The organism is Novosphingobium taihuense (genome assembly GCF_007830315.1).
Taxonomy (GTDB): domain Bacteria; phylum Pseudomonadota; class Alphaproteobacteria; order Sphingomonadales; family Sphingomonadaceae; genus Novosphingobium; species Novosphingobium taihuense.
In genome coordinates this window covers 513,081-736,058 of the sequence record NZ_VLKJ01000001.1, presented here as the reverse complement: position 1 = coordinate 736,058, position 222,978 = coordinate 513,081, and the positions used below count along the sequence as shown (strand labels likewise).

Annotated in this window: 224 protein-coding genes, 4 tRNA genes and 1 pseudogene (2 of these 229 running past the window's edge); 127 read left to right on the top strand and 102 right to left on the bottom strand. The window is 63.6% G+C overall.

The genetic code is table 11. From position 1 onward, the window contains the following. Window positions 1-2,584: the 5' portion of a valine--tRNA ligase gene (locus IQ25_RS03475; protein WP_144902248.1), read on the bottom strand. It extends 119 nt beyond the left edge of the window; the window shows 2,584 of its 2,703 coding nt (coding positions 1-2,584); its start codon is at window positions 2,582-2,584; its stop codon lies off the left edge, out of view. 128 nt (window positions 2,585-2,712) lie between these two features. On the opposite strand from IQ25_RS03475, the gene IQ25_RS03470 reads away from it, so the two are divergent. Genes IQ25_RS03470 through IQ25_RS03455 form a run of 4 tightly spaced genes read left to right on the top strand, consistent with a single transcriptional unit; the run spans window position 2,713 to window position 6,276 of the window. Then, window positions 2,713-3,831, top strand: coding sequence for an ABC transporter permease (locus IQ25_RS03470; RefSeq protein WP_144903151.1), 1,119 nt, complete (start codon window positions 2,713-2,715; stop codon window positions 3,829-3,831). Further along, window positions 3,828-4,721, top strand: coding sequence for an ABC transporter ATP-binding protein (locus IQ25_RS03465; RefSeq protein ID WP_407070579.1), 894 nt, complete (start codon window positions 3,828-3,830; stop codon window positions 4,719-4,721). Before IQ25_RS03470 ends, IQ25_RS03465 begins: the two co-directional genes overlap by 4 nt. Window positions 4,722-4,730: 9 nt before the next feature. Next, the gene (locus IQ25_RS03460; RefSeq protein WP_144902243.1) at window positions 4,731-5,690 is read left to right on the top strand and encodes an MlaD family protein; all 960 of its coding nucleotides are present in this window, start codon (window positions 4,731-4,733) and stop codon (window positions 5,688-5,690) included. 13 nt (window positions 5,691-5,703) lie between these two features. Next, the gene (locus IQ25_RS03455; protein WP_144902240.1) at window positions 5,704-6,276 is read left to right on the top strand and encodes an ABC-type transport auxiliary lipoprotein family protein; all 573 of its coding nucleotides are present in this window, start codon (window positions 5,704-5,706) and stop codon (window positions 6,274-6,276) included. A gap of 110 nt (window positions 6,277-6,386) precedes the next feature. Here the strand turns inward: IQ25_RS03455 and IQ25_RS03450 are convergent, their stop codons facing one another. From IQ25_RS03450 to crcB, 6 genes are read right to left on the bottom strand one after another with little or no spacing between them, the layout of a single operon-like run. Then, the gene (locus IQ25_RS03450; protein ID WP_144902237.1) at window positions 6,387-7,082 is read right to left on the bottom strand and encodes an ATP12 family chaperone protein; all 696 of its coding nucleotides are present in this window, start codon (window positions 7,080-7,082) and stop codon (window positions 6,387-6,389) included. Between the two features lie 3 nt (window positions 7,083-7,085). Next, the gene (locus IQ25_RS03445; protein WP_144902235.1) at window positions 7,086-7,319 is read right to left on the bottom strand and encodes a hypothetical protein; all 234 of its coding nucleotides are present in this window, start codon (window positions 7,317-7,319) and stop codon (window positions 7,086-7,088) included. After that, complete coding sequence (locus IQ25_RS03440) at window positions 7,316-7,972, bottom strand: HAD-IA family hydrolase (protein ID WP_144902232.1); 657 nt, start codon at window positions 7,970-7,972, stop codon at window positions 7,316-7,318. Before IQ25_RS03440 ends, IQ25_RS03445 begins: the two co-directional genes overlap by 4 nt. After that, window positions 7,969-8,571 carry an FMN-binding negative transcriptional regulator gene (locus IQ25_RS03435; RefSeq protein WP_144902229.1) on the bottom strand — a complete coding sequence of 201 codons (603 nt, stop codon included), beginning with the start codon at window positions 8,569-8,571 and terminating at the stop codon, window positions 7,969-7,971. Before IQ25_RS03435 ends, IQ25_RS03440 begins: the two co-directional genes overlap by 4 nt. Beyond that, window positions 8,571-9,962, bottom strand: coding sequence for an RluA family pseudouridine synthase (locus IQ25_RS03430; protein ID WP_144902226.1), 1,392 nt, complete (start codon window positions 9,960-9,962; stop codon window positions 8,571-8,573). Before IQ25_RS03430 ends, IQ25_RS03435 begins: the two co-directional genes overlap by 1 nt. Continuing rightward, the gene (gene crcB / locus IQ25_RS03425; protein WP_181447161.1) at window positions 9,959-10,357 is read right to left on the bottom strand and encodes a fluoride efflux transporter CrcB; all 399 of its coding nucleotides are present in this window, start codon (window positions 10,355-10,357) and stop codon (window positions 9,959-9,961) included. The genes IQ25_RS03430 and crcB overlap by 4 nt, the downstream gene beginning before the upstream one ends. Window positions 10,358-10,542: 185 nt before the next feature. Here crcB and rpsU point away from each other — a divergent pair, with 185 nt between their 5' ends. The 6 genes from rpsU to gatB all read left to right on the top strand — a co-directional run bounded on the left by rpsU (window position 10,543) and on the right by gatB (window position 16,060). Further along, on the top strand, window positions 10,543-10,749 hold the full coding sequence (gene rpsU / locus IQ25_RS03420; RefSeq protein WP_144902223.1) for a 30S ribosomal protein S21: 207 nt from the start codon (window positions 10,543-10,545) through the stop codon (window positions 10,747-10,749). 157 nt (window positions 10,750-10,906) lie between these two features. Further along, the gene (locus IQ25_RS03415; RefSeq protein WP_144902220.1) at window positions 10,907-11,488 is read left to right on the top strand and encodes an FKBP-type peptidyl-prolyl cis-trans isomerase; all 582 of its coding nucleotides are present in this window, start codon (window positions 10,907-10,909) and stop codon (window positions 11,486-11,488) included. A 106-nt stretch (window positions 11,489-11,594) separates the two neighbouring features. After that, entirely contained in the window at window positions 11,595-11,897 is a 303-nt protein-coding gene (gatC, locus tag IQ25_RS03410; protein ID WP_144902218.1) for an Asp-tRNA(Asn)/Glu-tRNA(Gln) amidotransferase subunit GatC, read from the top strand. Continuing rightward, on the top strand, window positions 11,897-13,381 hold the full coding sequence (gene gatA / locus IQ25_RS03405; protein ID WP_144902215.1) for an Asp-tRNA(Asn)/Glu-tRNA(Gln) amidotransferase subunit GatA: 1,485 nt from the start codon (window positions 11,897-11,899) through the stop codon (window positions 13,379-13,381). The genes gatC and gatA overlap by 1 nt, the downstream gene beginning before the upstream one ends. Further along, window positions 13,375-14,526: an acyltransferase family protein gene (locus tag IQ25_RS03400; protein WP_158637658.1), complete on the top strand. Its 1,152-nt coding sequence runs from the start codon at window positions 13,375-13,377 to the stop codon at window positions 14,524-14,526. Before gatA ends, IQ25_RS03400 begins: the two co-directional genes overlap by 7 nt. A gap of 40 nt (window positions 14,527-14,566) precedes the next feature. Further along, window positions 14,567-16,060, top strand: coding sequence for an Asp-tRNA(Asn)/Glu-tRNA(Gln) amidotransferase subunit GatB (gene gatB, locus IQ25_RS03395; protein ID WP_144902209.1), 1,494 nt, complete (start codon window positions 14,567-14,569; stop codon window positions 16,058-16,060). A 98-nt stretch (window positions 16,061-16,158) separates the two neighbouring features. Here the strand turns inward: gatB and IQ25_RS03390 are convergent, their stop codons facing one another. From IQ25_RS03390 to IQ25_RS03370, 5 genes are all read right to left on the bottom strand, one after another. After that, window positions 16,159-17,031 carry a hypothetical protein gene (locus tag IQ25_RS03390; RefSeq protein ID WP_144902207.1) on the bottom strand — a complete coding sequence of 291 codons (873 nt, stop codon included), beginning with the start codon at window positions 17,029-17,031 and terminating at the stop codon, window positions 16,159-16,161. A gap of 81 nt (window positions 17,032-17,112) precedes the next feature. Then, window positions 17,113-17,811 carry a hypothetical protein gene (locus IQ25_RS03385; protein ID WP_144902204.1) on the bottom strand — a complete coding sequence of 233 codons (699 nt, stop codon included), beginning with the start codon at window positions 17,809-17,811 and terminating at the stop codon, window positions 17,113-17,115. A gap of 21 nt (window positions 17,812-17,832) precedes the next feature. After that, entirely contained in the window at window positions 17,833-18,486 is a 654-nt protein-coding gene (locus IQ25_RS03380) for a hypothetical protein (RefSeq protein ID WP_144902202.1), read from the bottom strand. Window positions 18,487-18,629: 143 nt separating this feature from the next. Next, window positions 18,630-18,926, bottom strand: coding sequence for a hypothetical protein (locus IQ25_RS03375; protein ID WP_144902199.1), 297 nt, complete (start codon window positions 18,924-18,926; stop codon window positions 18,630-18,632). 153 nt (window positions 18,927-19,079) lie between these two features. After that, a complete protein-coding gene (locus IQ25_RS03370) occupies window positions 19,080-21,938 on the bottom strand; it encodes a M16 family metallopeptidase (RefSeq protein WP_144902196.1) in 2,859 nt (952 codons plus the stop codon). 212 nt (window positions 21,939-22,150) lie between these two features. On the opposite strand from IQ25_RS03370, the gene IQ25_RS03365 reads away from it, so the two are divergent. From IQ25_RS03365 to IQ25_RS03355, 3 genes are all read left to right on the top strand, one after another. Continuing rightward, a complete protein-coding gene (locus IQ25_RS03365) occupies window positions 22,151-23,770 on the top strand; it encodes a M28 family metallopeptidase (RefSeq protein ID WP_144902194.1) in 1,620 nt (539 codons plus the stop codon). A gap of 237 nt (window positions 23,771-24,007) precedes the next feature. Next, a complete protein-coding gene (gene clpB / locus IQ25_RS03360) occupies window positions 24,008-26,587 on the top strand; it encodes an ATP-dependent chaperone ClpB (RefSeq protein ID WP_144902191.1) in 2,580 nt (859 codons plus the stop codon). Window positions 26,588-27,222: 635 nt separating this feature from the next. After that, a complete protein-coding gene (locus IQ25_RS03355; protein WP_144902189.1) occupies window positions 27,223-28,491 on the top strand; it encodes a Xaa-Pro dipeptidase in 1,269 nt (422 codons plus the stop codon). A 151-nt stretch (window positions 28,492-28,642) separates the two neighbouring features. Here IQ25_RS03355 and IQ25_RS03350 read toward each other — a convergent pair whose 3' ends face one another. The 6 genes from IQ25_RS03350 to ligK form a co-directional block, all read right to left on the bottom strand. Beyond that, window positions 28,643-28,993, bottom strand: a complete 351-nt coding sequence (locus IQ25_RS03350; protein ID WP_144902186.1) for an energy transducer TonB — start codon at window positions 28,991-28,993, stop codon at window positions 28,643-28,645. Between the two features lie 50 nt (window positions 28,994-29,043). Beyond that, window positions 29,044-30,954: a methyl-accepting chemotaxis protein gene (locus IQ25_RS03345; RefSeq protein ID WP_144902184.1), complete on the bottom strand. Its 1,911-nt coding sequence runs from the start codon at window positions 30,952-30,954 to the stop codon at window positions 29,044-29,046. A 198-nt stretch (window positions 30,955-31,152) separates the two neighbouring features. Continuing rightward, window positions 31,153-31,569, bottom strand: coding sequence for a secondary thiamine-phosphate synthase enzyme YjbQ (locus IQ25_RS03340; protein ID WP_144903145.1), 417 nt, complete (start codon window positions 31,567-31,569; stop codon window positions 31,153-31,155). 26 nt (window positions 31,570-31,595) lie between these two features. Next, complete coding sequence (locus IQ25_RS03335; protein ID WP_144902181.1) at window positions 31,596-32,486, bottom strand: amidohydrolase family protein; 891 nt, start codon at window positions 32,484-32,486, stop codon at window positions 31,596-31,598. Further along, entirely contained in the window at window positions 32,483-33,541 is a 1,059-nt protein-coding gene (locus IQ25_RS03330) for a 4-oxalomesaconate tautomerase (RefSeq protein ID WP_144902179.1), read from the bottom strand. Before IQ25_RS03330 ends, IQ25_RS03335 begins: the two co-directional genes overlap by 4 nt. Then, window positions 33,534-34,208, bottom strand: coding sequence for a 4-carboxy-4-hydroxy-2-oxoadipate aldolase/oxaloacetate decarboxylase (ligK, locus tag IQ25_RS03325; RefSeq protein ID WP_144902176.1), 675 nt, complete (start codon window positions 34,206-34,208; stop codon window positions 33,534-33,536). The genes IQ25_RS03330 and ligK overlap by 8 nt, the downstream gene beginning before the upstream one ends. Before the next feature lie 106 nt (window positions 34,209-34,314). Here ligK and IQ25_RS03320 point away from each other — a divergent pair, with 106 nt between their 5' ends. The 10 genes from IQ25_RS03320 (at window position 34,315) to IQ25_RS21305 (ending at window position 43,462) form a co-directional block, all read left to right on the top strand. Continuing rightward, window positions 34,315-35,466 carry a LysR family transcriptional regulator gene (locus tag IQ25_RS03320; protein ID WP_144902174.1) on the top strand — a complete coding sequence of 384 codons (1,152 nt, stop codon included), beginning with the start codon at window positions 34,315-34,317 and terminating at the stop codon, window positions 35,464-35,466. A gap of 62 nt (window positions 35,467-35,528) precedes the next feature. Beyond that, a complete protein-coding gene (locus tag IQ25_RS03315; RefSeq protein ID WP_144902171.1) occupies window positions 35,529-36,350 on the top strand; it encodes an NAD(P)-dependent oxidoreductase in 822 nt (273 codons plus the stop codon). Next, entirely contained in the window at window positions 36,347-37,372 is a 1,026-nt protein-coding gene (locus IQ25_RS03310; protein WP_144902169.1) for an amidohydrolase family protein, read from the top strand. The genes IQ25_RS03315 and IQ25_RS03310 overlap by 4 nt, the downstream gene beginning before the upstream one ends. Beyond that, window positions 37,369-37,788: a protocatechuate 4,5-dioxygenase subunit alpha gene (gene ligA / locus IQ25_RS03305; protein ID WP_144902166.1), complete on the top strand. Its 420-nt coding sequence runs from the start codon at window positions 37,369-37,371 to the stop codon at window positions 37,786-37,788. The genes IQ25_RS03310 and ligA overlap by 4 nt, the downstream gene beginning before the upstream one ends. Further along, window positions 37,788-38,630, top strand: coding sequence for a class III extradiol dioxygenase subunit beta (locus IQ25_RS03300; protein WP_144902164.1), 843 nt, complete (start codon window positions 37,788-37,790; stop codon window positions 38,628-38,630). The genes ligA and IQ25_RS03300 overlap by 1 nt, the downstream gene beginning before the upstream one ends. A 70-nt stretch (window positions 38,631-38,700) precedes the next feature. Beyond that, entirely contained in the window at window positions 38,701-39,645 is a 945-nt protein-coding gene (locus tag IQ25_RS03295) for a Gfo/Idh/MocA family oxidoreductase (protein ID WP_144902162.1), read from the top strand. Between the two features lie 91 nt (window positions 39,646-39,736). Further along, window positions 39,737-40,525, top strand: coding sequence for a CmcJ/NvfI family oxidoreductase (locus IQ25_RS03290; protein ID WP_144902160.1), 789 nt, complete (start codon window positions 39,737-39,739; stop codon window positions 40,523-40,525). Window positions 40,526-40,582: 57 nt separating this feature from the next. Next, on the top strand, window positions 40,583-42,064 hold the full coding sequence (locus IQ25_RS03285; RefSeq protein ID WP_144902158.1) for a carotenoid oxygenase family protein: 1,482 nt from the start codon (window positions 40,583-40,585) through the stop codon (window positions 42,062-42,064). A gap of 112 nt (window positions 42,065-42,176) precedes the next feature. Further along, window positions 42,177-43,094 (top strand): SDR family oxidoreductase, encoded by a 918-nt coding sequence (locus IQ25_RS03280; protein WP_144902156.1) that lies wholly within the window; start codon window positions 42,177-42,179, stop codon window positions 43,092-43,094. 5 nt (window positions 43,095-43,099) lie between these two features. After that, window positions 43,100-43,462, top strand: coding sequence for a GFA family protein (locus IQ25_RS21305; RefSeq protein ID WP_144902154.1), 363 nt, complete (start codon window positions 43,100-43,102; stop codon window positions 43,460-43,462). An 855-nt stretch (window positions 43,463-44,317) separates the two neighbouring features. Here the strand turns inward: IQ25_RS21305 and IQ25_RS03270 are convergent. Further along, a complete protein-coding gene (locus IQ25_RS03270; protein ID WP_144902152.1) occupies window positions 44,318-45,181 on the bottom strand; it encodes a dienelactone hydrolase family protein in 864 nt (287 codons plus the stop codon). Between the two features lie 148 nt (window positions 45,182-45,329). Between IQ25_RS03270 and IQ25_RS03265 the strand changes: the two genes are divergently transcribed. Further along, complete coding sequence (locus IQ25_RS03265; protein ID WP_144902150.1) at window positions 45,330-46,049, top strand: nuclear transport factor 2 family protein; 720 nt, start codon at window positions 45,330-45,332, stop codon at window positions 46,047-46,049. Window positions 46,050-46,065: 16 nt separating this feature from the next. Here the strand turns inward: IQ25_RS03265 and IQ25_RS03260 are convergent, their stop codons facing one another. Further along, window positions 46,066-46,548 (bottom strand): MarR family winged helix-turn-helix transcriptional regulator, encoded by a 483-nt coding sequence (locus IQ25_RS03260; protein WP_144902148.1) that lies wholly within the window; start codon window positions 46,546-46,548, stop codon window positions 46,066-46,068. 174 nt (window positions 46,549-46,722) lie between these two features. Between IQ25_RS03260 and IQ25_RS03255 the strand changes: the two genes are divergently transcribed. From IQ25_RS03255 to IQ25_RS03245, 3 genes are all read left to right on the top strand, one after another. After that, on the top strand, window positions 46,723-49,086 hold the full coding sequence (locus tag IQ25_RS03255) for a TonB-dependent receptor (RefSeq protein WP_144902146.1): 2,364 nt from the start codon (window positions 46,723-46,725) through the stop codon (window positions 49,084-49,086). A gap of 133 nt (window positions 49,087-49,219) precedes the next feature. Continuing rightward, window positions 49,220-49,621: a nuclear transport factor 2 family protein gene (locus IQ25_RS03250; protein ID WP_144902144.1), complete on the top strand. Its 402-nt coding sequence runs from the start codon at window positions 49,220-49,222 to the stop codon at window positions 49,619-49,621. A 13-nt stretch (window positions 49,622-49,634) separates the two neighbouring features. Next, on the top strand, window positions 49,635-51,104 hold the full coding sequence (locus IQ25_RS03245; protein ID WP_144902142.1) for an aldehyde dehydrogenase: 1,470 nt from the start codon (window positions 49,635-49,637) through the stop codon (window positions 51,102-51,104). Between the two features lie 55 nt (window positions 51,105-51,159). Here IQ25_RS03245 and IQ25_RS03240 read toward each other — a convergent pair whose 3' ends face one another. Next, complete coding sequence (locus tag IQ25_RS03240; RefSeq protein WP_144902140.1) at window positions 51,160-51,816, bottom strand: alpha/beta hydrolase; 657 nt, start codon at window positions 51,814-51,816, stop codon at window positions 51,160-51,162. 126 nt (window positions 51,817-51,942) lie between these two features. Between IQ25_RS03240 and IQ25_RS03235 the strand changes: the two genes are divergently transcribed. The 6 genes from IQ25_RS03235 to IQ25_RS03210 all read left to right on the top strand — a co-directional run bounded on the left by IQ25_RS03235 (window position 51,943) and on the right by IQ25_RS03210 (window position 59,153). Continuing rightward, on the top strand, window positions 51,943-52,983 hold the full coding sequence (locus tag IQ25_RS03235; protein ID WP_144902138.1) for a cysteine desulfurase family protein: 1,041 nt from the start codon (window positions 51,943-51,945) through the stop codon (window positions 52,981-52,983). Further along, a complete protein-coding gene (locus IQ25_RS03230) occupies window positions 52,980-54,062 on the top strand; it encodes a cysteine desulfurase family protein (protein ID WP_144902136.1) in 1,083 nt (360 codons plus the stop codon). Before IQ25_RS03235 ends, IQ25_RS03230 begins: the two co-directional genes overlap by 4 nt. A 2-nt stretch (window positions 54,063-54,064) precedes the next feature. Continuing rightward, complete coding sequence (locus IQ25_RS03225; RefSeq protein ID WP_144902134.1) at window positions 54,065-54,397, top strand: 2Fe-2S iron-sulfur cluster-binding protein; 333 nt, start codon at window positions 54,065-54,067, stop codon at window positions 54,395-54,397. Window positions 54,398-54,457: 60 nt separating this feature from the next. Next, window positions 54,458-55,633 carry a mechanosensitive ion channel family protein gene (locus IQ25_RS03220; RefSeq protein ID WP_144902132.1) on the top strand — a complete coding sequence of 392 codons (1,176 nt, stop codon included), beginning with the start codon at window positions 54,458-54,460 and terminating at the stop codon, window positions 55,631-55,633. Window positions 55,634-55,729: 96 nt separating this feature from the next. Continuing rightward, the gene (locus IQ25_RS03215; protein ID WP_144902130.1) at window positions 55,730-56,887 is read left to right on the top strand and encodes an iron-containing alcohol dehydrogenase; all 1,158 of its coding nucleotides are present in this window, start codon (window positions 55,730-55,732) and stop codon (window positions 56,885-56,887) included. Between the two features lie 136 nt (window positions 56,888-57,023). Further along, window positions 57,024-59,153 (top strand): malate synthase G, encoded by a 2,130-nt coding sequence (locus tag IQ25_RS03210; RefSeq protein WP_144903142.1) that lies wholly within the window; start codon window positions 57,024-57,026, stop codon window positions 59,151-59,153. A 30-nt stretch (window positions 59,154-59,183) separates the two neighbouring features. On the opposite strand, the gene rsmA is transcribed toward IQ25_RS03210, so the two are convergent. From rsmA to IQ25_RS03195, 3 genes are read right to left on the bottom strand one after another with little or no spacing between them, the layout of a single operon-like run. Next, window positions 59,184-60,005: a 16S rRNA (adenine(1518)-N(6)/adenine(1519)-N(6))-dimethyltransferase RsmA gene (rsmA, locus tag IQ25_RS03205; protein ID WP_144902128.1), complete on the bottom strand. Its 822-nt coding sequence runs from the start codon at window positions 60,003-60,005 to the stop codon at window positions 59,184-59,186. Next, the gene (gene pdxA / locus IQ25_RS03200; RefSeq protein WP_144902126.1) at window positions 60,002-61,003 is read right to left on the bottom strand and encodes a 4-hydroxythreonine-4-phosphate dehydrogenase PdxA; all 1,002 of its coding nucleotides are present in this window, start codon (window positions 61,001-61,003) and stop codon (window positions 60,002-60,004) included. Before pdxA ends, rsmA begins: the two co-directional genes overlap by 4 nt. Before the next feature lie 9 nt (window positions 61,004-61,012). Further along, the gene (locus IQ25_RS03195) at window positions 61,013-61,702 is read right to left on the bottom strand and encodes an HAD-IA family hydrolase (RefSeq protein WP_144902124.1); all 690 of its coding nucleotides are present in this window, start codon (window positions 61,700-61,702) and stop codon (window positions 61,013-61,015) included. A gap of 61 nt (window positions 61,703-61,763) precedes the next feature. Between IQ25_RS03195 and glmU the strand changes: the two genes are divergently transcribed. Then, window positions 61,764-63,137, top strand: coding sequence for a bifunctional UDP-N-acetylglucosamine diphosphorylase/glucosamine-1-phosphate N-acetyltransferase GlmU (gene glmU, locus IQ25_RS03190; protein WP_144903139.1), 1,374 nt, complete (start codon window positions 61,764-61,766; stop codon window positions 63,135-63,137). A gap of 1 nt (window position 63,138) precedes the next feature. Further along, window positions 63,139-63,447, top strand: a complete 309-nt coding sequence (locus tag IQ25_RS03185) for a DUF5076 domain-containing protein (RefSeq protein WP_144902122.1) — start codon at window positions 63,139-63,141, stop codon at window positions 63,445-63,447. A gap of 45 nt (window positions 63,448-63,492) precedes the next feature. On the opposite strand, the gene IQ25_RS03180 is transcribed toward IQ25_RS03185, so the two are convergent. Further along, the gene (locus IQ25_RS03180; RefSeq protein ID WP_144902120.1) at window positions 63,493-64,200 is read right to left on the bottom strand and encodes a tetratricopeptide repeat protein; all 708 of its coding nucleotides are present in this window, start codon (window positions 64,198-64,200) and stop codon (window positions 63,493-63,495) included. A 110-nt stretch (window positions 64,201-64,310) separates the two neighbouring features. Continuing rightward, window positions 64,311-64,727 (bottom strand): DUF3597 domain-containing protein, encoded by a 417-nt coding sequence (locus IQ25_RS03175; RefSeq protein WP_144902118.1) that lies wholly within the window; start codon window positions 64,725-64,727, stop codon window positions 64,311-64,313. A 245-nt stretch (window positions 64,728-64,972) separates the two neighbouring features. On the opposite strand from IQ25_RS03175, the gene glmS reads away from it, so the two are divergent. Beyond that, window positions 64,973-66,796 carry a glutamine--fructose-6-phosphate transaminase (isomerizing) gene (gene glmS / locus IQ25_RS03170; RefSeq protein WP_144902116.1) on the top strand — a complete coding sequence of 608 codons (1,824 nt, stop codon included), beginning with the start codon at window positions 64,973-64,975 and terminating at the stop codon, window positions 66,794-66,796. A gap of 14 nt (window positions 66,797-66,810) precedes the next feature. Here the strand turns inward: glmS and IQ25_RS03165 are convergent. Further along, a tRNA-Pro gene (locus IQ25_RS03165) sits at window positions 66,811-66,887 on the bottom strand. Window positions 66,888-67,002: 115 nt separating this feature from the next. Between IQ25_RS03165 and IQ25_RS03160 the strand changes: the two genes are divergently transcribed. After that, window positions 67,003-67,287, top strand: coding sequence for a hypothetical protein (locus IQ25_RS03160; protein ID WP_144902114.1), 285 nt, complete (start codon window positions 67,003-67,005; stop codon window positions 67,285-67,287). On the opposite strand, the gene IQ25_RS03155 is transcribed toward IQ25_RS03160, so the two are convergent. Then, window positions 67,284-68,057: a sulfite exporter TauE/SafE family protein gene (locus IQ25_RS03155; RefSeq protein WP_221236550.1), complete on the bottom strand. Its 774-nt coding sequence runs from the start codon at window positions 68,055-68,057 to the stop codon at window positions 67,284-67,286. The genes IQ25_RS03160 and IQ25_RS03155 overlap by 4 nt on opposite strands. An 8-nt stretch (window positions 68,058-68,065) precedes the next feature. Beyond that, the gene (locus IQ25_RS03150) at window positions 68,066-68,989 is read right to left on the bottom strand and encodes an MBL fold metallo-hydrolase (RefSeq protein WP_144902110.1); all 924 of its coding nucleotides are present in this window, start codon (window positions 68,987-68,989) and stop codon (window positions 68,066-68,068) included. 112 nt (window positions 68,990-69,101) lie between these two features. Here IQ25_RS03150 and IQ25_RS03145 point away from each other — a divergent pair, with 112 nt between their 5' ends. The 6 genes from IQ25_RS03145 to IQ25_RS03120 all read left to right on the top strand — a co-directional run bounded on the left by IQ25_RS03145 (window position 69,102) and on the right by IQ25_RS03120 (window position 75,775). Next, complete coding sequence (locus IQ25_RS03145; RefSeq protein ID WP_144902108.1) at window positions 69,102-69,416, top strand: ArsR/SmtB family transcription factor; 315 nt, start codon at window positions 69,102-69,104, stop codon at window positions 69,414-69,416. A 244-nt stretch (window positions 69,417-69,660) separates the two neighbouring features. Beyond that, window positions 69,661-70,287, top strand: coding sequence for a gluconate 2-dehydrogenase subunit 3 family protein (locus IQ25_RS03140; protein ID WP_144902106.1), 627 nt, complete (start codon window positions 69,661-69,663; stop codon window positions 70,285-70,287). Window positions 70,288-70,305: 18 nt separating this feature from the next. Further along, entirely contained in the window at window positions 70,306-71,985 is a 1,680-nt protein-coding gene (locus tag IQ25_RS03135; protein ID WP_144902104.1) for a GMC oxidoreductase, read from the top strand. Between the two features lies 1 nt (window position 71,986). Beyond that, window positions 71,987-73,441 (top strand): MFS transporter, encoded by a 1,455-nt coding sequence (locus IQ25_RS03130; protein ID WP_258536935.1) that lies wholly within the window; start codon window positions 71,987-71,989, stop codon window positions 73,439-73,441. A 62-nt stretch (window positions 73,442-73,503) separates the two neighbouring features. After that, the gene (locus tag IQ25_RS03125) at window positions 73,504-74,091 is read left to right on the top strand and encodes an HD domain-containing protein (RefSeq protein ID WP_144902102.1); all 588 of its coding nucleotides are present in this window, start codon (window positions 73,504-73,506) and stop codon (window positions 74,089-74,091) included. A 100-nt stretch (window positions 74,092-74,191) separates the two neighbouring features. Further along, complete coding sequence (locus IQ25_RS03120) at window positions 74,192-75,775, top strand: fatty acid--CoA ligase (RefSeq protein ID WP_144902100.1); 1,584 nt, start codon at window positions 74,192-74,194, stop codon at window positions 75,773-75,775. A gap of 124 nt (window positions 75,776-75,899) precedes the next feature. Here IQ25_RS03120 and IQ25_RS03115 read toward each other — a convergent pair whose 3' ends face one another. The 6 genes from IQ25_RS03115 to IQ25_RS03090 form a co-directional block, all read right to left on the bottom strand. Next, complete coding sequence (locus IQ25_RS03115; protein ID WP_144902098.1) at window positions 75,900-76,892, bottom strand: DUF4402 domain-containing protein; 993 nt, start codon at window positions 76,890-76,892, stop codon at window positions 75,900-75,902. Further along, entirely contained in the window at window positions 76,892-79,618 is a 2,727-nt protein-coding gene (locus IQ25_RS03110; RefSeq protein ID WP_144902096.1) for a hypothetical protein, read from the bottom strand. The genes IQ25_RS03115 and IQ25_RS03110 overlap by 1 nt, the downstream gene beginning before the upstream one ends. Window positions 79,619-79,631: 13 nt before the next feature. Then, window positions 79,632-80,561 carry a fimbrial biogenesis chaperone gene (locus IQ25_RS03105; protein ID WP_144902094.1) on the bottom strand — a complete coding sequence of 310 codons (930 nt, stop codon included), beginning with the start codon at window positions 80,559-80,561 and terminating at the stop codon, window positions 79,632-79,634. Window positions 80,562-80,578: 17 nt separating this feature from the next. Beyond that, entirely contained in the window at window positions 80,579-80,986 is a 408-nt protein-coding gene (locus tag IQ25_RS03100; protein ID WP_144902092.1) for a hypothetical protein, read from the bottom strand. Window positions 80,987-81,068: 82 nt separating this feature from the next. Continuing rightward, a complete protein-coding gene (locus IQ25_RS03095) occupies window positions 81,069-81,593 on the bottom strand; it encodes a DUF4402 domain-containing protein (protein ID WP_144902090.1) in 525 nt (174 codons plus the stop codon). Window positions 81,594-82,180: 587 nt separating this feature from the next. Beyond that, window positions 82,181-82,456, bottom strand: a complete 276-nt coding sequence (locus IQ25_RS03090) for an HU family DNA-binding protein (protein WP_144902088.1) — start codon at window positions 82,454-82,456, stop codon at window positions 82,181-82,183. 355 nt (window positions 82,457-82,811) lie between these two features. Here IQ25_RS03090 and IQ25_RS03085 point away from each other — a divergent pair, with 355 nt between their 5' ends. The 3 genes from IQ25_RS03085 to IQ25_RS03075 are packed head-to-tail and all read left to right on the top strand — an operon-like array spanning window position 82,812 to window position 88,561. Further along, on the top strand, window positions 82,812-84,011 hold the full coding sequence (locus tag IQ25_RS03085) for an efflux RND transporter periplasmic adaptor subunit (RefSeq protein WP_221236551.1): 1,200 nt from the start codon (window positions 82,812-82,814) through the stop codon (window positions 84,009-84,011). 6 nt (window positions 84,012-84,017) lie between these two features. Further along, complete coding sequence (locus IQ25_RS03080) at window positions 84,018-87,155, top strand: efflux RND transporter permease subunit (protein WP_144902086.1); 3,138 nt, start codon at window positions 84,018-84,020, stop codon at window positions 87,153-87,155. After that, the gene (locus IQ25_RS03075) at window positions 87,152-88,561 is read left to right on the top strand and encodes an efflux transporter outer membrane subunit (RefSeq protein ID WP_144902084.1); all 1,410 of its coding nucleotides are present in this window, start codon (window positions 87,152-87,154) and stop codon (window positions 88,559-88,561) included. The genes IQ25_RS03080 and IQ25_RS03075 overlap by 4 nt, the downstream gene beginning before the upstream one ends. A gap of 171 nt (window positions 88,562-88,732) precedes the next feature. Here IQ25_RS03075 and IQ25_RS03070 read toward each other — a convergent pair whose 3' ends face one another. Genes IQ25_RS03070 through IQ25_RS03050 form a run of 5 tightly spaced genes read right to left on the bottom strand, consistent with a single transcriptional unit; the run spans window position 88,733 to window position 94,453 of the window. Continuing rightward, window positions 88,733-89,902 (bottom strand): acyl-CoA dehydrogenase family protein, encoded by a 1,170-nt coding sequence (locus IQ25_RS03070; RefSeq protein WP_181447160.1) that lies wholly within the window; start codon window positions 89,900-89,902, stop codon window positions 88,733-88,735. After that, on the bottom strand, window positions 89,899-91,113 hold the full coding sequence (locus tag IQ25_RS03065; RefSeq protein ID WP_144902082.1) for an acetyl-CoA C-acetyltransferase: 1,215 nt from the start codon (window positions 91,111-91,113) through the stop codon (window positions 89,899-89,901). The genes IQ25_RS03070 and IQ25_RS03065 overlap by 4 nt, the downstream gene beginning before the upstream one ends. Then, window positions 91,110-92,342, bottom strand: a complete 1,233-nt coding sequence (locus tag IQ25_RS03060; protein WP_144902080.1) for a CoA transferase — start codon at window positions 92,340-92,342, stop codon at window positions 91,110-91,112. The genes IQ25_RS03065 and IQ25_RS03060 overlap by 4 nt, the downstream gene beginning before the upstream one ends. 3 nt (window positions 92,343-92,345) lie before the next feature. Beyond that, window positions 92,346-93,524, bottom strand: a complete 1,179-nt coding sequence (locus IQ25_RS03055; protein ID WP_144902078.1) for an acyl-CoA dehydrogenase family protein — start codon at window positions 93,522-93,524, stop codon at window positions 92,346-92,348. 11 nt (window positions 93,525-93,535) lie between these two features. Further along, complete coding sequence (locus IQ25_RS03050) at window positions 93,536-94,453, bottom strand: SDR family NAD(P)-dependent oxidoreductase (protein WP_144902076.1); 918 nt, start codon at window positions 94,451-94,453, stop codon at window positions 93,536-93,538. Between the two features lie 173 nt (window positions 94,454-94,626). Here IQ25_RS03050 and IQ25_RS03045 point away from each other — a divergent pair, with 173 nt between their 5' ends. Continuing rightward, entirely contained in the window at window positions 94,627-95,535 is a 909-nt protein-coding gene (locus tag IQ25_RS03045; RefSeq protein ID WP_144902074.1) for a LysR family transcriptional regulator, read from the top strand. A gap of 94 nt (window positions 95,536-95,629) precedes the next feature. Then, window positions 95,630-95,860 carry a hypothetical protein gene (locus tag IQ25_RS03040; protein ID WP_144902072.1) on the top strand — a complete coding sequence of 77 codons (231 nt, stop codon included), beginning with the start codon at window positions 95,630-95,632 and terminating at the stop codon, window positions 95,858-95,860. 47 nt (window positions 95,861-95,907) lie between these two features. On the opposite strand, the gene IQ25_RS03035 is transcribed toward IQ25_RS03040, so the two are convergent. The 3 genes from IQ25_RS03035 to folE form a co-directional block, all read right to left on the bottom strand. Then, entirely contained in the window at window positions 95,908-96,396 is a 489-nt protein-coding gene (locus IQ25_RS03035; protein ID WP_144902070.1) for a PaaI family thioesterase, read from the bottom strand. Window positions 96,397-96,467: 71 nt separating this feature from the next. Beyond that, the gene (locus IQ25_RS03030; protein ID WP_181447180.1) at window positions 96,468-97,436 is read right to left on the bottom strand and encodes an NAD(P)/FAD-dependent oxidoreductase; all 969 of its coding nucleotides are present in this window, start codon (window positions 97,434-97,436) and stop codon (window positions 96,468-96,470) included. Window positions 97,437-97,455: 19 nt separating this feature from the next. Further along, window positions 97,456-98,052, bottom strand: coding sequence for a GTP cyclohydrolase I FolE (gene folE, locus IQ25_RS03025; protein ID WP_144903127.1), 597 nt, complete (start codon window positions 98,050-98,052; stop codon window positions 97,456-97,458). 165 nt (window positions 98,053-98,217) lie between these two features. On the opposite strand from folE, the gene IQ25_RS03020 reads away from it, so the two are divergent. Next, a complete protein-coding gene (locus IQ25_RS03020) occupies window positions 98,218-98,808 on the top strand; it encodes a PAS domain-containing protein (protein ID WP_181447159.1) in 591 nt (196 codons plus the stop codon). Between the two features lie 12 nt (window positions 98,809-98,820). Here the strand turns inward: IQ25_RS03020 and IQ25_RS03015 are convergent, their stop codons facing one another. Next, entirely contained in the window at window positions 98,821-99,795 is a 975-nt protein-coding gene (locus IQ25_RS03015) for a sensor histidine kinase (RefSeq protein WP_158637656.1), read from the bottom strand. Between the two features lie 147 nt (window positions 99,796-99,942). Further along, window positions 99,943-100,335, bottom strand: a complete 393-nt coding sequence (locus tag IQ25_RS03010) for a hypothetical protein (RefSeq protein ID WP_144902064.1) — start codon at window positions 100,333-100,335, stop codon at window positions 99,943-99,945. Between the two features lie 153 nt (window positions 100,336-100,488). On the opposite strand from IQ25_RS03010, the gene IQ25_RS03005 reads away from it, so the two are divergent. Together IQ25_RS03005 and IQ25_RS03000 are read left to right on the top strand one after the other, a co-directional pair. Continuing rightward, the gene (locus IQ25_RS03005; RefSeq protein ID WP_144902062.1) at window positions 100,489-100,899 is read left to right on the top strand and encodes a protocatechuate 4,5-dioxygenase subunit alpha; all 411 of its coding nucleotides are present in this window, start codon (window positions 100,489-100,491) and stop codon (window positions 100,897-100,899) included. Further along, entirely contained in the window at window positions 100,899-101,741 is an 843-nt protein-coding gene (locus tag IQ25_RS03000; RefSeq protein WP_144903121.1) for a class III extradiol dioxygenase family protein, read from the top strand. Before IQ25_RS03005 ends, IQ25_RS03000 begins: the two co-directional genes overlap by 1 nt. Before the next feature lie 124 nt (window positions 101,742-101,865). Here IQ25_RS03000 and IQ25_RS02995 read toward each other — a convergent pair whose 3' ends face one another. Continuing rightward, the gene (locus tag IQ25_RS02995; protein ID WP_144902060.1) at window positions 101,866-102,285 is read right to left on the bottom strand and encodes a Rap1a/Tai family immunity protein; all 420 of its coding nucleotides are present in this window, start codon (window positions 102,283-102,285) and stop codon (window positions 101,866-101,868) included. A 194-nt stretch (window positions 102,286-102,479) separates the two neighbouring features. Here IQ25_RS02995 and IQ25_RS02990 point away from each other — a divergent pair, with 194 nt between their 5' ends. Then, window positions 102,480-102,845, top strand: a complete 366-nt coding sequence (locus IQ25_RS02990; RefSeq protein ID WP_144902059.1) for a DUF7668 domain-containing protein — start codon at window positions 102,480-102,482, stop codon at window positions 102,843-102,845. A 127-nt stretch (window positions 102,846-102,972) separates the two neighbouring features. On the opposite strand, the gene IQ25_RS02985 is transcribed toward IQ25_RS02990, so the two are convergent. Together IQ25_RS02985 and IQ25_RS02980 are read right to left on the bottom strand one after the other, a co-directional pair. Next, window positions 102,973-103,599: a response regulator gene (locus IQ25_RS02985; protein ID WP_144902057.1), complete on the bottom strand. Its 627-nt coding sequence runs from the start codon at window positions 103,597-103,599 to the stop codon at window positions 102,973-102,975. Continuing rightward, entirely contained in the window at window positions 103,596-105,230 is a 1,635-nt protein-coding gene (locus IQ25_RS02980; RefSeq protein ID WP_144902055.1) for a sensor histidine kinase, read from the bottom strand. Before IQ25_RS02980 ends, IQ25_RS02985 begins: the two co-directional genes overlap by 4 nt. A gap of 254 nt (window positions 105,231-105,484) precedes the next feature. On the opposite strand from IQ25_RS02980, the gene IQ25_RS02975 reads away from it, so the two are divergent. From IQ25_RS02975 to IQ25_RS02960, 4 genes are all read left to right on the top strand, one after another. Beyond that, a complete protein-coding gene (locus IQ25_RS02975; RefSeq protein ID WP_258536934.1) occupies window positions 105,485-106,054 on the top strand; it encodes a helix-turn-helix transcriptional regulator in 570 nt (189 codons plus the stop codon). Between the two features lie 114 nt (window positions 106,055-106,168). Beyond that, a complete protein-coding gene (locus IQ25_RS21300) occupies window positions 106,169-106,567 on the top strand; it encodes a hypothetical protein (protein WP_246415388.1) in 399 nt (132 codons plus the stop codon). A 42-nt stretch (window positions 106,568-106,609) separates the two neighbouring features. Continuing rightward, window positions 106,610-107,068, top strand: a complete 459-nt coding sequence (locus tag IQ25_RS02965; protein ID WP_144902051.1) for a hypothetical protein — start codon at window positions 106,610-106,612, stop codon at window positions 107,066-107,068. Window positions 107,069-107,134: 66 nt separating this feature from the next. Further along, a complete protein-coding gene (locus IQ25_RS02960) occupies window positions 107,135-107,689 on the top strand; it encodes a helix-turn-helix domain-containing protein (RefSeq protein ID WP_144902049.1) in 555 nt (184 codons plus the stop codon). Window positions 107,690-107,744: 55 nt separating this feature from the next. Here the strand turns inward: IQ25_RS02960 and IQ25_RS02955 are convergent, their stop codons facing one another. From IQ25_RS02955 to IQ25_RS02945, 3 genes are all read right to left on the bottom strand, one after another. After that, complete coding sequence (locus tag IQ25_RS02955) at window positions 107,745-108,383, bottom strand: hypothetical protein (RefSeq protein WP_144902047.1); 639 nt, start codon at window positions 108,381-108,383, stop codon at window positions 107,745-107,747. Window positions 108,384-108,715: 332 nt separating this feature from the next. Further along, complete coding sequence (locus IQ25_RS02950; protein ID WP_144902045.1) at window positions 108,716-110,458, bottom strand: ATP-binding protein; 1,743 nt, start codon at window positions 110,456-110,458, stop codon at window positions 108,716-108,718. Then, window positions 110,455-111,390 (bottom strand): SIR2 family protein, encoded by a 936-nt coding sequence (locus tag IQ25_RS02945; RefSeq protein ID WP_220094509.1) that lies wholly within the window; start codon window positions 111,388-111,390, stop codon window positions 110,455-110,457. Before IQ25_RS02945 ends, IQ25_RS02950 begins: the two co-directional genes overlap by 4 nt. Before the next feature lie 579 nt (window positions 111,391-111,969). Between IQ25_RS02945 and rpsL the strand changes: the two genes are divergently transcribed. The 29 genes from rpsL to gdhA all read left to right on the top strand — a co-directional run bounded on the left by rpsL (window position 111,970) and on the right by gdhA (window position 131,498). Next, entirely contained in the window at window positions 111,970-112,341 is a 372-nt protein-coding gene (gene rpsL, locus IQ25_RS02940; RefSeq protein ID WP_011444902.1) for a 30S ribosomal protein S12, read from the top strand. Window positions 112,342-112,491: 150 nt separating this feature from the next. Continuing rightward, the gene (gene rpsG, locus IQ25_RS02935; RefSeq protein WP_039334380.1) at window positions 112,492-112,962 is read left to right on the top strand and encodes a 30S ribosomal protein S7; all 471 of its coding nucleotides are present in this window, start codon (window positions 112,492-112,494) and stop codon (window positions 112,960-112,962) included. 96 nt (window positions 112,963-113,058) lie between these two features. After that, window positions 113,059-115,131 (top strand): elongation factor G, encoded by a 2,073-nt coding sequence (gene fusA / locus IQ25_RS02930; protein ID WP_144902041.1) that lies wholly within the window; start codon window positions 113,059-113,061, stop codon window positions 115,129-115,131. A 91-nt stretch (window positions 115,132-115,222) separates the two neighbouring features. Continuing rightward, window positions 115,223-116,413 (top strand): elongation factor Tu, encoded by a 1,191-nt coding sequence (tuf, locus tag IQ25_RS02925; RefSeq protein ID WP_144902039.1) that lies wholly within the window; start codon window positions 115,223-115,225, stop codon window positions 116,411-116,413. Window positions 116,414-116,584: 171 nt separating this feature from the next. Next, window positions 116,585-116,896: a 30S ribosomal protein S10 gene (gene rpsJ / locus IQ25_RS02920; protein ID WP_039334374.1), complete on the top strand. Its 312-nt coding sequence runs from the start codon at window positions 116,585-116,587 to the stop codon at window positions 116,894-116,896. Window positions 116,897-117,209: 313 nt separating this feature from the next. Beyond that, entirely contained in the window at window positions 117,210-117,968 is a 759-nt protein-coding gene (gene rplC, locus IQ25_RS02915) for a 50S ribosomal protein L3 (RefSeq protein WP_144902037.1), read from the top strand. A gap of 3 nt (window positions 117,969-117,971) precedes the next feature. Next, the gene (rplD, locus tag IQ25_RS02910) at window positions 117,972-118,595 is read left to right on the top strand and encodes a 50S ribosomal protein L4 (RefSeq protein ID WP_144902035.1); all 624 of its coding nucleotides are present in this window, start codon (window positions 117,972-117,974) and stop codon (window positions 118,593-118,595) included. Beyond that, on the top strand, window positions 118,588-118,890 hold the full coding sequence (locus IQ25_RS02905) for a 50S ribosomal protein L23 (RefSeq protein ID WP_118073264.1): 303 nt from the start codon (window positions 118,588-118,590) through the stop codon (window positions 118,888-118,890). The genes rplD and IQ25_RS02905 overlap by 8 nt, the downstream gene beginning before the upstream one ends. 9 nt (window positions 118,891-118,899) lie before the next feature. Next, window positions 118,900-119,736 (top strand): 50S ribosomal protein L2, encoded by an 837-nt coding sequence (gene rplB / locus IQ25_RS02900; RefSeq protein WP_144902033.1) that lies wholly within the window; start codon window positions 118,900-118,902, stop codon window positions 119,734-119,736. 6 nt (window positions 119,737-119,742) lie between these two features. After that, window positions 119,743-120,021 (top strand): 30S ribosomal protein S19, encoded by a 279-nt coding sequence (gene rpsS, locus IQ25_RS02895; protein WP_144902031.1) that lies wholly within the window; start codon window positions 119,743-119,745, stop codon window positions 120,019-120,021. Beyond that, complete coding sequence (gene rplV, locus IQ25_RS02890) at window positions 120,021-120,398, top strand: 50S ribosomal protein L22 (RefSeq protein ID WP_144902029.1); 378 nt, start codon at window positions 120,021-120,023, stop codon at window positions 120,396-120,398. Before rpsS ends, rplV begins: the two co-directional genes overlap by 1 nt. A 2-nt stretch (window positions 120,399-120,400) precedes the next feature. Then, a complete protein-coding gene (rpsC, locus tag IQ25_RS02885) occupies window positions 120,401-121,096 on the top strand; it encodes a 30S ribosomal protein S3 (protein WP_144902027.1) in 696 nt (231 codons plus the stop codon). Between the two features lie 22 nt (window positions 121,097-121,118). Next, a complete protein-coding gene (gene rplP / locus IQ25_RS02880; RefSeq protein ID WP_144902025.1) occupies window positions 121,119-121,553 on the top strand; it encodes a 50S ribosomal protein L16 in 435 nt (144 codons plus the stop codon). 11 nt (window positions 121,554-121,564) lie between these two features. Further along, a complete protein-coding gene (rpmC, locus tag IQ25_RS02875; RefSeq protein ID WP_039334358.1) occupies window positions 121,565-121,771 on the top strand; it encodes a 50S ribosomal protein L29 in 207 nt (68 codons plus the stop codon). 10 nt (window positions 121,772-121,781) lie between these two features. After that, window positions 121,782-122,051, top strand: coding sequence for a 30S ribosomal protein S17 (gene rpsQ, locus IQ25_RS02870; RefSeq protein WP_144902021.1), 270 nt, complete (start codon window positions 121,782-121,784; stop codon window positions 122,049-122,051). 114 nt (window positions 122,052-122,165) lie between these two features. After that, a complete protein-coding gene (rplN, locus tag IQ25_RS02865) occupies window positions 122,166-122,534 on the top strand; it encodes a 50S ribosomal protein L14 (RefSeq protein WP_084278971.1) in 369 nt (122 codons plus the stop codon). Then, the gene (gene rplX / locus IQ25_RS02860) at window positions 122,534-122,851 is read left to right on the top strand and encodes a 50S ribosomal protein L24 (protein WP_144902019.1); all 318 of its coding nucleotides are present in this window, start codon (window positions 122,534-122,536) and stop codon (window positions 122,849-122,851) included. Before rplN ends, rplX begins: the two co-directional genes overlap by 1 nt. Continuing rightward, window positions 122,844-123,425, top strand: a complete 582-nt coding sequence (gene rplE / locus IQ25_RS02855) for a 50S ribosomal protein L5 (protein ID WP_144902017.1) — start codon at window positions 122,844-122,846, stop codon at window positions 123,423-123,425. Before rplX ends, rplE begins: the two co-directional genes overlap by 8 nt. 29 nt (window positions 123,426-123,454) lie before the next feature. Next, the gene (gene rpsN / locus IQ25_RS02850; protein ID WP_144902015.1) at window positions 123,455-123,760 is read left to right on the top strand and encodes a 30S ribosomal protein S14; all 306 of its coding nucleotides are present in this window, start codon (window positions 123,455-123,457) and stop codon (window positions 123,758-123,760) included. A gap of 10 nt (window positions 123,761-123,770) precedes the next feature. Continuing rightward, complete coding sequence (rpsH, locus tag IQ25_RS02845; protein WP_039334346.1) at window positions 123,771-124,166, top strand: 30S ribosomal protein S8; 396 nt, start codon at window positions 123,771-123,773, stop codon at window positions 124,164-124,166. Further along, a complete protein-coding gene (gene rplF / locus IQ25_RS02840; protein ID WP_144902013.1) occupies window positions 124,166-124,699 on the top strand; it encodes a 50S ribosomal protein L6 in 534 nt (177 codons plus the stop codon). The genes rpsH and rplF overlap by 1 nt, the downstream gene beginning before the upstream one ends. Further along, a complete protein-coding gene (gene rplR, locus IQ25_RS02835) occupies window positions 124,699-125,049 on the top strand; it encodes a 50S ribosomal protein L18 (protein ID WP_144902011.1) in 351 nt (116 codons plus the stop codon). The genes rplF and rplR overlap by 1 nt, the downstream gene beginning before the upstream one ends. Before the next feature lie 2 nt (window positions 125,050-125,051). Further along, window positions 125,052-125,780, top strand: a complete 729-nt coding sequence (gene rpsE, locus IQ25_RS02830; protein ID WP_144902009.1) for a 30S ribosomal protein S5 — start codon at window positions 125,052-125,054, stop codon at window positions 125,778-125,780. Between the two features lie 6 nt (window positions 125,781-125,786). Then, the gene (gene rpmD / locus IQ25_RS02825; protein ID WP_144902007.1) at window positions 125,787-125,963 is read left to right on the top strand and encodes a 50S ribosomal protein L30; all 177 of its coding nucleotides are present in this window, start codon (window positions 125,787-125,789) and stop codon (window positions 125,961-125,963) included. 168 nt (window positions 125,964-126,131) lie between these two features. Then, the gene (gene rplO / locus IQ25_RS02820) at window positions 126,132-126,647 is read left to right on the top strand and encodes a 50S ribosomal protein L15 (RefSeq protein WP_144902005.1); all 516 of its coding nucleotides are present in this window, start codon (window positions 126,132-126,134) and stop codon (window positions 126,645-126,647) included. Between the two features lie 150 nt (window positions 126,648-126,797). Continuing rightward, window positions 126,798-128,165 carry a preprotein translocase subunit SecY gene (secY, locus tag IQ25_RS02815; RefSeq protein ID WP_144902003.1) on the top strand — a complete coding sequence of 456 codons (1,368 nt, stop codon included), beginning with the start codon at window positions 126,798-126,800 and terminating at the stop codon, window positions 128,163-128,165. Window positions 128,166-128,195: 30 nt separating this feature from the next. Further along, the gene (locus IQ25_RS02810; RefSeq protein ID WP_144902001.1) at window positions 128,196-128,846 is read left to right on the top strand and encodes an adenylate kinase; all 651 of its coding nucleotides are present in this window, start codon (window positions 128,196-128,198) and stop codon (window positions 128,844-128,846) included. A gap of 45 nt (window positions 128,847-128,891) precedes the next feature. Next, window positions 128,892-129,971, top strand: coding sequence for an SRPBCC family protein (locus IQ25_RS21295; protein ID WP_246415389.1), 1,080 nt, complete (start codon window positions 128,892-128,894; stop codon window positions 129,969-129,971). Window positions 129,972-130,142: 171 nt separating this feature from the next. Then, complete coding sequence (gene gdhA, locus IQ25_RS02800; protein ID WP_144901999.1) at window positions 130,143-131,498, top strand: NADP-specific glutamate dehydrogenase; 1,356 nt, start codon at window positions 130,143-130,145, stop codon at window positions 131,496-131,498. 72 nt (window positions 131,499-131,570) lie between these two features. Here gdhA and IQ25_RS02795 read toward each other — a convergent pair whose 3' ends face one another. Together IQ25_RS02795 and IQ25_RS02790 are read right to left on the bottom strand one after the other, a co-directional pair. Beyond that, window positions 131,571-131,897 (bottom strand): hypothetical protein, encoded by a 327-nt coding sequence (locus IQ25_RS02795; protein ID WP_144901997.1) that lies wholly within the window; start codon window positions 131,895-131,897, stop codon window positions 131,571-131,573. Window positions 131,898-131,964: 67 nt separating this feature from the next. After that, on the bottom strand, window positions 131,965-132,711 hold the full coding sequence (locus IQ25_RS02790; RefSeq protein WP_158637655.1) for a response regulator transcription factor: 747 nt from the start codon (window positions 132,709-132,711) through the stop codon (window positions 131,965-131,967). Between the two features lie 408 nt (window positions 132,712-133,119). Between IQ25_RS02790 and recA the strand changes: the two genes are divergently transcribed. From recA to IQ25_RS02765, 5 genes are all read left to right on the top strand, one after another. After that, a complete protein-coding gene (recA, locus tag IQ25_RS02785; protein ID WP_144901993.1) occupies window positions 133,120-134,190 on the top strand; it encodes a recombinase RecA in 1,071 nt (356 codons plus the stop codon). A gap of 150 nt (window positions 134,191-134,340) precedes the next feature. Further along, the gene (locus IQ25_RS02780; protein ID WP_144901991.1) at window positions 134,341-134,967 is read left to right on the top strand and encodes a glutathione S-transferase family protein; all 627 of its coding nucleotides are present in this window, start codon (window positions 134,341-134,343) and stop codon (window positions 134,965-134,967) included. A gap of 4 nt (window positions 134,968-134,971) precedes the next feature. Continuing rightward, on the top strand, window positions 134,972-135,796 hold the full coding sequence (locus IQ25_RS02775; protein WP_144901989.1) for a class I SAM-dependent methyltransferase: 825 nt from the start codon (window positions 134,972-134,974) through the stop codon (window positions 135,794-135,796). A 43-nt stretch (window positions 135,797-135,839) separates the two neighbouring features. Further along, entirely contained in the window at window positions 135,840-138,485 is a 2,646-nt protein-coding gene (alaS, locus tag IQ25_RS02770; RefSeq protein WP_144901987.1) for an alanine--tRNA ligase, read from the top strand. A gap of 25 nt (window positions 138,486-138,510) precedes the next feature. Then, a complete protein-coding gene (locus IQ25_RS02765; RefSeq protein WP_144901985.1) occupies window positions 138,511-139,464 on the top strand; it encodes a glutaminase in 954 nt (317 codons plus the stop codon). Window positions 139,465-139,474: 10 nt separating this feature from the next. Here IQ25_RS02765 and IQ25_RS02760 read toward each other — a convergent pair whose 3' ends face one another. Then, window positions 139,475-141,271 (bottom strand): cation:proton antiporter domain-containing protein, encoded by a 1,797-nt coding sequence (locus tag IQ25_RS02760; protein ID WP_144901983.1) that lies wholly within the window; start codon window positions 141,269-141,271, stop codon window positions 139,475-139,477. Between the two features lie 283 nt (window positions 141,272-141,554). On the opposite strand from IQ25_RS02760, the gene IQ25_RS02755 reads away from it, so the two are divergent. Then, window positions 141,555-142,394, top strand: a complete 840-nt coding sequence (locus tag IQ25_RS02755) for an META domain-containing protein (protein ID WP_158637654.1) — start codon at window positions 141,555-141,557, stop codon at window positions 142,392-142,394. Between the two features lie 76 nt (window positions 142,395-142,470). Here IQ25_RS02755 and IQ25_RS02750 read toward each other — a convergent pair whose 3' ends face one another. Continuing rightward, window positions 142,471-143,694: an NADP-dependent isocitrate dehydrogenase gene (locus tag IQ25_RS02750; RefSeq protein WP_144901979.1), complete on the bottom strand. Its 1,224-nt coding sequence runs from the start codon at window positions 143,692-143,694 to the stop codon at window positions 142,471-142,473. Between the two features lie 197 nt (window positions 143,695-143,891). On the opposite strand from IQ25_RS02750, the gene IQ25_RS02745 reads away from it, so the two are divergent. Then, a complete protein-coding gene (locus IQ25_RS02745; protein ID WP_144901977.1) occupies window positions 143,892-144,656 on the top strand; it encodes a crotonase/enoyl-CoA hydratase family protein in 765 nt (254 codons plus the stop codon). A gap of 101 nt (window positions 144,657-144,757) precedes the next feature. Here IQ25_RS02745 and IQ25_RS02740 read toward each other — a convergent pair. Both IQ25_RS02740 and cpdR read right to left on the bottom strand, forming a co-directional pair. After that, a tRNA-Val gene (locus tag IQ25_RS02740) sits at window positions 144,758-144,832 on the bottom strand. Between the two features lie 117 nt (window positions 144,833-144,949). Then, complete coding sequence (cpdR, locus tag IQ25_RS02735; RefSeq protein ID WP_144901974.1) at window positions 144,950-145,327, bottom strand: cell cycle two-component system response regulator CpdR; 378 nt, start codon at window positions 145,325-145,327, stop codon at window positions 144,950-144,952. Between the two features lie 200 nt (window positions 145,328-145,527). Here cpdR and IQ25_RS02730 point away from each other — a divergent pair, with 200 nt between their 5' ends. Further along, window positions 145,528-146,490, top strand: a complete 963-nt coding sequence (locus tag IQ25_RS02730) for an N-formylglutamate amidohydrolase (protein ID WP_144901972.1) — start codon at window positions 145,528-145,530, stop codon at window positions 146,488-146,490. Between the two features lie 278 nt (window positions 146,491-146,768). On the opposite strand, the gene IQ25_RS02725 is transcribed toward IQ25_RS02730, so the two are convergent. After that, complete coding sequence (locus tag IQ25_RS02725) at window positions 146,769-147,548, bottom strand: SapC family protein (RefSeq protein ID WP_144901970.1); 780 nt, start codon at window positions 147,546-147,548, stop codon at window positions 146,769-146,771. A 109-nt stretch (window positions 147,549-147,657) separates the two neighbouring features. Continuing rightward, entirely contained in the window at window positions 147,658-149,076 is a 1,419-nt protein-coding gene (locus IQ25_RS02720) for an FAD-binding oxidoreductase (RefSeq protein WP_144901968.1), read from the bottom strand. 245 nt (window positions 149,077-149,321) lie between these two features. Between IQ25_RS02720 and IQ25_RS02715 the strand changes: the two genes are divergently transcribed. The 3 genes from IQ25_RS02715 to IQ25_RS02705 all read left to right on the top strand — a co-directional run bounded on the left by IQ25_RS02715 (window position 149,322) and on the right by IQ25_RS02705 (window position 152,105). Beyond that, window positions 149,322-149,813: a hypothetical protein gene (locus IQ25_RS02715; RefSeq protein ID WP_144901966.1), complete on the top strand. Its 492-nt coding sequence runs from the start codon at window positions 149,322-149,324 to the stop codon at window positions 149,811-149,813. A 144-nt stretch (window positions 149,814-149,957) separates the two neighbouring features. Then, window positions 149,958-151,367: a DEAD/DEAH box helicase gene (locus IQ25_RS02710; RefSeq protein WP_144901964.1), complete on the top strand. Its 1,410-nt coding sequence runs from the start codon at window positions 149,958-149,960 to the stop codon at window positions 151,365-151,367. A gap of 9 nt (window positions 151,368-151,376) precedes the next feature. Beyond that, window positions 151,377-152,105, top strand: a complete 729-nt coding sequence (locus tag IQ25_RS02705) for a hypothetical protein (RefSeq protein ID WP_144901962.1) — start codon at window positions 151,377-151,379, stop codon at window positions 152,103-152,105. A gap of 7 nt (window positions 152,106-152,112) precedes the next feature. On the opposite strand, the gene IQ25_RS02700 is transcribed toward IQ25_RS02705, so the two are convergent. Together IQ25_RS02700 and IQ25_RS02695 are read right to left on the bottom strand one after the other, a co-directional pair. Next, a complete protein-coding gene (locus tag IQ25_RS02700) occupies window positions 152,113-154,416 on the bottom strand; it encodes an ATP-dependent helicase (protein WP_181447158.1) in 2,304 nt (767 codons plus the stop codon). A 31-nt stretch (window positions 154,417-154,447) separates the two neighbouring features. Next, complete coding sequence (locus IQ25_RS02695; RefSeq protein WP_144901958.1) at window positions 154,448-154,687, bottom strand: hypothetical protein; 240 nt, start codon at window positions 154,685-154,687, stop codon at window positions 154,448-154,450. A gap of 169 nt (window positions 154,688-154,856) precedes the next feature. On the opposite strand from IQ25_RS02695, the gene IQ25_RS02690 reads away from it, so the two are divergent. Together IQ25_RS02690 and IQ25_RS02685 are read left to right on the top strand one after the other, a co-directional pair. Next, window positions 154,857-155,504 carry a hypothetical protein gene (locus tag IQ25_RS02690; RefSeq protein WP_144901956.1) on the top strand — a complete coding sequence of 216 codons (648 nt, stop codon included), beginning with the start codon at window positions 154,857-154,859 and terminating at the stop codon, window positions 155,502-155,504. Window positions 155,505-155,633: 129 nt separating this feature from the next. Then, entirely contained in the window at window positions 155,634-156,893 is a 1,260-nt protein-coding gene (locus IQ25_RS02685; RefSeq protein ID WP_144901954.1) for an MFS transporter, read from the top strand. Between the two features lie 12 nt (window positions 156,894-156,905). Here IQ25_RS02685 and rsmD read toward each other — a convergent pair whose 3' ends face one another. Further along, the gene (gene rsmD / locus IQ25_RS02680) at window positions 156,906-157,451 is read right to left on the bottom strand and encodes a 16S rRNA (guanine(966)-N(2))-methyltransferase RsmD (protein WP_144901952.1); all 546 of its coding nucleotides are present in this window, start codon (window positions 157,449-157,451) and stop codon (window positions 156,906-156,908) included. Continuing rightward, window positions 157,448-158,260 carry a pseudouridine synthase gene (locus IQ25_RS02675; RefSeq protein ID WP_258536933.1) on the bottom strand — a complete coding sequence of 271 codons (813 nt, stop codon included), beginning with the start codon at window positions 158,258-158,260 and terminating at the stop codon, window positions 157,448-157,450. The genes rsmD and IQ25_RS02675 overlap by 4 nt, the downstream gene beginning before the upstream one ends. A 181-nt stretch (window positions 158,261-158,441) precedes the next feature. On the opposite strand from IQ25_RS02675, the gene IQ25_RS02670 reads away from it, so the two are divergent. Then, the gene (locus IQ25_RS02670; RefSeq protein WP_407070578.1) at window positions 158,442-159,767 is read left to right on the top strand and encodes an AmpG family muropeptide MFS transporter; all 1,326 of its coding nucleotides are present in this window, start codon (window positions 158,442-158,444) and stop codon (window positions 159,765-159,767) included. On the opposite strand, the gene IQ25_RS02665 is transcribed toward IQ25_RS02670, so the two are convergent. From IQ25_RS02665 to trpB, 4 genes are all read right to left on the bottom strand, one after another. Next, window positions 159,768-161,075: a bifunctional folylpolyglutamate synthase/dihydrofolate synthase gene (locus IQ25_RS02665; RefSeq protein ID WP_144901945.1), complete on the bottom strand. Its 1,308-nt coding sequence runs from the start codon at window positions 161,073-161,075 to the stop codon at window positions 159,768-159,770. A 13-nt stretch (window positions 161,076-161,088) separates the two neighbouring features. Beyond that, the gene (gene accD / locus IQ25_RS02660) at window positions 161,089-161,940 is read right to left on the bottom strand and encodes an acetyl-CoA carboxylase, carboxyltransferase subunit beta (RefSeq protein ID WP_144901943.1); all 852 of its coding nucleotides are present in this window, start codon (window positions 161,938-161,940) and stop codon (window positions 161,089-161,091) included. 13 nt (window positions 161,941-161,953) lie between these two features. Further along, a complete protein-coding gene (gene trpA / locus IQ25_RS02655) occupies window positions 161,954-162,754 on the bottom strand; it encodes a tryptophan synthase subunit alpha (protein ID WP_144901941.1) in 801 nt (266 codons plus the stop codon). A gap of 283 nt (window positions 162,755-163,037) precedes the next feature. After that, the gene (gene trpB / locus IQ25_RS02650; RefSeq protein ID WP_144901939.1) at window positions 163,038-164,252 is read right to left on the bottom strand and encodes a tryptophan synthase subunit beta; all 1,215 of its coding nucleotides are present in this window, start codon (window positions 164,250-164,252) and stop codon (window positions 163,038-163,040) included. 382 nt (window positions 164,253-164,634) lie between these two features. On the opposite strand from trpB, the gene IQ25_RS02645 reads away from it, so the two are divergent. Then, window positions 164,635-165,093 (top strand): outer membrane protein, encoded by a 459-nt coding sequence (locus IQ25_RS02645; protein WP_144901937.1) that lies wholly within the window; start codon window positions 164,635-164,637, stop codon window positions 165,091-165,093. A gap of 60 nt (window positions 165,094-165,153) precedes the next feature. Here the strand turns inward: IQ25_RS02645 and IQ25_RS02640 are convergent, their stop codons facing one another. The 7 genes from IQ25_RS02640 to IQ25_RS02610 form a co-directional block, all read right to left on the bottom strand. Beyond that, window positions 165,154-165,798: a phosphoribosylanthranilate isomerase gene (locus IQ25_RS02640; protein WP_144901935.1), complete on the bottom strand. Its 645-nt coding sequence runs from the start codon at window positions 165,796-165,798 to the stop codon at window positions 165,154-165,156. Between the two features lie 44 nt (window positions 165,799-165,842). Then, the gene (locus IQ25_RS02635) at window positions 165,843-166,598 is read right to left on the bottom strand and encodes an SIMPL domain-containing protein (RefSeq protein ID WP_144901933.1); all 756 of its coding nucleotides are present in this window, start codon (window positions 166,596-166,598) and stop codon (window positions 165,843-165,845) included. Between the two features lie 69 nt (window positions 166,599-166,667). Beyond that, entirely contained in the window at window positions 166,668-167,171 is a 504-nt protein-coding gene (locus tag IQ25_RS02630) for a GNAT family N-acetyltransferase (RefSeq protein ID WP_144901931.1), read from the bottom strand. Between the two features lie 4 nt (window positions 167,172-167,175). After that, window positions 167,176-167,850: an orotidine-5'-phosphate decarboxylase gene (gene pyrF, locus IQ25_RS02625; RefSeq protein WP_144901929.1), complete on the bottom strand. Its 675-nt coding sequence runs from the start codon at window positions 167,848-167,850 to the stop codon at window positions 167,176-167,178. After that, a complete protein-coding gene (locus tag IQ25_RS02620; RefSeq protein ID WP_144901927.1) occupies window positions 167,847-168,164 on the bottom strand; it encodes a lipopolysaccharide assembly protein LapA domain-containing protein in 318 nt (105 codons plus the stop codon). The genes pyrF and IQ25_RS02620 overlap by 4 nt, the downstream gene beginning before the upstream one ends. Window positions 168,165-168,258: 94 nt before the next feature. Continuing rightward, on the bottom strand, window positions 168,259-169,575 hold the full coding sequence (purB, locus tag IQ25_RS02615; RefSeq protein WP_144901925.1) for an adenylosuccinate lyase: 1,317 nt from the start codon (window positions 169,573-169,575) through the stop codon (window positions 168,259-168,261). 93 nt (window positions 169,576-169,668) lie between these two features. Next, window positions 169,669-171,546, bottom strand: a complete 1,878-nt coding sequence (locus IQ25_RS02610; protein ID WP_158637653.1) for an acyltransferase family protein — start codon at window positions 171,544-171,546, stop codon at window positions 169,669-169,671. Window positions 171,547-171,701: 155 nt separating this feature from the next. Here IQ25_RS02610 and IQ25_RS02605 point away from each other — a divergent pair, with 155 nt between their 5' ends. After that, complete coding sequence (locus IQ25_RS02605) at window positions 171,702-171,827, top strand: entericidin A/B family lipoprotein (RefSeq protein WP_144901921.1); 126 nt, start codon at window positions 171,702-171,704, stop codon at window positions 171,825-171,827. Between the two features lie 23 nt (window positions 171,828-171,850). Here IQ25_RS02605 and radC read toward each other — a convergent pair whose 3' ends face one another. Further along, window positions 171,851-172,591 (bottom strand): RadC family protein, encoded by a 741-nt coding sequence (radC, locus tag IQ25_RS02600; protein WP_144901919.1) that lies wholly within the window; start codon window positions 172,589-172,591, stop codon window positions 171,851-171,853. 175 nt (window positions 172,592-172,766) lie between these two features. On the opposite strand from radC, the gene IQ25_RS02595 reads away from it, so the two are divergent. The 8 genes from IQ25_RS02595 (at window position 172,767) to IQ25_RS02560 (ending at window position 179,354) form a co-directional block, all read left to right on the top strand. Then, entirely contained in the window at window positions 172,767-175,910 is a 3,144-nt protein-coding gene (locus IQ25_RS02595; RefSeq protein WP_144901917.1) for a YdbH domain-containing protein, read from the top strand. A gap of 11 nt (window positions 175,911-175,921) precedes the next feature. Then, on the top strand, window positions 175,922-176,164 hold the full coding sequence (locus IQ25_RS02590) for a YnbE family lipoprotein (protein ID WP_246415390.1): 243 nt from the start codon (window positions 175,922-175,924) through the stop codon (window positions 176,162-176,164). Window positions 176,165-176,198: 34 nt separating this feature from the next. Continuing rightward, window positions 176,199-176,591 carry a YdbL family protein gene (locus IQ25_RS02585; RefSeq protein WP_181447179.1) on the top strand — a complete coding sequence of 131 codons (393 nt, stop codon included), beginning with the start codon at window positions 176,199-176,201 and terminating at the stop codon, window positions 176,589-176,591. A 228-nt stretch (window positions 176,592-176,819) separates the two neighbouring features. Then, entirely contained in the window at window positions 176,820-177,140 is a 321-nt protein-coding gene (locus IQ25_RS02580) for an AtpZ/AtpI family protein (protein WP_144901913.1), read from the top strand. A gap of 39 nt (window positions 177,141-177,179) precedes the next feature. Then, window positions 177,180-177,962: a F0F1 ATP synthase subunit A gene (locus tag IQ25_RS02575; RefSeq protein ID WP_144901911.1), complete on the top strand. Its 783-nt coding sequence runs from the start codon at window positions 177,180-177,182 to the stop codon at window positions 177,960-177,962. A gap of 48 nt (window positions 177,963-178,010) precedes the next feature. Then, window positions 178,011-178,238: a F0F1 ATP synthase subunit C gene (locus IQ25_RS02570; RefSeq protein ID WP_011444975.1), complete on the top strand. Its 228-nt coding sequence runs from the start codon at window positions 178,011-178,013 to the stop codon at window positions 178,236-178,238. Window positions 178,239-178,312: 74 nt separating this feature from the next. Further along, the gene (locus IQ25_RS02565; protein WP_144901909.1) at window positions 178,313-178,807 is read left to right on the top strand and encodes a F0F1 ATP synthase subunit B family protein; all 495 of its coding nucleotides are present in this window, start codon (window positions 178,313-178,315) and stop codon (window positions 178,805-178,807) included. Next, window positions 178,800-179,354, top strand: coding sequence for a F0F1 ATP synthase subunit B family protein (locus IQ25_RS02560; protein ID WP_144901907.1), 555 nt, complete (start codon window positions 178,800-178,802; stop codon window positions 179,352-179,354). The genes IQ25_RS02565 and IQ25_RS02560 overlap by 8 nt, the downstream gene beginning before the upstream one ends. Before the next feature lie 202 nt (window positions 179,355-179,556). Here IQ25_RS02560 and IQ25_RS02555 read toward each other — a convergent pair whose 3' ends face one another. The 3 genes from IQ25_RS02555 to rpsA all read right to left on the bottom strand — a co-directional run bounded on the left by IQ25_RS02555 (window position 179,557) and on the right by rpsA (window position 183,205). Further along, window positions 179,557-180,585 carry a LacI family DNA-binding transcriptional regulator gene (locus IQ25_RS02555; protein WP_181447157.1) on the bottom strand — a complete coding sequence of 343 codons (1,029 nt, stop codon included), beginning with the start codon at window positions 180,583-180,585 and terminating at the stop codon, window positions 179,557-179,559. Window positions 180,586-180,625: 40 nt separating this feature from the next. After that, window positions 180,626-181,390, bottom strand: a complete 765-nt coding sequence (gene gloB, locus IQ25_RS02550) for a hydroxyacylglutathione hydrolase (RefSeq protein ID WP_144901905.1) — start codon at window positions 181,388-181,390, stop codon at window positions 180,626-180,628. Between the two features lie 108 nt (window positions 181,391-181,498). After that, window positions 181,499-183,205: a 30S ribosomal protein S1 gene (rpsA, locus tag IQ25_RS02545; RefSeq protein WP_144901903.1), complete on the bottom strand. Its 1,707-nt coding sequence runs from the start codon at window positions 183,203-183,205 to the stop codon at window positions 181,499-181,501. Between the two features lie 283 nt (window positions 183,206-183,488). Here rpsA and IQ25_RS02540 point away from each other — a divergent pair, with 283 nt between their 5' ends. Next, complete coding sequence (locus IQ25_RS02540) at window positions 183,489-184,775, top strand: adenylate/guanylate cyclase domain-containing protein (protein ID WP_144901901.1); 1,287 nt, start codon at window positions 183,489-183,491, stop codon at window positions 184,773-184,775. Here the strand turns inward: IQ25_RS02540 and IQ25_RS02535 are convergent. The 3 genes from IQ25_RS02535 to aroA are packed head-to-tail and all read right to left on the bottom strand — an operon-like array spanning window position 184,772 to window position 186,974. After that, the gene (locus tag IQ25_RS02535) at window positions 184,772-185,401 is read right to left on the bottom strand and encodes a (d)CMP kinase (protein ID WP_144901898.1); all 630 of its coding nucleotides are present in this window, start codon (window positions 185,399-185,401) and stop codon (window positions 184,772-184,774) included. The genes IQ25_RS02540 and IQ25_RS02535 overlap by 4 nt on opposite strands. Beyond that, the gene (locus IQ25_RS02530) at window positions 185,398-185,652 is read right to left on the bottom strand and encodes a CBU_0592 family membrane protein (protein WP_144903112.1); all 255 of its coding nucleotides are present in this window, start codon (window positions 185,650-185,652) and stop codon (window positions 185,398-185,400) included. The genes IQ25_RS02535 and IQ25_RS02530 overlap by 4 nt, the downstream gene beginning before the upstream one ends. Continuing rightward, window positions 185,652-186,974: a 3-phosphoshikimate 1-carboxyvinyltransferase gene (gene aroA / locus IQ25_RS02525; RefSeq protein ID WP_144903109.1), complete on the bottom strand. Its 1,323-nt coding sequence runs from the start codon at window positions 186,972-186,974 to the stop codon at window positions 185,652-185,654. Before aroA ends, IQ25_RS02530 begins: the two co-directional genes overlap by 1 nt. A gap of 196 nt (window positions 186,975-187,170) precedes the next feature. Here aroA and IQ25_RS02520 point away from each other — a divergent pair, with 196 nt between their 5' ends. From IQ25_RS02520 to IQ25_RS02505, 4 genes are all read left to right on the top strand, one after another. Next, on the top strand, window positions 187,171-187,488 hold the full coding sequence (locus tag IQ25_RS02520; RefSeq protein ID WP_144901896.1) for an FYDLN acid domain-containing protein: 318 nt from the start codon (window positions 187,171-187,173) through the stop codon (window positions 187,486-187,488). Between the two features lie 157 nt (window positions 187,489-187,645). Next, a tRNA-Ala gene (locus IQ25_RS02515) sits at window positions 187,646-187,721 on the top strand. Between the two features lie 156 nt (window positions 187,722-187,877). Beyond that, window positions 187,878-188,468: a hypothetical protein gene (locus tag IQ25_RS02510; protein ID WP_246415391.1), complete on the top strand. Its 591-nt coding sequence runs from the start codon at window positions 187,878-187,880 to the stop codon at window positions 188,466-188,468. 119 nt (window positions 188,469-188,587) lie between these two features. Then, the gene (locus IQ25_RS02505; RefSeq protein ID WP_246415392.1) at window positions 188,588-189,175 is read left to right on the top strand and encodes a COG3904 family protein; all 588 of its coding nucleotides are present in this window, start codon (window positions 188,588-188,590) and stop codon (window positions 189,173-189,175) included. A gap of 6 nt (window positions 189,176-189,181) precedes the next feature. On the opposite strand, the gene IQ25_RS02500 is transcribed toward IQ25_RS02505, so the two are convergent. Further along, window positions 189,182-190,120: an isopenicillin N synthase family dioxygenase gene (locus IQ25_RS02500; RefSeq protein ID WP_144901892.1), complete on the bottom strand. Its 939-nt coding sequence runs from the start codon at window positions 190,118-190,120 to the stop codon at window positions 189,182-189,184. A 64-nt stretch (window positions 190,121-190,184) separates the two neighbouring features. On the opposite strand from IQ25_RS02500, the gene IQ25_RS02495 reads away from it, so the two are divergent. The 3 genes from IQ25_RS02495 (at window position 190,185) to IQ25_RS02485 (ending at window position 191,309) form a co-directional block, all read left to right on the top strand. After that, a complete protein-coding gene (locus IQ25_RS02495) occupies window positions 190,185-190,628 on the top strand; it encodes an EVE domain-containing protein (RefSeq protein ID WP_144901890.1) in 444 nt (147 codons plus the stop codon). A gap of 81 nt (window positions 190,629-190,709) precedes the next feature. Next, window positions 190,710-190,892, top strand: a complete 183-nt coding sequence (locus IQ25_RS02490; protein WP_144901888.1) for a CsbD family protein — start codon at window positions 190,710-190,712, stop codon at window positions 190,890-190,892. Window positions 190,893-191,051: 159 nt separating this feature from the next. Continuing rightward, window positions 191,052-191,309: a hypothetical protein gene (locus tag IQ25_RS02485; RefSeq protein ID WP_144901886.1), complete on the top strand. Its 258-nt coding sequence runs from the start codon at window positions 191,052-191,054 to the stop codon at window positions 191,307-191,309. On the opposite strand, the gene IQ25_RS02480 is transcribed toward IQ25_RS02485, so the two are convergent. Then, complete coding sequence (locus IQ25_RS02480; protein WP_144901884.1) at window positions 191,306-192,622, bottom strand: MFS transporter; 1,317 nt, start codon at window positions 192,620-192,622, stop codon at window positions 191,306-191,308. The genes IQ25_RS02485 and IQ25_RS02480 overlap by 4 nt on opposite strands. Window positions 192,623-192,761: 139 nt before the next feature. Between IQ25_RS02480 and pgsA the strand changes: the two genes are divergently transcribed. Continuing rightward, window positions 192,762-193,355 carry a CDP-diacylglycerol--glycerol-3-phosphate 3-phosphatidyltransferase gene (pgsA, locus tag IQ25_RS02475; protein ID WP_144903103.1) on the top strand — a complete coding sequence of 198 codons (594 nt, stop codon included), beginning with the start codon at window positions 192,762-192,764 and terminating at the stop codon, window positions 193,353-193,355. A 16-nt stretch (window positions 193,356-193,371) separates the two neighbouring features. On the opposite strand, the gene IQ25_RS02470 is transcribed toward pgsA, so the two are convergent. Continuing rightward, window positions 193,372-194,268: a hydrogen peroxide-inducible genes activator gene (locus tag IQ25_RS02470; protein WP_144901882.1), complete on the bottom strand. Its 897-nt coding sequence runs from the start codon at window positions 194,266-194,268 to the stop codon at window positions 193,372-193,374. A gap of 6 nt (window positions 194,269-194,274) precedes the next feature. Beyond that, entirely contained in the window at window positions 194,275-195,492 is a 1,218-nt protein-coding gene (gene rnd / locus IQ25_RS02465) for a ribonuclease D (protein WP_144901880.1), read from the bottom strand. Window positions 195,493-195,631: 139 nt separating this feature from the next. On the opposite strand from rnd, the gene aspS reads away from it, so the two are divergent. From aspS to IQ25_RS02430, 7 genes are all read left to right on the top strand, one after another. Beyond that, a complete protein-coding gene (gene aspS, locus IQ25_RS02460) occupies window positions 195,632-197,413 on the top strand; it encodes an aspartate--tRNA ligase (RefSeq protein WP_144901878.1) in 1,782 nt (593 codons plus the stop codon). Between the two features lie 117 nt (window positions 197,414-197,530). Further along, a complete protein-coding gene (locus IQ25_RS02455; protein ID WP_011444997.1) occupies window positions 197,531-197,767 on the top strand; it encodes an acyl carrier protein in 237 nt (78 codons plus the stop codon). A 135-nt stretch (window positions 197,768-197,902) separates the two neighbouring features. Then, window positions 197,903-199,165 carry a beta-ketoacyl-ACP synthase II gene (fabF, locus tag IQ25_RS02450; RefSeq protein ID WP_144901876.1) on the top strand — a complete coding sequence of 421 codons (1,263 nt, stop codon included), beginning with the start codon at window positions 197,903-197,905 and terminating at the stop codon, window positions 199,163-199,165. A 12-nt stretch (window positions 199,166-199,177) separates the two neighbouring features. Beyond that, window positions 199,178-200,155 carry an endolytic transglycosylase MltG gene (mltG, locus tag IQ25_RS02445; protein WP_144901874.1) on the top strand — a complete coding sequence of 326 codons (978 nt, stop codon included), beginning with the start codon at window positions 199,178-199,180 and terminating at the stop codon, window positions 200,153-200,155. A 222-nt stretch (window positions 200,156-200,377) separates the two neighbouring features. Beyond that, window positions 200,378-200,920, top strand: coding sequence for a 2'-5' RNA ligase family protein (locus IQ25_RS02440; RefSeq protein WP_258536932.1), 543 nt, complete (start codon window positions 200,378-200,380; stop codon window positions 200,918-200,920). A gap of 22 nt (window positions 200,921-200,942) precedes the next feature. Beyond that, window positions 200,943-202,223: an adenosylmethionine--8-amino-7-oxononanoate transaminase gene (locus IQ25_RS02435; RefSeq protein ID WP_144901870.1), complete on the top strand. Its 1,281-nt coding sequence runs from the start codon at window positions 200,943-200,945 to the stop codon at window positions 202,221-202,223. A gap of 73 nt (window positions 202,224-202,296) precedes the next feature. Next, window positions 202,297-202,372: transfer RNA gene (locus tag IQ25_RS02430), tRNA-Thr, on the top strand. 800 nt (window positions 202,373-203,172) lie between these two features. On the opposite strand, the gene IQ25_RS02420 is transcribed toward IQ25_RS02430, so the two are convergent. The 5 genes from IQ25_RS02420 to IQ25_RS02400 all read right to left on the bottom strand — a co-directional run bounded on the left by IQ25_RS02420 (window position 203,173) and on the right by IQ25_RS02400 (window position 209,632). After that, a complete protein-coding gene (locus IQ25_RS02420) occupies window positions 203,173-204,372 on the bottom strand; it encodes an MFS transporter (RefSeq protein ID WP_144901868.1) in 1,200 nt (399 codons plus the stop codon). After that, window positions 204,369-205,163, bottom strand: a complete 795-nt coding sequence (locus tag IQ25_RS02415) for a cyclase family protein (RefSeq protein ID WP_144901866.1) — start codon at window positions 205,161-205,163, stop codon at window positions 204,369-204,371. Before IQ25_RS02415 ends, IQ25_RS02420 begins: the two co-directional genes overlap by 4 nt. Further along, window positions 205,160-206,119 carry a fumarylacetoacetate hydrolase family protein gene (locus tag IQ25_RS02410; RefSeq protein WP_144901864.1) on the bottom strand — a complete coding sequence of 320 codons (960 nt, stop codon included), beginning with the start codon at window positions 206,117-206,119 and terminating at the stop codon, window positions 205,160-205,162. Before IQ25_RS02410 ends, IQ25_RS02415 begins: the two co-directional genes overlap by 4 nt. Before the next feature lie 353 nt (window positions 206,120-206,472). Next, window positions 206,473-208,935 carry a TonB-dependent receptor gene (locus IQ25_RS02405; RefSeq protein ID WP_158637652.1) on the bottom strand — a complete coding sequence of 821 codons (2,463 nt, stop codon included), beginning with the start codon at window positions 208,933-208,935 and terminating at the stop codon, window positions 206,473-206,475. Between the two features lie 52 nt (window positions 208,936-208,987). After that, window positions 208,988-209,632 (bottom strand): GntR family transcriptional regulator, encoded by a 645-nt coding sequence (locus tag IQ25_RS02400; RefSeq protein WP_144901860.1) that lies wholly within the window; start codon window positions 209,630-209,632, stop codon window positions 208,988-208,990. A 649-nt stretch (window positions 209,633-210,281) separates the two neighbouring features. Here IQ25_RS02400 and IQ25_RS02395 point away from each other — a divergent pair. Further along, a pseudogene (locus tag IQ25_RS02395) lies at window positions 210,282-210,392 on the top strand (sugar phosphate nucleotidyltransferase); the annotation flags it as partial. On the opposite strand, the gene IQ25_RS21290 reads toward IQ25_RS02395, so the two are convergent. After that, complete coding sequence (locus tag IQ25_RS21290; RefSeq protein ID WP_276509781.1) at window positions 210,361-210,687, bottom strand: sugar transferase; 327 nt, start codon at window positions 210,685-210,687, stop codon at window positions 210,361-210,363. The pseudogene IQ25_RS02395 and the gene IQ25_RS21290 sit on opposite strands and share 32 nt — an antisense overlap. A gap of 1,689 nt (window positions 210,688-212,376) precedes the next feature. On the opposite strand from IQ25_RS21290, the gene IQ25_RS02385 reads away from it, so the two are divergent. Then, entirely contained in the window at window positions 212,377-212,895 is a 519-nt protein-coding gene (locus tag IQ25_RS02385) for a c-type cytochrome (protein ID WP_144901858.1), read from the top strand. 69 nt (window positions 212,896-212,964) lie between these two features. Here IQ25_RS02385 and hemA read toward each other — a convergent pair whose 3' ends face one another. The 11 genes in view from hemA to IQ25_RS02330 are tightly spaced (at most 47 nt apart) and all read right to left on the bottom strand, a layout consistent with a single transcriptional unit that may run on beyond the window. Continuing rightward, the gene (gene hemA / locus IQ25_RS02380) at window positions 212,965-214,185 is read right to left on the bottom strand and encodes a 5-aminolevulinate synthase (RefSeq protein ID WP_144901856.1); all 1,221 of its coding nucleotides are present in this window, start codon (window positions 214,183-214,185) and stop codon (window positions 212,965-212,967) included. 47 nt (window positions 214,186-214,232) lie between these two features. After that, entirely contained in the window at window positions 214,233-215,012 is a 780-nt protein-coding gene (gene puhE, locus IQ25_RS02375) for a putative photosynthetic complex assembly protein PuhE (RefSeq protein ID WP_144901854.1), read from the bottom strand. Further along, window positions 215,006-216,100, bottom strand: coding sequence for a magnesium-protoporphyrin IX monomethyl ester (oxidative) cyclase (gene acsF / locus IQ25_RS02370; RefSeq protein ID WP_144901852.1), 1,095 nt, complete (start codon window positions 216,098-216,100; stop codon window positions 215,006-215,008). Before acsF ends, puhE begins: the two co-directional genes overlap by 7 nt. Further along, window positions 216,097-216,387, bottom strand: a complete 291-nt coding sequence (locus IQ25_RS02365; RefSeq protein WP_144901850.1) for a hypothetical protein — start codon at window positions 216,385-216,387, stop codon at window positions 216,097-216,099. Before IQ25_RS02365 ends, acsF begins: the two co-directional genes overlap by 4 nt. Then, on the bottom strand, window positions 216,384-216,881 hold the full coding sequence (puhC, locus tag IQ25_RS02360; protein ID WP_144901848.1) for a photosynthetic complex assembly protein PuhC: 498 nt from the start codon (window positions 216,879-216,881) through the stop codon (window positions 216,384-216,386). The genes IQ25_RS02365 and puhC overlap by 4 nt, the downstream gene beginning before the upstream one ends. Further along, window positions 216,878-217,504, bottom strand: a complete 627-nt coding sequence (gene puhB, locus IQ25_RS02355; RefSeq protein ID WP_144901846.1) for a photosynthetic complex putative assembly protein PuhB — start codon at window positions 217,502-217,504, stop codon at window positions 216,878-216,880. The genes puhC and puhB overlap by 4 nt, the downstream gene beginning before the upstream one ends. Continuing rightward, window positions 217,501-218,265 (bottom strand): photosynthetic reaction center subunit H, encoded by a 765-nt coding sequence (gene puhA, locus IQ25_RS02350; protein ID WP_144901844.1) that lies wholly within the window; start codon window positions 218,263-218,265, stop codon window positions 217,501-217,503. Before puhA ends, puhB begins: the two co-directional genes overlap by 4 nt. 34 nt (window positions 218,266-218,299) lie before the next feature. Then, window positions 218,300-219,724 carry a BCD family MFS transporter gene (locus tag IQ25_RS02345; protein WP_144901842.1) on the bottom strand — a complete coding sequence of 475 codons (1,425 nt, stop codon included), beginning with the start codon at window positions 219,722-219,724 and terminating at the stop codon, window positions 218,300-218,302. Then, on the bottom strand, window positions 219,724-220,443 hold the full coding sequence (gene bchM, locus IQ25_RS02340) for a magnesium protoporphyrin IX methyltransferase (protein ID WP_144901840.1): 720 nt from the start codon (window positions 220,441-220,443) through the stop codon (window positions 219,724-219,726). Before bchM ends, IQ25_RS02345 begins: the two co-directional genes overlap by 1 nt. Beyond that, window positions 220,443-221,339, bottom strand: coding sequence for a ferredoxin:protochlorophyllide reductase (ATP-dependent) iron-sulfur ATP-binding protein (bchL, locus tag IQ25_RS02335; protein ID WP_144901838.1), 897 nt, complete (start codon window positions 221,337-221,339; stop codon window positions 220,443-220,445). The genes bchM and bchL overlap by 1 nt, the downstream gene beginning before the upstream one ends. 10 nt (window positions 221,340-221,349) lie before the next feature. Beyond that, window positions 221,350-222,978: the 3' end of a magnesium chelatase subunit H gene (locus IQ25_RS02330; RefSeq protein ID WP_144901836.1), read on the bottom strand. It continues 1,968 nt past the right edge of the window; only the last 1,629 of its 3,597 coding nucleotides appear in the window; its start codon lies off the right edge, out of view; it ends in the stop codon at window positions 221,350-221,352.

Genomic DNA, 222,978 nt, shown 5'->3' with positions numbered 1-222,978 from the left:
CCAGGCGCCCTTCGAGCGACTTGGCCTCCTTCTGCGAGGCGGCCAGCGCCTTCTCCAGACGCGCCTTTTCCGCCGCGATGTCGATCACGCCTTCCAGTGGCACGACGATGTTGGCATCGCCTGCGCCCACCTGCATGGCGGCGCCAGCCGGGGCGTTCTCGAAGCGGATGCCGTTGAGGCGCGCCAGACGCTCGATTGCCGCCGGGTTTGCCTCGATGATCCCGCGCGTCAGCGCCGAAGGCTCAGGCAGGTAGGCATCGAGCTTGGCTCCCGGCGAAATGCCGAGTTCGTTCTTTGCGGTGCGCAGGTTCGAAACCAGCGCGATCAGCCATTCGACTTCGCGCTTGGCTGCTGCGTCCACTGTGGCCTCGGGCTTGGGCCACGCGGCCACGATCAGCTCGGCGTCACGCTGCCCCAGCGCATGCCACAGTTCTTCGGTCACGAAGGGCATGAACGGGTGGAGCATCACCAGAATCTGGTCGAGCACCCAACCGGCGACCGCCTTGGTCTCGGCATCGAAGTTGCCCTTGATCAGTTCGATATACCAGTCGCAGAACTGGTCCCAGACGAAGTGATAGACGGTGTTCGCCGCCGCATCGAAGCGCAGGTCCGCCATCGCCTGATCCAGCGCGGCGACGGTTTCGACGACTTCGCCGATGATCCACTTGTTGACCGCGGAAGTCGCCGCAGGTGCTGCCACCGAAGTGCTGCCGGTGATCCCGTTGCTCTGGCAGAAGCGCGCGGCGTTCCACAGCTTCGTGGCGAAGTTGCGATAGCCTTCGACGCGCTTCTCATCCATCTTCACGTCGCGGCCTTGGCTCTCCATCGCGCACATGAAGAAGCGCAGCGCGTCAGCCCCGTACTTGTCGATCAGGCCCAGCGGATCGACCACGTTGCCCTTCGACTTGCTCATCTTCGCGCCATCGGCGGCGCGGACGAGGCCGTGCAGATAGAGCTTCTTCCATGGCACTTCCTTCATGAAGTGCAGGCCCTGCATCGCCATGCGCGCATCCCAGAAGAACAGGATGTCGAAGCCCGAGACGAGCAGATCGTTGGGATAGTGCTTCTTCAGCAGCGGCGCGTCTTCATCGGGCCAGCCGAGCGTGGCGAAGGGCCAGAGAGCGGAGGAGAACCACGTGTCGAGGACGTCGTTGTCCCGCACCAGAGTGACGCCTGCGCCAGCCTTGGCCTGCGCTTCCTCTTCGGTTTCGGCGACATAGCACTGGCCGTCAGAGCCATACCAAGCCGGAATCCGATGCCCCCACCACAGCTGGCGGGACACGCACCAGGGCTGGATGTTCTCCATCCAGTTGAAGAAGGTCTTTTCCCAGGTCTTCGGCACAATCTCGATCGCGCCAGAGCGCACCGCTTCCATCGGCGCCTTGGCCAGCGTTTCGGCATCGACGTACCACTGGTCGGTCAGCCACGGCTCGATCACCACGCCGCCACGGTCGCCGAACGGGGTCTGGATCGTGCGCGGTTCGAAGTCGGCGGCAATCTCGTTGCCTTCCTTGTCCTTGGTCAGGTGCGGGATCAGGAAGCCCTGTTCCTTCATCCGCTCGACCACGAGCTTGCGCGCGTCGAAGCGGTCCAGCCCCACGAATTCGGCAGGCACCAGCCCATCGGAAGTCTGCACCACCTTGGCCTCGGCATCGAACATATTGAGCATGTCGGCTGCCTTGATCCCGGCGCGCTTGCCCACTTCGAAGTCGTTGAAGTCATGCCCCGGCGTGATCTTCACCGCGCCCGAACCCAGTTCAGGATCGGCATGCTCATCGGCCACCACCTTGAACCGGCGTCCGGTCAGCGGCTGCAGGATCTCCTTGCCGATGACCGACTTGTAGCGCTCGTCCTCTGGATGGACGGCCACGGCCATGTCGGCCAGCATCGTCTCGGGGCGCGTGGTCGCAACCTCGATGTAGTCGAGGCCGTCGTCCCGCTTCACCCCGTCGGCGAGCGGATACTTGAAGTGCCAGAAACCGCCCTGCGTCTCGCGCGTCTCGACCTCAAGGTCGGAAATCGCGGTCTTGAGCTTCGGATCCCAGTTCACCAGCCGCTTGTCGCGGTAGATCAGCCCCTGATTATACAGGTCGACGAAGACCTTTACCACGGCGCGGGTGAAGTGCGGGTCCATCGTGAACTGCTCGCGCGACCAGTCCATCGAACAACCGAGCCGGCGCAGCTGACCGGTGATCGTCCCGCCGCTCTCGTGCTTCCACTCCCACACCTTCTCCACGAACTGTTCGCGGGTGTAGTTGGTGCGCTTGTCCTGCTTCGCCTCCATCTGGCGCTCGACCACCATCTGCGTGGCGATGCCGGCATGATCGGTGCCGACCACCCACAGCGCATCCTTGCCGCGCAGACGTTCGTAGCGGATCACCACGTCCTGCAGCGTATTGTCCAGTGCGTGGCCGATATGGAGCGAACCGGTTACGTTCGGCGGCGGATTGACGATGGTATAGGGCGCAGCGTCAGGCCGTTCTGGCCGGAACAGGTTGTTCTGTTCCCAGTGGGCATACCATTTGGCCTCGATCCCGGCGGGTTCGAAAGTCTTCGCAAGCTCGGCTGAATTCTGGTCGGTCATGGGCCAGCGCCTTGCCATCCCCGCGCCCTGCCTGCAAGCGCTGCGGGGAACCGCAAGTGCAGTTCCAACGTTACGGCTCATGTGTTGCACTTGTCGCCTTGGATGATTTACCCCATGAAGCGGGCAAGATGCGGGAACTGACCGATTTCCAGTTAGTGCAATCCGAAGGGGGGAGCACTTCAACGCTCGCGTTCAGCGGGCCGATGACCGTGTCGTCGCTCGGTCTGGCCGATGCGCGGCTGCGGGCCATTAGCGATTCCTTCTCGGAAATAGACCTGACCGGCGTCACGCGGATGGACACCGTCGGTGCGTGGACCGTCTGGCGCCTCTCGCGTGATCACGATGCGAGGATCATTGGTTGCAGTGACGAAGCGCAGAAGCTGGTCGATGCGATCAGCAAGGCCGATTCGAACGATCATTCCGTTCGCGCGATGCGCCTGCCGCTGTTCCAGCGCGTGCCGGAACACGTCGGCGATGTCATGCTCGGGCTGGGGCGCGGGATGCTGCAGGTGGTCGGGTTTCTCGGCCAGATCATCCTGTCGTCTGCAAGCCTGCTGCGCCACCCTTCGCGCTTCCGCGGCAAGGCGCTCGTCCATCAGATGGAACTGGTCGGCGTCAATTCGCTCGCCATCATCGGCCTGATGAGCTTCCTCGTCGGCATCGTCATTGCCCAGCAGGGCGCGGTGCAGCTGCGTCAGTTCGGTGCGGAGATCTACACCGTCAATCTCGTCGGCCGGCTTACCTTGCGCGAACTTGGCGTGCTGATGACCGCGATCATGGTTGCGGGCCGATCCGGTTCGGCCTTTGCCGCACAGCTCGGCACGATGAAGCTGACCGAAGAGGTCGATGCGATGCGCACGATCGGCGTCGCGCCGATGGAAGCGCTGGTCATTCCGCGCATTGCCGCAACCATGATCATGATGCCGCTGCTTGGCTTCTATTCCGCCTTCCTCGGCATCATCGGAGGCGCCTTCCTGTCGAGCCTGACGCTCGGCATCCCGTTCTTCACCTTCCTCACGCGTATTCAGGAAGTCGTGCCCCTGCATGACGTCTGGGTTGGGCTGACAAAGGCGCCGGTCTTCGGCCTGATCGTTGCGCTGGCCGGGTGCTATCAGGGCATGCAGGTGAAGAACAACGCCGAGGAAGTCGGTGCGCGCACAACGGCGGCGGTCGTCATGGCGATCTTTACCGTGATCGTGCTCGATGCCTTCTTCGCGGTGTTTTTCACCAACATCGGGTGGGGATGATGGACCAGACTGCCGCACCCCCCGAAATCGTCCCTGATCTGCCCGATCCCTTTGACGGCAAGTACCCGATCCGCGTGCGCGGGTTGCGCAACGTCTTCGGCGATCACGTAATCCATGATGGGCTCGATCTCGATGTCCGGCGGGGCGAGATCCTTGGCGTGGTCGGCGGTTCGGGCACCGGGAAGTCGGTGCTCATGCGCACGATCATCGGATTGCAGATTCCCGAGGCGGGCGAAGTCGAGGTTCTGGGTGATACCATCACCGATGCGCGCGACGATGCCGATATCGACATCCGCAGCCGCTGGGGCGTGCTGTTCCAGGGCGGTGCCCTGTTCTCGACCCTGACGGTGGCCGAGAACGTCGAAGTCCCCTTGCGCGAATTCTATCCCGAGATCAGCGACGATCTTCGCCACGAGATTGCCCGCTACAAGGTTCTCCTGTCAGGCCTTCCTGCCGAAGCGACAAGCAAGTTCCCCTCAGAACTTTCGGGCGGCATGAAGAAGCGCGCGGGCCTTGCCCGTGCGCTGGCGCTTGATCCCGAGCTCCTGTTTCTGGATGAACCGACCGCTGGCCTCGATCCGATCGGCGCGGCCGCGTTCGACCAGCTGATTCTCAAGCTGCAGCAGACGCTTGACCTTACCGTGTTCCTGATCACCCACGATCTCGATACCCTGTACGAGATCTGTGACAGGGTGGCCGTGATCGCCGACAAGAAGGTCATTGCGGTGGGCACGATCCCCGAGCTGCTCGCGCTCGATCACCCTTGGATTCAGGAATACTTCAACGGCCCGCGCGGGCGCGCGGCGCAGGATGCGCAAGCGCGACACGATGCCGTGCGGGCGACACTTTCGGACGACGGGCGTTCTTCGCCCGACCCTGATGGGGCATAAGGACTAGGCATGGAAACGCGCGCAAACCATATCTGGGTCGGGCTCGTCACGCTGGCGTTGCTGGCGGCCGTAGCCTTGCTGACCATCTGGATCGCCCGGATCAACCAGGGTGACAGCAACGAGTACGACATCTTCTTCAAGCAGTCGGTCGATGGCCTCGCCAAGGGTTCGGAAGTTTCGTTCTCGGGCGTGCCCTCTGGGCAGGTCAAGGACATCGAACTTTGGGAGCGCGATCCCGAATTCGTCCGCGTGCGCATCGCGGTAGACCGCAAGGTCCCGATCCTTCAGGGTACGACCGCCAGCCTGCTCGGCAGCTTCACCGGCGTGTCGACGATCCAGCTTTCCGGCGCGGTCAAGGGTGCGCCCGCCATCGAATGCCCCAAGGAAAACAAGCGCGCGACCTGCCCCGAAGGCGTGCCCGTGATCCCGACCAAGCGCTCCGGCCTTGGCGAGATCCTGTCGAACGCGCCGCTCCTGCTCGAACGCCTCGCCACGCTGACCGAGCGCCTGACGATGGTCCTGTCCGACAAGAACCAGAAGTCGATCGAGAACATCCTGTCCAACACGGACAAGATGACCGCAAACCTCGCCGAAGCTTCGCCCGATGTGAAGCGCACCATGGCTGAACTGCAGGCAACCCTGCGGCAGGCCAACTATACGCTGGCAAGCTTCGAAAAGCTGACCAACTCGGCAGACTCGATGCTGAATGATGAAGGCAACGGTCTTGCCCAGCAGATGCGCAAGACGCTGAAGTCCGCACAAGGCGCTGCCGATGCGTTGCAGAGCACGCTTGGTGAGGCCCGTCCGGCCGCCCGCCAGCTCAACGAACGCACGCTGCCCGCTGCCGAAGCCGCGATCCGCGATCTTCAGGCGACGACCAGGTCCCTGCGCGAAGTGACTGACCGCCTGAACGATCAGGGCGTCGGCGGCTTCGTCGGCGGCCCCAAGCTGCCCGACTACAAGAACTGAGGAGGCGATGAAGATGATCCGCAAAGCCCTTTTCGTCCCTGCGCTCCTCGCAACACTGGCAGGCTGCGTCAGCCTCGGCCCCAAGGTGCCTGATACGCTGCTCGCGCTGACTCCAACTGCCGCGCCAGCCGCGGGCAGCACCACCAGCGGCACATTCGCCAACGCGCTGGTGGTGATGGAGCCTTCGGCCGAAGCGCGTCTCGCCGTTACCCGCGTGCCGGTGCAGATTGATGACGCCAACGTCGCCTATCTCAAGAAGACGATGTGGGTCGAACGGCCCTCGCGTCTGTTCCAGCGCCTGCTCGCCGAAACCATCCGTGCCCGCGGCAGCCGCCTCGTGATCGAGAGTGACCCGGGCGCTGCTGGCCTGCACGTTTCCGGCCGCCTGCTCGACATGGGCTACGATGCCCGCACCCGCTCCGCCGTGGTCCGCTTCGACGCGGTCAAGGAAGCGGGTACGAAGGTCGAGACCAAGCGCTTCGAAAGCGTGGTCCCGGTGACCGAGGCCGAGGCGAAATACGTCGGCCCGGCGCTCAACGAAGCCGCGAATGACGTGGCCAAGCAGATCGCGGACTGGGTGGGGTGAGCTACCGATAGAGAACACTTGCTCCCCCGCGCAGGCGGGGGCCTCCGTCGGTTTACATGAACGGTCCGTGACAACACCGAGGTCCCCGCCTTCGCGGGGACGCAAGGGCCTCAAGCCCGCGCCAGTCCCGCAAACCGTGCTGCTGCTGCAAACGCGGCAGAGCGCCGCTCACGCCGTTCCATCGCTTCGGCGTCCTTGCCCCAGAGTTCTGCCTGCCAGTCTTCCTCGAGGTTGGCGGCGTCCCACAGCGCGTCGAGGTCCGCCTGCGGCTCCAGTGCGGCAAGGCCGAGGATCAGCGAGGCGGCGAGGCTGGCGGTATTGCGCAGGGCGGCGAGGGCGAAAGCGTCCAGCGTCTCCAACTCTTCGCGCAACCGTGCCAGCGTTTCGGGCGGCTGCGGCTTGTGGATCACGCCCGATACGCGCACGAACTTCGCGCCCAGCCGCGCTTCTGCCTTGGCCAGCAGCGGCTCCCACATCATCCGCTGGCGTGCGGCAAAGGCTTCGTCCGGCTCGGCACGATAACACAGCGTATCGGTTTCGGCGTAGGGCAGGATTTCTCCGATGACGGACGCCGGATCACCCGCCACCACGTCGATCGCGTAGTCGGCCATGTCGCGGTAGAGAAACAGTGCCGGGTCGATTTCCTCGCCCTGTGCTGCCCACTCCGCTGCCATCGCCTCGGCCAGCGCATGGCTCGGCACGACCTGCGGCCTGCCGCCGACCGTCCTGATTGCCCGCCCGTCGAGCCTCACCCCGAAGCCGCCCTCTGCCGCCTCGACTGTCACGTCCTTGTAAAAGCGCTTCATTTTCTAATCCGGAGTTCGCCACCGCCGCGCGACGATGCGCGGCAGGAAAAAGAAGTCCCACAGGCCCACCAGAGCCATGACGATTCCGGCCAGCGGCGGAAGCACCGCGAGCGGTCCCGGTCCCTTGCCCGCCTGCACCAGCACGCCGAGCAGCACCAGCACCGCGCCCGAAGCCCGCACCGCCTGCAATGCGAAATAGCGCCCCATGGCCGGATCTCTGGGCGCAGGGTCGCTCATGCAATCCTCCCGAGCAGGGAGCGCAAGTCATCGATGCTGGTCGCCACGGCCTCGGCCCCTGCTTCAAGCAGTTCGTCGGTTTCGTGGTAGCCCCAGTCTACCCCGAAGCACCGCACGCCCGCGTTCACGCCCATGTGAATGTCATAGACGGTATCGCCGATCATCGCCGTGCGCGCGCGGTCCGCGCCTGCATCGGCGATGCACTGCTCGATCATCGACGGGTCGGGCTTGGACGGGTGCCGGTCCGCCGTCTGCAAGGAAACGAAGTGGCCTGTGAGGCCATGGGTGGCGAGGCAGTGGGCAAGGCCCTTGTCCGACTTGCCGGTTGCCACGGCAAGCTGCCAGCCCTCGCGCGCCAGATCCTCGATCAGCGCGGCAATGCCCTCGTAGAGCGGCTCGGCCACCGCGCCAGCCGCGCGCCTTGCGCGAAAGGCGTCCTTATAGAGTTCGGTGAGACCGGCATGTTCGTGATGCTCGCCCTCAGGGTGCAGTTGGCGCATCGCCTCGTGCAGCGAAAGGCCGACGACGCGGCGCGTCAGCTGGCGTTCGGGCGGGATCAGCCCGGCGGCGCGGAACGCTGCGTCCATCGCCGCGCAGATATCGGCCTGGCTGTCGACCAGCGTGCCATCGCAATCGAAGATCGCCAATCTCAAGGGACAAGCCTCCGCATCAGTTCGGCAATCGCCGGGGAGCCCTCTGCCTCCAGCCCCGCCGCCACGCGCGCCCGGTCATCGGCGCTCTTGTTCTGCGATAGCTTGAAGGTGGGCCGCCACGCCAGCACTTCCATTTCGAAGCCGACGATACCGCCCATCATCCGGCGGAGCGTGTCGTCGGGCATCTTGTCCATCGTCCAGGGCGTGCCATCGGAAATGCGCCCTTCGTGATGAGTGGAGGACGCTTCGAGCAAGCCGAGCAGGCCTTCCTGATCCATGCGCCGCACCCGTCCTTCCAGTTCCAACGCCACGTAGTTCCACGTCGGCACTTGCGCCGCATCGGCATACCAGCGCGGGGACACATAGCCGTCCGGTCCGTTCAGCACGGCCAGCGCCATCATCCCGTCAAGGTGCTTCGTCAGTGCATTGCCCCGCGCCAGATGGAACTGCACCGCGCCGTCTCCGGTGGAAAGCAGCGGCACATGCGCCACGCGCGGGCCATCGGGGACGGTCGCGAAGACCATCCCGAAGCCGATCTCGCCGATCAGCGCTTCCAGCAGCGCGCGGTCATCATGACGGAACGCCGGGTTGGGATGCATCAGCGCGGCTTGCCCTTGGGAGCACCGGTGCCGGGCTTGCGGGCAGAGGCCCTGCCGCCGGTGGAGCGGGCTTCCGCATTGCGTGCCTCTGACCCGCGTGCGGCCCCGAAGCGAACCCCTGCGGGCTTGGCAGGTCGTGCCGCTGCCTTCGCGTCAGGCTTGCCTGCAGGCTTCGGCCCCGTCTTGGTACCCGCCTTGGCAGGAGCCTTGGCCGGACCGGCGCGCTTGCCTGTCGGCGTGCGACCAGCACTGCCTGCGCCCTTTTCGCCATCGGCGCGCTTGCGACGTTCGCCCCGGCGCTCCTTGCGGTACTCCTTGGCGTGCGCCTTGGCCGCGCGCTTCTGCATAGTCTTTTCGGGGATCGGCTTGATCGGATCGATCGCCAGATCGCCGTCTTCCTCGTGGAAGCCGAGGCTCGCCATGCTGGCCTCGAAGTGCGCTGGCAGGGGCGCGGTCACGTCGAGCAGGTCGCCCTCGGGATGCTCGATGCGCAGGCGGCGCGCGTGGAGGTGCATCTTGCGGCTGATCGTGCCGGTCAGGAATGCCGCCTGACCGCCATACTTGCCATCGCCCACGATCGGGTGGCCGATCGCCGCCATGTGCACGCGCAACTGGTGGGTGCGCCCGGTCAGCGGTTGCAGTTCTACCCACGCGGCGGCATTGCCCGCGCGGCTGATCACGCGATAGCGGCTGCGCGCGGTCTGGCCCTGTCCGCTTTCGTCGACCATCATCTTCTCGCCGCCGGTGCCCGGCTGCTTGGCGATCGGCAGTTCGATCAGCCCGTCCTTCACGTCGGGCACGCCGACGACCAGCGCCCAGTAGATCTTGCGCGCGGTGCGCCCGGAGAAGCGCTTGGAAAAGAACGCGGCGCTGCCCGGCGTGCGCGCGATCAGCAACACGCCCGAGGTGTCCTTATCGAGACGGTGGACCAGGCGCGGACGCGGGCCGCCGCCCTGAGCATAGGCATCGAGCAGCCCGTCTACGTGCTCGTAGGTGCCGCTGCCACCCTGGGTGGCAAGGCCCGGCGGCTTGTTGAGCACGATGGCGGCACGGTCCTGCGAGAGGATCATCGATTCGGCGAGTTCGATCTGCTCGTCGGTCAGCGGCTCGCGCGGACGCTCGCCCTTGCCGGGGGTTCCGACAGGCGTCGCATTGCCGGGTGGCACGCGCAGGGTCTGTCCGGCCTCGAGCCGGGTGTCGACATCGGCGCGCTTGCCGTCGAGCCGGATCTGCCCGGTCCGCGCCCAGCGCGACACTGTGGCAAAGCCGACCTGCGGCAGGTGGCGCTTGAACCAGCGGTCAAGCCGCGCGCCTTCATCATCCTTGCCGATGGTGAACTGGCGGACCTGATCGTCGGGGAGGGCGCCCTGGCCCTTGCGAGGTATCTTCATGCTGCACCTCGCATCATCGAAAGGCCAAGAAACAGCCCGGCCACGCCGCCAAGCAGCGAGCCCAGCGCGTAGAAGCCAGCCATGCCATAGAGCCCGCGCTGCATCAGCATCGCCGTTTCAAGACTGAAGGCCGAGAAGGTGGTGAAGCCGCCGAGCACGCCCACGCCGAGCAGCAGGCGCAGCGACTCGGCTCCGTCCTGCCGTGCCAGCCATCCGGCGAGCAGGCCCATCAGCAGGCTGCCGCTCACATTGATCAGGAAAGTGCCCCATGGGAACACGGTGTTGGGACCGGCAAAGGCGGTCACGGCACGCCCGGCATGGTAGCGCAGCATGGCGCCTACGCCGCCGCCGATCGCTACGATGGCGGTTGCCGTCAGGGTATTGGGAGAGTTCATCCGCCGCCCTTAACCCCATGGCCTGCAAAATGCACGACTTTGCTTGCCTTTGCTGCCCGATTTGGCTAGTGGCGCTCCCGTTCGGGCCGGTCCTGTACGGATTCGGCACGTTTGGTATTTCCAGAATCAGGGTAACTCCCGCGCGATTGGCGGGCTCTTGCCGACAGTTTGAGGTGTAGCGGTTTATGCAGATTCTCGTTCGCGATAACAACGTTGACCAGGCTCTTCGTGCACTCAAGAAGAAGCTGCAGCGTGAAGGCGTGTATCGCGAAATGAAGCTGCGTCGCCACTTCGAGAAGCCCTCGGAAAAGCGCGCTCGCGAGAAGGCTGCCGCTGTGCGCCGCGCCCGCAAGCTTGAGCGCAAGCGCCAGGAGCGTGACGGCGGAAAGTAAGACCGGACGGGGCGGAAACGCCCCATCTGGCTACTTGCCGTTTTAGCCCTGATGGGCCAAGAGGGCGCCGCACTCCGGCGCCCTTTTTCGTGGTTCCGGTTCAGGTCATTCGAATCATTCAGCGCGATTCGGGCGAATCGCGTTCGAGGGGGAAAACATGTCGGAAATCACCCGCGTTCCGCTCCAGCCCGTTGCCAAGGGCTCCGTCGGCAAGATCTGGCTCGGCGTCATCGCTGCGGTCGTGCTCGGCTCGGGCGTGGCCTATGCCACACGCTACCAGGGCATCGAGCTTGAGACGGTGAAGGCCGGCACCGGCGCATCGCCGACCAAGTCCGACGTCGCGCTGATCAACTACGTCGGTCGCCTCGCCAGCGGCAAGGAATTCGACCGTGGCCAGCAGGCCGTGCTCCCGCTCGAAACCGTGATCCCCGGCTTCTCCGAAGGCCTGTCGAAGATGCAGAAGGGCGGCAAGTACGTCCTCGAGATCCCGGCAGAGAAGGCCTATGGCGCGGACGAAAAGCGCAATCCGCAGACCGGCGAAGTGGTGATCCCCGCCAATTCGGACCTCGTCTTCGAAGTCGAACTGATCGACTTCAAGAGCGCGGCCGAACTGGAGCAGCAGCGCATGATGCTCGAGCAGATGCAGAAGATGCAGGGCGGCGCCGGTGGCGCTCCCGGTGGCGCTCCGGGCGGAATGCCCATGCCCATGCCGGGCGCGCCTGCCGTTCCGCAACCCTGACACCTGCCGGGCAGGGGCCGCTTGTGGTCCCGCCTCGGCTTGAAGCACGCCGCGCGCTCTGGTAGCGCGCGGCGTTCCTCATTTCTTTCCGACAAGAGTATCCGCCATGTCCGTAGATACCGCCACGGTGGCGAAGATCGCCTCGCTGGCCCGCATCAAGGTGACCGAGGCCGATCTGAACGCGATGGTCCCCGAACTGAACGGCATCCTCGCCTGGGTCGAACAGCTCGGCGAAGTCGATGTGACCGGGATCGAACCGATGACCGCCGTGATCCCCAACCATCAGCGCCTGCGCGATGACGTGGTCAACGCCGACCCGCTGACCGGCGGCGACATCCGCGACGCCGTGCTGGCAAACGCCCCCGCGCCCGAACACGGCTTCTTCGGCGTGCCCAAGGTGATCGAATAATGACGAATATTACTGATCTCGGCATTGCCGCCCTCCGCGATGGCGTGGCCAAGGGCGAGTTTACCGCCACCGAAGTCGCCACCGCATTCAACGCGGCGGTCGAGGCGGCGCAGCCTGCCCTCAACGCCTTCATCGTCACCACGCCCGAAAAGGCGCTCGAAGCCGCGGCGAGGGTCGATGCCGACCGTGCTGCAGGCAAGCCGCTCGGCACCATGGCCGGCGTGCCGATCGGCATGAAGGACCTGTTTGCCACCAAGGGCACGCAGACCACCGCTGCCTCGAAAATCCTCGAAGGCTTCACCCCGCAGTACGAATCGACCGTCAGCAGCAAGCTCTGGGATGCGGGCGCGGGCATGCTGGGCAAGCTCAACCTCGACCAGTTCGCGATGGGCTCCTCGAACGAGACCAGCGCTTTTGGCAACGTGATCTCGCCTTGGCGTCGTCCGAACGACACTGCGCCACTTGCACCCGGCGGCTCGTCGGGCGGTTCGTCCGCAGCCGTTGCCGCGCGCATCGCGCCTGCCGCCACCGGCACAGACACCGGCGGCTCGATCCGCCAGCCCGCCGCCTTAACCGGCATTTCGGGTATCAAGCCGACTTATGGCCGCTGCTCGCGCTGGGGCGTCGTCGCCTTCGCGTCCTCGCTCGATCAGGCAGGCGCAATGGCGCACGACGTGACCGACTGCGCGATCATGCTCGAAGCCATGGCCGGGTTCGACCCCAAGGATTCGACCAGCCTGAACCTTCCCGTCCCCGAATGGACCGCAGGCCTCAGCGCCGACATGCGGGGCAAGAAGGTCGGCATCCCGCGCGAATACCGCCTCGATGGCATGGACCCGGATGTGGCCAGGTCCTGGGACGATGGCATCGCTTGGCTGAAGGATGCAGGTGCCGAGATCGTCGAGATCTCGCTGCCGCACACCAAGTACGCGCTGCCGACGTACTACATCATCGCCCCTGCCGAAGCCTCCTCGAACCTCGCCCGCTACGATGGCGTGCGCTACGGCCTGCGCGATCTGCCGGACGGTGCAGGCCTTCAGGACATGTACGCCGCCACCCGCGCCGCAGGCTTCGGCCCGGAAGTGAAGCGCCGCATCATGATCGGCACCTACGTGCTCTCGGCGGGCTTTTATGACGCCTACTACACGCAGGCGCAGAAGGTCCGCACCCTGATCGCGCGCGACTTCACCAACGCGTTCATGGATGTCGACGTGATCCTCGTGCCCACCGCGCCGTCCTCGGCCTTTGCCCTTGGCGAAAAGAGCGCCGACCCGCTGGAAATGTACCTGAACGACGTGTTCTCGGTGCCCGCCAGCCTTGCAGGGCTCCCTGCCATGTCAGTGCCCGCCGGGCTCGACCGCAACGGTTTGCCGCTCGGTCTTCAGGTCATCGGCAAGGCCTTCGACGAGCAGGGCGTGCTCAACGCCAGCCTTGCCCTCGAAGAGCGCGCGCAGTTCTCGGCACGGCCGGAGAAGTGGTGGTAAGACCCATCAGCGGCGGGAGTGGCGCGGTGAAAGCCTTGCGCTATCCCGTCCTCGATTCCCTGCGCGGCCTTGCGGCGGTGGGCGTGGTGTTTCACCACATCCCCGCCGTGGCAGGCCTATCGGCGGCGGGGTTCGATGCGAACTTCGGCCGCATGGTCGATCTGTTCTTCGTGCTCTCGGGCTTCGTTATCGCCGCCTCCTATGGCGCGAAGCTGAGCGAGGGCTATCCGGTCTCGCGCTTTCTCTGGCTGCGCTGGTGGCGGGTCTGGCCGCTCCACGCCGCGATGCTGACGGTCTTCGTCCTGTCGATGCTGGCGCTCGGCCTGGTGCAGCCGGACCTTCGCACCCACGGCCTGATGGCGGGCCGTAGCGACCCGGCTGACCTGCCGATTGCCTATCTGCTGCTGCAGGGCGTGGTGCCCTCGCTCGGGCCCGTCTGGAACCACCCGAGCTGGTCGGTCTCGGTCGAGGTGCTGCTCTATATCGTTGCCGCGGTGGCGTGGCGGTTCGCCGGGCAGCGTGCATGGATGCCGTGGCTGGCGCTGGCCATCGCCCTGCTGGTCTTCATGGCCTTCGGTCCGGGTTTCGCTGGCCTCGCTTCGAACATCGGGCGTGGCCTTGCAGGCTTCGGCCTCGGCCTGTTCCTCCATCGCGCGCTGGAGCGCAGCAGTCCTCCCGCACTTGGCACAGGCGTTGCCACGGCGCTGGAGATTGCCGCCTTTGTCGCGCTCGGCGGCGTGCTGTGGAGCAGCGGGAGCATTGCAGCCTTCGATCTTGCCGCCGCCGCTGTCGTCGCACTGGCGGCACTGCAACAGGGCCTCGTCTCGCGCGTGTTGACCGCCGCGCCGTTCCAGTGGCTCGGCACGATGTCCTATGCGCTCTACATGGTCCACGTCTTCGTTATCGGCCGCGTGTTCGATCTGCTGGCCGTGCTCCAGCCGCGCTTCGGGCTGCTGATTGCCGATACCACCATCGGCGGCGAAGATGCGCTTGTCGGGCCGAGCTGGCAGGCCGATATGGTCAAGCTTGCCGTGATTGCGCTGTGCCTCGTTGTCGCCGTACCCTTTGCAAGGCTGATCGAGCAGCCCGCGCGCCGCTGGTCGCGCCGCGTGGCCGCGCAACAAGCACCGAATACAGCGAACTGACCCCTTTCCAACCCATCCCTCACACCTTATCGGGCGGATCATGAGCGAATATCGTATCCAGGGCGCAACCGGCGAATGGGAGGTCGTTATCGGCCTCGAAGTCCACGCGCAGGTCACTTCCAACGCCAAGCTGTTTTCGGGCGCGGCCACTGCGTTCGGCGCAGAGCCCAACACGCGGGTCAGCCTCGTTGATGCGGCGATGCCGGGCATGCTCCCGGTGCCGAACATGGAGTGCATCCGCCAGGCGGTGCGCACCGGCATGGCAATCAACGCGCAGATCAACAAGTGGTCGCGGTTTGACCGCAAGAACTACTTCTACGCCGATTTGCCGCAGGGCTACCAGATCAGCCAGCTCTACCACCCGATCGTGGGCGAGGGCAGCATCGAGGTCCAGCTCGACGAGAAGAACCCCGAAAGCCTCAAGACCATCGGGATCGAGCGTATCCACGTGGAGCAGGACGCGGGCAAGCTGATGCATGATCAGCACCCGACGATGTCCTACGTCGATCTCAACCGGTCGGGCGTGGCGCTGATGGAAATCGTCAGCCGCCCTGACTTGCGCTCACCCGCAGAAGCGGGGGCCTATCTGTCGAAGCTGCGGACGATCCTGCGCTATGTCGGCTCGTGCGATGGCAACATGGACCAGGGATCGATGCGCGCCGACGTCAACGTCTCGGTGCGCCGCCCCGGCGAGCCGTTCGGCACCCGCACCGAGACCAAGAACGTCAACTCGGTCCGCTTCGTGATGGCGGTGGTCGAACAGGAAGCCAAGCGCCAGGTCGCGCTGATCGAGGACGGCGGCACGGTGGTGCAGGAAACGCGCCTCTACGATCCCGATCGCAACGAGACCCGCTCGATGCGCTCGAAGGAAGACGCGCACGACTATCGCTACTTCCCCGATCCCGATCTGCTGCCGCTCGAACTCGACGATGCCTTCCTCGAGGCCTGCCGCGCCAGCCTGCCGGAACTGCCGGATGCCAAGCGCCACCGTTATGAAACCGCGCTGGGCCTTTCGGCCTACAACGCGGGCGTGCTGACGGCAGACGTCGAAACCGCGCGCTGGTTCGAAGTGCTGCTGGCAGAGACCGCGGCGAAGGCGAAGAAGAGTGAAGCCGATGTCGCCAAGCAGGCGGCCAACTGGCTGATCTCCGAACTGTTCGGCGCGCTGAACAAGCTCGGCAAGGGCCTCGACAATTCGCCCGTCAGCCCGGCGGCAGGCGCGGAACTCCTCGCCCTGATCGCCGACGGCACGATCTCCGGCTCCATCGCCAAGCAGGTGCTGGAAAAGATGCTCGAAACCGGCGACGGCGCGGCCGCGATCGTCGAGCGCGAAGGCCTCAAGCAGACTTCCGACACCGGCGCGATCGAAGCCGCCATCGACGCCATCCTCGCCGCCAACGCCGACAAGGTCGAACAGTACAAGGCGGGCAAGGAAGCCCTGTTCGGCTTCTTCGTCGGCCAGACGATGAAGGCCATGCAGGGCAAGGCCAACCCCGGCATGGTCAACGAACTGCTGAAGAAGAAGCTGGGGTGACTATCGCGTCAGGACCAGCTTCGGTGCCGGTGCTTTGAAATGAAACGGGTGGAGCATTCCTTGCTCTACCCGTTGCATTGCACAGACACCGCAATCCGTCAGTTAGAAGCGGGCATGACTCCGATCAAGCCCTTCGACCAGATTACCACGCTGCCGGGTCCTGCGGTTCCACGCTCGATCACCGGACCAAAACGCCCCGCGGCCTGAGCCATATCTGTCGCCGTGCTGAAGGCGGCGATTTGGCTTGCATCGAGATTGAATGACCGCGGTATCAAATCGCGCAACTGGCCGAGGGAGCGGTCGATCGCGCTACGTGCGAGCAATCCGTTCTGAGCGGACCACCGCGCGATGTTCTCACGGACAACAAACGAAGGTTTGTCTAGCAGGACGGCGCTGGTGATATGCTGGAGCACAAGAACAGTTATCGCACCGCCCTTCCCACTCTTGCGCACGATTTCAAGATCAGCACGAGCTTCGATGCGTGTAGCGTCTGGCGAAAGGTAGTAGCCGATCCTGACAAGGCCCACGGTCGGAGTCTTCGCAATAGCGATGAAGTCCAGCGGTTGCGTCGCACCAGGCTGTGTGGCGGTCTCAAGAGGCACGGGGTTCAGCCAGGACACCGACATGAGCCCCGCCTTTGCCGCATCGAGCGCCTTGCTGTTACCGTCGTAGCCTTCTAGCGCCGAACGCAAAGGAGCAATGGCGACATCGGCCTCGCGCTGCGCCATGCTGGTCAGCGCGGCGATCTTTGAACCTGCCGAGGTATCCGGTATCACGCGTCCGATTTCGACTTGCGTGCCGATCTGAGGGGTGTCTAGCACCACCTGGACGGCGCGACCTTCCGGCGCAGCGCGTTCCTGTTGGGGGAGTGTCGGAGGTCCCTTGGTCAGCTTGGAAGAGGCAGCAAACGCTGGCTGCAATGCAAGCAAGACAACTGCGGCGGCAAGGCCAGCATTGGCAAGAATCCTCACAGGGAACGCTCCTTTGGAAAAAGGGCAGCAAGCCAGAGGGGCGAAAAGCCTGTTCCCCCCTCTGACCCGCACTTCAGACTCTTACTTGGCAGCCGTCGTGGTGGTGCCAGCGAACTCTAGAAAATTCTTGGTGAACACTTCCTGCAGTTCCTTTTCGGCAGCTGCAGCTTCTTCGGTGGTCTTCGGTGGAAACAGGGTAAGGCCGTTTCCGCCCCGCCCCTTTTTCAGTTCAGTCTTTGTCTTTCCGGTTCGGAAATCCTTGACAATGAACCTGTTGTTGAGGGCGCGTCCATAGATAGGGCGTTTTGTATAAAGGTTCTGCGTGACGATAAGCTCGACATAGCATGGCGCGGTAGAGGTCGAGAGCCGGTTGCCTGCTTTGGTCGTCACGTTGCGATCGGCGATCGGCGTTTCGAATACGACCTGCGATGCCGGCAGCTTCAGCGCGGTCGCAAGGTCAAGTGCCTTGAGGGCCTCAACTTGCATCGCTGGTCCAAGCGCTTCCTTCAGGTATGCGGCGTCGCCCACATTGCGGTTCTTGTTGGCTGAAGCGTCGGCAATCGCGCCGATTGCACCGAACCCCGAGAGCCAGCCAGTTGTCTGTGCCTGACCCTCGATGGTCGGGAAGACGTGAAGTTCGCACGTGGGTGCTGCAGGCGCTGCAGCCTCCGTCGTCGTCGTGGCTGCCGGTGCGCTGGCTTCCTGTGCCAACGCGGCGCCGGACAATGCGCAGGATATTGCCACCGCCGCAGCAGTGATATGGGTATTCATCTTGGGCATGCAGCTTGTCCTCTCGTCTTGTCAGGATGCAGGTGTGGCGGTCGGGGCAGGCATGCTGCCAGCGGATGCAGGTTGCGTGGAAGAGGTCGTCTCGGGGGGCGAGAGCGCTTTCGCGGGCGCGGGAGTGAAGCGTATCGACTCGCCGGTTTTACCTTGGAGGACCAGATCCTTGGGAATGGTGCTCGAGTCGCCCTTGATGAATCCTGCGAGGATGCCAACGGTGAAATATGTGGCCGCGGTCGATCCGTTGCGGTTCTTGCCTTCCTGTCGGAATCGCCCGTCCAGCATAACAGTCCGGCTGCCGATCACGAGATCGCGAAGGGTAAAGTAGATGAAGCCTGCCTTGCCAAAACCGCCTTTGTCAGCCGTATAGAGAATCTCGCCGTGCCCCAAGGTTCCCTTGGGTATCACGACCGTTCCAGCCATCGAGACGTCTTCAACCACGATCACATCGAAGCGGTCTCCGGTCTTGCCGGTCTTGGAAGAGAGTTCGCTGGCAACAGCGACAGGAACGGCCGTACCCACGGGCAACTCGAGCATCGAGGCAGGTGTCGGTTGCGCAGCTTGATCAGTTGATTGAACTGATTGAGCCACGGGTGCAGGTTGTGTCGGAGTGCTTGCCGATGCAGCCTGACCATCTGGCCCTTGGGCGGCCAGCGCGGCAAGGCCTGTCACAAAGCTTACGAATGCCTGCACTGTCCGTGAATTCCCCCGCCCCTGACGGCTAAATTGCACAGGGCGGGGGTTTCGACAATTACGAATTCGTCCGTTACGACCATGAAATTTGAGACGAATTCACAGGTGATCAAAAGTGCCGATCACCCCCGCACACCCTCCATCGGGAACGTCCCGAACATGCCTGCCGTCACCTTGCCGGTCAGGGTGTCGCCATCGATCGTCGCGGTGCAATCCAGCGTCATCGGCATCGGCACGGTCATCTTCATTTGCCAGGTCAGCGTGTTGCCATCGACCTTGCCGTTCTCGACTTCCATCGAGCCCATCTGGCCGCTGTTGGTGCCGGTGAAGCTGTCGCCATCGACGTTGACGGTGAAAGTGCTGGTCTGGTCGCCCATCGGGGTGTGGGTCACGCAATTGTAGGTGCCGGCAACTGACATTGATGCTCTCCCATAATGGTCTGCTTGGGGAAGTTTATCTACAAACGTGTCAATAGCAAGGCAGGCCTCGTGACGAAGCGTTGCCCCGGTTGGTGGCACGAAAAAGGGGGCGCGCTGGCAGCACGCCCCCCAATCCGCTTCGAGTGACGAAGCTTACTTCGGTGCAGCCATTTCCTCCACCGGCAGGCCGAGCTTGCCGAGCTGCGGCTTCACCTTGGCGGCATCGCCCACGACGACCCAGACCATGCCGTCGGAATTGATCTTCGAACGGAACGCCTTGTCCACGTCTGCCGCGGTCAGCTTGCCGTAGCGGGTGGAGAGCGTTTCGTAGAAGTCGTCCGGGCGCTGGTAGTTGACGATCTTGGCAAGCCCGTCGAGCACGGCGGCGCTGGTCTCGAATGCGCCCGGAAGTTCGCGGGCGCTGCCCTTGGTCGACCAGTCGAGCTCTGCTGCGGTCACGCCCTTGGTCGTGACGTATTCGTCGATCTCGCGCTTGATCTCGACCAGTGAATCGCCGGTACGGTCGGTCTGGACCGGAGCGATCACCTGGAAGCGGACCTTGTCGAGCGGCTCGCTGATGCCGTTGAACGAACCATAGGTCCAGCCCTTGGCTTCGCGCAGGTTCATGTTGATGCGGCCGAGGAAGTTGCCGCCGAGGATGTCATTGGCAGTGTTAAGCGAAAGGTTGTCGTCGGTGCCCTTGGCGTCGATCACCTTGCCGGCCATGATGAACGACTGTGGCGAGCCGGGACGGTCGACGAGGATCACGCGGGCCTTCTGCGCCGGAACCGCGACGGAGAAATCCTTCACCGGGCGGGCCATGCGGTTCGAAGGCCAGTTGCCGAAGCTGTCGTCGAGCATCTTGACCACGGCGTCGAGCGTGGTGTCGCCCACCACGAAGATGCGCGCGGTATCCGGGCGGAACCAGCGGGTGTGGAAGGCCAGCAGGTCCTCGCGCGTCAGCTTCTTGACGACTTCGGCATCGCCGAGGCCACTCGACGGGAAGGCATAGGGGTGGCTGCCGTAAAGCGTGGGCACGAGCACGCGGGCGGCAAGCGCCTGCGGGTTCTTCATCTCGGCCGAAATCGCCGTCAGCTGCTGGGTGCGCACGCGCTCTATGTCGGCGGGATTGAGCGCCGGGCGGCGGACGACGTCTGCCAGCAGGCCAAGCGAAGCGCCAAGGTTGGGCGAGAGCGCATCGACTTGGAACGAGGTCAGGTCACTGGTCGCCGAGAGCGAGATGTTTGCGCCAAGGCGCTCACGCTCGCGCGCGAATTCCGAACCCGAAAGCTTCTGGGTGCCTTCGTCCATCAGGCTGAGCAGCAGCGATTCGGTGCCGAGCGCCGACTTGGGATCGGCGGCATAGCCTGCATCGAAGCTGACGCGGACCGAAACGGTCGGCACTGCGCTGCGCTTGGCGAAATAGACCGGAATACCGTTCTTGAGCGTGGCGCGCTGGATCGACGGGAAATCGAGCGGGGCGAGCTGGCCAACAGCAGGAAGCTTCGAGCGATTGGCGCCCGAAACCTGCGATGCCGGCGCACCCTTTGCGGGCATGTCGGGATCGCGGAAGTAGGCCGGACGCATGCCGGTGGCTTCGTTGGTGTAGAAGCCACCGCGCGCCTCGCCACCTTCGGTGCGTTCGCCGGGCTCCACCGTGAGCGCGAAGGCCGGGCGGGTAAGCCACTTCTGCGCCGCAGCCTTGACCTCTGCGGGCGTCATCTTCGCGGTGCGATCCAGCTCCTTGCGGTAATGCTCGGGCGTGCCGTTGTAGAGCAGGCCTTCGGCCAGCGTCGGCGCCTTGCCGGCAAAGCCGCCGGTGCGTTCCAGCCCGCGGATCTCGTTGGCAGTCGCCGAGGTGGCGGCACGTAGCAGTTCGTCCTGCGAGGGGCCTTCCTTGATGAACTTGGCGATTTCGGCATCGAGCGCGGCGGCGACCATTGCCGGGTCCTGTCCCGGCGTGACATCGGCCTTGATCACGAACTGCGCGGCCTGCGCAAAGATCTCGGCGTCCGCCGAAACCGAGACGGCGACCTTCTGTTCGCGCACCAGCGCATCGTCGAGACGCGAGGAGGAAAGGCCGCCCAGTACCGCGGCCGCAAGATCGAGCGGCAGGTAATCGGGGTTGTCGAGCCCCGGCACTGCCCACATGCGATAGATGCGCGTGGTGGCAACCTGGTCCTTGATCGTTTTGGCAACGGTGGCGGGCAGCGTCGGCACCGGCGCGCTAACCGGCTTGACCTGCGGGCCGGGCTTGATGTCGCCGAACCACTTGGCGACCTTTTCCTTCGCGGTCGCCGCGTCGATGTCACCCGACAGGACCAGCACGGCATTGTTGGGGCCGTAGTGATCGGTGAACCAGCCCTTCACGTCATCGAGGCTGGCCGAATCGAGATCGGCCATCGAGCCGATGGTCGAGTGATGGTAGGGGTGGCCCGAGGGGTAGAGGTTCTCGAGCTGCTCGTACTCGACGATGCCGTAGGGGTTGTTGTCGCCCTGGCGCTTTTCGTTCTGGACGACGGCGCGCTGGTTATCGAGCACCTTCTGCGTCACCGCGCCGAGCAGGTGCCCCATGCGGTCCGATTCCATCATCAGCACCATGTCGAGCGCGGCGGTGGGCACGGTCTCGAAATAGTTGGTGCGATCGAACCAGGTCGTGCCGTTCACGTCGGTCGCGCCGACCTGCTGCAACGGGGTGAAGAAATCGCCCGGCACGTTCTCCGAACCATTGAACATCAGGTGTTCGAACAAGTGGGCAAAGCCGGTCTTGCCCTTGGGTTCGTTCTTGGAACCCACGCCGTACCACACCGAAACCGCGACCACCGGGGCCTTGCGATCCGTGTTGACCAGCACGGTCAGGCCGTTGTCGAGCTTGAAGCTTTCGTAGGGAATCTGGACCTTGGAGACGAGGTCGGACAGCGGAGCCGGCTTTGCTTCCTGCGCGAAAGCGGGGGCGGCAAGGGCAGTGGCGGCGGCAAGAGCGAGCAGGCTGGCAGAAAACTTGTGCTGCATGGGTGTCCCGTAAAAGTGGCAGCGGCCTTGGGCGGGCTGCTCTGGTGATGCGACATCCAAGATCAGGTCGTGCCTGAATGAAGGCTTATCCGACCTGCCCAGATTTGGTTTGATCCGTAACTTTCTAGTGCCCATGATCGCGCGCGCAAGTGGGGCAGGCCCAATGGGCAGGTGCCGCTCGATCCCTTTCGACGAACGACAAAGAGAGACCGATGAACGTCAAACTGCTTGTTTCCGCCCTGCTGCTGTCCACCGTTGCGGTTCCGGCGCTGGCCGAAGAGCCGGTGTTCGATCCGCAGGCCGTGCGTGCCCACGTCACCTTTCTGGCCGACGACCTGCTTGAAGGCCGCGATACCGGCTCGAAAGGCTATGACATCGCGGCGAACTATGTCGCCTCGCAGTTCATCGCGATGGGGCTGAAGCCCGCTGCGGCCGATGGTTCGTTCTTCCAGAAGCTGACCGTGCGCGAGGCGCGGCTGGATGGCGCGCCGAAGCTGGCGCTGACCTATGGCGGCAAGGAGACGGTGCTTTCGGACACCGCGCAGGTGCTGGTGAGGCCGAGCCTGACAGACGCCAAGGTTGCCATCGATGCGCCGCTGGTCTTCGCAGGCTTCGGATTTGACCGGCCCGATCTTGGTTTCAACGACTACAAGGGCCTCGATGTGAAGGGGAAGATCGTCGTCGTGCTGACGGGCTTCCCCAAGGGCACGCCGAGCGAGCTGGGCGCACACCTCAATTCCGACAAGGCGATGATGGCGATGAAGCGCGGGGCGATCGGCGTGATCAGCGTGCCGACGATCGAGGATACCGCCCGCCGCCCGTGGGACAAGCGCGTGACGATGTTCGACGGTCCGGCCAAGGGCTGGGTCGGTGCCGATGGCAAGGCCTTCACCCGCACCACCGGGATCAAAGGGGGTGCGACGCTCAACCCCGATGCCGCCGCTCTCCTGTTTGCCGCATCAGGCAAGTCTCTCGACAAGATTCGCAGCGAGGCCAACAGGACCGGTGGCAAGCCCAAGGGCTTCGCGATGAAGGCGCGTGCCAGCCTGTCCTATGCGCAAACGTGGAAGGACGTGGTCAGCGAGAACGTCGTTGCCATGCTGCCGGGGAGCGATCCTGCCGTGGCGGGCGAATTCATCGGCATGACCGCGCATCTCGATCACATCGGCGTGCATGGCAAGGGCGAGGACATGCTGCACAACGGGGCGATGGACAACGCTTCGGGCGTGGCGACGATGCTGGAGGTGGCGCGTGCCGTGGCGAAGGAGAAGCCGCGCCGTTCGGTGATGTTCGCGGCGCTGACCGGTGAAGAGGGCGGTCTGATCGGATCGGACTATCTGGCACGAAACCCGGTGGTGAAGGGTGAGGTCGTCGGCCTCGTCAACTTCGACATGCCGGTGCTGACCTACATGTTCAGCGATGTCGTGGCCTTCGGGGCGGAGAACTCGACGATGGGCAAGGTCGTGGCCGAAGCTGCGAAGAAGGCGGGCATCAAGCTATCGCCCGATCCCATGCCGGAGGAGGGGCTGTTTACCCGCTCCGACCACTACCGCTTCGTCCAGCAGGGCGTGCCCGCCGTGTTCATGATGACCGGTTTCGAAGGGCCGGGTGAGAAGGCGTTCCGCAGTTTCCTCAAGGACCACTACCACCAGCCGAGCGACGACCTGAAGCTGCCGTTCAACTGGGATGCGGGCGCGCTGTTCGCCAAGGTCAACTACTACACCGTGATGGGCCTCGCCAACGGCGCCGAGCGGCCCCAGTGGTACGCGGGCAGCTTCTTCGGCAAGGAGTTCGCTCCGGGCGCGGCGAAGGCGGCTGATCCGGGGAAGTAGGTTTCCCACCACCCTCGTCATTGCGAGCGGAGCGAAGCAATCCAGAGCGTCATGCACTACGCACTGGATTGCTTCGTCAGCTGCGCCTCCTCGCAATGACGATGAGAGTATCGAAACCCTCCTTGCTCCCGATCAAGGAACCACTCCGGTCGAGCGGTATAGCTTTTTCGTCGGCGCGGCCCTTGTGTTGCGTAAAAGCCACACCATGTTCTGCGCAACAGGAGGATGTTCAACCCCATGAACCTCGAAAAATTCACCGACCGCGCCAAGGGCTTCCTGCAAGCCGCGCAGACCGTTGCGATCCGCATGAACCATCAGCGGATCACGCCGGACCACATCTTGAAGGCCCTGCTGGAAGATAGCGAGGGCATGGCCAGCGGGCTCATCCAGCGCGCGGGCGGCAATGCCGCGCTTGCCCAGACCGAGGTCGACAAGGCACTGGCGAAGATCGCCGCCGTCTCGGGTTCTGGCGCGCAACAGACGCCGGGGCTCGACAACGATGCCGTGCGCGTGCTCGATTCTGCCGAGCAGATCGCGGCCAAGTCCAACGACAGCTTCGTCACCGTCGAGCGCATGCTCGTCGCGCTGGCACTGGCGAGCACGACGTCTGCGGGCCAGGCGCTCAAGGCCGCGAACGTGACCGCGCAGGGGCTTGAAGCGGCGATCACCGCGCTGCGGGGCGGGCGCACGGCCGACAGCGCCAGCGCCGAGAACGCCTATGATGCGATGCGCAAATATGCCCGCGACCTGACCGAAGCGGCGCGCGAAGGAAAGCTCGACCCGGTGATCGGCCGCGACGAGGAAATCCGCCGCACCGTGCAGATCCTCGCCCGTCGCACCAAGAACAACCCGGCGCTGATCGGCGAGCCGGGCGTGGGCAAGACCGCGATTGCCGAGGGCCTCGCCCTGCGCATCGCCAATGGCGACGTGCCGGATTCCTTGAAGGACCGGCGCCTGATGGCGCTCGACATGGGCAGCCTGATCGCGGGCGCAAAGTATCGCGGCGAGTTCGAGGAGCGGCTGAAGGCGGTGCTTGACGAAGTCAAGGGCGCCGAGGGCGAGATCATCCTGTTCATCGACGAGATGCACACCCTGATCGGGGCGGGCAAGGGCGAGGGCGCGATGGATGCGTCCAACCTCCTGAAGCCTGCGCTGGCCCGCGGCGAACTGCATTGCATCGGTGCAACCACGCTCGACGAATACCAGAAGTACGTCGAGAAGGACCCCGCGCTGCAGCGGCGGTTCCAGCCGGTGTTCGTGGGTGAACCGACCGTGGAGGACACGATCTCGATCCTGCGCGGCATCAAGGACAAGTACGAACTGCACCACGGCGTGCGTATTGCCGACAATGCGATCGTGGCCGCGGCGACGCTGTCCAACCGCTACATCTCCGACCGCTTCCTGCCCGACAAGGCCATCGACCTGATGGACGAGGCCGCAAGCCGCATCCGCATGGAAGTGGAGAGCAAGCCCGAGGAAATCGAGAAGCTCGACCGGCGCATCATCCAGATGAAGATCGAGGAGATGGCGCTTTCGAAGGAGACCGACCAGGCCTCGAAGGATCGCCTCGCCACGTTGCGCGAGGAACTGGCGAACCACGAGCAGCAATCCGCCGAACTCACTACCCGCTGGCAGAACGAGCGCGACAAGATCGCGGCGGAGGGCAAGGTCAAGGAAGCTTTGGACGCCGCGCGCAGCGAGCTGGACGTGGCGCAGCGCAATGGCGACCTGGCGAAGGCCGGGGAGCTTGCCTATGGCCGCATTCCGGAGCTGGAGCGCCAGTTGGCCGAGGCGCAGGGCGTCAGTGCCAATGCCATGCTGCGTGAGGAAGTGACCGCCGAGGACATCGCCGCTGTCGTCAGCAAGTGGACCGGCGTCCCGGTCGACCGGATGATGGAAGGTGAGCGCGAGAAGCTCCTCAAGATGGAAGAAGTGCTGGGCAAGCGGGTGATCGGGCAGAAGGATGCGGTGCTTGCCGTGTCCAAGGCCGTGCGCCGTGCGCGCGCTGGCCTGCAGGACCCGAACCGTCCGCTCGGCAGCTTCCTGTTCCTCGGCCCCACGGGCGTCGGCAAGACCGAGCTGACCAAGGCGCTCGCCGGATTCCTGTTCGACGACGACAGCGCGATGGTGCGCATCGACATGAGCGAGTTCATGGAGAAGCACTCCGTCAGCCGTCTGATCGGCGCGCCTCCGGGCTATGTCGGCTATGACGAAGGCGGCGTGCTGACCGAAGCGGTGCGCAGGCGGCCCTATCAGGTCGTGCTGTTCGACGAGGTCGAGAAGGCGCATGGCGACGTGTTCAACGTGCTGCTGCAGGTGCTCGACGACGGCCGCCTGACCGACGGGCAGGGCCGCGTGGTGGACTTCACCAACACGCTGATCATCCTGACCAGCAACCTCGGCAGCCAGTACCTCGCCAATCTGGAGGAGGGACAGGACGTTGCCTCGGTCGAGCCGCAGGTGATGGACATCGTGCGCGGGCACTTCCGGCCCGAGTTCCTCAACCGGCTGGACGAGATCATCCTGTTCCACAGGCTGGGTCACGAGCACATGGCGCCGATCGTCGACATCCAGGTTGGCCGGGTGGCCAAGCTGCTCAAGGACCGCAAGATCGCGCTGGATCTGACCGACGCGGCCAAGCGCTGGCTCGGGCGCGTCGGCTACGATCCGGTCTATGGTGCAAGGCCCTTGAAGCGCGCGGTGCAGCGGTACCTGCAGGACCCGTTGGCGGAGAAGCTGCTTGGTGGCGAGGTGCCGGACGGCTCGACCGTGCGTATCGACGAAGGCGACGGGGCTTTGAGCTTCATCGTGGAGTGATCGGGGAGGGGGCTGCTGCGGCGACCCCTTCCTTTTTGGAGCAAACACAAACTCATCCGCTGGCGAATGCGGACGGTAACGCCGGGGGGAAAGTCACAGATCGCGCGACCGGTGCGGTGCCGTCGTGGCACGCGTGGGAAAGGGCGCGGGACCGGTTGCGAGTGGCCGGGGGGCGGTTCCGAACCCCTTGTCGGCTCAGCCTGAGGGCGGACATATGTGAAAGGACGAAGCCTTGGCAGCGGCTCGCGTACTGCCTTGGCTTCTGGCAAGCGGCTGCGTGAAAAGAACCTGTCGTTTGCGCAGACTTCGTCACGCAAGTCATGGCGGGTTCCGCATCCGCAGCGTCGCTCAGGGTTCGGCGCCGTGCTATCAGCCCTGGGGTGTCCTGTCTGTCCTTGGGTAACGACAGGGTTTGCCCGGTGGGTCTGGACTTTACGCCCCGCATTGAACCCACGCGCACCTGCCGCACCGATCGCGCCGGAGCCTCCGCACACAGCATCGGCTTCCGAAGGAAAGAAGCGGGATGGCCTTTTGCCCTCTCCTGACCTGTGGGTGGGGCGTATAACCTATATGGTTCGTTTTGTCAAGTGCGTGAGGGTTTGCGCTTTGGCTGCCGCGCGGTAGTCTCTCGCTCCATGTTGCGCCATCTCCTCCCGCTGCTCGCCCTGATCCCTTCCGCTGTGCATGCCGAGACGCTCTACGTTCGCGCGGGGCGGCTGGTCGATCCGGAGGCTGGGCGGGTGCTTGCCGCGCAGGTGCTCAAGGTGGAGGATGGGCGGGTTGTTTCGGTGCAGGCCGATGGGACTTTGCCTGCAGGGGCGAAGGTGGTGGACTGGTCCGGGTTCACCGTGCTGCCGGGGCTGATCGACTGCCATGTGCATCTGGCGGACGTTGAGCAATCGAACAACGTGGCCGAGCCTCTGCTGCATTCGGCGATGGAGATCGGATTCATCGGCGCGCGAAATGCGAAGAAGACGCTGCTGGCTGGATTTACCTCGGTCCATGATGTGGGAAGTTTCCGGGCCTATGCCGACGTGGAATTGCGCAACGCGATCAATCGCGGGGACGTGCCCGGCCCTCGGGTGAGTGCGGTGGGGGCCTATGTCACGATCCCCGGCGGCGGGGGCGAGGTCACCGGGTTCTCGCCCGATGTAACCGTGCCGGCGGACATGCGTGCGGGCGTGGTGACCGATGCGGCCGACACCACGCGCAAGGTCAACGCGCTGTTCCAGAACGGCGCGGATTCGATCAAGCTGATCGCGACCGGCGCAGTGCTGGCGCAGGGGACCGAGCCGGGGCAGATCGAGCTTTCAGGCGACATGATGAAGGCGGCAGTGGACGTTGCCCGCCAGCGTGGTTCGTGGGTGACGGCCCATGCGCATGGGGCTGCGGGGATCAAGCTCGCCATCCAGTCGGGCGTGAAGGCGATCGAGCATGCCAGCCTGATCGACGACGAGGGCATTGCTTTGGCCAAGGCGCGGGGCGTGTGGCTAGACATGGATGTCTACAATGGCGATTTCATCGCGGACGTGGGCAGGCGCGATGGCTGGCCTGCAGACATGCTGCGCAAGAATGACGAGACCACCGAAGCGCAGCGCACCGGCTTTCGCAAGGCGGTGAAGGCGGGGGTCAAGCTGAGCTACGGGACCGATGCCGGGGTGTTCCCCCACGGTCTGAACGCGCGGCAGTTCAAGTATATGGTACGCTACGGCATGACGCCGATGCAGGCGATCCAGTCTGCGACGACGGTCGCGGCGGACCTGCTCGGGTGGAGCAAGGACGTGGGCGCGCTGTCGCCTGGGCATTACGCCGACATGATCGCGGTGGCGGGCGATCCCTTGAGCGACGTCTCCGCGCTGGAGAGCGTGGCGCACGTGATGAAGGGCGGCGAGGTGGTGAAGTAGCCCTGCTTTGCGACGGACGCAAAAAAAGGGGCGGCCTGGCTGGGACCGCCCCGACGTTTGCCGGCAGGGATTGACCGGCGGGGTTGCCTGCCGCCCGAAGGGGAGCGAGGCGGCAGGCAATAGGGTTCAACGCGTTGAGCCGGCGCTTCGGTCAGAGCAACTTCCACGTAACGGGCACGATGATCGCAGCGGCCCCACCCGGCGGGGGCGGGACGCTGCCTGCGCGGGTCGGCATCGCCAGCGCTTCCTTGTCGAGCGTAGATGAGCCCGAGGGGGCAACGAGTTCGGTGCGCTCGATATTGCCGCCTGCGCCGACATAGACCTTGACCTTGGCGGTGCCTTCCTCGCCGCGCATCTGGGCAGTGCGGGGGTAGGTCTGCTTCGAGGCAATGATGCGAGCGACCTGCTTCTGCCATTCGGCAGACTGGGCCATCGCGGGAACGGAAGCGCCGAGAGTCGCAAATGCGGCGAGGCCGAGGGCAATCCTATCGATCAGTTTCATGGGGGCGTGTCCTTTGTCTGGTGATGCGGGGGTATTGAACAGGGGGTCGATCAGAACTCCGACCAGTCGTCGATGTCGGTCTTGAGTGCGGTGTTGCCGCGGGTCGGGGCAGGCGCAGCAGCAGGGCGCGAAGGCGGCGTGCGTTCTACCGGGCGGTCCGGGACGGGGGCGGGCACAGCGCGGGGTGCAAGAGCCGCAGGCAAGCCGGCAGGCGCAGCGCGCCGGGCGCCTGTCGAGCCGAGGTTGAAGCGGCCGAGCTGGTCGACGAGGCTGAGCGTTTCGGCGGCGAGATTGCGGGTTCCGGCCGAGCTTTCCTCGACCATGGCCGCGTTCCTCTGGGTGAAGCTGTCCATCGAACCGACCATGTTCGAGATGTCGGCGATGCCTGCCGCTTGCTGGCCGGCGGCCTCGGCGATCTCGTCGACAAGTTCAGACACGGCACTGACTTCGGTGACGATCTGGCGCAGCGCTTCGCCGCTGGATTCGACCAGGGCGACACCGCCGCTGACTTCCTCGGTGCTCTTGCCGATCAGATCGCGGATCGACTTGGCGGCATCGGCCGAGCGCTGGGCCAGCGCGCGCACTTCGGTTGCGACGACCGCGAAGCCCTTGCCGGCATCGCCAGCGCGGGCGGCTTCGACCCCGGCGTTGAGAGCGAGGAGGTTGGTCTGGAAGGCGATCCCGTCGATCACTCCGACGATCTCGGCCATTTCGCGCGAGCTGGACTCGATGCTGCGCATGGCGGCAACCGCGCGGTTGGCGGTATCGCCGACGCTGTCGGCCGTGTTGCGCGCGACCGAGAGGCGGGCGCTGGTCTGCTTGACGTTTTCGGCCGTGGTTCTGACCGAGGTGGTGAACTCGCTGAGCGTGCGCGAAGTCTCGGCAAGCGAGGTGGCCTGCTGTTCGGTGCGCAGGGCAAGGTCTGTGGCGGCGCTGGAGATCTCGTCGGTGCCGAGCTTGATCGTGTTGCAGCCGTCGACGATCTTGATGAGGACGCGTTCGAGCGAGGCGACGGCGGCGTTGTAATCGCTGTGCAGCTTCGCCAGTGCGCCCGAGCCGTTCTCCTTGACGCGGAAGGTGAGGTTGCCCTCGGCAAGCGCGGTCAGGCCATCGCCGATCGCATCGATGGTGACCTGGGTCTCGCGGGCGCGGGCCTGTTCCGCATCGGCACGGGCAAGGTCGGAGGCGAAGACGTCGCGGAACTTGTCGAGGGCGCGTGCGAGTTGGCCGAGTTCGTCGTTGCGGGAGGTGCCTGGTACATGGATGTTGTGGTCACCGTCGACGAGGCGGGTCACCGCATCGGCCATGGTGACGACCGGTTTGGCAATCGTGCGCATCAGCCAGAACAACAGGATGATGGCGGCGAGCAGGGCTAGGCCCATGGCGACGAAAGTGAAGTTTTGTGCGGAGGTCGAGATCTTCGCACCCTGCTCGGCTACGGCAGCGGCGGCCTTCTTGTTGGCATCAATCGCCGAAAGGGTAGCGTCCTCGAGCGCGTAGAACAGGTCGAGGCCTTCGGCATCGTGGATGGCTTGTGCGCCCGCTCCATCGCCCGCGAGGACCAGACCCTGCAGTTTCTCGTCTTGCGCCAGCAGTGCCGACCACGCCTGCTTTACCGCCGCCACCGCGCTCTTCTGTTCGGGGGTGCGGGTGAACTTCTCGTAATCAGCAATGCTGCTGTCGATCGCATTGCGGGCGTTGCGCAGTATTTTCTGTCCGCGGGCCATGGCATCGGGCGTCGGCGCGGATAGCAGCTCGCCCTGCTTGAGGCGGTATTGCGAAGTGAAGGCATGGATGTCGCCGAGCGCTTCGACGCCAGGAATCCAGATATCGCGCTGCTCTGCGGCAATCGCGTTTACCTCTTCAATCTTGCGGATCGCGAACAACCCCATGGCTCCCGTCGCTGCGAGGAGCAGCGCGAAAGCGACGACGAATTTTGTCGTAATGTTGAACTTGAGCATCACAGTCCCTCAAAAGCCTGTCGGCATGGGACTGGTTTAGGAGTTGATCCGGAACGTCAGGTAAGGCCGGTGCACCGTAATGCTGCGCAGACCGCGGTTAAGGACTTGGGCATGAGGTTTGCGGCCCGCGTCGGCCTGAGACGGCCAGACGGCCGGAATCCACGGGTTATCATGGTAAACGCGCCGGTGCGCTCAGTATCATTCGCCCAGCAGATGCAGCGCGACACGGCGGCGATGCGGCGCGAGGCGGTGTTCGCACAGGTAGATGCCCTGCCAAGTGCCGAGCGCAAGGAGACCGTCGATCAGGGGCACGGTGAGCGAGACGCCGGTGAGAATCGACTTGAGGTGCGCGGGCATGTCATCCGGGCCTTCGTCGTCATGGGCGTAACCGTCGTTCTCGGGGGCGAGGCGGGCAAGCCAGCGAACGATGTCGCCGCGCACTTCGGGGGCGGCGTTTTCCTGGATGGTGAGCGAGGCCGATGTGTGGCGGCAGAATACGGTGAGCAGGCCGGTGGTCATGGCCTGCTCTGCCGTCCAGCGGACGACTTCGCGGGTTATCTCGTGCAGGCCCTGGCCAGGTGTTGCGATGAGAAGCTCGGTAGCGGACTGGCGCATGGTCATGCGCCAGTCCTTACCACAGATCAGTCTGCCCAGTAGAGCTTCATCGGGTTGTCGACGAGGAGCTTGCGCTGCAATTCCTCGGTCGGCGCAATGCGCGGGATCATGTCGACGAGGTGGCCATCGTCGGGGATTTCGGTGTCCATGTTGGGGTGCGGCCAATCGGTGCCCCACAGGACGCGGTCCTGATAATCGGCCACCAAGGGCGCGACCGCATCGGCAAAGGCGTTCCAAGGATCGCCCGCGCCGCCTTCCTTGATCGCGTCGAGCCGATCAGGGCATGTGGCCTTGAACCAGATGTCCTCGCGGCTGTTCAGGAAGGCGCGGAAGGCCTTCATGTCGGCGCCGTCCGGTCCCTGGCGCACATCCGGGCGGCCCATGTGGTCGATGACGAGAGGCACGGGGATCGCGTCCATGAACGGGCGCAGTTCCTCGAGGATGTCGGCCTCGAAATAGATCACCACGTGCCAGCCCTTGGGCAGGCGCTGCGCGACTTCGAGGAACTTGTCCTTGGGCGCATCATCGACAAGGCGCTTGAGGAAGTTGAAGCGGATGCCGCGAATGCCGCCGTCATGCAGCGCTTGGAGGTCTGCTTCCGAGATCGCCGGGTCGACGACCGCGACACCGCGGGCTTTCCCCTTCGACTTTGCGATGGCATCGAGCGTGGCGGCGTTGTCGGTGCCGTGGCAGCTGGCCTGGACGATGACGTTGCGTTCGAAACCGAGATGGTCGCGCAGGGCGAAGAGCATGTCCGGGCCAGCGTCCTGAGGCAGGTACTTGGCCTTGGCGCTGAACGGAAACTGCGCCATCGGACCGAAGACGTGGCAGTGCGCGTCGACCGCGCCGGGGGGCGGGGTGTAGCGCGGCTTGCTCGGATTGGCGTGCCAGCTGATGATGCGGTTCTGGTCGGTCATGCGAATACTACTCCATCCATCAGCTTGCGCGCGGTGCGCAGGAGGGCGGCGGTGCGGACTTCACCTTCGTCGTCCACTTCCAGCACGCAGCTCATTTCACCGGTGGGATGTTCGACCGAGAGCAGCTTGCGGCTGCCTTCAGGGATCGAGGCAACCTCGGCAGCGGGCGAGCCGGGGATCAGGCAGGCGGTGGCGACGCTCACCGCGCCAAGTACGCCGATGGTGGCGTGGGCGCGGTGGGGGATGAAGCTGCGCACGGTCACCGCGCCGCCGTTTTTCGGGGGCGCGACGAGCATCATCTTCGGGACGGACTTTTCCTTCACGTCGCCGAGGTTCATGCGTTCGCCGACGGCGAGGCGGATGGCTTCGATCTTCGCCTTGAGTTCCGTCGCGTTGTCGAGCCAGTCGCGATCCTCGTAGCCCGTGATGCCGAGATCTTCGGCCTTCATCACCACGCAGGGCATGCCGTTGTCGATCAGGGTGACGGCAATGCCATTCACCACATCGACCGCGTTGCCGGTGGGCAGGAGCGCGCCGCACGACGATCCGGCAGTGTCGCGAAATTCCAAGGGGACCGGGGCGTGGCTGCCGGGGACGCCGTCGATCTTCGCATCGCCCTTGTAGGTGACCTGACCGCCCGGCGTGCTGACCGTGGCGACGGCGACTTGCCCGGTGTTCTCCATGAAGATGGCGACACGCGTTTCATCGCCAGTTGCCGCCACAATGCCGCGCTCGATGGCGAAGGGGCCGACTCCTGCAAGGATGTTGCCGCAGTTCTGCGCATCGGTGACGATGGCCTGATCGACGAAGACCTGCAGGAACAGGTAGTCGACATCGATGCCTTCGCGAGTTGACTTCGAAACTACCGCGACCTTGCTGGTCAGCGGATCTGCACCGCCCATCCCGTCGATCTGCACCGGATCGGGGCTTCCCATCATGGCCAGCAGGAAGGCGTCTCGGGCAGCGGTGTCTGCGGGGAGATCGTCCTTGAGGAAGTAACCGCCCTTGGACGTCCCGCCGCGCATCCACATGCAGCGGACGGAGCCCTCAGACATACTTCAGGCCTTCCTTCTCCAGCCGTTCGCGCATCTTGTACATGTCGAGGCCGAGGACGCCTGCGGCCAGCTTCTCGCGCTTCTCGCCTTCGTTGGCTTCGCGCGCCTGCGCGGCCTTGAGGACTTCGGCGGCCTTTTCGCGGGGCACGACGCAGACGCCGTCGTCGTCAGCGACGATCACGTCACCGGGGTTCACCAGCGCATTGGCGCAGACGACGGGGACGTTGACCGAACCCAGCGTGTTCTTGACCGTCCCTTGCGCGTAGATCGCCTTGGACCAGACGGGGAAGTTCATTTCGGTCAGGTCGCGCACGTCGCGCACGCCGGCGTCGATCACCAGGCCACGGCAGCCGCGGGCCTGCGCGCTGGTGGCGAGAAGATCGCCGAAGTAGCCGTCCTCGCAGGGGGATGTCGGGGCGAGGAGCAGGATGTCCCCGGCCTGAAGCTGTTCGATGGCAACGTGGACCATCCAGTTATCGCCGGGAGCGGAGCTGATGGTAACAGCGGAACCTGCAATGCGCGCGCCGCGATAGATCGGGCGCATGTAGGAGGCGAGGAGGCCGGTGCGCCCTTGCGCTTCGTGGACGGTGGCGACGCCGCAGGCGGCAAGGCCGTCGATCACGGCTGGATCGGCACGTTCGATGTTCTGGACGACGATACCCGACATTTCCGGCTCCCATGGAAAACTCTTCGCGGGTTCCATGGAACTGTGGGCCGCGTGGAACCAATGCAATGTTTGGCACAGGGCATAAGGAAATGCTAAGTGACCGGACATGCAACTCCATGCGATCAATGTCAGACACATTGCGGCCTTCGCCGCCACGGTGCGGCATGGCAGCGTGACACGCGCTGCGCGAACGGTGAACCTGACGCAGCCTGCGCTGACACAGGCGATCGCGCGGCTGGAGGCGGACCTTGGCTGTTCGCTGTTCGAACGTGGGCCTGCGGGCATGACGCCGACCGAACCGGCGCTGCTGCTGGCACCGCGGGCAGAGGCGGCGATTGCACACGTTGGGTCTCCGCGCGTGACGGGCACGCAGTTGCGCGCTTTCCTCGCGCTGGCGCGGGCCGGGTCCTATGCGGTGGCGGCGGAAGCAACGGGGCTTTCCTCGGCCTCGCTACACCGCGCGGTGGCGGACCTGTCGGTGGCGCTTGGGCAACGTCTGGTGGACCGGCGCGGGCGTTCGGTGATGCTGACGCCAGCGGGCGAGCGGCGCGCGCGCGGGTTCGGCCTTGCCATGGCGGAACTGCGCTCAGGCCTTGCCGAAGTGGCGGCTTGGCAGGGCAAGGCGGCAGGGCGCGTAGTCGTGGGTGCCATGCCGCTCAGCCGCGCGCGATGGTTGCCCGCAACGATCCTGCGCTTTGCCTCTGCCTTTCCGGGGGTGGACGTGGCGGTGGTGGAAGGGAGTCATGCCGAGCTTTCCGGCCCATTGCGCGATGGCGAAGTGGACATGATGCTGGGGGCGCTTCGCGATGCAACGTCGCTCGATGACTTGCGTCAGGAGGCTGTGTTCGAGGACCAGCCTGCACTCGTGATGCGCAGCGGGCATCCCTTGCTTTCGGGCACAGTGGATGGCGCGGCCCTGGCGTCCTTTCCGTGGATACTGCCCGCCAGCGACACGCCGCTGCGGCATTACTGGGAAGGGATGATGCGCGCGGCAGGGGCGGAGCCGCCGCGCGTGGGGATCGAATGCGGATCGGTGCTGACCGTGCGGCAGTTGCTGTTGGGATCGGACGCGCTGACGCTGCTCTCTCCGGCGCAACTGGCGGTGGAATTGAGCGCGGGCGTGCTTGCCACGCTGCCGCCTCCGGTGCCGGTGGCGCGGACCATCGGCATTACCACGCGCGAAGGGTGGCGGCCGACTGCGCCACAGGCCGCATTCGTGGCGCTGCTGCGCGAAGTTGCGGCAGAAGGCTTTGCATAAACTTATACCCATGGCGATGTTTGCATTTGTTTGCTTGGCCTGTGCGACGCAGGACCGACGCCATGGAGAGCGTTATTGCCCTGATCGGCTTCGGTGAGGCCGGGTCCACTTTTGCCAAGGCGGCAGGCTGGGAGTCTGCAGCGCTTGCCTTTGACATCAACCCGGCACGGCGTGCGGTGATGGAAGAGGCGGGCGTGGTGATCTGCGGCACGGCTGAAGATGCGCTTGGCGATGCCGACGTGGTGCTGTCACTTGTGACGGCGGATTCGGCACTGCCTGCGGCTGAGGACTACGCCGGTCTGCTGAAGCCGGGCGCGCTGTGGTGCGACATGAATTCGGTGGCGCCCGATACCAAGCGGGCTGCGGCCAAGGCCATCGAGGCTGCCGGCGGTCGCTATGTCGACGTGGCGGTTCTGGCGCCGGTGAACCCTGCACGGATGAACGTGCCGCTGCTGATTTCAGGTGCTCATGCGGCAGAGGCCGAGGCGCGGCTGCAGGCGGCGGGCTTTGCCAGGACGCGGGTCGTCGGTGACGAGATCGGCCGTGCCAGTGCGATCAAGATGATCCGTTCGATCATGGTCAAGGGCATAGAAGCGCTGACCGCCGAGATGATGCTGGCTGCGACCAAGGCAGGCGTGGTGGACGAGGTGCTGTCCTCGCTCGACGCCAGCGAGAAGACGCAGAGCTGGTTCGAACGCGCCGAATACAATGTCGAGCGCATGACCACCCACGGGCTGCGCCGTGCCGCTGAGATGGAAGAGAGCGCCAAGACGCTGGAATCGCTGGGCATCGAGCCGCTGATGACCAGCGGCACGGTGAAGCGCCAGCGCGCGCAGGCCGGAAAGACAATCGCATTCAAACCTGAGAGGACTGAAGTCGCATGACCATGATCATCGACTGCCACGGCCACTACACCGTGCTGCCCAAGGCGCACGACGAGTGGCGCGAGAAGCAGAAGGCCGCATTCAAGGCCGGGACCGAGTGCCCGCCGTATCCCGAAATCTCCGATGACGAGATTCGCGAGACGATTGAATCGAACCAGCTGCGCCTGCTCAAGGAGCGCGGCGCGGACATGACGATCTTCAGCCCCCGCGCCTCGGCCATGGCCCCGCACGTGGGCGACCAGTCGGTCGCGGTGAAGTGGGCGCAGGTCTGCAACGACCTGATCGCGCGCGTGGTGGGGCTCTACCCCGAGACGTTTGCGGGCGTGTGCATGCTGCCGCAGTCGCCGGAAGCGGACATGACCAGCTCGATCGCCGAGCTGGAGCGCTGCGTGAACGAGCTGGGCTTCATCGGCTGCAACCTCAATCCCGATCCGGGTGGCGGCCACTTCAAGCACCCGCCGCTGACGGACGAGTTCTGGTTCCCGTTCTACGAGAAGATGTGCGAGCTGGACGTTCCGGCGATGATCCACGTCTCAGGTTCCTGCAACCCGGCGATGCATGCGACGGGCGGGTACTATATCGCGGCTGACACCATCGCCTTCATGCAACTGCTCGAAGGCGATCTCTTCAGCAAGTTCCCGACCCTGCGCTTCATCATCCCGCACGGCGGCGGCGCGGTGCCGTATCACTGGGGGCGCTATCGCGGCCTTGCCGACATGCTCAAGAAGCCCGGTCTCGACACGCACCTGATGAACAACGTGTTCTTCGACACATGCGTCTATCACCAGCCGGGGATCAACCTGCTGGCCGACGTGATCGAGAACAAGAACATCCTGTTCGGCTCGGAAATGGTCGGCGCGGTGCGCGGGATCGATCCGACCACCGGGTTCTATTTCGACGATACCAAACGCTATGTCGACGCTCTCGACATCAGCGATGCCGAACGCCACGCGATCTTCGAGGGCAACGCACGCCGCGTGTTCCCGCGCCTCGACGCCAAGCTGAAGGAGAGGGGCCTGTGACGCAGGAAACGCCCAAGCAGAACATCCACGAGTACCTTGCCGAGCTTGACGACATTCCGGGCACGCGGATCTACACCGCCGCTCGCGCGCGCAAGGGCTACTGGATCAACCAGTTCGCCATGAGCCTGATGAAGGCCGAAAACCGCGAGCGGTTCAAGGCCGATGAGCGCGCCTACCTCGACGAGTGGAATATCTCGGAAGAGGCCAAGCAGGCACTGCTCAAGCGTGATTACAACACGCTGCTGGACCTTGGCGGCAACGTCTATTTCCTGTCGAAGCTGTTCTCCGCGGACGGACTGCCGTTCGCCGAGGCGGTCAGCACGATGACCGACATGACCTGGCCGGAATACCGCCAGATGATGCTCGATGGCGGTCGTTCGCCCATCGGCAATCGCTCAATCAAAGGGGGCTACTGATGGCCAAGATTACCGCTGGCGTCGGTTCCAGCCACGTTCCGCTGCTCGGTGTCGCTGTCGATCAGGGCAAGTGGCAGGACGATTACTTCGGCCCGATCTTCAAGGGCTATGAATGGACCCGCGAGTGGGAAGCCCGCGAAAAGCCCGATGTGGTGATCCTGGTCTATAACGACCACGCATCGGCGTTCGACGCGAACATCATCCCGACTTTCGCGATCGGCTGCGGCGAGCACTACAAGAGCGCCGACGAAGGCTGGGGCCCGCGCCCGGTGCCCGACGTGGAAGGCCATGCAGACCTCGCCTGGCACATCGCGCAGAGCCTCATCCTCGATGATTTCGACATGACCATCATCAACGAGATGGACGTCGATCACGGCCTTACCGTGCCGCTCTCGATGATGTTCGGCCAGCCCGAGAAGTGGCCGGTCAAGGTCGTGCCGCTGGCGGTGAACGTGGTCACCTACCCGGTGCCGTCGGGCAACCGCTGCTGGGCGCTGGGCGAGGCGATCGCCCGCGCGGTCGAAAGCTTCCCCGAAGACCTCAACGTGCAGATCTGGGGCACCGGCGGCATGAGCCACCAGCTTCAGGGGCCGCGCGCTGGACTGCTCAATCGCGAGTGGGACAACAAGTTCCTCGACATGCTGGCATCGGACAATGACGACGTCCGCCACATCCCGCATATCGAATACCTGCGCGAGACCGGCTCGGAAGGTATCGAGATGGTCATGTGGCTGATCATGCGCGGAGCGCTCGGCAAGAGCGTGAAGACGCTCAACCGTCATTACCACATTCCGTGCAGCAACACCGCGATCGGGCACATCGTGCTCGAACCGGCGGACTGATTTTCAACCCATCCACCCTTGCCGGGCGGCTCCACAGCCGCCCGGTGCTTTTTCAGGAAAGGGAACAGACATGCGCATAGCCCTGGCAGGCGCCGGCGCGTTCGGCGAAAAGCACCTCGACGGCCTCAAGAACATCGACGGCGTCGAAATCACCTCGATCATCAGCCGCCGCGCAGAGCAGGCTGCGGCCGTTGCTGAGAAGTATGGCGCCAAGCATTCCGGCACTGAACTGGAAGAAGCGCTTGAGCGTGACGACGTCGACGCCGTGATCCTGTGCACGCCGACGCAGATGCACGCCGCGCAGGCCATCGCCTGCATGAAGGCTGGCAAGCACGTGCAGGTCGAGATCCCGCTGGCCGACAGCTGGGCGGATTCACAGGAAGTCCTGCGGGTTCAGCAGGAAACCGGCAAGGTCTGCATGGTCGGCCACACCCGCCGCTTCAATCCTTCGCACCAGTACGTGCACAACAAGATCACTGCTGGCGAATTCAACATCCAGCAGATGGATGTGCAGACCTACTTCTTCCGCCGCAAGAACATGAACGCCAAGGGCGAGGCGCGTTCGTGGACCGACCACCTGCTGTGGCACCACGCCGCGCACACGGTTGACCTGTTCGCCTACCAGGCGGGCAAGATCGTCAAGGCCAATGCCGTCGAAGGCCCGATCCACCCGGAACTGGGCATCGCCATGGACATGTCAATCCAGCTCAAGAGCGAAAGTGGCGCAATCTGCACCCTGTCGCTGTCGTTCAACAATGACGGCCCGCTCGGCACCTTCTTCCGCTACATCGGCGATACCGCCACCTACATCGCACGCTACGACGATCTGGTGAACGGCAAGGAAGAGCCCATCGACGTCTCCAAGGTGGACGTCAGCATGAACGGCATCGAACTGCAGGACCGCGAATTCATCGCCGCGATCCGCGAGGGGCGCGAGCCGAACAGCTCGGTTGCCAAGGTGCTCGATTGCTACCGCGTGCTGGGCGAGCTGGAACAGCAGCTGGCCGCTGGCTGATCTGATGAAGGGCCCGCTGGAAACAGCGGGCCTTTTTCGTTGGGGAGTTACACGGACCCGCGCCAACAAGCGGGCCGGTGAGGAGACAAGGATGGATGCGCTGATTGCCTATTCGGGCCGCAAGTTCACGCGCCCGCGCTACTATGCCAATGCGCATGAGCGGGACGAGGTCGAAATTTCCCTCGTGGCAATGGCAATGACCGATGCGCGGGGTCTGGGCGCCAGCATCGATCGCGAAGGCTTCGAGATCATCGCGCACAAGAGCGCCGTTACCGACTTTGCAGACCGCGATCAGGTCGCGCGCATCCACATGCGCGAGATCGAGGAACTGGTGCAGGCGCAGACCAATGCCGACTTCGTCCATGTCGGCGCGCCGGGCCTGCTGCGCTTTTCCGAAAGGAGCGGGAAGGCAGGCAGCCTCAACAACTCGATGCCCGCACGCTTTGCCCATATCGACATCTCGGACCTTACGGCGCAGCAGTTTGGCGAGCGCGGGGCGAACGGGCGTCCCTTCGTGCGCTGCGCACACTACAACGTCTGGCGCGCGATCTCGCCGCCGCCGCAGGACGTGCCGCTGGCGTTCTGCGACGCGCGCAGTCTTGCGCCCCAGGACCTGATCCTCGCCGATGCCGTGTTTGACGAGCCGGGCAAGCCGGAGTGGTCGTTCGAAGGGCTGGTGGTGGCGCACAACGCTGCGCACCGCTGGCACTGGTTCTCGCAGATGACCATCGACGAGGCGGTGCTGTTCAAGACCAACGACAGTGATCCCGCCCGCGCGCATCACGTGCCCCACGTGGCGTTCGACCTGCCCGGCTGCCCTGCCAATGCCCCGCCCCGCGTCAGCATCGAAATGCGCGCGACCGCATACTGGTGGGCTTGATCTTGGGCGGGAACGCGCTACACCTATCGTAACAAATGATAGGGTGAGGGTAAGGTCATGGGCGCGTTTCCGCAGACGATCTATTTCACCGGCGCGAATGAGCCGGTGGGCCAGGAGGTCGACATTCGCGGCCTGAAGGTCGAAGGCGATCTGCCGCCTGAAGTGCGCGGCAGCTTCTATCGCGCCGTGCCCGATCCGGCATTCCCGCCGATGTTCGACAATGACCACACCCTGTCGGGCGACGGCATGGTCAGCCGCCTGTCGTTCAACGAAGATGGCACGGCTGATTTCGCACAAAAGTATGTCGAAACCGCGCGTTACAAGGCCGAGAAAGCCGCCCGGAAGGCGCTGTTCGGCAAGTACCGCAACCCCTTCACCGATGACGCCTCGGTGCAGGGCGTGGACCGAACCGTGGCCAATACTACGCCGGTCTGGCACGCTGGCCGCCTGCTCATGGCCAAGGAGGACGGGCGGCCCTATCGCGTTGATCCAAAGACGCTGGAAACGCTCGGCTCCTACGATTTCGGCGGTGCGCTGAAGTCTGAAACGATGACCGCGCACGTGCGGATCGATGGGCAGACGGGTGAGCTGTTCTTCTACGGCTACGAGGCCGATGGGCAGGCTTCGACCAAGGTCTCCTATTGCGTCGTCGCGCCAGATGGCACGCTGAAGTCAGAGCAATGGTTCGACGCACCCTACTGCGCGATGATGCACGATTTCACGATCAGCGAAAACTACGCGCTGTTCCCGATCTATCCGACGACGGCGGATCTTGACCGTCTAAAGGCTGGGGGCGAGCACTGGCATCATCAGCCCGAACTGGACTCATGGCTCGGCGTGATGCCGCGCTATGGCGATGTCAGCGAGATCAAGTGGTTCAAGGGTCCCAAGGGCTGCCATTCGTACCACATGATGAACGCGTGGGAGGATGCCGAGGGCATGCTCCACTTCGACGCCTGCCTCAACAATACCAACGCCTTCGCCTTCATCCGCGAACCGTCGGGCATCCACATGGGGCCGCAGGACGTGGTTGGCGCGCTCACCCGCTGGACGGTCGATCCGCGCAGCGAGGGCGGCGAGGTGACCGAAATGATCATCGGGCCTCCCGGCGATTTCCCGGTGATCCCGGCCAGGCTGCAGGGGCGGCCTTACAAGACCGGTTTCATGCTTTCGATGAACCCGCAGCTTCAGGGGCCGCCGCTGTTCGCAGGGCCGGTGGGCGTCAGCTTCAACATGCTGCTGCGGCTGGACGGAATGGACACAGCCACCCCGCAGGTGACCAATGCGCTCGCCTTGCCGCCGATGGCCGGGTTCAACGAGCCGGTGCATGTGCCTGCCACCGATCCGGCAAAGGACGGCTGGCTGGTGTTTATCATGGATCAGCAGATCGGCGACAACCAGTTCGTGCATGAGGCGTGGGTGGTCGATGCGGGGAACATCGGCGCGGGGCCCGTCGCCAAGGTCAACATCCCGACGCGGTTGCGCCCGCAGGTGCACGGCTGGTGGGTGCCGCAGGCGCAATTGGATTCGCTCGCCTAGACAGGTTTGTGCCCCCGCGAAGGCGGGGGCCTCGGTGTTGTTACGGAACCCTTCAGTAAACCGACTGAGGCCCCCGCCTGCGCGGGGGAGCACGTAAAGAGGATGGATTTAAATGGGCAGGATCGTCATCACCGGAGCCTCGGGCAACTATGGCCGTGGCGTCACCGACCGCCTGATCGCGCAGGGCCGCGCCGCAGATCTCATCCTGATCACCCGCAAGCCGGAAAAACTGGCTGAGCGCGCCGCGCAAGGCTGCACCGTGCGCTATGGCGATTTCGACAAGCCGGAAACGCTGGCCGAAGCGGTGCAGGGCGCTGACAGGATGCTGCTGATCTCCGGCACCCGCGTCGGCGCGCGCGTGGTGCAGCACAAGGCGGCTATCGATGCGGCCGCAGCAGCAGGTGTGAAGCACGTGATCTACACCAGTTTCATCGGCATCGACGATCCCGCCAACCCCGCCGAAGTCCGCCACGACCATATCGAGACCGAACGCCTGATCCGCGCCTCGGGCTGCGGCTGGACCATGCTGCGCGACGCGCACTATGCGGATGCGATGATCCTGATGGCAGGCCCCGGCGTGATCCAGAGCGGCAAGTGGTTCTCCAACGCCGGAGAAGGCCGCGAGGCGATGGTCTGGCGCGATGACTGCATCGAAAGCGCCGTCGCCGTGCTGACCGGCACGGGACATGAAGGCCAGATCTACAACATCACCGGCCCCGACCTGCAGGCCTTCGGCGAAGTCGCCGCGATCATGGCCGAAGTGACCGGACGCCCCGTCGAACACGTCTCGCTCGACGACGAAGGCCAATACGCGATGTTCGACGCGATGGGCGTGCCCCGCCGCCCGGTCGACGATCTCGAAGTCGCTGGCATCCCCTGGAACAGCGACGACATGGTCAGCTTCGGCCGCGCCATCCGCGAGGGGTTTCTGGAGCTGCGCACCGACGATGTGGAGCGCCTGACGGGGCGCAAGGCCCGCTCGGTCCGCCAGATGATCGAGGACAATGCGGAGATGCTGCGGGGGGCTTGAGGGGCATGACGGTGGCCAGCGTGCTGCAAGCGTTTAGCGGTGCTTGTCACTGCGGGGCAGTACGTTTCACGGCACAATGCGATCCGTCCTACTCTGTCCTTTGCGACTGCTCGATGTGCAGGCGGCGCAATTCGATCATGTTGCGGTGTGCAGAGTCCGATCTGGTCATTGTGACCGGGCGCGATGCGTTGAACGAATACCGCTTCAACACTGGTGTTGCGATCCACTACTTCTGTTCGATATGTGGCTGCTACACCTTCCACCGAATGCGCAAGCTGCCCGACAAGTTTGCAATTAACGCCGGGTGCCTCGACGGTCTCGATACTGCGACTTTGCGCCCGATCTTGATCGAGGGCTCAAAGAACTGACGCTCCTCCCTCCCCACCGGGGAGGGGCAGGGGTGGGGGAGCGAGGCCCAGCCTCGCGACTGCCTCTCAGCACAGCGCACCCCCACCCAGCCTCCCCCTCAAGGGGGAGGGGTACGCCCTTTTCAACCCCCGTTATCCCGGGCTCGACCCGGGATCCCGCTTTTCTCCTTCGGCCAAGCTGACGCCACCAACTCGCGCAAAGGCAGCGGGGCCCCGGGTCAAGCCCGGGGCGACGGCGGCTTTTGGGTAGAGTATTAAAGTGCCTCGTCGGCGGGAACGGGGTGGGAAGCAGTCGCTTAGCGTGGCCACTTTATCGGTGGCGCGAAACGTTGCCCGCTTCCGTTCTCATAGCCTGCCGGGCGAGTCTCACCCAAGTGGTTGTCGATAATTCTATCATACAACCTTGTATCGGCCCTTCGCCCACGGAGAGGGCGCATCATGATGAAGTGCGACCCATCCCCCTCCAACAAAGCTCGCACTTTATCACCATGCGGCAAGATAACGCCGCAATGGTTATTATCTATATAGTAGCGCTTAACAGTCTTTCCTCTCCAAACTTTAATTGGCTTGAGATATGTGCGATCGTTGTCACTTACGACGACACCGTCAATTATTACGTCAGCGTACTTTAGGCGTTCCTTAGTGGAACTTGTGATTTCTTGTGTCGATAATAACTGCGGGTCAAGCGGCGAGCAAGCCAAGGCCGGAAACGAAGCAAGGCTGAAGCTCGCTAGCCCCCCGTATATCAGTAGGCGTATCACGCTAAGACGATAAGCCACGCGCCGAATGGCTGCAACTGCGTCGTATCCGGATGGACGGCTTTCACTAAAAACCCTGCAAAACCGGCCCCACACCTCACAAATTCGCCTTGAACAAAGCCAGCATCCGCCCCCAAGCCTTCTCCGCCTGCGTCCTGTCGTAGATCGGCGCATCCAGCGTGCACCAGCCATGCTGCGCCGGGTATACCTCAATCTCGGCGGGGCGCTTTGCAGCATTGGCAGCGGCGCGAAGCTGGGTCTTTTCCTTTGGCGCGCGTTCGTCGTCGTTCTTGGCGATGGCGATGAGGTAGGCGGCGCGGGTCTTGGCGATCAGGTTGATCGGGCTGTCAGCTTCCGGCCCGACAAGGCCGCCGCCGTGGAACGAAGCCGCCGCGCCCACGCGCGCCGGGTTTGCAAACGCGGTGCGCACGGTGAAGGGGCCGCCCATGCAATAGCCGCACGAGCCGATGCGCTTCTTCGAGTTCACTTCCTTCTGCGCATCGAGCCACGAGACGAAGGCGGCGGCGTCGGTCGTGGTGCCCGAAGGCGTGATCGCGGCGATCATCGGCTTCAGCTTCTTCTGCCCAGCGTCAGACCGCCACTCCATCAGCGAATTCAGGATCGGGGCCGGGCTGGAGCGGTAATACTGGTTGACGACGAGCACCGCATAACCGGCAGCGGCAAGGCGGGTGCCCATGGTCTTGTAGGCATCGCGCAGGCCCGCAATGTCGGGCCACATAATCACGGCGGCGTGCTTGCCCTTCTTCGGGTAGACGAAGAACGCGTCGGCCTTGCCATCGGGCGTGTCGATCACAACGTCGCGGCTCGCGGTGGGGGCCTCGGCTGCCGTGGCGCATCCCGGCAGCGTTACGAGTGCGGCGGCGCCTGCACCAAGCCCTGCGAATTCGCGGCGATTGAGGAAGAACGCGGTGTTTTCGGCTTCGGTGATCTCATCGCACATCGCAGATTCTCCATTGTCCGTCCGGGACAGAACGTAACGCCGGGCAGTTCGTGCGCAAGGTGCGATCGGTTTCATTTTTCCTTCTCGCAATCGGCAAAATATTTGTTAGTGTTACTTACAAATAGCACCAACTTGGGAGAGTTGAGCCATGACCGATGTATCTGCCCGCCTTGCCGCGCTCGAAGCGCGCGTGACCGAGCTTGAGGATCTCAACGCGATCCGCCGCCTGCAATGGGCCTATGGCTATTACATCGACTACAACCGGCCCGAGGAAGTGGCCGGGCTATTCGCGCGCGACGGCGCGGTCGTGTTCCTCTCGGGCGAATACGTCGGTTATGAAGGGGTGATGCGGCTCTACGGCACGTGGTTCCAGAACCTGTTCACCGGCGGGCGGCGCGGCCCCGTGCACGGGCTGCTGCTCGACCATTTCCAGCTGCAGGACGTGATCACCATTTCCGAAGACGGCCTGACTGCCAAGGGCCGCTTTCGCGGCATCCTTGCCGGTGGCTGGCATGACGACATCCTGGGGGACAAGCCCGAGGGCATGCCGCAGCAATTCTGGGAAAGCGGGATCTACGAGAACGACTACGTCAAAGAGGACGGCGTCTGGAAGATCAAGCGGCTGGACTACATGATGCAGTGGCAGGCCGATTACGAAACCGGCTGGTCAAAGACCGTGGCGCACCTGCAACCTGCCGCCGTATGCTTCCCCGAAAACCCGATCGGGCCGGACCGGCTCCTGCCCGAAACCGACGTCCGCCAGACCTGGCCGCACCGTCAGGAAGTGGCGATGAGCTTTGCCCACCCGGTGCTGGCCAAGGCCTTTGCCGTGGGCGATTTCACCAGGCTGCAGAAGAAGTGGCCCTGACGATTGCCGGGGCGGTTTACCCGCCCCAGCGGCCGATGCGCGTCAGGACGGATGCAGCGACGCGGCGGAAAGCCTCACGGTCGCGCGCAGGCACGCCCTTGAACAGGTCGGCACCAACATGGGCCATGGCCGGGATTGTACGGGCGAACAGACGCTGACCGGCCTCCGTCAGGCGGACAGGCTTGCGGCGGCGATTGACACGGTTGGCGCCGGGCTCGACGAGGCCGCGCTGCATGAGTGCAGCAATCGCGCGACTCACGTTCATCGGCGGCACGCCCATGATTTCCGACAGGTCGTGCCCCGCAAGTTCCCCTTCGCCGCCCAGTGCGAGAACGATGCGCAAGTCGGTGGTGGTAAGCCCCAGCGGATCGGCCACACCTTCGCGCATTGGCGCACCGATGAAAGTGCCGAGCTTGAGCAGGTCGACCAGCAGCGCAACCTCACCCTCGATCTGGGCGGCTGTGTCGGCGGGTGGCTCTGCGGGCGGCGTATTGTCCATCGCCCGCTTCTATCGCCGTGTTCCCGGTGTTCGGCAAGGGGCGAAGTGTGCCCGATCTGCATCACTCCAGCCCCTGTTGAACCCGCGCAAATGTTAGGCTTGCAAAGCGGTAATTAGTATGTCTTACTAACAAACAGCAACCGGTTCCGAAGAGGACCATACAGGAGAGGGGATATGGCTCAAGCCCATCGTACCACGTCACACGTGCGCCTGCTCGCTGCAGGCAGCCTTGCCGCGCTTTCGCTCGGCATGGCTATGCCCGCTCTTGCGCAGGAAGCGCAGGCGCAGACCCAGGCTGACGAGAACATTTCGGAATCGGCCCGCGAGATCGTGGTGACCGCGCAGTTCCGCGAACAGCGCCTGCAGGATACCCCGCTTTCGATCACCGCGGTGGATGCGCAGTTGCTCGCCTCGCGCAACCAGACGGACCTGTCGCAGATCGCTCAGCAGGCGCCGAATGTGACGCTGAACGCGATGGGCGGTGCTTATGGCTCCTCGCTCGGTGCTGCAATCCGTGGCGTCGGCCAGTTTGACTTCAACCCAGCATACGAGCCGGGCGTCGGCATCTATGTTGACGATGTCTATTATGCGACGCTGACAGGCTCGATTTTCGACCTGCTCGACCTTGAACGCGTGGAAGTGCTGCGCGGGCCGCAAGGCACATTGACTGGACGCAACGCGATTGGCGGGGCGATCAAGTTGTTCTCGAAGAAGCCTTCGGACGAAAACTCCGGCATGGTCGAGGCGGTCTACGGCAGCCGCAACCGCGTCGACATCCGCGGCAGCGCCAACTTCATCCTGGCGCAGGATCTCTACGCGCGCATCTCTGGCGTCTACAAGCGCCAAAACGGCTATGTCGATCAGGTCGACTATGGCTGCGCCAACCCTGGCAACGCGCAGGGCATCACCGCCCGTCCAGGCTCCGGTTCTGACTGCGTGATCGATAAGCTGGGTGAAAAGGGCTATGCGGGCCTTCGCGGTTCGCTGCGTTACAATCCGGGCGACAATTTCGACATCGTGATCACCGGCGATTACACGCACGAAGAACGCACCAACGCCGCCGAAGTCATCACCCGTGCCGACCGCGTCGGCTTCCCGTTCGGCGGTTTCGCCGGTCGTGACATGTCGAGCTACAATTGCGGCCGCTTCTGCACCTACGCCAACTTCTATGCACCGCCGGGCGGGCAGGTCACCCAGGGCTACGAGATGCCCAACCGGCTGAAGTTCGATGGTTATGGCTTCTCGGCCAACATGACCATCGGGCTGAATGACTCGCTCAACGTGCAGTCGATCACCGCCTACCGCAACTACCGCCAGATATGGGGCACGGATGACGATTTCACCCCGGACCTGGGCGTTGTCGGGCAGGGGTACAATGACCTCAAGTTCTGGTTCTTCAGCCAGGAACTGCGGCTCAACGGCAAGATCGGTGACAAGATCGACTTCACCCTCGGCGGGTTCTACTCCGATCAGCGCTCGGTCTACTTCACGCGACAGGACATCCGTTATGCCGGCCTGATCCAGTTCGTCGGCAATGACCCGGTCAATGCTGACAGCAAGGCCGTCTTCGGCACCGTGATCGCCCGTCCGATTGACGGCCTGACGCTGACCGGTGGCCTGCGCTACACCGAGGAAGCCAAGGATTACACTTTCGTCCGCAAGAACTATGACGGCACTGTCTCGACCGCTCTTGGCGCGCTGGACGGAGTCAAGGCGACGTTCAAGGGCGACCGTGTGGACTGGCGCGTTTCGGCCGACTACCGCTTCAGCCCGGAAGTGCTGGCCTATGTCACCGTGGGCACTGGCTTCAAGGGCGGCGGCGTGACCGCGCGTCCGTTTGACGCCGCGCAGGCGCTGAACGGCAGCTTCGATCCCGAAACCGTCACGGCCTATGAAGCAGGCCTCAAGACCGATCTGTTTGACCGGCGTCTGCGCCTGAACCTCGCTGGCTTCATCAACGACTACAACGACATCCAGCTTCCGCTCATTACTTGCGCATCGCTGGGTTCAAACGCGCCCTGCGGCGCACGCCAGAACGCGGGCAACGGCCGGATCAAGGGCTTCGAGCTCGAAATGCAGGCCTCGCCGATCGAAGGCCTCGATATCGATGCCTCGCTCAGCCACCTGACTGGCAACTACAAGAACATCGATCCGCGCGTGGGCAACGCGATCCTGCTGACCGACCCGATCGTGACGCCAAAGTGGAAGTACAGCTTCGGTATCCAGTACCGCGCCGATCTCGGCAGTGCTGGCTCGCTGACACCGCGCTTCGACTTTGCCCACACCGGCAAGACCAGCGCGGGGCGCATCGCTGCAGGAGCGCCGATCGAGTACTTCAACGCCTATGACATCGGCAACGCCCGCCTGACCTGGCGGAACGAGGCCGAAGACCTGTCGATCTCGATGGAAGTGCAGAACGTATTCAACGAATACTACACGCCCTTCCGCTTCGCTGCGGTCTATCTGTTCACTGGCACAGCCTACAGCCAGGTCGGTCGCCCACGCGAATGGGCGGTCACCGTGCAGAAGCGCTTCTGATCGGTTCAGGGTTCATGAGGGAACGGGGGCGGTCAGCGATGGCTGCCCCTTTTCTTTTCAGCTTGGCGACAACCATATCAAATGTTATCTTTGACGTTGCGAGCCGAATCCGGCCGCCACCGGGAGAGATGCCGTGCTGACGCGCGAAGCCTATGACCGCTATGTCGCCGCGTTCAACGCGAAGGACTATGACGCGGTGGCCGACTTCTACGTGGATCCGCCGGAGATGACGTTCTTCGGTGTCGAAATCCGCTCGCGGCAGGCGCTCAAGGACTTCTACGGCTTCCTGCACGATCACGTGAAGGAAAGCGTGACGGTGCTGAACTTTGCCGCTTCCGATACGCTGACCGCCATCGATGCGGTGATCCGGGTGGAGGGAGTGAAGGCCCTCACCCGCGAGGCGCTCGATGAGCGTGGTCTGCACGGTTTCTTCCCGATTGCTGCAGGCGAAGTGCAGGAGATGCGGCAGTTCATCTTCTACACGATCAAGGACAGCCTGATCGTCCGCGTGGAATGCGCGTTGGCACAGGCGTGAGAGGACACCAGAAATGACACCCGAAGGCGTGAACGTCGCTCATCCCGACAAGCTTTTCATCGGCGGACGGTGGGTGCCTGCGCACTCCGGACGGATGATTGACCTCATCTCGCCCAATACAGAACAAGTGGTCGGACGCGTAGCTGAGGCTGACGAGACCGATATGGACGCTGCCGTCGCCGCAGCGCGCGCGGCGTTCGATCATGGGCCCTGGCCGACCACGCCACCTGCCGAGCGCATTGCAGCGTTCCGGCGCATGGTTGCGCATCTGGAGACGCGCGTGCCGGAACTGGCGAAAGCCTGGACCGCGCAGATGGGCGGTCTCGCCTCGTTTGCGGGGCCGATGCATGGTGGCAGTGTCATGGCGCTCGGACAGATCGCGGGCTTTGCCGAACATTTCGAATTCGTCGAGCGTCGGCCGAGCATGGCGGCTGACACAGCGCTGATCGCCTATGAGCCGGTCGGCGTGGTCGCGGCGATCGCGCCATGGAACGGGCCATTCGGGATCATGGCCAACAAGGTCGCCTATGCTTTGCTGACGGGCTGCACGGTGATCATGAAGCCATCGCCGGAAACGCCACTGGAAGCCTTTATTATCGCTGAAGCGGCGGAGGCGGCAGGGATCCCTGCAGGCGTGGTGAACCTTGTCACCGGCCATCGCGACGCAAGCGACCATCTCGTCTGCAACGAAGGCGTCGACAAGGTCAGCTTCACCGGCTCCACCGTTGCAGGCAAGCGCATCGCCTCGGTCTGCGGGTCGCGGATGGCGCGGTGCACGCTCGAATTGGGTGGCAAGTCTGCCGCGATCGTGCGCGACGATTTCCCGATCGAGGCCGCTGCCAAGATGCTTACCGGCACGATCACGATGATGAGCGGGCAGGTTTGCGCGATGCTCAGCCGCGTGATCGTGCCACGCCACCGCCACGACGAACTGGCCGAAGCCATCGCGGCCGAGATGAAGCAGGTCCGCATCGGCCATTCGGACGACCCTGAAGCCCAGCTCGGACCCGTGGCGATGAAGCGCCAGCTTGAACGGATCGAGATGTATATCGAGGAGGGCAGGCAGACTGCCGATCTGGTGACCGGTGGCGGACGCCCCGCTCACCTCAACCGCGGCTACTTCATCGAACCGACGCTGTTCGCCAATGTGAAGAATGAAAGCCGCATCGCACAGGAGGAAATCTTCGGCCCTGTGCTCAGTCTGATCCCGGTCGAGGACGAGGAGGACGCGATCCGTACCGCCAATGCCAGCGCCTATGGCCTCAATGGTTCGGTGCTTACGACTGATGCCGATGCCGCCTACCGCATCGCCCGCCGCGTGCGCACCGGCGGCTTTGGCCAGAACGGGCTGCGCATGGACTTCGGCCTGCCTTTCGGCGGTTTCAAGCAATCGGGTATCGGCCGCGAAGGCGGGCCGGAGGGGCTGTTCCCCTATCTCGAGATGAAGACGATCCTGATCGACGGCATGCCATCGACGCTGTGAAACGCAAAACCCCCGCCGGTGAGGGCGGGGGTCTTGTTCCAACGGATCTGCGCGATCAGCGGATCGGGCAGTCCGGCGACAGGCGCATGTCGAGGTAGTTGTCGACCGCGCGCATCATGTCGTCCATTTCGTTCTCGAAGAAATGGTTGGCGCGCGGGATTTCATCGTGGTGGATGGTGATGTGCTTCTGCGTGCGCAGCTTGTCGACCAGCTTCTGCACCGCGTTGGGCGTGACGACCGTATCGGCCGTGCCCTGCACGATGATGCCTGAGGCGGGGCAAGGGGCGAGGAAGCTGAAATCGTACATGTTGGCGGGCGGCGCGACCGAGATGAAGCCGCGAATCTCGGGGCGGCGCATCAGCAACTGCATGCCGATCAGCGCGCCGAACGAATAGCCCGCGATCCAGGTGGTGCTGGCTTCGGGGTGGATCGACTGCACCCAATCAAGCGCGGCGGCAGCATCGCTGAGTTCGCCAATGCCGTTGTCGAACGAGCCCTGGCTCCGCCCGACTCCGCGGAAGTTGAAGCGCAGCGTGGCAAAGCCGCGCGCGACGAAGGTCTTGTACATCGCCTGGGTGATGCGATCGTTCATCGTGCCACCCGCTTGCGGGTGCGGATGCAGGATCATGGCGACCGGCGCGCGGGGACGCGTGGCGGGCTGGAAACGACCTTCGAGACGGCCTTCGGGGCCGGGGAAAATGACTGCGGGCATTGCCTGTCCGGTAATCCTGTGGTCTGGCCCCATGCGGCACGGAATGCCGGGGCTGGGAATTAAGCTGATGGCTATATAGAAACCGAGCCTTCGAAAGCAATCTTTCCACGCATTCCGGGGCGAATCTTGCCGCTAAATCCGATCTATCTCGATCATGCTGCCACGACGCCACTGCTGCCCGAGGCAATGGCGGCGATGCAGGAGGGTTTTCGCATCTGGGCGAACCCTTCGAGCCCGCACGCGGCGGGGCGCGCGGCGCGGGCAGCGCTGGAAGACGCACGTGCCCGTGTGAAGGCCGCGCTCGGCTGGCAGGGCGAGGTGATCTTCACCAGCGGGGCGAGCGAGGCGCTGGCCATCGGGATCGGGCGGGCCAAGGCGGAGCGGGTGCTGGTTTCGGCGGTGGAGCACGATGCCGCCTTGCGCGCGGCGGGCGACGCGATGCGCCTGCCGGTCAATGCAGGAGGGCTGCTTGATCAAGAGGCGTTGGCGGCGGCGCTGGGCGGGCGAGCACTGATCGTGGTGCAGCAGGTCAACAGCGAGACCGGGGTGGTGCAGGATGTTGCGGGCATCGCCGCAACGGTTCGCGGGAGCGGCGGGTTGGTGCTTTGCGACGCGGCGCAAGGGGCGGGCAAGCTCGACCTTCCAGATGCGGACATCATCGTGCTTTCGGCTCACAAGTTCGGCGGCCCGGTGGGCGTGGGCGCGTTGCTTGTGCGCGACTGGGCCTTGTTGAACCCGAGCGGCGGGCAGGAGCGCGGCTATCGTGGCGGGACCGAGGCGCTGCCTCTCGTGCTGGGCATGGTGGCAGCGATGGAGGCGGGGAATCAATGGCTCAAGCCAGCTTCGGATTTGCGAAGATCGCTTACGAATCACATGCTTGAAGAAGGTGCGGAAATTGTTGCTGCCACTTCTCCGCGAAGCCCGACGATTGCGGCGTATCGGATGCCGGGCAAGTCGAGCGCAGCGCAACTGATCCGCTTCGACGGGGCAGGCATCGCGGTTTCGGCGGGGAGCGCCTGTTCCTCGGGCTCATTGAAGGCCAGCCACGTGTTGACGGCGATGGGCTATGCCCATGCCGCTGAAGTAATCCGCGTTTCAATCGGGCGCGAGACGACCGAGGAAGAGATCGCGCGGTTCGTGGCGGTGTGGAAGGAGATCCGGGGATGATCTACCTCGACTATCAGGCCACCACGCCGTTGGCTCCCGAAGCGCGTGAAGCGATGATGCCTTGGCTGGCAGGGCCCGAGGCCATGGGGTTTGCCAATCCGCACAGCCCGCACCGGGCAGGTCGTGCGGCGGCCGCAGCGGTGGAAGTGGCGCGCGAGCAGGTGGCCGCGCTTCTCCCGCCGGGCGGGCGCGTGGTGTTCACCTCCGGGGCGACCGAGGCGATCAACCTGGCGCTGGCGGGGTCGGGCCGCAAACGGCTGGCAGTGAGTGCCATCGAGCATGCCGCAGTACTCGATACGGCGCGGGTGCTTGATCCGAGCGTGACGGTGCTGCCCGTGGATGGGGCCGGGCTGGTGGATCCTGAGGTGGCAATCCCGGAAGGAACCGGCCTTGTCGCGGTGATGCAGGTCAACAACGAGATCGGCACGGTGCAGCCCGTTGAAGCGCTGGCAAGACGGGCGCATCAGATCGGGGCGCTGTTCCTGTGCGATGCGGTGCAGGGAGCGGGGAAGATTGCCGCGCCTGAAGGGGCAGACCTGATCGCACTATCGTCGCACAAGTTGTACGGCCCCAAGGGCATTGGCGCACTGTGGGTGCGCGATGGTGTGGAGCTTTCGCCGCTGATCCACGGTGGCGGTCAGGAGGGCGGATTGCGGTCCGGCACCCTCAGCCCCGCGCTTTGCGCCGGCTTCGGCGCGGCGGCGGCGCTGTGCACAAGTCTGTCGGAAAGTGACCGGCTTCATGTGGAAAAGCTGTGGGTGAAGGCTTTGGCGTTGTTCGAAGGCTGGACGCTCAACGGTTCTGCCGCCGAACGCTGGCACGGCAATCTCAACTTGCGCTTGCCGGGGCTGGACGTGGCAAGACTGTTGTCGGAATGCCGCACTGTGGCATTTTCTGCAGGCTCGGCCTGCGCCAGCGGGTCGGGCAGGCCGAGCCATGTCTTGCGTGCGCTCGGACTTTCGGACAGGGATAGCAGAACCGCGATCCGCATCGGTTTCGGACGCTATACGGGGGATGATGAACTGGAACAGGCAGCCGGGGCGATCAACGCCGCGGCGCGCGCGCAGGGAGTCTTGTAACCATGGTCAGCGTCACCTTCGTCACCGCAAAGGGCGAAAAGATCGCCGCACAGGGCGAAGCAGGCACGCGGCTGCTGGAGCTGGGGCAGGCCAAGGGCATGCCGCTGGAGGGAACCTGCGAAGGCCAGATGGCCTGTTCCACCTGCCATGTGGTCATCGATGCCGATTGGTTCGCGAAGCTTCCGCCGGCGGTGGATGACGAGGAGGACATGCTTGACCTTGCCGCAGGCGTGACCCGGACAAGCCGCCTGTCTTGCCAGATCGAACTGACAGATGCGCTTGACGGTCTGGTCGTGCACATTCCGGCCGAGGCCAGGGACATGCAGGGCCGCTGATAGGCTGGTGCGCTGAAAGATTGACGGGAACGGATCGGGTGGCCAGCCTTTGATTAAGGCATGACGTCCATTTCGCATGCACCTCCGCTTACCCTGCCTGCCAGCCCCCAAGTCCTGATTGCCGAAACCAGCGGCTGGATCACTGACAACTGGCTGCGCATTTCCATCGCCATCGGCATTGCCGTGGTGGTGGTGTTCGTGCTGCTGACCATCCGCAATCTGGGCCGCAAGTTTTGCCCCGAGGGCGAGGCGCTAGTGGGCTGGAAGACCATCGTGGGCCGCATGGCGGGCCGCACGCGGTTCTGGTTCATCGTGCTGGTGGCGGCCGAAGCGGTGGCGAGTTATGCGCAGACGCCGCTGTGGCTTGACCGGACGATCCAGTTCCTGTTCACGATCGGCCTGACCTTCCAGGCGGCACTGTGGGTGCGCGAACTGACCATCGGTCTGATCGAGCACCGCGCAGGTGAAGCGCAGCACGCCAATGGCGCGCTGATCTCGGCGATGAACATCGTGCGTGCGCTGGTGACGTTCCTCGTTTTTGCCATCGCCTTCGTGCTGATCCTCGGCAACCTGGGAGTAAACGTCGCCGGACTGGTTGCCGGTCTCGGCATTGGCGGCATTGCCATCGGTCTTGCCGCGCAGGGCATTTTCTCCGACCTTTTCGCAGGAATTTCGATCCTGTTCGACCGGCCTTTCAAGGTTGGCGACACGATCAGCTGGGCCGGGACGATCGGCACGGTGGAGACCATCGGCATGAGGACCACGCGCGTAAGGCTGGTCAGTGGCGAATTGCTGATCGTTTCGAACAAGAACCTGCTGGACAAGGAAATCAGCAACCTGACTGTGCGCCACCATATCCGGATGACTTTCACAATCGGCGTTGCCTACGAAACGCCGCCAGACACGCTCGGCCACCTCCCGGCGATGCTCAGGGAGTTGGGCGAAGCGCAGGGGGCAAAGGTGGCGCGCGCCGGTTTCGATGCGTTTGGCGCGAGTTCGCTGGATTTCGTGCTGATCATTGACGTGGCAGGAGCGGACTGGAACGTGGCCCACCCCTTGCGCGATCGTTTGCTGGTATCGCTCATGGAGCGGTTCGCCGCAGAAGGCATCAGCATTCCTTACCCGACGCAGACGACTTTCACCGCTGCGCCGGACGGCACGCTGATCATGCCCTATCCGGATGGTGCGGTGGTGCCGGTCAAGGCGGAGCTGGTCGAAGGGCAGTCGCTTAGCTGATTCTGGGCTGATTTTGGCAGCGAGAGCGCTTTTGCCAGCTTGCCCGCACGTGCTTTATGCGGTGGGGTGAGCAGAAGGCATCGAGAGAGGGCGCGCATGGCGGCGATAAATCTTCCCCGGATCATCAGGGTTGGCGGGGGCGCTCTGGCGGAACTACCGGGGGCAATGGCGCAATGCGGCGTTGCCCGCCCGTTCATCGTGACTGACGGCTTCATGGTGAGCAGCGGCATGGTTGCATCGCTGCTGGCCGTGCTTGACGATGCGGGGATCAAGGCCGTCGTCTTTGCCGAAACCGTTCCCGATCCGACGGTTGCCGTCGTGGAAGCGGCTCTGGAAGCCTTGCGCGCGGCCGACAGCGATTGCGTGATCGGTTTTGGTGGCGGCAGCCCGATCGACACGGCCAAGGCCATTGCCGCGCTGGCGGTGGAGCCGAGACCCGTCCAGGCAATGAAGGCTCCGGCGACAACCGACGTTCCGGGCCTGCCGATCATCGCGGTGCCGACGACCGCCGGGACCGGTTCGGAAGCGACCAGGTTCACCATCGTGACGGACGAGGCGAGCAGCGAGAAGATGCTCTGCGCAGGGCTTGCCTTCCTGCCGACTGTGGCCATCGTCGATTACGAACTGACGATGGGCAAGCCGGCGCGGTTGACCGCCGATACCGGGATTGATTCTCTGACCCATGCGATCGAGGCCTATGTCTCGAAGAAGGCCAATGCCTTCAGCGATGCGATGGCGATTTCTGCGATGAAGCTGATCGCGCCCAATATCCGCACCGCCTGCACCGAACCCGGCAACCGTGCGGCGCGCGAGGCGATGATGGTCGGCGCGCATCATGCCGGGATCGCATTCTCCAACGCCAGCGTCGCGCTGGTCCATGGCATGAGCCGACCGGTGGGCGCGTTCTTCCACGTGCCACACGGGCTTTCCAACGCGATGCTTCTGCCTGCAGTCACCGCGTTCTCGGCGCCGGCTGCATTGTCGCGCTATGCTGATTGCGCCCGCGCGATGGGCGTTGCAGGCGCTGAGGAAGGCGACCAGTCCGCCGTTGCGCGGCTGCTGGAGGAATTGGCCGCGCTGAATGCCGATCTATCTGTGCCGACCCCGCGCTCGCACGGGATCAGCGAGGCGCGGTGGTTTGAGGTCGTGCCGGAAATGGCTCGACAGGCGCTGGCTTCGGGCTCTCCGGGCAACAACCCGCGCGTGCCGGAAGCGGCGGAGATCGAGCGGCTCTATGCCGAAGTGTTCGGATGAGCCGGGACTTTCGCATGATTGCAATGCCCTGCCGGATCATGCATAGGCTGTAGCCGTTCCTCCCCAGGTTCATCGGATTCGGCACTGCGCGCGGTTTGTGCAGGGTCGCTAATGTGAGCGTATGGACATGGGTGAAATGAACGGACGTATCGATCGCAACGGCCTCAGGGTCGACGCAAACCTCGCCAGCTTCATCGACAATGACGTGCTCGGGCCACTCGGGCTTGACGTGGCTGGGTTCTGGCAGGGTTTTGCCACGCTGGTCGGACATTTTGCCCCGGCAAACCGCATGCTGCTGAGCAAGCGCGACGCGTTGCAGGCATTGATCGATTCCTGGCATCGCGAACGCAAGGGCAAACCGATCGACGCCGCCGAGTACCGCGCGTTTCTGACCGAGGTCGGTTACCTTGTGCCCGAGCCTGAAGACTTCACCATTGGCACGCAGAACGTCGACCGCGAGATTGCCTGCATGGCGGGGCCTCAGCTGGTCGTGCCGGTGCTCAACGACCGGTTCGTGCTCAATGCGGCCAACGCGCGCTGGGGCAGTCTTTATGACGCGTGGTACGGCACCGATGCGCTCGATGCGCCGCCTGCGCGGCCGGGCGGGTACGACAAGGATCGCGGTGCAGCCGTGGTCCGCGCTGGGCGCGCATTCCTTGACCTGACCTTCCCACTCGACGGGATGAGCTGGGCTGACTGGGACGGGGCGAGCGACCTGCCGCTGTGCGACGCCACTCAGTATGCCGGAAACAAGCCCGGCGGCATCCTCCTGTGCAACAACGGGTTGCATGTCGAGATCGTGCTCGACCGGTCAACGCCCGTGGGCGCGGACGACAAGGCGGGCATTTCCGACATCGTGATGGAAGCGGCCCTCACAGCCATCGTCGACCTTGAAGACTCGGTCGCGGCGGTCGATGCCGAGGACAAGCTGCTGGCCTATCGCAACTGGCTCGGCCTGATGCGCGGCGATCTGGAAGCGAGCTTCCAGAAGGGCGGCAAGACCATGACCCGCGCGCTGGAGCCGGATCGGACATGGACTTCTGCCAGTGGCGAGACGATCACGCTGCCGGGGCGCAGCCTGCTGTTCGTGCGCAATGTCGGCCACCTGATGACCAACCCGGCGATCCTGCTGGACGATGGCAGCGAGATTCCCGAAGGCGTGATGGACGCTGTGATCACCAGCGCCATTGCCTGCCATGACATCAAGGGGCTGGGCCGCCACCGCAACAGCCGCACCGGCAGCATCTATATCGTGAAGCCCAAGATGCACGGGCCGGAAGAGGTCGCCTTCACCAATGACCTGTTCAATGCAGTGGAAGACCTGCTCGGCCTCGACCGCCACACCGTGAAGGTTGGCGTGATGGACGAGGAGCGGCGCACGTCCGCCAACCTTGCCGCCTGCATCGAGCAGGTGCGCGACCGTATCGTCTTCATCAACACCGGCTTCCTCGACCGCACTGGCGACGAGATCCACACCTCGATGCAGGCGGGCGCGATGATCCGCAAAGGCGCGATCAAGGGCTCGGGATGGATCGCGGCTTATGAGAAGCGCAACGTCTGCATCGGCCTCGCCCATGGGCTTTCGGGCAAGGCGCAGATCGGCAAGGGCATGTGGGCCGCGCCCGACATGATGCACGACATGATGCAGCAGAAGATCGCGCACCCGAAGACTGGCGCCAACACCGCATGGGTGCCTTCGCCAACGGCGGCGACTCTGCACGCGATGCACTACCACCAGGTCAACGTGTTCGAGGTTCAGGAAAGCGTTGCACAGGAAGGCACGCCGGGGCTCGACGCGCTGCTGGCGATCCCGCTGGCCGAGGGCACCAATTGGTCAGCCGAGGAAGTGCGCGAGGAACTGGACAATAACGCGCAAGGGCTTCTGGGATACGTCGTCCGCTGGATCGATCAGGGCGTCGGGTGCTCGAAGGTGCCCGACATTAGCGACATCGGCCTCATGGAAGACCGCGCGACCTTGCGCATCTCCAGCCAGCACATGGCGAACTGGCTGTTGCACGGCGTGGCCACCAACGAGCAGGTCATGGACAGCCTCAAGCGCATGGCGGCCAAGGTCGATGCGCAGAACGCGGGCGATCCGCTCTACGAACCGATGGCCGGTAACTGGGAAGAAAGCTTCGCCTTCCGCGCGGCCTGCGACCTCGTGTTCAACGGGGTGGAGCAGCCCAACGGCTATACCGAACCGCTGCTTCACGCATGGCGGTTGAAGAAGAAGGCGGCGATGGCAAAGGTGGCCGAGCCGGCCTGAGATTGAGGGGGCGGGCCTGCGGGTCCGCCCTTATTTCGTCAGCACGCGAGCAATCGAAACGAACTCGTCCACGCTCAAGGTCTCGGCCCGGCGCTGGGCATCAATGCCGAGCGTTTCGAGCGCATCCAGCGCGCCCGGCAATCCCTTCAAGGATTGGCGCAGCATCTTGCGGCGCTGGCCGAAGGCAGCTTCGGTCACGCGCTCCAGCATGCGGGCCGAGACGCCTTCGGGCATCGTGCCGGGCTCGACATGGACGATCGCCGACATGACCTTGGGCGGCGGGGTGAAAGCGCTGCGGTGGACCTTCATCGCGATGCGCGGGGCAGCGCGCCACTGCGCCAGCACAGCAAGGCGGCCATAGGCATCGGTGCCGGGCGCGGCGACGATACGCTCGGCCACCTCAAGCTGGAACATCAGCGTGAGCGACTTCCATTGCGGCGGCCAGTCCTGTCCCGAAAGCCAGCCGGTGAACAGCTGCGTGCCAACGTTGTAGGGCAGATTAGCCGCCACATGCCACGGCCCGTCGAACAGCGTGGCCGGATCGATCTTCGTTGCATCACCGCCGATCACGGTCAGCTGGCCGGGGAAGGCTTCGGACAATTCCGCAAGCGCCGGCAGGCAGCGCTTGTCCATCTCGATCGCGGTGACGTTAGCGCCCGCGCGCAGCAGGGCGCGGGTCAGTCCGCCGGGGCCGGGGCCGACTTCGAGGACGTTCTCGCCCTTGAGCTTCCCCGGAACGCGAGCGATCCGATCGAGCAACTGCTCGTCAAACAGGAAGTTCTGCCCCAGCGCCTTGGTGGCGAAAAGGCCGTGGCGGTTGATGACATCGCGAAGCGGGGGGAGGTCGGTCATGCCAAGGCCCTTCGCGCAGCACATTCGCCAGCCATGCGTAGGGCTGCGATGGTCGGGCCGACGCGCGCCTTGCCAGTTCCGGCAAGGCTGAAGGCAGTGCCGTGATCGGGTGAGGTGCGGATGATCGGCAGGCCGAGCGTGACATTCACCCCTTCATCGAAATCGAGCGCCTTCATCGGGATCAATGCCTGATCGTGGTACATGCAGATGGCCGCGTCATAGCCCGCGCGCGCTTCGTCGTGAAACATGGTGTCGGGCGGGAGAGGGCCGAACGCGTCGATCCCGGCGGCGCGGAGCATGGCCACGGCGGGGGCGACGATATCTGCATCTTCGCTACCCATGCGCCCGTCTTCGCCCGCATGGGGGTTCAGCCCGGCCACTGCGAGGCGTGGCCTTGCGATGCCGTAGTCGCGGGCGAGGGCTGCAGCGGTGATCGCGGTGCGGTTGCGGATCAGTTCTGTGGTGAGCATGTCCGGCACCAGACGCAGTGCCACGTGGACGGTAATCGGCACGACCTTCAGGCTCGGCCCGGCGAGCATCATCACCGCGTTCTCGGCCGTCACGCCGCAGGCCTCGGCCACGAACTCGGTCTGACCGGGGTGGTCGAAGCCGACGCGGGCGAGGCGGCTCTTGGCGATGGGGCCGGTGACCAGCGCCGATGCCGCGCCCGACCGGACGAGGCCGGTGGCGGCGGCAAGGGCATTGAGGGCAAGGCTGGCCCCTGCGTCGTCAGGCTCGCCGGGAGTGTAGGGCAGGTCGGCAAGGTCCAGCACAGGCAGCGCCCCGGCAAAGCAATCCGCCACTTCGTCGGGCGCCTTTATCGTGCAGACCGGCACGGTGATACCGCGCCTGCGGGCCGCTTCCTCGACCACGCGGGCCGAACCGACGACGAAGAACGGCGGCAGGCCTTCTGCATCGCTCAGGGCCCAGGCGGCGGCGGCGAGTTCGGGGCCGACGCCTGCGGGATCGCCGATGCTGATTGCAAGAGGGGCGGTCATGGTTTCAGCCTAGACGCTCTGCGCGGTGCTGGCGAGACGTTCGAGCGTTGGCACCAGTTCGTCGTAGTGGTCGATCACGGCATCTGCGCCGAGGTCATCGGCGGGAAGATCGTTGAAGCCGAAGCGCACGGCGACGACGGGCATGGCTGCGGCCTTTGCGGCGCCGATGTCGAAAGTGGTGTCACCGACGAAGGCTGCACGTCCGCCACCGCAGCGGGCGACCATTTCGTGGAGCATGTCGGGCCTGGGCTTGGCGCGATGGCGGCCCAGCGTATCGCCGCCGATCACGCAGGCGAAGCGGTGGAGGAGGCCAAGTTCCTCGAACAGCTTTACCGCTAGCCCCTCGGCCTTGTTGGTGGCGATGGCAATCTTCACGCCGCGTTCGTCCAGTGCGTCCATCATCGCCGCGCCGCCGGGGAACAGCGTGGTGTGGTGCGCGATATTCTCGCCGTAGAACTCGATCAGTTTGGCCTGAAGGCCGGGGAAGGCGTCCTCGTCCACCCCGCCCGATTCCGTCAGCGCCGAACGCAGCATCTGCGCCGCGCCGCCGCCGATGTGGCGCCTGGTCTCCTCCAGCGGCACCGGAGGCCGACCCGCCAGCGCCAGCGCGTGGTTGAGCGCGACGCCCAAGTCGCGGCTGGTGTCGAGCAGGGTGCCGTCGAGATCGAATCCGACGATTGCATAAGGAAAATCCGCCATGGTGGGGCCAAGTGGCGTCCTGTTCTGGAAAGCGCAAGGTTTGTCTGGCAAGGGTGCGCGCATGACTGACCAGACGCCACAAACCTCGCCCTTGGCCACCATCGTCCTCGCCGCCGGAAAAGGCACCCGCATGAAGAGCGACCTGCACAAGGTGCTCCACCCGATCGCGGGCAGGCCGATGGTAAAGCACCTGATGGCGAGCGCGGCTGAACTCTCGCCTGAGCGGCAGGTGGTCGTGGCAGGCCACGGGCGCGAGCAGCTGGAAAAGGCGCTCGGTGGCTCGGCGATGATTGCCGTGCAGGACCCGCAGCTCGGCACGGCCCATGCCGTGCAGCAGGCCGAAGGCGCACTTGCCGGTTTTGAAGGTGACGTGCTGATCCTTTATGGCGACGTGCCCTTCGTGCGCGCGCAGACCATGCAGGCGATGATCGCGCGGCTTCATGAGGATGACGCTCCGGCCGCGGTGGTGCTGGGCTTCGAACCGGCTGATGCGCTGCAGTACGGGCGCGTGATCGCCGAGGCCGGTCGCATCGTGAAGATGGTCGAGCACAAGGACGCGAGCGAGGCCGAGCGCGCCTGCCGCGTGTGCAATTCCGGGCTGATGGCAGTGCGCAGCGCAGACCTGTTCGGACTGCTCGCCCGCGTCGGCAACGACAACGCGCAAGGCGAATACTACCTGCCCGACGTGGTCAACATCGCGATTGCCGATGGCCGGACCTGCGCCGTTGTCGTCACCGACGATGCCGATGAAGTGGCCGGGATCAACAGCCGTGCCGAACTGGCCGAAGCCGAAGGCCGCTGGCAGCGCCGCCGCCGCGCTCAGGCCATGGGCGATGGCGCGACGCTGATCGCACCGGAGACGGTCTGGTTTTCGTGGGACACGGTGCTGGGCCGCGATGTGACGGTGGAGCCCAACGTCTTCTTCGGCCCCGGCGTGACCGTGGCCGATGGCGTGACGATCCACGCCTTCTGCCATCTGGAGGGCGCAACGCTTTCGCCCGGCGTCCATATCGGCCCCTACGCCCGCCTGCGCCCCGGCGCGAAGCTGGAGGAAGACGTCAAGGTCGGCAACTTCGTCGAGGTCAAGAACACGGTCATGCACCGCGGCGCAAAGGCCAGCCACCTGACCTACCTCGGCGATGCCGAAGTGGGCGCAGAGGCCAACATCGGCGCAGGCACGATCACCTGCAATTATGACGGCTACTTCAAGTACAAGACCACCATCGGCGAACGCGCCTTCATCGGCTCCAACTCGGCCCTGATCGCGCCTGTGAAAATCGGTGCGGACGCAATTGTCGCGGCGGGCAGCGCAGTGTCACGCGACGTGGCCGATGGCGAACTGCGGATGGTGCGGGCCGAGCAGCTGGTAAAGCCCGGCTGGGCGGACCGCTTCCACGATGCGATGAAGAAAAAGAAGGCGGAGAAGCGGGGGTAAGGTGCCGAACTATCTGATCGAACCGGATGCGGTTCAAGAAGATCCCGATGCACTAGAAGTGGCGAGCATCTGGATTGCCAAGCAGGGCCTCCATTGCGCTCTTAATGTCGGAATCTACGCGGACCACACCCAAGTTGACGAACGCGTGGCGTGGGGGGTGATGATCGCCGATATGATCGGGCACCTCTCGCATGCATTGAGAGATGTGTACGGATACGAGGCGTCCCAATCGAAGGTCGCCATTCTCAACTCGCTACTGAAAGAAATCGACGTCCCAACTTCGGAATTGCATGGATTTTTTGCAGACTAGGTCATCCAAGGCAATTGGATGACAAATCGCCCCTGAAACGAACCCTCAGCTCTTCCCCTTCTTCCGCAAGTTCGCGATGTATTGCAGTTCGATCTTCGCGCCCTCATGGTTGGGGATGATCTTCAGGGATTTCTTGAAGCTTTTCTCGGCCTTGTCGAGGTCGCCCATCTCGATCTCGGTGAAGCCCATGCCGCGCAGGGCGCGGGCCTGATTGGCCTTCTTGTTGGCTTCGTCGCTTTCAAATTCGCCAAGGCCATAGGCTTCTTCGAAGACATCGTGGGCCTTCTGCCACTGCTTCATCGCCTTGAACCACTCGGCGTATTCATTGCGGAACTGGGCGTTGAGCGGTGCGGATTCGCTGGCGAGGCGCAGCATCGGTTCGGCATCGTCCCAGCGGTGAAGGTCGATCAGCGCGAAGCCCTTGAGGAACGGGGCGAGGCAGTAGGCATTGTCGATCAACGCAGCGGACTTCGCCTCATCCTGCTTCTTCAAGGCAGCGGCTTGCATAGCTGAAAGCAGGATTGCCTGTGTCATGTCGTCAGCACACTGGCTGATTTGCTTGCTCTGCTGATCCTGCAAAGCCACCACAACCGGATCGACCAACGGCAGCACGCCAGCCGGATTCTGCTTGCGAATTTCGTCCATTGCCTTGCTTACGGCCTCGCGCGCGGCTTCAGGAGTCATCGGCTCGGCGTGGGCTGTTGCCGCAGTTGTGAGAAGAACAATAGCCGCAAGGTAACCCGTCTTACGCATCCGGCAACACTCCCCGTCCAAGTCCTGACAATTGGGAATATTGCTCGATTACTTGCAGGCGGTTGTCAAACCGGAAAAGGGTGGGGCGGGTTGTCCGCCCCATTATGGCATCAATCGAGCATTGCTGCAGGCACCTTGCCGCCATTCTGCGCGATCTTGCGCATCGTTGCCCGGTGGAGCCAGATGTTCATCTCCGCCGACCCGTCAAGCGCGCCGGTGTAGCCGAGCTCCTGCGCCAGTTCCTTGCGATTGGCGAGGCTCGAGTCGATGCCGAGCAGCTTCATCAGGTCGACGATCGAGGTGCGCCAGTTGAGGTCCTTGCCCTGCGCCATTTCAGCCAGGTTGGCTTCGACGTCGAACTGCGAAACGGGTGCGGGGGTTGCAGGTGCCGGCGCAGCGGGAGCAGCAGCCGTGGGGGCCGCTGGTGCTGCGGTCGGCTTCGGCGCATCCTTCGGCACGTAGCCGGTCTGCGTGGGGCGGGTACCCTTCCATGAGATGGCGTCCATGATCTTGCTGAAAATGCTCATCGATTGCTCCTGCAAAGGGTTTGCACAGGCAACCGGCGAGAGAGACTTTACGTTCCCCCGACACTTCGACCTGATGTCAGGGATTTAATATTCTCGATAGGAGCGGTAGAGGTCGCCATGCCCATACCGGCTCAGGTGATGGCAACGCGGAAAAGCGCTGCCGCTACACCAAATGCCAAGGATTTTCCGGCAAGAGTGCCGGGTGTCCGTGTGACTTGAACTCTTATGCGAAAGCCTATCGCTGCATGTGCGGAATTATCGGAATCGTCGGCAAGGAACAGGTGGCGGACCGGCTGGTCGATGGGCTGCGGCGGATGGAGTATCGCGGCTATGATTCGGCGGGCATCTGCACGGTAGAGGACGGTCAGCTGGTGCGGCGTCGCGCCGAAGGCAAGCTGAACAACCTCGTGCTGGAACTGGCCCGCAATCCGGCTTCTGGCCTGATCGGCATTGCCCATACGCGCTGGGCCACCCACGGTGCGCCAACCACCAGCAACGCCCACCCCCACGCCACGGGCGAAGTGGCGCTGGTCCACAACGGCATCATCGAGAACTTCAAGAGCTTGCGCGATGCGCTGATCGCGCGCGGGCGCAAGTTCGAGAGCGAGACTGACACCGAAGTCGTCGCGCATCTCGTGTCCGAACAGGTCGAGGCTGGGCTGTCCCCTCAGGACGCGGTCAAGGCCGTGCTGCCGACCTTGCGCGGGGCGTTCGCACTGGCCATTGCCTTCCGCGCCCATGACGACATGCTGATCGGCGCACGGCTCGGCTCGCCGCTGGTGGTGGGTTATGGCGAGGGCGAGACCTATCTCGGATCAGACGCGCTGGCGCTCGCCCCACTCACCCAGCGGATCACCTATCTCGAAGAGGGCGACTGGGTGGTGATTACCCGCGATGGCGCGCAGATCTTCGATGCAGACAACAATCCGGTCGAACGCCCCATCGTCGCCTCGGGCGCTACCGCTGCGGCTATCGAGAAAGGCAACTACCGCCACTTCATGCAGAAGGAGATCTTCGAGCAGCCGGTGGTGGTGGCCCAGACCCTGCGCAGCTACCTGCGCCGGGTAGAGCAGACCGTGGCCCTGCCGCAGATCGATTTCGACCTCGCCAGCATCAACCGCGTGACCATCGTCGCCTGCGGGACCAGCTTCTACGCCGGGATGGTCGCCAAGTACTGGTTCGAGCAGTTCGCGCGCCTGCCGGTGGACATCGATGTGGCATCCGAGTTCCGGTACCGCGATCCCGTGCTGGAGCCGGGCGGCCTTGCCCTGTTCATATCGCAAAGTGGCGAGACGGCAGACACTCTGGCCGCGCTCAGGCACTGCAAGGCGGCAGGGCAGACCATCGCCGTCGTCGTCAACGTGCCGACCAGCTCCATGGCGCGCGAGGCCGACCTGCTGCTGCCCACCCACGCCGGACCGGAAATCGGTGTCGCCTCGACCAAGGCCTTCACCTGCCAGCTTGCCGTGCTGGCGGCGCTCGCAGCGCACCTCGCGGTCAAGCGCGGTCGCCTGACGCGGGCTGAAGAGGCCGAAATCGTCGAGCAACTCGTCGAAACCCCAGCCTGCCTCAACGCGGCGCTGGCGCATGACGAGGAAATCGCCGGCATGGCGCACCTCATCGCCCCGGCGCGCGACGTGCTCTACCTTGGCCGTGGCCCCGACTACCCGCTGGCGCTGGAAGGCGCGCTCAAGCTCAAGGAAATCAGCTACATCCACGCCGAAGGCTATGCCTCTGGCGAGATGAAGCACGGGCCCATCGCTCTGATCGACGAAGCGGTGCCGGTGATCGTGCTCGCCCCTTCAGGGCCGCTGTTTGAAAAGACCGTCAGCAACATGCAGGAAGTGCGTGCGCGCGGCGGCAAGGTGGTGCTGATTTCCGACGCCGAGGGCATTGCCGAAGCGGGCGAGGGCTGCCTTGCCACGATCGAGATGCCCAAGGTCCACCCGCTGATCGCTCCGCTGGTCTATGCCGTGCCGGTGCAGTTGCTCGCCTATCACGTCGCCGTGGCCAAGGGCACGGACGTCGATCAGCCGCGCAACCTCGCCAAGTCGGTGACCGTGGAATAGCGATTTAAGGAAAATGGTCGGGGAGATAGGATTCGAACCTACGACCCTCTGGTCCCAAACCAGATGCGCTACCAGGCTGCGCTACTCCCCGACTGGCCATGGCCCCTAGTTTCTATGTTCTGTGCGTGCAAGCGGAAACGTCTGATCTTGTCGCAAGTTGCTTTCGTCGATTGCTCCGGCGCACGCATTTCGCCACGAAGGCGGCGATGAGCAAGCGCCGCCGCCGATACCTGACCGCGACGATGCCCGATGGCTATGTGAAGACCATCGGGCCGACGTCCGACAGCTTCACCCACTACTGGCGCATCGTTGCAGAACTCGCCAACGGCAAGACCGAAGTGTTCTGGGGGCACACCCGGTCGCTGGCCGAAGCCCGCAAGAAGCAGGCCCCGGCCGCCGAAGCGGCTCGGATGCGCGGCTGGAAGAGCTTCGCCTTCGAGATCGCCGAACTCGTGGAAACGCCTGCGCCCGGCACGCCGCAGACGGACTAGCCGATCAGCGCAGGCACGCTCCGCGCCAGCATGTAGAGCGCAACCACCACGATCAGCCCCGCGAACAGGGTGTTGAGCGTGCCCTTGCTCGCGGCGAGGCGGGCCGACGCCTTTGTACCGAGCACCGTTCCGACCATGCCGCCCGCGATGAACGCGATGGCAATCGGCCAGTCGAGCATGCCGGAGGCGGCATAGTTCAGCGAGGTGGCAAGGCCAAAGGCGCTCACTGCGACGAGCGAAGTGCCGATGGCGCGGCCGATCGGCATTGAAGTGCTGGCGATCAGTGCGGGGACGATCAGGAAGCCGCCGCCAATGCCGAAGAAGCCCGAGAGCAGCCCCGTGCCCGCGCCGAAGGTCACCACGCGGGGAAGGTTGTCACGGTTGCAGACCACGCCTTCGATCCCCTCGGCACCGCGCCCGCGCCACATGAAGAAGGCAACCACGAGCATCAGCAGGGCGAAGAGTGCGAGCAGGCTCTGCCCATCCACGGCCTTGCCGATGGTCGAACCGCCCAGCGCGCCGAGCACGCCAGCGGCAGCAAACATGCCGCCACAGAGCCAGTTGACGTTGCGCGCACGGGCGTGGCTTGCAAGCCCCGACAGGGCGTTGGCCGCCACGGCCAGCGCGCTCGTGCCGATGGCCAGATGCGGGCTGGCGACACCGACGACATAGACCATCAGCGGCACGGCAAGGATCGACCCGCCGCCGCCGACAAGGCCGAGCACAAAGCCGACGATCACGCCCGAAAGGCCCGCCAGCAGGTGCTGCATGTCCCAGATCACAGGAGGTCGACCGGCAGCTTGAGGTAGCGCACGCCGTTGCTGTCAGGCTCGGGCATGTGGCCTGCGCGCATGTTGACCTGGATCGACGGCAGAATCAGCTTCGGCATGCCCAGCGTCGCATCGCGCGCTTCGCGCATGGCAACGAAGTTCTCTTCGCTCACGCCATCATGAACATGGACGTTGGCCGTGCGCTGCGCGCCGATCGTGGTCTCCCAGACGAACTGCGTGCGATTCGGTGCCTTGTAGTCATGGCACAGGAAGACGCGGGTCTCGTCCGGCAGAGCCATGAGGCGGCGGATCGATCGGTAGAGCATGCGGGCATCGCCGCCGGGGAAGTCGGCGCGGGCGGTGCCATAGTCGGGCATGAACAGGGTATCGCCGACGAAGACTGCATCGCCGATCACGAAAGCGAGGCAGGCTGGGGTATGACCGGGCACGTGCAGCGCGATGGCCTCGATTCCACCGACTTGGAAGGCATGGCCGTCATCCATGAGCAGGTCGAACTGGCTGCCGTCGCGCGCAAAGGCGGTGCCTTCGTTGAAGACCTTGCCGAACACCTCCTGTACGGTGGTGATTGCGCTGCCGATCACGATCTTGCCGCCCAGTTTCTCCTGCAGCCAGGGCGCGGCAGAAAGGTGGTCGGCATGGGCATGGGTTTCGAGCAGCCAGTCGACCGTCAGCCCTTCAGCGGCGACATGGGCGACGACCCGCTCTGCCGAAACGTGGCTGGTGCGGCCCGAGGCCTGATCGAAATCGAGCACCGGATCGATGATCGCAGCGCGGCGACTTGCAGGATCGTGGACGACGTGCGTGGCGGTGAAGGTCGCCTCGTCAAAGAAGGTGGTGACCACCGGCTGCACGCCGGATGCGTGGATGGCGCGGATCTGCGCGATGGCAGCATCGAGGGATGGATCGGACATGGTGGGCAACTCCTTCGCGCTTAAATATAATATGACACTAATATAAGGCAAGTCGAATTTAATCTCTGTCCCGCTCTTGTGCGCAGCGCAATCGGCGCTATCTGATCTGACGATGAAGCCCGCCAGCCTTGCCGATCTGAAGACCAACGCCGCCGCCATGGCCGGACGTATGCGCACCATGAGCCATCCCGAACGGCTGCTCATGCTCTGCCGCATGGACGAGGGTGAGGTTTCGGTGACCGAGCTGGTGGAACTGACCGGCCTGTCGCAATCGGCAGTCTCGCAGCACCTTGCCCGCCTGCGCGATGAAGGCGTGGTGGACAGTCGCGTCGCGGCGCAAGTGCGCTTCTACAGCCTGAAGGACGAGATCGTCCGCGCCATCATCCACGCGCTCTGCGAAATCTGCGAAGCCCGCGTAAACGGCTGATTTCGCTCAACAACTGCCTGCCAGACTACCTTGTCATTGCGAGCGTAGCGAAGCAATCCAGAGCGGTTTGCAGGGATGCTCTGGATCGCTTCTGTCGCTTCGCCGGCTCGCAATGGCGAAAGGAAAGGGGAGCGTGGCACCCCTCGCGCAACCCTCTTGCGGTCCGATGCAAAATTAGAGTATTCATTCTTATATTGGCATGGCGCTGTCACCGGCGTCTTGCGCAAGGGAGAATGATCGCCTCATGCCGCAAAGTGCAAAGCGTGGCTGGAACCGCCGCGAGTTCGTCAGCGCTTCGGCGCTTGTCGCGGTGGCGCTTGGACTGCCTGCTGCTGCTGTCAGCCTCACCCGCCTCGAATCGGCCGATGCCCCGAGCGACCGCCAGCGCCTGCTGATGGAGGACGTCAGCCAACTGGTCATCCCGCGTTCGGCAACGGCCGGCGCTGGCGAGGTGGGGGCGGGCGACTTTGCGATTCTCGCGCTCGCGCACGGCCTCGACGGCTCGCGCACGCCCTTGAAGGACCAGACAGCCTATGCCCGCTTTACCCGCAACGACGGATCGATCCGCCACGTCGCCTGGCTGGAGAAGGAACTCGATACCCGCGCAGGCGGAGACTTTTTGAAGGCTCCCGCAGAAGCCCGCTTCGCCCTGCTCAAGGCGCTCGACGCCGAGGCCTTTGCCAGCCGTGAGAGCGAGAGCCCGTGGAAGGCAATCAAGGGCCTGATCCTCACCGGCTACTACACCAGCGAAGTCGGCGGGTCGCAGGAACTGCGATACGAACCGGTGCCCGGTCGCTTCGATCCCGACCTGCCGCTGACGCCCGATTTCCGGGCGATTTCCAACGACTGGACTGCCGTCGATTTCGGCTGAGATACAGGACTGACTGACATGCAATTCGACGCGATCGTGGTCGGCTCCGGGATCACCGGCGGGTGGGCCGCCAAGGAACTGACGCAGGCGGGCCTCAAGGTCTTGATGATCGAGCGCGGGCGCGAAATCGTCCACGGCGAATACGAAACCGAGATGAAGACGCCGTGGGAAATGCCCTTCCGGGGCCGCGGCGACGCGGCGCAATACGTCCGCGAATATCAGGTCCAGATGAAGAACCGGCACTTCAACGAGTTCACGCAAGGCCACTTCGTCAACGACAAGGATAACCCTTACGCGACCGCGCCGGAAACCGATTTCACCTGGTTCCGCTCCTACCAGCTAGGCGGCCGTTCGCTGACCTGGGGCCGCCAGTCCTATCGCTGGTCGGACTACGATTTCGGCGCGAACAAGCGTGACGGCCACGGCACCGACTGGCCGATCCGCTATGCCGACCTCGCGCCATGGTACGACAAGGTCGAGGAGTTCATCGGCGTCTCGGGCGCGGCGGAGGGCTTGCCCCAGTTGCCCGACGGCAAGTTCCAGCCGCCAATGGCGCTCAATGTCGTCGAACAGCACGTGCGCAAGGTCGTGGCGGACAAGTACGGCCGCTGCGTCACCGTGGGCCGCGTGGCCAACATGACCGAAGCCAAGCCCGACGAGGGCCGCTCGGCCTGCCAGAACCGCTCGATCTGCGCGCGCGGCTGCTCTTTCGGTGCTTACTTCTCGACGCAGTCGAGCACGCTTCCCGCCGCCAAGGCTACCGGAAATCTCACCGTGGTGACCGACGCCATCGTCGAGGCGGTGGACTACGACCCCAGGACGAAGCGCGTGACGGGGGTGCGCTACGTGAACACCAGGGACGGCACGCGCGGGTCCGCCACCGCCCGCCTCGTGTTCCTCAATGCAGGCGCATTCAACTCGGTCCACCTCCTGCTAAATTCGCGCAGCGAGGCCATGCCGACCGGCCTTGCCAATTCCAGCGGCGTGCTCGGCACGCAGATCATGGACCACGCCAACACGCTGTCCACCATCGCGCTGTTCCCGCAATTCGGTGACCGCACAACTTTCGGCAACCGCCCGACCGGTGCGATCATCGCGCGCTATCGCAACATGGACACGATGGACGGCGTCGGCCACACCCGCGGCTTTTCGTTCCAGGGTGGCGCGCTGCAGAGCAACTGGGGTGCGGGCAAGCGCGAGGCGGGGATCGGCGCGGAGCTCAAGGACAAGCTGCACCAACCCGGCATGTGGCGCTTCGTCCTGGTCGCCTTCGCCGATTGCGTACCGCGCGACAGCAACCGCCTGACGCTCGACAAGGTCAGGACCGACCGTTTCGGGATCCCGCAACTCCACGTCGAATTCGCGTTCGGCAAGGAAGAGCAGGCGGCGCTCGCACAGGCCAAGGCCGATGCGGCGGAAATGATGACCGCAGCGGGCGGCAATGTAATCATGGGTCTCGACCAGCCCGGACCCGGCGGCACCGCGATCCACGAGATGGGCGGCGCGCGCATGGGGCTCGATCCGAAGACCTCGGTCCTCAACAAATGGAGCCAGGCGCACGACATCCCGAACCTGTTCGTCACCGATGGTGCGCAGATGGCCTCCTCGGCCTGCCAGAACCCGTCGCTCACCTACATGGCGCTGACGGCGCGGGCCTGCGACGCGGCAGTGAAGATGCTGCGCGAAGGCTCCATCTGACGTGACCTCTACAGCCATCGCAGGCATGACCGAGCGGCAGAAAAGCCTCGCCTTCTTCACCCTGATCACCGCGCTGGTGCTCGAGATCGTCGACGTGACGATCATCAACACCGCGCTCCCTGCCATGCAGGCAGACTTTGCCGCGCGCGGGCAGGATCTGGGCGGCAGCGCAGCGCAATGGATCGCGGCAGGATATTCGCTCGCCTTCGGGCTGCTGCTGATTCTCGGTGGACGGCTGGGCGACCTGTTCGGTGGCCGGGCGATGTTCCTCACCGGCGTTGCAGGCTTTACCTTCGCCTCGGCGCTCTGCGGCATGGCGGCTGACCCGCAGCTGCTGATTGCCGCGCGCGTGCTGCAGGGCGCGGCGGGTGCGGTCATGGCGCCGCAGGTCATGGCGGTGATCCAGATCCTCTACGATCCGGTCGAACGCATCGGACGTCTGGCATGGTTCGGCGTGATCGGTGGCCTTGCCGGCATTGCCGGGCCGATTATCGGCGGACTGCTGATCTCGGCAGACATTGCCGGGCTCGGCTGGCGCACCGTGTTCCTGATCAACCTGCCGATCGGGATCGCCGCTTTCGTTGCCGGGTGGCGCTATCTGCCGCGCGAAGTGGCGCACAAGGGCGGGCGGATCGACGTGATTGGCACACTTGCCTTCGGCGCAGCGCTCGCCGCCATGCTCTTTCCGCTGGTGCGTGGCGAACACGCCGGGCTCGATACGGGGAGCCTCCTGCTGCTGGCCGCCTCGCCGCTGTTGATGTGGGCGGCATGGCGCGGCCTTGTCGTTCGGGCCCGCGCAGGCCGCCCGGTGATCTTTCCGCCCGAACTGATCCACAACCGCCTGTTTCGCACCGGCGCGCTGATCGGCCTCGTGTTCTCGGCGGCAAACACCGGCTTCCTCTTCGTCTTTGCCCACGCACTGCAATCGCGACTGGGCTTCTCGCCGTTGCAGACCGGCCTCGTCCACATCCCTTTCAGCGCGGGCGTGATGATCGGCATGGGTTTCCTTGGCCGCCGCTACCTCGCCAGGGCGGGCAAGTGGGTGATGGTATGCGCCTCGCTCGCCCTGTTCGTGGCCGATACTGCGGCGCTCGGCTGGATCGCATTGGGCGGCCCCGGCCTGCCGCTTCTCCTGCCCGCGCTGCTGCTGGCGGGCGTCGGCATGGGCACGCTCTCCGGCCCGGTCTCGCCCGTCGCTCTTGCGCGCGTGGACCGTTCCCACGCAGGCGCGGCCAGCGGCATTCTCAAGACCGTGCTGCAGATGGGTAGCGCCTTTGGCATCGCGCTCGTCGGCAGTGCATACTTCGCACTGGGCGGACCGGACATGGCGCAAGGGCCGGGCGGCGTCTATGCCGCGCTCGGCGTCATCCTCGTCCTGCTTGCCGGATGCCTCGCCCTCGCGCTTTCGCTGCCCGACCAGATATTTGCGGTCGAGGCCTCTTCCCAAGCGGCATAATCGCGATACTCTCGTCGGCAACCAGATGCGCCGAGAATGCGCACGGGGAGAGGATTCGCGCGATGGAAGAGCTGCCGACCGCAAAGTTCCACACCATGACCGAGGGCACCCAGGAAGACTGGGACGCCATCATGATTCACCTGAAGCCCCATTCCCGCAACGGCGGCGCGCGGGTGCTCGATCACTTGCGCCTGCTAGAAGGCGATTGCGGCGGCTTCGCGGTCGACCGGCTGACCCACTGCCTCCAGACCGCCACCCGCGCCCACCGCGACGGGCGTGCCGAGGACTACGTGGTCATGGCCCTGCTGCACGACATCGGCGATACGCTCGGCGCCTACAACCACCCGGATATTGCCGCCGCGATCCTCAAGCCCTTCGTGTCCGAGGAATTGCTGTGGATCGTCCAGCACCACGGCATCTTCCAGGGCTACAACTTCTTCCACTTCATCGGCCTTGACCGCAATCTGCGCGACAAGTTTGCCGACCACCCCCATGCCGCCGCCACCGCCGAGTTCATCGAGAAGTACGATTGCCCCGCCTTCGACCCTGACTACGACACCCTGCCGCTCGAATTCTTTGAGCCGATGGTCATGCGCCTGTTCGAAAAGCCACTGAACAGCATCTACAAGAAGGCCATGGCCGAGGCTTGAGGCAGTCTGCCCCACCCGACGCACACTGTCACGATTGGCAGGCTTGCGCCCAGCCTTAATTGCGTGATTAACTGCGCAAAATCGCTTGGGAGAGCAAGACATGGCCGACGCAGCCGTGAAGCCTACAACGGCAGAACGCACCGCAGACCTGTTCACGTTCGAAGAGTTTCTGCGCTTCTGGGCCGATGACCGCCCGCAAGGCACCGCTCTCGACGGCCCGGACCGCACTCTCACCTACGGCGAACTCGAAGCCACTACGGCTCAAGCCGTCGCCGGTCTGCATGACCTTGGCCTCGTCAAAGGGGACCGCATTGCGTGGTTCGGCAAGAACAGCACGCTCTACTTCACCCTGTTTTTCGCCGCTGCGCGCCTTGGCGTGGTCATGGTGCCGATCGGCTGGCGGCTTGCGCCTGCCGAGGCGACGTGGATCGCAGACGATGCCAACGCCAAGGTTGTGTTCCTCGGGCAGGGCTTCGAAGGCCTCGCCGATGCCTTCTCCGCACTGCCCGACGTCCGCATCGCGATGACGCAGGACGATGCCTGGCGCTGGATCGATGCACAGCAACCCGCCCCCTTCGAAACGGCCGGCCCCGACGATGCCGTGCTGCAGCTCTACACCTCTGGCACCACCGGAAACCCCAAGGGCGCGGTGCTGTCCAACCGCAACCTGTTCGGCCTGCGCAAGCAGTCGCTCGGCAGCGACCAGCCCTACACCACGATGACCGACGACGAGGCGATCCTCGTTGCCATGCCCTGCGCCCACATCGGCGGCACTGGTCTTGGCGTCATGGCCATCGGCGCGGGACTCCCCGGCATCATTCTTGCCGAATTCGAACCGCGCGCGGTGTTCGACGCGGTCGAGCAAAAGGGCGTAACGCGCTTCTTCATCGTACCCGCCGCGCTGCAGATGCTGCTCAACCACGCCGACTGCGCGAGCGTCGATTTCTCCCGTGTGAAATACATCATCTACGGAGCCTCACCGATCCCGCTCGTGCTGCTGCGCGAATGCATTGCCATGTTCAAGGCCGAGTTCATCCAGGCCTATGGCATGACCGAGACCACCGGCACGATCTGCATGCTCCCGCCCGAAGATCACTGTGTCGAAGGCAACCAGCGCATGCGCTCGGCCGGCAAGCCGCTGCCCGGCGTTGAGGTTCGCGTGGTGGGTGAGAATGGCGAAGCGTTGGGTCCGAACGAGATCGGCGAGATCCAGACCCGCTCGTCCAACAACATGCTCGGCTATTGGAACCTGCCTGAAGCCACCGCCAAGACCATGACCCCCGACGGCTGGATCGCCACTGGAGACGCGGGCTATCTCGACGACGACGGCTACGTTTACATGCACGACCGCATCAAGGACATGATCATCTCGGGGGGAGAGAACGTCTATCCAGCCCAGGTCGAAAGCGCGATCTACGGCCACCCCGACGTGCTCGAAGTCGCTGTCATCGGCGTGCCGGACGCGATATGGGGTGAGGCGGTCAAGGCTGTCTGCGTGCCCAAGCCCGGCCACGCGATCGATCCGCAATCGATCATCGACTGGACGCGCGAGCGGCTGGCAGGCTTCAAGGTGCCCAAGTCGGTCGATGTGATCGATGCACTCCCCCGCAACCCTTCCGGCAAGATCCTGCGCCGCACCTTGCGCGAACCCTATTGGGCGGGACTCGAGCGTCAGGTGAACTGAATCCCAATCGCCCTGAACACCCAACCCCCGTCGCCCCGGCGCAGGCCGGGGCCCATGACTGCGCGATCTCGCACACCCTTCAAGACCCGAGCAAAGCTTGAAGGCCAAGCCCAAAGCGCCTCCCTCAATTGTACTGTACCGTCACCGTCACCGTGCCCGTAAACGTTCCCAGCGCGCTCGAGCCCGACAGCGGCACCGTACCGCCCACATTGACCTGCGCACTGCCCGCCGATCCGGTCGAACCGCTCAGCACTTGTGCGCCGCCCCCGGTGTTTGTCAGCGTCGCCGTCACCGATCCGCTGCTGCCCGAAAGCGTCACCGAACTCGGCACCGATACCGTCACCGCCTGACCGCCTTCGCCGCTCACCGTGAACTGCGCCGCCGTTGCGGCGGGCGTGGGGAAGCGGCGAACGTTGGTACCGGTCACCGAGGCTACGCCGCCCGGCGTCAAAGTCAGCGTGCCCGAACCACTGCTCGGCCGCGTCACGCTTCCGAACTGCAGGTCCTGCGTCTTGGCGATGCTGATCGGCCGGATCACCTTGGCAAGGATATTGCCGACCAGCGAATCCGCACCGCCCCCCGATGCACGCTGCGCGGTGATGAGGTACGACGACACCGCATTGCCGGTCGGGTCGGCGGAATCGTTTCCATCCACCGGCAGGTCGAAGCCGATCAGGAAGGTGCGTGCCGAACTGCGCGGGATCGGTGCGAGGTTGATCACGATATAGCTCCCGGCGCTGAACGCGGAAGTGATCGAGGCGGTACCGTTCGCAAGGCTGATCGCGGTGATGTAGGCCAGGCGTCCCGAAGGTGTCCCCGCAAGTGAGAGTTGCACCTGCACGTTGGTCGAATTGCAGGCGTTGGTGTTGCTGCAAGAGATCGTCACGACCGCGTTTGCAGCCGTACCCGAAAGCCGCACGCCGCTGCCCGAAACCAGCGTTACTCCACCCGATGTCGCACTCGACCGGAACACTGACTGCCCGGACGCCGCAGAAACGATGTCGCCGAAATTGGCATCGGTGATCGTGTCCACCGAATAGCTCTGCGCCTGCGCTGCACTTCCGGCATAAAGCGATGCGGACAGCAGCATCAGGGCCGCAAGGATCAGGCGGAGCATTAGCGGGAAACCATCTGTGTCGGCTGGTTGAAGGCTACTTCGCCCGAAGCGTCAATGCTGCGCCCGTCAGCCCCCACGGTCACGAATACGGGTTCCTTCAAATGCATCCCCAGCCGTATCGCCTGTTCCGGATCGATCTCCAGCGCATAGCGCCCCGGCTTCACTTCGTCGAACACCGCAGTGCCGTCGAACTCGGTCATGCCTTGCACGACCACGCCCTTGGTCGAAACCAGCCGCAGCTTGACCGCGGACAGCCCGCTCAGGGCGCCCTCGCGCCCGCGGAAACGGATGCGCGCGACAAGCTCCGAAGTCGGCACCATCGGGTAGGCGATCTGCGCGACGTTTCCGGCGCGCGCGGCAAATGTGATGTTCTGTGGCGGCGGCGCGACGAACATGGTGTCAGCGCCCGAAACATCGGCGCGCAGCGTGGTCATCGTGCCATCGCCCAGCCCGGTCACGAACGCGCGCCCTTTCGCGTCGGTCACCGTCTTCAGCCCTCCACCCTGAATGACCACGCCCGGTACCGCTTCCTCGCCCGCGTCGCGCGTGCCGTTGGCGTTTGCGTCGATGAACGCCAGCAGCGCCGCGCTGGCGCCATTGGCAGGTCCCGGAGGGGTCATGCGGTAGCGCCCTTTGAGCGGATCGCGGGCGATGCCGAAGTTGAGCTGCACGCCGACCCGCCAGCGGTTCTGACTGGTCGACCAGTCACCGCCGAACGTGGCTGTCGCCATCGGCAGGCGCGCGGTAAAGCCAGCCTGCAACGCGGTGTCATGCCCTGAAAAGTTGCGTGTCGCGCCAAGCCGCAGGCTGTAGCGCTCGCCGATCGCGCGGTCGGCGGCAAAGCCCAGCGTCTCCAGCCGCGTGCCCGGCTTGAGACGGAAATCCGCAGTCGCCCGAAGCTGCCACTTGTAGTCGATCAGCCGCATCGCGCCGAGGTTCGCATTGATCCGCGTGTCGGAAAAGCTCCCCTGCGTGCGGCGGCTGTAGTCTGCGCCTATGGCCAGCAGGGTCTGCCCGACATTGGCCGTGGTGCGCGCGCGGGCCGAAAGCGTCTGCCCGCCATCGCTGAACTCGGCGCGGTCGAAGCGGCCCGAAACAGGCAGGCCGAGCGATCCCGGCAGCGGCACGGCCAGGTCGAAAACCACTTCGCTGTAGCGGCGCATTGCCCGGCCCGGATCGAACAGCGTGTTGGCCTCGTCGGCAAAGCCGCCGCCATATTCCACGTGCCGCCCAAGGAAGCTGATCCCCTTGATCCGTCCGGCCAGACCCAGAGAGACGGCGCGGCCCTTGCCGAAATCGCTCGCCAGATCGGCTTGCACCGCAAGCCCCATCAGCGAGGTGCGTGTGCCGAGCGAGCCCATCGTGTGCGCAGTGCCGCCAAAGTCCGTGAAGCGCGAAAGGCCGGCGGCTACCGTCATGTGCTCGCTGATCCCGTGGGCGATGTTGAACGTCGCGCGCAGGTCGCCCTTGCCCTTGGAAAAGCCGCTGAGGTTGGCATCCGACAGGTCGATCAGCGTGCGGTCCTGCGCCACCACGCCCAGGTCCACCGTGGTCTTCCCCGCCGCCAGCTGCCCGCCACCGACATTGATAACCCGCGTCCGCTCGAGCCGTTCGCCACGCGGGCCATAGAGCACCACGCGCAATGCATTGCGCCCGCGCACCAGCGGAATGTCGTTGAATTCATAACGTCCCTGCGCGGTTGACCCGCGCTGCGCTGACCGCAGGATGTCGTTGACGTAGAGTTCCGCGTCATAGCCGATCGGCAGTTCGCCGCGCAGGTTGATGCGCTGGAACACGCTCGCCTCGTCGAAGCGCGATGACGAGAACACGAAGCCCGCCCCGCCAAGGCTGCGTGCGCCGATCACTTGCGGCGGCGTGAACACATCGCCTGCCGAGGCCGAAGTGCCGCCCAGCGAGCCCAGCAGCCGCCCTTCCTCCGAACGCCGCGTAAAGGCCACGCGCGCCGAGGACGGCTTGCCCTGATCGTCCGTCGCCAGCCACGCCGAAAAGCCGGTCTGCAGCAGGTCAGCCGCAACGCGCCCCTCGAACCGCGTCACGGCGCGCCCCCCGCTCGTGCCACCTTCGCTGTTGTAGCCAAGTTCGGTGGTGAAATCGAATGAGGGCGCGCTCGCCCAGCGATAGGGCGTCGCCACGCGCAGCGCGTCGTCCTGCTGCTCGGGCGCTCCGGCAAGGCCTGCCATGCGGGCAAGGCGCTCGCGCTGTGCCTGCAGCGGCAGCTTCTCGGTCGCCTCAAGCGTCAGGATCATCTCGTCGGCCACCGATGTGATGCGCAACGGCAGGAGCTTGGCAATCAGCGAGGCGCGAAGGTAGATGTCGGTTTCGGTGATCAGGCTGTCGGGTGGAATCAGCGCGACGACCTTGCCGCCGATCAGCGCCTGGCCGGACTTGAGATCGATGGTGATAGGGCGCTGGCCTTCGCCGACGCGGCCCGAGGCGATGCCATTGGCCACGTCTATGTCGAGCGGGATCTCGAGCAGGCGCGACAGCTCGCCCAGCGGCAGCAATGGATCTGCCGGATCGCCATAGGCCGTCAGCGCCTCGCTGATCGTGGTGCCGTCCAGCTGGACCGAGAACAGCAGAAGGTCGCTGGCCGAATATGACGCAGTGCCCTGCGCCGGGGCCGAAGCCTCGACGTGTTGCGCAGGCGCAACCGGTCCCTCCGGCGGACCGCTGCTGCCAGCGGTTGCCAGGGCCAGGATACCCAATGTCGTAAGCATATCAGGGGGCGGTGTAGGTCCCGCTGGCGATGGCGACGGGCTTCTTGCCGTCGTCCGCGCTGTAGGTTGCGGTCACCACTTCGCCCTTCTTGAGCGGACGCAGCAGCGGCACCAGCGCCTCGCGCTCGTCGGCCTCGGGATAGACCGCGATGCCGCGTGCGACGCCGACGATCTCCTTGGCCGTGCGCAATTCGATGTTACCGTAGAGCGAGGTCGTGCCCTTGCGGCGCAGCGTGACCGAGAGGGCAGGCCCTTCACGCACGGTGGCAGCCGCCATCGGACCGATGCTCCCTGTCGCGTCAGGCTCGCCGCCCCTCACGATCAGCGGGATCGAGATGCCGAAGACCGACTGGATGCGCAGCACCAGCTCGCCCTTTTCCGCAGCCGCCGCCTGTTCGGCGGTCAGCCCGGTATCGGGTGCAGGCACGGTGGTGACAGTCAGGTGCGTGCGGTACTCGCTCGTGTCGGCGCCATCGGCCAGCGTGGCGCGCACGCGGATGGTCTTGCCCTGGCCCGGCGGCAGCGTCAGGCGGCTGGGCGCTGCCAGCACGAAGGGCTTGGCCGAACGGACTTTCGCGCCCGCCGCTTCGCCCGCAGCCCCGCGCTCGCCAAGGCGCGATAGCGGCACGATCTCGCCCGAAGGCAGCATCGCGTTGTCGATCAGCGCGACGTCGACCGCGACCGGCGTCGTCCCCTGGTTGAACACATAGACCGCTTCGGTGCGCTTGGTGCGATCAAAGATCACGCGGCGCGGAGTGATGTTGATGTTGGCCGCCGCCGCCTGCACCGGCACGCTCACTTGTGCAGCGTCGGCCTTGGGCGCGGTAATCGGCAGCGACGCCTGCTGCGCCCAGGCGCCGACCGGCGACAGCAGCGGCAGCAAGGCCAGCATCGTCCTGGAATAGCGCTTCATGGCAAGATCAGCTTTCATTGTGCCCACCCAACCGGTCAGTTGAACTGGGCGAGAAACAGGATCGAACTTCCGCCCGGCGATGCTGCACGTATCGTGCTGCGCAGGCGGGCAGGGGATGCGGCAGACTGGAGCAGGTCGATGCGGTAAACCCCGCTCGCCATCACCACCACGCCGCTTTCGCGTGACGCACTCTGGCCGCCGGGCTTGCGCCCCGACATCAGCAGAGAGACGGAATCGCCGGCATCTCCGTTGAGAAACACCGCCGAGACCGTATCGCTCAGGATATCGAACGAAAAGCCTGCCCCCACCGGCTCGACGATGACGACCGATGCGCTTGCTTCAGCGGTTGCGGCGTGGGCGACCGGAGACAGGTCCAAGGCCGCGCCCGCGATCAGAACGGCAGCGGCAAATTGCCGCGCGTGGTTCCTTGTCGTTGTGCGCATTGCCTGTCCCCCTCCTGCCTCCGGTACCCTGCCGCCCGGAGAGGTGCCGCATGATTACGGCACATCTCTCCGGAGAGTCACCTCACTGATACGTGACGGTAACCGTGAAGTTGCCGGTATAGGCGCCAGTCGCCTGGGTGTCAGGCAGGCTGAACGAGCCACCGACGTTGAGCGTCGACGAACCGGCAGCGGCCAGCGCGCCGGAAAGCGTCACGGTCGAACCGAAGTCGGGCAGCAGCGTGACTGCGATGGTGTTGGTGCCGCTCGTCAGGTTCACGCTCGACGGGATCGAGGCCGTGACCGACTGGCCGCCTTCGCCGTCAACCGTGAACTGCGCACGGCTGGTGGTGCTGGCAAGCGCAACCGCGCCGCTGGCTGCAACGACCGTGTTGCCGGTGTTCGCCAACGTGACGGTGCCCGTTCCGCCGGTGCGCGGACGCACGATACGGCCGAAGGCGAGGTCGCTGTTCTTGGTGATCGTCAGCGGGCGCACGATCGTGACCGAGCCCGATGCGGTCGCACTGCTGGTATTCGCGGCCTGGGCGAAGGCGGAGCCTCCGGCCAGCAGCCCGGCGGCAACAGCCGCACTGGCAAGCAACTTCTTCATCTCAATTCCCCTTTCCAAAGCCCCGGAGCCACCGGAGCCGTCCCGAAGAGGATTGCGCAAACCCTTGTGCAATCCATTGCCGACAAGTGGCCGGACTGAGGGAAGCCCTAGGTGTAGCTGCCTAAGCAAAGGTTAACGTGCTGCGGGTCGGGAACGGCAGATATTAACCACAGCAGGTTCGGTTGGGGGTTAAACTATGTTATAAATAACAATGAGATAATGGGTCTTGTCGGGCGAGTGGTTTGTGAAAGTTTAGCTTAACTTAATGTCAGCAAGGGGATGTCCCGGTCAGTTTCATTAACTAAAGTTGTAAGGGAAAACTGCTGCACGGTAAGGAACTAACAGCCGCCCATGAAGTACCGGACATCACTTGTGATCCGGCCAGATACTCCGATTCGGATGTAACCTGGGCGATCTTTCGTCGATTCGGTGCAACTGTCTGGATAATTGCGGTTAACTGTGTCCGCCGAGGCGAGCGCAACTGGGCTCAAGCCTGCCGATCGGGCGCAGCCATTTCTAGAGCTGCCGTCATCCAATCGCAAAGGTGGACCCGGCGCCCGCGTTGGCAGGCGCCGGTCCGGAACGGATCAGCCGTTCAGCTTGTCCTTGACCGCCTTTGCAGCCGAGAAGGTCAGCTTGTTCGAAGCTGCGATCTGGATGGTGGCGCCGGTCGAGGGGTTGCGGCCTTCACGGGCCGGGGTGTTCTTGACCTTGAACTTGCCGAAGCCGTTCAGCGAGACTTCCTCGCCCTTCGCGGCTGCGTCGGCGATCGCTGCAAAAACGCTGTCGACGACCTTGCGGGCGTCTGCCTTGGTGAGGCCGTGGCTTGCTGCGATGGAATCGGCGAGGTCGCTGTTGTTCATTGTCCTGATGTCCTCTGCTGGAAAGGGAGCGCACGGCTAACGCATGGCGAACCGCGAAAGCCATGGCCTTTGCGCGTCTTTCCACTGAATTTCACAGGCGCCGAACGATTTTAGTTCGATTTTGGGCTTGTGCTGCGTCGAATCGGCATTTCGCGGGAACTTGCAGGGCATTTGTAACTTTGTGTCGCAGCCCGCGACCTTCCCAATCAAGGGACGTGCTTGGCTGCAGCAATATGCTAGACACCGGCTTCAAGGCCCTTTCGCACTTGCGAAGTAAGAGTGGATTGCGTGCAGCGTGATTCGCTCTGAAGCAGTGCCGGAATGTGCAGATTGGCGTTTTCGAGTGAGACTGTCCTTGCGCTCCAGCATCCGTAATTCGTTCTTCGCAGGCACTGTGGTGCCAGCCATTTTTGCGCCAGCCACAGTCGTCATCGCGTCTCTGACGCTTGGTGCCTGCGGTTCGTCCGACGCTTCAAAACCCAAGCCGACCCCGGTCGTCGGCGTAATGATCGCAAAGACAGAGCCGGTCGAACTGACGGCAGAACTCTCCGGACGCACCGAAGCGTCCGAGATCGCCGAAGTGCGCCCTCAAGTCGCCGGCATCGTGATGCAGCGACTGTTCCAGGAAGGCTCGTTCGTGCGCGCTGGCCAACCGCTCTACCAGATCGATTCCCGCCTTTACGCGGCCAGTCAGGCGCAAGCCTCGGCATCGCTCGCTGCCGCGCAGGCCACCGTCGAGGCCAATCGTCTCAAGGCCGAGCGCTTCGAGGCGCTGGCGTTGCAGGGCGGCGTCAGCAAGCAGGACGCAGCCGATGCGCGCGCCGCCTACAACCAGTCGCGGGCCGCCGTCGGCCAGGCTCGGGCTGCACTGGCCTCGGCGCAGGTCAACCTCGGCTTCACCCGCGTGTCCTCGCCGATCAGCGGACGCATCGGCATCTCGATGGTCACCAAGGGCGCGCTCGTCACCAATGCCCAGACCACGCCCATGGCCAAAGTCCAGCGGCTCGATCCGATGTACGTCAACATCAAGCAGTCGGGCGCAGACTTCATCGCGCTGCGGCGTGCGATCGAAAGCGGCAAGCTGGTCTCGGGCGCGGCCCCGGTCACCGTCGTCCTGCCCGATGGCAGCACCTATCCCGTGGCAGGCAAGCTCAATCCCGCCGATATCGACGTCGACCCCGAAACCGGCACGATCACCGTGCGCGCCGTCGTGCCCAATCCTAGGGGTGAACTCCTACCCGGCCTGTTCGTCCGCGCCCGCGTTTCACAGGGCACCGTGCCTAACGGCATCCTGATTCCCCAGGCTGCGGTCAGCCGTGACCCGCGCGGACGCGCCAGTGTGCTGGTTGCAAATGCCAAGGACGAACTCGAGAAGCGCGAGATCGTTGCCGACAGCCCGGTCGGCCAGAACTGGCTGGTGACCTCCGGCCTCAAGCCCGGTGAAAGGGTCGTCGTCGAAGGACTCATCAACGCGCGCGAAGGGCAGAAGGCCAAGGTCGTACCTGCCGGCAGCAAGCCGAAGCCCGAAACGGCTTCCCAGAGCGGCGGGAACTGATCCCGGATGATTTCCCGCTTTTTCGCGCACCGACCGATCTTTGCCTGGGTGCTCGCCATCGTGATCATGGCTGCCGGTCTGATCGCGGTTCGCACCATGGGCGTCGAGCAATACCCCGATATCGCCCCGCCCACAGTCTCGATCAACGCGTCCTATGGCGGCGCCGATGCCGCCACGGTCGAAAACTCGGTCACGCAGGTCCTTGAGCAGCAGCTCAAGGGCCTCGACGGGATGCTCTACTTCACCTCCACTTCGTCCAACGGATCTGCAAACATCACCGTCACGTTTGACAAGGGCACCGACCCCGATACTGCGCAAGTGCAGGTCCAGAACGCGATCTCGCGTGCGGTCAGCCGGTTGCCCGCCGTGGTTCAGCAGCAGGGCGTCAACGTCAACAAGGCGCAGTCCGACCAGCTGATGGTCGTCTCGATCTATGACAAGACCGGCCGCGCCACCAATTCAGACATCTCCGACTACCTGACCACCCATTTCCAGGACCCGCTCTCGCGCGTGGAGGGCGTAGGCAGCACCAACGTCTTCGGCGGATCCTTCGCGATGCGTATCTGGCTCGATCCGCTGCGCCTCGCGGCGGTCCAGCTCATGCCGTCTGACGTCACAGCAGCGCTGCAGGCCCAGAACACCCAGGTCGCCGCGGGCGAGATCGGCGGCAATCCCGCACCCGAAGGCCAGCGTCTCAATGCCACGGTCACCGCTCGCTCGCGTCTCGAAACGCCCGAGCAGTTCGAAAACGTTGTGGTCAAGACCAACGTCGATGGCTCGGTGGTCAAGCTCAAGGACGTCGCCCGCGTCGAAATGGGCGAGGAAAGCTACGGCTCGCTCAGCAAGTTCAACGGCTTTCCCGCAACCGGCCTGTCGATCAGCCTCGCCTCGGGCGCCAACGCCACCCGGACGGCCGATCTCGTCAAGGCCGAGGTGGAGAACCTCGCCAAGGACCTGCCCGAGGGCTACGCCGTCGCCTACCCGCGTGACAGCAGCATCTTCGTCAAGCTCTCGATCGAGGAAGTTGTGTGGTCGCTGTTCGAGGCCATCGTCCTGGTCGTGGTGGTGATGTTCGTGTTCCTGCAGAGCTGGCGCGCCACGCTGATCCCGGCGATTGCCGTGCCGGTCGTGCTGCTCGGTACTTTCGGCGTGCTCTCGCTGGTCGGCTACACGATCAACACGCTGACCATGTTCGGCGTCGTCCTCGCCATCGGCCTGCTGGTCGATGACGCCATCGTCGTGGTCGAGAACGTCGAGCGCGTGATGCACGAGGAAGGGCTCGGCCCCCTCGAAGCCACCGTCAAGTCGATGGAGGAGATCACTTCGGCCCTGATCGGCATCACGCTGGTGCTCACCGCCGTGTTCGTGCCGATGGCCTTCTTCGGCGGCTCCACCGGCGCGATCTATCGCCAGTTCTCGGTGACCATCGTCTCGGCCATGTCCCTGTCCGTGCTCGTCGCACTGGTCTTCACGCCTGCGCTCTGCGCCACCCTGCTCAAGCCGCTCGAAGCGCACGAGAAGCCCAAGGGCCTGTTCTTCAGCGCCTTCAACAACGGTTATGCCAATCTCGAAGGTCGCTACCGCTCGCGCCTAGCCCGCGTGGTCGGTCGCCCGCGCCCGTGGCTGATCGTCTTCGCGGGCATCACCATTGCCATGGTGCTGCTCTACGTCCGCCTGCCGACGAGCTTCCTGCCCGACGAGGATCAGGGCAACCTGTCGCTCAGCTACCAGCTCCCGGTCGGCTCCACCGCCGAGCAGACCCGCGCCGTCGCCAACGAGATCTCCGACTACATCCGCAAGACCGAAGCCGACAACATCAAGGCCGTGTTCGTCGTGATGGGCCGTGGACAGTCGGGCTCTGCGCAGAATGCGGGACAGGGCTTCGTGCTGCTCAAGGACTGGTCCGAACGCAAGGGCGCCGACAGCTCCGCCGCTGCCATTGCCGAACGACTCAACGGCTACTTCCGCAAGTCGCGCGCTGCACAGATTTTCGTGCTCTCCCCGCCGCCGATCCGTGGCCTCGGCCAGTCGGCCGGCTTCGAGATGTGGATTCAGGACAGTGCTGGTGCCGGTCGTGAAGCGCTCACCGCCGCTCGCCGCCAGCTGACCAAGATGGCAGGCGACGACGATCGCCTTGCACAGGTCCGCCTGAGCGGCCTTGAAGACACCCCGCAGCTCAAGGTCGATATCGATGACGATGCCCTGACCGCCTTCCAGATCGCGCCCGCCAGCGCCAACTCCACGCTCTCCATCGCCTGGGGCGGGCTCTACGTGAACGACTTCGTCGATCGGGGCCGCGTCAAGCGCGTCTATGTCCAGGGCGATGCGCCCTACAGGTCCAAGCCTTCCGACCTCGGCCAGTGGTTCGTGCGCAGCGCCAATGGCGAGATGGCCCCGTTCTCTGCCTTCGCCTCATCGCGCTGGACGCAGGGCCCGGTCCGGCTCGATCGCTTCAACGGCATCGCCGCCCAGCAATTGAGCGGCAGTGGGGCACCCGGCGTGAGCTCGGGCGAGGCGATGCAGATCATGGAGGACAATGCAGGGCAGCTCGAGGGCAGCTTCACGCCTGCATGGAGTGGCCTGTCGTATCAGGAGCGCGCCGCCTCCAGCCAGTCCACGCTGCTCTATGCAGCTTCGGTCTTCTTCATCTTCCTGTGCCTTGCCGCGCTTTATGAAAGCTGGTCCGTGCCGGTTGCGGTACTGCTGGTGATCCCGCTGGGCATCATCGGCGCGGTCCTTGCCGTCACCTTGCGCGGCTATGACAACGACATCTACTTCCAGGTGGCCCTGCTCACCACCATCGGCCTCTCGGCCAAGAACGCGATCCTCATCGTCGAGTTCGCCGAATTCGCCATGGCCAAAGGCGCGACACCTGTCGCCGCGGCGCTGGAGGGCGCGCGCCTTCGTCTGCGTCCGATCATCATGACCAGCGTCGCCTTCATCGCGGGCGTTGTGCCGCTGGTCCTGGCCGACGGGGCAGGGGCCAACGGCCGCCGCGCGATCGGCACCGGCGTGATGGGCGGCATGCTCTCGGCCACGGTGCTGGCGATCTTCCTCGTGCCGGTGTTCTTCGTCGTGGTGAAGGGCCTGTTCAATCGCAAGAAGCCTGAGACCGGGCCGCAAGTGCAGGGAGAACCGGCATGAAGCTCCGCGCGATCATCGCCATGCTGCCCGCAGCCTCGCTCGCGGCCTGCAACCTTGCGCCCAAGTACGTTCAGCCCGCAGCCCCCGTGCCGCAGACGCTCCCGCAAGGCGGCGCCTATCCGGTGCTGGCGAGCGGCGAGACAACAGCCGACGCGCTCGGCTGGCGCGAATTCTTCACCGACGCCCGCCTGCAGCAAGTCATCGCAAAGGCGCTGGCCGAGAACCGCAACCTGCGCGCCACGCTCGCCAATGTGGAAAGGGCCCGCGCGCTCTACCGCGTAAACCGCGCCGCCCTGTTCCCCATCGTCAACGCCTCGGGCACGCTCTCTGCAGTGCAGGGCACGGCCGGCCGGGTGACCGACAACTTCCTCGTCCAGGCCGGTACCAGCGCCTACGAGATCGACCTCTGGGGCCGCTTGCGGAACCAGAGCCAGAGCGCTCTCGAAAGCTATTTGGCGACCGACGAAGGCCGCAAGGCCACCCAGATCGCACTCGTCGCAGAAACCGCAAGCGCATGGCTGTCCTACGCGGCCACCGCCGATGCACTGCGCATCGCCGAGGAAACCGTCGCCTCGCGCAGGCAGACGCTCGACGTCAACGTGCGGCGAGAGGCCAACGGCATCGGCACCAGGCTCGACGTCGCAACCGCCACCACCGCGCTCAACAGCGCCGAGGCGGCAGTCGCCGAATTCAGCACCAGTCTTGCACAAGCCCGCAACGCGCTCGAACTGATCGCGGGTGGCCCGCTTGCGGATGACCTTCTGCCGACCACGCTCGGCATAGCCGATCAGGTGCGCGATGCCCTGCCGGTCGGCGTGTCGTCCGAGGTGCTCTTGCGCCGTCCGGACGTCCTCGCCGCCGAGCATGACCTGAAGGCGACATATGCCGACATTGGCGCTGCCCGCGCAGCGTTCTTCCCCACGCTCTCGCTCACAGGCCTGTTCGGCTTTGCCAGCGCAGGGCTGACCAGCATCTTCAGCAGCGGCGATTTCCAGAAGACCGCCAACGCCGCCGTGCGCCAGCGCATCTTCGACGGCGGTGCGACGGCCAACAACCTTGCCGCTGCCAAAGCCTCGCGCGATGCGGCGCTCGCAACCTACGAGCGCACGATCCAGACCGCTTTCCGCGAAGTCGCCGATGCCCTCGCGCGGCGCGGCACCATTGATGAAAGCGTTCGCGCCCAGACCTCGCTCGAAGCCAACGCCGCCACCGCCTACCGGCTCAGCCAGTTGCGCTACGATTCCGGCGTCGCCAACTATCTCGAACCGCTCGACGCCCAGCGCACGCTCTACAACGCGCGCCAGTCGCTCGTCTCGGTGAGGCTGACCAAGGCCAGCAACATGGTTGAACTCTACCGCGCCCTGGGCGGTGGACTGGTCGAAACGACGGCTGCGCCAAAGCAATAGCGCCCTCTGCATTCCCGCCTGCGTAGGTAGCTCTGCCCACCAGCGTAATGGGTCCCGGCCTTGGCCGGGACGACGCGGGATAGGGCAACACCATCCGTCACCCCGGCGAAGGCCGGGGCCCATTGCGTCGCCACAGAGCGCAACCCCCGAACCTCGAAAACGCCGCGCAACTCAGTAACTCCGCGGCAACCCCAGCACATGCTCGGCCAGAAATGACAGGATCAGGTTCGTGCTGATCGGCGCCACCTGATAGAGCCGCGTCTCGCGCAGCTTGCGCTCCACGTCGTACTCCTCGGCAAAGCCGAAGCCGCCGTGGGTCTGGACGCAGGCATTGCCCGCTTCCCACGAGGCATCTGCGGCGAGCATCTTGGCCATGTTGGCCTCCGCGCCCATCGGCAGGCCTGCCTCGTACATCCGCGCCGCTTCACGCACCATCAGTTCGGCCGCGCGCATGTTCGCGTAAGCCTTGGCGATGGGGAAGGCGACGCCCTGATTGGCCCCGATCGCCCGCCCGAACACCTGCCGCTCCTTGGCATAGTCGACCGAGCGCCGCGTGAACCACTTGGCATCACCCACGCATTCAGCGGCGATCAGCACGCGCTCGGCGTTCATGCCTGAAAGAATATAGCGAAAGCCCTTGCCTTCCTCGCCCAGCAGGTTCGCCGCCGGGATGCGCATGTTGTCGAAGAACACTTCGGTCGTCGCATGGTTCATCATCGTGCGGATCGGGCGGATGGTGAGCGACTTGCCCACCACCTCGCGCATGTCGACAATGAACACCGAAAGCCCGTCAGTCTTCTTCGCCACCTCCTCGCGCGGGGTCGTCCGTGCCAGCAGCAGCATCAGGTCGGAATGCTCGGCCCGGCTGGTCCAGATCTTCTGACCGTTGACGATGTACTGGTCGCCCTCGCGCCGGGCAAAAGTGCGCAGGGACGTTGTATCGGTCCCGCTTGTCGGCTCGGTCACTCCGAAGGCCTGAAGCCGCAATTCGCCGCTTGCGATCTTCGGAAGATAGGCGCGCTTCTGTTCTTCCGAGCCATGGCGCAGGATCGTGCCCATGATGTACATCTGCGCATGGCACGCGCCGCCATTGCCGCCCTCGGACTGGATCGTCTCGAGGATCGCTGCTGCCGCGCCAAGACCCAGCCCCGACCCGCCATATTCCTCCGGGATCAGCACTGAAAGCCAGCCAGCCTCGGTCAGCGCATTCACGAAATCGGTCGGATACTCACGCTTCTCGTCCAGCTTGCGCCAGTATTCGCCCGGAAACTGCGCACAAAGCTTGCGCACGCCTTCCCGGATTTCGCCGTGGTCCTCGGCATCGTAGGGCGAAAGGATCATCGCGCGGCCTCGAACACGGCAGCAATGCCCTGACCGCCGCCGATGCACATGGTTTCAACGCCATAACGCCCGCCGCGCCGCTGCAATTCGCGCGTCAGATTGGCCAGAATACGCCCGCCCGTCGCGCCGATGGGATGGCCCAGCGAAATGCCCGATCCATTGACGTTGAGCATGTCATGGCGGCTGTCATCGTCCGACCATCCCCAGCCCTTGAGGCAGGCCAGAACCTGCGGGGCGAACGCCTCGTTCAGTTCGATCAGGTCGATGTCGCCCCATGAAAGCCCGTTGCGCGCAAACAGCCGTTCGGTCGCAGGCACGGGGCCATAGCCCATGCGCGAAGGATCGCAGCCTGCCGCCGCCCACGAATGGAACCACGCAATCGGCTCCAGCCCAAGCTCTGCCAGCTTGTCCTCGGCCACCACCAGACACGCCGCCGCCGCATCGTTCTGCTGGCTGGCATTGCCCGCCGTGACCACGCCCTTCTCCAGCGGCTTCAACTTGCCCAGCGTCTCCATCGTCGCATCGGCGCGATAGCCCTCGTCGTGCGCGAAGAGCACCGGATCGCCCTTCTTCTGCGGAATGCTCACCGGCACCAGTTCATCGTCGAACAGCCCTTTGGACCACGCCGCTGCAGCGCGCTGGTGGCTGCGCACCGCATAGGCATCGCATGCCTCGCGGCTGATGCCGAAGTCCTTCGCCAGATTCTCGGCGGTCTCGATCATGCCGGAGATCACGCCATAGCGCTCGATCGGCTGGCTCATCACCCGCCCGCGCGTCAGCCGGTCATGCAGCGTCAGCGAACCTGCCCGCACGCCCTTGCGCACGTCGGTGGTGTAGTGCTCGACGTTCGACATCGATTCCACGCCACCTGCCACCACAACGTCGGAAACGCCGGTCTGCACCATCATCGCCGCATTGACGATTGCCTGCAGGCCTGAACCGCAGCGCCGGTCCAGCTGATACCCCGGCACTTCCTCGGGAAATCCGGCAAGCAACCAGGACCAGTGCGAAATGCAGGGCGCCTCGCCATTGCCATAGCCTTGCGCGAAGATCACGTCGTCGACGCGGGCAGGATCGATCTTCGTCCGCTCCATCAGCGCGGTCAGGATCGTCGCGCCCAGCTGCCCGGCAGTCAGCGGCGCAAGGCTTCCGCCGAACTTGCCGACGGCAGTGCGAATGGGCGCAACAATGGCGGCTCTGCGAAGGGTCATGTTCTTTCCTTGTCTGAAGTAGAGACGATGCCCTTGTCGATCAGCGCAGCAATCTCGCCCGAGGCCATGCCCAGCCGCTGGCTAAGGACTTCCTCGCTATGCTGACCGAGATAGGGCGCTGGCAGCGGATCGCCCGCCTCGCGGTTTGGGATGTTGGCGAAGCTGCGTGTCGCAGGGTACTCAAATCCACTCGGATTGGCGGGCGAGGGGCCGAACAGCGGGTTGTTGCCCACAAGATCCGGGTCCTGCGCCATTTCATACATCGTACGATAGCGCTCGAACGTCGCTCCGGCCTTGGTCAGCCGTGCGGCCATTTCGGCATAGTCGAATCGTTCTGCCGCTTCCTGGAACATCGAGAACAGGCGGTGCCGATGGACGAAGCGGAAATGGTCGCTTGCCGCAAAGCTCACGCCAAGCTCTGCTTCCACCGCCGTCAAATCCCCCGTCAATCCGAAGGCCTCAACCGTTGCCGTCCACTGCTTTGGGGTCAGCGCCGCGATCATGAAGCGGTGGCCGTCGCGGCTTTGGAAATCGCGTCCGAACGCCCCCCAGATGGCATTGCCGATGCGCTCGCGGTCGCCCCCGCGATAGAGCATTTCCGGCGCTGCGCCTGCATTGAACGCCGTGCCGATGGCCACATCGCCCAGCGGCACGCGCAGTTCGCTGCCTTCGCCGGTCGCATCGCGGTGGCGCAAGCCTGCCATCAGCGCAAAGGCACAGTAGGCCCCGGCGATGAAATCCCACGCGGGCAGGATCTGGTTCACTGGAGGTGCGCTATCGGCGTCCCAGTCCTCCGGCCCGGTCATCAGCGGATAGCCTGATGCAGCGTTGACGGTGAAGTCCATGGCCTGCCGCCCGTCATGCCATCCCATGATCCGCACCGAGACCAGATCGGGTCGCCCCGCCGCGATCCGGTCATGCGCCATGAAGCTCTCGACCGGCAGGTTGGTCACCACCTGTCCCACCTTGCGCGCCAGCTCCACCGCCAGTTCGCGGCCTTCACCGGTCTGCAGGTCGAGCGCGACGCTCTTCTTGGCGCGGTTGAGGTTCTCCCAGGAGAGCGAGCGCCCCTCGCGCGTCATCAAGTAGCGTTTGTAGTCCAGCCCCCCGCGTCGATCATCGATCCGGATCACCTCCGCGCCCATCTGCGCGCAGTAAAGACCCACCGTGGGCGAGGCGACGAACGAGGAAACCTCGACAATCGATAGGCCGGAAAGGAGGTTGTACATGGCCTACCAGACCGACCCTTCAGCTGCGAATTCGCGCAGCAGGCTCTTGGCGATCTGCAGCTGCATGATCTGGCTGGTGCCTTCATAGATGCGCAGGATGCGCGCATCGCGGAAGAACCGCTCGGCCGGATATTCGGCCAGATAGCCCGCCCCGCCGAACACCTGCACGCAGCGATCGACCACACGCCCGCAGGCCTCGGACGAGAACAGTTTGGCCGCTGCTGCCTTGCGCTGGATGTTCTCGCCCCGGTCCGCCCGCGCGCAGGCATCGGCAATCATGCACTCGGCGGCGTATAGGTCCGCCTCGCTGTCGGCCAGCATCGCCTGGATCAGCTGGAAGTTGGCAATCGGCTCGCCAAACGCCTTGCGCTCGGTGGCATAGCGGATCGCGGTGTCGAGCGCACGCCGCCCCATGCCAACGCCCATGCCCGCCACCGAAAGCCGCCCGTTATCAAGGCTCTGCATCGCGATCTGGAAACCGCGCCCTTCCTCGCCGCCGACCAGTGCCGAGCCCGGAATGTGCACGTCCTCCATGATCACGTCGGCAATGTGCGCGCCCGCCTGGCCCATCTTCTTGTCAGGCTTGCCCACGGTGATCCCCGGCGTCGTCATGTCGACGATGAACGCCGAGACATGCGCGTTCTTGGGCAGCGCCTCCTTCGACGTGCGCGCCATGATCAGCCCGATCTTTGCCGAGGGGCTGTTGGTGATGTAGCGCTTGGTCCCGTTGAGCCGGTAGCCATTGCCATCACGCACCGCCGTCGTCTGCATCGCCGCGCTGTCAGAGCCTGACCCCGGCTCGGTCAGGCCGAAGCAGGCGATCTCGCCGCTGGCGATGCGCGGCAGCCATTCGGCCTTCTGCTCTGCCGTGCCGAAGTTCTTGATCGCGCTGCCGGTCATGCCGATGTTGATCGACATGGTCGAGCGATAGGCAGGCGCGGCGTAGCTCATCTGCTTCACCGTCTCGATGTACTGACTGATGTTCATGCCCGCCCCGCCGAATTCCTCGGGGATGGTGATGCCGAACAGCCCCATCTCGCGCATTTCGCCCAGGATATCGTCGGGAATGCGGTCATTGGCGATGACCTCGTCCTCCGCCGGGATCAGCCGCTCGCGCACATAGCGCCGCAGCTGCTCGATGAACTGGTCGAAGATTTCGGGGTCCATACCGGGATTGGCCATTTCAGAACTCCTCAGACCGGATCGTAGGGGAAGACGTGGGCCGTGACTTCATCGGCCCGCGCAAAGCTGGGTTTGAACGCCGGGACCAGTTCCTCGGCAATGCTCGCCGGCGTCCAGCCCTCGAGATTGATCATCGAGCGCGCCGGGCGTGGCTTGGAAAACAGCACGATCTCGTTCTTGCGCACCGAGAAGATCTGGTTGTTCACCTCCTTCGCCGCATCCGATGCAAGGAACGCCACCAGCGGCGCGATCTTGTCCGCGCTCATCGCCTTCAGCCGTTCCACCCGTTCCTTCTGCGCCGGCGTTTCAGCCGGGATCGAGGCGGTCATCCGGCTCCACGCAAACGGCGCGATGCAGTTCGACCGCACCCCCCACCGCGCCATGTCGAGCGCGATCGAGTGCGACAGTGCCACCAGCCCCAGTTTCGCCGCCGAATAGTTCGCCTGCCCCACGTTGCCGATCAGCCCCGAGGTCGAGGTGAAGTGGATGAAGCTGCCCGATTGCTGCTCGCGGAAATAGGGCGTTGCCGCCTTCGAGACGTTGAAGGCGCCCGTCAGGTTCACGTCGATCACGCTCGTCCAGTCTTCGTAGGACATCTTGTGCCAGATCGAGTCGCGCAGGATGCCAGCGTTGTTGACCACCGCATCGATCCGCCCGAAGCGCTGCACGGCATCTTCGATGATCGTCGCCGCGCCCGCCGGATCGGCCACGCTGGCGAGATTGGCCCAGGCCTTGCCGCCCGCCGCCACGATGTCGTCGACCGTGCCTTGCGCCGGCCCCGCATCGCCGCCATCACCGCCCTGCGCCACGCCCGGATCGTTGACCACGACCGCCGCCCCCTCGCGCGCGCAAAGCAGGGCTACCTCGCGCCCGATCCCGCGCCCTGCGCCGGTCACGGCAACGACCTTGCCCTCGAGCATCCCGCCCATCCGAATCTCCCACATGACGCTTGTTGACACATGTGTTAAGCGACCGATTAAATCATTTCAACCGCAACCACGCCCCTTCACGCACATCCCTTCGAACAGGCCTTCACAATCATCTGCATTTGTGGTGAGGACACGTAACCAATCACCGCGTGATTGATCGAAAGGTTCCGCCGATGCGTTTCAAGGGTCTCGATCTCAACCTGCTCGTCGTGTTCGACGCGCTGATGGAAACGCGCAGCGTCACCCGCGCGGCCGAACGCATCGGCCTGACCCAGCCCGCCACCAGCGCTGCCCTGCGCCGCCTGCGCGACTATTTCGGTGACGAGGTCGTCGTCGCCGTGGGCAAGCGCATGCACCCCACGCCCTTTGCCGAGGGCCTGCACCCGCAGATCCAGCTGGCCCTGCGCGGCGTCGAACGCGCGATTACCACGCCCACACGCTTCGATCCTGCAACCTCGAACCGGCGATTCCGCATCATCGGCTCTGATTACATCATGGTCGCCGTGCTTGTTCCCCTGATCGAGCGCTTTGCGCGCACCGCGCCGGGCGTGCGCGTCGAGATTGTCCAGCCAAACGAGCACAGCGCTGCCGAACTGGAACAGGGCAGGGCTGACCTCCTTGTCACGCCCGAACCGTTCCTCGCCTCATGGCATCCGCACGAGGTGCTGTTTGTCGAAGAGCAGGTCGTCGTCGGCTGGGCACAGAACCCGGTCTTTGCAAAGGGCATGACCGAGGAGGACTTCTACGCCGCAGGTCATGTCACAATTGCCTTCGGTGCGAACCGCACCCCGGCCTTTGCCGATTCCACGCTGTCCCGTCGCGGGCGCGAACGTCTCGTCGAGGTCACCGTATCGAGCTTCGCTTCGGCCCCGTGGTTCATCGAAGGCACGGCCCGCCTCGCCGTCCTGCACGAACGTCTTGTCCGTCAGATCGGCCGCCGCTTCAATCTTGCCTGGGCGCCGATGCCGTTCGATTTCCCCAAGATGCAGGAAATGATGCAGTTCCACGAATCCCGCGCCGACGACGCCGGCCTGACATGGCTGCGGCAGCAGATGCGTGAGGTCGCCGCCGAGGTACATTGAGTGCTCGAAAAAAGAATTTGCTTTCCCGGGAACCCTTTGACAAAAAATGATTTGTCCTAGTTAGCGGGCGACTTCGCCTCATGGGGGACATCACGTGGCAGATCGTAGCGAAGCACAAGTGATGCTGGAACGTTACATTGCGCTCAGGCGTGCCCTCAATGATGCCCAGCGCGAGGCAGATGCCCTCGGGATGCTGAATGTTTCGGAGCCGGTCGCTGCTGCACGTGAAGCACTCGCAGCCAACACCACACAACTCGGCCCGATCACATTTGCCAGCGGTGAAGCCACCGAAGCCGAAGCTCATCTGCTTGACGACGGGACCTAGGGCCCGACCCTAGGCAGGCATCACGTGATCATGGGCGTTGCGAACGCTCAGTGCGAAGTCCGCTTCGCCCGCTTGATCGTCCCCGAAAAGCTCAGCACGGCCTCTTCCTTGCCATCTGCCCCCACGCGCAGGATCGTGCCGCGCGCAAAGACCAGACTGCCGCCTGCACGCACGCATTCTCCCCGCGCGGTCAGCAGATCGCCGGCCTGCGCGCCGCTGACGAACTCGCAATTCATCGTCACGGTCACGCCGCTCACTTCGTCGCCATTGGATGCCGCGACCATGAACAGCGAGAAGTCGGCAAACGTCATCAGCGAGCCGCCGTGGACGATGCCGTGGCCGTTGAGGTTCTTTGTCTCTGGCCTGAATCCAGTGACGATTCCGCGCTCGTCCTTCTTCACGAAGAACGGGCCGGTGCCGTCCTCGAAGGGGTCCTTGCCCGACCATTTCCACCAGCCGGTCCAGGCTCCGTCGCCGACCTGCTCGAAATCGCCCCTGATTGGCGGGGTGCTGGATGATGGTTGTCGCGTGCTCATGGCCGCTCTCTTAAGCGGACGCTTGAACGCCTGTCGATAGCAATTACTCGCCGTAAACAAGCCCTGAGCGATCAGGCCACTTCCTCGCGCTCGCGCGCCATCATCCGCGTTGCCAGCGTGCGGCCCGAAATCCACGCGTTCTCCACGCGCGGGCCGAGCAGCCAGTCGCCACAGATGCCGATCTTCGACTGCCCGCTCCATAGCGCGCCGAGATTGCTCCCGGTCGACATGGCATAGCGCCAGCGATGGGCAGAGGCGGTCACCGGTTCGGGCAGGCTGATTTCAAGCGCATCCTGCAAAGCTGCCAACAGTGCGCTCGCCACGTTTTCGACCGAATCCTCGATGTGCCGGGTGGACCAGTGCGGGCTGGCCTGCACCACCCAGGTCTCCAGCCCCACGCGGCCCGGCTTGGCAGTGTTGCGCGCCGCCCAGCTGATCAGCCCGGCCTCTCGAACCGTGTCCACCTTCGAAGGAACACGCTTGCCAAAAGCGAACATGCCGGTCCAGCAGGGCTGCGAGCGGGCGGCAAGAGCCGTCGAGGCCAATGACAGATCATGCAGCGCCACGATCGCCGCAGCCTGCTCGGGCGGTAGCGAAACGACCACCGCGTCGAACGGGCCCGCCTGCGCCCGGTCGCCACCGGCGATCTCTCCGCTCAGGTGCCATTGGCCTTCGCGGCGGACGAGGCCGCGCACGTGCCATCCGAAGGTCACGTCGTGTTGGTCGGCCATTTCCTTGACCACCGCGTTCATCGTCGGCACGCCAACCCACGCGCCGGTTCCGGCTGCGGGCCATGGTGCGGCCACGCCGCTGGCCGACCAGCGGGCCACTTGCGCCATGAAGGCTGGATCACGCACGGTGAAGTACTGCGCGCCGTGATCGAACTGTGCTTCGCCCAGCGGCGTCTGCATCCGCCGGGTCGACATGCGGCCGCCCGGACCACGTCCCTTGTCGAACAGCGATACGTTATGTCCTGCGCGGACAAGCTGGGCAGCACACGAGAGTCCGGACATTCCGGCCCCGACAATGGCAACTTTCATTTTCATGGGTTTGAGAGGTTCAACCACGACCCATCAACGCCAGGACTTCCTTGCGGCTGCTGGCATCGTCAAGGAAGCAGCCGAGCATCCGGCTCGTCACCATGCCCACGCCGTGCGTGCGCACGCCTCGACCGGTCATGCAGCCGTGCTGCGCCTCGATCACCACGGCAACGCCGTGGGGCTGGAGATTGTCCCAGATGCACCTGGCAACTTCTGCGGTCAGGCGCTCTTGAACCTGCAGGCGGCTGGCATAGCCATGCAGCACGCGGGCAAGCTTGGAGATGCCGACCACCCGGTCCTTGGGCAGGTAGGCGATCGAAGCCGTGCCGATGATCGGCGCCATGTGATGTTCGCAGTGGCTCTGGAACGGGATGTCCTTGAGCAGGACGACTTCGTCATAGCCACCCACTTCCTCGAACGTGCGAGACAGGTGAAGTCCGGGGTCTTCGGCATAGCCACGGCAATATTCGCGCCAGGCTCGCGCCACCCGCTTTGGCGTGTCGAGCAGACCTTCGCGCTCGGGTTCGTCACCCGACCAGCGGATCAGCGTGCGGATCGCATCCTCGACGTCGGCCGGGACGATGATCTTGCCATCCTCGCCGATCACGTCGGCCATGCCGGACGAGGCTGCGAGGGAAGGGGATAGGACGTTCATCGGTTCGCACGCTCCGGATGTCGATATTGCGGGATGTTGTCCGGATGCGCCGCAGCCCCCTCAGGGACAACACGGACCAAAGGGCACGGACTGGAAAGCGGCGCGAAAGCGCGTATATGTGCACCCATGTCCATAGCCGAGATGATCAGTTCCAGCCCGACGGCCGCCGTCATCAGCAATCCGCGTTTGCCGGACAACCCGATCATTGCCTGCAATGACGCGTTCGTCGAACTCACCGGATACAGCCGCGAGGAGATCATCGGACGAAACTGCCGCTTCCTGCGCGGGGCGAGCACCGAGGATGACAAGGCCAAGGTCCTGCGCGATGGCATCCACCGCAAGCAGCCGGTCATGGTCGAAATCATCAATTACAAGAAGGACGGCACCCGTTTCCGCAACGCGGTCATGGTCGCGCCGATCTTCGATGCCGAAGGTGAGGTCGAATACTTCCTCGGCAGCCAGGTCGAACTGGCGGAAGAGCAGGGCGCAGCCAACGACGCCCGCCGCAATGGCGCTGCCGAGCGTGTGGAACGCCTCAGCCGCCGCCAGAAGGAGATCCTCGTGCTGATGGCGGCGGGCAAGCTCAACAAGCAGATCGCCTACGAATTGGGCCTGAGCGAGCGTACCGTGAAGATGCACCGCTCCGCCGTGCTCAAGGGTCTGGACGTCAAGACCAGTGCCGACGCCATCCGCGTGGCTATCGAGGCCGGTTTCTAAAGCGCTTCACCGCTACAGTCTCTTGGCACCCTCGATCCGGAATTCGCACCATACGCCCGCCGGATCGAAGGTCAGCTCCACCCCGTCGAGCCCCGGATGCGGCATGAGCAGCTTCATCCCGATGCCTTCGCGCTTCGGCGGGCTCACCTGCGGCCCTCCGCGCTCGGTCCACAGCACATAGAGCGTCGAGCCTTCCGGTCCGATGAACCAGCTCAGTTCCACGTGCCCCCGCTCGCCCGAGAGCGCACCGTGCTTCACCGCATTGGTGCACAGCTCGTGCAGCGCCATGATCAGCGGAATGCAGCTGTCGGCCGGCAGCAGGCAGGGCTCGCCGCTCAACTGGATGCGTCCGTCGCGGTCGAAAGGTGCGACTGTCTGGCGGACTAGCTGCGGCAGCTTGCCTTCCGCCTCCGCCCCGATCTGCAGCAGGTCGCTCGCCGCTGCGAGCCCCTCGATGCGCAGGCTGAACTCCTTGTAGAAGTCCATCGCCGAAGTCGCCTTCGGCCCGCGCGAAGCGAGCGCCTGGATGAGCGTGAGCATGTTGCGCACCCGGTGGCGCAATTCGCGGTTGTAGCTCTCGCGCTGGTCGTTGACCTCGCCAAGCCGCCGCATCGTCTGCCGCAGCATGCTGCCGATGAAGACCGTGAAAGCACCCGAGAGCACGAACAGGCCGAAGAACAGCACGCGCACCACGCTCACTTGCGAGAACCACAGCTCGCCCCCGAACAGCCACTGCGCCAGCAAGGACGCGATCACCGTGTAGGCGAGCGCATAACGCAGTTCCAACGCCAGCGAGGCGATCAGCAGGGCGGGCCAGTAGGTGACGAAAGGCCGTCCCAGTGATCCCGTGTCGAGCGCCGCACGCACCACCGTCGGCACGATCAGGAGCCCGGCCATCCACGCAAGCGACTGAGCAGGCGAACGCCTTGGGCCGACAAGCAGACGCACGAGCTTCGCCTGACGCGCTTCGTCCAGTCCCACGAGCATCACCCCCATACCCCTTGCGGCCACCCGTTCCACAGTTTGGTCCGCTTCGGACCATACTAAAATCGGATGGAGCGCAAGTGCAAGAAAATAAAGCGGTTTCGGGACCGTCCGCACGGCGTTAACCACGGCCGGATACGGTCTGGCCGCTCAGGCAGCTTCGGCCTCCTCGAACCGCGTCGGCGGGGCCAGCCGCAGGACGTCAGCGAGCGCGATCACCTCAGCCACCGCTCGCGCTTCATCGGGCGTCAGGCCCGAGAAGTCCGGCAGAAATGCCCGGCAGGCCTGCAGCAGGTTGCCCGGCGCGCGCTCAAGCTCGGAGCGATAGGCATCGAGCGTCCGGCACCCGTCGATCTCGCCCCAGGCAAGCCCTGTGGGCGAAGGCCGTTCGTGATAGGCCCAGAGCGCCTGCACCGCGCGTTCGACCGCAAGCTGCGCCTGCGCGACCACCGCCGCACCCGATGCCCGGGCCTTGAGGCGTTGGCGATAGCGCCGCTGGCGTTCTGCGTTGGAGAGAGGTTGGGTTGCGGTGGATAGGGACATTTCGAATTTCTACCGATTAACCAACACCTTGAACACTCCGTTACGTTACTTACCCCGCGTTCACCGACTTTGACCTCGATCAAGGTCAAGATCGTATGTGTTGCATATGAATTTTGCCGAGAGGGCAATCCAGCCCGCCGGGAGATTCGCACCATGGTGCCTCAACCAGCCACCGCGATCACGCAGGAGCAGTCGCTGCGCCGCGCGATACCGCTGTTCGACGGCGCATTGGCCACGCGCGGCTATGAGCTCAACGCAATGTGCTTCTCGTTCAACGAGAAAGCCAACCGCGACGCCTTCCTCGCCGACGAGGATGCCTACTGCGCCCGCTTCCACCTCACGCCCGAACAGCGCAAGGCCGTTGCGGAGCGCAACGTGCTGGCGATGCTCGATGCCGGCGGCAACGTCTATTACCTCGCCAAGCTCGCCGGCATCTTCGGCCTCGGCGTGCAGGACCTCGGCGCGCTGCAGACCGGCATGTCGGTCGATGCCTTCAAGGCCATGCTCGTCACTTGGGCCGAGAAGATCCCGCACGCCAGGATCCCCCAGAAGGAGAACGCATGATGGCCAAGATCATCGGTGGCTATTTCACCAGCCACGTCCCCGGAATCGGTGGCGCGATCATGCGCGGCGATCAGGAGACGCCCTACTGGAAACCGTTCTTCGCCGGCTTTCCCCCGATCCGCGAATGGCTTGCCGAGGCAAGGCCCGATGTCGCCGTCGTCTTCTCGAACGACCACGGCCTCAACTTCTTCCTCGACAAGATGCCGACGTTCGCCGTCGGCGCCGCCCCGTCGTATGACAACGCGGACGAGGGCTGGGGCCTGCCGGTCTACAAGAGCTTCGAGGGCCATCCCGCGCTGTCCTGGCACCTGATCGACAGCCTCGTGCGCGACGAGTTCGACATCACCACCTGCCAGAAGATGCTGGTCGATCACGCCGTGTCGATTCCGTTCGAACTGGCATATCCGGGTGTCGAAAGCTGGCCGCTCAAGCTCATCCCGCTTGCGATCAACACCGTGCAATATCCGCTGCCCAGCCCCAAGCGCTGCCTTGCATTGGGCCGCGCTGTGCATCGCGCGCTGCAGTCGTGGGGCGGTGACGAACGCATCCTGATCTGCGGCACCGGCGGCCTCTCGCACCAGCTCGATGGCCCGCGCGCCGGTTTCATGAACCCGGACTACGACATGTTCTGCCTCGACAACCTCGCCGCCAATCCCGACGCGCTGACCGGCCACACCGCTGAACAGGTAGCCGAACTCGCTGGCACCCAAGGCGTCGAAATCCTCAACTGGATCGCCGCGCGCGGTGCGATGGGCGATGTGCCGTTGGCGGAAGTCAGCCGCAACTACCACATCCCCATCAGCAACACCGCCGCCGCCAGCCTGCTTCTGGAACCGGCCTGACGTCCGCGTCCTCTCACTAATCCCCCCTCCCCGGTGGGGAGGGGTTGGGGGGTGGGGCGCGACGCCCGATACGGCAGAACCCCCATCCCGACCCTTCCCCACTGGGGAAGGGCTATCTCTGGCGCTATCCTCGCGTCCGCCGTTTGCGCACCTTGACCGGCACCTTGCGCTTCGGCGCAGCTTCCGCCTTGGGCTGGATATCCGGCCAGGCATCGGCCACCGCAGCCTTCACCACCATCCGCCCTTCAAGGCTGCGCGCCTCGGGATGATCGGCAAGGTAACTGGCCACCACGCTGCGCACTTCCCCCGCGCTCACGCTCTCGGGCACCTTGGGCGCCCGATCAAGGCTTCGAAACCCATCGAGCACGCCGATCACGTAGGAAAGGCACATCGCCCGATCCACCGGCGCGGTCGTCGAACAGGTATCCTGCAACTGCTCCCCGCTCATCCATTCGGCGCGGGCAGGAGTAGCGAGCAGGCCAAAGGCAAGAAGGGCGGGCAAACAGCGTAGCACGGTCAGGGCAACTCCACGGCGATCGCTCACCCAACCCGCACAGCCCGGTTTCGATCCGGTGAGCTGCCTTCAACCCCGATCCTGCTTCTCCATTGGTGCTTCGCAAAGAAGGAGGCGGTCAAAGGCGGTTATCGGCAGCTTCTTTTCGAAAGCCGACTGTCAGGATACGACGCCATTGAAGTCATTGGCCTTGTCATGCAAAACTCTTTTCTGGAGGTAAGCCAATGGCCTTGATGGATGATGCCGAGCATCCGGTCCCAGAGCTATGGCGCGCCAAGTTCGCAGAGATTGCTGCTGCCTTGGCCGCTGGCGATTTCCAACTCTGCAAGTCTCGCGTCGAAGGGGTTGAGCCGGTCGATCGGGAGACTGCCGAACATATTTCTGCGAACGTCGCTGCGTATGGAGATCGCCTCGCACCGCTCGACGAAGCGACGTGGCATCGTTCCATTTATCGCTGGGCGGGTGGTTATTGGGAGGTGCTGGTGGACCTCTCGACAGTAAGTGAGCCGGTCAGCGACCTCACTCTGCACGCCGATGTCTGCGAGGCAGATTGCTCGCGCCTGAAGATTAAATCCGTTCACGTTCCCTGAGGGTTGTGTAGCGGCAGCTATTTACCCGCATCTCTGCCGTTCAGGGCAATCAACCGCAACCCCAAACCCCGCCGTCGCCCCGGGCTCGACCCGGGGCCCCGCTTCTCTTCAGTCCTCAGGAATCCCCTCAGGCGTCCTGATCGTTCACCGCCAGCAGTGCGAGTTCCGTGCGGTTGTCGATGCCCAGTTTCTGGTACATCGTGTGGAGATAGACCTTCACCGTGCCTTCGCCGATCCCCAGTTCCGCCCCGATATCGCGATTGCGCAGGCCTCGTGCCACCAATCCGGCGATCTTGCGCTCGCGCGGGTTGAGCTTGGCGAGGGGGCCTTGCGTGTCCGGTCGCAGCGAAAGATCGATGGCGCGCTGCAGAAATATCGGCTCGATCGCCTTCTGTCCGGCATGAACCTTTTCCAGCACATCGACGAGACCGTCCTCGGCCCCATCCTTGGACACGATTCCCTCAACGCCGGCGCGCATGACAGAAAGCAGCTGTCGGTCGTTGATCTCTGCGGTCAGCAGGACAACCGGACGCTTGTCGCCGCGTTCGCGCAGGCTTTCGAGCGCCTGAACCCCGTTCATGCCGGGCATGTTGATGTCCAGCAGCACGATCGCCGGATCATGCGTCTTGATCGCATCAAGAGTTTCCTCGCCGCTGGCCGTTGCCGCAACGACAGAAAAACGCGTGCCCCGCAGCACGGCCTCGACACCGGCGCGGATGAAGCCGTGGTCGTCTGCAACCAGAATGGGGATCATGCGAATTCTCCGGATCGTAGCGCTATCTCAAGGCGAGCACCGTCGCCGCTGCTGTGAAGTTCGAAACTCCCGCCCAGGGCTTCGACGCGCTCGGTGATGGAGCGCGGCCTCGGGGCCTTTTCGATTGGGGGAAAACCCATGCCGTCGTCAACGATGCTCAGCCGGATCTGCCCGCTGACATTGTCTACTCGCACGGTGACCTTCCTGCACTTGCCGTGTCGTGCCGCGTTGGCGACAGCCTCGCGCACCAGCTGCCGGATTTCGTGGGAAAGTTGCACGGAAATGGGCAGGGGATAGTCGGGCAGGACAAGCGCGGTGTCGATATGCCAGTGGGCGCCTGCTTCGGTGAGCAGGTCGTTCAACTCCTCGGCGATATCGGTCCGGCGGTCGCTCTCCTGCCCGCGGCGCAGACGTTCGATCAGCAGGCGCAACTGGCCTTGTTCGCGCCGCAGGGCATTCTTGATCGAATCGATCTCGCCCTCGGGATCGTTGCCTTCGCGGATCCAGCGGCGCAGCGCCTCCAGCCTGAACAGGGTTCCGGCAAGGAACTGGGCAACACTGTCGTGCAGGTCGCGGGCAACCGCGTGGCGCACCCCGGTCTCGGCAGCATTGCGGGCAAGCCGGGCCATTTCCTCGCGGTCGAGCGCGCGGCCCAGTTCGTCGGCGACGGCGGCCATCAGGCCGATGTCGTCAAAGCTGAGCGCTTCGGTGTCCCAGGCAATGAGATGGCCGGATCCTGTCACGCTTTGCACGGACACGATGATGCCGGTGTCGGCGCCAAGTGCGCGCGCAAGCCGCGATTGCAGCGCTTCCTCTGCGCAGATGATGGATGGGTCGTTCTGCGCATGAGTCAGCATGCGTCCGCGATTGATATCAAACACCGCTGCCGGTCTTGGCGCCAGCAGTTCCTCGGCATAGTCCTCGGGCGCAAGCTGGCTACTTGTGATCGCTGAACCGTCAAGACGGCGCAGTTCGATCCACGGTTCCTCGCTGCTGGCAAAGGCAAAGGCGACATGGCCTGCTCCGAAGCAGCGCGAAACGAGCGCCAAGGCGGCATCGAAGACCATGTCACGGCGCTCACCCGGAATTCCTGAAGGATCGGGCAAGGTGACCGTGCGCCCGCTGCCGCGTGACATGCTTAGCCAGATCAGCATCGAGGACAGCAGGATCATGTAGATCGTGCGGCGGACAAAGCGGAAGAGGTCTATGTCGACTCCCAGCTTGTACAAGGAAATGCCGAAGATGAGATTCGTGCTCAGCAGCACGACTGCGGTCAGCACCGTGGCGCGCCAGTTCCAGCGCACCATCGATGCAACGAGCAGGAATGCGGCAAGGGCCAGAAACGGGCTCTGGAATTCGGTGAAGCGGCTTTCGGTGAAATAGACCGCCGCAAGGAACATCGCGATGTCGAGGCCCTGGGCAAGCGTGGCAAGGCGGAAATCGAACCACCAGCTCCGCCAGGCTACGACCATCAATGCTGCTGTCCACAGGGCATAGCTGCTCAGCAGCGCGTATCCGTAAATTGCACCGCGAGTGGGAACCGATGGATCGAGCCAGAGCGCGAGCAGGAACGCGAGCGCCAGGATGGCACGTCCCATTGCCACGACCCGACCCGTGTTGCGTCTCGCCATGCGATTTCCCGTCTTCCAACCGATTCGGTCTCCGCTGGTTTGTGCACCAGCTTGCGCCGTATGAACAGCAAGTCCGATCTGTGCGGTTGATCGTGTGTCGGATTAGACCGGCGTTAACCATTATCTGCAGAAATGATTACGATTTATGAAAGACGAGTTGGAAAGTTAACGGCTTTCAGGCAAGATTGTCGTGGGTGCCGTTTACCCTTTTTTCAGGGGATGCGGATGGATCGGGACACGTCAAACATATGATCGTGACAGGGGAACTATTCGATAATCCGCTGGGCGAACTTACCGCCAAGCAGCGCGAAGTTCTCGACCTGCTGATCGAGCACAAGACCTCGAAGGAGATTTCCCGCCTTCTGGGCATCTCTCCGCATACGGTCGATCAGCGCATCATGCTCGCCCGCGCCAAGCTTGGTGTCGCTACCAGGGGCGAAGTTGCCCAAGCATATCGGCGCCTGATGGCCATATACGAACAACCCGTATATGAAGATTCCCATATAGGGTTTCCGCCACTTCCCGTTGCATCACCGGATCGGGATGACGTGGATGTCGGAACGTCCGCGGCAGGGTTCGACCTTCCGGTGCACGATGCACCAGCGATCGAAAGTACGAACCAGGCCGCTCTTGCCGGGGACTTTTTCCTGTCGGGCAAGGAGGACGCAAACGCCTATCACCACGTTCTCCCGGAGATGTTCGACGGGCCGAACGGCACCCTTCTGCGGCTGGGTTACATTGGCGGCATAACGGTGTTCCTGATCCTGATCGTGCTGGGAGGGCTGAGCATGTTCGCGCAGCTTTCCACCATGCTCGATCACTGATCGCCGCCTGCCCGGCCAGACATCTCCGTCCATGAACCGGATGGACGGCGCGGGGGCGCCGCCATCCAAAACAAGGGGCCTGTCGTCCCTGAGACGGCGGGATGGGGTGTTACGATGAAAGCTACCGACAACACTGTCAGCGTGAACTTCGGGTCCGATGTCGCAGCGCGTTCACATGACAACGCCGTTGCCGTTCACGGCATGCGCATCACGCGGGATCTGCACCAGGCCGAAGCCGCGCTCGACGAGGCGCTGATCCGCCAGGCCAATCTCCTCGCCACCATGGTCCGCGCCCGGCGTGAGACTGCAGTCGGACCGTTCACCGGCCAGGAAGCGCTGCTCCGCCTCGCCGCCAGCCAGAAGGCGGTGCTCGATGCCAGCGGCGAACTCGCCCGCGTCCACGGCAAGCTGCTCGACGTCGGCCGCGAGATGGGCTCCGTCATCGATGAATGCCCGCCCGCTGGTTCACTTGGTGACGAAGGCCGCCCGGCTGCACTGGCCGATGCGGCGTAACAGGCCAGCCCAATACCGGTCGCGCGCAGGAGGCCGCTGGCGATGATGCTGCTGTGGCTCTACCGTCTCTGCATCGTCGCCATCCTCGCCTTTGCCCTGCGCAAGGGCGAGGAGCCCGAACGGTTCGTCTCGGCCATCATCATCGCCGCTGCCACGGCCGATGCGATCAACCACGCCGCGTTCGGAAGTCCGGCCTTCTACGCGCTCGATCCCGGCCATCTGGTGATCGATACGTGGGCGCTGGTCGGCATGTTGTGGGTCGCGCTGCGGGCCAACCGCGGCTGGCCGCTCTGGGCCTGCTCGGCGCAGATCATCGTCGTCCTCGCGCATATGTCCAAGCTGATCGACCTCTCGCTCGTCCGCTACGGCTACTTCACGATGACCCAGCTGCCCGCGGCCATCCAGATGGTGGCGCTGCTGGCCGGCACCCGGGCCCATCTCCTGCGCAAGCAGCACATCGGCCCCTACCACGCCTGGCGACCTGATCTGCAACCCGCCTGATCAGGCACAGTCCCGCCGTCATCCACGCCACCAAGCGAAATCACGCCTCCATTTCAGGAGCCCCATATGACTGTCCGTTCCACGCGCGCCACCACCACGACGCCAGCCTTGACCGGCCGCCGCAACGGCCTGCGCCTCGTCGTCCCCGCCACTGTCCACCCCGCGCTCGACGACGCGACGATCCAGCGCCACGCCGCCCTCGCGCGCGAGCTTTACGCCAGCCGCCGCCGCCGCCACCGCTACCTGCCCGCAGAGCTGTTCGGCGAGCCGACCTGGGACATCCTCCTCGATCTCTACGTCGCCTCGCGCGAAGGCCGCCGCGTGCCGACCACCAGCGCCTGCATCGGCGCCCACGTCCCGCCGACCACGGCGCTGCGCTGGCTCCGCCTCCTCGAAGCGCGCGGCATGGTAGAGCGTGAGGACGATGGCCGCGATGGCCGCCGCACTTTCGTCCACCTCAGCACCACCGGCCTTGCCGCGATGGACGCCACGCTCGCCACCTTGCGCAAGCGCATCCTCGCCATCGCCGAGGAAATCGCCGACCCGGCCCCGGAAGCCGACCCGGAAACAGGCCCGGAAACAGGCCCGGAAACAGGCGACGCCGCCGCCGACCCGGCCTGACACTGCCGATACCCCCGGCGCCGGCACCCAAAACCCCGGCGCCACCCGAACGGAGTCAGCAGAGCCCGCCCGCTTCCCCCGGCGATCCCTCTTCTGGCTCCGTTTCCGACTCTTCCGAATCTCGCTCACCCGCAGCCTGGCGCAGCGCCAGCATCCGCTCGCGCATCTCCAGCAGCCGCCCGTGCAGGGACCGCCGCACCGCCTCGGCCTCCACCGCCTCGGCCGCCGCCCGCTCGCGCTCCCACTGCACCTTCAGCGCGTCATAGACCGGATGCCCCGGCCGCAGGTCGCCCACGCGAACCGCGCCATACTTCTCCGGCCGCCGCGCGCGCAGCAGGAACATCAGCAGCCCGGTATTGTGATGCGTCCACGTGGCGACGACCTTCCCGCGCGAGACCACCGGCCGCTCCTCCCCCGCAATCGCCCGCTCCAGCGCGCAGTCCTCCAGCCGCGAATACCCCCGCTCCACCGCCGCATCCCAAGCCCGCGCAAAGTCCTCCGCGCCCACCCGATGCCGCAACTTGTACAGCGCCTCCACCGAAGCCCCGATGGAGAGCGCCGCCTGAGACACGATCCCCGTAGCCGCCAGCGTGGCAATGAACCGCCGCTGCTTGTCCGGCGTGATCGAATTGCGCCGAGGCGCCACATGCACAAACGGCACAAAGTCGAGCGCCGACTCCTCCACCACATCCACCCGCCGCACCCGAGAAGTCCGCTTTTCCTCCCCCGCCGGGGGAGGGGGACCACCGAAGGTGGTGGAGGGGCACCCGCGCAGAGACGCCACCCCCGGTTCCTCCCCGACACGGGGAGGGGGACCACCGGAGGTGGTGGAGGGGCACGCGCCATTCAGCACCTCCCCAAGCTCATCGCGCCCAATTTCATCCATCCCCCACAATTAACCCATACGGTTAAATGTAGGAAAGCGAAAACTTGGAAGGGTCAGAAGGAAAGGAAAAACACGAGGGCCATCGCCCTCGCGCTCCCGGGTGCTTGCATTTTTCACTCCGCCACTACTGACCATCGAGGTCAGCTACCTCTGGACTGGCTTCTTAAGCTCTCTACTGCGGCAGCGAGACGACTTGGTTCTGGCTGTCTCGTCCCCCATTCTGTCCAAAACTCTCTGGTTGCGCTATCCGGTTTAACCTTCGGCTTATCAAGCTTTATGCGAGTTGGGAGCAATACAGCGTCACCCAGCAAAAGTGCTTCTCCAACATCTAGTAAAGGTAACATCGCGGTAAGTCCGACCAAAGAGTCTGGCATGAGACGCTTTATCACGTTTTGGTCGCTGTCGTTCGTCAAGCGTAGCGCTAAAAAATTATTACATTGAGAAAGAATAGTACGGCTCACATCAGAAGGTCTCTGACTTACAACTAAAAGCGAGAATCCATACTTTCGTCCCTCCTTTGCAATCCTCTCGAATGATCCTAAGGCTTGACGTTGTACTGCATCAGCATCGTCTCTGACGGGTAGATAGAGATGTGCCTCATCACATAGAAGCGTAACCGGTGTACGCGTTTCCGCGCGCATCCAAAATTGCACATCGTATAGTAATCGTGCCAAAGTTCCCGTGACAATTGGCAATATATCTGCCGGAACTTCCGAAAAATCGATAATTTTTATGCCTTTTCCATCTCCAGAGTCGAGCAATTTTATGACCTGTTCTCCAAGCCATTCATAGTTTAGTGACTCAGCAGGTGGAGAAAACATGAAACCATATCGGCGATCTTCAAGTTTCGCCTCAAGACGAGAAATGAATCTCGTAAGCTTGTCTTCCCATTCGCCTTTGACTGGTCCCGTCTTGCCAACACCTTTTGTCGTGTTGTCAGTCCGTAACAAGCCGACTAAATCAGAAACTGCATAAGGAATGGGAGAGTCCACAGTGAACGTTTCTCTCACATCCATCTTATTGGCGTTTTCTAAGGATGCACTTTTGAGATCGCGAACGTGTAGCGTGAACCTGGATGCTTGATTTGGCGCATTTTGGTCACTGCGATCCAAAATCATTGATAGCATTTCGTCGCGATTGAGAAGCCAATATGGCAGGAAAAGGGTGTCCGCTGGCGGGGAAGAGAGATCGCCGGGGCCTGCGATTCTATACCTTTTTGCAAAGCCACCGCTCTGTTCGTCAGCGAGGGGAGCATACTCCCCGTGCATGTCGAAGACTACAATGTTTGGAAACTTGAGTTTGGCCGCACGCTCCAAAATAAGTGCTATAGCCCAACTCTTTCCCGAGCCTGTGCTGCCTAGAACCGCAGCATGTCGCTGGAAAAAACGGTCGCCGCTGGCGATCGCTTCAGCGCTTCGGTCAGCGACGAACGTGCCGAGCTTGAGGCGTTCTCCTTCGGCCAAATCTGCGCCGAGAATCCCCATGAAACGCTGAAGGTTACCGCCCTCGATGACAAAACAGTCCCTCTCGATCTGCGGAAAGCTATCCGCTCCTCTTTTGAAGGTGTCCTTCTTGTCTCCATCCACGGTTCGATATGTTCCGATTACGAAGGCCTGCATATGGTCGGAAAATTCGATGGTTAGGGTTCCGAACTCCCCGTTCTCCGGTTCTCCAATGTCTTCACGCAGAGACCGGGTTACTCGGTCCGTCATGGCGATCAAAAACTCAGCCTGAGTTGCGCCCCTTATCGCGATGAGTTGTCCGATGCCAACGCGAGTCAGCATCGTTGAGTTTGTGACATCTATCGACACCCGACTGGTGTCGACCCCTGCAACTCGGCCTATCTGGTCGTTACCAGAAAACAAAAGCGCTGCGCTGCTCATGCCGACAATACTCCCTTTACAAGCCCATCTAAATCCCAGAGGTCGATCTCGGGGATATCAGTCTCTGCGCCATCAGCGATTACTCTGGTGCCAGAACTTATAGTGCGACTCTGAAAGTCCAATGCTATTACATTTTTATAAGATAGGGCGATAGTCCTTGCTTTTTCCGACAAGGTATGTGTAATAATTAATGTGCCAACTCCGGATTTTATCCGTGGTGTTAGGTGTGTTTCAAGATGATCGTCATTAAATCCATATCCGATTATTAAAAATTTTTGTGCTTTATCAATTGATTCATTCCCTTTATCGCGATGTTTGTCAAATGGGCTTTCGTATCCACTACGAAATTTATTTAAACCGGGGGTAATAATGAGGCGGGGTAATGGCAGTGATCCGGCATAGCGAACCGGATCGCCATCGCGATGATACCAATCTAGACTGCCATGAGGTTTAAAAACTTTGGCGCGTTTAGCAAACCTCACTCGAGGAACTCGATTTACAACGCGGGCACTTCGACAAAAGCTCCAATGACTATGTTCTGGTTCCAAGCGTGCAGCAAAGTGGCCATTAAACATCGTGTCGACACCGAGGCCACCCTCTTCGCATGCAACTTCGACGAGACGATCATAGTTAGTGGTAATGATAGGAATGCCACTGTCTGGAACAATGAGATGTGGCAAAAGTTTTGTAAGGCGTAGAATTTTAGATCGAGAAAATACCTCTGCAATTATCTTTGCCTCTGCAGAGGCAATGAATTCACCACTGCTTTGAACAATCGAAGCTTCAAGGGAGGCGGTTGGCGCATATCTAAGTAGCGCTGCTTCGAGCCCTTCCTTCTGAATCTCCGGATAAATCATTTGCCAAAGATCAAAATCTTGTGGTGATAACGTTTTAGGTATTTGGGTTACTAGGTGTTCGCCAAGCGCATGCATGCCTGGCACACCTTCGGCACACGAGAGTCCAGAACCGACAACTAGGACTAACCCATCGCTGAAGTGCTCCTGTAATCTCTTTCTAAGCGTACTTAATTCCACGGTGCCCCTAACGATGACCAAGGTGCTCTGCGACTGCATGTTATGCGGAAGCAGCTTTATTAGATAAATTTCGTTTTGTGGGTAGGGCAAAATTCAGTGAATAACTTTAGCGGGGGGTGAGGGTGTCGATTCTGGTGGTCCGGGGTGCGCAAACTCAATGGTGAGTAAGTGTTTTGGCAGTTGGCTGAGATCACTTCAGCCCACCCCTTGACCCCACCCCCAAACCCGCCTAAGGGCGCGTCCTTCCACAGGTGCGGCCTCGCTGCGCAGGTGGCTTGAGCTGAACATTGCCGGTGCGTCTGGGTCTCTCAGGTAATCCGTCAAAGTAACCCGGTGACGAAAGTTGCGGGTGGAGCGTTTCGGTTCGTGATTGCGTTGGGGAAGGGGCCATCCGGCCACCTTTCCGGTTTGCGCATTTGCGGTGCCCGCATCCTTCACCTTCTGCCGAAGCGCCAGAACTACAGGTGAAGTTTTCACATGCCCACAATCAATCAGCTGGTCCGCAAGGGCCGCGAACCGCAGAAGGCCAAGTCCAAGGTCCCTGCGATGGAGCAGAACCCGCAGAAGCGCGGCGTCTGCACCCGCGTCTACACGACCACCCCGAAGAAGCCGAACTCGGCTCTCCGCAAGGTCGCCAAGATCCGCCTGACCAACAGCCGCGAAGTCATTTCGTACATCCCGGGTGAAGGCCACAACCTGCAGGAGCACTCGGTCGTGCTCATCCGCGGCGGCCGCGTTCGCGACCTTCCCGGCGTTCGCTACCACGTCCTGCGCGGCGTGCTCGATACGCAGGGCGTCAAGGACCGCAAGCAGTCCCGCTCGAAGTACGGCGCCAAGCGTCCGAAGTAATTAGGCCAAGGTCCGGCTTTCCTTCGCTTCACCCAGCCACCGACCAGGTGGCTTCTGGGTGGCCGGCCAAAAAAGGTCGGGAACGCGGAGCGGGCCGGTGCCGCAAGGCACACCCGGATGGGTGGGCCGCACTCCGAAGGAGTACACAATATGTCACGTCGTCGTCGTCCGGAAAAGCGGGTCATCCTGCCCGACCCGAAGTTCGGTGATCAGGTTCTGTCGAAGTTCATGAACAACCTCATGCTCGATGGTAAGAAGTCGGTTGCCGAAAGCATCGTCTACGGTGCGCTCGAAACCATGCAGACCCGTGCGAAGGCGGACCCGGTCCAGCTCTTCCACGATGCGCTGAACAACGTCCGTCCGCAGATCGAAGTGCGCTCGCGCCGCGTCGGTGGTGCGACTTACCAGGTCCCGGTCGAGGTTCGCCCCGAACGTGCCCAGGCGCTCGCCATTCGCTGGCTGATCACCGCTGCGCGCAACCGCTCGGAGACCACGATGGCCGCGCGTCTCTCGGCCGAGCTGCTCGATGCTGCCAACAACCGTGGCAACGCCGTCAAGAAGCGTGAAGACACCCACCGCATGGCCGACGCCAACCGCGCGTTCAGCCACTACCGCTGGTAATCACTCGCGGTATTTGCGGCCGTCTTTAAACGGTCACAATGGTAACCATATGGGCGGAGCCTCTCCGGCTCCCCCATACTCCCAAGGAATAGCACCATGGCACGCAGCCATCCGCTTGAGCGCTATCGCAACTTCGGCATCATGGCACACATCGACGCCGGCAAGACGACGACGACCGAGCGCATCCTCTACTACACCGGCAAGTCCTACAAGATCGGCGAAGTCCATGACGGCGCCGCTACGATGGACTGGATGGAGCAGGAGCAGGAGCGCGGCATCACGATCACGTCGGCCGCCACGACCTGCTTCTGGAACGACCACCGCCTGAACATCATCGACACCCCCGGCCACGTCGACTTCACCATCGAAGTCGAACGCTCGCTGCGCGTGCTCGACGGTGCCGTCGCCGCCTTCGACGGCGTCGCCGGCGTCGAGCCCCAGTCGGAAACCGTCTGGCGCCAGGCCGACAAGTACAACGTCCCCCGCATGTGCTTCATCAACAAGCTCGACCGCACCGGCGCGAACTTCAAGTACTGCGTGCAGACGATCATCGACCGCCTCGGCGCGAAGCCGGCGGTGCTGTATCTGCCGATCGGTGCCGAGAGCGATTTCAAGGGTCTTGTCGACCTCGTCGAACAGCGTGCGATCATCTGGAAGGATGAATCGCTCGGTGCGGAGTTCTTCTATGAAGAGATCCCGGCCGACATGGCCGACGAAGCTGCCGAGTACCGCAACAACCTCATCGAACTCGCCGTCGAGCAGGACGACGAGGCGATGGAAGCCTACCTTGAGGGCAACGAGCCCGACGTGGCGACGCTCAAGAAGCTGATCCGCAAGGGTACGCTCGGCCAGGCCTTCGTGCCGGTGCTGTGCGGTTCGGCGTTCAAGAACAAGGGCGTCCAGTGCCTGCTCGACGCGGTGGTGGACTACCTGCCTTCGCCGATCGACATCGAGGACGTGCAGGGCATCAACCCCGACACGGAAGAGCCGGACAGCCGTCCGACCGCAGACGATGCACCGTTCTCGGCGCTGGCGTTCAAGATCATGAACGACCCGTTCGTCGGCTCGCTGACCTTCACCCGCATCTATTCGGGCACGCTGACCAAGGGCACTTACCTGAACTCGGTGAAGGACAAGAAGGAGAAGGTCGGCCGCATGCTGCTGATGCACTCCAACAACCGTGAAGACATCGATGCGGCCTATGCCGGCGACATCGTTGCCATCGCCGGTCTCAAGGAGACGACCACGGGCGACACCCTGTGCTCGGAAAAGCAGCCGATCATCCTCGAGCGCATGGAATTCCCCGAGCCGGTCATCGAACTGTCGGTGGAACCGAAGACCAAGGCCGACCAGGAGAAGATGGGCATCGCGCTCAACCGTCTCTCGGCCGAGGACCCTTCGTTCCGCGTCTCGACCGACCACGAATCGGGCCAGACCATCATCAAGGGCATGGGCGAACTTCACCTCGAAATCCTTGTCGACCGCATGAAGCGCGAGTTCAAGGTCGAGGCGAACGTCGGTGCGCCGCAGGTGGCCTATCGCGAATACCTCGCCAAGCCGATCGATCTTGACCACACACACAAGAAGCAGTCGGGCGGCACCGGCCAGTTCGGCCGCGTCAAGGTCAAGGTCACACCGGGCGAGCGCGGTTCGGGCTTCGTCTTCAAGGACGAAATCAAGGGCGGTAACATTCCGAAGGAATATATCCCCGCGATCGAAAAGGGCTTCCGCGAAACCGCGATGACGGGCTCGCTGATCGGCTTCCCGATCATCGACTTCGAAGTCCTGCTTTATGACGGTGCGTACCACGACGTCGACTCGTCGGCCCTGGCCTTCGAAATCTGCGCCCGCGGTGCCATGCGCGAAGCCGCCCAGAAGGCCGGCATCAAGCTGCTCGAGCCGATCATGAAGGTCGAAGTGATCACGCCGGACGAATATCTCGGCGACGTGATCGGCGACATCAACTCCCGTCGTGGCCAGATCCAGGGCACCGACAGCCGCGGCAATGCCCAGGCCGTCGTGGCAATGGTGCCTCTGGCAAACATGTTCGGCTACGTGAACCAGCTCCGCTCGTTCACCCAGGGCCGTGCAAACTACTCGATGTTCTTCGACCACTACGACGAGGTCCCGGCGAACGTCGCGACCGAGCTCAAGGCGAAGCTTGCATAAGAGCACGGATAGCATTAGGGGCGGCGCTCGATTCAGCGGGTGCCGTCCATTTCCCGCAGTATCTGCACACATTGAAAAGAAGGTTTGAACAATGGCCAAGGCTAAGTTTGAGCGGACCAAGCCGCACTGCAACATCGGCACCATCGGTCACGTCGACCACGGCAAGACCACGCTGACCGCCGCAATCACCAAGGTTCTCGCCGAGACCGGTGGCGCGACGTTCACCGACTACGCGAACATCGACAAGGCTCCTGAAGAGCGCGAGCGCGGCATCACCATCTCGACCGCACACGTCGAGTACGAGACCGCCAACCGTCACTACGCGCACGTCGACTGCCCGGGTCACGCCGACTACGTGAAGAACATGATCACCGGTGCTGCCCAGATGGACGGCGCGATCCTGGTCGTGAACGCTGCTGACGGCCCGATGCCGCAGACCCGCGAACACATCCTGCTCGCTCGCCAGGTCGGCGTGCCTGCACTGGTCGTGTACATGAACAAGGTCGACCAGGTCGACGACGAGGAAATCCTCGAGCTCGTCGAACTCGAAGTTCGTGAACTGCTTTCGTCGTACGACTTCCCGGGCGACGATATTCCGATCGTCAAGGGTTCGGCTCTGGCCGCTCTCGAAGGCCGCGACGACAACATCGGTCGCGATTCGATCAATGCGCTGATGGAAGCTGTCGACAGCTACATCCCGCAGCCGCCGCGCCCGACCGACAAGCCGTTCCTGATGCCCGTCGAAGACGTGTTCTCGATCTCGGGTCGCGGCACCGTGGTGACCGGCCGTATCGAAACCGGCATCGTCAAGGTTGGTGAAGAAGTCGAAATCGTGGGTCTGAAGGACACCATGAAGACGACCGTGACCGGCGTTGAAATGTTCCGCAAGCTGCTCGACCAGGGCGAAGCCGGCGACAACGTCGGTGCGCTGATCCGTGGCATCAAGCGTGAAGAAGTCGAGCGTGGTCAGGTTCTCTGCAAGCCCGGTTCGGTCAAGCCGCACACCGAGTTCTCGGCTGAGGTCTACGTGCTGTCGAAGGACGAAGGTGGCCGTCACACGCCGTTCTTCGCCAACTACCGCCCGCAGTTCTACTTCCGCACCACCGACGTGACCGGCGAAGTGATCCTTCCCGAGGGCACCGAGATGGTCATGCCGGGCGACAACGTCACCCTGGCTGTCAAGCTGATCGCTCCGATCGCGATGGATCCGGGTCTGCGCTTCGCAATTCGCGAAGGCGGCCGTACCGTCGGTTCGGGGGTTGTCAGCACGATCACGAAGTAATATAGGCCGCGCACCGGCGGGGAGATTCGCTCTTCCCGCCGGTCGGTTTTTTACTGACTGATCGCTTTTAGGCAGTTGGCCCGCTCTCCCCGAGCTTCAGAAAATGGGGTGGGGTAGAGGGCAGGTCGACTGACCTTTTTTGTTTTTGCTCTTTCGCATCGGTAAACGGACATGGACGCCCAGAATATCCGCATTCGCCTCAAGGCCTTTGATCATCGTGTGCTCGACCAGGCCACTGGAGAAATTGCAGATACCGCCCGCCGCACCGGCGCGCTGATTCGGGGTCCCATTCCGCTCCCGACGCGCATCGAGAAGTTCACCGTGAACCGCGGTCCGCACATCGACAAGAAGTCGCGTGAGCAGTTCGAGGTCCGTACCTACAAGCGCCTGCTCGACATCGTGCAGCCCAATGCGGCCACTGTCGACGCGCTGATGAAGCTGGACCTTGCGGCCGGCGTGAACGTCGAGATCAAGCTGGCCTGAGGCCGCTGATCGAGCGGCCTGCGAAAGCAGTCGCCAGCTCCGGTCGGGTCGTCCGCAACGGCCCAGAGTTTCTGGTCGGACATGTCCGGCCAAGACCCTTGCTTCGGTGAGGGGCCAGAGTTTCCGGGGTAACAAAAGCCTCGTTGACAATGGGATACCTCCGGCGCCGCCTTATGGGCACAGCCGGGCAAGCGTCCCCCGATTGCTTCTGCCAAGGCAGGGGCACTCAGCCCGGTCGGGGGCGCGCTTCACATACGGGCTGAACACGCATGTCGGGATGGGCCCGGCATGCCTCTGTTATGGAGTATGGATCATGCGCACCGGCGTGATCGCGAAGAAGGTGGGGATGACCCGCCTTTTCCAGGAAGATGGTCGGCACGTGCCGGTTACCGTCCTGTCGCTAGAAAATTGCCAGGTGGTTTCGGTTCGCACTGAAGACCGTGACGGTTACGTCGCGGTTCAGCTCGGTGCTGGCCAAGCCAAGCAGAAAAACGTTGCCAAGCCGCAGCGCGAGCACTTTGCCAAGGCAGAAGTTCCGCTGAAGATGGAAGTCGCCGAGTTCCGCGTTGCAGACGACGCGCTGCTCGATGTCGGCTCGACCATCGCCGCTTCGCATTTCGTTCCCGGCCAGTATGTCGACATCACCGGCAACACCCAGGGCAAGGGCTTCCAGGGCGCGATGAAGCGCTGGGGCTTCGGCGGTATGCGCGCCACCCACGGTGTCTCGATCTCGCACCGTGCACACGGTTCGACCGGTAACCGCCAGGATCCGGGTCGCGTTTTCAAGAACAAGAAGATGGCCGGCCACATGGGCGACCGTCAGCGCACGCAGCAGAACCTCGAAGTCGTCCGCACCGACGACGAGCGTGGCCTGATCTTCGTGAAGGGCTCGGTGCCCGGTTCGAAGAACGCATGGCTCCTCGTGCGCGATGCCGTGAAGGTCTCGCGTCACGCTGAAGCGCCCTATCCCGCCGGCCTCAAGCAGGCCGCCAACAGCAATGACTCGGCAGCTGCCGACACCCCGGCGGAGAACGTCGCGGCTGTCGAAGCCACCGAAGGTCAGGAGGGCTAAGTCGTGAAGGTTCAGATCCTCAATCTCGACGGCACTGCCGGCAAGGGCGAAGTCGAACTGTCGGAAGCCGTGTTCGGCGTCGAACCCCGCGCAGACATCCTGCACCGCGTTGTCACCTGGCAGCTCGAAAAGCGTCGCGGCACTGCCCGCAAGGCGCGTGAGCGTTCGGACGTTGCCCGCACCGGCAAGAAGTTCGGCAACCAGAAGGGTGGCGGTACGGCTCGTCACGGTGACCGCGCAGCTCCGATCTTCATCGGCGGTGGCAAGGCTCACGGTCCTCGCGTTCGTGACTTCAACCCTTCGCTGAACAAGAAGGTTCGCGCGCTCGGTCTGAAGATGGCGCTTTCGTCGAAGGCCAAGGCCGGTCTGGTGATCGTCGACAACCTCGACATCGGAGCCAAGACCAAGGCTCTGGTTGCAGAACTCGGCAAGGCCAACTGGGGCCGCAAGGTTCTGGTGATCGACGGCGATGCGGTGAACGACAACTTCGCCAAGGCTGCCCGCAACATCATCGGCGTGAACGTGCTGCCTGCCATTGGCGCGAACGTTTACGACATCCTGAAGCATGACACGCTGGTGCTGACGCGCTCTGCTGTCGAAAAGCTGGAGGCGCGTTTCAATGGCTAATGCAATCGACACGCGTCACTATGACGTGATCGTGGCTCCCCACATCACCGAAAAGGCAACGCTGCTCAGCGAGAACAACGCCGTGGTCTTCAAGGTTGCCGACAAGGCAACCAAGCCGGAGATCAAGGCAGCGGTCGAAGCCCTGTTCAACGTCAAGGTCACCAAGGTGAACACCCTGACGCAGAAGGGCAAGACCAAGCGCTGGAAGGGCAAGCCCTACAAGCGCTCCGACGTCAAGAAGGCTGTCGTGACCCTGGCCGCAGGCCAGTCGATCGACGTCACCAGCGGGATCTGAGGCTAGACCATGGCACTCAAGAGCTACAATCCGACCAGCCCCGCCCGGCGCGGCCTGATCCTCGTCGACAAGTCGTCGCTGTGGAAGGGCAAGCCGGTCAAGGCGCTGACCGAAGGCAAGTCGAAGACCGGCGGCCGCAACAACAAGGGCCATGTCACTTCGCGCGGCATCGCCGGTGGTCACAAGCAGAAGTACCGCTTCATCGACTTCAAGCGTCGCAAGTGGGACATGCCGGCTACCGTCGAACGTCTGGAGTATGACCCCAACCGCACCGCGTTCATCGCTCTCATCAAGTATGAGGACGGCGAGCAGACCTACATCATCGCTCCGCAGCGTCTGGCTGTCGGCGATGTGGTCGTCGCCGGCGAGAAGACCGACGTGAAGCCGGGCAATGCCATGCTTCTGTCGCAGATGCCGATCGGCACCATCATCCACAACGTGGAGATGAAGCCGGGCAAGGGCGGCCAGATCGCACGTTCGGCAGGCACCTATGTCCAGCTCGTCGGTCGTGACCGCGGCATGGTCATCGTCCGCCTGAACTCGGGCGAGCAGCGCTACCTGCGCGGTGACTGCATGGGCACCGTCGGTGCCGTGTCGAACCCGGACAACGCCAACACGAACCTTGCCAAGGCAGGCCGCAACCGCTGGCTCGGCAAGCGTCCGCTGACTCGCGGCGTTGCCAAGAACCCGGTCGACCACCCGCATGGTGGTGGTGAAGGCCGTACTTCGGGTGGCCGTCATCCTGTGACTCCGTGGGGCAAGCCGACCAAGGGCGCCCGCACCCGTCACAACAAGTCGACGGACAAGATGATCATTCGTTCGCGCCACGCGAAGAAGAAGAGGTAAGACCACATGGCACGTTCCGTCTGGAAGGGCCCCTTCGTCGAGCTGCACCTCCTGAAGAAGGCAGAAGCCGCTCAGGATGCAGGCAGCCGCGCTGGCCCGATCAAGACATGGTCGCGTCGTTCGACCATCATTCCGCAGTTCGTTGGCCTGACGTTCAACGTCTACAACGGGCACAAGTTCATCCCCGTCTCCGTCTCGGAAGAGATGGTCGGCCACAAGCTTGGTGAATTCGCGCCGACGCGCACGTTCCCGGGTCACGCCGCTGACAAGAAGGGCAAGCGCTGATGAGCAAGCCTAAGGCACCCCGTCGCGTTGGCGACAAGGAAGCGCTGTCGGTCGGCACGCAGATCCGTGGTTCGGCGCAGAAGCTGAACCTCGTGGCTGCACTGATCCGCGGTCGCAAGGCCGAAGAGGCCATGAACATCCTGGCCTTCTCCAAGAAGGGCATGGCGGTTGACGCCCGCAAGGTTCTCGCTTCGGCGATCGCCAACGCGGAAAACAACCACAACCTCGACGTCGACGCTCTGGTCGTGGCGGAAGCCTCGGTCGGCAAGTCGATCACGATGAAGCGCTTCCACACCCGTGGTCGCGGCAAGTCGACCCGCATCCTCAAGCCGTTCAGCCGGCTGCGGATCGTGGTTCGCGAAGTTGAGGAGGCCTGATCATGGGTCACAAGTCGAACCCCATCGGTCTGCGCCTGCAGATCAACCGCACCTGGGACAGCCGCTGGTACGCGGAAGGTCGCAACTATGCGCAGATGCTCAAGGAAGACCTTGAGATCCGCAAGTTCATCGTCACGAGCCTGCCGCAGGCAGCGATCTCGAAGGTGGTGATCGAGCGTCCTGCCAAGCTGTGCCGCGTGTCGATCTATGCCGCCCGTCCGGGCGTCATCATCGGCAAGAAGGGCGCGGACATCGAGAAGCTTCGCTCGAAGCTCGCCGCGATGACCAGCAGCGACGTGAAGCTGAACATCGTCGAGATCCGCAAGCCGGAAATCGACAGCAAGCTCGTTGCCCAGGGCATCGCCGACCAGCTGGTCCGCCGCGTTGCCTTCCGTCGTGCGATGAAGCGCGCCGTGCAGTCCGCCCTGCGTCTTGGAGCCGAAGGCATCAAGATCACCTGCGGTGGCCGTCTCGGTGGTGCAGAAATCGCCCGCGTCGAATGGTATCGTGAAGGTCGCGTTCCGCTGCACACCCTGCGCGCGAACATCGACTATGCCGAAGCCGAGGCGCTGACCGCTTATGGCATCATCGGCATCAAGACCTGGATCTTCAAGGGTGAGATCCTCGGTCACGATCCGATGGCCCAGGACCGACTGATGATGGAAGCGCAGACTTCCGGCGTCCGTCCGGCTCGTTGATCCTCGAGGTTAGAGAAGCACCATGCTGCAACCGAAGAAGACCAAGTTCCGCAAGACCTTCAAGGGCCGTATCCACGGCCTCGCGAAGGGTGGCACGGACCTGAACTTCGGCTCCTACGGCCTCAAGGCCCTGGAACCGGAACGCGTCACCGCCCGCCAGATCGAAGCGGCCCGCCGCGCGATCACGCGCCACATCCGCCGTCAGGGCCGTCTGTGGATCCGCGTGTTCCCCGACGTGCCGGTTTCGAAGAAGCCCGCCGAAGTCCGCCAGGGCAAGGGCAAGGGTTCGATCGAATACTGGGCAGCCCGCGTAAAGCCGGGTCGCATCCTGTTCGAACTGGACGGCGTCCCCGGCCCGCTCGCGGCCGAGGCTTTCAGCCGCGCCGCGATGAAGCTGCCGATCAAGACGAAGGTCGTTGCCCGCCTGGGTGACACTTCGCACCTTGGCGGCGAGTGATTGGGAGTCGAATGATGGCCAAGATCGAAGACCTTCGCGCCAAGAGCGACGACCAGCTGAACGCTGAACTCGCCGAGCTGAAGCGCGAGCAGTTCAACCTGCGTTTCCAGGGCGCGACGAACCAGCTTGAGCGCCCTGCGCGCATCAAGGAAGTCCGCCGCGACATCGCGCGCATCAAGACGCTGCAGACTGAGCGTTCTCAGTCGGCCCAGGCGTAAGGAAGCTACTATGCCCAAGCGTATTCTGGTCGGAACCATCGTTTCCGACAAGACCGACAAGACCGTGGTCGTGAAGGTCGAGCGCAAGGTGAAGCACCCGCTCTACGGGAAGATCATCCGCCGCTCGAAGAAGTATCACGCCCATGACGAGGCGAATGCCTTCAAGACCGGCGAGACCGTGCGCATCGAAGAGACCGCGCCGATCTCGAAGCTGAAGACGTGGAAGGTCATCGACCGCGTCACGGCCGGCAAGGGCACCGCAATCGAAGCGGACGTCTGATAGTCGTCAGTCAAGTTAGGGGTTGCTTCGCGGCACCAGTCGTGTAGCGGCCCCTGCTACTGTTTTGGAACTGCCGGACTGGTTCCGGCAAGCCAGTGAGAAGGAACCGGATCAATGATCCAGATGCAATCCAATCTCGACGTGGCGGACAACAGCGGCGCAAAGCGCGTCCAGTGCATCAAGGTGCTGGGTGGCTCTAAGCGTCGGTTCGCAAGCGTCGGCGACATCATCGTGGTGTCGGTCAAGGAAGCGCAGCCGCGTGCCCGCGTCAAGAAGGGCGACGTGCACCGTGCGGTTATCGTGCGCACCAAGAAGGATGTCCGCCGTGCAGACGGTTCGGTCATCCGTTTTGACGGCAACGCTGCCGTGCTCGTCGGCAAGAACGAAGAGCCCATCGGCACGCGTATCTTTGGACCCGTTGTGCGCGAACTTCGCGGCAAGGGCTTCATGAAGATCATCTCGCTCGCGCCGGAGGTGCTGTAATGGCTGCCGCGAAGATCAAGAAGGGCGATACCGTCGTCGTTCGTTCGGGCAAGGACAAGGGCCGCACCGGCACCGTCCTTCAGGTCCTTCCGAAGGATGAGAAGGTCGTCGTGCAGGGCGTGAACATCGCTGCCCGTCACCGCAAGCCGAGCCAGCAGAACCCGCAGGGCGGCATCGATCGCTTCGAAGCGCCGATGCACATCTCGAAGGTTTCGGTCGCTGACAAGGATGGCAAGCCCACCCGCGTCCGCTTTGAAACCAAGGACGGCAAGAAGGTCCGTGTGGCCGTGAAGTCCGGGGAGACGATCGATGGCTGACAAGTATACGCCGCGTCTGCGGTCGAAGTATGACGCCGAGATCGCCCAGGCGATGCAGGCCAAGTTCGGCTACAAGAACGCGATGGAAATCCCGCGCATCGAAAAGATCACGCTCAACATGGGCGTGGGCGAAGCGAGCCAGGACAAGAAGAAGGTCACGACCGCAGCTGCAGAAATGGAGCTGATTGCTGGCCAGAAGCCCGTCATCACCAAGGCGAAGAAGTCGATCGCGCAGTTCAAGCTGCGTGAAGGCATGCCGATCGGTTGCAAGGTGACCCTGCGCCGCGAACGCATGTACGAATTCCTCGACCGCCTCATCACCATCGCAATGCCCCGCATCCGCGACTTCCGTGGTCTGAACCCGAAGTCGTTCGATGGTCGCGGCAACTACGCGATGGGTCTGAAGGAGCAGATCATCTTCCCGGAGATCAGCTACGACCAGATCGAGAAGGTGCGTGGCATGGACATCATCGTCACCACGACCGCGAAGACGGACGACGAAGCGCGCGAGCTGCTCCGCCTGTTCGGTTTCCCGTTCCCGCAGGAAGCTGCTGAAGAGCAGCAGGCCGCGTGATCCAGAATTGAAGAAGAGAGCTTAAGTCCATGGCGAAACTGAGTTCCATCAACAAGAACGAGAAGCGAAAGAAGCTCGTTCAGAAGTTTGCGGCGAAGTATGCTGCGCTCAAGGCTACGGCTGACGACCAGTCGCTCGACGAAACCGAGCGCCTGATTGCCCGCCTCAAGATGGCCGAACTCCCGCGCAACGCGAACCCGACCCGGGTGCGCAACCGCTGCGCAACGACCGGCCGCCCGCGTGGCTACTATCGCAAGTTCGGCCTGTGCCGCATCGAGCTGCGGGACAAGGGCAACAAGGGCCTTATCCCCGGCCTGACCAAGTCGAGCTGGTAAGGATCATCCGATGGCTATGACCGACCCCTTGGGTGATATGCTCACCCGCATCCGCAACGGCCAGCAGGCGAAGAAGGACTCGGTCCTTTCGCCCGCCTCCAAGCTGCGTGCGCACGTGCTCGAAGTCCTTCAGCGTGAAGGCTACATCCGCGGTTTCTCGGAGGACGCCACCGGCGCCCATCCGCAGCTGCGCATCGAGCTCAAGTATTTCGAGGGCCAGCCTGCGATCAAGCATGTTGCCCGTGTCTCCAAGCCTGGCCGCCGCGTCTACTCGGGTTCCAAGGAACTCCCGGTGATCCGCAACGGTCTTGGCATCACCATCGTCTCGACGCCCAAGGGCGTGCTTTCGGATGCCGAAGCACGCGCTGCCAACGTCGGTGGCGAAGTGCTTGCGGAGGTGTTCTGATGAGCCGCATCGGCAAGAAGCCGGTGGCGATCCCCGGTGGCGTCACTGCGAACATCGCTGACGGCGTGTTGACCGTAAAGGGCCCGAAGGGCACCCTGACGCTCACGCTCCGTGACGAGATCAGCTACACCGTCGACGGCGACACGATCCTCGTGAAGCCGGCGAACGACACCAAGGCTGCGCGTGCCTTCTGGGGCATGCAGCGCACACTCGTCGACAACCTCGTGACCGGCGTTACGCAGGGCTACACCAAGGTTCTTGAAATCACCGGCGTTGGCTATCGTGCCAATTCGCAGGGCAAGAACCTGAAGCTGCAGCTTGGCTACAGCCACGACGTCGATTTCCCGGTGCCGGAAGGCATCGAGATCAAGACCCCTGACAACACCACAGTGGAAATCTCGGGTATCGACAAGCAGAAGGTCGGCCAGGTCGCCGCAGAAATCCGTCGCTGGCGCAAGCCCGAGCCTTACAAGGGCAAGGGCATCAAGTACCGCGGCGAGTTTATCTTCCGCAAGGAAGGGAAGAAGAAGTAATGGCAAAGCTGTCTCTCTTCGCACGCCGCCGCCGCCGTGTCCGCACGGCGCTGAAGGCTCGTTCGGGCGGTCGTCCTCGCCTGTCGGTGCATCGCTCCGGCCGTCACATCTACGTCCAGATCATCGACGACGCTGCGGGCAAGACGCTTGCCGCCGCCTCGACGCTGGTCAAGGGTCAGAAGTCGATCGGCGCGAACGTCGATGCCGCCACCAAGGTGGGCACCGAGATCGCCGAGAAGGCCAAGGCCGCCGGCATCACCACCGTCGTGTTCGATCGCGGCGGGTTCCTGTTCCATGGCCGCGTCAAGGCGCTGGCTGACGCTGCCCGCGCTGGCGGCCTGGAGTTCTGACAATGGCTGACGAAACCAACCTGGAAGGCGTCGCCCCGGTCGAAGCAACCGGTAGCGAGCCGCAGCAGCGTGAAGGTCGTGGCCGTGGTCGCGGCCGTGGCGGCAATGACCGTGGCGGCAACAATGATCGCGGTGGAAACCGTGGTCGTCGTGATGATCGTCGCGGTGGCCGTGGCGGGAACGACGAGGATGGTGGTGAGGAGCTGATCGAAAAGCTCGTCCACATCAACCGCGTCTCCAAGACCGTCAAGGGCGGCAAGCGCTTCGGCTTTGCAGCACTCGTCGTGGTCGGCGACGGCAAGGGCCGTGCAGGCTTCGGCAAGGGCAAGGCTCGCGAAGTGCCTGAAGCGATCACCAAGGCCACTGCCGCTGCGAAGCGCGCCATGGTCCGCGTGCCGCTGAAGGAAGGCCGCACCCTGCATCACGACGGCAAGGGTCGTTTCGGTGCCGGCAAGGTCAACGTCCGTTCGGCTCCGGCCGGTACCGGCATCATCGCCGGCGGTCCGATGCGCGCTGTCTTCGAGAGCCTCGGCGTTGCCGACGTGGTGACCAAGTCGGTCGGCACCTCGAACCCCTACAACATGATCCGCGCCACCTTCGACGCGCTGACCGACCAGACTTCGCCGAAGTCGGTTGCTCAGCGTCGTGGCAAGAAGGTTGCTGATCTCCTCGGCCGTGGTGGCGCTTCGCAGGTCGAAGCCGAAGCTGCTGCCGAAGCCATCGCGGAGTAATCGGTCATGGCTACCATCAAGATCAAGCAGATCGGTTCGCCGATCCGTCGCCCGGAAGCCCAGAAGAAGATTCTGGTCGGACTGGGCCTGGGCAAGATGCACCGCGTTGTCGAGTTGGAAGACACGGCCGAAGTGCGTGGCGCCATTGCCAAGCTTCCCCACATGGTGGCCGTGGTCGACTGACCACTGCTTCCCTGACGGGAAATGGGACACCCCGGCCTAGTGCCGGGGTTTTCCTTTGGGGCCGTGGTGCAGGTGCGCCCGGTCCCGCGAGGGGGTGACAAGCCCGGCCTGATCGGCTAGGCGGCGCCCTTTCCGAAGCGCGTCTCAAAGCGAAAGCGAGTGCAGAACATGAAACTGAACGAAATCTCCGACAACAACGGCGCCCGCAAGGGCCGCATGCGCGTTGGCCGTGGCATCGGCTCGGGCAAGGGCAAGACTGCCGGTCGCGGCCAGAAGGGTGCCAAGGCACGTTCGGGCGTCAGCGTGAACGGTTTCGAGGGTGGCCAGATGCCGCTCCACATGCGTATCCCGAAGCGTGGCTTCAACAACATCTTCGCCAAGGACTTCGCCGAAGTGAACCTCGGCATGATCCAGAAGATGATCGATGCCGGCAAGCTGGACGTTTCCGGCACCGTCGACCACGCAGCGCTCAAGGCCGCTGGTCTGGCCCGTGGCGGCAAGGACGGCGTGCGCCTCCTCGCCAAGGGTGAGCTGACCACCAAGGTCGCTTTTGCCGTGACCGGTGCCTCGAAGGGCGCGATTGCTGCTGTCGAGAAGGCCGGTGGCTCGGTCACGCTTCCCGAAGCGCAGCCCAGCGAGCACGAGAAGAAGACGGCTCGCCGCGAGGCCAACAAGGCCAAGTAAGCACTTTTCCGGTCCCCGCCCGCCAGTCGGGCGGGGATTTCGGCATTGCAGGGGTTCGACTTTCGTCGCCCCGCACTATATGGGCTAGCTCAAGACGTCCGAGATGCGTGGCCCAGGGCCCGATCTCGCAGCAAGGCTTAGAACCCCGAAATGGCATCACGCGCCGACAACATCGCCAGCAACCTCAATCTGGCCAACTTCTCCAAGGCAACCGAGCTCAAGAAGCGCATCTGGTTCACGGTGGGCGCGCTCATCGTCTTCCGGTTCCTCAGCTTCGTTCCGCTGCCCGGCGTCAATCCGCTGATCATGGAGACGCTCTACGATCAGACCCGCGGCGGGGTTCTTGACATTTTCAACGCGTTCTCGGGCGGCTCGCTCGAGCGCATGAGCCTCATCGCGCTGGGCGTCATGCCCTACATCACCGCGTCGATCGTGGTGCAGCTTGCCGCCTCGCTTCACCCCGCGCTTGCCGCGATGAAGAAGGAAGGCGAGAGCGGGCGCAAGAAGCTCAACCAGTACACCCGCTACGGCGCGGTGCTGCTGACCGCGATCCAGGGCTGGGTGCTCGCCTCCGGGCTTGAAGCATACGGCGCGTCGAGCGGTCTGCAGGCGGTGGTCAACCCCGGCATGCTGTTCCGCGTTGGTGCGGTCATCTCGCTGATCGGCGGGACGATGTTCCTGCTGTGGCTGGGTGAGCAGATCACCTCGCGCGGGATCGGCAACGGCGTTTCGCTGATCATCATGGCCGGTATCGTCGCGCAGCTGCCGAAGTTCTTCGGCAACCTGTTCGAAGGCGGCCGCACCGGTTCGATTTCGCCGTTCCTGATCGTCGGCATCGTGATCATGCTGATCGGCCTCGTTCTGGCGATCTGCTTCTTCGAGCGTGCGACGCGCAGGTTGCTGATCCAGTATCCGAAGCGGGCGACGCAGCGCGGCATGATGAATGCCGACCGCAGCCACCTGCCGCTGAAGCTGAACACCGCTGGCGTGATCCCGCCGATCTTTGCGAGCTCGCTGCTGCTGCTGCCGCTGACGATCACGCAGTTTGCCGGCAAGTCGATCTCGCCCGACACCACGATGGGTCAGGTGATCGTCTCGCTGAACCAGTACCTCGGCCACGGCAAGCCGCTGTACATGCTGTTCTACGCGCTCGGTATCATCTTCTTCTCGTTCTTCTACACCGCCGTGGTGTTCAACCCGGAAGAGACGGCCGAGAACCTCAAGAAGAATGGCGGGTTCATTCCGGGCATCCGTCCGGGCAAGAACACCCAGACCTACTTGGACTATGTGCTAACTCGCATCACCGTGCTTGGTGCGGCATATATTACCATCGTCTGCGTCGTGCCGGAATTCATCATGGCGGAGACGGGCATGGGGACGCTGTTCTTTGGCGGCACCAGCCTGCTGATCGTGGTCAACGTCACGGTCGACACCATTACGCAGATCCAGTCGCACTTGCTGGCACACCAGTATGGCGACCTGATCAAGAAGGCGAAACTGAAGGGACGGCTGCGCTGAGGGCAGCAGCTGCATGAGGGGGACGATCTCTTGAACATCATCCTGTTGGGGCCTCCGGGCGCGGGCAAGGGCACGCAGGCCCAGCGCCTGGTCGAACGCCATGGCATGAAGCAGCTTTCGACGGGCGACATGCTCCGCGCTGCCGTCAAGGCACAGACGCCGGTTGGCCTCAAGGCCAAGGCCGTGATGGAAGCAGGCCAGCTGGTTTCGGACGAGATCGTCTCTGCGCTGATCGGTGACGAGCTTGATGCCTTGGCCGAGGGCCAGGGCGCAATCTTCGACGGCTATCCCCGCACCGCACCGCAGGCCGAATCGCTCGAGGCAATTCTGGCAAGCCGCGGCAAGAAGCTCGATTACGTGATTGAGCTCGACGTCAACGAAGATGCCCTCGTCGAGCGCATCACTGGACGTTACACCTGCGCAACCTGCGGCAAGGGCTATCACGATACGTTCGAGAAGCCTGCCGTCGAAGGTACCTGCGACAAGTGCGGCGGTCACGAGTTCAAGCGTCGTCCTGACGACAACGAGGAAACCGTGCGCACCCGCATGGCCGAGTATCGCGCCAAGACCGCGCCGATCCTGCCGATCTACGAAGCGCAAGGCATCGTCAGCCGTGTCGACGGCATGGCCGACATGGACGAGGTTACGGCAGCCATTGAGGCAATCCTCGGCAAGCGCTAACACGCGTGCGTGACCCGCCCGTCCCGGTGCGGGCGGAGGCGCGCGATGGCCAAGGCTCTGAATTTTCTGACGGCGGGGCTGTGCGGCCTCGCCGTTGTTGCATCCGCTCCTGCCCATGCCGAAGTGCTCGCGCGGACTGATGCCGGGTTTGTGGTGCGTGTGACCGCAGAGGTTTCCGCGAGCCCTGCCGATGCGTGGAAGGCCTTTACCACGCCATCGCTGTGGTGGAATCCGCAGCACACCTTTTCGGGCGAGGCTGCAAACCTCACCATGGACCCGTCTGCCAACGGCTGCTTCTGCGAGAAGCTGCCCGTGCCCAAGGGGGCGCCAGCGACGCAGAAGCCGGGTTCGGTCATGCACATGCGGGTGGTCTATGCCGAACCTTACCGAGCGCTGCGCCTCGTCGGGGGATTGGGCCCGCTGCAGTCCGAGGCGGTCAACGGCACGATGACGGTCACGTTCAAGCCGGTCGATGGGAGCGACGGGAAGACTACGCGGATATTGTGGGAGTACGTTGTCGGTGGCTTCATGCGCTACAAGACCGAGACGATCTCAGGCGCGGTCGACAAGGTGCTGGCCGAGCAGATTGCCGGCCTTGCCAAGCTGGTTGGCCCGGTAGCGAAACCGGTGCAATCACCCGGCGATTTCCGGCTGCCGCTGGCACCGGAGAAGTCCTCTGCACCGGCAGGCGCTCCGATCGGGCTGGCGCCGTCTGCGTCCGACAAGGCCGCTACGGCGCGGGTCATCGACGATGGTCGCGCGCCCGTTGGTGACGGGCCGCGAAGCACCGTGACCGCAGGGACCGTCGAGTCGGCGAGGAGCGCCGCTGTCGATCAGCCGTCAAAGCCAGCTGAAGGGGAAGGGGGCGCGATGTCGGTGCCCGACCAGCCCGCAACGGATTCGCCGGACAGGACGGTGCCGGGTGACACGACGATTGTGGAAGTGCCACTGGAGCCCTCGGCGGTTGACGGGGAGGATGCTGCCATCGCGCCCCAAGCGCCTGGCGGTGGAACCGGCGAGAAGGCCGAGGAGACGCCGCCGCCGCTGGACAAGGTCAATCCGGACACCGAAGTGACCCTCCGCAAGCTTTTCGGCAAGAAGAAGCGTTCTGACTCTTCGCAATGAGCGCGATCGCTTTTGTAGCGATGAAAAGGCGCTAAGGTAGTTCAAACAGATACCGCGACTCGCCACGATGCGTGAACGCGGAGGTTACGGGCCGCACTCAGCCGAAGCCGGGCCACCATGATGGTGGCCAAATCGGGAGCCTTGGATGGCTCCGATCAGGGGGAGAGTACCGTGGCCGTTTCCGATCATGTTGACCTGCCAACCTTCATGGAAGGCGTGAAGAAGCGCAATCCTTACCAGCCCGAATTCGTCCAGGCGGTTCAGGAGGTTGCCGAAGACATCTTCGAGTTCATGCAGGACAAGGAAGAGTATCACTCGCAGCAGATCCTGCGCCGCATAGCCGAGCCGGACCGCGTCGTGTCCTTCCGCGTCTGCTGGGAGGACGACAAGGGCAACATTCGCGTGCAGCGTGGATGGCGCGTGCAGAACAACAATGCGATCGGCCCCTACAAGGGCGGCATCCGTTTCCACCCTTCGGTCACCGAATCGGTGCTCAAGTTCCTCGCCTTCGAGCAGACCTTCAAGAACGCGCTGACCGGCCTGCCGATGGGCGGCGGCAAGGGTGGGTCCAACTTCAATCCCAAGGGCAAGAGCGTGCGTGAGATCATGCGCTTCTGCCAGTCGTTCATGACCGAACTCTATCGCCACATCGGTGCAGACGTCGACGTTCCGGCCGGTGACATCGGCGTGGGCGGGCGCGAGATCGGCTTCATGTTCGGTCAGTACAAGCGCATCACCAACAACTTCACCGGGGTGCTGACCGGCAAGGGCCTCGAATGGGGTGGCTCGCTCATCCGCACCGAGGCGACCGGCTATGGTGCGGTCTACTTCCTCGCCAACATGCTGGCGACCAAGGGCGAGGACCTGACCGGCAAGACGGCGGTCATCTCCGGCTCGGGCAACGTCGCCACCCATGCGGCCGAGAAGATCGTGCAGCTTGGCGGCAAGGTACTGACGCTCTCGGATTCGGGCGGATACATCCACGATCCCGACGGGATCGATCAGGAGAAGATCGACTGGGTCAAGACGCACAAGACCCATCGCCGCGGCCGCATCGAGGAATATGTCGAGGCCTTCCCCAAGGCCAGCTTCCACGCCGGCAAGACGCCGTGGGGCGTGCCATGCGACGTGGCACTGCCTTGCGCAACGCAGAATGAACTGCTCGGCGATGATGCACGCATGCTCATCGCCAATGGCTGCAAGGCGGTGGCCGAAGGCGCGAACATGCCGACCGACCTTGACGGCGTCCACGTGTTCAAGGCCGCGAAGATCCTCTACGCACCGGGCAAGGCCTCGAACGCAGGTGGCGTTGCCGTCTCCGGCCTCGAGATGAGCCAGAACTCCGAACGCCGTTCCTGGAAGGAAGAGGAACTGCAGCAGATGTTGAAGGACATCATGGCAGGCATCCACAAGTCGTGCCTTGCCTATGGCGACCAGGGTGGCGGGTACATCGACTACGTGAAGGGGGCGAACATCGCTGGCTTCAAGAAAGTGGCCGACGCGATGCTGGCCTTCGGCGTGGTATAGCGAACGGACGAAATCGGCGAGAAGCCGTGAGGATGGGCCCGGAGCAAATCTCCGGGCCCGTTCCGTTTGGTGTTAGTCCTCGAACCCATTGGCAATTTGCGCGAGGCAGCGCAGGAATGCGGCGAAGACGGCAGCGGGAAGCGTCGAGGCATTTTGAGAGTAGCCGCTGTGAATGCCGGCAATGACAACCTTGGCGACATGCGTGTGCGATGATTCGAGGCCCAACGCTGCAATCTCGAGACATTCCGGGATCGCGGCAAAGGCAGCGGTTTCGTGCTCGCCGTCGGCATAGCGACGGATCGCATCGGCAATCGCGTGCGCGTCAAGCCCCGGCGCCTGGATCGCAAAGCGATGTTCGGCCAACAAGGGATCGCAAAGCTGCTTAGCGCCCCTGTCCATGCCAAGCCGATCATTGCGCTCGACGCTGTCTGCCAACCTGAGAAGACGGCCGCGCGGGTTGGCGACTCTAATGTTCAGCCCCGACTGCTGCGGTGGCGAGAAGTTCGGCCACGGGAGAGGCATCCAGCAGGGCGTATCCAGACGATCCATGGCTCATGATGCTGATCGTGGGTTTCAACTTGGCTCTCAGGCCTGAAATGAGGACCTGGAGGGACTTCGGAGAGATCGGGCGAAGCGCGGACCTCCCAGTCGCGGTGAGCCGCTCTGTGCGAACGGGCGCCCCTTTCGCCGCGGCAAGTAGCGACAGGATCCGTGATTCGCGGCCGAGAAGGGGCGAGATCACATAGTGCTGAAGGTGCAACTGACGCACATTGCGCAGCAGATCGTCGGTCTGCCGCTGGCCCATGCGGCCAAGAATGGCCTTGATGCGGGCCTGTCCCTCGGTTGGATCCATCTCGACATCGAAGACGTCGTCAAATCCGACATTCAGAATCTGCGCGCGCACTTGTGGTCTTGCATCGCGCAGAAGGGCGATCTTGGCCTTGCTCTTCAGTAATGGCCGATAAATTCGCATGAACTTGCGGATGCGGCCCGGATCGCTTCCCACAATGAAGATAACACTGTACGTCTCGCGTCTATCGTCGATAAAGGACGTGTAGTCGTCGGCTATGCGAAAGACTTGAGCGTTTTCTTGAAAGGCCGTCGCACAGTTAACCTCGACGGGCGGGGCCCCGTTTCCGAAATGCAGAATCCTTGCGCTGATCCCTCCATTGCGGCTCTGCCTTGCGGACAGGACTGCATGTTCGAAACTCACGACAAAATCCGTTTGCCGGGAGGCAAGCGGATTATGTCCCAAGTGGCTATTGGAAGGCATGTTCCTATAACTTTCGGTATATCTAAAGATATACTTTATAGATATGCGCGAAGCTTGCAATTGCGATCATCGGTAAATGCGCCGGATTTGGCGCGATTCGCGTTGGTGCATGATGCGCCGATGCCTCTCCGGAACTGTTGCGGAACGGAGCGAACTTCGTCACAGCGCGCGTAGCGTCGTTCCGAGATCTCAGACTATCGGGAAAAGCCTCTGGCGATAAGTGTTTGCGATAACGTGCTTCCATAACGGAGGGAATTTAACGTTCCTCTCTTGTTCTAATGGAACACAACGAGTACATAACCCTTGTTGACGGCTCGTGTCAGCCAACTCTAGCAAGGGAAAGAAGCCATGGCGGCTCAGCTCAAGCTCATCGAGGAAGGTAAGATCAAGGACATGGATCGTCAGAAGGCGCTCGACGCAGCCCTTGCGCAGATTGACCGCGCGTTCGGCAAGGGGTCGGCAATGAAGCTGGGCTCGAAGGAAGCGATGCAGGTGGAAGCGATTTCCACCGGCTCACTCGGGCTTGACATCGCGCTGGGCGTGGGCGGATTGCCGCGCGGCCGCGTGATCGAGGTCTACGGACCGGAAAGCTCGGGCAAGACCACGCTCGCATTGCACGTGATTGCCGAGGCGCAGAAGAACGGCGGCACTGCTGCCTTCATCGACGCCGAGCACGCGCTGGACCCGGTCTATGCCCGCAAGCTGGGTGTGGACATCGACAACCTGATCGTCTCGCAGCCCGACACTGGCGAGCAGGCGCTGGAAATCACCGATACCTTGGTACGTTCGAACGCGATCGACGTGCTGGTGGTGGACTCGGTCGCAGCGCTTGTTCCCCGCGCCGAAATCGAAGGCGAGATGGGCGACAGCCACGTCGGTCTTCAGGCTCGCCTGATGAGCCAGTCGCTGCGCAAGCTGACCGGTTCGATCAGCCGCTCACGCTGCATGGTGATCTTCATCAACCAACTGCGCATGAAGATCGGCGTGATGTACGGCAACCCCGAGACGACGACGGGCGGCAATGCACTCAAGTTCTACGCTTCGGTCCGTCTCGACATCCGCCGCACCGGGCAGATCAAGGATCGTGACGAGATCGTCGGCAACGCCACGCGCGTGAAGGTGGTCAAGAACAAGGTCGCTCCGCCGTTCAAGCAGGTCGAATTCGACATCATGTATGGCGAGGGCATTTCCAAGATCGGCGAGATACTCGATCTCGGCGTGAAGGCCGGGCTCGTCGAGAAGTCGGGCGCCTGGTTCAGCTATGACTCCATTCGCATCGGGCAGGGTCGTGAGAACGCCAAGAATTTCCTGCGCGAAAACCGTGAACTTTGCGACCGGTTGGAAGCCGCGATACGTGGCCGCACCGACAAGGTTGCCGAAGGTCTGATGGTCGGTCCGGACGCGGACGACGACGTCTGATCTTCAAGGCGGCGGGCGTGCAGCCTCCATCCGCACCCGCCTGCCACACCAAAGAGCCCGCGCATTCCCCGGCAGGAATGGGCGGGCTTTTTGTTTGCGTTCTGATGGTTGGTGTTTAACCTTCCGGTTAATCCAACAGGAGTCCCGACCATGGCAATCATCGTGCACCACCTCAACAACAGCCGTTCGCAGCGGGTCCTGTGGCTGCTCGAGGAACTGGGCGTGGACTACGAAATCCGGCACTACCAACGCGATGCCGTGACCAATCTGGCGCCGCCGGAACTAAAGGCGGTGCATCCCTTGGGCAAATCGCCCTTGCTCGAGATCGATGGCCGGGTGATCGAGGAATCGGGAGCGATCGTGCAGGTGCTGTGCGAGCGCTATGGGAGTGGTGCCTGGCTGCCCGCCGCCGGGTCGGACGAGGCGTTGCGCCATCTTGAACTGATGCACTTTGCCGAAGGGTCGGCGATGACGCCGATCCTCCTGCAGCTCTACACCTCGCGCCTTGGCGATGCGGCCGAGCCGTTGAAGCCGCGCATCGACGAGCAGTTGGCCTCGCACTTCGGTTATATGGAACAGATCCTGCGCCCCTCCGGCCACTTTATCGGTGACGACTGGACGGGGGCGGACGTGATGATGAGCTTCCCGGTGGAGATTGCGGTGATGAACGGGGCCGGCGCACACTTCCCCAAGCTCGCGGCCTTCGTCGAAGCTGTTCACGCCCGCCCGGCGTGGCAGAGTGCGCGCGCGAAGGGCGGCGCATACTTCGGGATGTAATGCGATGACGAGTGCGAGTGACTGGCAGGGGACCGTCGGGCGGAGCTGGGCGGCGGAATGGCGGCGGACCGACGTCAGCTTTTCGGAGCTCACCCCTGCCTTGCTCGCTGCCATTGCGGCCGAGCCGGGGGATGACGTCGTCGACATTGGCTGTGGTGCGGGCGAGCTTGCCATGGCTGTCGCTGCGGCAAGACCTCAGGCGCGGGTTACGGGCATCGACATTTCGCCGGACCTTGTCGAAGCTGCCTCCGCCCGCATCACTGCGGCGAACCTGTCGTTTGAACTGGCCGACGCGACACGGTGGCAGCCGCGCCGAAGGCCGGAGCTGTTGGTTTCCCGCCACGGCGTGATGTTCTTTCCCGATCCGCCACAAGCCTTCACCCATCTCGCAGCCATCTCTGCGCCGGGTGCCCGCATGGTGTTCTCATGCTTCCGTTCAGCCGCCGAAAACGAGTGGGCGGCTGCGATCGCCGACCTTCTGCCCAGATCCGAGCCGCCACCGCCGCAACCCTTCGCGCCGGGCCCTTTCGCTTTCGCACAGCCCGATCACGTGCGGCGCTGCATGGCGGGGTGGCGCAAACTTGCGTTCACGCCGGTCGATTTCAACTATATCGCGGGGACGGGCGAAGATGCGGTGGGCGAGGCTATGGCGCTGTTCCGCCGAATCGGTCCGGCCGCAGCCGCGCTGCGAACACTGTCCGAAGACCAGAGCGAGGCGGTCGCTGCGCGGTTGCAAGACCTTGTCGAAACGCATCATCAGGGTGACCGTGTAGCCTTCCGAGCGGCAGCATGGCTGGTCACGGGCACATCCGATCACACTGATGGATGAAACGTGCTTGTAGCGCGCCGAACGCTCGCCTAATCGGCCTTTCATGACTTCGACGAACGAAATCCGCCGCTCCTTCCTCGAATACTTCGGCTCGCAGGGGCACGACGTGGTGCAGTCCGCGCCGCTGGTGCCCTACAACGACCCGACGCTGATGTTCACCAACGCGGGGATGGTGCCGTTCAAGAACGTGTTCACGGGGCTCGAAACGCGGGCCGTGCCGCGCGCCACCTCTTCGCAGAAGTGCGTGCGCGCAGGCGGCAAGCACAACGATCTCGACAACGTCGGCTACACCGCACGGCATCACACGTTTTTCGAGATGCTCGGCAACTTCTCGTTCGGCGATTACTTCAAGGAACAGGCGATCACGCACGCGTGGACGCTTCTGACGCGCGAATGGGGCCTGCCCAAGGACAAGCTGCTCGCGACGGTCTATCATACCGACGACGAGGCGTTCGAGCTGTGGAAGAAGATTGCAGGCCTGCCTGAAGACCGCATCATCCGCATCGCCACCAAGGACAACTTCTGGGCGATGGGTGACGATGGCCCGTGCGGTCCGTGCTCGGAAATCTTCTTCGATCACGGCGACCACATCTGGGGTGGCCCTCCGGGATCGCCCGAAGAAGACGGCGACCGCTTCATCGAGATCTGGAACCTCGTGTTCATGCAGTTCGAGCAGACGGCGGGCGAGATCACCGGCAGCCTGCCCAAGCCCAGCATCGACACCGGCATGGGGCTCGAGCGTATCGCCGCCGTGCTGCAGGGCGAGCACGACAACTACGACACCGACACGTTCAAGGCGCTTATCGCCGCGTCCGAGAGCCTGACTGCGGTCAAGGCCGAGGGCGAGCAGCGCGCGAGCCATCGCGTGATCGCGGATCACCTGCGCTCGACCAGCTTCCTGCTGGCCGATGGCGTGCTGCCTTCGAACGAAGGACGCGGCTATGTCCTGCGCCGGATCATGCGTCGCGCGATGCGCCATGCCCACCTGCTGGGCGCGAAGGACCCGCTGATGCACCGTCTGGTGCCGGCGCTGGTCGCCGAGATGGGCGCTGCCTATCCCGAGCTTGGCCGGGCGCAGCCGCTGATCGAGGAAACCTTGCTGCGCGAGGAAGTGCAGTTCCGCCGCACGCTTTCGAACGGGATCAAGCTGCTCGACGAAGCGACCGCGACGCTGGGCGAGGGCGACAAACTGCCGGGTGACACTGCGTTCAAGCTCTATGACACCTTCGGGTTTCCCTATGACCTGACCGAGGACGCCCTGCGCGCGCGCGGCATCGCGGTGGACCGCGAAGGCTTCGACGCGGCGATGGCGCAGCAGAAGGCGGCAGCGCGTGCGGCTTGGAAGGGTTCCGGCCAGGCTGCCGACAGCGAAGTCTGGTTCGACATTGCCGAACGCGTCGGCGCGACCGAGTTTACCGGCTACACCGCGACCACCGGCGAGGCGCAGGTAGTCGCGCTGGTTCGCGACGGCAAGGAAGTCGACAGTGCGGCTGCGGGTGAAAGCGTCACCGTCATAGTCAATCAGACGCCGTTCTATGGCGAGAGCGGCGGCCAGACTGGCGATGCCGGGACGATCACGGGAGCCGATGGGCTGGTCCTGCAGGTCAGCGATACGTCCAAGCCGCTGGGCCGCCTGCATGCGCACAATGCTACTGTCGCATCGGGCGCCGTTAAGGTCGGCGATGTGGTCAAGCTCGACATCGATGTCGAGCGCCGCGATGCGATCCGCGCCAACCACTCGGCAACCCACCTGCTGCACGCAGCGCTGCGCCATCGCCTTGGAGGCCATGTCACGCAGAAGGGCTCGCTCGTCGCGGCCGATCGCCTACGCTTCGACTTCTCGCAGCCGACCGCGCTCACGCCCGATGACATCGCGGCGATCGAAGCCGAAGTGAACGCCGAAATCCGCGCCAACGAGCCGGTCAGCACCCGCCTGATGAGCCCGGACGAGGCGATTGAGGCAGGCGCGATGGCACTGTTCGGCGAAAAGTATGGCGACGAAGTGCGCGTGCTGAGCATGGGCCGCGTGGCGGACAAGCACTATTCGGTCGAACTCTGCGGCGGCACGCACGTACGCGCGCTGGGCGACATCGGCGTTTTCCGGATCGTGAGCGAAAGCGCGGTATCCTCGGGCGTGCGCCGCATCGAAGCGCTGACAGGCGAGGGTGCGCGGCAGTGGTTCGTGGCACGCGAGGATGCGCTCAAGAACACCGCCTCGATCCTGCGGACGACGCCGGAAGACGTGGAAGCCCGCGTCACCGCGCTGATGGATGAGCGCAAGAAGCTTGAGCGTGAACTGGCCGAAGCGAAGAAGGCGCTCGCGCTTGGCGGCGGCTCGGCCAAGGCCGAGAATGCCGACGAGGACGTGGGCGGCGTGAAGTTCTCAGGCCAGGTGCTTGATGGCCTCGATCCCAAGGAACTGCGCGGCCTGCTCGATCAGGCCAAGCAGCGTCTGGGTTCGGGCGTGGCGGTAATCGTCGCGGTGAACGAGGGCAAGGCCTCGATTGCGGCCGCCGTGACCGAGGATCTGGTCGGCAAGATCAGCGCCGTGGATATCGTTCGCGCAGGCGTCGAGGCGCTGGGCGGCAAGGGCGGCGGCGGCCGACCGGACATGGCGCAGGGCGGCGGGCCGGATGGTGCCAAGGCCGCCGATGCCATCGCGGCGGCAAAGGCCGTGCTGGCCGGTTGATCGGCTTCGTGCGATGGTGTGCCGCATGGACGCCATCGGAACGATCGAAATCGCTGGCATCGTTGCGGACATCGCAGCGGAAATGGGTGCCGCTGCGGAGCGGGGGACGGTTGCGTCCTATATTCCGCCGCTGGCGCAGGTTCCGCCTGAGAAGTTTGGCATTGCCGTGGTCATGGCCGACGGTGCCGTCCACGTGGCGGGCGATGCGGATGAGGCGTTCTCGATCCAATCCATCTCGAAGGTCTTTTCGCTGACCCTTGCCCTTGGCGCAGTGGGAGATCAGCTGTGGCAACGCGTCGGGCGCGAGCCATCGGGGAGCGCCTTCAACTCTATCGTGCAACTCGAGAGCGAGCAGGGCATTCCGCGCAACCCCTTTATCAACGCGGGCGCGATCGTGGTGTGCGATGTGCTGCTTGGCCGCAGTGCGCCGGCAGAGGCCATTGCCCAGATGGTACGTTTCGTGCGGACGCTTGCGGGTGATGAAGCAGGCAGCATCGGTATCGACGAGGCGGTCGCATCGGCCGAGCAGGACACCGGCTTTCGCAACATGGCGCTGGCCAACTACATGCGCGCTTTCGGAAACATCCGCGCTCCGGTCGAGCGGGTGCTGGGCGTCTATTTCCACTTCTGCGCGCTGGCGATGAGTTGCCGCGAACTGGCGATGGCCGGGCGCTATCTGATGAACGGCGGTCGGGTCGGCGGTCATTCGGTCATCACGGCGAACCGGGCCCGCCGCATCAACGCGCTGATGATGTCATGCGGGCACTATGACAACTCCGGGGACTTTGCCTTTCGCGTGGGGTTGCCGGGGAAGTCGGGCGTGGGCGGCGGCATTCTCTGCGTTGCACCGGGGATCGCCAGCATTGCCGTTTGGTCACCAGGCCTCAATGCCAGCGGGAACTCGCAACTTGGAACGCTGGCGCTGGAACGACTGGTTCAGCGCACGGGGTGGAGCGTGTTCGAACCGCGCGTGAGCTAGGCCTGTTGGTTCAGGCCGTCTGTCCGGTTGCGCGCTCTCGCAGCGAAGCCGATTTCAGCTTCGGCAGCGAGTTCAACTCGCCTTCTTCCTTGATCTTCTGGCGGAATTCGTCGCGCTTTTCGTGGATCGAGGCAATGACCGGGCCCATCGGGAAGCCCAAATCGACAAGCACGGCTTCGGACAGTTGCAGTGAACTTTCGAGCGTTTCGGGCACGGCATGGCTGGCGCCAGCCTTGTAGAGCGCGGCGGCATGGGCGGCATCGCGGGCACGGACGATGATCGGCAGGTCAGGGTGGGCACCGCGCAGACGTTTGACCATGCGCAGGATCAGCACCGGCTCGTCCATGGTCAGGATCATGGCCTTGGCATCGTCCAGCCCGAGCCGGGCGATGGCGCCTTCGCTGTCGACGTTTCCGAACAGGACCGGCAACCCGTCCTTGCGCGCATTGCGCACGATCGTCGGGTCGGAATCGATGCCGAGCCATGGGGCCTTGTGGACCGTCAGCATCTCGGCGATCAGTCTGCCGACACGGCCGAAGCCCATGACGACGACGCGTTCGCCTTCGGGTTCCTCGACGAAGGTGTTCTGGCCGACGTCAGCGGTGCCGCGAGCCACGCGTTGACCCCAGCTTTCGCCCAGTTTGGCAAGAAGCGGGGTGATGGTGAGGCCAATGGCCGTGACGATCTGCCAGAATTGTGCGGTTTCGCGGTCAATCAGCGATGCTTCTGCGGCCGTGGTGAGCACGATCAGTGTGGTTTCGGATGGGCTGGCCATCAGGATGCCGGCTTCCAGCGCAGTTGCGCGTTCCTTGCCCATGAAGCGCAGCGCGAACATCGTGACCAACGCCTTGAGGACGACCACGCCCACTACCGCGAGGGTGAGGGGGCCGATCTGCGCCCAGACCACGCGCAGGTCTATGCCCATGCCGATGGTGATGAGGAAGACGCCCAAAGCGAGGCCCTTGAACGGCTTCGTTATTGCTTCGACTTCGGTGTGATACTCGGTCTCGGCGATCAGAAGGCCGGCGAGCAATGCGCCCATGATCGGCGAAAGGCCTACGAGGGAAGTGGATAGGGCTGCTGCAATCACTACCAGCATCGTGGCGGCGAGGAAAAGCTCAGGGCTCTTGGTTTGTGCGGCTTGCGCGAACAGACGCGGGAGGAGCAGGCGTCCGCCGACCAGAAGGACGGCTACGACGATGCCGCCATAGAGCAGCGTTTCGCCAAGCGTGGGGCCGTCAGAATGTGCCGCCACCGGTCCCATCGCACCGAGGATGAAGATGATCGGAACGAGCGCGATGTCTTCGAACAGCAGCATCGAGAGGGCGGCGCGGCCGACAGGGCCATGGGTTCCGGCAATGGGCAAGACAAGCGCGGTCGATGACAGGGCAAGCGCGAGGCCGAGGCCGAAGGCACCGCTGATCTGCAGTCCGGTGGCAAGAAGGACGCCTGAAAGCAGCAGGGCCGACACGCCCAGTTCCATGGCGCCAAGCCCGAAGACCAGTCGGCGCATGTCCCACAGGCGATTGAACGACAGTTCGAGGCCGATCTCGAACAGTAGCAGGATGATGCCGAACTCGGCAAAAGGTGCGATCGCCGCGGGATCGGAAATGGTGATGTGGTAGAGCCACGGGTACTGCGGCACGAGCGCGCCCAGGCCGAATGGGCCGACGACCAGACCCACCAGAATGAAGCCGATGATTGGCGTGATACGGAAGCGGGCGAAGGCCGGGATGACGATGCCGGCAGCGCCGAGGATTACGAGTGCGTCGGAAAGCGCGGTAGTCGGTTCGAGATTGCCTGCCATTTCGATTGGTTAGGGGAGGGGGGCGGCAGTGTCACCCGTTTCCGTGTGTCGAACAGTTGCCAAACGAAAGCGGCTCCAGAGTGAACCGAGGGCCCTGTAGGTCCATGGTGGAACCTGCATTGAACGCGCCGGTTCTCAGAGAGAAATCTGATAAGGGCTTTGGCCGATGCGCAAGGCATTCGCTTTGATTGGACTGATGTTGGCAGGTTGCCAGCCACCGAGCGGAGTGGCGCCTTCGCAAACGCCTGTGGCATCTCCCACGAAGGAAATTCGCGGAACGCCAGTGACTTCGCTCTCAAGCATAGAGGGCATGTGGGACGTCGCCGACTTCAACGGTTATGTTCCGGCGCGATTGAATGGCTCTGGATGGCACGAGGCGTTCGTGATGATTGGCCGAAGGGGCTCGCTCTCGTTTCGCATCGGCTGCAACTATTCGGGCACGACAGGGAAGGTGGATGCGCGTGGCATCTTCCGGACATCAAATGCTGATCAGATCACCACGCTGGTCCTGTGCGAACCGGAAAGGATGAAGCGGGACGGGCAATTTTTCGGATTGTTCAAACGTTCGCCGTCCTTTGAACGGATAAACCGGGACAGGTTGCTGGTGCGTGCAGGGGATGACCGGCTGCTGCTCGAGCGACCGGCTTTACGGCAGAAGGCCAACATTGCGTCTTTGGCCCAGCTCCAAGGCGACTGGCAGGTGCTTTCCGTTGCTGACCAATCGGCTGGAGGCGGTAGCGGGTTTGGCCTCTCGGACCTTCCGCGGCTGATCCGGATAAGCGACAACAGGCTTTGGTTGACGGCGTGCCCAAGCGAGGCTCTCGCATTCAAGTACGAGAGCGGCAGACTGATCACGGCGAACAAGGAAGACTTGCCACCGTGCATGTCCTCGGCTTTCCGCAAGGCGCTGCCTTATGCAGATGCGTATCGCTATGTCGGCAAGGTGCTGACGACTGGGCCGATGGCGGAACTTGGTACGGGTGGCATTCTCGTCCTTTCGGCGGGCAGGAACGCGCTCGTCCTGACACGTCCGCAACCCGTGCAGGATGGATCGATTGGCCTAACCTCCATCCCCGGGCAGCAAGAGCCGCCTCCTCCTCCCTCGACGCCGCCACATCCCTGAGCCACCAAGGTCAGGTGCAAGGAAAAACCCCGGCGAGGCGATGCTCACCGGGTTTTCTCAGAACAAAGCTGAAGGATCAGCCCCAGTTCTTCATTTCCGCTTCGAGATTCTCGACGATGGCTTCGAAGAACTTCTCGGTGGTCATCCACGCCTGATCGGGGCCGATCAGCAGGGCGAGGTCCTTGGTCATCTTGCCGCTTTCGACGGTTTCGATGCAGACGCGCTCAAGCGTTTCGGCGAACTTCACGACTTCCGGGGTCTCGTCGAACTTGCCGCGGTACATGAGGCCGCGGGTCCAGGCGAAGATCGAGGCGATCGGGTTGGTCGAGGTCTGCTTGCCCTGCTGGTGCTGGCGGTAGTGACGGGTCACGGTGCCGTGGGCAGCTTCGGCCTCGATGGTCTTCCCGTCGGGCGACATCAGGACCGAGGTCATCAGGCCGAGCGAGCCGAAGCCCTGTGCGACGGTATCCGACTGCACGTCACCGTCGTAGTTCTTGCAGGCCCACACGAACTTGCCCGACCACTTGAGCGCTGAGGCGACCATGTCGTCGATCAGGCGGTGTTCGTAGCTGATGCCGGCAGCGGCGAACTTTTCCTTGAAGCCTTCGCTGTCGAACACTTCCTGGAACAGGTCCTTGAAGCGGCCGTCATAGGCCTTGAGGATGGTGTTCTTGGTCGACAGGTACACCGGCCAGCCCAGCGACAGGCCATAGTTGAACGAGGCGCGGGCAAAGTCGCGGATCGAATCGTCGAGGTTGTACATCGCCATGGCGACGCCGCCCGAGGGGTAGTTGAACACTTCGCGGTCGATCGTTTCGCCGTTGGTGCCTTCCCAGACGAGGCGCAGCTTGCCGGGGCCGGGGACGACGAAATCGGTGGCGCGGTACTGGTCACCGAAGGCGTGACGACCGACGACGATCGGGTCGGTCCAGCCCGGAACCAGGCGCGGCACGTTCTGGATCACGATCGGTTCGCGGAAGACGACGCCGCCAAGGATGTTGCGGATCGTGCCATTGGGCGACTTCCACATCGACTTGAGGTTGAACTCCTCGACGCGCTGTTCATCAGGGGTGATCGTGGCGCACTTCACGCCGACGCCGTACTGCTTGATCGCATTGGCGGAATCGATGGTGATCTGGTCGTCGGTCTCGTCGCGCTTCTGGACGGACAGATCGTAGTACTTCAGATCGATGTCGAGATAGGGGAGGATCAGACGCTCGCGGATCCATTCCCAGATGATCCGGGTCATTTCATCGCCGTCGAGTTCGACGACCGGGTTCTTCACCTTGATCTTCGCCATGTCCGTCCTGTCTTTCAAGCTGGGGAGAGAAATTGCGTTTCCCCTTAGCAGAGGCTTGTCTTGGCGCAAGGCGGGGCGCCTGTGCATCGGGCTATTCGCGCAATTTTTCGGGCTTTGCGCTGGACATCGGCACACATGCGATGCAGATATTTAAGTGACCGGTTAAGGCCGGACGAAATTCCAGTTGGAGAGATGCAATGAGCGAGGCTGAAGTCCTTACCGAAGTCGATGGCAACGTGCTGATCGTCACGATCAACCGGCCCGATGCAAAGAACGCGATGAACAAGGCTGCGGCCGAAGGCATCTCGGCGGCGATGGACCGGCTGGATGCCGAAGCCGACCTGCGCTGCGCGATTCTCACCGGTGCGGGCGGAACTTTCTGTTCCGGCATGGATCTCAAGGGCTTCCTGCGCGGCGAATCGCCTTCGATCCCGGGGCGTGGCTTTGGCGGGCTGTCGGAATGGACGCCGAAAAAGCCGATCATCGCGGCGGTGGATGGCTATGCCCTGGCGGGTGGGATGGAACTGGCGCTGTCCTGCGACCTGATCGTGGCGAGCGCTTCTTCGAAGTTCGGCATTCCCGAAGCCAAGCGCGGCCTTGCGGCGGCTGCTGGCGGCCTGATCAAGCTGCCGCGCCAGATCCCGCCGCGCATCGCGATGGAACTGGCACTGACCGGTGATTTCATCTCGGCACAACGCGCCTATGAACTGGGCTTCATCAACCAGATCGTCGAAGGGCCTTCGCTGGATGCGGCAAAGGCGCTGGCGGCCAAGGTTGCGGAGAATGGTCCGCTCGCGCTGATCGCGTCCAAGGGGATCATCCGTGATTCGCACGAATGGACCGAGGCCGAGATGTGGCAGAAGCAGCAGGCCTATATTGCGCCGGTCTTCACCTCGAGCGATGCGCGCGAGGGTGCCGCGGCGTTTGCCGAGAAGCGCAAGCCGAACTGGCAGGGCAAGTAACCCAAGCCTGAGAAACAGGAGGGCGGGGGCGCTTGTCGCTCCCGCTTCTCAAGCAGCCAAGCCAACAAAAAACCCCGCCATTGGCGGGGTTTGTTTTGCGATGGTGGGCGTAGCAAGGATTGAACTTGCGACCCCTACGATGTCAACATAGTGCTCTACCACTGAGCTATACGCCCGCACCATCTGCTTGTCCCGGACCTTGCGGCATGCCGCTCTCGTCGTCGGGAAGCGCGCCATTAGCCTTGGGTTCGAGGCAAGGCAAGGGGGAATTTCGCGTGGCTGTTCACGCGCAGTCAACGGCTCCCGGCAAAAGGCGCATCCTCGAACACGCGCTCCACTTCGAGCACGAGATCCTTGAGGTGGAAGGGCTTCGAAAGCACGCGCGCCTGCGGGGCTTCGCGATTAGCCTTGAGCGTGACGGCGGCGAATCCGGTGATGAACATGACTTTCGTGCCGGGACTGATCTCGCTGCAGCGCTGTGCCAGTTCGATCCCGTCCATTTCGGGCATGACGATGTCCGAGAGCAGGAGATCGAAGTGCTCACTTTCCAGCAACGGGATCGCCGCGGTGCCGCGATCGACGGCTGCCACGCAATACCCTGCGTTTTCGAGCGCGCGGGTTAGGTATGTGCGCATCGCCTCTTCGTCTTCGGCGAGCAGTATCCGGATCATGGCCAACCTGTATCTGTTTCGGGCTTCGGTTCGGGCGGAGGCGCACGCTGGCGTCCTGACCTGTCATACGCCCAGCTAAGTTAACATTCTTGCGACAAGGCCACTCCGTTTACGTCGCTTTTTGCAGCGGGCAAGAGTGCTGGTCGAGCACACGCCAGACCTTTTTTGACTTCGCTGCGAATCGGTTGCACGGTTTGCCCATGCAGAAATCCGGAAAGCACGACGGCGATTCGGCACTGGTCCAAGGGGGATCGGTGCCCGGACATCCCGATGTGCCTGCGTTCAGCCTGAAGATGGTCGATCCTTCGCCGATCCCGGTGGTCATCGCGGTGCCACACGCCGGGCGGGCCTATGCCAAGTCCCTGCTAGACCGGATGCGCCACCCGGCATTTGCCGCGCCGCGGCTTGAAGATCGCTACGCCGACCTCTTGGGCGATGCCGTTTCGCGGGAGACGGGCGCTGCGCTGCTGGTGGCCCATGCGCCGCGTGCCATGCTCGATCTGAACCGGGCCAGCGACGATGTGGACTGGGAGATGCTGGGCGGTCCGCCCGCCGATGCGTCAGCTGCGCCGAGCGGCTTTGGCCGACGCGCGCGCAGTGGCCTCGGGCTCGTCCCCCGCCGTCTGCCCGGGCTGGGCGAGCTGTGGAAGCGCAGGCTGGACCATTCGGAACTCAACGAGCGAATCGCGGCGATCCATCAGCCCTACCACGCTGCTCTGGCTACGACGCTGGAAGCGATTCGCGACCGGTGGGGCGCAGCGCTGCTGATCGACCTTCATTCGATGCCGCCGCTCGCCGCGCGCTCTCCTGGTGAGCGGGCGCCGGAGTTCGTGGTGGGTGATCGTTTCGGCGCGTCCTGCGATGGCGGCATTGTCAGCGCGGCCTTCAGGTACTTTACCGAATCGGCCCGGCGGGTTTCGCACAACCGTCCCTATGCCGGCGGGTACGTTCTGGAGCGCCACGCCCGCAGAACGGAAGGGCTGCACTGCATGCAGCTCGAGATCGACCGGACGTGCTACCTCGATTCGCGCATGGCCGAACCTGGACCGGGTTTCGAGGCTACAGTCGAACTGCTGATCGGCCTTGTCCGGCGGCTGGCGGTGGACGTTGCCGATCTTGGCCGGACGTCCGACCGCGGACGCTGGCGCGCTGCAGCGGAATAGCCCGCTTCCCGTCATGACAAGAAAAAACCACCTGGAGCGATGCTCCAGGTGGCCAAGGTTCAGGGAGGAGGTGCACGTGAGTGCACCAGTTACGCTGGGCCATGAGGGGAGCCGCAACGCAACATCCTCAAGATAGGGGACCACCTTGGAGCCTGCAAGGGGTTTCGAGGGATTTTTGCAACACCCCAAGAAAAAACGCGACGAACCGTGTGGCGCGTCGCGTTTTTATATTGACCTGTTGCCCTTGCGTTCGGGCTGCATGTCCAATTGTGTCTGGCTTACTTGGCCGGAATGGCAATCGCCGGGGTCGGGCCCTTGCCGAGCTGAACCTGCGCGCCGAAGATCTGGCTGATCAGTTCCAGCGAGAACAGGTGGGCATAGAGCAACGGCAGAAGCCCGCTTTGTGCCCAGCCGCGCAGCACGTCACCACGGGTTTCGCGCAGCTTGTCCTGGTTGACCATCTGGAAACCGCGATAGACGAACGGCTGGTCGTTGCCCTGCTGCTGGATGGCAACTTCGCCTTCCATGAGCAGGTCGTGCTTCTTCAGTTCGTCGATGAAGGCCTGGGTGCGCTGGCCGGCCTGTTCGAACTGCTCGCAGAAGCCGAGCGCGGCCTGGGTTGCTTCCGAAGGCTGGCCATCGGTGAACAGTTCCTGCCCTTCAACCGAATCACCCAACAGATTTGCCGAGGGGTCAAAGCACAGCGAGAGTTCTTCGCTGTTGGGGTTGAGCTTGGCGAGAAGGAACGGATAGCGGCGGACGTAGGCGGGGATGTAGATCGGCTGGTTAACCTTGCCGTCTTCGTCGACGAAGACGTTGACGCCTTCGTTCAGGCCCATCAGTGCCAACGGAACCGGGTTGTCGCCCGAGGCGAAAATGATCGGATAATGCCGGGCAGCCTGCGGAAATTCCTCGGCCGTGAGGGGGATGGCATGCTGACCGACGAGCCAGGGAGCCGCATCCGCGTTCTTGGCCTTCCACGTGGCGTGGTCGCGGCTGTTGAGCGGCATGAGGTCGTTGTAGAACATCGGCAGGTTCGCTTGCGGCGCGCTGGCCATTTGGCATCTCTCCAAGAATCAACACTGAACGCGCGGCATGAACTGGCTAAGGCCGCGACTAGCGGGAACCGCGGTTCTTAGGGACTGACAAAAGGCCGCGCAAGCCGCGTCAGACAAGCTTTCCCGGGTTGAGCAGGCCTTTCGGGTCCAATGCCTGTTTGATCGCGCGCATCGTCGCCAGCATAGCCGGGTCAGCAAGGCGGGCGAGATCGTCGCGCTTGAGCCTGCCGATGCCGTGCTCGGCCGAGATCGAGCCGCCCCATGCGGTAACCATATCATGCACTTGCGCGCTGATCGCCTTGCCTTCGCCCGCTTCCCATTCGGCCCTCTCGCGCCCTGCCGGTGCGATAACGTGGAAGTGCACGTTGCCATCGCCGAGATGGCCGAAGCAGACGGCGCGCGTGCCGGGCCAGTCCACTTCCAGGCGCGGGACGGCAGCTTCGACAAAGGCGGGCATTTTTTCGACCGGCACCGAGATGTCGTGCTGCATGGCGGGGCCGATGGCACGTTCGGCGGGCGAAATGGTCTCGCGGATCAGCCAGAGCCGCTCGGCTTGGTCCTCGCTTGCGGCAATCGTGGCGTCGTTGATCAGCCCACGCTCGAATGCGGTGGCGAGCAGGTGTTCAGCGATCTCGGGCAGGCGGGCGGCAGTCGTTTCGTCTGCTGCCACCAATTCGATCAGGGCATGCCACGGATGCGATTCGGCAAGCGGTGCGCGCGCATCGGGCAGATAGTCGAGCACGGCTTCTAGGCTGTGCTGCGGAAGGACTTCGAAGCCTTCGACCAGTCCCGGTGCAAGGTCTTCGGCCAGAAGCAGCAGACTGCGCGCGTCGTGCAGCGATGGGGTGCCGGCCCACATCACCGTTCGCCCGGCAATCTGGGGCACGAGCTTGAGCGTCGCCGCCGTGACGATGCCGAGCGTGCCTTCCGAGCCGATCAGCACCTGCTTGAGGTCGAAACCGCGATTATCCTTCTTGAGCGGGGTGAGCAGATCGAGCACCGATCCGTCGGCCATGACCGCCTCCAGCCCGAGCACCAGCGCGCGCATCGAACCATGGCGCAAGACCTGCGTGCCCCCAGCATTGGTAGAGACCAGCCCGCCGATCGTGGCCGAACCCTTGCCACCAAGCGTCAGCGGAAAGCGCAGGTCCGCCTTCTCGGCCGCCTCGTGCAGCACCTGCAGGATGACGCCCGCCTCGCACGTTACCGTCCGGCCTGCCGGGTCGAGGCCGCGAATCCGGTTCATTCGGCGCAGCGACAGGATGATCTCGCCGCCATGCTCGAATGGGGTGGCGCCGCCCGACATGCCGCTGTTTCCGCCCTGCGGGACGATCGGCACGGAATGCCTGTCGCATAGCCGCACGAGCGCTGCCACTTCCTCGGTGTCGGCAGGCGAGGCGATCGCGCACGCCCGTCCGGTATAGCGACCACGCCAGTCGGTCAGCCACGCGGCCATGTCGGCGGGATCGGTGGTCAAGCCTTTGGGCCCGAGCAGGCGGGCCGCTTCTGCAAGAAACGTATCGCTCATGGCGCATCGGCTATTGCCACCCCGGCGAGAGGGCAATTCATTTTTGATTGCTGGCGGGTTAAGCAGAGGTTCAACCCCTTGGGCTAAGGGGGAGGGAGCGATGGTGCAAGGCGGATCAGGGTCGTCTTCTCCAGAGAGGGGTCGAAGAGAGTTCTTTTGCAATAATGCCCAGTATCTTCAATCTCTTGGCCTCAATCGGCATGGTGCTGTCGTTGCCGACGGCGAGTCCTGTGGCGACGTCGGGGATGGACGAATTATGGGCCGCTGCGACAGTTCCGACAGGCTCCCCACTTTTTGACGAGGATTTCACCCAGAGCCCTTTTACCTCGTTCGTCGTGCATGGTCTTGCCGATCAGGGCTGGGATCAGGTGCGTGTCGAACAGCGCATGATCATTCGCATTGCGCCCCGGATGCCTGCGCAGATGTACGCCCCGTTGCCGTCCGCACCGCAGCCGCCCCGGTTCTACGAGCGCAAGACCGACAAGTGCCTGCCGATCACCAGCATTGCGGGCGTCCAGATCGAATCGCAGGATCGCCTTTTGCTGATCACGCGCAGCCGCAAACTGATCGGCGCGAGCCTCGACAAAGCCTGCCATGCGCGGGACTTCTACTCGGGCTTCTACGTCGAGCGGAACGAGGATGGCCAGCTCTGCGCAGGCCGTGACACGATCCATTCGCGCGCTGGAGCGAACTGCGCGATCACCAGGATGCGCGAGCTCGTTCCGGATGATGACTGAAGCCTGCTCACGCATGCGGATTTCTTGACTTTTCGGGCTATATCGTCTTAGCGCGCATTCAGTGCTGGCGGCGTCTTGCGATGCAAGCTGTCCAGCGGGCGCGACACTGTTTTCGCCGTCTCTAATTCTCGGAAAATTGCCTGCATGAAGTTTGCCGATCTCGGCCTCTCGGATGAATTGCTCCAGTCGGTGCTCGACGCCGGCTATGATGAGCCCACTCCGATTCAGGCGCAGGCAATTCCCGCCGTCCTCATGATGAAGGACATCATCGGCATCGCCCAGACGGGCACCGGCAAGACTGCCGGGTTCGTGCTGCCGATGATCGACATTCTTGCCCATGGCCGCCGCCGCGCGCTGATGCCGCGCTCGCTGATTCTCGAACCCACGCGCGAACTCGCCGCGCAGGTGGCCGAAAATTTCGAGAAGTACGGCAAGAACCACGATCTCAAGATGGCGCTGCTGATCGGTGGCGTGCAGATGGGCGATCAGGTCAAGGCGCTGCAGGACGGCGTCGACGTGTTGATCGCCACGCCCGGCCGCTTGATGGACCTGTTCGAGCGTGGCAAGATCCTGCTCACGGGCTGCGATCTGCTGGTGATCGACGAGGCTGACCGCATGCTCGACATGGGCTTCATCCCCGATATCGAGAACATCTGCACCAAGCTTCCGGCCCAGCGCCAGACGCTGCTGTTCTCGGCCACGATGCCGCCGCCGATCAAGAAGCTGGCCGACAAGTTCCTGTCGAATCCCAAGATGATCGAAGTGGCGCGTCCCGCCAGCACGAACACCAGCATCGTCCAGCACAAGGTCCGCTGCACCACGCGCCAGAAGCGCGAAGTGCTGCGCCACCTGCTGCGGACCGACAATGTCAGCACGGCCATCGTCTTTGCCAACCGCAAGACGACCGTGCGTGAACTCGCCAAGTCACTGCAGAGCCACGGCTTTGCCGCGGGCGAAATCCATGGCGACATGGACCAGAACTCGCGCAACGCCGAACTGCAGAAGTTCAAGGACGGCGACATCACGATCCTGTGCGCATCCGACGTTGCCGCGCGCGGCCTCGATGTGAAGGGCGTGAGCCACGTCTTCAACTTCGACACGCCCTGGCACCCGGACGACTACGTCCACCGCATCGGCCGCACCGGCCGTGGCGGGGCGACGGGCCGCGCGTTCACGCTGGTTTCCGACGAGGATCTCGAATCGATCGAGAACGTCGAGAAGCTGCAAGGCACCAAGATCCCCGAGTTCAAGATCGAGGTTGCCGAAAAGCCCGAACGCAAGCCGCGCGAAGCCAAGCCCGAGCGCGCAGAAGAGCGCCGCGAGGAAGAACCCAAGCGCGAAAGCCGCCGCGAACGCCCGGCCCGCGAGGAGCGCAAGCCCCGCGCTGAACGCGCGCCGCGCGCCGAAGCCGTGCCAGAACCTCGGCCCGAACCTCGCGCCGAACGCGCTCCACGCAGCGAACCGCAGCGCTACCGCGACCAGTCCGAGCCGCCCTCAAAGCCCGGCGAATGGAACGGACCGATTCCGGAATTTCTGGCGGTTTCTGCGCTCTGAGCCATGCGGTTGGTCCTCGGTCTGCTGCTAGCTGTCCTCTCGGCACCCGCGCTTGCCCAGGTGCCGCCCAAAGGCCTCGATACCAAGGTGGCAGAAGGAACTGTCGGACCTTACGTCGCCGGACTTAACATCACAGTGCGGGATCACGTGTCGATCGTAGCTGCGCACTACTACTACGCGAAAACGGGTCTGGACATTCCGCTAAAGGTCGCTGTGCAAGGCGACACCTTTCTGTTTGATGAGCCCCACGGCGGACACTTTGAGCTGCATCTAACCAATGCCGATGCGAGTGCACCGCGCCCGCTGAACTTCTATAAGTCGACCGGACTTGCTGGCACATGGACACGGGAGGGTAAAACCCTACCAGTCGTCTTCGGGTTTTCCAGCGGATATCCGGGTCCCGCACCGGACCGTTGGTATGCGGCGATCACCAGTGAGAGCGATGCACAATTCGAGGGCCGCGTGCGGACCTTCCTTCGATGCGTGTTGCTGAGTGATGTGGATCAAGCGGCAAGAGCCGTTTCGTGGCCACTGATAGTCAATGGCAAGCAACGCATAACGATCCATAATCGCAGAGAGTTGGCAAAGCGCTGGAAGACACTGTTCACGCCGACGGCATTGAGGGCGCTTCGCAAAGCCATTCCGCATGAGATGTTCGTCCGCAATGGCATGGCGATGGTCGCCAACGGCGCGGTCTGGTTCGATGCCGGCGGCGCTAAGGTGCTGAATTTGCCTTAGGCAGGTTTCAAGCCACCTTCACAAAACTATCAATCACACGCTTCCGCCCGGCGCTTTCGAAGTCGATCTCCAGCTTGTTGCCTTCCTGTTCGGCCACGGTGCCGTAGCCGAACTTTTCGTGGAAGACGCGCGCGCCGACGGTGATGTCGCCGCGCGGTTTGGCGGCGAAGCTGGCGGCGCTGCGGGTGGGTTCGGCGATGCGGCGCGGGGCCGGGGTGAAGGGTTGGGCGGCGGCGCGTTGCCAGCCCGGGCCGCGCGAGGCTGCGCGGTTGGCATTGGCCTGCGCGACGTGGGCAAAGGGATCGTCACGCTCGCTCCAGTTGGCGCGCCACATCGATGCGCCGCCTGATAGCGTGGTTTCTTCCTCGATATGGTCGGTGGGCAGTTCGCCGATGAAGCGCGAGGGGATCGAGCTGGTCCACTGGCCGTAGATCTGGCGATTGGCGGCGTGGATGATCGTACAGCGCCGCCGAGCGCGGGTGATCGCGACATAGGCGAGGCGGCGTTCTTCTTCCAATGAGGCGAGGCCACCCTCGTCGAGCGAGCGCTGCGAGGGGAACACGCCTTCTTCCCAACCCGGCAGAAAAACGTTGTCGAACTCCAGCCCCTTGGCGGCGTGGATGGTCATGATCGTGACCTTGTCCTCGTCGGCGGTGTTCTCGTTGTCCATCACGAGGCTGACGTGTTCGAGGAAATCACCCAGCGTCTCGTATTCCTCCATCGCGCGGGCGAGTTCGGTGAGGTTTTCGAGGCGACCGGCGGCTTCGGCGGTCTTCTCGGCCTGAAGCGCGGCGGTGTAGCCGCTTTCGTCAAGAATAGTGCGAGCGAGTTCGGCGGGCACCAGTTGCTTGGCGGCATCGCGCCAGCGCGCGAAATCCCGCATCAGTGCGGCGAGGGTGTTGCGCGCGCGGGCCGGCAGCTCGTCGGTATCGAGAATCTCCACCGCCGCCAGCGAGAGGGGGATACCGCGCGCGCGGGCATGGCGGTGGAGCTTTTCCAGCGTCTTGTCGCCAAGGCCGCGCTTGGGCGTGTTGTAGATCCGCTCGAAAGCGAGGTCGTCCTGCGGGCTGGCAATCTGGCGCAGATAGGCCAGCGCGTCGCGGATTTCGGCGCGTTCGTAGAAGCGGAAACCGCCGACGATGCGATAGCCAAGGCCGATCTGGATGAAGCGATCTTCGATGGTGCGCGTCTGGAACTGCGCGCGCACTAGGATGGCGACGCGATCGAGCGGCGCGCCCTCCCGCTCAAGCCGCTCGATGTCCTCGCCGATCCGCCGCGCTTCTTCGGGGGCATCCCACACGCCGATCACGCGGACCTTGTCGCCGCCATCGACCTCGGTCCACAGCGTCTTGCCGAGGCGTTCGGAGTTTTCCGCGATCAGGCCCGATGCCGCGCCGAGGATGTGCGGGGTGGAGCGGTAGTTCTGCTCCAGCTTGATCACCTTGGCGCCCGGAAAATCCTTCTCGAACCGCAGGATATTGGCGACTTCCGCGCCGCGCCAGGAATAGATCGACTGGTCATCGTCCCCCACCACGCAGATGTTCTTGCGGTTCTGCGCGAGCAGGCGCAGCCACAGGTACTGGACGGCGTTGGTGTCCTGATATTCGTCCACCATCACGTACTTGAAGCGCTGCTGCCAGCTTTCCAGCACGTCCCGCTCGCGCCGGAAGATGTTGAGCATGTGCATCAGCAGATCGCCGAAATCGCAGGCGTTCAGTTCGCGCAACCGGTTCTGGTAAAGCGCGTAGAAGCGCTGGCCCTTGCCGTTGGCATAGGCCTCGTTCTCCAGCGCATCGAGATCGCCGGGATTGAGGCCGCGGTTCTTCCACTTGTCGATCAGCCCGGCGAGCTGCTTGGCCGGCCAGCGCTTGTCGTCAATGCCCTCGGCGACGATCAACTGCTTGAGCAGGCGCAACTGGTCGTCGGTGTCGATGATCGTGAAATTGCTGTGCAGGCCGACCAATTCGGCGTGGCGGCGCAGCATCTTGGCGGCGATGGCGTGGAACGTGCCGAGCCAGGGCATGCCTTCCACCGCCGGGCCGATCAGCTGGCCCACCCGCTCGCGCATCTCGCGCGCGGCCTTGTTGGTAAAGGTCACGCACAGGATTTCGCTCGGCCAGGCAAGCCGCTGGCGCAGCAGATTGGCGAGGCGTGCGGTGAGGGCGGCGGTCTTTCCGGTGCCGGCCCCTGCCAGCATCAGCACCGGCCCTTCGGTGGTCATCACCGCCTCACGCTGGGGCGGGTTCAGGCCATCGAGCCAGCTCTGATCTTGATTCGCAATCTGGGACACCCGGGAACGGTTAGAGAACATCGCACCGCCCCACAAGGGCGATGCAGCGCGATCAATCCTCGTAGTTCTCGTAATAATCCGCGTTGTAGTCGGAATGCTCGTGGTAGGCGGCGGCCTTGTTGTCCCGCTCGTTATGCGCCTTGAGCTCTTCCTTCTCGTACCATTTTCCGACTTTTTCCGATGATTTCGAAACCGCAACCGCAGTGCCCGCCCCGATCATCGCGCAAGACCCCAGCCAGAGCAGACCAAGACAGCCCAAGCCCATAAGCACGTTGCGAAACAAGTCAGTCACGTTACCCCCAATTCGAAATTCGATGCATCCGTAATTCGTCGGTGGTTAACGTAGAACTTATCCTGCGATCTGATCCGATGCCCGTTCCGTCTCACTTTTGGGAACCCGCGCGCCTGTACTGACGCTTGGCTTGGTAATTCAGGTTCAAGACTAGATCAGGAGAATTCAGATGCGAAACCTTTTTGCCGCGAGCGCTCTTGCGCTCGCCATGGCGACCGCCCCGGCCATGGTCGTCGCCCAGTCCACGACTTCGACCACGACCATGCCGGATTCGACCACGACCATGCCGGATTCGACCTCGCCCACCGGAACGCAGGACACGACTGCGCCCACCACGGCGGCCACCGGCACGTTCTCGCCAACGCCTGACCAGCAGATCCAGATCGATGCTTGGGCGGCCGAGCAGAAGACCAAGTATAATGCCTGGCCCTCGACCTATCAGGAGTACTTCTGGACCCTCGATCCCGACCAGCAGAAGGGCTGGTGGGCGCTGACCGACGAGCAGAAGGCGCAGATCTACGCGATGACGCCCGAACAGCGCACGCAGGTCTGGCCCGCGATCGTGGCGCAGGTGACCGGGCGTGCGGTGCCCTCCGCTGGAGCCACGCCTGCGCAGCCCAATCCCGGCGCGGGAATGGGCGCTACGCCCGCAACACCGGCAGAACCCGCAACGCCGCCGTCGCGCGGCATGAGCGCTGGCATGGACAGCACGACTACGGGCAACATGACCCCGCCGCCCGCTGCAGCGATGAACAAGAAGTACCCGGTCTGCAGCAAGACCGTGACAGACAGCTGCCGCAATCGCGGCGGCGTCTGAGCGCAACTGGCAGTCGTCACGTGAGAGGGGCGCCGGGCAACCGGCGCCCTTTTTCGTGTGCGCGGCAGTTGACCCGGAAGGAGCGCGGCCCAAAGAGCAGCGGTGCGACAACAGGGGGAGAGCGCGCCGATGAGTCCGATTCGCCAGCATGGCCGCGTGCTTGCCGCCAGCCTCGTCGGCACGGCGGTGGAGTTCTACGACTTCTACATCTACGCCACGGCTGCGGCGCTGGTCATTGGACCGCTGTTCTTCCCGACCGAATCGGCAGCGGCGCAGACGCTTCTGTCGTTCATGACTTTCGGCCTCGCGTTCTTTGCAAGGCCGGTCGGCGCGGTCGCCTTCGGCCATTTCGGCGATCGCATCGGCCGCAAGTCCACGCTCGTGGCTTCGCTGATACTTATGGGTGGATCGACGCTGCTGATCGCTTTCCTGCCGACTTACGCGATGGCGGGTTGGATCGCGCCTGCACTGCTGTGCCTGCTGCGCTTCGGTCAGGGCTTCGGACTTGGCGGCGAATGGGGCGGGGCGGCCTTGTTGGCGGTGGAGAACGCGCCAAGGGGCTGGGAGGCGCGCTTCGGCTCGGCCCCGCAATTGGGAGCGCCGCTCGGCTTCTTCTTCGCCAATGGCCTGTTCCTGCTGCTTGGCCTTGGCCTGTCGGACGAGGCCTTCGCCAGCTGGGGCTGGCGCGTGCCGTTTCTGGCGAGCGCCGTGCTGGTCGGCGTCGGCCTGTGGGTGCGGCTCAAGATCGGTGAAACGCCTTCGTTCCGTGAGGCGATGGAAAAAGCCCCGCCGCCGCAAGTGCCCGTCACCCGCCTGCTGCGGGACCACACTCCTGCGGTGTTGGCGGGGATTGCGGGCGTAGTCGCCTGCTTTGCCGTGTTCTACCTCGCCACAACCTTTGCGCTGTCCTTTGCCACGACCAAGCTCGGCTATGCCAAGCAGGAGTTCCTCGGCATCCAGCTTGGCGCCAATGCTTTCTTCGCCCTCGGCATTCTTGTCGCGGGCTATTGGGCAGACAAGTCCTCGGTCCAGCGCGTGCTGGGGACGGGCGCGGCACTGACGGCGGTGATCGGGCTGGTCTTCGGCACAGGCCTCGGCTCCGGTTCGCTGCCGGTGGTGTTCTCCACGCTTGCCGGATCGCTGTTCGTGATGGGGCTCGCCTATGGCCCGCTCGGCGCGTGGCTGCCGACGCTGTTTCCGGTATCGGTGCGCTACACCGGCATTTCGCTGGCCTTCAACGTCGGCGGCATCATCGGCGGCGCGCTCGCTCCGTTTGCTGCGGCCTGGGCAGCAACGGCGGGCGGGACGGCCTATGTCGGCCTGTTCCTGACGCTTGCGGGGACGATGACGCTGGCCGGCGTGCAGTTCGCCCCCAAGCTGCGAGACTGAAGGTTTGAGAGGCTAGGCCTTCAACCGCATCAGCGTGATCAGCGCCTTGCCGACCTTGCGCTCTGCATCCACATCGCACACGCGCACGTCGGGCACTTCCTTCGCGGCGGTTTCGAGGCATATCCATGTCGCCTCGCCGATCCAGCCAAGGCGGGTCAGGCGTTCGATCGCCACGGCACCTGCGCCGGTGCCATAAGGCGGATCGAGCAGCACCAGATCCAGCGGCTGCTTGACCGCGCCGAGCGTCAGCACCGACGATGCGCGCACGTCGCACTGCGGGGCGCAGCGTAGAGCTGCGATGTTGGCGCGAATCGTGCGGACGGCGGCGGCATCGCTTTCAACGAAGACCGCACTTGCCGCGCCCCGCGACAGAGCCTCGAGGCCAAGAGCGCCCGACCCTGCGAACAGGTCGGCCACGGCCAGCCCTTCAAAGCTGCCAAGGCGGCTGGCGAGCATCGAGAACAGCGTCTCGCGCGTGCGGTCTGCGGTGGGGCGGGTCGTGTCACCCTCGGGCGCGCGCAAGGGGCGACCGCGCCATTCTCCGGCGATTATTCTCATTTGGCTTTCAGCATCTTTCGGAAGCGTTCAACCTGGACCTGTGGGATTTCCTCGACCGATCCACGCTGCAGATCGGCAAGTTCGAACGGGCCGTAGCTGGTGCGCAACAGGCGAGAGACTTCGAGGCCGAGGTGTTCGAGCACGCGGCGGATTTCGCGGTTCTTGCCCTCGGTGAGGGTCATCTCGATCCACTTGTTGCGATTTGCGCTGCGTTCCAGATTGGCGTTGATCGGGCCATAGCGCACACCGTCGATCTCGATGCCCTCGATCAGTTCTTCAAGCCGGGCCTGCGAGATTTCACCGAAAGTGCGGGCGCGATAGGTGCGTGGGATGCCGGTGGAGGGCAGTTCCAGCGCACGCTTCAGCTCGCCATCGTTGGTCATCAGCAGCAGCCCCTCGGTGTTCACGTCGAGGCGACCGACGGGCATGACGCGTGGGCTGTCCTTGGGCATGGAATTGCGCAGGGCGGTGTAGATCGTCGGGCGTCCGGTAGGGTCACGCTCGGCGGTGATCAGGCCTGCTGGCTTGTGGAAGCGATAGAGGCGTGGCGCGGCGATGGGGCCGACCATCTTGCCGTCGACGCTCACGCCCTTGAGGTTGGTCAGCAGCGTAGCTGGCGTGGTGACGACCTCGTCGCCGATCTTCACGCGGCCTTCCTCGATCATCCGCTCGACCTCGCGGCGGCTGGCGATTCCGGCGCGGGCGAGCAGCTTGGCGATGCGATCACCCTCGCGCTCTGTGCCATCTTCGTTGAGCGCGCGCTTGGCGGGGACGACCGGCTGCGAGGTGCGCGGCGCGCCGCTGCGCATGGAAAACGGCTTCTTTTCGGTGGCGCCGGGCCGAGGGCTGAACCGCTTCGGCCGATCGCCGCCGTTTCTTGGGGGAAAAGTCATGGCCCGCCCTTACGCGAGATAGCGCAATCCGTCACCCCTAGCGCCACGCGAATAGAGCGCTAGTCTGCCAGCAACAATTGAGGGAGCTTTGGCGTCGATGAGCACCGGGACCAGTGAACGCAACCTGTGGGATTCGGTGCGTCCCTATCTCGAGAAGGAATCGCTGGCCGCGTTCTTCCTCGGCGTGTCCTCGGGCTTTCCCTATGCGATGATCGGCGCCACGCTGACCACGCGGCTGGCGCAGGACGGGATCGACAAGAAGACGGTCACCGCCTTCACGCTCGCGTTCCTGGTCTACAATCTCAAGGTGTTCTGGGCCTGGATCGTCGATGGCCTGCACCTGCCGCTGCTCGGGCGCATGGGGCAGCGGGTTTCGTGGATGCTGCTGGCGGGCTCTCTGGTGATGGCGGCCGTTGCCAATCTTGCGCTGGTCGACCCATCCGCAGACCTTGGCGCGACGGTGCTGGCTGCAGTGCTGGTCGGCGTGGCCGGTGCGACTTTCGATATCGTGATCGATGCCTATCGCATTGAAACATTGAAGCCCTACCAGCTCGGCACGGGTTCGGGCATGAGCCAGTACGGCTGGCGCATCGGTTCTGCGGGCGCTGGCGCGCTGGCGCTGGTCGTCTCGGCCCGCGCGGGCTGGAGTGCGGCCTATCTTGCCTGCGCCCTGTTCGCGCTTCCGGCCATGCTGACCGCGCTGTTCCTCGGCGAACCCGAACGCCACCGGGATCCCCTGGCACGCAAGGGGGTGGGGGAGGTGCTTTCCTCCATCATCGGCCCGTTCCTCGAATTCTTCCGCCGCAACGGCGCATGGCTCGTCCTGCTGTTCATCCTCGTTCACAAGGTCGGCGATACGCTCGCCAACCTGACCTTCCGCCTGCTGTTCGACGATCTTGGCTTCAGCAATGACGAGATCGCCATCTGGGACGTCGGCGTCGGCTTCTGGGCCTACCTGATCGGCGTGTTCATCGGCGGCGTGGCCTATGCCAGGATGGGGCTGAAGCGCTCCGTTCTGGTAGCGCTGGTGCTGATGGCGGTTTCGAACCTGTCGTTCGCCGCTCTGGCGGCTGCAGGGCACTCCAACATCGGCATGGCCGGTGCCATCGGGTTCGAGAACATCGCCTCGGGCTATGGCGGCGTCGTGGTCGTCGCCTATTTCTCGGCGCTGTGCGACCTGCGCTACACGGCCGCCCAGTATGCGCTGATTTCGGCGGCGGCGAGCATCGTCGGCCGCTTCGCCACGGGCACCACCGCGGGCGCGCTGATCGAGAGCATGGGCTACGTGAACTTCTATGTGACTACCACCGTGCTGGCGCTGCCCGGCATCGTGTTGTTCTGGTGGATGAGCCGCAGTGGTCTTGTTGATGCGGCGATGGGCACGGCGGGCGAGGAAAAGCCGCACGCCGACCCTTTCGCCTGATCAGTCCGGAATTTCTTTGTTCAACCGCAGCACTTCGCCTGCAAGGTAGAGCGAGCCGGCGATCAGCACGTCGCCCTCGGGCGGGAGGGCTGCAATCGCTTCTGGCACCGTCGCAAAACTGCCTACCGGCAGGCTGGTGAAGGGGGCGAAGTCTTCGGGTGTATGTGCATCGTGTCCCGGAGCAGGGACGACCGAGACTGACAGCGCCCGGTCTGCCAGGGGCTTGAGGATCGCCGACGGATCCTTGTTGGCCAACATGCCCATGATCAGGTGGACCGGCGGCTGGCTCTCCAGATGTCTGGCGATAGCAAGGCCGGCGTCGGGATTGTGCCCGCCATCGAGCCATACCGTGCGCCCGCCTGCGAGCGTGGTCAGCGGTCCCGCCCCAAGCCTTTGCAGCCGCGCGGGCCAGCGGGCATCGACGATGCCCTTGCCGACCGCGCCGAGCGTCACCTGCACCGCGCGCTGGTGGCGGATCATCGCCACGGCCAGCGCCGCATTCTCTGCCTGGTGCGTGCCGGGCAGGGCGGGGAGGGGCAGCGGCAATTCGCCGTGCTGGTCGCGATAGAGGATCGAACCGGCAATCTGCGCATCCCAGTCGCGCCCGCGCATGATCAATGGCGCACCGATCCGCGCTGCGGTTTCGGCCACCGAATCAGCGGCGATCTGCGGATAGGCCATCGTCACCAGCGGCACGCCGGGCTTGGCAATGCTCGCCTTCTCGAACGCGATCCGGGCGAGGGGATCGCTCGGCACGCCCTCTTCGGGCGCCAGCAGGAACGCCTCGTGATCCAGCCCCAGCGTCGCAATCCCGCAGACCGCAGCCCTCGGCATCACGTTGGTCGCATCGAGCCTGCCGCCCAATCCCGTCTCGATCACGCAGGCATCGGCGGGATGCCGTGCATAGGCGAGGAAGGTGGCGACCGTCGTCACCTCGAAGAAGCTGGGCTCAAGCCCTTCGCCTGCATCCAGCACTTCCTTGAGCAGCGCGCCAAGCAATTCGTCTTCGATCAGCTTGCCCGCGATGCGGATGCGCTCATTGTAGCGCACGAGATGCGGCTTGGTGGCCGAATGGACGGTCAGTCCCTCGGCCTCAAGGATGTAGCGAAGGTAACTGCAGGTAGAGCCCTTGCCGTTGGTCCCGGCCACGTGGAACACGGGTGGCAGGCGCTCCTGCGGATTGCCCAACCGCGTGCACAGTTCGCGCACGGTATCGAGGCCGAGACGGCCTGATGGCAGTGAGAGCGCCCCCAACCGGTCAAGCTGCGCCTGAACCGCCGCGTTTTCCGAGATCGCGAAGTCCTTCACGCGAAGGCTCCGATCAGGCAGCCGCCTTGCCCGCCATCAGGTAGTCGATCACCTGCGCCAGCGTCACCTTCAGGTCGCGGCGGTGGGTCACCATGTCGACCATGCCGTGGGCGTGGAGGTATTCGGCGCGCTGGAAGCCTTCGGGCAGCTTCTCGCGGATCGTGTCCTGAATGACGCGCTGTCCGGCAAAGCCAATGAGCGCACCGGGTTCGGCAATCTGTACATCGCCGAGCATGGCGTAGCTAGCCGTAACGCCGCCGGTTGTCGGATCTGTCAGCACCACGATATACGGCAGGCCTGCAGCGCGGAGGCGCGAAATCGCAACGGTCGAACGCGGCATCTGCATCAGGCTGAGAATGCCTTCCTGCATGCGCGCACCCCCCGCAGCGGTAACGGCCACGTAGGGGCACTTCTCGCGCACCGCACGCTCGCATCCAGCGACGAAGGCGTTGCCCACGGCCATGCCCATCGATCCGCCCATGAACGCAAATTCCTGCACGCCGACGACGGCCTTCTGCCCCTCGATCCGGCCGAAAGCGTTGGTCAGAGCATCGGCATGCGGGTTCGCGGCGCGGGCAGCCTTCAGGCGGTCGACATACTTCTTGCTGTCACGGAACTTGAGCGGGTCTTCCTTGACCCTGGGCGCGGGCAGCAGCTCGTAGCCAGCGTCGAGCAACTGGTCGAACCGCGCGTCGGCACCGATGCGGCCGTGGTGCTCGCAATGCGGGCAGACCGAGAGGTTGTCCTCATAGTCCTTGGTGAACAGCATCTCGCTGCACGAAGGGCACTTGATCCACAGATTGTCCGGCGTGTCCCGCTTCGGCGTGAAGGGGAGCGCGTTGCGGACCTTGTTGAGCCAGCTCATGCCCGGAATATCCTTACAATGCGCCCTTGCGGGCGGAGTGGACGGCGGCGGCAAGCGCGGCGGTGAGTTCCTTCACCGGGCCAGCGGCAGCCGCGCCGTGTTGTGCGACGAGATCGATAAAGGCCGAACCGACGACGACGCCATCGGCAACCTTGGCAATGGCCCCGGCCTGTTCCGGCGTGCGCACGCCAAAGCCGACAGCCACCGGGATCGTCGCCGAAGCTTTGATCCGCGCCACGGCTTCGTCAATCGAAGCCTGCGCAGCCTGCTGCATGCCGGTGATCCCGGCGACCGAAACGTAATACAGGAAGCCCGACGAGCCTTCGAGCACGGCGGGCAGCCGCGCGGCATCGGTCGTCGGCGTGGCAAGGCGGATCAGCGAGACGCCGGCATCGCGCAGGGCGGGGCCAAGCTCGGCATCTTCCTCAGGCGGAATGTCGACGCAGATCACGCCATCGACGCCCGCCTTGACGCATTCTGCGGCGAACCAGTCGGCCCCACGGATGGTCATCGGATTGGCATAGCCCATCAGCACCAGCGGCACTTCCGGATGACGCGCGCGGAACTCGGTGGCGATGCGCAGGATGTCTGCCGTCTTGGTGCCAGCGCCAAGGCTGCGCAGGTTCGCCAACTGGATTGCGGGGCCATCGGCCATCGGATCGGTGAACGGCATGCCCAGCTCGATCACGTCCGCGCCGCCTTCGACAAGCGCGTCGAGGATGGAGGCGGTGGCGTCAGGCGTAGGGTCGCCGCCCGTGACGAAAGTGACGAGGGCGGGACGGCCCTTGGCGAAGGCGTTTGAGAGGCGGGTCATTCCTGCAGTCCTGTCAGTGGTTTCAGTATTGCCCAGCCAATCAGCGTCAGACCAATCAACGACAAGGAGAGCCAAGAGACAAAAAGAATTATTGCGTAGGGATGCGCTGCAGTTGGTTCACTAAAACATTCAAGATGAGGCCGGATTGCGTTGATGCGTGTGCAGGGGTCGCCTAAATTTGCTATCTCATATTGGGTCAGCGACAAAAATCGAATTTGCTCACCAGACAATATGTGAGAGGCAATCCAGCATAGCGCCGCAGCAACGAGCCTTCGATCCGTTTTCACAACGAAACCCCCAGATGCTCCGCGACCGAGAAGATGTCCTTGTCTCCGCGTCCGCACAAGTTGGCAAGGATGATCTGGTCCTTGCCCATGGTCGGCGCGAGCTTCTGAACCGCTGCAATCGCATGGGCAGGTTCCAGCGCGGGGATGATGCCTTCAGTGCGGCAGAGCAACTGAAACGCGTCCAATGCTTCCTTGTCGGTCACCGAGGTATAATCGACGCGGCCCACTTCCTTGAGCCATGAATGCTCAGGCCCGATGCCGGGATAATCGAGGCCAGCGCTGATCGAGTGGCCTTCGGTTATCTGGCCGTCCTCGTCCTGCAGCAGGTAGGTCTTGTTGCCGTGGAGGATGCCGGGGCGTCCGCCTGCAAGGCTGGCCGCATGTTCCTTGTCCAGCCCGTGGCCCGCCGCTTCCACGCCGAGCATTTTCACGCTGGCATCGTCGAGGAACGGGTGGAACAGACCGATGGCGTTCGATCCGCCGCCAATGGCCGCAACCAGCACGTCGGGCAGGCGTCCGGTGCGGGCGAGCATCTGGGCGCGCGCTTCCTTGCCGATCACGCTCTGGAAATCGCGGACCAGTTCGGGATAGGGGTGCGGACCTGCTGCGGTGCCGATGATGTAGAACGTGTTGTGCACGTTCGCCACCCAGTCGCGCAGCGCCTCGTTCATCGCGTCCTTGAGCGTGCCCGCGCCCGCCGTCACCGGCACGACTTCCGCGCCCAGCAGCTTCATGCGGAACACATTGGGAGCCTGGCGGGCAACGTCGGTTGCGCCCATGAAGATCACGCAAGGCAGGCCGAAGCGCGCGCAGACGGTGGCGGTGGCCACGCCGTGCTGGCCAGCGCCGGTCTCGGCGATGATCCGCGTCTTGCCCATGCGCATGGCGAGCAGGATCTGGCCGATGCAGTTGTTGATCTTGTGCGCGCCGGTGTGGTTCAGCTCGTCGCGCTTGAACCAGACTTGGGCGCCACCCAGCTCTTCCGTCAGCCTGGGCGCGAAATAGAGCGGGCTGGGGCGGCCGACATAGTGTTCCAGCAGGTCGTCGAACTCTGCCTGGAACGCCGGATCGGCCTTGGCCTTGCGATATTCCTGCTCAAGATCGAGGATCAGCGGCATCAGCGTTTCGGCGACATAGCGACCGCCGAACTGGCCGAAGTGGCCGCGTTCGTCGGGCTGGTTGCGGAAGCTGTTGGGAGTCTGCGCGTTCATGGCCCCGCGCTTGGCAGAGGCTTTGCGGAAAGTCCAGATTTGCAATGCCTGCACCTTTGGGGCAGAGGCGGCGCAGACATCCCATGCTGCGTTGCGGCAACCTGCACGTTCCGTTCATGTGCGGGCAATCTCGGTCAGACTAGATCGCTCTGGCAACGTCGTGAAGGCGGCTCCGAAAGGGGTCGCCTTTTGGCGTTATTATAATGGGCAAGTAAATCTAAAAGTAACAGGGTTTGTTAGTCTGACGAATGTTGCAGCTATGTCACAACTGTTCTCCCATTTGAATTTTATGTGATTTTCGTCATTGTCAGTGAACTGGTGCGGACCTACCTGACGCCTCGCCACCTTCACAGAAGGGGCCAAAAAGTCAGGAGTAAAATCTATGCGTCTGGTTCTTATCTCTCTCGCAGCCTCGCTTGTTGCTGCTACCCCGGCTCTCGCCAACGAAGCTCGCGTCGAAGCACGCGGCGGCGCCGTCTGGGGCAGCGGTCAGACCGAAGCGATCGCCGGTGTTGCTGCCGGTTACGACTACGACCTCGGTGACAAGGCATTCGTCGGTGCGGAAATCACCGCCGACAAGATCCTCACCAGCGGCACCAAGGTGACCTTCGGCTTCAACGGCCGCGTCGGTGCCAAGATCGCCGAAGCTGGCAAGCTCTACGCAGTTGGCGGCTACAACACCGAAAACTGCGACCTGTGCGATGGCACCTGGACTGCAGGCGCTGGCTACCAGCACTCGTTCGGCAAGCTTTACGGCAAGGTTGAATACCGTCACTCGTTCGTGAACGACGGTTTCCCCGACTTTGACGCAGTGGTCGCTGGCCTCGGCGTGAAGTTCTGATCGAACTTCGCGACAAGCGAAATGAAGCGGGCGGCCTCGAAAGAGGTCGCCCGTTTTCGTTCAGGCGTTGCGCGCGTTGAAACAGAAGGAGCGGATGCGGTCGGCATCCTTCACACCCGGTGCGCTCTCGACGCCTGAGGAAACGTCCACGAGTGTCGTGCCGGTTCCGCGCACTGCGTCAGCCACGTTTGCCAAAGACAACCCGCCAGCCAGACCCCACGGCAGCGGTCCTTTGTAGGCGCGCAGCAGTTCCCAATCGAAGGCAAGGCCAAGACCGCCGGGAAGCGCCGCACCCTTGGGCGTCTTGGCGTCGAACAGGATGAAGTCCGCAACGCCTGCGTAGGCGTCCGCGTTGGCGACGTCGCCGGGACCTGCCACCGAAATGACCTTCCAGACCGGCTTGCCGAACCGGGCGCGGATCATCGCCGCCCGTGCCGGGTCTTCCTTGCCGTGCAACTGGATCACATCGAGCCGCGCGGCGGCAACCGCATCGCCAAGGGCGGCATCGTCGGCATCGACGAACACGCCTACCCTTTTCAGCCGTCCTTCGGCCTGCGTGGCCAGTGCTGGTGCATCGGTCAGTTGGAGGAAGCGCGGTGAAGGCGGGAAGAAATTGAACCCGACATGGCTCGCCCGCGCTTCGATCGTCGCGGCAAGCGCATCGCGGGTGGTCACTCCGCAGATCTTGATATCGGGTGCAGGCATGTGCGGCGCGTTAGGAGACACGCGCCGCACCTGTCAATTCGGCCTTACTGTGCCAGTTCGTAGCTGACGTTGACCGTTACGGTCATTTCCAGTTCGCCTGCCGCAACCGGCGATGCTTTCGGTGCAGAAGCCATGTCCGCGCGCGCAAACATCGGAGGCGGTGCGGGCGGCGGTGCCCAGCCACCGTTCTCGCTGATCGAAAGCACGCGCACCACGCGCAGGCCTGCAGCCTTCGCATAAAGGTCAGCCCGGGCCCGAGCCTTGCTCATCGCCGCCAAGCGCGCCTCATCCATTGCCCCATCGGGGCTGTCGATCTGGAATGCCGGGCCGTTCACCTGATTTGCGCCCGCCGAAACGAGCGTGTCGATGACCTTGCCGTACTGGTCGAGCTTGCGCTGGCGGACCGAAACCTGGTTCGTCGCCTGATAGCCTATGATCACCGGATCGGTTTGCTCGAACGAGCCATCGGGCAGACGCTTGGGCTGGCCATAGACCGGATTGACCGAAAGGTTGCTCGTCTGAATGTCGCGCTCGGCAATGCCTGCCTTCCTCAGCGCGGCGATCACCGCGGTCATCCGCTGGGCATTCTCGCTCAGCGCTTCGCCTGCGGTCTTGCCCTGCGTCGTGACGCCTGCGCTGAACACGGCAAGGTCCGGCGTGCGGACCGACTTGCCCTCGGCCGAGATGCTCAACAATGTGTTGCCTGCGCCGACCACAGGGCCGGAAGAGAGGGTCTGCGCGCTTGCAGCAAATGGGGAAAGCGCTGCACAGGCAGCGGCGAGAAGTAAGGCACGTTTCATCAGGGAAGCTCCCGTAAGTGTCGTTGCCGCACGATGTGGGCAAACCGACGTTACGCAGCGATGAACCGTTCAGCGCAGGCTTCGTTCCAGTACCGCCATGCGGAAACGGTCCTCTCCCCCATTGGGAAAGGGCCGCGACTCGCCCGTGCGGAGATAACCACGGCGTTCGTAATACGCGATCAGTTCGGGCCGCGCATCGATCACGGTCATCTCCATGACCGCCGCGCCGAACACCTCCGCCGCCATGTCCTCGGCATCGGCGATCAGCGCGCGGCCAAGCCCTTGGGCCTGCAGGTCCGGGTCGACGCAGAGCATGCCGAGATAGGCGCGGCCTTCGCCCAAGTCTGTGATCGTCACCGTGCCAGCGATCTTGCCGCCGATCTCCGCCAGCAACACGCGCGAGCCTTCCGAGGCAATCGTTCCGGCCAGTTCGTCGTTGCTCGTCCGCTCGTCATTGAGCAGATCGGCTTCACTGGTCCAGCCCCGCTTCGAGCTCTCGCCACGATAGGCGCTTTCGACAAGCGCTCGCAGCGCCGGAACGTCAGCCGCCTTTGCCAACCGGAAGCGAATCATGCTGTCAGAGCGTGGCTTCGATTGCGCGGGCGGCGGCGACCGGGTCCTCGGCGCGGCTGATCGGACGGCCGATCACCAGCACGCTGGCGCCTGCATCGCGCGCGGCGCGCGGGGTGACGGCGCGCTTCTGGTCGCCCAGCGTGCCATCGGCGGGGCGAAGGCCGGGCACAACGAAGTAGCCCTTCTTCCAGCGCTTGTGGATCGCAGCCACCTCGTGCCCCGAACAGACGATGCCATCGAGCCCGGCTTCCTGTGCCAGATCGGCTAGGCGCAGCGCCTGATCATAGGCCGAGCCGCCCACGCCCATCGATGCCATGTCTCCATCGTCGAGGCTGGTAAGCACGGTCACGGCGACGACCTTGGTATGCTCGCCGGCCGCCGCCTTGGCGTCTTCCATCATCGCGCGTCCGCCACCGGCATGGATCGTCACGATCGCCGGTTCCAGCACGTGGATTGACTGCATAGCACCCGCCACCGTGTTCGGGATGTCGTGCAGTTTCAGGTCGAGGAAGATCGGCAGACCCACCTTGGCCACTTCATGCACGCCGTGGTGACCATGCGCGCAGAAGAACTCGAGCCCCAGCTTCAACCCGCCAACGTGGCCCTTGACCTTCTGGGCTAGCGCGATGGCGGCATCGAGCCGGGGCAGGTCGAGGGCAAGGTAGATCGGGTTGCTCACGGGGTCTCGCTCATGCGTGTGTCGGAGCCTTGCGCGGCTTCCAGATTGGTTGAGGAAAGCGACGGCGCGGCCTTGGCGCCCAATGACGTTTCAAGGCTCGCGATCCGGCGGGTAAGGCGCCAGCGGGTCGCGCGGTAGAGCAGCCATGTCGGCACCAGGCCGAGCAGGAAGGCCATGATCACCAGCACCGGCAGCCGGGTTTCCAGCAGCAGGCCTTCCCAGATCCGCACTTCGACAGGTTGCCAGTTGGCAGCGGTGAACGCGGCCAGAATGGCCACCACCGCTATCCAGAATATCGTGCGCAGCATCCTCATGCCTTTCGCTCCGTGACCCGTCCGTTGATCACATGGTTAGGACAGGTCACGGCTCTTGGCGAGTCCCGCCGCAAGCGCTTATGTGAAGGGAGGATCAGACTTCGCCGAATACCCGCGCGAAGATCGTGTCGATGGCCTTGAAGTGATAGTCGAGGTTGAACTTCTCCTCGATCTGCTCCGCGCTCAGCACCGCAGCCACTTCCGGATCGGCCTTGAGCAGTTCCATCAGCGAAAGCTGTCCGTCCGATTCCCACACCTTCATCGCGTTGCGCTGCACCAGACGGTACGAGGCATCGCGCTCGAGGCCCGCCTGCGTCAATGCCAGCAGCACGCGCTGCGAGTGGACAAGGCCGCCCATCTTGTCGAGGTTCTTCTGCATCCGCTCAGGGTAGATGACGAGCTTGTCGACCACCGAGGTGAGGCGAGCGAGCGCGAAGTCCAGCGTGATCGTCGCGTCCGGACCGATGAAGCGCTCGACCGAAGAGTGCGAGATGTCGCGCTCGTGCCACAGCGCCACGTTCTCCAGCGCAGGCGTCACTGCCGAGCGGACCATGCGGGCCAGGCCGGTCAGGTTCTCTGTCAGCACCGGGTTGCGCTTGTGCGGCATTGCCGACGAGCCCTTCTGGCCGGGCGAGAAGTATTCCTCGGCCTCGAGCACTTCGGTGCGCTGCAGGTGGCGGATCTCCACGGCAAGGCGCTCGATCGACGATGCGATCACGCCAAGCGTGGCAAAGAACATCGCATGCCGATCACGCGGGATCACCTGGGTCGAGACCGGCTCGACCTCAAGGCCCAGCTTCTCGGCCACGTATTCCTCGACCGAGGGATCGATGTTGGCAAAGGTGCCCACCGCGCCCGAAATTGCGCACGTCGCCACTTCTGCGCGTGCAGCAACAAGGCGCGCGCGGCAGCGGGTGAACTCGGCATAGGCCTCGGCAAGCTTCTTGCCGAAGGTAGTCGGTTCGGCATGGATGCCGTGGCTGCGGCCGATGGTCGGCGTGTACTTGTGTTCGAAGGCGCGGCGCTTGATCGCTTCGAGCAGCGCATCAAGGTCTGCCAACAGAAGATCAGATGCGCGCGCCAGCTGCACGCTGAGCGTGGTGTCGAGCACGTCCGAGCTGGTCATGCCCTGGTGCATGAAGCGCGCTTCAGGGCCGACCTGCTGCGCCACCCAGTCGAGGAAGGCGATCACGTCGTGCTTCGTCACAGCTTCGATAGCGTCGATCGCGGCAACGTCGATGGTCGGGTTGGTTGCCCACCAGTCCCACAGCGCCTTTGCGCCCGAAGGTGGCACCACGCCCAGCTCGCCCAGCTTCTCGGTCGCATGCGCCTCGATTTCGAACCAGATGCGATAGCGCGCTTCCGGCTCCCAGATCGCGGTCATGGCGGGGCGGGCATAACGGGGGACCATGTTCGACTCCGTGCAAATTCTTGGTGCTGCAGCTTTGCCGCGCCGCTAGGGCGCAGGGGCGGCAAAGGCAAGGGGCACGTGCCTTGTCGCGAGTCAAAACCGGCCCGTTGCCTGCACCATTCGCGCGACCACCGCGTCTGCCGAACGCCGGGTCAGGTGCGTGTCATCGACATAGAGCGCATGGCCATCGCGCACCACGTCGCACCGATCGCCTGCGCACAGCACCGTAGCCGGATCGAAGAACGAAACGCCTTGATGCCGCGCGGCGTAGTCGGCCAGAACCGGGTTGATCCGGTGTCCCTCGGCCAGTTCTGCCGGGAAGGCGGCAGGGCACGTCGCGTTTATATAGGCAAGGCAGCGCAAGTATCCGCCCGCCATTGCCACACCTGCTGGCGCTGCGGTCGGGACATTGCCGACCAGCACGATTCGCGTACCCTCGGGCAACGTCGCCCGCAGCCGGTCCAGCCCTGCCTCGAGAGCCGCTCGCCCCCTTGTCGAGGCCTGACCGATCCGTCGAAAGCTGTCCTGCTCGAACAGGATCCTGTCCCACCGATGCGCCAGAATGACCGTCCCGATGCCGCGCTCGCGCACCAGGCGGACAAGCGCATCAGGCTGCGTCATGCATTCTGTGGCTGCAAGGGTTGCCCCGGCATAGTTGGTCACGCCCGGAAGCGCGAAGCACCCGGCGTCGGTCAGCATCGCGCCATGGGCCGCGCGCTGGTTCAGCGCCGTGAAGTATTGCCGCGCATGGCTGTCGCCATAGAGCAGGTAGCGAACGGGCTGGCCGGAAGCCGGAATGCTCGTCGCAGGCTCGGGCAGGGCGGCCGGATAGGCAAGCAGCGCATTGCGTCTCGCCGCGCTTGCAGGCAGCAGGCGCTCCAAGTGTCCCGCAAGACCGGCTGCAAGCGCCAGCACCAGCCCGCCACCACAGAACCATGCCAGCGATTGCCGCGATCCCAACCACCGCCTTGCGCGGATGGGCCGCTCTACCAGATGGAGCGAGGCGAACCCGAGCAGGAAGGACAGCGCAATGGCAAGTCCGGTCAGCAGGAGAGGCGGGGTGCCCCACCAGACATAGCCGAGGAACGCCAGCAGCGGATTGTGCCAGAGATAGATCCCGTAAGACGCACCCCCAATGGCAACGAGCGGCCCAGCGCCCAGCAGTCGTCCGGCAGGGTCTGACGGCGACGCGTGGCGCACCACCAGCGCCGCGCCGACCACCGGCAGAGTCAGCCGCCAGTCGGGCGCCGTCGCAGCATCGGCCAGAATGAACCCGCCGAAAATCAGGCTGAGCCCTGAAAGCGCCAGCGCAGGTCGCTGCCGGGTCGTCGCCGGCAGAGCGGCACAAGCAGCCCCCGCAAGAAGCTCCCAAGCTCTCGTCGGCAGCAGGTAGAACGCCCATTCCTGTCGCGATGGTGCCAGCGCAAGGCACAGGCCCAGAGACAGCACGCCAAGCCCCGCAAGGATCAGGGGCATCCGCCCGCGCCCGAACCTCCACAGCACGATGATCAGCGCGGGAAACAGGATATAGAACTGCTCCTCTACCGACAGGCTCCAGGTATGAAGCAGCGGTCGGAAGCCCTCGTCGTCGTCGAAGTATCCGGTTTTCTGCGCGAACAGCAGGTTGGAGGCGAACACCCCGCTGCTTGCCAGCCCTTGCGAGAACTTGCGAAAGTCCTCCGGGATCAGCACTGCCCAGGCGAGCACGCCGCTCGCGATCAGGACCGCCAGCAGCGCCGGGAGAATGCGTCGTGCGCGACGCTCGTAGAACGCCACAAGGGAGAATTGCCCGGCGGCAAGATTTTCGAGGATCGTCGCGGTGATCAGATAGCCGCTGATCACGAAGAACACGTCCACCCCGGCAAATCCGCCGCCAAATCCGGGGCCAAATCCGGGAATGCGGGCATGGAACAGCACCACGGGAATCACCGCAAGCGCGCGCAGACCCTCGATTTCCCGCCTTTGTTGCAACAGCTGTCCGATGACTTGAGCCCCTGCATCACGATGGCGAAGGCTGCTCGGCGTGGCAACCGTCTCGCATGTCGCAAGCCTGTGCCCGGTCTTCCGATTGCACATCCCCTTTGGCCAAGATATTTCGCGCGCATCGAACGCCAAGGAGAATGCACATGGTTCGCAAGGTTCTGGTCCTCGCCACGCTCGGCCTCTCGCTTGCCCTTGCCGCATGCAACACTGTGCAAGGGATCGGCCGCGACATAGAATCCGTCGGCAAGGCTGGCGAAAAGGCAATCTGACACCAGCACGAGAGGATTGCCCTTCAGATCAACCCTTGCGACTTCAGCGAGGTATAGCCCTCGCGCCCGATCACGATGTGGTCGTGCACGCTCATGCCCATCAGGCGCGCGGCCTCGGTGATCTTCTGCGTGACCTGAATGTCCGCACGGCTCGGCTTCGGGCTGCCCGAGGGATGGTTGTGGACAAGGATCATTGCCGCCGCGCCCACGTCCAGTCCTTTCTTGACCACCTCGCGGGTATAGATCGGGCTTTCGTCAAGCGTGCCGTCACCCACCAGATGATCGAGAATCAGCATGTTCTGGGTGTTGAGGTAGAGCACCCGCACGCGTTCGACATTGAGATGCGCCATGTCGATGTGCAGGTAATCGAGCAACGCCTGCCAGTTTGACAGCACCGGCTGCTCGCGCACCACGGTCTTCGCCAGTCTGCGTGCCGACAGTGCCACGATCCGCAGTGCCGCAGCGCTGGTCTCGCCCATGTTGGGGTGCATGGCCAGCGCCTGCGGATCGGCGTTCAGCACGCCCGCAAGGCTGCCGAAACGCTGGATCAGCGAACGTGCGATCGGCTTGGTATCGATCCGCGGCCGTGCGACCATCAGCAGGTATTCGATCACCTCGTGATCGGCGAGCGCATCGTCACCGCCCGCCATCAGGCGCCTGCGCAATCGCGCCCGGTGGCCGCTCGGGTCGCCACCGTCGAAATTTGCGGCGGTTTTTCCGGAAGGCTGATCCTGTTCAGGAAAGAGTCGGGTTTGGTCGGCCATCTGTCCCTTGCGGGCACCACTTCGGCGCTAACGCGTTCTACGCCGTGCATTGCCCAAGCCATGGGTATGCGCAAGAAGGGGGCAGATGGCAGATAGTTTCGAAATGGCGGAACCTGACCCGGAATCGGGCAGGGAACCGGCGCCTACGCCCCGCCGCCGAATGAGGCGCGTGGGCGTGTCGGCACTCGCCATTGCCGTGCTGGGCCTCGGTGGCCTCTGGCTTTCGCGCAATTCCATCGCAGACCGCATCATCGTCGGCCAGCTCGAGGGTTATGGCGTTCCTGCCACCTATGAGATCGACAGCATCGGTCCTGGCACGCAGGTTCTGCGCAACGTCCTGATCGGCTATCCACGCCGCCCGGATCTGACGGTCGAACGCGTCGAAGTAGGCATCCGCTATGGCTTTGGCGTGCCGTATGTAGGCTCCATCCGTCTCGTCGCGCCAAGGATTTACGGGCAATACCGTAACGGAAAGCTGAGCTTCGGCGCGCTCGACAAGGTGATCTACGCGCCGAAGACCGACAACGCGCCGTTCACGCTGCCCAAGTTGAACCTGCAGGTCCAAGACGGTCGCGGATTGATCCTGACTGATTCGGGCAAGATCGGCCTGTCGCTCGACGGCAAGGGTGCCCTGCAGAACGGCTTTGCCGGAACGCTCGCTGCCGTCGCTCCCCGTTTGGAGAATGGCGGCTGCAAGATCGAAGGCACCCGCTTCTTCGGCCGCATCGCGGTGCAGGATGAGCGACCCTCGCTGACCGGCCCGCTGCGGCTCGATCGCCTGACCTGCAGCAATGGCGTGGGCAGCGGCGCGCTGGTGGCCGATCTATCCGCGCGTGCCGACAAGGCCTTCGCCGGTCTCGCCAGCAGCGCCACGGTGCGCGCTGAAAAGTTCGCTGCCCCCGGCCTTGCTGCAGAGACATTGGCGCTCGACACCCGTCTTGCCTACCGCGACGGCGCGCTTACCGGCAGGGTCGATGCCAATGCAGGCAGCGTCAGCAGCGGCGGCGTGCGCTTTGGCCTGCTTGGCCTCGAAGGATCGGTCCGGACGCGCGAATCGTTCCGCAAGGCCGAGTTCCGCGGCACGATCGACGGGCAGGGCCTGCGGCAGGGAACCGCGCTCGACACGGCCCTTGCCTCGGGCGAGCGCAGTGCGGCGGGAACGCTCCTCGCCCCTATGCTCGCCCAGCTTCGCGCCAGCCTCAAGCGCGAGGAGCGCGGCAGCCGCCTCGCTGGCGAGATCGCGCTGCGCCGCAACGGGGACGCGATGTCTGCGGTGATTCCGCAGGCGCAACTGGTTGGCGGCAGCGGACAGGCGCTGCTCACCGTGTCGAAATTCCAGATGGCCACCGCCAGCGCGGACGGCCCACCACTACTCGCCGGCAACTTCGCCACCGGAGGCGCTGGAATCCCGCGAATCGTCGGGCGAATGGAACGCGGGCGGGCAGGGCAGGCGTTGTTCCGGCTGACCATGGCACCGTGGCGCGCAGGCGGTGGATCGCTGGCAATTCCGGAAATGATGATCGCACAAGTTCGCGACGGCTCGCTCGGCTTTTCCGGCATTACGCAGGTTTCCGGAGTGATTCCCGGTGGTTCGGTCCAGAACCTCGTGCTCCCCGTCAACGGCGCATACGGCGCGCGGGGCGAGCTTGCGTTGTGGAAACGCTGCGTGACTGCGCGGTTCGACCGGTTGACGCTCGGCCAGATGGCGGTGGACGGCAACGCGCTCCAGTTCTGCCCGCCGGGCGGCAGCGCAATCGTTCGCAACGGAGCAAGAGGGCTGCAGGTCGCGGCGGGCACCCCCTCGCTCGACCTCACCGGCAAGCTTGGCGAGACGCAGATGGCGGTCCGCAGCGGGCCTGTTGGATTTGCCTGGCCGGGAGTGCTGAAAGCATCCTCGGTCGAAGTCGCACTGGGACCTCCTGCTACCGCCACGCTCCTGACAGTTGCCAATCTGGATGCGAGAGTTGGGGGAGAGTTGGGGGGGAGTTATGGGGGAGTTGGAGCCAAGCTCGCCCAGGTCCCGCTGGACATCTCGAATGCCTCGGGTGAGTGGCGCTATGTCGATGGAAAGCTTGTACTTTCCGGCACCGAGTTCGATCTGACCGACCGGCTTGACCCTGCCCGGTTCGAGAAACTGCATTCCAGTGGAGCGACGCTGACGCTGGCGGACAATCGCATAACCGCCAATGCGTTGTTGCGCGAAGCGAAGACCTCGCGTGAAGTTGCCGCCGTCGCCATCCGCCACGATCTCGCCACCAGCACCGGCCACGCCGATCTCGTCGTTGACAACCTCTTGTTCGACAAGGGTTTCCAGCCCGCTCAGCTGACCCGGCTTGCGCTGGGTGTCGTCGCCAACGTCAATGGCAAGGTCACCGGAAACGGAGCGATCGACTGGAACGCGCGCGGGGTCACGAGCACTGGCACGTTCGGCACGCAAGGTCTTGATCTTGCAGCGGCTTTCGGTCCCGTGAAGGGTCTGAAAGGGAGCCTCCAGTTCACCGACCTGCTCGGCATGGTCACCGCCCCGCACCAGAAGCTCACCGTCGCCTCGATCAACCCCGGCATCGAAGTGACCGAGGGCGTTGTCGACATAAGTCTGCTGCCGGATCAGGTGCTTAGACTGCACGATGCGCGCTGGCCCTTCCTGGGCGGAACCCTCGTCCTTGAACCCACCGACTTGCGTCTCGGCCTTGCTGAAGCCCGCCGCTACACGCTGACCGTCATCGGCATCGACGCGGCCAAGTTCATCGAGAAGATGGAACTGGGAAATCTTGCCGCAACAGGCACTTTCGACGGACAGTTCCCACTGATTTTCGACGCCAACGGCGGCCGGATCGAGGAGGGCACGCTCGTTTCGCGCGCGCCGGGCGGAAACGTGTCCTACGTCGGTGCGCTGACCTACGAGAACATGGGGGCGATGGCCAACTTCGCGTTCGATGCGCTGAAATCGCTGGATTACAAGACGATGACCATCGCGATGCGTGGCGATCTCGAGGGCGAGATCGTTACCAACGTCAAGTTCGGCGGGGTCAAGCAAGGTGCTGGCACGAAACGGAACTTCATCACCAAGCAGGTCGCCAACCTGCCGATCCAGTTCAACGTCAACATCCGCGCGCCGTTCTACCAGCTCATCACCTCGTTCAAGGCGATGTACGACCCGGCGTTCGTCAAGGATCCCAGGACCTTGGGCCTCGTCGATGCGCAGGGTCGGCCACTCTATCGCTCGGCCAATGGCGTGCGCCCCGGTGGGGCGCCGGTGATCGTGCTGCCCGGAGCGCAACAAGGCATTCAGCCTGCAGAAAGCGGAAACCTGCCATGAGGAGCATAGAATTGACCCGATCCGCGAACCCTGCGACGATCTTTCGGATGAGGAAAAGCGGATCACAATTCGGGCGACGTCTTCTGCTGGCGGCGCCGTTGGTCTTGGGACTGGCGACGGGGGGCTGCATTTCGGTGAAGGCGCCGGACAAGCCGATCGTCATCGAGCTCAACATCAACATCAAGCAGGAGGTCGTGTATCGGCTGGCGCAGGACGCCAACAACACGATCGAAAGCAACCCGGACATTTTCTGATGTCCGGTAATGGTTTGAGGATGGACACATGACCATGGTTTCAATGCGCAAGAGCCTTGCCGCGCTGGCTGCTACGGGCCTCATGCTCGGCACGATTGCCGTGCCCGCATCTGCGCAGAACCGCGACCCCGCCTATGCCGCAGCCCGCGCCTCGGGCCAGGTAGGCGAGAAGATGGACGGCTACCTGGGCTATGTCACGCCGCCCGCGCCGACCCTGCGCGCCGTGGTCGAGGACATCAATATCAAGCGCAAGGCCGTCTATGCCGAGAAGGCTCAGGCCAACAAGGCAACGGTCGAGGAATATGCGCTGACTTCGGGCTGCCTGCTGATTGCCCAGACCAAGCCCGGCGAAAAGTATCAGGCGCCCGATGGCTCGTGGCAGACCCGTGGCAACGGTCCTCCGCTGCGGGATTCGCGCTGCCCCTGAACTCTCGTTTCGCATACGAATCGCCAACGCAATTCCGCCCTTTCTCGCAACTGCGGGGAAGGGCGTTCGCTTTTGCGATGATACCTTGGACCAGACACGGTTCGTGACGGTTGACTCAAGAATACCCCCCGCCTAAGGGGGCGGCGCCCTCGGCGGTCATCCGTCGTTTGTGCTGCACTTTTTGTCGGGCAACTGGCTTCGGCCGGTAGGAATGACAGGGGAAAAGGCATGAATGACGATCCGTCCGAGATGGAGCCCATCGGCGAGGATGCGCGGATCGACGCGCTCGACAAGCGGCTGAAAGCCCTTCGAGAGCGGGAAGAAGAGCGCAACCGGCCAAAGGCAGGCGGGGAAACCGATGCGAATTACCGCATGGGCAACCGCGTGCTGGCGGAACTGATCGGGGGTCTCGCAGGCGGCGCGTTCATCGGCTGGGTCATCGACCAGTTTGCCGGTACGTCCCCTGGAGGGTTGCTGGTGATGTTGTTCATGGGGGTCGTCGTGGCATTCCGGAACATCATCCGAATTTCGAGCCGGCGCCCCGAATAGGGCGCTGTTGTTGTATTCGAGTGATACGGGGTTTTGCGCGTGGCCGAAGGCAAGGTCGATCCGGTTCACCAGTTCACGATCGAGACCCTTTTCGGGACCGATCACTGGTCTATTGGTGGTTACAACATCGCGTTCACCAACTCGTCGCTGTGGATGGCGATCACCACGGTGGTCCTGCTTGTGTTCGTGGCCGGTGGCGCCAAGCGCGAACTGGTTCCGGGCCGCTGGCAGATGGCGGTCGAGGGGCTGACCGGCTTCGTCGACAACCTGCTTCAGGCGAACATCGGCAAGGCGGGCCGCAAGTACCTGCCTTACGTGTTCTCGCTGTTCGGCTTCATCCTGTTTGCCAACATGCTCGGCCTGCTGCCGCTGGCGCTGGTTGGCGTCCACCCGTTCACCGCTACGAGCCACTTCACCGTCACCGGCGTGCTTGCCGTGATGAGCTTTGCGATCGTGCTCGGCGTCGGCTTTGCCAAGCACGGCCTGCACTTCTTCTCCCTTTTCGTGCCGCACGGCACGCCCGTTCCGATGATCCCGATCATTTTCCCGATCGAGCTGATCTCGTTCATGGTGCGTCCGTTCAGCCTTGGCCTGCGTCTCTTCGTGGCGATGATGGCCGGGCACGTGCTGCTCGAAGTGCTCTCGGGCTTCGTCATCTCCGGCACCAACGCCGGGGTGGGGACGTTCTTCCTCGCCGCTGTTCCCAGCTTCGTGCTGATGATCGGCATCTGTGCGCTGGAACTTCTGGTGGCAGGCATCCAGGCTTACGTCTTTGCCCTGCTCACCTGCGTCTATCTGAACGACGCCGAGAACCTTCACTGATATCCGCAACAATTTCCCATACGGTTTTGAGAAAAAGGAGTTTTTGACATGGACGCAGAAAGCGCAAAGCTGCTCGGTGCTGGTCTCGCCGCTGTTGGCGCCGGTCTCGCCTCGCTCGGCGTGGGCAACGTGTTTGCCAAGTTCCTCGAAGGCGCGCTGCGCAACCCCGGCGCCGCTGACGGCCAGCAGGGCCGCCTGTTCATCGGCTTCGCCGCCGCCGAACTTCTGGGCCTGCTGTCGTTCGTCGTCGCGATGATCCTGATCTTCGTTGCCTAAGGCAAGCGAAGCTCACTGATTGTTGAAATGCTGGCCGGGGTTCGCCCCGGCCGCCTGACGCCCGGACACCCGCGATGCCTCAGATTGAACAGCTTGCCACCACCTATTCCAGCCAGGTCTTCTGGCTGCTGGTGTTCTTCGGCATTGTCTTCTTCGTGATCGGCCGGGGCATGCTGCCCAAGGTCGTCTCCACGATGGACGGCCGCGACAAGCAGATCGCCGACGACCTTGCCGCTGCCGAAGCCGCACGGGCCGCCGCCGATGCCGAGGAAGAGGCATGGCGCGTCCAGGCGAACCAGCAGCGTGCTGCCGCCCAGGCAGTCATTGCCGCCGCCAAGGCCGATGCCGCCAAGGCAACCGAAGCCAGCCTCGCCGTGGCTGCGGCTCGCATTGACGAGACCGTGACTGCTGCCGAAGCCCGCATTGCCGCTGCCCGCGCTGCTGCGCTGGGTGAAGTGGAAGGCGTTGCCGCCGAAGCCGCGCAGGACATCGCAAGCCGGATCGCCGGCCTGTCGATCCCTGCCGACGAAGCGCGCGCTGCCGTGAAGGGAGTTCTCGCAAATGGCTAACGCTGTAGAGACGACTGCAATCGTCGAGCACGAAGCTGCTGGCGGCGAACATCACGTCGAACCTTCGGCACTGGGCCTCGGGCCGGGTGCATGGGTTGCGCTCTCGATGGCCATCTTCCTCGCGATCCTCGTGTCGAAGAAGGTTCCGGGCGCGATTGTCGGCGGTCTCGACAAGCAGATCGACGCGATCCGCAAGCAGCTCAACGAAGCCAAGGTGCTGCGCGCCGAAGCCGAAAAGCTGCGCGCCGAATACGCGGCCAAGATCGCCAACGCCGAAAAGGACGCGGCGTCGATGGTCGAACACGCCAAGACCGAAGCTGCGGCGATCATCGCCAAGGCCGAGGCTGACGCAGCCACCACGATCGTCCGTCGCGAAAAGATGGCATCGGACAAGATCGCTGCCGCCGAACGCGCCGCGGTTGACGATCTTCGCGCCAAGGCCGCTGAGGCTGCTACTGCCGCCGCGCGCGGTCTGATCGCGAAGAACCACTCTGCCGGGGCCGACAAGGCGCTGGTCGATGGTGCCATCGCCGGGCTGGTGAACTGAGCCGCTAACCGCGCTTCAGTTCTTACCGAACACAAGGCCCCTTCCGGTTTCCGGGAGGGGTCTTTGTTTTTGATCTTGAGCGACAGCAATCAGTGATTTGGATTAAACGCGAAGAGCAAGGCGCCCAGCAGCGGTAGAGCAAGCAAAGTCACGATGATGCAGGCGCGCGTCAATGCGTCTTTGGAGGCTTGCCGGTCCCACGTCATGCCCGCGTCGAACCGCGGATCACCAATCTCACCGGCACGCGTCGCCCTGAACCTTCGGTGCCATTGATCTTGGCCAGCAGCTGCTCGACCATCAGGGTTCCGGCCATCTGGAAGTCGGGCTCGATCGAGGTGAGGGGCGGGGTGGACCAGGCACCTGCGCGGATGCCGTCAAAGCCGATGATGCCGATCTGGTCGGGGATCGCGTAGCCGCGCGCCGTCAGTTCCTTGAGCGCGCCCAATGCCATTTCATCGCAGACGGCGAAGATCGCGTCGAACGGTTCGCCGCTTTCCGAAAGGGCGATGGCGGCGCGGCGGCCTTGTTCTTCGCGGGCCAGGCCGCTTTCGACCTGCTGCAGGCGCGGCTCGAGCCCTGCCGAGCGCATGGCTTCGGCATAGCCTTCGTAGCGTTCCTGGAACTGGCGCTGGGGCGATGTGGCAGAGCCGATGCAGACGATCTGCTTGTATCCGCGCACCAACAGGTGGCGGGTGGCGAGCGTCGCGCCCGAGAGGTTGTCGCTGCGCACCCAAGGCATGTCGTTGTCGGGCGAGCCCCAGCAGGTCCAATGGCTGCCTTCGGGCAGGTCGCGGAAGTAGTCCCACGCCTTGGTGTTAGTGGTGGTGCCGATGACGATCATGCCATCGGCCTTGCGGCGATCCTGGAAGTGGCCCCAGAAGTTTTCCGGTGCATCCTGGAACGAGACCAGCGTCTCGTAGCCCTTGGCCGAGGCGGCGGCGCAGGTGGAGCCGAGCAGCGAGAAGTAGAACGGGTTGATGTCCTTGCGGTCCTGCGCCTCGCGGCAGATCATCACCACGGCGAGCGTGCCGGTGCGACCACGGCGCAGGCGGGCGGCGTTCTCGTCCACCTGATAGTTCAGGCGGCGTGCGGCCTCTATCACGCGCTGGCGGGTGGGTTCGCTGATTGAGGTGTCACCGGCAAGGGCACGGCTTACCGTCGACTGGCTGACGCCCGCCGCTTCGGCCACGTCGAACGACGTTACGCGAATGATTTTCCTGTCGCCGGCCATGCGTTCCCCCAAGTCAACTCACGCTTTAGCAGGATCGGCGCTAGCGGAAAGTGTCCTTGGCCGCGCGCAGGGCGGCAAATGTCTCTTCCGGGGAAGATCCGCCCCAGCGCGCCGCCATGTCAGCGTCGTCGGCGCGGAGGAAGGGGTTGGCGGCGAGTTCGGCGGCAAGCGTGGTCGGCACGGTCCATTCGCCGCGCTCGCGCTTTTCGTCGACGCCCTGGGCATAGCCGGCAAGCGCTTCGTTGTCGGGATCGGCGAAGATGGCAAAGCGGGCGTTGGACTGGGTGTATTCGTGGGCGCTGTAAAGCGTCGTCTCGGGCGGGAGCACTTTCAGGCGCGCGAGGCTGGCCCAGAACTGCGGCGGCGTGCCCTCGAACATGCGGCCGCAGCCCAGCGGGAACAGCGCATCGCCGACGAAAGCGACCGAAGCTTGGGCCATGTGATAGGCGCAGTGGCCCATGGTGTGGCCGCCGACGTCGATGACCGTGGCATTGAAACTTCCAAGCTGCACTGTATCGCCCTGCGCCACGGTGCGATCCACGGCGGCGATCTTCCCGGCGTCATCCTCGGGCGCGATTACCGTGCAGCCGGTGGCGGCCTTGATGGCTTCGTTGCCGCCTGCATGGTCGGGGTGCCAGTGGGTGTTCCAGATCTGGGTTATGCGCCAGCCCTTGGCTTCTGCCTCGCGCAGGTAGGCAGCGCCATCAGGCGTGTCGATGCAGGCGGTCTCGCCGCTGGCTGGATCGTGGACGAGGAAGCCGTAGTTGTCGGACAGGCAGGGGAACTGGTGGATCTGTAGCGTCATGATGTCAGCTTAGCGCCGCACGTCGGACAAAGCAAAAGCCCGCCCGGATTTCTCCGGACGGGCCCCGCTTATACAGTGCGCTTTTCAGTGCCTTGAAGGCGGTGAAGCTTACTGCTTCGCCTTCAGAGCGGCGCCGAGGATGTCGCCCAGCGAAGCGCCGGCATCCGACGAGCCGTACTGTTCCACGGCTTCCTTCTCTTCGGCCAGTTGGCGGGCCTTGACCGAGAAGTTCGGCTTCTTGGAACGATCGAAGCCGGTGACCATGGCATCGAGCTTCTGGCCGACCTGGAAGCGGTCCGGACGCTGTTCGTCACGGTCGCGGCCCAGATCCGAGCGCTTGATGAAGCCGGTTGCGCCGTCTTCGCCAGCCTGCACTTCGAGGCCGCCATCGCGAACTTCGAGGATGGTGACAGTGACGACTTCGCCGCGACGCAGCGAGCCCGACGAGCTTGCCGAAACGCCACCAGCGGCCGGAGCACCCTTTTCAAGCTGCTTCATGCCAAGGCTGATGCGCTCCTTGTCGACATCGACGTCGAGAACCACTGCCGAGACCTGCTCGCCCTTGCGGTGCAGTGCCAGCGCGTCTTCGCCCGAGATGCCCCAAGCGATGTCCGACATGTGGACCATGCCGTCCACGTCGCCATCGAGGCCGATGAACAGACCGAATTCGGTCGCGTTCTTGACTTCGCCTTCGACGGTCGAACCGACCGGGTGCTTTTCGGCGAAAGCTTCCCATGGGTTCTGCTGGGCCTGCTTGAGGCCAAGGCTGATGCGGCGCTTGTCGCTGTCGACTTCCAGAACCAGCACGTCGACTTCCTGCGAGGTCGAGACGATCTTGCCGGGGTGGACGTTCTTCTTGGTCCAGGACATTTCGGAAACGTGGACGAGGCCTTCGATGCCTGCTTCCAGTTCCACGAACGCACCGTATTCGGTGATGTTGGTGACGGTGCCCGAGAGCTTGGCGCCAACCGGGTACTTGGCGGCAACGCCATCCCACGGATCGCTTTCAAGCTGCTTCATGCCGAGGCTGATGCGCTGGGTATCCTGGTTGATGCGGATGATCTGCACCTTGACGGTATCGCCGATGGCGATGACTTCCGACGGGTGGTTCACGCGCTTGTAGCTCATGTCGGTGACATGGAGCAGGCCGTCGATGCCGCCGAGGTCCACGAACGCACCGTAATCGGTGATGTTCTTGACGACGCCGTCGATGATCTGGCCTTCCTTGAGGTTCTGGATCAGGCCCGAGCGCTGTTCGGCGCGGGTTTCTTCCAGCACTGCACGGCGCGAGACGACGATGTTGCCGCGGCGGCGGTCCATCTTGAGGATCTGGAACGGCTGCGGCATGTCCATCAGCGGGGTCACGTCGCGGACCGGGCGGATGTCTACCTGCGAGCCGGGGAGGAAGGCAACGGCGCCGTCGAGGTCGACGGTGAAGCCGCCCTTCACGCGGCCGAAGATCACGCCTTCAACGCGCTTGCCTTCGCCGAATTCGTTTTCGAGCTTGTCCCACGCAGCTTCGCGGCGGGCGCGGTCGCGCGAAAGCATGGCTTCGCCGTCAGCGTTCTCGACGCGGTCGACATAGACTTCGACTTCGTCGCCGACCTTGAGGCCGTGCGGCTGGCCGGGCGAGGCGAATTCGCGCAGGGCAACGCGGCCCTCGCTCTTCAGGCCTACGTCGATGACGGCCTTGTCGTTTTCGATGGCGGTGATGGTGCCCTTGACGACGCGGCCTTCGAAGCCACCGTTGGCGGCTCCGCCAAGCGATTCGTCAAGCAGCGCGGCGAAATCGTCGCGCGACGGGTTGGTAGCCATATTCAAAGCTTCCTGTAACAAGTATCCCGGCCAGGCGGTTGTTTCCGCCGGTCTTTCCTCCACGTACCGCCCCATGCGGGCCGTGGGCCAAAAAGGGCCGAACCGCCCCCGGAGCCGAATGCTGCCGAAGGCACCCGCTCAGGCAAAGACCTGCGCGGACGGGCGGCGCTTAGGCTCATGGCCTGAGAAAAGCAAGGAAAATGGGCGCTTCGATAGAGCAGGATACGGCAGGCAGAACCTGTTAAACATCGGCTGGTAGTGTGATCCTTCAAGGAGATCCGCCATGGAGCAACCGGGGGTGTTCAGCACATTTGCCGACAAGGCGACCGAGGCGCGCTACAACGAGACGGCGCGCACGTTGCGCACGCCGTTCGTGCGGCTCTACGCCGTGCTCTTCATGACGGTCATGCTGGCCTATTCTGTGGTCAATCCGATCTACCTCGATCCTGTTGAAAATGCGCGTCTGGCATTCTGGCTCGGCATCGGGTTGCTGTGTACCGGGGCCTACATCGGCGCCACGTTCTGGAAGGACTATGTCCGCCATCCGATGGTCGATTTTGCCGCGTTGCTGATCATTTCCCTGATCGTAGCTCGGATCAACTTCGTGCTGTTCGATCACCTTCTGCACATTCACAGCAATCTTCACGCCGTAGGCGTGGTCAACAGACTGGCGATCTCCGCCTTCGCGGCAGTCACCCTTGCCGGACGACCGCGCCTGTTCCTGGCGTGGCTGGGTTGCGACTTGTTTGGCTGGCTCGGGCAGGTCATCCCGGAACAAGTCGTTGATGCTGCAGTCGCCTATGCCCTGCTCAGCTATCTCAGCGGTGCGCTGGTCATGGCGGCGATAAATCTGGCGGTGGGCAGGACGAGCCGTGCGGCCTTCATGCTGGCGGATTCACTGGATGCCGAACGCGCGCGCAACGAGGAGCTTGTGCTCAACATGCTGCCGCAGACGGCGGTGGAACGCATCCGCACGGGACAGATGGTGGCGGACGCCTATGCCGATGCCAGTGTAATCTTCATCGACATGGTGGGCTTCTCGAAGCTGACCAAGCGGGTTTCGCCGGGCCATCTGGTCGAACTGCTCAACAGCTTCTTCAACCATGCAGATGCCTGCGCGCGCGAGTTCGGGGTGGAGAAGGTCAAGACGGTCGGTGACGCCTACCTCGCGATTGCGGGCGGCAACGTGCCGAGCGGCAACAGCGCCGACGCGGCCATCGGCTTTGCGCGGGCCGTGCTTTCCGGTGTCGAGGAACTAAAGCGTGTGGCCGGCGTGGATGATGTTGGCCTGCGCGCCGGAATCCACTCGGGGCCAGTGGTTGGCGGCGTGATCGGTGCGACCCGCATGGCCTATGACTACTGGGGCGACACGGTGAACATCGCAGCGCGGCTTGAGGGCACGGCAGCCACTAACGGCATAGCGATTTCGGAAAGCACATGGCTGCGGGCCAATGATCGTGGCGCGTTCGGCCCGCCGATGATGATGACGCTGAAAGGCGTTGGCGAGACCTGCGTGTTCCACGCCGTAGTCGATGAGGCCGATCTGAAGACGCGGGCGGCGGCTGCCTAGGCCTTCGCGGCCACCTGCTTCTCCACCAGCGCAATTGCCGTCGCCACTGCCATTTCCTTGGTCAGGTTAGACGTATCCAGCAGCGCTGCGCCCTCGGCCTGACGCAGCGGGGCTTCGGCGCGGTTGCGGTCGCGTTCGTCGCGGGCTTCGAGGTCGGCTTCGATTTCGGTGCGTTCGACGTCCTTGCCGAGCTGCTTCATCTCCACCCAGCGGCGCATGGCGCGGGCGGTGACGCTGGCGGTGACGAAGAGTTTTGCGTCGGCGTGGGGGGCGATGACGGTGGCGATGTCGCGGCCATCCAGCACCGCGCCGCCGGGCTGGTTGGCGAAGGCCTGCTGGCGGGCGAGCAGGGCGGCGCGGACGGCGGGGTGGACCGAGACGCGGCTGGCATAGCCGCCGGTTTCCTCGCTGCGCAGCTCAGGATCTTCGAGCAATATTTCGGGGAAGGCGCAGGCGGCTTCGGCTTGAGCTGCGTCATCCGGGTTGCCGCCGCTCAGGAACACCTGCCGCCCGACCGCGCGATAGAGCATGCCGGTATCGAGGTGGGGCAGGCCGAAGTGCGCGGCGAGCGCCCTGGCGATGGTGCCCTTGCCCGAAGCGGTCGGTCCGTCGACGGCGATGATCACTTGGCGTTACTCCGGTTGCGCAAGGCCTTGACCAGTCCCCATATCGCAATTGCCGCCCAGAAGAACTCCAGCACGAACGATGCGGGGTTCATATTGACCAGCAGCGAGACCGTCAGCAACGCAGCGCCGAGCAGGTTTACACCGTGCTGGATGAAGGGGTTCGGGCGGTCGAGCTTGGTGGTGTAGGCATAGGCGAAGATGATGCAGGCGGTGCCGCAGAACCCGATTGCGTTGGCCAGGGTGTGACTGATCAAGCGCGCGCGCTTTCCAGCAGGCTTTCGAACACCGGGAAGCTGGTGGCGATGGGGCGGGTGTCGTCCACTTCGACGCCGCGCTTGCTGGCGATGCCGGCAATGGCCAGCGACATGGCAATGCGGTGATCGAGGTGGGTGACGACGCTCGTGCCCTCGGCGGTGCCGGGGAGCGGATCGCCGCCGGTGCCGTCGATGATCAAACCGTCCTCGGTCTCGGTCACGGTTGCGCCTGCGAGTTCGAGCGCGGCGCGCATGGCGCTGATGCGGTCGCTCTCCTTGACGCGCAGTTCTTCGAGACCGGTCGTTACGGTGCGGCCTTTGGCGAGCGCGGCGGCGACGAAGAGGATGGGGAATTCGTCGACCATGCTCGGCACGACGGCAGGATCGACATCGATGCCGGTGAGCAGCGAATGGCGCACGCGCAGGTCCGCCACCGGCTCGCCACCAACGTCGCGGCGGTCAAGCTCCTCGATCGAGCCGCCCATCAGGCGCAGCACATCGAACAAGGCGGCGCGGGTGGGGTTGAGGCCGACGTTCTCGACCACAAGGTCCGAGCCTTCGACGAGCAGTGCGGCGACGACGAAGAACGCGGCGGAGGAGGGATCGCCGGGGACGACGATGTCTTGCGGCTTGAGTTCAGCCTCGCCGCGCACCTTGATGATGCGCGCGCCATCGGCGGCCACGTCTACGGTCAGCTCTGCACCAAAGCCGCGAAGCATGCGTTCGGAGTGGTCGCGGGTGGGGATCGGTTCGATCACCGTGGTCACGCCGGGGGTGTTGAGGCCGGCGAGCAGGACCGCGCTCTTCACCTGGGCTGAGGCGACGGGCAGGCGGTATTCGATCGGCACGGCGGGCGACAGCCCACGCAGCGTGAGAGGGAGGCGGCCGCCGGGGCTGGCAGTGAACTCCGCGCCCATAGTCGAGAGCGGATCAATCACGCGGCCCATCGGGCGCTTGGACAGCGAGGCATCGCCAACGAACGTGGCGGTGATCGGGTGGCTGGCGACGAGGCCCATGAGCAGGCGCGTGGAGGTACCGGAGTTGCCCATGTCGAGCGCCTGCTGCGGCTGGAGCAGTCCGCCGACGCCGACGCCGTGGACGTGCCACATGCCGCTGTCGTCGCGGGTGATCGTCGCACCCATCGCGCGCATGGCAGCGGCAGTGGAGAGCACGTCCTCGCCTTCGAGCAGGCCGGTCACCCGCGTCTCGCCCACGGCCAGCGCGCCGAGCATGATCGAACGGTGGCTGATCGACTTGTCACCCGGAACGCGGATGCGGCCCTTCAACGGGCCATTGGCGGTGAAGCGGCGGGGACGCATCTGGGCGAGGTCGTGTGAGGACACGGGAAACTCTTTCGGATCGGGGAGGCGGATAAAGCGCGCGGCTTTTGACAGCAGGGCGCGCCTATGGCAAGGCGCGCGCTCTCTTGATTCCGCGAGGGCGCGGACCCATCAAGCGTGCAGTTTCTCCGCCCGGGCAAAATCCTTCGCGCCGGGCCAGTCTTGAGGAAGTTTCATGGTCAAGCCGGAATGGGGCACCAAGCACAGCTGTCCGAAGTGCGGCACCCGCTTCTACGATCTGGGCAAGAGTGACCCGGTCACCTGCGTCGAGTGCAAGTATTCTTTCCACCCGGATCCGGTGCTGAAGTCGAAGCAGCCGATTCCCTATGAGGAAATCCAGAAGGACAAGGTAGATGTCGTGCCTGACGTCGATCTGGCCGACGAGGATCTCGACATCGACGAGGACGGCGATTCGCCTGACAACGACGTCGACCTCGGCGGGGACGACGATCTCGGCGTTGCCGGTCACGAAGGTGACGACGACGAGGTGTGAGCCTTTGAGGAGCCGGTCGGGTGATCGGCTCCCCAAAAAAATCCGGTGGCTCGAAAATTGCTCTTGCCAGTGCCGAAAGCCTCTCTTAAAGGCGCGGCTCCCGGCGAGAGACACCCGCCGGAACGGTCTGCCTCCAGCGGCAGACTTGATGGAAAATGGGGCCTTAGCTCAGCTGGGAGAGCGCCTGCATGGCATGCAGGAGGTCAGCGGTTCGATCCCGCTAGGCTCCACCATCCACCTGAAAAGGCCGCCTTCGGGTGGCCTTTTTCGTTCCGGTCCTGCGGGAGGGGTAACCGCTTCGTCGCGCCCTGATTGACGAAGATCACAGCCTTGCTAGCCTTGGGTCAACTAAGGGCCGCACATCTTGTCATAGCGATGGAACATCCAGCATGCGCGTGCCGCAGTCCCTCATTGCCGTCTCGATCCGGATAACTGCTGTCGCGACAGCTTCTGCCCTGCTTGCGGGGCAAGCTGCGGCGCAGTTCGGGGGCTTCAGCATTCCCTCGATCCCGCGCAACACCTCGTCGGCGCAGAAGAGTTCGGGCGGTTGCCCCAAGGGCAAGAGCAAGAGCGCAGGCTCGTCGATTCTCGGCGGGCTGATCGGACAAAGTGTGGGTCGCGCCGCCAGTTCGACGGGATTCGGCAGTTACTTCCCCTCGGCCGAAGTGGCCGACACCCTGACCAACGCCATCGCCTGCCGCCTGGACCCAGAGGAGCAGAAGCAGGCAGCCGAGGCGACGGTCGAGGCAACGCGGGGCGAGGAAGTGGGCAGCAGCTCGTCATGGACTTCGAACACGCGCGAGAACGTTTCGGGCACTTCGACGATCACCGGGCGCAATGACGAAGTAGCGTCGAACGGCGCGGTGGGTCGCCAGTGCATCACGGTGACAGACGTGATCATCGTCAATGGCGAGGAGACCACCGCCAACAAGCGCATGTGCCGTGCGCCGGGCTCTGCGCGCTACGCACTGGCGGCGTGATGCGGAGACTATTGCCGGTTCTGGCGCTGCTTTTTGCAACCGGGGCAACGAAGCCCATGGTCGTGGATGCCAAGAATCCGACATGTCCAGAAAAGCCTGATTGGGGTGTGGCGAAGGCGATGACGCTTACTCCTGCCGACAAGGGCGGCAAGCGGGTGCTGATCGCCGACGGTATCATCGATTCGCGCCTGCCCGAGCGGTTGAAGGCGGCGATCGATGCTGACGAGCGGATCGAGGAAATCTGGCTCAGATCGCGCGGGGGCGACGCCGAGGCGGGCAATCGCGCGGGGAAAGTGATTCGCTCTTACCCCGGCATGGTCACGCGCATTCCTGCGGGCTGGACCTGCTTTTCTGCGTGCAACTTCGTGTTCATGGGCGGCGACCGGCGTTTCGTGGAACCCGGCGGGATGTTCATGGTCCACATGTTCACCCACACCGGCGACCGCGACGTCATCGAGATTTCGGTTGACGAAGGCACCGAGGAGACGACGCGCCTCATCGGCGAGATCGAGCAGGCAAGCGCCTTGCTGGCGAGCGAGGACAACGACTTCCTCATCCGCATGGGCATCAGCCGCAAGCTACTGACCGAGGTCATGTACAAACAGCAGGCCGTGGCGACGAAGGAGAACCCTTCGACCCGCTACTGCCTGAGTCAGGACGAGGTGCGGAAGTACAACGTCGTGCCGGTGGAGCGGCCTGCGGGTTGAAGCCGCTTATTTCTTCAACCCGATCTCGCGCAGCCGCTCCTGCAGGTAGTCGTCCGCAGTGATCGAGACGGGGTAGCGGTCCGGATTCTCGGCGGTGATGCATTGTGGCAGGGTCACGAACGGGAAGTCGCTGCGCAGGTGGAGGAAGAACGGCATCGAATAGCGGCTGAACTTCGCCCGCTCGCCTTCCGGGTTGCGCACGCGGTGGGTAGTGGAAGGAAGTACGTGGTTTGTCAGGCGCTGCAGCATGTCGCCGATGTTGACGACCAGTGCACCTTCGGGCGGTGAGACGCCGATCCATCTGCCTTCGCGGGTCAGCAGTTCGAGGCCTGCCTCTTCCGCCCCGAGAAGCAGGGTGATGAGGTTGATGTCTTCGTGCGCCCCGGCCCGGATGGCGCCGCTTTCCGCATCGGGCACCGGGGGATAATGCAACAGCCGCATGACCGAGTTGCCATCCTCAATCGCAGGATCGAACCAGGTCTCCCCCAGACCCAGCCACACGGCGATGCGGGATAGGATGCGGGCACCAACGCGGTCGAACTCGGCATAGAGCGCCTCGAACGTTTCGCGAAATCCTTCGGGACGCGAGGGCCAGACGTTGGGAAACATCGACATGGCCGCCAGAGGATGATCGGACGGCAGGTCGCGGCCGACATGCCAGAACTCCTTGAGATCATGGAGCTTGGCTCCCTTGGCGATTTCGGTGCCGAAGGGAGTGTAGCCGCGTGCGCCGCCCAGCCCCTCGACGAAGTAGCTGCGCTTTTCGGCATCGGGCAGGGCGAAGAACTCGGCGGTGAGCTTCCACGCTTGGGCGATCAGGTCGGCATCGATGCCGTGATCGCGCACCATGGCGAAGCCGAAGGTGCTGAAGCTCTCGCCAAGCTCGCGGGACAGGGCGGCAGGCTCGCTCTCGAGCGAGATCACCGGCAGGGTTTGCAGAGGCATGGTGTTCCAGTTCGCAGATTTGTCGCTATGGAAACCGCCTGTAACGGGATTCGCATGGGGTTTCATGACCAAAATCAACATTGCCGACACGGCTGGCCGCAATCTCTGGCTGATGAAGTCGGAACCGGACGTCTATGGCTGGGACGATCTTGTCGCCGAGGGTGAGGGGACGTGGGACGGCGTGCGCAATCATCTGGCTGCGCGCAATCTGCGAACGATGCAGGCAGGCGACCTAGCGTTCTTCTATCACTCCAACATTGGCATCGAAGTGGTCGGCGTGATCGTGATCAGCCAGGGCGGACTGACCGATCCCACCGACCCTGAAGGCAAGTGGGCGGCGGTGAAGGTGAAGCCGGTCCAGAAACTGCCGCAGACCGTCACGCTCAAGCAGATCAAGGCGACGCCTGAACTGCAGGAGATGGACTTGATCCGTCTTTCGCGACTGTCCGTGGGGGCTGTGCGACCGGACGAGTGGGCGCTGATCCTGAAGATGTCAGGCGCGCTTTGACGGGAACTTCACCCGTGACAAAGCGTAGTAATCTCCGACGATGCAGCAGCGCAATCTGCTGATTATTAAAGGAGATTTGTCATGGGTGAACTGACCGACAAGGCCAAGGGCCTCGCCAACGAAGCTATTGGCAACACCAAGCAGGCCATCGGCAAGGCCACAGACAACGCCCGCCTGCATGGCGAAGGTGTTGCCCAGGAACGCAAGGGTGAAGCCCAGCAGGTTGCTGGCAAGGTGAAGGGCGCTCTGGGCGACGACGTCTGAGCCTCAAACGTACGATTTTGACCGGCAAGCCGGTCACAGGAAGGCCGTCCGCAAGGGCGGCCTTTTCCTTTGCGTCGCCATTTGTCCCGAACAGGAACGGCATGGAAAATGTCATGGCAGCGGGATACCGAATGGTGAATAAATCGTTAAGCTCGGGTCATGAGCACTTCTTCCGCCACCACCTTCGGATCGTCCCGCCACCCGTTCAGGGCTTCGCTGCCGCGTCACGTGCTGCGCGAACTTCCGAGATATGAGCCCGAGGTCGTGGCAGCGATGAAACGGGCAGAGACCATGCTGCGCGAGGCGGAAATTCGATCGGAGCCGGTCGATCTCAAGCGGATCTCGATGCAGGATCTGCGCGATTTCCTGATCGCCTATTGCGCCTGCTTCCTCGCGATCATGGTGTTCATCGCTTAAGCCGATCCGGCAGCTGCTGCGCGTTCCGCCTTGTAGAGCAGGTAGCCGAGCCACGCCGAGATCAGGCACATCGCCGCGCCCAGAAGAAGCTGGTCGACGATTGCCACGCCCAGTGCGCTTAGCCCCACTGCCAACAGCGAGCCGACAACCATCGCTCCAGAATTGACGATGTTGTTGGCAGCGATCGTCCGCGCGGTTTCCGACTTGTCGACGACTGTGGTGAGAAAGGCATAGAGCGGCACAACGAACATGCCGCCCGCGATAGCAATTCCCAGCAGGCACAGCAGCAACGGCACTGCGAGCGGCTGGGCGAGGAAGGTGGGGACGTCCATCAGGGGCATGTCAGGATGAATCGCCCATGCATCGCAGACCTGATGGAAGGCGGCGATGAACAGGCCCATGACGATGACCGAAGCGGGCGAATAGCGGGCCGATACGGTTCCCTTCAGCAGCGCATTTATCGACATCGAGCCGATCGCGATGCCGACAGAGAACATCACGAGGAACAGGCTTGCCACTTCCTTGCTCGCCGAAAGCACGTTCTTGGCAAGCGGCGGGAACTGGATGAACAGGACCGTTCCCACCGTCCAGAAGAAGCTGATCGCCACGATCGCCATGAACACTTGCCTATGCCGCGTGGTGTTGCGGATAAGTCGCCAGGAGGAGGTGAGGACGTTGAAATCGATCTTCTGCGCTTCGACCAGCGGCGGGGCAGGAGGGACCTGCCGACCCGAAAAATAGCCGATCAGCGCTGTCACCACGACGCCGCCAGCGGCGACTTCGACCGGAATCCAGCCTGCGAGGATCGTTCCTGCGAGGATTGCAATATAGGTGCCTGCCTCGACCAGTCCGGTGCCGGCTAGCACCTCGCCCTCGTGCAGATGTTGCGGCAGAATCGCGTACTTGATCGGGCCGAAGAAGGTTGAATGCACGCCCATCGCCAGCAGGGCGGCCAGCATCAGCGGGATGGCGATCGCCTCGACTTCCATGCCGAGCCACGCCAGCACGAGCCCGGCGCCGCCCACCAGCATGATCGCTATCTCGCAAGCCTTGACGATGCGGATGATGCGAGCCTTGTCGCGCATGTCGGCCAGTTGACCGGCAAGCGCGGACAGCAGGAAGAACGGCAGGATGAACAGGCCGGAGGCAATAGCCGAGAAGCGCGCTTCGGCCGCTTCGGAATTATAGACGCTGTACACGACGTACAGGACCATCGCGTTCTTGTAGAGATTGTCGTTGAATGCTCCCAAAAGCTGGGTGACGAACAGCGGCAGGAAGCGGCGCGTGCGCACCAGATGCGTCGATGTTGTCATTTACCTTCTTGCCAGCATCTGTTCTTGCCCGCACCCTTAGCCCGATGAGGCACGCGGGCAAGAGCATTTCGGTGGGAGAAGCGGTAGACGCCGAATGTTGCGATTCCGTTTGTCGCATTCCGGCGTTATGGCTGACTCGATGCTGACGCTGCCCAACCTGCTTACGCTGTCACGGATCGTGACCGTTCCTCTTCTGGCAGCATTGCTGTGGTGGCCGGAATGGCGTCTTGGCTATGGGCTCGCTTTCGGCGTCTACTGCCTGATGGGCGTGACCGACTATTTCGACGGCTACCTTGCCCGGGCGCAGGGGGCGGTCAGCAAGCTTGGCATTTTCCTCGATCCGATTGCCGACAAAATCATGGTCGCCGCCGTGATCCTCGTGCTGACGGCACAAGGCATTTTGCGTGGCCCCTATGTGGGTGACATGCACGTGATCGCAGGGCTTGTGATCCTGCTGCGTGAGATCGCGGTCTCGGGCCTGCGCGAGTTTCTGGGCGGCATTCAGGTTTCGGTGCCGGTAAGCCGTCTGGCCAAATGGAAAACCACGTTCCAGATGATCTGCCTTGGCGCACTGATCCTGGGGCAGGCGCTACCGGAATGGCTGATTACTATCGGCGGGTTCACGGTGAACTTACCGCATACCGTGGGCCTGACCACCCTGTGGGCGGCAGCGGTGCTGACCGTCATCACCGGCTGGGACTACCTGCGGGTCGGCCTCAAGCATATGGATTGATCGCGGCGGAAGCCAATCAACCCGCCCGCAACTCCTGCGCCAGCATCCGGAACTCCTCCGCGCGTGGGCTGTTGCGGCGCCAGACGAGGGCGATGTCGCGCCAGGCGTGGTCGGCTTTCAGCGGGCGTGCGACGATCTGGGTGTCGTTGAGGATGCCGGCGTCGATCGCCATCTGTGGCAGCATCGTGAGTCCCAAGCCGTTGTCGACCATCTGCACCAGTGTGTGCAGGCTCGTGCCGATCATCGTGGCGCTGGCGCGCATTTCCGGGCGGTTGCAGGCGGCGAGCGCGTGTTCCTTGAGGCAGTGGCCGTCTTCGAGCAGCAACAGCCGGTTCTCGTCGATCATTTCCGCGGTGATCGAAAGTGGCGGATCGCGTGGATCGTCCTTGGGGAAGGCGACGAGCAGTTCGTCCTTGAACAGGATTTCGCTCTCTACCTCGCCGGTGGCGTAAGGGAGGGCGAGCAGAACGCAATCAGCGCGGCCATGATGCAGCGATTCGATCGCGGCGGCGCTGGGTTCCTCTCGGAGGAACAGCTTCAGTTGTGGACGCTCCTTGCGAAGGCGCGGCAGGATGCGAGGCAGCAAGAATGGTGCGATGGTCGGGATCACGCTCATCCGCAGCTCGCCTGCCAGCGGCGCGCCGTGGCTCTGGACGAGTTCGGACAGCTCTTCTGCCTCTCGCAGCAGTCGGTGTGCCTTGGCGACGACTTGATTGCCCAGCGGGGTGAAGCGGACGACGCGGCGCGTGCGCTCCACAAGGGTTACGCCCAGCAGCGACTCGAGTTCGCGCAGGCCCGCCGAAAGCGTCGACTGCGAGACGAAGCAGGAATCTGCTGCGCGTCCGAAGTGCCCATGCTCGTGCAAGGCAACGAGATATTGCAGCTGCTTGAGCGTGGGCAGGTACGTGCTCATGTTTGCTTATTCATCCACGTGGACGACAATTTCCGGCTCTGCTGAAGAACCGCCGATATCGTCGATGTGCGCCATCTTCAGCTTGCCGTTGACCACCGCGAAGGCGAGCTTGCCCTCGACGAGTTCCAGCGCATCGCGACCGAATTGTTCGAAGCGCCAGCCTTCGAGGATGGGCAGGTTCTTACGCTGTCCGGCGGCCAGCAGTTCCAGATCGTCGGTGCGGGCGAGCAGGCGGGCGGCGATGTCGATCTCGCGGCTGCGAATCTTGAGCAGCAGCTTGAGCAAGTCCGCTACCAGCGCGCCTTCCTTGCCCAGCGGAGCGCCACGCGGCGTCTTGGGCGGCATTTCGGCTTCGGTCAGCGGCTTTGAATCCGCCAGCGTCTGCATCAGGCGGCGGCCGATGTCGTTGTCCTTCCAGCCAGTGGAGAGGCCGCGAACCTTGGCCAGATCGTGCTGGTCACGCGGAGGATGGCTGGCGATGTCGGCCAGAGTTTCATCGCGCATGATGCGGCCGCGGGGGATGTTCTTGTCCATCGCCTCACGCTCGCGCCATGCGGCCAGCGATTTGAGGCGGCCGAGCACTGCAGGATTGCGGCTGGGCGCGCGGATCTTCTGCCACGCGGTTTCCATGTCGGTCCGGTAGTTTTCCGGATCGGCCAGCTTCTCCATCTCGATGTCGAGCCATTCGCCGCGGCCGGTCTTGATCAGGCGCTTCAACAGCTTGGGGAAGATCTTGGAGAGGTGGGTGACGTCGCCGATGGCGTATTCGATCTGCCGCTCGGTCAGCGGGCGGCGCGACCAGTCGGTAAAGCGCGCGCCCTTGTCGATCGACAGGCCGAGCCACGATTCGACAAGGTTCGAATAGCCGATCTGTTCGGACTGGCTGACGGCCATCATCGCGATCTGCGTGTCGAAGATCGGATGTGGGGTCTTGCCGGTCAGGTTGTAGATGATCTCCACGTCCTGTCCGCCCGCGTGGAAGACCTTCAGCACGTCCTCATTCTCGCACATCAGGTCGAGCAGAGGCTTGAGGTCGATGCCGGGCGCCATCGGGTCGATCGCGGCGGCTTCCTTGTCGTCCGCGATCTGCACCAGGCAGAGTTCCGGCCAATAAGTGTTCTCGCGCATGAATTCGGTGTCGACCGTGATGAAATCGGCCTTGGCCAGACGCTCGCACAGATCGGCCAGAGCATCGGTCGTCGTGATCAGGGGATGTATCTTCATCGGTCTTTTCTGTATGGCGCGCCCAATGGGCGGCCCGGTGGTGCTCCCGTCAGGGAGCGCGGCTTGACAAATGCGCGGCCATCGCCTGTTAGCCGCCCATTCCCCCTGCCCGATTGCAGACCGATTGGAAAGAGTTTCGATGCACCTTTATCGTTCCCATACCTGCGGCGCCCTCTCGCGCGGTGATGTCGGGCAGACCGTCCGTCTTTCGGGCTGGGTGCACCGCAAGCGCGATCATGGCGGCGTGCTCTTCGTCGACCTGCGCGATCATTACGGCATGACCCAGATCGTCGCGGACGTGGACAGCCCCGCGCTGCCGATCCTTGAGGCGCTGCGAGTGGAGTCGGTTGTGACGATCGACGGCAACGTGAAGGCTCGTTCGGAAGGCACGATCAACGCCAACCTCTCGACTGGTGAGATCGAAGTCTACGCGCGCGGCGCGACGGTGCTTTCCGCCGCCGAAGAGCTGCCGATGCCGGTGGCTGGCGAGCAGGAGTATCCTGAAGACATCCGCCTGCGCTATCGCTTCCTCGACCTGCGCCGCGAGACGCTCCACGCTAACATCGTCACGCGCACCAAGGTCATCTCGGACATGCGCCGCCGCATGGAAGCAGCAGGCTTTACCGAGTATTCGACGCCGATCCTGACCGCTTCCAGCCCCGAAGGCGCGCGCGACTTTCTGGTGCCGAGCCGGATTCATCCGGGCAAGTTCTACGCGCTTCCGCAGGCACCGCAGCAGTACAAGCAGCTGCTGATGGTGGCGGGCTTCGACCGTTACTTCCAGATCGCGCCCTGCTTCCGCGACGAGGACCCGCGCGCAGACCGCCTGCCGGGTGAGTTCTACCAGCTCGACCTCGAGATGAGCTTCGTCACCCAGGAAGAAGTCTGGGAGACCATGGAGCCAGTGATCGGCGGTGTGTTCGAAGCCTTCGCCAATGGCCGCAAGGTGACGCCTACCGGCAGTTTTCCGCGCATCCCCTATGCTGAAGCGATGCTCAAGTATGGCTCGGACAAGCCCGACCTGCGCAACCCGATCATCATCTCCGATGTCTCGGAAGAGTTTACCCAGTCGGGCTTCGGCCTGTTCGAGAAGATCGTCGGCACCGGTGGCGTCGTGCGCCTGATCCCGGCACCGAACACGGCGGACAAGAGCCGCAAGTTCTTCGACGAGATGAATGATTGGGCGCGCGCCGAAGGCCACGCTGGCCTTGGCTACGTCACCCGCAAGGGCGGCGAGTTCGGCGGCCCGATTGCCAAGAACCACGGGCCCGAAAAGATGGCCGCGCTGTTCGACAAGCTGGGCCTCGGTCCGGATGACGGCTGCTTCTTTGCAGCTGGCAAGGCCGAACAGGCTGCCAAGCTTGCAGGCGCTGCACGCACCCGCGTTGCCGACCAGCTGGGCCTGATCGACAAGGACCGCTTCGAGCTGTGCTGGATCGTCGACTTCCCGTTCTACGAATGGGACGAGGAGAACAAGAAGGTCGAGTTCAGCCACAACCCCTTCTCGATGCCGCAGGGTGGGCTGGAAGCGCTGAATACGCAGGACCCACTGACGATCAATGCCTACCAGTACGATCTGGTCTGCAACGGCTACGAGATCGCATCGGGATCAATCCGCAACCAATCGCCTGAAACGATGGTCAAGGCTTTCGAGATCGTTGGCCTTTCCAAGGAAGATGTCGAAGAACGTTTTGGCGGCCTCTATCGCGCATTCCAGTATGGCGCACCGCCACACGGTGGCATGGCCGCGGGTGTCGACCGTGTTGTCATGCTGATCTGCGGTGCACAGAATCTGCGCGAAATCACGCTGTTCCCGATGAACCAGCGCGCTGAAGACCTGCTGATGGGCGCACCGTCTCCGGCGGCACTCAAGCAGCTTCGCGAGCTCAACATCCGCGTTGTTGAACAAACCAAAGGATAAGGCAGATCGGGCGCGCTGTGGTGCGATCCACAGCGCGCCTCTTGCCAGCGCCCGCTGCGTTGATTAGGGCGAACTCCGAAACAGATAACCAACCGCTTTCCTTCGAAGGGGCATTTCATGAGCGATACCGCCGACCGCGTTAAGAAGATCGTTGTCGAGCACCTCGGCGTCGAGGCTGACAAGGTCACCGAAGAAGCCAGCTTCATCGACGATCTGGGCGCTGACTCGCTCGACATCGTTGAGCTGGTAATGGCGTTCGAAGAAGAATTCGGCGTCGAGATCCCCGACGATGCGGCTGAGAAGATCTCGACCGTTTCGGACGCGATCAAGTACATCGACGAAAACAAGGGCTGATCGCCCCTTTCCCCGTTTCGCCCTGAGCTTGTCGATGGGCTGCCCAAGGCGTGATGCGCCGGGCAGGGGAGGACTTCGGCAGGCTCAGCCCTATTTCAGGGGCTGGGCCTGTTTGCTTATTTTCCGGAGATTTCAATGCGTCGTGTCGTCGTAACCGGACTTGGCCTCGTCACCCCGCTGGGCGCTGACGTGGAAACCGTTTGGAAGAATCTGCTCGCCGGGAAGAGCGGGGCAGGGCTCATCACCAAGTTCGATACCAGCGACCAGAAGTGCAAGATCGCCTGCGAGGTAAAGCCGGCCGATCATGAGTTCGGATTCGATGCCGGCAAGCGCGTCGATCACAAGATCCAGCGCCAGGTTGATCCGTTCATCGTCTTCGGCATTGACGCTGCTGGCCAGGCGCTCGAGGATGCGGGTCTCGTCGACATGGATGACGACCTCAAGACGCGCACAGGCTGCTCGATCGGTTCTGGCATCGGAGGTCTTCCCGGCATCGAGAGCGAATCGATTGTCCTTCACGAAAAGGGCCCAGGTCGCGTCAGCCCGCACTTCGTCCACGGTCGCCTGATCAACCTGATTTCGGGTCAGGTTTCGATCAAGTATGGCCTTATGGGCCCGAACCACGCTGTGGTCACCGCCTGCTCGACCGGCGCACACTCGATCGGCGACGCTGCGCGCATGATCAAGGACGGCGATGCCGATGTCATGCTGGCAGGCGGCGCGGAAAGCACGATCAATCCATTGGGCGTTGCTGGTTTCGCACAGGCCCGCGCGCTCAACTGCAGCTACAACGACCGTCCGACCGAAGCCAGCCGTCCTTACGACAAGGACCGCGATGGTTTCGTCATGGGCGAAGGTGCTGGCGTCGTCGTTCTTGAGGAATACGAGCACGCCAAGGCGCGCGGTGCGAAGATTTACGCCGAAGTCGTCGGTTACGGTCTGTCAGGAGACGCCTACCACGTCACTGCGCCGCATCCTGAAGGCAAGGGGGCCGAGCTCGCCATGCGCATGGCGATGCGCAAGGCCGGGATGGAGCCGGGCGACATCGACTATGTCAATGCTCATGGCACTTCGACAATGGCCGACACGATCGAACTCGCCGCAGTGAAACGCGTGCTGGGCGACGACCTGTCGGGCGCCTCGATGAGCAGCACCAAGTCGGCGATCGGTCACCTGCTCGGCGGTGCCGGCGCGGTCGAGACGATCTTCTGCATCCTCGCCATCCGCGACCAGATCGTTCCGCCCACGCTCAACCTGCACAATCCAGACGAAGGCACCGAAGGTGTGGACCTAGTTCCGCTGAAGGCCCGTCCGCGCAAGGTGCGCGCTGCGCTGAACAACTCGTTCGGTTTTGGTGGCACCAATGCCAGCGTGATCGTCAAGGCGCTGGAAGACTAAGGAAAGCAAGCGATGGCCCGCCGTCGTCGATCAAGGCTGCCGCTCTTTGCGGCAGTCTTCGTTCTGCTGGCCGCCGCCGCGTGGCTGATCGGAGGCTGGTACTCAGCTGGGCCGCTGAAAGAGCAGATCGAGTTTGACGTGGGTGAGGGCGAGGGGCTCGGCGCTCTGGCCGATGATCTGCAGGCGCAAGGGGCAATCGGTTCGGCTACGGTGTTCAAGTTGCGCGCCAGGCTGCTGGGCGGTGGCACCGAGGTTAAGGCTGGCTCCTTCCTGATCCCCAAGCGCGCCAGCGAAGCGACTGTCCTTGAAATCCTCAAGGGCGACAAGGTCATCCGCCGCCTGATCACTATCCCTGAAGGCATGCCCTCGGTTCTGGTGGCAGAGCGACTGGCCGCCAACAAGGACCTCACCGGCACGATTTCCGCGCCAGAGGAAGGCTCTGTCCTGCCCGACAGCTACGACTGGCAGAAAGGCGAGCCACGCGCTGCGGTGCTCAAGCGGATGCAAGCGGCGATGGACAAGGCGCTGGCCGAGCTATGGGCCAAGCGCAGCCCCCGCACCGTCGCCAAGACACCGCAGGAGGCCCTGATCCTCGCCTCGATCGTAGAGAAAGAGACGGGCAAGCCCGCAGAGCGACGTATGGTCGCCGGGCTATACTCCAATCGTGTGCGCAAGGGCATGCTGCTCCAGGCAGATCCAACGATCATCTATCCGATCACCAAGGGCAAGCCGCTTGGCCGCCGCATCCGCCAGTCCGAAATTCAGGCCGTCAACGGCTACAACACTTACACCATGGTCGGCCTCCCGAAAGGCCCAATAACCAACCCAGGGCGTGATTCGATTGCCGCGGTGCTCGATCCTGCCGAAACGGAAGCACTTTTCATGGTGGCGGACGGAACTGGCGGGCACGTTTTCGCCGATACCCTCGAACAGCATAATGCCAATGTTTCCAAATGGTTCGCCATCCGCAAGGCACGGGGCGAACTTTAAGCCCACTGATTTATTCTGCCGAAGCGGAAATAAGTTTCTTCAATTTTAAGATAATCGCTTGTAGGCCTTTCTACGGAGGCATCAGGGCTGGACTTAGGTCTGCTCAGGTATCCGGGGAACATTCCGGCTTTGCCGAACGGCACGTCAAGCGTGCCACTTCGACTGTGCCGAATGTTCCCGCTTTCCCTATGCAACCGGCAATCATCGTGCGAGAGCGGTTTCGTGCAGAATGCCCGCCCTAGCGTAACGCCGTTGATCGTCACGGCGACATTGCCGCCTGACCTTCAGGCCTGGGCCGATCGCCTGCGTGACGCGCACTATCCGCCAGAGCGCAATCACCTCACCGCCCACGTCACCTTGTTTCATGCCTTGCCATGGCGCCTTGAAGACGAGGCTCGTGCGTTGCTGGCTACTCTTGCCGCATCGGCTCCTCCGGTTCCGGCCCGATTGTCGGGCGTCATGGATCTCGGGTCTGGCACGGCACTGCGTATCGAAAGCCCCGAAATGCTGCAGATCCGCGCAGAAATTGCGCACCACTTTCATGGCATGCTCGTCGCGCAGGACAGTCACGAGCCGCGCCTTCATGTCACGATCCAGAACAAGGTCCCGCGCAAGGAGGCATTGGCGGTTCAGGATGAGCTCGACGCCTTGATCCAGCCCCGCTCCTTTGCCTTTGCAGGCCTTGCGCTGCATCGCTATCTGGGCGGCCCGTGGGATGCCGTCGGCCGATGGTCCTTTCGCGGAGCTACCCGCCGTAGAGCGTGACTGAAGGACAGGCAGGAAGACGATGACCGCATCCGAATGGTATGCAAGGGGACGCGAGCACGTCTGGTTGCCCTACACCCAGATGAAGACCGCCCGCGCGCCTCTGCCGGTTGCCTCTGCGCAAGGCATGCGACTGACGCTCGCCGATGGCCGGGAACTGATCGATGGCATATCCAGCTGGTGGGCCTGTGTTCACGGCTATCGCCACCCCCATATCGAAGCGGCAGTCAGGCAGCAGCTCGAAACCCTGCCGCACGTCATGCTTGGCGGGCTGGCGCACGAGCAGGCCTATACGTTGGCACGTCGTCTGGCTGGTTTGCTGCCCGGGGACCTCGATCACGTGTTCTTCAGCGATTCCGGCTCCGTCGCAGTTGAAGTCGCGATGAAAATGGCGGCGCAGTTCTGGCTCAACCAAGGCCAGCGGCGGGTGAAGTTCCTCTGCTTCAAGGGCGGCTATCACGGCGATACCTTCGCCACGATGAGCGTCTGCGATCCCGATGAAGGCATGCACAGCCTGTTCAAGGGCGCGCTGCTCGAACAGGTGGTCGTCGAGCTACCGCGGGATGCGGCAGGAGAAGCTGCACTGGATGAGTTGCTCGGACGCTATTGTGGAGAGCTGGCCGGTATCGTTGTGGAACCGCTGGTGCAGGGGGCAGGGGGCATGGTGTTCCACGATCCCTTCACGTTGCAGGCTTTGCGCCGCCTTGCCGATGCTCACGATCTCCTGCTGATCTTTGATGAGATTTTCGTAGGACTCGGGCGCCTTGGCGATGCGATGTTCGCATGCCAGATCGCCGGAGTGCAGCCTGATATCGTGACGCTGTCCAAGGCGTTGACCGGCGGCACCCTGCCGCTCGCCGCCACCATCGCCAGCAAGCGCATCCATGAGGGCTTCCTGTCAGACGATCCGCTGCACGCGCTGATGCACGGACCGACCTACATGGGCAATGCCATGGGCTGCGCTGCCGCCAATGCCTCGCTCGACCTGTTCGAGAGCGAACCCCGACTTGTCCAGGCCCGTGCGATCAGCGCGCAACTTGAACGCCAGCTTGCCCCGGCGCGCGATCTGCCGGGAGTCAAGGACGTGCGCGTTCGCGGTGCGATCGGCGTGATCCAGTTCGACCGCATGGCACCGGCAGACCGGCTTTCTGCAATCTGCATCGACCACGGCGTCTGGCTCCGACCCTTCCGCGACGTCCTCTACACCACCCCGCCGCTCATCGCAGACGAGGACGACATCACCCGCATCACCAGCGCCATGATCGCAGCCACGCGCGACTTGGGCGAGGTCATTTCGGCCTGACAGAAAGTTGCGCCGAAAAAGGGTTGCCTAGCCCCCGACTGCTGGCTAAACGGCCCGCCTGCCCAAGAGGCACGCCGCTTTAGCTCAGTCGGTAGAGCACATCATTCGTAATGATGGGGTCAGGTGTTCGAATCACCTAAGCGGCACCACCTTCCTTAAGGTGCTATCCCAAGGAAAATCATCGGTTTGCTACCAAAGAGCGTTAGCCTCGGGCGGCCGGTTTTGCATGCACAGTTTTCGGCAAAGGGCGCGTGGATCGCCCGCCGGTTGCTTTATCGAAGTACCGACATCGGCCACCATGCAGAATGGGGTATATCTTGTGTCCTGACGCGGTCTTCTTCGTGAACGGTTGCGGCGGCATCGAGCAAATGGCTGTCCAACGTCGTAGTCTGGTTCGGGTGAGCGTCAAACAATCGATCTACTCCTGCCAGAGCCGTTCCGCTTTTCATGGTAACCAGCGCAGCCTCTCCCAGGGGTAGGACCTATAAATCGCGCCTCCGAGGTTTCAGGCAAAATGGCCCAGCCCAAGGCGGATGGGCGCAGGAATAGAGATTCTATTCAAGGCCATCCAACGCAGTGATGGGCCATTTTGGTCAAATCCCTTGGGGACGCTGGAATGGCTACCGTCTCGAACAGAAATCCGCTTGAAAAGGCAGGCAGCTTTCCCAGCGCGAATTTCCGCTCGATATGTTCGCCATTCCAGCGCCTCGAAGGCGCGATTAAAAGGTCCTGACCCTAGGCTTCCGGGTCCAAGAACGACTAAGCTGTGCTGGGTAGCGACGAATGTCCTGCGTCGGGCGGCAATCGCGCCCGCTTTCAGGTGGCACCAATTCTGCCAGAATCGCTCGCTCATCGCCACCAGACCTATCCGCAAGCTCTACGCCTGTGCGAAGCGGCCTTGGGTGAACGGTGCCGACCTTCGTGCTCAAAGCCTGGGTTGATCCGGCCCCTAGCGGGCCTTGGAGCGAGTGACATCTCCGGAAGACTTGCGTGCGCTGATCACCCCAGCGACCACCAACATGGTGGCGGCAAGCCAAAGCCAGATGTGATAGTTGCCGGTCGCGTCGAATGTCGCACCGGCAATGCCCGGGCCGACCGCGCCGCCGACAAGGAAGACGGTATAGAGTGCGCCATAGGCTTGGCCATAGTCGGAGCGATCAAAGTCTCGCGCCACGAGGTAGGATATGAGATCGACTTCCGCCCCTACGCACAAACCGATGACAACTGCTCCAGCGGGGATAAGGGCCGGGCCACCGAGAGCCAGCAACACGAGGCCGCAAGCGGCGGATACGAACAGGCCCGCGACAACGCGCTCTGCCTGCACCCGATCGAGCAGCCATCCCGTAGCAAGCCTGCCGCAGACCGCTGCCACTCCGATCAGCGCGGTAAATTGGCCCGCACGCGCTGGCGTAAGGCCCGCGTCGGTCAGCATCGGCACGAAGTGGACGACTGTGCCAAGTACGGCTACCGACGCAAGACCGAAGATTACTGCCAATTCTGCAAATGCAGCGTTTGCGATGACCTTCTGAAACGGGCGCGAGGTGTTGCGCTGCGGCATAGGGGGCGAGCTCGAGCGCAGCAGCAGCGCGACGAGCGGCAGCAGAATCGCGATCATTCCGGCGAGCAGAAAATACCCGGCACGCCAGCCATTTGAGGCGATGTAGCCGGGCAGAAATGCGGGGATAAGGATCGATCCCAGCCCGGTCCCTGCAAGAACCAGTCCGAGAGCCATGCCCCGTGCGCGTTCGAATGAAGCAACGACGAGTTGGGTAAACGGCATTGGACTGGAACCGGCCGTAAGCAAAGAAAGAATGACGGTGAACGTAAGAAAACTGGCAAGGCCTGAGGTCGCCCACCCTAGCAATGCAAACGCAGCGGCAAGGACAGTCAACGAGACAACAGCCAGTCGCTCACTGCCGATGCGATCGATCAGTCTGCCTACCGGGATCGCCATGAGCGCGGCACAAGTGGTGCCCACAAGCGGTCCGAGCGATGCCTCTCCCCGGCTCCAGCCGAATTCCGCCGCCAGCGGCTTCAGGAAAATGCCCAAGGAGTAGAAATAGATCGAGCTTACACCGATCCCGACCCCCAGAAAGCCGCCGACCACAACGCGCCAGCCGTTGCGAAATTCCGAACGTGCATTCGTCATTGCGGCAAGACTGCAACGGCACGGACCCAACCAGCGGAAGCTGCTTCAATCTTTACAGGAAAGCAGATCACGGTGAAGCCGGTTGGCGGCAGCGCTTCGAGGTTCTGCAGTTTTTCCATTTGGTAATAGGCTCGTTCGCGCCCCGCTTTGTGACCTTCCCAGATCACTGCTGGATCGCCGTCACGCGCGAAGCGCGCGGCGGTAAACGAAAATGGCGCATCCCATGACCATGCATCTGTGCCAACCACCTGAACACCGCGCTCGGTGAGATAGAGCGTTGCCTCGCGCCCCATGCCACAGCCGCGGTTGTGAAAATCCGGATCGCCATAAGCAGCGGCGGCACTTGTATTGACGAGTACGATGTCGAGAGGTGCGAGTGCGTGGCCGATGCGAGAAAGCTCAGCTTCGACGTCGGCGGCGCTTACCACTTGGCCATCCGGCAAGTGTCGGAAATCAAGTTTCACGCCGGGTCGCATGAAAAGGTCGAGCGGAGCCTGATCGATGGTGGGGGAAGGGCGAGGACCACTTGCCTCGGCATGGTCCGTCGTCGAATGATAGTGCCACGGTGCGTCCATGTGGCTCCCGCTGTGCGTGGTAAGCGTGACATCTTCTACTGCCCAGCCTTCAGCGTCGGGCAGTTGCTTGGGCAGAAGACCTGGGAAAATCGCGGCTATATCGTGTGCACCATCCGTGTGCGCCCGATAGGAAATGCGTGGACGCATCGGTGGAGGATCAGTGATGACCCGTGCGCTGATTGGCATGGAAATGTCTATCAGACGTCCTGCAATCATAACCGGGTCCTTTCGGTGACGTGCGGCGCGCAAATCGTGGTTTCAATTGCGCCGATGCCTTCGATTTCCAGCCTGACGACATCGCCATCGCAAAGCATGCGGCCAAGCTCCAGTCCACATCCGGTGCCAACGGTGCCCGAGCCCAGAACTTCGCCGGGATGGAGCGTTTCGCTCCGGCTGACATACTCGATGATCTGTCCCCAGGACCAGTGCATCGAACCGGACCGTCCCTCGCTCCAGACTTCGCCGTTGACCAGTGCACGCATTGCGAGGTCGGGAGCGTCTCCCAGTTCGTCACGCGTGACAATGACGGGGCCGAGCACATTTGCCCCATCGAAGTCCTTGCCTTTGGCGGGCCCCAACGGTCCCTGCATTTCGCGGAATTGGAGGTCGCGCGCAGTAAGGTCGTTGAAGATGGTATAGCCGAATATGTGCTGCGCGGCATCTGCGGCATCGATGTCGCGACCGCCCTTGCCGATCACGCAGGCGATTTCGAGTTCGTAGTCGATGACCTTGCTCGTCCGGGGCCACATGATCGTGCCACCAGTTCCCGTCACGGCGAAGCGGTTGCACTTGTAGTAGATGGGCTGCTGGTACCAGATGTCTGGAATGGGCATCGGCTCTGGCGGTGCCGGCGGTGCTCCCCACAAGTGCCGCAATTGAGCACCGCGCCAGCCTGCAACCCGCATGTGTTCTTCAAACACCAGAAAATCGCGCATTTGCACAGGCTGCGGCAAAGGCGATAGCCATACAACACCTGCCGGATCCAGTGTTATCGTCGCACCGGCAACAGTCGATCGGGCGAGGCGAAGGGCCTCGTCTCCGGCTTCAATCAGCGACTGCATCGATCCAAACGCAGGTTGCTCTGTGTGAGCCGCAAGATCGACGATGCCGCCATCGTCGGCCACAGCGCCAAGCCGGGTGCGCCCTTCGAGCGCGAATGTCATCAGTTTCATTTGCGGATCCAGTGCAATGTCTTGGTGTTCGCCGAGCGCTTATCGAGGTGGAGGAACTGGATGGCTTAGATCGACGCCAGCCAATCTTCCGTCCCGCTTGCAGGCAACGCCGTCGATGGGCACGGTTTCGCTGTCGTCAGGTCGCGTCAAGAAACCGGCCACCGAATTCCTGCGAGCATCCTCGATCAACTTGGCACCCGCCACCTCGCTGTCATTTGGCAGGATCACTGCGACTCGACCTCCATCAATCGGAACTTCGCGGCAAGGGGCGTGTGCGTTGCCTCGTCCCATCGTGGTGAAAAGCCTGCCTCCGGTTGACAGCGAGGGGCACGAAACCATGGCGTCATGTCCACTCAGTAGTTGAAGGACAGCCGCGCACCGAACGAGCGTGGCGTGTTCAACGTGGCAATGGGCAGAATGAAGAACGGCACGATCTGCGTTGCGTAGCGCTTGTCGAATACGTTGTTCACAAAAGCGGAAAGCTCCCAGCGATCGCCGCCGGTGGCCACCCGCAAGTCCAGTTCCTGCCAGGCCTCACCCTTGAACTGGTCTAGAGCCTGGTTTGTCTCCTGAAAGAACGTTGCGGACTGGAAACGCAGGGTAGCGCTGGCCGACACCTTGCCATAGCTGACTGGCAGCTCATATCCCGCCATGACGTTGCCCTGCCAGCGTGGCGCCCGCGTCAAACGGTTGCCTGCGACAGAAACAGCCGAAGGCGTCTGCAATGAACCCATGTTGATCGTACCAAGCGCATCGGGAAAAGCGTTGAGTGTGCCCCGGCGGATCTTCGCGTCAGTGAATGCACCATTCACACCCAACGTCAGGCCCGGGATGGGCTTGGCCAGCAGTTCGATCTCGACACCCTTGATCCGCGCTTTCTCGACCGGGACGATAGCTACCCCCCCCGTGTTGACGGCCTGGCGAATCTGCAAGTTCGAGTACTCTGACAGAAATGCCGTCATATTCAGGCGCAGCCGCCGCCCGAAGAACTCATTCTTGGTGCCGACCTCGAAGTTATCGATGGTTTCGACCGGCACGTCGAGCGGGACGATTGGCGACGAAGCTGGCGTAGCGAAGTTGTTGAAACCGCCTGCTGTAAATCCGCGGGACCAGCTGGCGTAAACCATGCGGTTCGCGCTCGGCTTGAAATCGAGAACGACACGCGGCGTGACCTCTTCGTCAGAGCGCGAGCAGCTTGTGCCAATACCGATCTGTACGAGAGTCGGACAGTTCAGCGCGACACCTGCGTTGAGCGTGCGGTCGACGCTTGGGCGCAGCGTCTTTGTAGTATTCACCACCTCTACGCTCTTGTCATCGCGCGTGTACCGAATGCCTGCCGTCAAAGAGATTTGCGGCGTGATGCTGTAAGTGCCGTCGGCGAACACGGCATAAATGTCGCGGTCCTGTGAGGTCGCAAATGCCAGGTCCAGTCCTGCTGCGCCAGATACCGGCGGAAGAGTGCCAGTAATCATCGGCGGCCCGCCCTGCTCGTTGACTATGCGAACGCTGCCATCGACCGTTTCTTTGGCGTAGTAGACTCCTGCCGTCCATTTGAAGCTCTCGCCCGAGCCCGCAATGCGCAGTTCCTGCGACCAGTTGGTAAACTTCTGGTCGGTTCCGTTCCAGCCCAGCGCAAACGTTGGCGCGCCGGTAGGGTTGAACATCCGGTAGTCTGCTGCGCCCGCCGAGTTGAGCGGCGTACGACCATTCCATGTCGCCAGTGTTGCTTCGCCCGGCAATGCGCCCGTCACCCAAGGCGTAGTGTCCTGCTGGCCGTTCACCCGGAAGCGACGGTAGCCCGAGATCGAGGTGACGGTGATATCATCGCTGGCTCGCCATTCGAGGTTCAGCGTCACGTTGTCCGATCGGGTTTCCGTGGAGACGTCACCGAGAACTTGAACAGTGCGGTTGTCACGCACGGTGGCATAATCGGTGCGGCGGACATGTGGCATGCCGGCGAACAGCCTTGCCCCGCCTGCGCCAAACCCGCTCAGGCTTATCGTGGCCAGTTGGAGCATGGCTGGGCGAGCGTCAGCGGTGGCATGTTCACCAATGAGATCAATGGTCACATCTTCGGACGGAGTGACCCGCAACGATGCGCGCACTGCCCGGGTAGTGCCGCCCCCGAACTTTCGCGAATCCACCGTGTTGCGCGCCCAGTCGCCTCCGCTGGTGTAAGATCCTGCAATGCGCAGGGCTACCTTTTCGGCGACGAGCGGGACATTCAGTGCACCGGAAAGCTTGACCTGCTCGAAGCTGCCATAGCCGATCGACCCATTGGCTTCGACACGCGCTGTATCGGGGCGCTTCGAGGAGATCAGCATGGCGCCTGCCGTAGAATTACGGCCGTACAATGTGCCTTGCGGACCACGCAGCACTTCGATCTTGTCAACGTCAAGAAAATCGGAGGTCGACTGACCCAGTGCGCGCACATAGACGCCATCGGCATATACGGCGACCGGCTGGTCGGTCAGCAGAGAACCACCTCCAACGGGGCCGCCGATGCCGCGAATGGCGATTGGCGCAAGGCCATAGCTGACGCTTTTCGACACAACGAGACCCGGGACGCTACCCGCCAGATCCTGCACCGACGCTATGCCTGCGCTGGCCAACTGACCGCCGCTGACAGCCGAAATGGCAAGAGGCACCGACTGCACTTTCTCGCTGCGATGCTGCGCCGTTACGACAATTTCTTCGATTGCCGAGGAACCCTCGTCAGTTGCCGTGGCCGCCGCATTTTCCTGCGCAATTGCTGCACCGGAAAGCAGGCAAAGCGCCACCGTCGCGGCCGAGGCCGCCCAAAGTCCTGTTCTCATAGTCATCCTCCCTGAAGGCCAGACTGCTAAGCAATCTTGGCCGATACTCCTGTTAGAATTCGGCGTTCGACAGTGCGTCGACGGTGATCATCATGTGCCGTTCAATGTGGGCGACAGCCGCGTCCAGATCACGGGCGAGGGCGTATTCGACCAGTTGCTCATGTTCTGCGATGTGGGCTTCTGCGCCAACATGCGGCACAACAATCAATCGCCGATATCGAAGATGCTGCTCTTGCAGCCTGTGCTGCAACATCATCAGGCGGGGCGAGCCGCAGGCTCCAATCAGCGCTGCGTGAAGTTCGTCATGCGCTGCTTCCCATTGCGAGAGGCCGTTATCCGTGTCGAAAGCAACAGCCGCAGTTCGGCGATATCGATGCATTGCGCCAACAACTGATGCTTCCCAGCGATCATCGCCCAGAGCGATTGACCGCCGCAGCGCTGCTCCCTCCACAGCGGTTCTTGTAACCGCGATGTCGAGCAAATCGGCTCGGCTCAATCCCTTTACGCGAAAACCCCGATTGGCTTCGAACTCCACAAGTCCTTCACCGACGAGGCGAGACAACGCCTCCCGGATTGGGGAGAAACCAACGGCAAAGCGGGCCTTGAGCTCCTCCATTCGCAGCCAACTGCCGGGCTCCATCGTGCCGCGCAGAATCCCGTCTCGCATAACGTCATCTAGGTCGGTTGCTTTGGCCATGAATCACGCTCGCTTTCCTACTGCACCGTTGATAGCGGTCATTAGCTACAATATCAATGATTTTCGAAAATGAGTATAATTTTAGATCTTGGATGAGTTTCTAGCTGGGAGCCATGCTCCGTCGCTTCAGAAGTTAGCCGAAGAATTTACTCTCTTCAGTCAGTGCGCGTGGCCTTTCCCGCAGTGCGTTATCGTCAACGTAGCTATTTGGTTGCCTGACTGCTCAGGTCACACCGAGCAGTGCGCACGTCACCGACGCTCGCTCATCCCATGATGCTTTTGAGCATCGGTGATGGCCTCCCATTAGGTCCCTAGCGTGCCCATTGATTTCCAGGACGGATGCTTCGACATCGCATTGTCGAACGTGAGCTTGGCAAGAAGGTTCTTCGGCTTCGCGTCTTCCGCCTCGGGTTGCCGAAGTCGAGGTGTCTGGGACACCTCCAGACCGCCGAGCAGCGACTCCGCATGTGGAATGTCGCTGAACTGATCCTTCGGAGGAGGCACTGCGCGTGCAATCTCGTGCCGACGTCACCCCTTTTGTTGTTGACCACCAAACTTTGTGCTGCGATGCACCATTTGTCCGTGCAGGCGTCGCTTTCGGCAAGTCAGAGTGCGCCGAAGTCAGGCATTTGGAAGGAACTGGGTTCTGATGGCGCGAAAAGGCATTATTCTGGCAGGCGGTTCCGGTACGCGCCTTTACCCGCTTACGCGCGGCGTTTCAAAGCAGCTCATGCCGGTCTATGACAAGCCCATGATATGGACATCTCGCCGCGCAGGACATTGAAAAGTTGAGGCAGTTCGTCGATGCTGGTGCGGCGGATGAAGCGTCCGATGCGGGTGATGCGGTCATCGTCCTTGCTGGCCGAGCGGTTGCCCGTGGCATCGAGCTTTTCGACGCGCATTGATCGGAACTTGAAGATCGGGAAGAATCGGTTGCCACGGCCGGTACGCTTCTGAACGAAGAAGATTGGTCCGCGGTCCTCGAGCTTGATCAGCAGCGCCACCAGCAGCAGCACCGGGGCGAGCGCCAGCACGGCCCCTCCAGCCAGCGTCATATCCAGCGCGCGCTTCACTGCGCGGGCACGCAGGCCCAGCGGTCCACTCGCCACGATCAACGCGCCGTAGTCCCGCTCGCGCCGAGCGCCTATTACGCCAAGCGTCCGCACTTCGGGGTCGACGATCTCGCCTGAGACATTGGCGCTCTTGAATACCAGCGCCCACGAAGTGCGTCGGTCGGGCGGGCAGCTCACCATCACACGGTCCATGTTGAGCATGTAGAGCCCGAGCCGGTCCATCATGTGCGGATCGCCAAGGTCGGGCGCAAGATGATGTTCGCGCGCGTCGATGTGGAAGGCGTGCGGGATGCGCAGAGCCACTCCGCCGTCGTCGATCAGCAATGTGTTGACCGCCGCTTCGCCGCAGCGCGCACGCGTCAGAGGACGAACGAGCGCTCGGACCCAAAGTAGCAGGGCCAGGCTCAAAGCCAGGCCAAGCATGGCGGAAACGCGGGAAAACTCCTCGGTGCTCTTGGTCGCAAAGCCGACGAAGAGCAGGACAGTCTCGGCGCTGATCAGTGAAAGGGTGGCGCGGCCACGTGCGAAGTTAGGCCGTCGCAACGCCTGCAGCGTGTAGACCTGAAGGCTGAGCGCCACCGTCCAGTAGATCGGCAGCATGACCTGGCTGTGCAGGAGCGAAGCCGGTTCAAGGAAGTTGCCGAGATAAAGCCAGCTGGCGGTGCCGAAGCCGCCCATGATTGCCACGCCGTCAAGCAGCAGCAGCGCCAGATACATTTGCAGCCGGCGCTGCTCCAGCGACGGCGCAAGCGGCAGCGTCACCCGCTTCCGGTCCTGCGACTGGCGCATCTCGTTTGCCGGGATGTGCAATGTCATCGCTTTAAGCTGCCCCTTGCGCTCTGGCTCACGAAAATCCGGACTGGAATACCCTGCCCAAACTCACGTTTGATTGGTTCCCTGTTGCGATCAACGCTCTTATTGTTGCACTGCGCAAAAATACCTAGTGCGGCCACGATAGCAAGTGCCAACCTGTCTCAAAGTGAGATCGGCCACACCACGCAACGGAAAACCGCCACGTTTCACCGTGCGTATACGTTTGCTATGGCCGTCGGTTCCTGAGTCACGGTCAAGCTTCCGATTCAGTTGCTTCCAAATAGTGTGCAGTGCAGCAAGAAAAGTCCGTTTAGCAGGGTTGGTCGCGGGTCTCCTCAGCCGAATTCCGGGATGTCTCGAATATCAGCCGGTCGATCGGATAGCGCTATGGTCTTGTAAGTGAACACAACGCCTCACGTTTTCGGGACGGATCTTTGGAACCGATCGGCTACTTTCCGGGAAAAAGACGAGGTATTCGCCCCTTCGCGCATGCGGGATATCCTGGCGGGAAAACCCAGCAAATTTTCAAACCGAGCAAGGTCTGTTGAACAATATCAAGCGTCCGCACCTGCATTCGAACGGCTGGGTTACTGCTTGGGAAGATGGAGCGCTTGCCAGAGCCGGCATTATAGAACAAACCTGATCAACCCGGAAGCACGACCTTTGATCATCAGCGCGAGACAAAGCCGACCAATGGCAATGTTGGCCTTTTGAGCACTGCGACTTGCACCCCTTGAGAGGCGAATTCTGGATTGGTTCCCAGCCCAAAATGCCGTGTTGCATGGTCTGGAAGGCCGTGTTTTACTCTCCCACCGTTCGATCCAGATGCGCTTCGAAACGGAACGAGGGTGGATGCATATGAAGCAAGCTTTTCAATATCTTGCGCTGACCACAGCGACCCTGCTCCTGGCTTCTTGCGGCGGCGGCGGCAGTGCTGACAAGACTGCGGACGACTCTGCGGCAAAGACCGCCGAGACGACTGCCGCCGCAGCGCCCGCGCCTGCAGCAAGCGCCGCAGCGCCGACTGCAGATTCAACCGACACGCTTGATGGCGCCACGCTTGCCTCGCTCACTGGTGATGCGGCGCACGGCAAGACCATCTTTACCCAGTGCAAGGCCTGTCACGCAATCGAGGCCGGGAAGAACATGATCGGACCGTCGCTTGCAGGTGTTGTTGGCCGAAAGGCTGGCACCGAGGCGGGATACACCTATTCTGCAGCCAACAAGAACAGCGGCATCACCTGGACGGCCGAGAAGCTTTTCCAGTACCTTGAGAAGCCCACGCGCGTGGTGCCGGGTACCAAGATGTCGTTTGCCGGCCTGTCCAAGGCTCAGGACCGCGCAGATGTGATCGCCTACCTCAAGGCACCGAATTGATCTGAACGCAATTGCCGAAAAAGGGGGCGCGAACCGCAAGGATCGCGCCCCTCTTCCATTGGGACGTCTTCAGGCTGCGGCGGAGCGGCGCGCCAGTTCGCACTGCGACCAGATGTCGCTCAGCGCATGGATCAGCTTGTCGACATCGCCGTCGCTGTGAACCGGCGAGGGCGTGATGCGCAGGCGTTCGGTGCCGCGCGGTACGGTCGGGTAGTTGATCGGCTGGACGTATATCCCGTGGTTGTCCATCAGCCAGTCGCTGATACGCTTGCACTTGTGCGGATCGCCCACCATCACCGGAATGATGTGGCTCGGGTTGGGCAGATGCGGAATGCCCATCGCGTCGAGCCTGCGGCGAACCGTCGCCACGCGCTCCTTGTGCCGCGCCCGTTCCATCTCGCTGGCCTTGAGGTGGCGGATGCTGGCCGCTGCGCCTGCTGCTAGGGCCGGGGGCAAGGCCGTGGTGAAGATGAAGCCGCTGGCAAAGGTGCGGATGAAATCGCACAGTGCGGTTGACGCTGCGATATAGCCGCCCATCACGCCGAACGCCTTGCCGAGCGTGCCCTCGATCACCGTGATCCGGTCCATCAGGCCTTCGCGCTCGGCAACGCCGCCGCCGCGCGGGCCATAGAGGCCGACCGCGTGAACCTCGTCGATATAGCTCATCGCCCCGTGCTTTTCGCAGACGTCGAGGATCTCGGCGATCGGGCCGATGTCGCCGTCCATCGAATAGACGCTCTCGAAGGCCACCAGCTTGGGCACGTCCGGCCCATATTCCGAAAGCAGCTGGTCGAGATGCGCGACATCGTTGTGGCGCCACACCCTGCAGGTCGCGCGCGAATGGCGGATGCCTTCGATCATCGATGCGTGGTTCAGGGCGTCGGAGAACACGACGCAGCCGGGAATCTTCGCGGCCAAGGTGCCGAGTCCTGCCCAGTTGGACACGTAGCCCGAAGTGAACAGCAGCGCGGCTTCCTTGTTGTGCAGGTCGGCCAGTTCCTGTTCGAGCAGCACGTGGTGGTGGTTTGTGCCCGAGATATTGCGCGTGCCGCCGGCACCTGCGCCGCATTCGTCGAGCGTGTTGTGCATGGCTTCAAGCACAGCCGGATGCTGACCCATGCCGAGGTAGTCGTTCGAGCACCACACCGTGACCTGCTCGGTCCGGTCGTCGACATAGCGCGTGGCATGCGGGAAGTTGCCGCAACGCCGTTCGATCTCGGTGAAGATCCGATAGCGCCCTTCATCCCGGACCGCGTCCAGCTCCCCCTTGAAGTAGGCTTCGTAATCCATGTCGTCGGTCCTCTTCGTGTGTTCTCGTTCGAGTTCGGCTTGTCGTATCAAGTGGCTGGGCGGCGTGTCGGCAAAGCCCACCCCCACAGCGCCCCGTCGCGGATCGGCAGGGCGAGAAACAGGTGTTCGAGCGCGCCCAGCGCGGCGAGCGCGAAGAGCAGGCTTGCGCCTGATGCACTGGCGCTGCCCTCGGGCGCATTGAGCGCGATCAATCCGAGCCACAAGGCGAGGCCCGAAGTCGCTGCTATCGCAAGAAAAAGGTCGATGCCCATCCGGCGCGGACCGAAATAGGTCTTGAGATAGGCGAGGTGCGGCGGGAAAATCTCGGTGCTCATGTTCGGCACGCCGAGGAAGATCACGATCTTGGTCGATAGCCGCATCGCCAGCAGCAGGGTAAACGTCATCGCCCCGATCTGGTTGGGCGCGTCCCAACTGAGCGAGATCAGGCCGATGGCGCTGAGCGCCAGCGCGATCTCGTGCCACGCTACCGCACTCACTGCATGGAAGAAGCGCTCCAGCCCGCGTGCGTCAACCGGGCAGGGCTCTCGCCTTGGCCCGGTGATCGCGCCGGTCAGGAAGGTGATCTCGTGCCAGGACCAGATCAGGATCGCCCCGGCAAAGGCCGCATAGACCCCGCCGAGCGTTGCCCTGTTCATCGACCAGGCCACGATTGCCAGCCCCGCGACGCCGGCAATCCCCGCCAGCATCAGGCTGCGCGGGAACGTGCGGCGTTCACGGTTGTCCGCCCAGGCGATCAGGCCGGTTGCAAAGAACCAGACCACGATCGTGGCGATCACCGGCAGGACATGGCCGGTCCAGCTTACCACGCGGGCTGCATCCGCACCGTGGCAGGCAGTTCGTTTGCACCCGGGCGCAGCAGGTACATCCGCGCGAAGTTGAACGCCGCTCCCGCAGCGCCCGAGGCTCGCAGCAGCGCGCCCGCAATGCCGCCGCGCTTCTTGCCTTCCTCGATCCGCCCGGCAGCCGCCAGCAGGCGGTTCATCGCCCGGCGGAAGCGTGGATCATTGGTGTCGAGCTCGACCGGGAAGACCTGGCGGCTGATCGCCGTGCAGATCTCGAACACGCGGTAGTCGTAGGTCTCGGGATCGAGGCCGAGCGCCTTGTGGAACACTGGCCGCGCATGATCGCGCACATACATCGTCGAATAGACCGCGACCAGGAAGAACCGCACCCACAGCTTGTTCATGCCGGTCAGCAGCTTCGGATCAGCGCGGAGCAGCAGGGCGAAAGCCTCCCCATGGCGGAACTCGTCGTTGCACCATGATTCGAACCAGTTGAAAATCGGGTGAAAGCGCAGCTCCGGGTGGGCCGCCAGCTGGCGATAGATCGCGATGTAGCGCGCATAGCCGATCTTCTCGGACAGATAGACCGAGTAGAAGATGAACTTCGGCTTGAAGTAATGATATTTCTTGGCCTTGGTCAGAAAGCCGAGGTCGATGCCGATCCCGGCATCCTTCAGCGCCTCGTTGATGAAGCCGGCGTGGCGGCTTTCATCGCGCGCAAGCAGCTTGAACAGCAGCTTCATGTCCGGGTTCTTGGTCCGCCGCGCCATCTCGGCATAAAGGATGCAGCCCGAGAACTCGGAGGTTAGCGAACTGACGAGGAAATCGATGAACTCGGCCCGCAGTTCTGGCTCCAGACCCTCGATGATCCCGGCAAAGCTGCCCTCGCGCTTGAAGTGCTTCTTGTTGGGATCGCTGACCATCTCGTCCATCAGCTCGTCCCACTCCTTGCGCACCAGCGAGACGTCTATGGAATCGAGCGCGGCAAAGTCGGTGGTATAGAAGCGCGGGCTGAGCACGGTTTCGTGGCTCGCCATCTTGTGCACGTCGGCCTTTGCCGGGGCTGACACCGGCGCAGCCGCTTGCGGACGTTCAAGAGCAATCGCGTTCATCTCAGGCTCCCAGGATTGAAGCTGACCTCATAGAGTTCGGTCAGGCCCAGATAGGCGATCAGACGTGTCCAGACCCGCAGCATGGGGCCTGCGCGGACGACGGTTGCCATCCGTTCGAACACGGCGTTTTCGCCAAAGGCCACGCGGATCGGATCACCATGGACACAGACCCGATCGCCGGGCTCGACGGCAATGTTTCCGGCGAGTTCGACATGCGCGTGGAAGTGCGCCTCGCTCTGCTCCACCGCGATGCGGCAAGGCACGTCGAAGGCGCGGCGGAGGATCATGCCTGATTTCCCTTCACGGCGGTTCCGCTGAGGAACCGCGCAAAGGCTGCCCGGTTGGTCGCGCCGAACGAGCCAAGCTCGATCGCACGGCCGGTCGCCGGGTCACGCAACGAGAGCGATCCGTTCTCCCACTGCGTCAGTTCGAAGGGGGCCGCTGGGCCGATCCCCTTCATCTTCCTTTCGCGAGCCATGCCGCGCATCACACCGCGCACGAACCCGCCACCATCACCTTCGCCGAGCATCACGGCGAGCGTCTCTCCGTTGTCGGAGTCTTTGACCATGACCGCACCGTCCGCCCGGTCTTCAAAGACCAGATGCCGCACTTCGACCGCAGCCACATTGGCCTTGGCCCTCTCGAAAGCAGGCACGGCCTCGCGGTCGAGCACGCCGACACGGACCATTGCGGTCAGCGCGAGGGTCGTCGCCACCAAGGCACCTGCCAGCAGCAGCGCCGGGCGAGGGACGGTGTTCTCATGGTCATGGACGAGACTCATGCCGCCGCTCCCTGCAAGCCGTGGTCACGCGCAGGGGCCGGACGCGGACGCTCGATCGCCATTGCTTCGTTCGGCACCACCGCGGCGCAGGCGCGTGCAAGTATGCTAGCCGCCACCTGGGCATCGGGCAGGGCTCGCAGCATCGGGCTCGGCTGAGCAAGCCGCCAAGGCCGGGCATGTGGCCAGAGCATCGCAAAGCCGAGGCGATGGCGTCCGACGATGTTCAGCGCGATGTCGCCGTGGTCACCGGGCTGCGGGCGCAGGTCGGCCGAGCCGATCATCGCCAGCGGCAGGTTCACGCATTTGTTGAGCGCAATGCCGATGCGCAGAACCACGCGGCGGTTGGTGATCGTATAGACCGTCGTGCGCGCCACGAGCACCGCGAACAGCGCCAGCAGGCCTTGCGTGATCGCGCCGCCCACCACCGCTGCCGCCGCGCCGACGAGCTTGCCACTGGCGAGGCCGAGCAGTGCGAGAACGGCGAAGTAGGCACTGATCCAGCGTGTGTGCAGCGCGCTGCGGGCGAATGTCCGCCACTCCGGCGATCCCTGCCAAAGGATGCTTTCGCCTGCCGGCAGGTCGCCGGGAAGCCCGCGGATCGGCTCGTGGTCATACTCGCTCATATCAGCGGTTCCAGACGATCTTCGTTGGCGTAGAGGTAGCCAGTGCCGAAGTAGGCGACGGTGCGCTCTTCCTCGTACCGGGTGATCTCGCCCGGATTGGCGGGGAAGGGGGCTCCGGCAAAGTCGGCAGCGTTGATCGCGCTGATGATCACCGTGTTCTTTTTCACCACGGCCATCGGCATCGGGGCGAGCACGGTCTTGGTGCCGGTATCGACCGCAAGGTAGCGCACCATGTGCTCGGCGCGGTCGACCCACAGATCGGTCACGACGCCAGCCTTGGCGCCATCAGCGCCATAGACCGGAAGTCCGCGCGGATCGGTGCTTGCCGAGGCCACGCTGATCTCTGGCACCAGGCCCATCGGCACGATGCGCGGATTGCCGTTGGCGTCGATGTCGGGCCACTTGGCGCGGTTGGCGTAGGAGCCGGGGCCGACACCCGCGGCAAACACGTCACCCACCGGCGAAAGCGGGGCTCCGCCGAAGTTCTCGCGCCGCTTGGCATTTACCTCGAAGTCATCGCGATTGCCGTTGGGGACCGAGACAGTGCCCTTGCCGAAAGGCAGGATGAACGTCTTCGGCGCCGCGGACGAAAGCGGTCCGCCGTCGGCCAGTGTCCGTCCGGTCAGGGCGTCTTCAAGCGGATAGCCTTCGCGGCGATCTTCGCGGCGCAGCCAGAAGACCAGCGCGATGAAGAAGCCGATGAATGTGATCATTGCGATCTGCGCGGCATCGATCGTGCCGACAATATTGCCAGTGCTCATAGGGGTGTCCTTCCCGTTCTCATGTGGCCCGGTCTCATGTGGGAAATTCCGTCAGTCCGAAGCGATTACCGACTTTCCGGGCGGCAGCCGGGGTCTGGCCCACAAGCGGGCCCAGCACGACGAGCGTGGCCAGCAGAAGGCAGATTTCGATGATGTAGATGGTGGCATAGCCGGTCGCGCGGCTGGCCAGCGTGTGGCCCAGTTCGTCCGACACAGCGAGGCTCGATACGATGTCGCGCAAGGCCCCGCCCATCGCGATGGCAAGGCCCGCAAAAGTCGTCTGCACAGCGCCCCATGCGCCGAGTGCAAGACCGGAGCTCTTTTCGCTCGAAAGCGCCATGGCCGAAGTCAGCGTACCCACGAGGAACAGGCCCGCTCCCGCACCGATGGCGGTTGCCCCAAGGCCCAACGTCAGCGGGCTCGCCAGCGGCGCTGCAAAGATCACCAGCATGAACGCGGCGATGCCGATCACCACGCCGAAACCGGCAATGCGCAAGGCATCTGTCCCGCGCCCGAGCCAGCGGCCCGAAAGGGTAAAGCCGATCAGCGCGCCGACCGACCAGGCACCGGTAAGCCCCGTCGTGGCGCCCACCGAAAGACCAAGGATCTCGCCACCATAAGGTTCGAGAAGCGCGTCCTGCATGGCAAAGGCGGTGGCACCAAGGCCCACAGCCACCAGCAGGCGCATCGTGATCGGCTCGGCCACGAAGGTCTGCCATACGTCGGTGAACGATGGGCGCAGCGTATCGGCCGAAGCGGTGGCGGCACTGCGCGCTTCCTGCTTCCACAGGGCGATCACGTTGAGCACGAAGGTCAGGACCGCCGCGCCTTGGATGACCTGAACTAGACGCGTAGGGCTGAAGTTGGCGAGTAGCCCGCCGATCACCATCGAAGCGACCAGCATCCCTGCCAGCAGCGACAGATAGAGCAGCGCCACCGCGCGCGGGCGGCGTTCATCGTCGACCAGATCGCCGGTCAGGGCAAGACCGGCGGTTTGCGTCGTATGCATGCCGAAGCCTGCCAGCAGGAAGGCAAATGCGCTCGCCGTCACGCCCACCGGGAACAGTGGGGGGCTGGCCATCAGCAGCAGTGCGAAAGGCATGATCGCAAGGCCGCCGAACTGCATCAGCGTGCCGAACCAGATATAGGGCACGCGCTTCCAGCCCAGTACCGATCGATGCACGTCCGAGCGGTGCCCGATCAGCGCGCGGAAGGGTGCGGCGAGCAGGGGAATAGCGATCAGTAGCGAGACCAGCCACGCCGGAATGCCCAGTTCCACGATCATCACGCGGTTTAGCGTACCGTTGAGCAGCACGGTCATCATGCCCACGCTCACCTGGAACAGTGACAGGCGCAGCAGGCGCGACAGCGGTATTTCGACGCTCGCCGCATCCGCGAACGGCAGCCAGGTGATCGCCACCCGGCTCCATTTTGCGGCAAGAGGCTGGCGTCCGGCCATCAGCGCTTCACCAGTTCCATCGCGTGGCTCTTGTAGAAGCCGCTGGAAACCCGGCCGCTGCGCACCACTTCCCAGTCCCCGAACTGTGCAAGCGCTGCGCGAAGCTCGTCCTCGGCAATCGGCACGATCGCGGGCGAACGGTTCGAACGCGGGAAGACCTTGCCCACCGTATGCATCGCACCCAGCAGCGGCGTGTAGGGTGCAAACGTGAACAGGATCGAGCCGCTGCAGCGCTGCATCAGCGCCGAAAGCGCCCAGACCATATCGGGCAGGGTGTAGTGGATCAGCGAATCCATCGCGACGATGTGGTCGAACGTGCCAAGCGAGGAATCGAGCATGTCACCCACCCGCCAGTTGATCCGTCCATGGCCAAGGTACGAAGGCGCGCGCTCGGCGGCGATGTTCACCAGCCCCTGCGCCACGTCGATGGCGGTGACCACCGCGCCCCGGCATGCGGCCTCGACGCTCAGGCTCCCCGTGCCGCACCCGGCATCCAGCACATCTCGGCGGCGCAGGTCTTCGGGCAGCCAGCTCAGCAGTTGCCCACGCATCTCGTCACGCCCGGCGCGCACCGTGGCGCGGATGCCGCTGACCTTGGCGTTCGAGGTGAGGTCGATCCACGCCTTGCGCGCCGTCCCGTCGAAGTACTCGGCCAGCTTTTCGCGCTGGTCGTGATAGCGGACCGGCGCAATCTGGTTTGGCGAAAACTGCGTAGCCATCACTCGAACCCCAGAAAGTCAAAGATATCGCGGTCTTTCATCGGCCGGGCTTCCACCGGCTCGACCCCGTCCCACAGCACTTGCGCCAGGCGCAGGTATTCCTGCTGCGCCGCGATCACCTCGGGCGAAGGCTCCATCTCGAACAGCGTGCACTTCTTGAGGCGGCTACGGCGGATGGCATCCACGTCGCGGAAGTGGGCAAGGCGCTTCATGCCGATGGCTTCGCTGAACCGGTCGATCTCGTCGGTCGCAGCCGAGCGGTTGGCGATCACGCCTGCAAGCCGCACGTTGTAGTTCTTCGCCTTCGCGCCGATGGCGGCAACGATGCGGTTCATCGCGAAGATGGAATCGAAGTCGTTCGCGGCCACCACCACCGCGCGCTCGGCATGCTGCAGAGGCGCGGCAAAGCCGCCGCACACCACGTCGCCCAGCACGTCGAAGATCACCACGTCGGTGTCTTCCAGCAGATGGTGCTGCTTGAGCAGTTTGACCGTCTGCCCGACCACATAACCGCCACAGCCGGTGCCAGCAGGAGGCCCGCCCGCTTCCACGCACATCACCCCGTTGTAGCCTTCGAACATGTAGTCTTCGGGCCGCAGTTCCTCGGCATGGAATTCCACGCCTTCGAGCACGTCGATCACAGTCGGGATCAGCTTCTTGGTCAGTGTGAAGGTTGAATCATGCTTGGGATCGCAGCCGATCTGCAGCACGCGGTGGCCAAGCTTGGAGAAGGCTGCGGACAGGTTCGACGAGGTCGTCGACTTGCCGATCCCGCCCTTGCCATAGACGGCAATCACCTTTGCGCCCTTGATCTCGTCGCGCGGATCCAGCTGGACCTGCACCGATCCCTCTCCATCCGGCTGGCTGAAGCGCGCCCTTGGGTCGAGCAGGTTCATCACATTCTCCTTATTCGGCCGCGGTCGCGCCCGAGTAGACGCCTTCCAGGCGGTCCTCGAGTTCGTCGTTGGCGATGCGCAGGGCTTCCAGCGTTTCGTCGTCGGGCTCCCACAGGCGGCGTTCGCACGCTTCGAGCAGACGGCCGGCAACCCGTGCCGAGCTGTTGGGATTGAGCTTCGAGAGCCGCTCGCGCATGGCGGGGTCGAGCACGAAGGTCTCGCTGATCTGCTGGTAGACCCACGGCGCCACCTGGCCCGTGGTGGCCGACCAGCCCACCGTGTTGGTCACGTGCTGTTCGATGTTGCGCACGCCTTCGAAGCCATGCTTGAGCATGCCCTCGAACCACTTGGGGTTGAGCGTGCGGGTGCGCGTTTCAAGGTCGATCTGCTCGGCCAGCGTGCGCACCTTGGCATCGCCCACCGTCGCATCGACGATATAGACCGGCGCCTGGCTGCCCTTGGCCCTCGCGATCGACCGGCTCACGCCGCCCAGCCCGTCGACGTACTGGTCGAGATCGGTGATCCCCACTTCGACGCTCTCGAGGTTCTGATAGACGAAATCGACGTCCTTCAGCGCACTGCGCAGCAGATCGCGCTGCGCCACCGGAGCGCCGCGCACGCCATAGGCATAGCCCTTGCGCGTCTCGAAGGCATTGGCCAGCTCGTCCGGATCGGCCCAGACGCCGCCCTCGATCAGCTGGTTGACGTTCGCGCCATAGGCGCCTTCGGCATTGGAGAACACGCGCAGCGCTGCCGTTTCCAGATCGCAATCGTGCAGCTTCTGGTGGGCAAGGCTATGCTTGCGCACGAAATTCATTTCGAGCGGCTCGTCAGCCTGCGTGGCCAGCAATGCCGCTTCGGCCAGCATTCGCGTCTGCAGCGGCAGCAGGTCGCGGAAGATGCCCGAGAGCGTCACCACCACGTCGATGCGCGGGCGGCCAAGTTCGCCAAGCGGGATCAGTTCAGCGCCAGCAAGGCGTCCATAGCTGTCGATCCGCGGCCGCGCGCCCATCAGCGAGAGGACCTGCGCGATCTGCGAGCCTTCGCTCTTCATGTTGTCGGTGCCCCACAGCACCATCGCCAAGCTCTCGGGGAAGGGCTCGCCACTTGCGGCATGGCGGGTCAGCAGGCTTTCGGCCTGGACCCGGCCCTGCTCGCAGGCAAAGCGCGTCGGTAGGCGGAACGGGTCGAAGCCGTGGATGTTGCGCCCGGTCGGCAGGACTTCCGGGTTGGCCAGAAGATCGCCACCCGGTGCCGGACGGATGTAGCCGCCGTCCAGCGCATGGACCAGCGCGCCAAGTTCGTCGCAGGAATCGAGCGCTGCCTCGATGCCCTCGCGGCTCGCCTGCGGATCGGCATCGGCCAGCGCATCGATCATCTCGGCGCGCTCGGCTCCCGCCATCCGCTCGCCCAGCACGTGCAGACCGTGCGGGATCAGCGTGCGCTCCAGTTCATAGAGATTGGCGCTGAGGTCCGAGACGTCCTTCGCCGTGATGTCGAGCGCCGCGCACTCGTCCCAGATCAGCGTTTCCAGCGCCGCGCGCTCCGCCTCGTCGGTCGATGACCGCCAGCGCTCTACGCTCGTCTTCAGATCGACAAAGCCCTTGTAGAGCCCGGCGCGTGCCAGTGGCGGCGTCAG

Bases quoted from the DNA above. Each gene is read 5' to 3' on its own strand.
- IQ25_RS03470 (WP_144903151.1), top strand. From the start codon at position 2,713: ATGCGGGAACTGACCGATTTCCAGTTAGTGCAATCCGAAGGGGGGAGC.
- IQ25_RS03465 (WP_407070579.1), top strand. From the start codon at position 3,828: ATGATGGACCAGACTGCCGCACCCCCCGAAATCGTCCCTGATCTGCCC.
- IQ25_RS03460 (WP_144902243.1), top strand. From the start codon at position 4,731: ATGGAAACGCGCGCAAACCATATCTGGGTCGGGCTCGTCACGCTGGCG.
- IQ25_RS03455 (WP_144902240.1), top strand. From the start codon at position 5,704: ATGATCCGCAAAGCCCTTTTCGTCCCTGCGCTCCTCGCAACACTGGCA.
- IQ25_RS03450 (WP_144902237.1), bottom strand. From the start codon at position 7,082: ATGAAGCGCTTTTACAAGGACGTGACAGTCGAGGCGGCAGAGGGCGGC.
- IQ25_RS03445 (WP_144902235.1), bottom strand. From the start codon at position 7,319: ATGAGCGACCCTGCGCCCAGAGATCCGGCCATGGGGCGCTATTTCGCA.
- IQ25_RS03435 (WP_144902229.1), bottom strand. From the start codon at position 8,571: ATGCATCCCAACCCGGCGTTCCGTCATGATGACCGCGCGCTGCTGGAA.
- IQ25_RS03430 (WP_144902226.1), bottom strand. From the start codon at position 9,962: ATGAAGATACCTCGCAAGGGCCAGGGCGCCCTCCCCGACGATCAGGTC.
- crcB (WP_181447161.1), bottom strand. From the start codon at position 10,357: ATGAACTCTCCCAATACCCTGACGGCAACCGCCATCGTAGCGATCGGC.
- rpsU (WP_144902223.1), top strand. From the start codon at position 10,543: ATGCAGATTCTCGTTCGCGATAACAACGTTGACCAGGCTCTTCGTGCA.
- IQ25_RS03415 (WP_144902220.1), top strand. From the start codon at position 10,907: ATGTCGGAAATCACCCGCGTTCCGCTCCAGCCCGTTGCCAAGGGCTCC.
- gatC (WP_144902218.1), top strand. From the start codon at position 11,595: ATGTCCGTAGATACCGCCACGGTGGCGAAGATCGCCTCGCTGGCCCGC.
- gatA (WP_144902215.1), top strand. From the start codon at position 11,897: ATGACGAATATTACTGATCTCGGCATTGCCGCCCTCCGCGATGGCGTG.
- gatB (WP_144902209.1), top strand. From the start codon at position 14,567: ATGAGCGAATATCGTATCCAGGGCGCAACCGGCGAATGGGAGGTCGTT.
- IQ25_RS03385 (WP_144902204.1), bottom strand. From the start codon at position 17,811: ATGCCCAAGATGAATACCCATATCACTGCTGCGGCGGTGGCAATATCC.
- IQ25_RS03375 (WP_144902199.1), bottom strand. From the start codon at position 18,926: ATGTCAGTTGCCGGCACCTACAATTGCGTGACCCACACCCCGATGGGC.
- IQ25_RS03370 (WP_144902196.1), bottom strand. From the start codon at position 21,938: ATGCAGCACAAGTTTTCTGCCAGCCTGCTCGCTCTTGCCGCCGCCACT.
- IQ25_RS03365 (WP_144902194.1), top strand. From the start codon at position 22,151: ATGAACGTCAAACTGCTTGTTTCCGCCCTGCTGCTGTCCACCGTTGCG.
- clpB (WP_144902191.1), top strand. From the start codon at position 24,008: ATGAACCTCGAAAAATTCACCGACCGCGCCAAGGGCTTCCTGCAAGCC.
- IQ25_RS03355 (WP_144902189.1), top strand. From the start codon at position 27,223: ATGTTGCGCCATCTCCTCCCGCTGCTCGCCCTGATCCCTTCCGCTGTG.
- IQ25_RS03350 (WP_144902186.1), bottom strand. From the start codon at position 28,993: ATGAAACTGATCGATAGGATTGCCCTCGGCCTCGCCGCATTTGCGACT.
- IQ25_RS03345 (WP_144902184.1), bottom strand. From the start codon at position 30,954: ATGCTCAAGTTCAACATTACGACAAAATTCGTCGTCGCTTTCGCGCTG.
- IQ25_RS03340 (WP_144903145.1), bottom strand. From the start codon at position 31,569: ATGCGCCAGTCCGCTACCGAGCTTCTCATCGCAACACCTGGCCAGGGC.
- IQ25_RS03335 (WP_144902181.1), bottom strand. From the start codon at position 32,486: ATGACCGACCAGAACCGCATCATCAGCTGGCACGCCAATCCGAGCAAG.
- IQ25_RS03330 (WP_144902179.1), bottom strand. From the start codon at position 33,541: ATGTCTGAGGGCTCCGTCCGCTGCATGTGGATGCGCGGCGGGACGTCC.
- ligK (WP_144902176.1), bottom strand. From the start codon at position 34,208: ATGTCGGGTATCGTCGTCCAGAACATCGAACGTGCCGATCCAGCCGTG.
- IQ25_RS03320 (WP_144902174.1), top strand. From the start codon at position 34,315: ATGCAACTCCATGCGATCAATGTCAGACACATTGCGGCCTTCGCCGCC.
- IQ25_RS03315 (WP_144902171.1), top strand. From the start codon at position 35,529: ATGGAGAGCGTTATTGCCCTGATCGGCTTCGGTGAGGCCGGGTCCACT.
- IQ25_RS03310 (WP_144902169.1), top strand. From the start codon at position 36,347: ATGACCATGATCATCGACTGCCACGGCCACTACACCGTGCTGCCCAAG.
- IQ25_RS03300 (WP_144902164.1), top strand. From the start codon at position 37,788: ATGGCCAAGATTACCGCTGGCGTCGGTTCCAGCCACGTTCCGCTGCTC.
- IQ25_RS03295 (WP_144902162.1), top strand. From the start codon at position 38,701: ATGCGCATAGCCCTGGCAGGCGCCGGCGCGTTCGGCGAAAAGCACCTC.
- IQ25_RS03290 (WP_144902160.1), top strand. From the start codon at position 39,737: ATGGATGCGCTGATTGCCTATTCGGGCCGCAAGTTCACGCGCCCGCGC.
- IQ25_RS03285 (WP_144902158.1), top strand. From the start codon at position 40,583: ATGGGCGCGTTTCCGCAGACGATCTATTTCACCGGCGCGAATGAGCCG.
- IQ25_RS03280 (WP_144902156.1), top strand. From the start codon at position 42,177: ATGGGCAGGATCGTCATCACCGGAGCCTCGGGCAACTATGGCCGTGGC.
- IQ25_RS21305 (WP_144902154.1), top strand. From the start codon at position 43,100: ATGACGGTGGCCAGCGTGCTGCAAGCGTTTAGCGGTGCTTGTCACTGC.
- IQ25_RS03270 (WP_144902152.1), bottom strand. From the start codon at position 45,181: ATGTGCGATGAGATCACCGAAGCCGAAAACACCGCGTTCTTCCTCAAT.
- IQ25_RS03265 (WP_144902150.1), top strand. From the start codon at position 45,330: ATGACCGATGTATCTGCCCGCCTTGCCGCGCTCGAAGCGCGCGTGACC.
- IQ25_RS03260 (WP_144902148.1), bottom strand. From the start codon at position 46,548: ATGGACAATACGCCGCCCGCAGAGCCACCCGCCGACACAGCCGCCCAG.
- IQ25_RS03255 (WP_144902146.1), top strand. From the start codon at position 46,723: ATGGCTCAAGCCCATCGTACCACGTCACACGTGCGCCTGCTCGCTGCA.
- IQ25_RS03245 (WP_144902142.1), top strand. From the start codon at position 49,635: ATGACACCCGAAGGCGTGAACGTCGCTCATCCCGACAAGCTTTTCATC.
- IQ25_RS03240 (WP_144902140.1), bottom strand. From the start codon at position 51,816: ATGCCCGCAGTCATTTTCCCCGGCCCCGAAGGCCGTCTCGAAGGTCGT.
- IQ25_RS03230 (WP_144902136.1), top strand. From the start codon at position 52,980: ATGATCTACCTCGACTATCAGGCCACCACGCCGTTGGCTCCCGAAGCG.
- IQ25_RS03225 (WP_144902134.1), top strand. From the start codon at position 54,065: ATGGTCAGCGTCACCTTCGTCACCGCAAAGGGCGAAAAGATCGCCGCA.
- IQ25_RS03220 (WP_144902132.1), top strand. From the start codon at position 54,458: ATGACGTCCATTTCGCATGCACCTCCGCTTACCCTGCCTGCCAGCCCC.
- IQ25_RS03215 (WP_144902130.1), top strand. From the start codon at position 55,730: ATGGCGGCGATAAATCTTCCCCGGATCATCAGGGTTGGCGGGGGCGCT.
- IQ25_RS03210 (WP_144903142.1), top strand. From the start codon at position 57,024: ATGAACGGACGTATCGATCGCAACGGCCTCAGGGTCGACGCAAACCTC.
- rsmA (WP_144902128.1), bottom strand. From the start codon at position 60,005: ATGACCGACCTCCCCCCGCTTCGCGATGTCATCAACCGCCACGGCCTT.
- pdxA (WP_144902126.1), bottom strand. From the start codon at position 61,003: ATGACCGCCCCTCTTGCAATCAGCATCGGCGATCCCGCAGGCGTCGGC.
- IQ25_RS03195 (WP_144902124.1), bottom strand. From the start codon at position 61,702: ATGGCGGATTTTCCTTATGCAATCGTCGGATTCGATCTCGACGGCACC.
- glmU (WP_144903139.1), top strand. From the start codon at position 61,764: ATGACTGACCAGACGCCACAAACCTCGCCCTTGGCCACCATCGTCCTC.
- IQ25_RS03180 (WP_144902120.1), bottom strand. From the start codon at position 64,200: ATGCGTAAGACGGGTTACCTTGCGGCTATTGTTCTTCTCACAACTGCG.
- IQ25_RS03175 (WP_144902118.1), bottom strand. From the start codon at position 64,727: ATGAGCATTTTCAGCAAGATCATGGACGCCATCTCATGGAAGGGTACC.
- glmS (WP_144902116.1), top strand. From the start codon at position 64,973: ATGTGCGGAATTATCGGAATCGTCGGCAAGGAACAGGTGGCGGACCGG.
- IQ25_RS03160 (WP_144902114.1), top strand. From the start codon at position 67,003: ATGAGCAAGCGCCGCCGCCGATACCTGACCGCGACGATGCCCGATGGC.
- IQ25_RS03155 (WP_221236550.1), bottom strand. From the start codon at position 68,057: ATGCAGCACCTGCTGGCGGGCCTTTCGGGCGTGATCGTCGGCTTTGTG.
- IQ25_RS03150 (WP_144902110.1), bottom strand. From the start codon at position 68,989: ATGTCCGATCCATCCCTCGATGCTGCCATCGCGCAGATCCGCGCCATC.
- IQ25_RS03145 (WP_144902108.1), top strand. From the start codon at position 69,102: ATGAAGCCCGCCAGCCTTGCCGATCTGAAGACCAACGCCGCCGCCATG.
- IQ25_RS03140 (WP_144902106.1), top strand. From the start codon at position 69,661: ATGCCGCAAAGTGCAAAGCGTGGCTGGAACCGCCGCGAGTTCGTCAGC.
- IQ25_RS03135 (WP_144902104.1), top strand. From the start codon at position 70,306: ATGCAATTCGACGCGATCGTGGTCGGCTCCGGGATCACCGGCGGGTGG.
- IQ25_RS03125 (WP_144902102.1), top strand. From the start codon at position 73,504: ATGGAAGAGCTGCCGACCGCAAAGTTCCACACCATGACCGAGGGCACC.
- IQ25_RS03120 (WP_144902100.1), top strand. From the start codon at position 74,192: ATGGCCGACGCAGCCGTGAAGCCTACAACGGCAGAACGCACCGCAGAC.
- IQ25_RS03115 (WP_144902098.1), bottom strand. From the start codon at position 76,892: ATGCTCCGCCTGATCCTTGCGGCCCTGATGCTGCTGTCCGCATCGCTT.
- IQ25_RS03105 (WP_144902094.1), bottom strand. From the start codon at position 80,561: ATGAAAGCTGATCTTGCCATGAAGCGCTATTCCAGGACGATGCTGGCC.
- IQ25_RS03100 (WP_144902092.1), bottom strand. From the start codon at position 80,986: ATGCGCACAACGACAAGGAACCACGCGCGGCAATTTGCCGCTGCCGTT.
- IQ25_RS03095 (WP_144902090.1), bottom strand. From the start codon at position 81,593: ATGAAGAAGTTGCTTGCCAGTGCGGCTGTTGCCGCCGGGCTGCTGGCC.
- IQ25_RS03090 (WP_144902088.1), bottom strand. From the start codon at position 82,456: ATGAACAACAGCGACCTCGCCGATTCCATCGCAGCAAGCCACGGCCTC.
- IQ25_RS03080 (WP_144902086.1), top strand. From the start codon at position 84,018: ATGATTTCCCGCTTTTTCGCGCACCGACCGATCTTTGCCTGGGTGCTC.
- IQ25_RS03075 (WP_144902084.1), top strand. From the start codon at position 87,152: ATGAAGCTCCGCGCGATCATCGCCATGCTGCCCGCAGCCTCGCTCGCG.
- IQ25_RS03070 (WP_181447160.1), bottom strand. From the start codon at position 89,902: ATGATCCTTTCGCCCTACGATGCCGAGGACCACGGCGAAATCCGGGAA.
- IQ25_RS03065 (WP_144902082.1), bottom strand. From the start codon at position 91,113: ATGACCCTTCGCAGAGCCGCCATTGTTGCGCCCATTCGCACTGCCGTC.
- IQ25_RS03060 (WP_144902080.1), bottom strand. From the start codon at position 92,342: ATGTACAACCTCCTTTCCGGCCTATCGATTGTCGAGGTTTCCTCGTTC.
- IQ25_RS03055 (WP_144902078.1), bottom strand. From the start codon at position 93,524: ATGGCCAATCCCGGTATGGACCCCGAAATCTTCGACCAGTTCATCGAG.
- IQ25_RS03050 (WP_144902076.1), bottom strand. From the start codon at position 94,453: ATGGGCGGGATGCTCGAGGGCAAGGTCGTTGCCGTGACCGGCGCAGGG.
- IQ25_RS03045 (WP_144902074.1), top strand. From the start codon at position 94,627: ATGCGTTTCAAGGGTCTCGATCTCAACCTGCTCGTCGTGTTCGACGCG.
- IQ25_RS03035 (WP_144902070.1), bottom strand. From the start codon at position 96,396: ATGAGCACGCGACAACCATCATCCAGCACCCCGCCAATCAGGGGCGAT.
- IQ25_RS03030 (WP_181447180.1), bottom strand. From the start codon at position 97,436: ATGAAAGTTGCCATTGTCGGGGCCGGAATGTCCGGACTCTCGTGTGCT.
- folE (WP_144903127.1), bottom strand. From the start codon at position 98,052: ATGGCCGACGTGATCGGCGAGGATGGCAAGATCATCGTCCCGGCCGAC.
- IQ25_RS03020 (WP_181447159.1), top strand. From the start codon at position 98,218: ATGTCCATAGCCGAGATGATCAGTTCCAGCCCGACGGCCGCCGTCATC.
- IQ25_RS03015 (WP_158637656.1), bottom strand. From the start codon at position 99,795: ATGCTCGTGGGACTGGACGAAGCGCGTCAGGCGAAGCTCGTGCGTCTG.
- IQ25_RS03010 (WP_144902064.1), bottom strand. From the start codon at position 100,335: ATGTCCCTATCCACCGCAACCCAACCTCTCTCCAACGCAGAACGCCAG.
- IQ25_RS03005 (WP_144902062.1), top strand. From the start codon at position 100,489: ATGGTGCCTCAACCAGCCACCGCGATCACGCAGGAGCAGTCGCTGCGC.
- IQ25_RS03000 (WP_144903121.1), top strand. From the start codon at position 100,899: ATGGCCAAGATCATCGGTGGCTATTTCACCAGCCACGTCCCCGGAATC.
- IQ25_RS02990 (WP_144902059.1), top strand. From the start codon at position 102,480: ATGGCCTTGATGGATGATGCCGAGCATCCGGTCCCAGAGCTATGGCGC.
- IQ25_RS02985 (WP_144902057.1), bottom strand. From the start codon at position 103,599: ATGATCCCCATTCTGGTTGCAGACGACCACGGCTTCATCCGCGCCGGT.
- IQ25_RS02980 (WP_144902055.1), bottom strand. From the start codon at position 105,230: ATGGCGAGACGCAACACGGGTCGGGTCGTGGCAATGGGACGTGCCATC.
- IQ25_RS21300 (WP_246415388.1), top strand. From the start codon at position 106,169: ATGAAAGCTACCGACAACACTGTCAGCGTGAACTTCGGGTCCGATGTC.
- IQ25_RS02965 (WP_144902051.1), top strand. From the start codon at position 106,610: ATGATGCTGCTGTGGCTCTACCGTCTCTGCATCGTCGCCATCCTCGCC.
- IQ25_RS02960 (WP_144902049.1), top strand. From the start codon at position 107,135: ATGACTGTCCGTTCCACGCGCGCCACCACCACGACGCCAGCCTTGACC.
- IQ25_RS02950 (WP_144902045.1), bottom strand. From the start codon at position 110,458: ATGAGCAGCGCAGCGCTTTTGTTTTCTGGTAACGACCAGATAGGCCGA.
- IQ25_RS02945 (WP_220094509.1), bottom strand. From the start codon at position 111,390: ATGCATGCGCTTGGCGAACACCTAGTAACCCAAATACCTAAAACGTTA.
- rpsL (WP_011444902.1), top strand. From the start codon at position 111,970: ATGCCCACAATCAATCAGCTGGTCCGCAAGGGCCGCGAACCGCAGAAG.
- rpsG (WP_039334380.1), top strand. From the start codon at position 112,492: ATGTCACGTCGTCGTCGTCCGGAAAAGCGGGTCATCCTGCCCGACCCG.
- fusA (WP_144902041.1), top strand. From the start codon at position 113,059: ATGGCACGCAGCCATCCGCTTGAGCGCTATCGCAACTTCGGCATCATG.
- tuf (WP_144902039.1), top strand. From the start codon at position 115,223: ATGGCCAAGGCTAAGTTTGAGCGGACCAAGCCGCACTGCAACATCGGC.
- rpsJ (WP_039334374.1), top strand. From the start codon at position 116,585: ATGGACGCCCAGAATATCCGCATTCGCCTCAAGGCCTTTGATCATCGT.
- rplC (WP_144902037.1), top strand. From the start codon at position 117,210: ATGCGCACCGGCGTGATCGCGAAGAAGGTGGGGATGACCCGCCTTTTC.
- IQ25_RS02905 (WP_118073264.1), top strand. From the start codon at position 118,588: ATGGCTAATGCAATCGACACGCGTCACTATGACGTGATCGTGGCTCCC.
- rplB (WP_144902033.1), top strand. From the start codon at position 118,900: ATGGCACTCAAGAGCTACAATCCGACCAGCCCCGCCCGGCGCGGCCTG.
- rpsS (WP_144902031.1), top strand. From the start codon at position 119,743: ATGGCACGTTCCGTCTGGAAGGGCCCCTTCGTCGAGCTGCACCTCCTG.
- rplV (WP_144902029.1), top strand. From the start codon at position 120,021: ATGAGCAAGCCTAAGGCACCCCGTCGCGTTGGCGACAAGGAAGCGCTG.
- rpsC (WP_144902027.1), top strand. From the start codon at position 120,401: ATGGGTCACAAGTCGAACCCCATCGGTCTGCGCCTGCAGATCAACCGC.
- rplP (WP_144902025.1), top strand. From the start codon at position 121,119: ATGCTGCAACCGAAGAAGACCAAGTTCCGCAAGACCTTCAAGGGCCGT.
- rpmC (WP_039334358.1), top strand. From the start codon at position 121,565: ATGATGGCCAAGATCGAAGACCTTCGCGCCAAGAGCGACGACCAGCTG.
- rpsQ (WP_144902021.1), top strand. From the start codon at position 121,782: ATGCCCAAGCGTATTCTGGTCGGAACCATCGTTTCCGACAAGACCGAC.
- rplN (WP_084278971.1), top strand. From the start codon at position 122,166: ATGATCCAGATGCAATCCAATCTCGACGTGGCGGACAACAGCGGCGCA.
- rplX (WP_144902019.1), top strand. From the start codon at position 122,534: ATGGCTGCCGCGAAGATCAAGAAGGGCGATACCGTCGTCGTTCGTTCG.
- rplE (WP_144902017.1), top strand. From the start codon at position 122,844: ATGGCTGACAAGTATACGCCGCGTCTGCGGTCGAAGTATGACGCCGAG.
- rpsN (WP_144902015.1), top strand. From the start codon at position 123,455: ATGGCGAAACTGAGTTCCATCAACAAGAACGAGAAGCGAAAGAAGCTC.
- rpsH (WP_039334346.1), top strand. From the start codon at position 123,771: ATGGCTATGACCGACCCCTTGGGTGATATGCTCACCCGCATCCGCAAC.
- rplF (WP_144902013.1), top strand. From the start codon at position 124,166: ATGAGCCGCATCGGCAAGAAGCCGGTGGCGATCCCCGGTGGCGTCACT.
- rplR (WP_144902011.1), top strand. From the start codon at position 124,699: ATGGCAAAGCTGTCTCTCTTCGCACGCCGCCGCCGCCGTGTCCGCACG.
- rpsE (WP_144902009.1), top strand. From the start codon at position 125,052: ATGGCTGACGAAACCAACCTGGAAGGCGTCGCCCCGGTCGAAGCAACC.
- rpmD (WP_144902007.1), top strand. From the start codon at position 125,787: ATGGCTACCATCAAGATCAAGCAGATCGGTTCGCCGATCCGTCGCCCG.
- rplO (WP_144902005.1), top strand. From the start codon at position 126,132: ATGAAACTGAACGAAATCTCCGACAACAACGGCGCCCGCAAGGGCCGC.
- secY (WP_144902003.1), top strand. From the start codon at position 126,798: ATGGCATCACGCGCCGACAACATCGCCAGCAACCTCAATCTGGCCAAC.
- IQ25_RS21295 (WP_246415389.1), top strand. From the start codon at position 128,892: ATGGCCAAGGCTCTGAATTTTCTGACGGCGGGGCTGTGCGGCCTCGCC.
- IQ25_RS02795 (WP_144901997.1), bottom strand. From the start codon at position 131,897: ATGGACAGGGGCGCTAAGCAGCTTTGCGATCCCTTGTTGGCCGAACAT.
- recA (WP_144901993.1), top strand. From the start codon at position 133,120: ATGGCGGCTCAGCTCAAGCTCATCGAGGAAGGTAAGATCAAGGACATG.
- IQ25_RS02780 (WP_144901991.1), top strand. From the start codon at position 134,341: ATGGCAATCATCGTGCACCACCTCAACAACAGCCGTTCGCAGCGGGTC.
- IQ25_RS02775 (WP_144901989.1), top strand. From the start codon at position 134,972: ATGACGAGTGCGAGTGACTGGCAGGGGACCGTCGGGCGGAGCTGGGCG.
- alaS (WP_144901987.1), top strand. From the start codon at position 135,840: ATGACTTCGACGAACGAAATCCGCCGCTCCTTCCTCGAATACTTCGGC.
- IQ25_RS02765 (WP_144901985.1), top strand. From the start codon at position 138,511: ATGGACGCCATCGGAACGATCGAAATCGCTGGCATCGTTGCGGACATC.
- IQ25_RS02760 (WP_144901983.1), bottom strand. From the start codon at position 141,271: ATGGCAGGCAATCTCGAACCGACTACCGCGCTTTCCGACGCACTCGTA.
- IQ25_RS02750 (WP_144901979.1), bottom strand. From the start codon at position 143,694: ATGGCGAAGATCAAGGTGAAGAACCCGGTCGTCGAACTCGACGGCGAT.
- IQ25_RS02745 (WP_144901977.1), top strand. From the start codon at position 143,892: ATGAGCGAGGCTGAAGTCCTTACCGAAGTCGATGGCAACGTGCTGATC.
- cpdR (WP_144901974.1), bottom strand. From the start codon at position 145,327: ATGATCCGGATACTGCTCGCCGAAGACGAAGAGGCGATGCGCACATAC.
- IQ25_RS02730 (WP_144901972.1), top strand. From the start codon at position 145,528: ATGCAGAAATCCGGAAAGCACGACGGCGATTCGGCACTGGTCCAAGGG.
- IQ25_RS02725 (WP_144901970.1), bottom strand. From the start codon at position 147,548: ATGGCCAGCGCGCCGCAAGCGAACCTGCCGATGTTCTACAACGACCTC.
- IQ25_RS02720 (WP_144901968.1), bottom strand. From the start codon at position 149,076: ATGAGCGATACGTTTCTTGCAGAAGCGGCCCGCCTGCTCGGGCCCAAA.
- IQ25_RS02715 (WP_144901966.1), top strand. From the start codon at position 149,322: ATGGACGAATTATGGGCCGCTGCGACAGTTCCGACAGGCTCCCCACTT.
- IQ25_RS02710 (WP_144901964.1), top strand. From the start codon at position 149,958: ATGAAGTTTGCCGATCTCGGCCTCTCGGATGAATTGCTCCAGTCGGTG.
- IQ25_RS02700 (WP_181447158.1), bottom strand. From the start codon at position 154,416: ATGTTCTCTAACCGTTCCCGGGTGTCCCAGATTGCGAATCAAGATCAG.
- IQ25_RS02690 (WP_144901956.1), top strand. From the start codon at position 154,857: ATGCGAAACCTTTTTGCCGCGAGCGCTCTTGCGCTCGCCATGGCGACC.
- IQ25_RS02685 (WP_144901954.1), top strand. From the start codon at position 155,634: ATGAGTCCGATTCGCCAGCATGGCCGCGTGCTTGCCGCCAGCCTCGTC.
- rsmD (WP_144901952.1), bottom strand. From the start codon at position 157,451: ATGAGAATAATCGCCGGAGAATGGCGCGGTCGCCCCTTGCGCGCGCCC.
- IQ25_RS02675 (WP_258536933.1), bottom strand. From the start codon at position 158,260: ATGCGCAGCGGCGCGCCGCGCACCTCGCAGCCGGTCGTCCCCGCCAAG.
- IQ25_RS02670 (WP_407070578.1), top strand. From the start codon at position 158,442: ATGAGCACCGGGACCAGTGAACGCAACCTGTGGGATTCGGTGCGTCCC.
- accD (WP_144901943.1), bottom strand. From the start codon at position 161,940: ATGAGCTGGCTCAACAAGGTCCGCAACGCGCTCCCCTTCACGCCGAAG.
- trpA (WP_144901941.1), bottom strand. From the start codon at position 162,754: ATGACCCGCCTCTCAAACGCCTTCGCCAAGGGCCGTCCCGCCCTCGTC.
- trpB (WP_144901939.1), bottom strand. From the start codon at position 164,252: ATGAACGCGCAGACTCCCAACAGCTTCCGCAACCAGCCCGACGAACGC.
- IQ25_RS02645 (WP_144901937.1), top strand. From the start codon at position 164,635: ATGCGTCTGGTTCTTATCTCTCTCGCAGCCTCGCTTGTTGCTGCTACC.
- IQ25_RS02640 (WP_144901935.1), bottom strand. From the start codon at position 165,798: ATGCCTGCACCCGATATCAAGATCTGCGGAGTGACCACCCGCGATGCG.
- IQ25_RS02635 (WP_144901933.1), bottom strand. From the start codon at position 166,598: ATGAAACGTGCCTTACTTCTCGCCGCTGCCTGTGCAGCGCTTTCCCCA.
- IQ25_RS02630 (WP_144901931.1), bottom strand. From the start codon at position 167,171: ATGATTCGCTTCCGGTTGGCAAAGGCGGCTGACGTTCCGGCGCTGCGA.
- IQ25_RS02620 (WP_144901927.1), bottom strand. From the start codon at position 168,164: ATGAGGATGCTGCGCACGATATTCTGGATAGCGGTGGTGGCCATTCTG.
- purB (WP_144901925.1), bottom strand. From the start codon at position 169,575: ATGGTCCCCCGTTATGCCCGCCCCGCCATGACCGCGATCTGGGAGCCG.
- IQ25_RS02605 (WP_144901921.1), top strand. From the start codon at position 171,702: ATGGTTCGCAAGGTTCTGGTCCTCGCCACGCTCGGCCTCTCGCTTGCC.
- radC (WP_144901919.1), bottom strand. From the start codon at position 172,591: ATGGCCGACCAAACCCGACTCTTTCCTGAACAGGATCAGCCTTCCGGA.
- IQ25_RS02585 (WP_181447179.1), top strand. From the start codon at position 176,199: ATGGTTTCAATGCGCAAGAGCCTTGCCGCGCTGGCTGCTACGGGCCTC.
- IQ25_RS02580 (WP_144901913.1), top strand. From the start codon at position 176,820: ATGAATGACGATCCGTCCGAGATGGAGCCCATCGGCGAGGATGCGCGG.
- IQ25_RS02570 (WP_011444975.1), top strand. From the start codon at position 178,011: ATGGACGCAGAAAGCGCAAAGCTGCTCGGTGCTGGTCTCGCCGCTGTT.
- IQ25_RS02565 (WP_144901909.1), top strand. From the start codon at position 178,313: ATGCCTCAGATTGAACAGCTTGCCACCACCTATTCCAGCCAGGTCTTC.
- IQ25_RS02560 (WP_144901907.1), top strand. From the start codon at position 178,800: ATGGCTAACGCTGTAGAGACGACTGCAATCGTCGAGCACGAAGCTGCT.
- IQ25_RS02555 (WP_181447157.1), bottom strand. From the start codon at position 180,585: ATGGCCGGCGACAGGAAAATCATTCGCGTAACGTCGTTCGACGTGGCC.
- gloB (WP_144901905.1), bottom strand. From the start codon at position 181,390: ATGACGCTACAGATCCACCAGTTCCCCTGCCTGTCCGACAACTACGGC.
- rpsA (WP_144901903.1), bottom strand. From the start codon at position 183,205: ATGGCTACCAACCCGTCGCGCGACGATTTCGCCGCGCTGCTTGACGAA.
- IQ25_RS02540 (WP_144901901.1), top strand. From the start codon at position 183,489: ATGGAGCAACCGGGGGTGTTCAGCACATTTGCCGACAAGGCGACCGAG.
- aroA (WP_144903109.1), bottom strand. From the start codon at position 186,974: ATGCGTCCCCGCCGCTTCACCGCCAATGGCCCGTTGAAGGGCCGCATC.
- IQ25_RS02520 (WP_144901896.1), top strand. From the start codon at position 187,171: ATGGTCAAGCCGGAATGGGGCACCAAGCACAGCTGTCCGAAGTGCGGC.
- IQ25_RS02510 (WP_246415391.1), top strand. From the start codon at position 187,878: ATGCGCGTGCCGCAGTCCCTCATTGCCGTCTCGATCCGGATAACTGCT.
- IQ25_RS02505 (WP_246415392.1), top strand. From the start codon at position 188,588: ATGACGCTTACTCCTGCCGACAAGGGCGGCAAGCGGGTGCTGATCGCC.
- IQ25_RS02500 (WP_144901892.1), bottom strand. From the start codon at position 190,120: ATGCCTCTGCAAACCCTGCCGGTGATCTCGCTCGAGAGCGAGCCTGCC.
- IQ25_RS02495 (WP_144901890.1), top strand. From the start codon at position 190,185: ATGACCAAAATCAACATTGCCGACACGGCTGGCCGCAATCTCTGGCTG.
- IQ25_RS02490 (WP_144901888.1), top strand. From the start codon at position 190,710: ATGGGTGAACTGACCGACAAGGCCAAGGGCCTCGCCAACGAAGCTATT.
- IQ25_RS02485 (WP_144901886.1), top strand. From the start codon at position 191,052: ATGAGCACTTCTTCCGCCACCACCTTCGGATCGTCCCGCCACCCGTTC.
- IQ25_RS02480 (WP_144901884.1), bottom strand. From the start codon at position 192,622: ATGACAACATCGACGCATCTGGTGCGCACGCGCCGCTTCCTGCCGCTG.
- pgsA (WP_144903103.1), top strand. From the start codon at position 192,762: ATGCTGACGCTGCCCAACCTGCTTACGCTGTCACGGATCGTGACCGTT.
- IQ25_RS02470 (WP_144901882.1), bottom strand. From the start codon at position 194,268: ATGAGCACGTACCTGCCCACGCTCAAGCAGCTGCAATATCTCGTTGCC.
- rnd (WP_144901880.1), bottom strand. From the start codon at position 195,492: ATGAAGATACATCCCCTGATCACGACGACCGATGCTCTGGCCGATCTG.
- aspS (WP_144901878.1), top strand. From the start codon at position 195,632: ATGCACCTTTATCGTTCCCATACCTGCGGCGCCCTCTCGCGCGGTGAT.
- IQ25_RS02455 (WP_011444997.1), top strand. From the start codon at position 197,531: ATGAGCGATACCGCCGACCGCGTTAAGAAGATCGTTGTCGAGCACCTC.
- fabF (WP_144901876.1), top strand. From the start codon at position 197,903: ATGCGTCGTGTCGTCGTAACCGGACTTGGCCTCGTCACCCCGCTGGGC.
- mltG (WP_144901874.1), top strand. From the start codon at position 199,178: ATGGCCCGCCGTCGTCGATCAAGGCTGCCGCTCTTTGCGGCAGTCTTC.
- IQ25_RS02435 (WP_144901870.1), top strand. From the start codon at position 200,943: ATGACCGCATCCGAATGGTATGCAAGGGGACGCGAGCACGTCTGGTTG.
- IQ25_RS02420 (WP_144901868.1), bottom strand. From the start codon at position 204,372: ATGACGAATGCACGTTCGGAATTTCGCAACGGCTGGCGCGTTGTGGTC.
- IQ25_RS02415 (WP_144901866.1), bottom strand. From the start codon at position 205,163: ATGATTGCAGGACGTCTGATAGACATTTCCATGCCAATCAGCGCACGG.
- IQ25_RS02410 (WP_144901864.1), bottom strand. From the start codon at position 206,119: ATGAAACTGATGACATTCGCGCTCGAAGGGCGCACCCGGCTTGGCGCT.
- IQ25_RS02405 (WP_158637652.1), bottom strand. From the start codon at position 208,935: ATGAGAACAGGACTTTGGGCGGCCTCGGCCGCGACGGTGGCGCTTTGC.
- IQ25_RS02400 (WP_144901860.1), bottom strand. From the start codon at position 209,632: ATGGCCAAAGCAACCGACCTAGATGACGTTATGCGAGACGGGATTCTG.
- IQ25_RS21290 (WP_276509781.1), bottom strand. From the start codon at position 210,687: ATGACGCTGGCTGGAGGGGCCGTGCTGGCGCTCGCCCCGGTGCTGCTG.
- IQ25_RS02385 (WP_144901858.1), top strand. From the start codon at position 212,377: ATGAAGCAAGCTTTTCAATATCTTGCGCTGACCACAGCGACCCTGCTC.
- hemA (WP_144901856.1), bottom strand. From the start codon at position 214,185: ATGGATTACGAAGCCTACTTCAAGGGGGAGCTGGACGCGGTCCGGGAT.
- acsF (WP_144901852.1), bottom strand. From the start codon at position 216,100: ATGAACGCGATTGCTCTTGAACGTCCGCAAGCGGCTGCGCCGGTGTCA.
- IQ25_RS02365 (WP_144901850.1), bottom strand. From the start codon at position 216,387: ATGATCCTCCGCCGCGCCTTCGACGTGCCTTGCCGCATCGCGGTGGAG.
- puhC (WP_144901848.1), bottom strand. From the start codon at position 216,881: ATGAGTCTCGTCCATGACCATGAGAACACCGTCCCTCGCCCGGCGCTG.
- puhB (WP_144901846.1), bottom strand. From the start codon at position 217,504: ATGAGCGAGTATGACCACGAGCCGATCCGCGGGCTTCCCGGCGACCTG.
- puhA (WP_144901844.1), bottom strand. From the start codon at position 218,265: ATGAGCACTGGCAATATTGTCGGCACGATCGATGCCGCGCAGATCGCA.
- IQ25_RS02345 (WP_144901842.1), bottom strand. From the start codon at position 219,724: ATGGCCGGACGCCAGCCTCTTGCCGCAAAATGGAGCCGGGTGGCGATC.
- bchM (WP_144901840.1), bottom strand. From the start codon at position 220,443: ATGGCTACGCAGTTTTCGCCAAACCAGATTGCGCCGGTCCGCTATCAC.
- bchL (WP_144901838.1), bottom strand. From the start codon at position 221,339: ATGAACCTGCTCGACCCAAGGGCGCGCTTCAGCCAGCCGGATGGAGAG.